The sequence below is a fragment of the Actinopolyspora mzabensis genome (assembly GCF_900101095.1).
Classification (GTDB): domain Bacteria; phylum Actinomycetota; class Actinomycetes; order Mycobacteriales; family Pseudonocardiaceae; genus Actinopolyspora; species Actinopolyspora mzabensis.
In genome coordinates this window covers 57,094-272,645 of sequence record NZ_FNFM01000010.1, presented here as the reverse complement: position 1 = coordinate 272,645, position 215,552 = coordinate 57,094, and the positions used below count along the sequence as shown (strand labels likewise).

At 67.6% G+C, this 215,552-nt stretch carries 204 protein-coding genes, 2 tRNA genes, 2 pseudogenes and 4 riboswitches (1 of these 212 running past the window's edge); of the genes and pseudogenes, 87 read left to right on the top strand and 121 right to left on the bottom strand.

The features are described from left to right. Positions 1-284: hypothetical protein (locus BLR41_RS23175; protein WP_218120224.1), on the bottom strand; the 284-nt coding region annotated here is incomplete at its 3' end. Between the two features lie 1,301 nt (positions 285-1,585). On the opposite strand from BLR41_RS23175, the gene BLR41_RS18035 reads away from it, so the two are divergent. Beyond that, a complete protein-coding gene (locus BLR41_RS18035; RefSeq protein ID WP_092630428.1) occupies positions 1,586-2,146 on the top strand; it encodes a GNAT family N-acetyltransferase in 561 nt (186 codons plus the stop codon). A gap of 112 nt (positions 2,147-2,258) precedes the next feature. Here BLR41_RS18035 and BLR41_RS18030 read toward each other — a convergent pair whose 3' ends face one another. Continuing rightward, positions 2,259-3,323: a hypothetical protein gene (locus BLR41_RS18030; protein ID WP_092630302.1), complete on the bottom strand. Its 1,065-nt coding sequence runs from the start codon at positions 3,321-3,323 to the stop codon at positions 2,259-2,261. Beyond that, the gene (locus BLR41_RS18025) at positions 3,320-3,670 is read right to left on the bottom strand and encodes a PadR family transcriptional regulator (RefSeq protein ID WP_218120223.1); all 351 of its coding nucleotides are present in this window, start codon (positions 3,668-3,670) and stop codon (positions 3,320-3,322) included. Before BLR41_RS18025 ends, BLR41_RS18030 begins: the two co-directional genes overlap by 4 nt. A 204-nt stretch (positions 3,671-3,874) precedes the next feature. Here BLR41_RS18025 and BLR41_RS18020 point away from each other — a divergent pair, with 204 nt between their 5' ends. Further along, a complete protein-coding gene (locus BLR41_RS18020) occupies positions 3,875-4,375 on the top strand; it encodes a methylated-DNA--[protein]-cysteine S-methyltransferase (RefSeq protein ID WP_092630297.1) in 501 nt (166 codons plus the stop codon). A gap of 78 nt (positions 4,376-4,453) precedes the next feature. Here the strand turns inward: BLR41_RS18020 and BLR41_RS18015 are convergent, their stop codons facing one another. From BLR41_RS18015 to BLR41_RS18005, 3 genes are all read right to left on the bottom strand, one after another. Then, a complete protein-coding gene (locus BLR41_RS18015; protein WP_092630294.1) occupies positions 4,454-5,203 on the bottom strand; it encodes a GNAT family N-acetyltransferase in 750 nt (249 codons plus the stop codon). Between the two features lie 91 nt (positions 5,204-5,294). Beyond that, positions 5,295-5,996: a response regulator gene (locus BLR41_RS18010; RefSeq protein WP_092630291.1), complete on the bottom strand. Its 702-nt coding sequence runs from the start codon at positions 5,994-5,996 to the stop codon at positions 5,295-5,297. After that, positions 5,993-7,711 carry an ATP-binding protein gene (locus tag BLR41_RS18005; RefSeq protein ID WP_218120222.1) on the bottom strand — a complete coding sequence of 573 codons (1,719 nt, stop codon included), beginning with the start codon at positions 7,709-7,711 and terminating at the stop codon, positions 5,993-5,995. The genes BLR41_RS18010 and BLR41_RS18005 overlap by 4 nt, the downstream gene beginning before the upstream one ends. Positions 7,712-8,025: 314 nt before the next feature. Here BLR41_RS18005 and BLR41_RS18000 point away from each other — a divergent pair, with 314 nt between their 5' ends. From BLR41_RS18000 to BLR41_RS17990, 3 genes are read left to right on the top strand one after another with little or no spacing between them, the layout of a single operon-like run. Then, a complete protein-coding gene (locus tag BLR41_RS18000) occupies positions 8,026-9,015 on the top strand; it encodes a Bug family tripartite tricarboxylate transporter substrate binding protein (protein WP_092630285.1) in 990 nt (329 codons plus the stop codon). Next, positions 9,012-9,569, top strand: coding sequence for a tripartite tricarboxylate transporter TctB family protein (locus BLR41_RS17995; RefSeq protein ID WP_092630282.1), 558 nt, complete (start codon positions 9,012-9,014; stop codon positions 9,567-9,569). Before BLR41_RS18000 ends, BLR41_RS17995 begins: the two co-directional genes overlap by 4 nt. After that, positions 9,569-11,065 (top strand): tripartite tricarboxylate transporter permease, encoded by a 1,497-nt coding sequence (locus BLR41_RS17990; protein ID WP_092630279.1) that lies wholly within the window; start codon positions 9,569-9,571, stop codon positions 11,063-11,065. Before BLR41_RS17995 ends, BLR41_RS17990 begins: the two co-directional genes overlap by 1 nt. A 92-nt stretch (positions 11,066-11,157) precedes the next feature. Here BLR41_RS17990 and BLR41_RS17985 read toward each other — a convergent pair whose 3' ends face one another. Then, the gene (locus BLR41_RS17985) at positions 11,158-12,150 is read right to left on the bottom strand and encodes an NAD-dependent epimerase/dehydratase family protein (RefSeq protein WP_092630276.1); all 993 of its coding nucleotides are present in this window, start codon (positions 12,148-12,150) and stop codon (positions 11,158-11,160) included. A gap of 98 nt (positions 12,151-12,248) precedes the next feature. On the opposite strand from BLR41_RS17985, the gene BLR41_RS17980 reads away from it, so the two are divergent. Together BLR41_RS17980 and BLR41_RS17975 are read left to right on the top strand one after the other, a co-directional pair. Then, positions 12,249-13,025 carry an MBL fold metallo-hydrolase gene (locus BLR41_RS17980; protein WP_092630272.1) on the top strand — a complete coding sequence of 259 codons (777 nt, stop codon included), beginning with the start codon at positions 12,249-12,251 and terminating at the stop codon, positions 13,023-13,025. A 224-nt stretch (positions 13,026-13,249) separates the two neighbouring features. Beyond that, entirely contained in the window at positions 13,250-13,879 is a 630-nt protein-coding gene (locus BLR41_RS17975; RefSeq protein WP_176798044.1) for an HNH endonuclease family protein, read from the top strand. 145 nt (positions 13,880-14,024) lie between these two features. Here BLR41_RS17975 and BLR41_RS17970 read toward each other — a convergent pair whose 3' ends face one another. Next, entirely contained in the window at positions 14,025-15,116 is a 1,092-nt protein-coding gene (locus tag BLR41_RS17970; RefSeq protein ID WP_092630269.1) for a ribonucleotide-diphosphate reductase subunit beta, read from the bottom strand. Positions 15,117-15,283: 167 nt separating this feature from the next. Continuing rightward, the gene (locus tag BLR41_RS17965) at positions 15,284-17,761 is read right to left on the bottom strand and encodes a ribonucleoside-diphosphate reductase subunit alpha (protein WP_218120221.1); all 2,478 of its coding nucleotides are present in this window, start codon (positions 17,759-17,761) and stop codon (positions 15,284-15,286) included. A gap of 141 nt (positions 17,762-17,902) precedes the next feature. Next, positions 17,903-18,134, bottom strand: a riboswitch (cobalamin riboswitch). 217 nt (positions 18,135-18,351) lie between these two features. Between BLR41_RS17965 and BLR41_RS17960 the strand changes: the two genes are divergently transcribed. Continuing rightward, positions 18,352-19,197, top strand: a complete 846-nt coding sequence (locus tag BLR41_RS17960; protein ID WP_092630264.1) for an SAM-dependent methyltransferase — start codon at positions 18,352-18,354, stop codon at positions 19,195-19,197. Between the two features lie 61 nt (positions 19,198-19,258). Here BLR41_RS17960 and BLR41_RS17955 read toward each other — a convergent pair whose 3' ends face one another. The 3 genes from BLR41_RS17955 to BLR41_RS17945 form a co-directional block, all read right to left on the bottom strand. Further along, positions 19,259-20,260 (bottom strand): Acg family FMN-binding oxidoreductase, encoded by a 1,002-nt coding sequence (locus BLR41_RS17955; protein WP_092630261.1) that lies wholly within the window; start codon positions 20,258-20,260, stop codon positions 19,259-19,261. A 304-nt stretch (positions 20,261-20,564) separates the two neighbouring features. Continuing rightward, positions 20,565-21,524, bottom strand: a complete 960-nt coding sequence (locus BLR41_RS17950) for a heme o synthase (protein WP_092630258.1) — start codon at positions 21,522-21,524, stop codon at positions 20,565-20,567. Next, on the bottom strand, positions 21,521-21,904 hold the full coding sequence (locus BLR41_RS17945) for a DUF3817 domain-containing protein (protein WP_092630255.1): 384 nt from the start codon (positions 21,902-21,904) through the stop codon (positions 21,521-21,523). Before BLR41_RS17945 ends, BLR41_RS17950 begins: the two co-directional genes overlap by 4 nt. Before the next feature lie 956 nt (positions 21,905-22,860). Here BLR41_RS17945 and BLR41_RS17940 point away from each other — a divergent pair. The 5 genes from BLR41_RS17940 to BLR41_RS17920 all read left to right on the top strand — a co-directional run bounded on the left by BLR41_RS17940 (position 22,861) and on the right by BLR41_RS17920 (position 27,712). Further along, positions 22,861-23,949: a hypothetical protein gene (locus BLR41_RS17940; protein WP_218120220.1), complete on the top strand. Its 1,089-nt coding sequence runs from the start codon at positions 22,861-22,863 to the stop codon at positions 23,947-23,949. Positions 23,950-23,953: 4 nt separating this feature from the next. Then, positions 23,954-24,568, top strand: a complete 615-nt coding sequence (locus tag BLR41_RS22945; RefSeq protein ID WP_092630249.1) for a hypothetical protein — start codon at positions 23,954-23,956, stop codon at positions 24,566-24,568. Positions 24,569-24,737: 169 nt separating this feature from the next. Then, complete coding sequence (locus BLR41_RS17930; protein WP_176798043.1) at positions 24,738-25,898, top strand: coiled-coil domain-containing protein; 1,161 nt, start codon at positions 24,738-24,740, stop codon at positions 25,896-25,898. Between the two features lie 100 nt (positions 25,899-25,998). Beyond that, positions 25,999-26,499 (top strand): hypothetical protein, encoded by a 501-nt coding sequence (locus BLR41_RS17925; protein WP_092630246.1) that lies wholly within the window; start codon positions 25,999-26,001, stop codon positions 26,497-26,499. A 73-nt stretch (positions 26,500-26,572) separates the two neighbouring features. Further along, on the top strand, positions 26,573-27,712 hold the full coding sequence (locus BLR41_RS17920) for a polysaccharide pyruvyl transferase family protein (protein WP_092630242.1): 1,140 nt from the start codon (positions 26,573-26,575) through the stop codon (positions 27,710-27,712). Between the two features lie 299 nt (positions 27,713-28,011). On the opposite strand, the gene tenA is transcribed toward BLR41_RS17920, so the two are convergent. The 3 genes from tenA to BLR41_RS17905 form a co-directional block, all read right to left on the bottom strand. Continuing rightward, positions 28,012-28,737 (bottom strand): thiaminase II, encoded by a 726-nt coding sequence (tenA, locus tag BLR41_RS17915; RefSeq protein WP_092630239.1) that lies wholly within the window; start codon positions 28,735-28,737, stop codon positions 28,012-28,014. Between the two features lie 46 nt (positions 28,738-28,783). Beyond that, positions 28,784-29,605, bottom strand: a complete 822-nt coding sequence (gene thiD / locus BLR41_RS17910) for a bifunctional hydroxymethylpyrimidine kinase/phosphomethylpyrimidine kinase (protein WP_092630236.1) — start codon at positions 29,603-29,605, stop codon at positions 28,784-28,786. A gap of 132 nt (positions 29,606-29,737) precedes the next feature. Beyond that, positions 29,738-29,836: riboswitch (TPP riboswitch) on the bottom strand. Between the two features lie 93 nt (positions 29,837-29,929). Further along, on the bottom strand, positions 29,930-30,172 hold the full coding sequence (locus BLR41_RS17905) for a biotin/lipoyl-containing protein (RefSeq protein WP_092630234.1): 243 nt from the start codon (positions 30,170-30,172) through the stop codon (positions 29,930-29,932). 319 nt (positions 30,173-30,491) lie between these two features. On the opposite strand from BLR41_RS17905, the gene BLR41_RS17900 reads away from it, so the two are divergent. Further along, a complete protein-coding gene (locus BLR41_RS17900; protein ID WP_092630231.1) occupies positions 30,492-31,232 on the top strand; it encodes a hypothetical protein in 741 nt (246 codons plus the stop codon). A gap of 108 nt (positions 31,233-31,340) precedes the next feature. On the opposite strand, the gene BLR41_RS17895 is transcribed toward BLR41_RS17900, so the two are convergent. Then, a complete protein-coding gene (locus BLR41_RS17895; protein WP_092630228.1) occupies positions 31,341-31,745 on the bottom strand; it encodes a hypothetical protein in 405 nt (134 codons plus the stop codon). 166 nt (positions 31,746-31,911) lie between these two features. On the opposite strand from BLR41_RS17895, the gene BLR41_RS17890 reads away from it, so the two are divergent. The 3 genes from BLR41_RS17890 to BLR41_RS17880 all read left to right on the top strand — a co-directional run bounded on the left by BLR41_RS17890 (position 31,912) and on the right by BLR41_RS17880 (position 34,623). Next, positions 31,912-33,576 carry an AMP-binding protein gene (locus tag BLR41_RS17890; protein ID WP_092630226.1) on the top strand — a complete coding sequence of 555 codons (1,665 nt, stop codon included), beginning with the start codon at positions 31,912-31,914 and terminating at the stop codon, positions 33,574-33,576. A 198-nt stretch (positions 33,577-33,774) separates the two neighbouring features. Next, the gene (gene orn / locus BLR41_RS17885; RefSeq protein WP_092630223.1) at positions 33,775-34,422 is read left to right on the top strand and encodes an oligoribonuclease; all 648 of its coding nucleotides are present in this window, start codon (positions 33,775-33,777) and stop codon (positions 34,420-34,422) included. Between the two features lie 128 nt (positions 34,423-34,550). Then, positions 34,551-34,623 (top strand) — tRNA-His (locus BLR41_RS17880). A 192-nt stretch (positions 34,624-34,815) separates the two neighbouring features. On the opposite strand, the gene BLR41_RS17875 is transcribed toward BLR41_RS17880, so the two are convergent. The 8 genes from BLR41_RS17875 to BLR41_RS17840 form a co-directional block, all read right to left on the bottom strand. After that, complete coding sequence (locus tag BLR41_RS17875) at positions 34,816-35,853, bottom strand: methionine synthase (protein ID WP_092630220.1); 1,038 nt, start codon at positions 35,851-35,853, stop codon at positions 34,816-34,818. 322 nt (positions 35,854-36,175) lie between these two features. After that, a complete protein-coding gene (gene mnmA / locus BLR41_RS17870) occupies positions 36,176-37,264 on the bottom strand; it encodes a tRNA 2-thiouridine(34) synthase MnmA (protein WP_092630217.1) in 1,089 nt (362 codons plus the stop codon). A gap of 2 nt (positions 37,265-37,266) precedes the next feature. Beyond that, complete coding sequence (locus tag BLR41_RS17865; protein WP_092630214.1) at positions 37,267-38,490, bottom strand: cysteine desulfurase family protein; 1,224 nt, start codon at positions 38,488-38,490, stop codon at positions 37,267-37,269. Then, positions 38,487-39,890 carry an MFS transporter gene (locus tag BLR41_RS17860; protein ID WP_218120219.1) on the bottom strand — a complete coding sequence of 468 codons (1,404 nt, stop codon included), beginning with the start codon at positions 39,888-39,890 and terminating at the stop codon, positions 38,487-38,489. The genes BLR41_RS17865 and BLR41_RS17860 overlap by 4 nt, the downstream gene beginning before the upstream one ends. Continuing rightward, the gene (locus tag BLR41_RS17855; protein WP_218120218.1) at positions 39,805-40,881 is read right to left on the bottom strand and encodes a lysophospholipid acyltransferase family protein; all 1,077 of its coding nucleotides are present in this window, start codon (positions 40,879-40,881) and stop codon (positions 39,805-39,807) included. Before BLR41_RS17855 ends, BLR41_RS17860 begins: the two co-directional genes overlap by 86 nt. Continuing rightward, entirely contained in the window at positions 40,878-41,663 is a 786-nt protein-coding gene (locus BLR41_RS17850; RefSeq protein ID WP_092630211.1) for a GNAT family N-acetyltransferase, read from the bottom strand. The genes BLR41_RS17855 and BLR41_RS17850 overlap by 4 nt, the downstream gene beginning before the upstream one ends. 200 nt (positions 41,664-41,863) lie before the next feature. Beyond that, entirely contained in the window at positions 41,864-42,823 is a 960-nt protein-coding gene (locus tag BLR41_RS17845) for an electron transfer flavoprotein subunit alpha/FixB family protein (protein ID WP_092630208.1), read from the bottom strand. A 169-nt stretch (positions 42,824-42,992) separates the two neighbouring features. Further along, complete coding sequence (locus tag BLR41_RS17840; protein WP_176798042.1) at positions 42,993-43,775, bottom strand: electron transfer flavoprotein subunit beta/FixA family protein; 783 nt, start codon at positions 43,773-43,775, stop codon at positions 42,993-42,995. Positions 43,776-44,065: 290 nt separating this feature from the next. Here BLR41_RS17840 and BLR41_RS17835 point away from each other — a divergent pair, with 290 nt between their 5' ends. After that, entirely contained in the window at positions 44,066-44,905 is an 840-nt protein-coding gene (locus BLR41_RS17835) for a DegV family protein (protein ID WP_092630205.1), read from the top strand. A 351-nt stretch (positions 44,906-45,256) separates the two neighbouring features. Here BLR41_RS17835 and hrpA read toward each other — a convergent pair whose 3' ends face one another. The 5 genes from hrpA to BLR41_RS17810 all read right to left on the bottom strand — a co-directional run bounded on the left by hrpA (position 45,257) and on the right by BLR41_RS17810 (position 52,632). After that, entirely contained in the window at positions 45,257-49,216 is a 3,960-nt protein-coding gene (hrpA, locus tag BLR41_RS17830) for an ATP-dependent RNA helicase HrpA (protein WP_092630202.1), read from the bottom strand. Positions 49,217-49,345: 129 nt separating this feature from the next. Further along, positions 49,346-50,530: a THUMP-like domain-containing protein gene (locus tag BLR41_RS17825; protein WP_092630200.1), complete on the bottom strand. Its 1,185-nt coding sequence runs from the start codon at positions 50,528-50,530 to the stop codon at positions 49,346-49,348. Positions 50,531-50,542: 12 nt separating this feature from the next. Continuing rightward, on the bottom strand, positions 50,543-51,325 hold the full coding sequence (locus tag BLR41_RS17820; RefSeq protein WP_092630197.1) for an enoyl-CoA hydratase/isomerase family protein: 783 nt from the start codon (positions 51,323-51,325) through the stop codon (positions 50,543-50,545). Between the two features lie 265 nt (positions 51,326-51,590). Further along, positions 51,591-51,782: a DUF397 domain-containing protein gene (locus BLR41_RS17815; RefSeq protein ID WP_092630193.1), complete on the bottom strand. Its 192-nt coding sequence runs from the start codon at positions 51,780-51,782 to the stop codon at positions 51,591-51,593. After that, positions 51,766-52,632, bottom strand: coding sequence for a helix-turn-helix domain-containing protein (locus BLR41_RS17810; protein WP_092630190.1), 867 nt, complete (start codon positions 52,630-52,632; stop codon positions 51,766-51,768). Before BLR41_RS17810 ends, BLR41_RS17815 begins: the two co-directional genes overlap by 17 nt. A 133-nt stretch (positions 52,633-52,765) precedes the next feature. On the opposite strand from BLR41_RS17810, the gene BLR41_RS22940 reads away from it, so the two are divergent. The 6 genes from BLR41_RS22940 (at position 52,766) to BLR41_RS17785 (ending at position 55,057) form a co-directional block, all read left to right on the top strand. Beyond that, positions 52,766-52,984, top strand: a complete 219-nt coding sequence (locus tag BLR41_RS22940) for a hypothetical protein (RefSeq protein WP_176798028.1) — start codon at positions 52,766-52,768, stop codon at positions 52,982-52,984. After that, positions 52,981-53,184, top strand: a complete 204-nt coding sequence (locus BLR41_RS17805) for a hypothetical protein (protein WP_092630188.1) — start codon at positions 52,981-52,983, stop codon at positions 53,182-53,184. Before BLR41_RS22940 ends, BLR41_RS17805 begins: the two co-directional genes overlap by 4 nt. Then, positions 53,177-53,404 carry a hypothetical protein gene (locus tag BLR41_RS17800; RefSeq protein ID WP_092630185.1) on the top strand — a complete coding sequence of 76 codons (228 nt, stop codon included), beginning with the start codon at positions 53,177-53,179 and terminating at the stop codon, positions 53,402-53,404. Before BLR41_RS17805 ends, BLR41_RS17800 begins: the two co-directional genes overlap by 8 nt. A 190-nt stretch (positions 53,405-53,594) precedes the next feature. Continuing rightward, positions 53,595-53,843, top strand: coding sequence for a hypothetical protein (locus BLR41_RS17795; RefSeq protein ID WP_092630182.1), 249 nt, complete (start codon positions 53,595-53,597; stop codon positions 53,841-53,843). Between the two features lie 9 nt (positions 53,844-53,852). Further along, entirely contained in the window at positions 53,853-54,599 is a 747-nt protein-coding gene (locus BLR41_RS17790; RefSeq protein ID WP_092630180.1) for a DddA-like double-stranded DNA deaminase toxin, read from the top strand. Then, the gene (locus BLR41_RS17785) at positions 54,596-55,057 is read left to right on the top strand and encodes an Imm1 family immunity protein (RefSeq protein ID WP_092630177.1); all 462 of its coding nucleotides are present in this window, start codon (positions 54,596-54,598) and stop codon (positions 55,055-55,057) included. The genes BLR41_RS17790 and BLR41_RS17785 overlap by 4 nt, the downstream gene beginning before the upstream one ends. A gap of 102 nt (positions 55,058-55,159) precedes the next feature. Here BLR41_RS17785 and BLR41_RS17780 read toward each other — a convergent pair whose 3' ends face one another. After that, positions 55,160-55,927 carry an ATP-binding cassette domain-containing protein gene (locus tag BLR41_RS17780; protein ID WP_092630409.1) on the bottom strand — a complete coding sequence of 256 codons (768 nt, stop codon included), beginning with the start codon at positions 55,925-55,927 and terminating at the stop codon, positions 55,160-55,162. Between the two features lie 240 nt (positions 55,928-56,167). Between BLR41_RS17780 and BLR41_RS17775 the strand changes: the two genes are divergently transcribed. After that, entirely contained in the window at positions 56,168-57,328 is a 1,161-nt protein-coding gene (locus BLR41_RS17775; protein ID WP_245694418.1) for a tetratricopeptide repeat protein, read from the top strand. Between the two features lie 93 nt (positions 57,329-57,421). On the opposite strand, the gene glgP is transcribed toward BLR41_RS17775, so the two are convergent. Continuing rightward, positions 57,422-59,983, bottom strand: coding sequence for an alpha-glucan family phosphorylase (gene glgP / locus BLR41_RS17770; protein ID WP_092630174.1), 2,562 nt, complete (start codon positions 59,981-59,983; stop codon positions 57,422-57,424). 302 nt (positions 59,984-60,285) lie between these two features. On the opposite strand from glgP, the gene BLR41_RS17765 reads away from it, so the two are divergent. Together BLR41_RS17765 and BLR41_RS17760 are read left to right on the top strand one after the other, a co-directional pair. Beyond that, on the top strand, positions 60,286-61,473 hold the full coding sequence (locus BLR41_RS17765; RefSeq protein ID WP_176798041.1) for a neutral zinc metallopeptidase: 1,188 nt from the start codon (positions 60,286-60,288) through the stop codon (positions 61,471-61,473). Between the two features lie 299 nt (positions 61,474-61,772). Beyond that, positions 61,773-63,233, top strand: coding sequence for a neutral zinc metallopeptidase (locus BLR41_RS17760; protein WP_092630169.1), 1,461 nt, complete (start codon positions 61,773-61,775; stop codon positions 63,231-63,233). A gap of 139 nt (positions 63,234-63,372) precedes the next feature. Here BLR41_RS17760 and BLR41_RS17755 read toward each other — a convergent pair whose 3' ends face one another. Continuing rightward, complete coding sequence (locus BLR41_RS17755) at positions 63,373-64,284, bottom strand: tetratricopeptide repeat protein (protein WP_092630166.1); 912 nt, start codon at positions 64,282-64,284, stop codon at positions 63,373-63,375. Positions 64,285-64,648: 364 nt separating this feature from the next. On the opposite strand from BLR41_RS17755, the gene BLR41_RS17750 reads away from it, so the two are divergent. Next, positions 64,649-64,906, top strand: a complete 258-nt coding sequence (locus tag BLR41_RS17750) for a hypothetical protein (protein WP_342745389.1) — start codon at positions 64,649-64,651, stop codon at positions 64,904-64,906. A gap of 333 nt (positions 64,907-65,239) precedes the next feature. On the opposite strand, the gene BLR41_RS17745 is transcribed toward BLR41_RS17750, so the two are convergent. After that, positions 65,240-65,545 carry an MTH1187 family thiamine-binding protein gene (locus tag BLR41_RS17745; RefSeq protein WP_092630162.1) on the bottom strand — a complete coding sequence of 102 codons (306 nt, stop codon included), beginning with the start codon at positions 65,543-65,545 and terminating at the stop codon, positions 65,240-65,242. 171 nt (positions 65,546-65,716) lie between these two features. Between BLR41_RS17745 and BLR41_RS17740 the strand changes: the two genes are divergently transcribed. Next, the gene (locus BLR41_RS17740) at positions 65,717-66,217 is read left to right on the top strand and encodes a MarR family winged helix-turn-helix transcriptional regulator (protein WP_092630159.1); all 501 of its coding nucleotides are present in this window, start codon (positions 65,717-65,719) and stop codon (positions 66,215-66,217) included. 160 nt (positions 66,218-66,377) lie between these two features. Here BLR41_RS17740 and BLR41_RS17735 read toward each other — a convergent pair whose 3' ends face one another. Continuing rightward, positions 66,378-66,737 (bottom strand): DUF3817 domain-containing protein, encoded by a 360-nt coding sequence (locus BLR41_RS17735; RefSeq protein ID WP_176798040.1) that lies wholly within the window; start codon positions 66,735-66,737, stop codon positions 66,378-66,380. Between the two features lie 113 nt (positions 66,738-66,850). Between BLR41_RS17735 and BLR41_RS17730 the strand changes: the two genes are divergently transcribed. Beyond that, positions 66,851-68,194, top strand: coding sequence for a DNA polymerase IV (locus tag BLR41_RS17730; protein WP_092630399.1), 1,344 nt, complete (start codon positions 66,851-66,853; stop codon positions 68,192-68,194). 231 nt (positions 68,195-68,425) lie between these two features. Here BLR41_RS17730 and BLR41_RS17725 read toward each other — a convergent pair whose 3' ends face one another. Continuing rightward, positions 68,426-69,268 carry a hypothetical protein gene (locus BLR41_RS17725; RefSeq protein WP_092630153.1) on the bottom strand — a complete coding sequence of 281 codons (843 nt, stop codon included), beginning with the start codon at positions 69,266-69,268 and terminating at the stop codon, positions 68,426-68,428. Positions 69,269-69,356: 88 nt separating this feature from the next. After that, positions 69,357-70,544 carry an acetyl-CoA C-acetyltransferase gene (locus tag BLR41_RS17720; RefSeq protein WP_092630150.1) on the bottom strand — a complete coding sequence of 396 codons (1,188 nt, stop codon included), beginning with the start codon at positions 70,542-70,544 and terminating at the stop codon, positions 69,357-69,359. Positions 70,545-70,762: 218 nt separating this feature from the next. Between BLR41_RS17720 and mce the strand changes: the two genes are divergently transcribed. After that, entirely contained in the window at positions 70,763-71,200 is a 438-nt protein-coding gene (gene mce / locus BLR41_RS17715; RefSeq protein ID WP_092630147.1) for a methylmalonyl-CoA epimerase, read from the top strand. A 64-nt stretch (positions 71,201-71,264) separates the two neighbouring features. On the opposite strand, the gene BLR41_RS17710 is transcribed toward mce, so the two are convergent. Together BLR41_RS17710 and BLR41_RS17705 are read right to left on the bottom strand one after the other, a co-directional pair. Beyond that, on the bottom strand, positions 71,265-71,885 hold the full coding sequence (locus BLR41_RS17710) for a TetR/AcrR family transcriptional regulator (RefSeq protein WP_092630144.1): 621 nt from the start codon (positions 71,883-71,885) through the stop codon (positions 71,265-71,267). 102 nt (positions 71,886-71,987) lie between these two features. Further along, positions 71,988-72,374: an SPW repeat domain-containing protein gene (locus BLR41_RS17705; protein ID WP_176798047.1), complete on the bottom strand. Its 387-nt coding sequence runs from the start codon at positions 72,372-72,374 to the stop codon at positions 71,988-71,990. A gap of 167 nt (positions 72,375-72,541) precedes the next feature. Between BLR41_RS17705 and BLR41_RS17700 the strand changes: the two genes are divergently transcribed. After that, entirely contained in the window at positions 72,542-74,293 is a 1,752-nt protein-coding gene (locus BLR41_RS17700; protein WP_092630137.1) for a coiled-coil domain-containing protein, read from the top strand. 71 nt (positions 74,294-74,364) lie between these two features. On the opposite strand, the gene BLR41_RS17695 is transcribed toward BLR41_RS17700, so the two are convergent. The 10 genes from BLR41_RS17695 to BLR41_RS17645 all read right to left on the bottom strand — a co-directional run bounded on the left by BLR41_RS17695 (position 74,365) and on the right by BLR41_RS17645 (position 84,500). Further along, complete coding sequence (locus BLR41_RS17695) at positions 74,365-75,174, bottom strand: alpha/beta fold hydrolase (RefSeq protein WP_092630396.1); 810 nt, start codon at positions 75,172-75,174, stop codon at positions 74,365-74,367. A 125-nt stretch (positions 75,175-75,299) separates the two neighbouring features. Continuing rightward, a complete protein-coding gene (locus tag BLR41_RS17690; protein ID WP_092630134.1) occupies positions 75,300-76,049 on the bottom strand; it encodes an alpha/beta hydrolase in 750 nt (249 codons plus the stop codon). Positions 76,050-76,217: 168 nt separating this feature from the next. After that, positions 76,218-76,526: a hypothetical protein gene (locus tag BLR41_RS17685; RefSeq protein WP_092630131.1), complete on the bottom strand. Its 309-nt coding sequence runs from the start codon at positions 76,524-76,526 to the stop codon at positions 76,218-76,220. A gap of 383 nt (positions 76,527-76,909) precedes the next feature. Further along, positions 76,910-77,896, bottom strand: a complete 987-nt coding sequence (locus tag BLR41_RS17675) for a DUF3558 domain-containing protein (RefSeq protein WP_092630393.1) — start codon at positions 77,894-77,896, stop codon at positions 76,910-76,912. 65 nt (positions 77,897-77,961) lie between these two features. Further along, a complete protein-coding gene (gene dhaM, locus BLR41_RS17670) occupies positions 77,962-78,681 on the bottom strand; it encodes a dihydroxyacetone kinase phosphoryl donor subunit DhaM (protein WP_092630126.1) in 720 nt (239 codons plus the stop codon). Beyond that, on the bottom strand, positions 78,681-79,316 hold the full coding sequence (dhaL, locus tag BLR41_RS17665) for a dihydroxyacetone kinase subunit DhaL (RefSeq protein ID WP_092630123.1): 636 nt from the start codon (positions 79,314-79,316) through the stop codon (positions 78,681-78,683). The genes dhaM and dhaL overlap by 1 nt, the downstream gene beginning before the upstream one ends. A gap of 149 nt (positions 79,317-79,465) precedes the next feature. Beyond that, complete coding sequence (gene dhaK, locus BLR41_RS17660; RefSeq protein ID WP_092630120.1) at positions 79,466-80,461, bottom strand: dihydroxyacetone kinase subunit DhaK; 996 nt, start codon at positions 80,459-80,461, stop codon at positions 79,466-79,468. A 339-nt stretch (positions 80,462-80,800) separates the two neighbouring features. Beyond that, the gene (locus tag BLR41_RS17655; protein ID WP_092630117.1) at positions 80,801-82,327 is read right to left on the bottom strand and encodes an aldehyde dehydrogenase family protein; all 1,527 of its coding nucleotides are present in this window, start codon (positions 82,325-82,327) and stop codon (positions 80,801-80,803) included. A gap of 190 nt (positions 82,328-82,517) precedes the next feature. Continuing rightward, a complete protein-coding gene (locus BLR41_RS17650; protein ID WP_092630114.1) occupies positions 82,518-82,793 on the bottom strand; it encodes a hypothetical protein in 276 nt (91 codons plus the stop codon). Positions 82,794-82,820: 27 nt separating this feature from the next. Further along, entirely contained in the window at positions 82,821-84,500 is a 1,680-nt protein-coding gene (locus BLR41_RS17645) for a sodium:solute symporter family protein (RefSeq protein ID WP_092630111.1), read from the bottom strand. Between the two features lie 729 nt (positions 84,501-85,229). On the opposite strand from BLR41_RS17645, the gene BLR41_RS22615 reads away from it, so the two are divergent. Continuing rightward, entirely contained in the window at positions 85,230-85,427 is a 198-nt protein-coding gene (locus BLR41_RS22615) for a hypothetical protein (RefSeq protein WP_143013119.1), read from the top strand. Positions 85,428-85,820: 393 nt separating this feature from the next. Here BLR41_RS22615 and nucS read toward each other — a convergent pair whose 3' ends face one another. After that, complete coding sequence (gene nucS / locus BLR41_RS17635; RefSeq protein WP_092630105.1) at positions 85,821-86,480, bottom strand: endonuclease NucS; 660 nt, start codon at positions 86,478-86,480, stop codon at positions 85,821-85,823. Between the two features lie 94 nt (positions 86,481-86,574). On the opposite strand from nucS, the gene BLR41_RS17630 reads away from it, so the two are divergent. Both BLR41_RS17630 and BLR41_RS17625 read left to right on the top strand, forming a co-directional pair. After that, positions 86,575-87,156: an NUDIX domain-containing protein gene (locus BLR41_RS17630; protein ID WP_092630102.1), complete on the top strand. Its 582-nt coding sequence runs from the start codon at positions 86,575-86,577 to the stop codon at positions 87,154-87,156. A 76-nt stretch (positions 87,157-87,232) separates the two neighbouring features. Next, a complete protein-coding gene (locus BLR41_RS17625) occupies positions 87,233-87,892 on the top strand; it encodes a LysE family translocator (protein WP_092630099.1) in 660 nt (219 codons plus the stop codon). Positions 87,893-87,976: 84 nt separating this feature from the next. Here BLR41_RS17625 and BLR41_RS17620 read toward each other — a convergent pair whose 3' ends face one another. Next, the gene (locus tag BLR41_RS17620; protein WP_092630095.1) at positions 87,977-88,366 is read right to left on the bottom strand and encodes a hypothetical protein; all 390 of its coding nucleotides are present in this window, start codon (positions 88,364-88,366) and stop codon (positions 87,977-87,979) included. 153 nt (positions 88,367-88,519) lie between these two features. Between BLR41_RS17620 and BLR41_RS17615 the strand changes: the two genes are divergently transcribed. Further along, entirely contained in the window at positions 88,520-88,981 is a 462-nt protein-coding gene (locus tag BLR41_RS17615) for a Rieske (2Fe-2S) protein (RefSeq protein WP_092630091.1), read from the top strand. Positions 88,982-89,191: 210 nt separating this feature from the next. Here the strand turns inward: BLR41_RS17615 and BLR41_RS17610 are convergent, their stop codons facing one another. The 3 genes from BLR41_RS17610 to murA form a co-directional block, all read right to left on the bottom strand. Further along, positions 89,192-89,395, bottom strand: a complete 204-nt coding sequence (locus BLR41_RS17610) for a DUF397 domain-containing protein (RefSeq protein ID WP_092630088.1) — start codon at positions 89,393-89,395, stop codon at positions 89,192-89,194. Positions 89,396-89,469: 74 nt separating this feature from the next. Next, the gene (locus tag BLR41_RS17605; RefSeq protein WP_092630085.1) at positions 89,470-89,841 is read right to left on the bottom strand and encodes a hypothetical protein; all 372 of its coding nucleotides are present in this window, start codon (positions 89,839-89,841) and stop codon (positions 89,470-89,472) included. Positions 89,842-90,068: 227 nt separating this feature from the next. Continuing rightward, positions 90,069-91,325: a UDP-N-acetylglucosamine 1-carboxyvinyltransferase gene (gene murA, locus BLR41_RS17600; RefSeq protein WP_092630389.1), complete on the bottom strand. Its 1,257-nt coding sequence runs from the start codon at positions 91,323-91,325 to the stop codon at positions 90,069-90,071. 134 nt (positions 91,326-91,459) lie between these two features. Here murA and BLR41_RS17595 point away from each other — a divergent pair, with 134 nt between their 5' ends. Beyond that, positions 91,460-92,044: a cob(I)yrinic acid a,c-diamide adenosyltransferase gene (locus BLR41_RS17595; protein WP_092630082.1), complete on the top strand. Its 585-nt coding sequence runs from the start codon at positions 91,460-91,462 to the stop codon at positions 92,042-92,044. 262 nt (positions 92,045-92,306) lie between these two features. Here the strand turns inward: BLR41_RS17595 and BLR41_RS17590 are convergent, their stop codons facing one another. The 23 genes from BLR41_RS17590 to BLR41_RS17475 all read right to left on the bottom strand — a co-directional run bounded on the left by BLR41_RS17590 (position 92,307) and on the right by BLR41_RS17475 (position 117,030). Beyond that, positions 92,307-92,780 (bottom strand): GNAT family N-acetyltransferase, encoded by a 474-nt coding sequence (locus BLR41_RS17590; RefSeq protein WP_092630079.1) that lies wholly within the window; start codon positions 92,778-92,780, stop codon positions 92,307-92,309. A 178-nt stretch (positions 92,781-92,958) separates the two neighbouring features. Then, positions 92,959-93,414 (bottom strand): DUF2550 domain-containing protein, encoded by a 456-nt coding sequence (locus tag BLR41_RS17585; protein ID WP_092630076.1) that lies wholly within the window; start codon positions 93,412-93,414, stop codon positions 92,959-92,961. A 12-nt stretch (positions 93,415-93,426) separates the two neighbouring features. After that, complete coding sequence (locus BLR41_RS17580; RefSeq protein WP_092630073.1) at positions 93,427-93,792, bottom strand: F0F1 ATP synthase subunit epsilon; 366 nt, start codon at positions 93,790-93,792, stop codon at positions 93,427-93,429. Positions 93,793-93,947: 155 nt separating this feature from the next. After that, positions 93,948-95,381, bottom strand: a complete 1,434-nt coding sequence (gene atpD, locus BLR41_RS17575; RefSeq protein WP_092630070.1) for a F0F1 ATP synthase subunit beta — start codon at positions 95,379-95,381, stop codon at positions 93,948-93,950. Between the two features lies 1 nt (position 95,382). Then, positions 95,383-96,303, bottom strand: coding sequence for a F0F1 ATP synthase subunit gamma (locus BLR41_RS17570; protein ID WP_092630067.1), 921 nt, complete (start codon positions 96,301-96,303; stop codon positions 95,383-95,385). A gap of 10 nt (positions 96,304-96,313) precedes the next feature. Next, on the bottom strand, positions 96,314-97,966 hold the full coding sequence (atpA, locus tag BLR41_RS17565; protein WP_092630064.1) for a F0F1 ATP synthase subunit alpha: 1,653 nt from the start codon (positions 97,964-97,966) through the stop codon (positions 96,314-96,316). Between the two features lie 78 nt (positions 97,967-98,044). After that, positions 98,045-98,875 carry a F0F1 ATP synthase subunit delta gene (locus BLR41_RS17560; RefSeq protein WP_092630061.1) on the bottom strand — a complete coding sequence of 277 codons (831 nt, stop codon included), beginning with the start codon at positions 98,873-98,875 and terminating at the stop codon, positions 98,045-98,047. Positions 98,876-98,946: 71 nt separating this feature from the next. After that, complete coding sequence (locus BLR41_RS17555) at positions 98,947-99,501, bottom strand: F0F1 ATP synthase subunit B (protein ID WP_092630058.1); 555 nt, start codon at positions 99,499-99,501, stop codon at positions 98,947-98,949. Between the two features lie 33 nt (positions 99,502-99,534). Next, positions 99,535-99,792: an ATP synthase subunit c family protein gene (locus BLR41_RS17550; protein WP_092630055.1), complete on the bottom strand. Its 258-nt coding sequence runs from the start codon at positions 99,790-99,792 to the stop codon at positions 99,535-99,537. Between the two features lie 60 nt (positions 99,793-99,852). Further along, positions 99,853-100,632 carry a F0F1 ATP synthase subunit A gene (atpB, locus tag BLR41_RS17545; RefSeq protein ID WP_092630053.1) on the bottom strand — a complete coding sequence of 260 codons (780 nt, stop codon included), beginning with the start codon at positions 100,630-100,632 and terminating at the stop codon, positions 99,853-99,855. 277 nt (positions 100,633-100,909) lie between these two features. Further along, positions 100,910-101,389: a Cg1360 family ATP-synthase-associated protein gene (locus tag BLR41_RS17540; protein ID WP_092630050.1), complete on the bottom strand. Its 480-nt coding sequence runs from the start codon at positions 101,387-101,389 to the stop codon at positions 100,910-100,912. A 20-nt stretch (positions 101,390-101,409) separates the two neighbouring features. Then, a complete protein-coding gene (locus BLR41_RS17535) occupies positions 101,410-102,549 on the bottom strand; it encodes an MraY family glycosyltransferase (RefSeq protein WP_092630386.1) in 1,140 nt (379 codons plus the stop codon). A gap of 385 nt (positions 102,550-102,934) precedes the next feature. After that, positions 102,935-103,582 carry an L-threonylcarbamoyladenylate synthase gene (locus BLR41_RS17530; protein ID WP_092630383.1) on the bottom strand — a complete coding sequence of 216 codons (648 nt, stop codon included), beginning with the start codon at positions 103,580-103,582 and terminating at the stop codon, positions 102,935-102,937. 161 nt (positions 103,583-103,743) lie between these two features. Beyond that, on the bottom strand, positions 103,744-104,667 hold the full coding sequence (prmC, locus tag BLR41_RS17525; protein ID WP_092630380.1) for a peptide chain release factor N(5)-glutamine methyltransferase: 924 nt from the start codon (positions 104,665-104,667) through the stop codon (positions 103,744-103,746). Between the two features lie 172 nt (positions 104,668-104,839). Then, positions 104,840-105,910 carry a peptide chain release factor 1 gene (gene prfA, locus BLR41_RS17520; RefSeq protein WP_092630047.1) on the bottom strand — a complete coding sequence of 357 codons (1,071 nt, stop codon included), beginning with the start codon at positions 105,908-105,910 and terminating at the stop codon, positions 104,840-104,842. A gap of 82 nt (positions 105,911-105,992) precedes the next feature. Then, positions 105,993-106,223, bottom strand: coding sequence for a 50S ribosomal protein L31 (rpmE, locus tag BLR41_RS17515; RefSeq protein ID WP_092630044.1), 231 nt, complete (start codon positions 106,221-106,223; stop codon positions 105,993-105,995). 277 nt (positions 106,224-106,500) lie between these two features. Continuing rightward, complete coding sequence (gene rho, locus BLR41_RS17510) at positions 106,501-108,531, bottom strand: transcription termination factor Rho (RefSeq protein WP_092630041.1); 2,031 nt, start codon at positions 108,529-108,531, stop codon at positions 106,501-106,503. Positions 108,532-109,577: 1,046 nt separating this feature from the next. Further along, complete coding sequence (gene thrB, locus BLR41_RS17500) at positions 109,578-110,462, bottom strand: homoserine kinase (protein WP_342745391.1); 885 nt, start codon at positions 110,460-110,462, stop codon at positions 109,578-109,580. 71 nt (positions 110,463-110,533) lie between these two features. Then, positions 110,534-111,625, bottom strand: a complete 1,092-nt coding sequence (gene thrC / locus BLR41_RS17495) for a threonine synthase (protein ID WP_092630032.1) — start codon at positions 111,623-111,625, stop codon at positions 110,534-110,536. Then, complete coding sequence (locus BLR41_RS17490; RefSeq protein ID WP_092630029.1) at positions 111,622-112,926, bottom strand: homoserine dehydrogenase; 1,305 nt, start codon at positions 112,924-112,926, stop codon at positions 111,622-111,624. The genes thrC and BLR41_RS17490 overlap by 4 nt, the downstream gene beginning before the upstream one ends. Beyond that, positions 112,927-114,345 carry a diaminopimelate decarboxylase gene (lysA, locus tag BLR41_RS17485; protein WP_092630377.1) on the bottom strand — a complete coding sequence of 473 codons (1,419 nt, stop codon included), beginning with the start codon at positions 114,343-114,345 and terminating at the stop codon, positions 112,927-112,929. It lies immediately after the preceding gene. 12 nt (positions 114,346-114,357) lie between these two features. Then, the gene (gene argS / locus BLR41_RS17480; protein ID WP_092630026.1) at positions 114,358-116,022 is read right to left on the bottom strand and encodes an arginine--tRNA ligase; all 1,665 of its coding nucleotides are present in this window, start codon (positions 116,020-116,022) and stop codon (positions 114,358-114,360) included. An 87-nt stretch (positions 116,023-116,109) separates the two neighbouring features. Beyond that, positions 116,110-117,030 (bottom strand): cation diffusion facilitator family transporter, encoded by a 921-nt coding sequence (locus tag BLR41_RS17475; RefSeq protein WP_092630023.1) that lies wholly within the window; start codon positions 117,028-117,030, stop codon positions 116,110-116,112. A 419-nt stretch (positions 117,031-117,449) separates the two neighbouring features. On the opposite strand from BLR41_RS17475, the gene BLR41_RS17465 reads away from it, so the two are divergent. Continuing rightward, positions 117,450-117,522: transfer RNA gene (locus tag BLR41_RS17465), tRNA-Arg, on the top strand. A 783-nt stretch (positions 117,523-118,305) separates the two neighbouring features. Here the strand turns inward: BLR41_RS17465 and BLR41_RS17455 are convergent. Further along, entirely contained in the window at positions 118,306-118,857 is a 552-nt protein-coding gene (locus BLR41_RS17455; RefSeq protein ID WP_092630014.1) for a nucleotidyltransferase family protein, read from the bottom strand. A 359-nt stretch (positions 118,858-119,216) separates the two neighbouring features. Continuing rightward, a complete protein-coding gene (locus BLR41_RS17450; RefSeq protein ID WP_218120216.1) occupies positions 119,217-119,741 on the bottom strand; it encodes a TetR/AcrR family transcriptional regulator in 525 nt (174 codons plus the stop codon). A gap of 43 nt (positions 119,742-119,784) precedes the next feature. Between BLR41_RS17450 and BLR41_RS23885 the strand changes: the two are divergent. Continuing rightward, positions 119,785-120,144, top strand: a pseudogene (locus BLR41_RS23885) (ABC transporter ATP-binding protein); the annotation flags it as partial. Between the two features lie 207 nt (positions 120,145-120,351). On the opposite strand, the gene BLR41_RS17440 reads toward BLR41_RS23885, so the two are convergent. Together BLR41_RS17440 and BLR41_RS17435 are read right to left on the bottom strand one after the other, a co-directional pair. Then, positions 120,352-121,377 (bottom strand): alpha/beta hydrolase, encoded by a 1,026-nt coding sequence (locus BLR41_RS17440; RefSeq protein WP_218120214.1) that lies wholly within the window; start codon positions 121,375-121,377, stop codon positions 120,352-120,354. Continuing rightward, positions 121,368-122,909, bottom strand: coding sequence for an MFS transporter (locus BLR41_RS17435; RefSeq protein WP_092630011.1), 1,542 nt, complete (start codon positions 122,907-122,909; stop codon positions 121,368-121,370). The genes BLR41_RS17440 and BLR41_RS17435 overlap by 10 nt, the downstream gene beginning before the upstream one ends. A gap of 622 nt (positions 122,910-123,531) precedes the next feature. Here BLR41_RS17435 and BLR41_RS17425 point away from each other — a divergent pair. Continuing rightward, positions 123,532-124,446: an esterase/lipase family protein gene (locus BLR41_RS17425; protein ID WP_092630005.1), complete on the top strand. Its 915-nt coding sequence runs from the start codon at positions 123,532-123,534 to the stop codon at positions 124,444-124,446. Between the two features lie 219 nt (positions 124,447-124,665). Here the strand turns inward: BLR41_RS17425 and BLR41_RS17420 are convergent, their stop codons facing one another. After that, entirely contained in the window at positions 124,666-126,759 is a 2,094-nt protein-coding gene (locus tag BLR41_RS17420; protein WP_092630371.1) for a putative bifunctional diguanylate cyclase/phosphodiesterase, read from the bottom strand. A gap of 512 nt (positions 126,760-127,271) precedes the next feature. Here BLR41_RS17420 and BLR41_RS17415 point away from each other — a divergent pair. After that, positions 127,272-127,865, top strand: coding sequence for a DUF1707 SHOCT-like domain-containing protein (locus tag BLR41_RS17415; RefSeq protein ID WP_176798038.1), 594 nt, complete (start codon positions 127,272-127,274; stop codon positions 127,863-127,865). 21 nt (positions 127,866-127,886) lie between these two features. On the opposite strand, the gene BLR41_RS17410 is transcribed toward BLR41_RS17415, so the two are convergent. The 7 genes from BLR41_RS17410 to BLR41_RS17380 all read right to left on the bottom strand — a co-directional run bounded on the left by BLR41_RS17410 (position 127,887) and on the right by BLR41_RS17380 (position 133,708). Further along, positions 127,887-128,654: an urease accessory protein UreD gene (locus tag BLR41_RS17410; protein WP_092629999.1), complete on the bottom strand. Its 768-nt coding sequence runs from the start codon at positions 128,652-128,654 to the stop codon at positions 127,887-127,889. Beyond that, on the bottom strand, positions 128,651-129,406 hold the full coding sequence (gene ureG, locus BLR41_RS17405) for an urease accessory protein UreG (protein WP_092629996.1): 756 nt from the start codon (positions 129,404-129,406) through the stop codon (positions 128,651-128,653). Before ureG ends, BLR41_RS17410 begins: the two co-directional genes overlap by 4 nt. Further along, the gene (locus tag BLR41_RS17400) at positions 129,396-130,094 is read right to left on the bottom strand and encodes an urease accessory protein UreF (RefSeq protein ID WP_092630369.1); all 699 of its coding nucleotides are present in this window, start codon (positions 130,092-130,094) and stop codon (positions 129,396-129,398) included. The genes ureG and BLR41_RS17400 overlap by 11 nt, the downstream gene beginning before the upstream one ends. 11 nt (positions 130,095-130,105) lie before the next feature. After that, entirely contained in the window at positions 130,106-131,845 is a 1,740-nt protein-coding gene (locus tag BLR41_RS17395) for an urease subunit alpha (protein ID WP_092629993.1), read from the bottom strand. Further along, positions 131,838-132,260 carry an urease subunit beta gene (locus BLR41_RS17390; RefSeq protein WP_092629990.1) on the bottom strand — a complete coding sequence of 141 codons (423 nt, stop codon included), beginning with the start codon at positions 132,258-132,260 and terminating at the stop codon, positions 131,838-131,840. The genes BLR41_RS17395 and BLR41_RS17390 overlap by 8 nt, the downstream gene beginning before the upstream one ends. A 28-nt stretch (positions 132,261-132,288) precedes the next feature. Beyond that, on the bottom strand, positions 132,289-132,591 hold the full coding sequence (locus BLR41_RS17385; protein ID WP_092629987.1) for an urease subunit gamma: 303 nt from the start codon (positions 132,589-132,591) through the stop codon (positions 132,289-132,291). Between the two features lie 175 nt (positions 132,592-132,766). Then, positions 132,767-133,708: a patatin-like phospholipase family protein gene (locus tag BLR41_RS17380; protein WP_245694411.1), complete on the bottom strand. Its 942-nt coding sequence runs from the start codon at positions 133,706-133,708 to the stop codon at positions 132,767-132,769. 316 nt (positions 133,709-134,024) lie between these two features. Here BLR41_RS17380 and BLR41_RS17375 point away from each other — a divergent pair, with 316 nt between their 5' ends. Further along, a complete protein-coding gene (locus tag BLR41_RS17375) occupies positions 134,025-135,254 on the top strand; it encodes a PQQ-dependent sugar dehydrogenase (RefSeq protein ID WP_218120212.1) in 1,230 nt (409 codons plus the stop codon). 345 nt (positions 135,255-135,599) lie between these two features. Here BLR41_RS17375 and BLR41_RS17370 read toward each other — a convergent pair whose 3' ends face one another. From BLR41_RS17370 to BLR41_RS17350, 5 genes are all read right to left on the bottom strand, one after another. Then, positions 135,600-137,912: a beta propeller repeat protein gene (locus BLR41_RS17370; protein WP_218120211.1), complete on the bottom strand. Its 2,313-nt coding sequence runs from the start codon at positions 137,910-137,912 to the stop codon at positions 135,600-135,602. Positions 137,913-138,205: 293 nt separating this feature from the next. Then, positions 138,206-139,687, bottom strand: a complete 1,482-nt coding sequence (locus tag BLR41_RS17365) for an aldehyde dehydrogenase (NADP(+)) (RefSeq protein ID WP_092629981.1) — start codon at positions 139,685-139,687, stop codon at positions 138,206-138,208. A gap of 49 nt (positions 139,688-139,736) precedes the next feature. Beyond that, positions 139,737-140,750, bottom strand: coding sequence for a zinc-dependent alcohol dehydrogenase (locus BLR41_RS17360; protein WP_092629978.1), 1,014 nt, complete (start codon positions 140,748-140,750; stop codon positions 139,737-139,739). Further along, positions 140,747-141,910 carry a mandelate racemase/muconate lactonizing enzyme family protein gene (locus BLR41_RS17355; RefSeq protein ID WP_092629975.1) on the bottom strand — a complete coding sequence of 388 codons (1,164 nt, stop codon included), beginning with the start codon at positions 141,908-141,910 and terminating at the stop codon, positions 140,747-140,749. Before BLR41_RS17355 ends, BLR41_RS17360 begins: the two co-directional genes overlap by 4 nt. Continuing rightward, on the bottom strand, positions 141,907-142,830 hold the full coding sequence (locus BLR41_RS17350) for a U32 family peptidase (RefSeq protein WP_245694410.1): 924 nt from the start codon (positions 142,828-142,830) through the stop codon (positions 141,907-141,909). Before BLR41_RS17350 ends, BLR41_RS17355 begins: the two co-directional genes overlap by 4 nt. A gap of 221 nt (positions 142,831-143,051) precedes the next feature. Between BLR41_RS17350 and BLR41_RS17345 the strand changes: the two genes are divergently transcribed. After that, entirely contained in the window at positions 143,052-143,813 is a 762-nt protein-coding gene (locus BLR41_RS17345) for an IclR family transcriptional regulator (protein ID WP_092629969.1), read from the top strand. Between the two features lie 65 nt (positions 143,814-143,878). Here BLR41_RS17345 and BLR41_RS17340 read toward each other — a convergent pair whose 3' ends face one another. The 3 genes from BLR41_RS17340 to BLR41_RS17330 all read right to left on the bottom strand — a co-directional run bounded on the left by BLR41_RS17340 (position 143,879) and on the right by BLR41_RS17330 (position 148,087). Then, positions 143,879-144,166, bottom strand: a complete 288-nt coding sequence (locus BLR41_RS17340; protein WP_092629966.1) for a hypothetical protein — start codon at positions 144,164-144,166, stop codon at positions 143,879-143,881. Between the two features lie 377 nt (positions 144,167-144,543). Beyond that, positions 144,544-146,211 (bottom strand): sodium:solute symporter family protein, encoded by a 1,668-nt coding sequence (locus tag BLR41_RS17335; protein WP_092629963.1) that lies wholly within the window; start codon positions 146,209-146,211, stop codon positions 144,544-144,546. A 523-nt stretch (positions 146,212-146,734) separates the two neighbouring features. Further along, on the bottom strand, positions 146,735-148,087 hold the full coding sequence (locus BLR41_RS17330) for a serine hydrolase domain-containing protein (RefSeq protein WP_092629960.1): 1,353 nt from the start codon (positions 148,085-148,087) through the stop codon (positions 146,735-146,737). A 181-nt stretch (positions 148,088-148,268) separates the two neighbouring features. Then, positions 148,269-148,526, top strand: a riboswitch (cobalamin riboswitch). A gap of 139 nt (positions 148,527-148,665) precedes the next feature. On the opposite strand from BLR41_RS17330, the gene metE reads away from it, so the two are divergent. Together metE and BLR41_RS17320 are read left to right on the top strand one after the other, a co-directional pair. Next, the gene (metE, locus tag BLR41_RS17325; RefSeq protein ID WP_092629958.1) at positions 148,666-150,957 is read left to right on the top strand and encodes a 5-methyltetrahydropteroyltriglutamate--homocysteine S-methyltransferase; all 2,292 of its coding nucleotides are present in this window, start codon (positions 148,666-148,668) and stop codon (positions 150,955-150,957) included. A 295-nt stretch (positions 150,958-151,252) separates the two neighbouring features. Then, positions 151,253-152,215 (top strand): CPBP family intramembrane glutamic endopeptidase, encoded by a 963-nt coding sequence (locus BLR41_RS17320; protein WP_176798037.1) that lies wholly within the window; start codon positions 151,253-151,255, stop codon positions 152,213-152,215. Between the two features lie 309 nt (positions 152,216-152,524). Here BLR41_RS17320 and BLR41_RS17315 read toward each other — a convergent pair whose 3' ends face one another. Continuing rightward, on the bottom strand, positions 152,525-154,546 hold the full coding sequence (locus tag BLR41_RS17315) for a transglycosylase domain-containing protein (RefSeq protein ID WP_245694408.1): 2,022 nt from the start codon (positions 154,544-154,546) through the stop codon (positions 152,525-152,527). Between the two features lie 529 nt (positions 154,547-155,075). On the opposite strand from BLR41_RS17315, the gene BLR41_RS17310 reads away from it, so the two are divergent. Next, a complete protein-coding gene (locus BLR41_RS17310) occupies positions 155,076-155,456 on the top strand; it encodes a hypothetical protein (RefSeq protein WP_092629952.1) in 381 nt (126 codons plus the stop codon). Between the two features lie 515 nt (positions 155,457-155,971). Here the strand turns inward: BLR41_RS17310 and BLR41_RS17305 are convergent. From BLR41_RS17305 to BLR41_RS17295, 3 genes are all read right to left on the bottom strand, one after another. Next, positions 155,972-156,454 carry a hypothetical protein gene (locus BLR41_RS17305; protein ID WP_092630360.1) on the bottom strand — a complete coding sequence of 161 codons (483 nt, stop codon included), beginning with the start codon at positions 156,452-156,454 and terminating at the stop codon, positions 155,972-155,974. Positions 156,455-156,606: 152 nt separating this feature from the next. Continuing rightward, the gene (locus BLR41_RS17300) at positions 156,607-157,440 is read right to left on the bottom strand and encodes a DUF6319 family protein (RefSeq protein WP_092629949.1); all 834 of its coding nucleotides are present in this window, start codon (positions 157,438-157,440) and stop codon (positions 156,607-156,609) included. Between the two features lie 175 nt (positions 157,441-157,615). After that, positions 157,616-159,112, bottom strand: coding sequence for a flavin-containing monooxygenase (locus tag BLR41_RS17295; RefSeq protein ID WP_092629947.1), 1,497 nt, complete (start codon positions 159,110-159,112; stop codon positions 157,616-157,618). Between the two features lie 85 nt (positions 159,113-159,197). On the opposite strand from BLR41_RS17295, the gene BLR41_RS17290 reads away from it, so the two are divergent. Beyond that, a complete protein-coding gene (locus BLR41_RS17290) occupies positions 159,198-159,821 on the top strand; it encodes a TetR/AcrR family transcriptional regulator (RefSeq protein ID WP_245694405.1) in 624 nt (207 codons plus the stop codon). A gap of 252 nt (positions 159,822-160,073) precedes the next feature. Then, positions 160,074-160,943 carry a hypothetical protein gene (locus BLR41_RS17285; RefSeq protein WP_092629944.1) on the top strand — a complete coding sequence of 290 codons (870 nt, stop codon included), beginning with the start codon at positions 160,074-160,076 and terminating at the stop codon, positions 160,941-160,943. A 249-nt stretch (positions 160,944-161,192) separates the two neighbouring features. Here BLR41_RS17285 and BLR41_RS17280 read toward each other — a convergent pair whose 3' ends face one another. The 5 genes from BLR41_RS17280 to BLR41_RS17260 form a co-directional block, all read right to left on the bottom strand. Beyond that, the gene (locus BLR41_RS17280; RefSeq protein ID WP_092629941.1) at positions 161,193-163,415 is read right to left on the bottom strand and encodes a 3-hydroxyacyl-CoA dehydrogenase NAD-binding domain-containing protein; all 2,223 of its coding nucleotides are present in this window, start codon (positions 163,413-163,415) and stop codon (positions 161,193-161,195) included. Positions 163,416-163,551: 136 nt separating this feature from the next. Beyond that, positions 163,552-164,769, bottom strand: a complete 1,218-nt coding sequence (locus tag BLR41_RS17275) for an acetyl-CoA C-acetyltransferase (RefSeq protein ID WP_092629938.1) — start codon at positions 164,767-164,769, stop codon at positions 163,552-163,554. Positions 164,770-164,957: 188 nt separating this feature from the next. Further along, entirely contained in the window at positions 164,958-166,292 is a 1,335-nt protein-coding gene (locus tag BLR41_RS17270; protein ID WP_092629935.1) for a (Fe-S)-binding protein, read from the bottom strand. A gap of 211 nt (positions 166,293-166,503) precedes the next feature. Continuing rightward, the gene (locus BLR41_RS17265) at positions 166,504-167,790 is read right to left on the bottom strand and encodes an FAD-binding oxidoreductase (RefSeq protein WP_092629932.1); all 1,287 of its coding nucleotides are present in this window, start codon (positions 167,788-167,790) and stop codon (positions 166,504-166,506) included. Continuing rightward, positions 167,790-169,313: an FAD-linked oxidase C-terminal domain-containing protein gene (locus BLR41_RS17260; RefSeq protein WP_092629929.1), complete on the bottom strand. Its 1,524-nt coding sequence runs from the start codon at positions 169,311-169,313 to the stop codon at positions 167,790-167,792. Before BLR41_RS17260 ends, BLR41_RS17265 begins: the two co-directional genes overlap by 1 nt. Before the next feature lie 229 nt (positions 169,314-169,542). Between BLR41_RS17260 and BLR41_RS17255 the strand changes: the two genes are divergently transcribed. From BLR41_RS17255 to BLR41_RS17225, 7 genes are all read left to right on the top strand, one after another. Next, positions 169,543-170,040: a YbaB/EbfC family nucleoid-associated protein gene (locus BLR41_RS17255; RefSeq protein WP_092629926.1), complete on the top strand. Its 498-nt coding sequence runs from the start codon at positions 169,543-169,545 to the stop codon at positions 170,038-170,040. A gap of 7 nt (positions 170,041-170,047) precedes the next feature. Continuing rightward, positions 170,048-171,727, top strand: a complete 1,680-nt coding sequence (locus BLR41_RS17250; RefSeq protein WP_176798036.1) for a WXG100 family type VII secretion target — start codon at positions 170,048-170,050, stop codon at positions 171,725-171,727. 22 nt (positions 171,728-171,749) lie between these two features. Beyond that, positions 171,750-172,514 carry a hypothetical protein gene (locus BLR41_RS17245; protein ID WP_092629923.1) on the top strand — a complete coding sequence of 255 codons (765 nt, stop codon included), beginning with the start codon at positions 171,750-171,752 and terminating at the stop codon, positions 172,512-172,514. A gap of 1 nt (position 172,515) precedes the next feature. Beyond that, positions 172,516-173,232: a hypothetical protein gene (locus tag BLR41_RS17240; RefSeq protein WP_143013117.1), complete on the top strand. Its 717-nt coding sequence runs from the start codon at positions 172,516-172,518 to the stop codon at positions 173,230-173,232. A gap of 135 nt (positions 173,233-173,367) precedes the next feature. Further along, positions 173,368-174,129: a hypothetical protein gene (locus tag BLR41_RS17235; protein ID WP_092629917.1), complete on the top strand. Its 762-nt coding sequence runs from the start codon at positions 173,368-173,370 to the stop codon at positions 174,127-174,129. Between the two features lie 17 nt (positions 174,130-174,146). Further along, positions 174,147-174,818: a hypothetical protein gene (locus tag BLR41_RS22610; protein WP_143013116.1), complete on the top strand. Its 672-nt coding sequence runs from the start codon at positions 174,147-174,149 to the stop codon at positions 174,816-174,818. A gap of 73 nt (positions 174,819-174,891) precedes the next feature. Further along, positions 174,892-175,245, top strand: coding sequence for a hypothetical protein (locus BLR41_RS17225; RefSeq protein WP_143013115.1), 354 nt, complete (start codon positions 174,892-174,894; stop codon positions 175,243-175,245). A gap of 3 nt (positions 175,246-175,248) precedes the next feature. On the opposite strand, the gene BLR41_RS17220 is transcribed toward BLR41_RS17225, so the two are convergent. From BLR41_RS17220 to BLR41_RS17205, 4 genes are all read right to left on the bottom strand, one after another. Beyond that, the gene (locus BLR41_RS17220; RefSeq protein WP_218120210.1) at positions 175,249-176,133 is read right to left on the bottom strand and encodes an oxygenase MpaB family protein; all 885 of its coding nucleotides are present in this window, start codon (positions 176,131-176,133) and stop codon (positions 175,249-175,251) included. Between the two features lie 6 nt (positions 176,134-176,139). Further along, positions 176,140-177,291, bottom strand: a complete 1,152-nt coding sequence (locus tag BLR41_RS17215) for an alkaline phosphatase family protein (protein ID WP_092630351.1) — start codon at positions 177,289-177,291, stop codon at positions 176,140-176,142. 200 nt (positions 177,292-177,491) lie between these two features. Beyond that, entirely contained in the window at positions 177,492-178,634 is a 1,143-nt protein-coding gene (locus tag BLR41_RS17210; protein WP_092629908.1) for an acyl-CoA dehydrogenase family protein, read from the bottom strand. A gap of 65 nt (positions 178,635-178,699) precedes the next feature. Then, on the bottom strand, positions 178,700-179,866 hold the full coding sequence (locus BLR41_RS17205) for a CaiB/BaiF CoA transferase family protein (RefSeq protein WP_092629905.1): 1,167 nt from the start codon (positions 179,864-179,866) through the stop codon (positions 178,700-178,702). 110 nt (positions 179,867-179,976) lie between these two features. Between BLR41_RS17205 and BLR41_RS17200 the strand changes: the two genes are divergently transcribed. Then, a complete protein-coding gene (locus BLR41_RS17200) occupies positions 179,977-180,711 on the top strand; it encodes a MerR family transcriptional regulator (RefSeq protein WP_092629902.1) in 735 nt (244 codons plus the stop codon). 229 nt (positions 180,712-180,940) lie between these two features. Continuing rightward, positions 180,941-181,390 carry an SSI family serine proteinase inhibitor gene (locus BLR41_RS17195; protein ID WP_092629899.1) on the top strand — a complete coding sequence of 150 codons (450 nt, stop codon included), beginning with the start codon at positions 180,941-180,943 and terminating at the stop codon, positions 181,388-181,390. Positions 181,391-181,543: 153 nt separating this feature from the next. On the opposite strand, the gene BLR41_RS17190 is transcribed toward BLR41_RS17195, so the two are convergent. After that, the gene (locus tag BLR41_RS17190) at positions 181,544-182,899 is read right to left on the bottom strand and encodes an L-serine ammonia-lyase (protein ID WP_092629896.1); all 1,356 of its coding nucleotides are present in this window, start codon (positions 182,897-182,899) and stop codon (positions 181,544-181,546) included. A 102-nt stretch (positions 182,900-183,001) separates the two neighbouring features. Then, entirely contained in the window at positions 183,002-183,373 is a 372-nt protein-coding gene (gcvH, locus tag BLR41_RS17185) for a glycine cleavage system protein GcvH (RefSeq protein ID WP_092629893.1), read from the bottom strand. Positions 183,374-183,610: 237 nt separating this feature from the next. Continuing rightward, positions 183,611-183,725: riboswitch (glycine riboswitch) on the bottom strand. A gap of 244 nt (positions 183,726-183,969) precedes the next feature. On the opposite strand from gcvH, the gene BLR41_RS17180 reads away from it, so the two are divergent. The 6 genes from BLR41_RS17180 (at position 183,970) to BLR41_RS17155 (ending at position 191,546) form a co-directional block, all read left to right on the top strand. Next, a complete protein-coding gene (locus tag BLR41_RS17180) occupies positions 183,970-185,556 on the top strand; it encodes a PucR family transcriptional regulator (RefSeq protein WP_092629890.1) in 1,587 nt (528 codons plus the stop codon). Positions 185,557-185,771: 215 nt separating this feature from the next. Beyond that, positions 185,772-186,890, top strand: coding sequence for an alanine dehydrogenase (gene ald / locus BLR41_RS17175; protein WP_092630347.1), 1,119 nt, complete (start codon positions 185,772-185,774; stop codon positions 186,888-186,890). Between the two features lie 359 nt (positions 186,891-187,249). Then, positions 187,250-187,966 (top strand): hypothetical protein, encoded by a 717-nt coding sequence (locus BLR41_RS17170; protein ID WP_218120209.1) that lies wholly within the window; start codon positions 187,250-187,252, stop codon positions 187,964-187,966. Between the two features lie 223 nt (positions 187,967-188,189). After that, positions 188,190-189,515: an ABC transporter ATP-binding protein gene (locus BLR41_RS17165; RefSeq protein ID WP_092629887.1), complete on the top strand. Its 1,326-nt coding sequence runs from the start codon at positions 188,190-188,192 to the stop codon at positions 189,513-189,515. After that, positions 189,512-190,372 carry an ABC transporter permease gene (locus tag BLR41_RS17160; RefSeq protein WP_092629884.1) on the top strand — a complete coding sequence of 287 codons (861 nt, stop codon included), beginning with the start codon at positions 189,512-189,514 and terminating at the stop codon, positions 190,370-190,372. Before BLR41_RS17165 ends, BLR41_RS17160 begins: the two co-directional genes overlap by 4 nt. Before the next feature lie 205 nt (positions 190,373-190,577). After that, entirely contained in the window at positions 190,578-191,546 is a 969-nt protein-coding gene (locus tag BLR41_RS17155) for an alpha/beta fold hydrolase (RefSeq protein WP_218120208.1), read from the top strand. 239 nt (positions 191,547-191,785) lie between these two features. Here the strand turns inward: BLR41_RS17155 and BLR41_RS17150 are convergent, their stop codons facing one another. The 4 genes from BLR41_RS17150 to BLR41_RS17140 form a co-directional block, all read right to left on the bottom strand. Then, positions 191,786-192,130, bottom strand: coding sequence for a peptidoglycan-binding domain-containing protein (locus BLR41_RS17150; protein ID WP_176798035.1), 345 nt, complete (start codon positions 192,128-192,130; stop codon positions 191,786-191,788). A gap of 214 nt (positions 192,131-192,344) precedes the next feature. Continuing rightward, the gene (locus BLR41_RS17145) at positions 192,345-192,803 is read right to left on the bottom strand and encodes a DUF6653 family protein (RefSeq protein ID WP_176798034.1); all 459 of its coding nucleotides are present in this window, start codon (positions 192,801-192,803) and stop codon (positions 192,345-192,347) included. A gap of 398 nt (positions 192,804-193,201) precedes the next feature. Further along, positions 193,202-193,330: a hypothetical protein gene (locus BLR41_RS23730; protein ID WP_281240969.1), complete on the bottom strand. Its 129-nt coding sequence runs from the start codon at positions 193,328-193,330 to the stop codon at positions 193,202-193,204. Positions 193,331-193,347: 17 nt separating this feature from the next. Then, entirely contained in the window at positions 193,348-193,992 is a 645-nt protein-coding gene (locus BLR41_RS17140; RefSeq protein ID WP_143013114.1) for a TetR/AcrR family transcriptional regulator, read from the bottom strand. Positions 193,993-194,061: 69 nt separating this feature from the next. On the opposite strand from BLR41_RS17140, the gene BLR41_RS22935 reads away from it, so the two are divergent. The 3 genes from BLR41_RS22935 to BLR41_RS17130 all read left to right on the top strand — a co-directional run bounded on the left by BLR41_RS22935 (position 194,062) and on the right by BLR41_RS17130 (position 196,815). After that, positions 194,062-194,265, top strand: coding sequence for a hypothetical protein (locus tag BLR41_RS22935; protein WP_176798033.1), 204 nt, complete (start codon positions 194,062-194,064; stop codon positions 194,263-194,265). Next, complete coding sequence (locus BLR41_RS17135) at positions 194,265-195,158, top strand: CPBP family intramembrane glutamic endopeptidase (protein ID WP_176798032.1); 894 nt, start codon at positions 194,265-194,267, stop codon at positions 195,156-195,158. Before BLR41_RS22935 ends, BLR41_RS17135 begins: the two co-directional genes overlap by 1 nt. Positions 195,159-195,522: 364 nt before the next feature. Next, positions 195,523-196,815, top strand: a complete 1,293-nt coding sequence (locus BLR41_RS17130; protein WP_092629872.1) for an erythromycin esterase family protein — start codon at positions 195,523-195,525, stop codon at positions 196,813-196,815. Positions 196,816-196,945: 130 nt separating this feature from the next. Here BLR41_RS17130 and BLR41_RS17125 read toward each other — a convergent pair whose 3' ends face one another. Then, on the bottom strand, positions 196,946-197,461 hold the full coding sequence (locus tag BLR41_RS17125; protein ID WP_092629869.1) for a hypothetical protein: 516 nt from the start codon (positions 197,459-197,461) through the stop codon (positions 196,946-196,948). A gap of 198 nt (positions 197,462-197,659) precedes the next feature. Between BLR41_RS17125 and BLR41_RS17120 the strand changes: the two genes are divergently transcribed. Further along, positions 197,660-198,178 carry a GNAT family N-acetyltransferase gene (locus tag BLR41_RS17120; RefSeq protein ID WP_092629866.1) on the top strand — a complete coding sequence of 173 codons (519 nt, stop codon included), beginning with the start codon at positions 197,660-197,662 and terminating at the stop codon, positions 198,176-198,178. A gap of 108 nt (positions 198,179-198,286) precedes the next feature. After that, positions 198,287-199,066, top strand: coding sequence for an aminoglycoside adenylyltransferase family protein (locus BLR41_RS17115; RefSeq protein ID WP_092630335.1), 780 nt, complete (start codon positions 198,287-198,289; stop codon positions 199,064-199,066). Between the two features lie 126 nt (positions 199,067-199,192). Here the strand turns inward: BLR41_RS17115 and BLR41_RS17110 are convergent, their stop codons facing one another. Beyond that, on the bottom strand, positions 199,193-199,843 hold the full coding sequence (locus BLR41_RS17110; protein ID WP_143013113.1) for a hypothetical protein: 651 nt from the start codon (positions 199,841-199,843) through the stop codon (positions 199,193-199,195). A 1-nt stretch (position 199,844) separates the two neighbouring features. On the opposite strand from BLR41_RS17110, the pseudogene BLR41_RS17105 reads away from it, so the two are divergent. Then, positions 199,845-200,342: pseudogene (locus tag BLR41_RS17105) on the top strand (GNAT family N-acetyltransferase). A gap of 144 nt (positions 200,343-200,486) precedes the next feature. On the opposite strand, the gene BLR41_RS17100 reads toward BLR41_RS17105, so the two are convergent. The 3 genes from BLR41_RS17100 to BLR41_RS17090 form a co-directional block, all read right to left on the bottom strand. Beyond that, entirely contained in the window at positions 200,487-201,008 is a 522-nt protein-coding gene (locus BLR41_RS17100; RefSeq protein WP_092629860.1) for a hypothetical protein, read from the bottom strand. Then, positions 201,008-201,286, bottom strand: coding sequence for an HC3 family zinc finger protein (locus BLR41_RS17095; protein WP_092629857.1), 279 nt, complete (start codon positions 201,284-201,286; stop codon positions 201,008-201,010). The genes BLR41_RS17100 and BLR41_RS17095 overlap by 1 nt, the downstream gene beginning before the upstream one ends. Positions 201,287-201,372: 86 nt before the next feature. Continuing rightward, positions 201,373-201,660, bottom strand: a complete 288-nt coding sequence (locus tag BLR41_RS17090; RefSeq protein ID WP_092629854.1) for a hypothetical protein — start codon at positions 201,658-201,660, stop codon at positions 201,373-201,375. A 43-nt stretch (positions 201,661-201,703) separates the two neighbouring features. Between BLR41_RS17090 and BLR41_RS17085 the strand changes: the two genes are divergently transcribed. The 17 genes from BLR41_RS17085 to BLR41_RS17005 all read left to right on the top strand — a co-directional run bounded on the left by BLR41_RS17085 (position 201,704) and on the right by BLR41_RS17005 (position 213,324). Continuing rightward, entirely contained in the window at positions 201,704-202,624 is a 921-nt protein-coding gene (locus BLR41_RS17085) for a Scr1 family TA system antitoxin-like transcriptional regulator (protein WP_092629851.1), read from the top strand. Beyond that, on the top strand, positions 202,621-202,812 hold the full coding sequence (locus tag BLR41_RS17080) for a DUF397 domain-containing protein (protein ID WP_092629848.1): 192 nt from the start codon (positions 202,621-202,623) through the stop codon (positions 202,810-202,812). The genes BLR41_RS17085 and BLR41_RS17080 overlap by 4 nt, the downstream gene beginning before the upstream one ends. A 113-nt stretch (positions 202,813-202,925) precedes the next feature. Further along, positions 202,926-203,129, top strand: a complete 204-nt coding sequence (locus tag BLR41_RS17075; RefSeq protein WP_092629845.1) for a DUF397 domain-containing protein — start codon at positions 202,926-202,928, stop codon at positions 203,127-203,129. Positions 203,130-203,149: 20 nt separating this feature from the next. Then, complete coding sequence (locus BLR41_RS24045) at positions 203,150-203,389, top strand: Scr1 family TA system antitoxin-like transcriptional regulator (protein WP_425426930.1); 240 nt, start codon at positions 203,150-203,152, stop codon at positions 203,387-203,389. 13 nt (positions 203,390-203,402) lie between these two features. Then, positions 203,403-203,609: a DUF397 domain-containing protein gene (locus BLR41_RS17065; protein WP_092629839.1), complete on the top strand. Its 207-nt coding sequence runs from the start codon at positions 203,403-203,405 to the stop codon at positions 203,607-203,609. A 117-nt stretch (positions 203,610-203,726) separates the two neighbouring features. Beyond that, positions 203,727-204,122, top strand: a complete 396-nt coding sequence (locus BLR41_RS17060; RefSeq protein ID WP_092629836.1) for a hypothetical protein — start codon at positions 203,727-203,729, stop codon at positions 204,120-204,122. Then, complete coding sequence (locus BLR41_RS24040; RefSeq protein ID WP_092629833.1) at positions 204,119-204,664, top strand: DUF3558 family protein; 546 nt, start codon at positions 204,119-204,121, stop codon at positions 204,662-204,664. The genes BLR41_RS17060 and BLR41_RS24040 overlap by 4 nt, the downstream gene beginning before the upstream one ends. Positions 204,665-204,680: 16 nt before the next feature. After that, a complete protein-coding gene (locus BLR41_RS17050; RefSeq protein WP_092629830.1) occupies positions 204,681-206,216 on the top strand; it encodes a hypothetical protein in 1,536 nt (511 codons plus the stop codon). Beyond that, entirely contained in the window at positions 206,216-207,001 is a 786-nt protein-coding gene (locus BLR41_RS17045) for an ESX secretion-associated protein EspG (protein ID WP_092629827.1), read from the top strand. Before BLR41_RS17050 ends, BLR41_RS17045 begins: the two co-directional genes overlap by 1 nt. A 68-nt stretch (positions 207,002-207,069) precedes the next feature. Next, entirely contained in the window at positions 207,070-207,828 is a 759-nt protein-coding gene (locus BLR41_RS17040; protein WP_245694398.1) for a hypothetical protein, read from the top strand. Between the two features lie 13 nt (positions 207,829-207,841). Further along, on the top strand, positions 207,842-208,744 hold the full coding sequence (locus tag BLR41_RS17035; RefSeq protein ID WP_092629824.1) for an ABC transporter ATP-binding protein: 903 nt from the start codon (positions 207,842-207,844) through the stop codon (positions 208,742-208,744). Beyond that, a complete protein-coding gene (locus BLR41_RS17030; RefSeq protein ID WP_092629821.1) occupies positions 208,744-209,571 on the top strand; it encodes a hypothetical protein in 828 nt (275 codons plus the stop codon). Before BLR41_RS17035 ends, BLR41_RS17030 begins: the two co-directional genes overlap by 1 nt. 65 nt (positions 209,572-209,636) lie before the next feature. After that, on the top strand, positions 209,637-210,605 hold the full coding sequence (locus tag BLR41_RS17025; protein WP_092629818.1) for an arsenic resistance protein: 969 nt from the start codon (positions 209,637-209,639) through the stop codon (positions 210,603-210,605). A 277-nt stretch (positions 210,606-210,882) separates the two neighbouring features. Next, a complete protein-coding gene (locus BLR41_RS17020; RefSeq protein WP_218120206.1) occupies positions 210,883-211,353 on the top strand; it encodes a hypothetical protein in 471 nt (156 codons plus the stop codon). Further along, positions 211,350-211,802, top strand: a complete 453-nt coding sequence (locus BLR41_RS17015) for a MerR family transcriptional regulator (protein WP_092629815.1) — start codon at positions 211,350-211,352, stop codon at positions 211,800-211,802. Before BLR41_RS17020 ends, BLR41_RS17015 begins: the two co-directional genes overlap by 4 nt. Then, positions 211,783-212,100 (top strand): hypothetical protein, encoded by a 318-nt coding sequence (locus tag BLR41_RS17010; RefSeq protein WP_143013112.1) that lies wholly within the window; start codon positions 211,783-211,785, stop codon positions 212,098-212,100. Before BLR41_RS17015 ends, BLR41_RS17010 begins: the two co-directional genes overlap by 20 nt. A gap of 360 nt (positions 212,101-212,460) precedes the next feature. Continuing rightward, entirely contained in the window at positions 212,461-213,324 is an 864-nt protein-coding gene (locus BLR41_RS17005) for a phosphatase PAP2 family protein (RefSeq protein WP_218120205.1), read from the top strand. Positions 213,325-213,445: 121 nt separating this feature from the next. Here BLR41_RS17005 and BLR41_RS17000 read toward each other — a convergent pair whose 3' ends face one another. Further along, positions 213,446-213,661 (bottom strand): hypothetical protein, encoded by a 216-nt coding sequence (locus BLR41_RS17000; RefSeq protein WP_092629805.1) that lies wholly within the window; start codon positions 213,659-213,661, stop codon positions 213,446-213,448. A gap of 599 nt (positions 213,662-214,260) precedes the next feature. Here BLR41_RS17000 and BLR41_RS16995 point away from each other — a divergent pair. Continuing rightward, positions 214,261-215,552, top strand: partial view of an ABC transporter ATP-binding protein gene (locus BLR41_RS16995; RefSeq protein WP_092629803.1) — the start only. The gene runs 2,617 nt beyond the window's last position; only the first 1,292 of its 3,909 coding nucleotides appear in the window; it begins with the start codon at positions 214,261-214,263; its stop codon lies beyond the right edge, outside the window.

Genomic DNA, 215,552 nt, shown 5'->3' with positions numbered 1-215,552 from the left:
GCTGCCAATGGCGAGGTGTCTATCGTGGCTAGCGCGTTCCGCATCGTTTCCGATATTGCCGGTTGCGCTATGCCTTGGGTCAGCTTGCCGACATCGAAAGCCTGTCCCTGATCGAAACTCTCTAGACCTCTCTCATCCCTGGCACTGTTGGAGGTAGGATGCTGATCTGAAACATGCGTACCGTCTTCTTCCGCGTCTGTGTCTACCTCTTCGGGAAGGTCAGGCGAAAAACCATAATCCATAGAATAAGGATACACGAAGATGTCACCGAAGTAGGAGACCAACTCCCAAGAGCTCTTCTCTAGTGTCGCATTGGATGATGACAGGGTTCGCTAATTCAAGAGAATCTGTCGGCCACCTGAGAGGATGTTGAGGTAAGTACGAAGTAAGGTATCCTGACTTGTCTAGTTCGCTGGATCAATAGAGCAGTTGTGCACTGGACGAGGACGGCTCTTGGAGTGCGCTTACGCTGATGAGGCAAGCTCACAGTCTGGATCAGCGATCGGAGTGGTCAGCCACACCCAAGATCATGAATGCACTTTACGTGTACGAAACGATGACAGACAACGGCTGACATCCACCCGCAACGGATGTGCTGATCGATGTTCCGTCGCAGCGCACAGCAATGATCGAGCATTGCTGACAGCGGATGACAGCGATGGATCATTACTCCACGGGTTCAGGGGGCTACCCCCTTGAAGCGTCCCCACTTTACCCCCACAAATCAACGGCAAACGTCCACTGCTACAGCCATGTAACAAGTCCTCGCCTACGCGCTCCGTCCCAGCGCACGCCAAGGACTGACCAACGACGACAGACGACGCGAAGGACCGTCCCCTAATCTCTAGGTCGCAGGTTCGAATCCTGCCGGGGGCGCCTAGCCAGTTAGCCGTTTGACCTGTGACGGGAAACCTGGTCTTCAACGTCGCTTGATCGTGCTCATCTGCCGCGCGGGGCAGACATGGGACTTTCGTGTTGCGAGTTCCCACCAGCTTCGCGTCCCGCCCCTCAGTGCCCACCAGCGTTGCGACGAGGAGTAACACCCACTTGAGTGGACCGCTGGGACAGCGTGATCGCGCGGTCGAGCACCTCGAATCGTTCGAGGCGGCGCCGCTACCAGCGAGATTGCCAGCTTCGGACGCGCCAGGTCCGACGCCGCTTACCGTCCGCGCGGCCAGAGCCCACGTGATCGCACCCAGTTCAATACCAACGACCACGCCTCGTGTGAAGCGAAGCAGCAACGTTCGCGACTCCGACAGAATTCGTCCCGCTGCACAGCGGTGACAGCGCACGAAAAACGCAGCGGCCTTCGGAGGACAGCTCGGAGCCAGCGTGTTCTCGTCGTTGGAGCACCCACTGATCGTGGCTGTCGGATTGGTCTATCCAGCGCTATCGCTAGCATTCGGTGGCCTCGTGTCGGCCATCGCCAATACCGAGTTCGGGATGGCGTTGCGCAGCGCGGACCAGTCGAAGCCGAGTGGACGACTACTGCGGCTCGTCGTTCCTCGTATCCATACGACGCCAAAAACCCCGTTGTGGGCCGAAAACTCGTGTGACCGCCCTGGGGATGCCCTATCGTGTGGGCGTGTCAGCGTTACCGTTCCCGGATCCACCGCTCTCCGACGACGTCGTGGCACTGCGCTCCTGGACCACCTCCGACGCGCGGCAGTGGTTCGACGGCTTCTCCGACGAGTTGTGCCTGCACTTCTCCTGGCCGCTCGTGGAACCGTTCACGATCGCACACGTGCAGCAGGACATGGTGGAGCACGAGAAAATGCGGCTCCGCGGTGAGGCGATCAACTTCGCCGTGGTCGAGGCCACCGAGCACGATCTCGTCCTGGGAGGCGCCTCGATCTACGAAGTCGCCCTCGACCAGGGACGTGCGGCGGCCGGTTACTGGCTCGCACCCCACGCACGAGGGCGCGGCCTGGCCACGCGGACACTACGACTCTTGGCACGTTGGGTGTTCGACCACCTGGAGCTGGAGCGCCTGGAACTGACCTGCGCTCCCGACAACATCGCCTCCCAGCGGGTGGCCGAGCGGTGCGGCTTCACACGTGAAGGAGTGTTGCGGTCGCGCATCCGCTTTCAGGGCGGACGGCGTGACAGCGTGGTGTTCAGTCTGTTGGCCGATGAACCGCGCTAGGTGGGAAACAACCGGTTTTCCGTCGTGCGGCGAACTTTCCAACGTCAAACGGTGTCCAGAACCGCCCCCGGCCCCCGGACGCACCCGCCGCACCGCTGCCGCCGGTAGTCGCTCAGCGCTCGGTCACATCGACCGCATCCGAACGATCGCCGCGTGGTGCACGGGCGGCGGTGACAGCCAGACCCCCGCAGCACAGGCCGAGTACCGCCAACGGCACGAGCACGGAGAGCACCGGAACCACTTCCGTAATCCCGAAGACGACGGACAGCGTCGCGTGTTCCAGCAGGAACAGCGCACCGACCACCGCCAGCGCTGCCGACCAAGAGTTCGGAACACGCCCCGGGGAACGAAGTCGTACGACCAGAGTGAACACGGCGACGACGAGCAGGCCACAGACCTGCGGCCCCGCCACCACCACGGGCGGAACGAGCCATCCCAGCAGTACGAGAATCAAGGCGGCGAGAACCCCGGTCGGCAACGCGAGCAACCACGGTTTCCGCGCGGGCTCGGGCGCGTCGCGGTGGAAGCCGAGGAACACGCACCCGACGGGCAACCAGATGCCGAATCCCGTGATCACACTGGTGAGGAGCATGGCCGGGGTGTTGTCCGTGGGAATCACCGAGAGCAGCGAGGGCAGCAGCGCCACCCCCGAACAGAGCATGCCCGCACGGCGCTTCCCCAGCACCAGCAAGAGATACGCGGGAACCCACAACAGGCCGGGCAGCAAGCTCAGGAAGATGTACCCACCGGACGGGAACAGCAGCGTGGTGGGGTCCGCGAACGCCGTGCCACCCCGAAGCTGGACGCGCACCAGACTGCCCACGGAAACGAGTGCCAGCACGGCGCGCACGAGCAGTCCGAGCAGCGCGATGGTGCGAACGGTGTCGCCCCGCGGACGGGCCGCGCTCGGGGCTCCGACACCACCGAAGCGGGTTCGGACCGCGAGCCCCGCCACGGCGAGGAACTCGCGCCAGTCGGGCCAGCCGTACTCCCCGCGCAGGTCCTCGTCCCAGCCGTCCCCGTCGCCCCAGTCGTCCTGCTCCCCGTCCACTCCCCCGCTGTGCTTCGCCGCGTCGGCGAGCAGGAAGACGTCCACCATCTCCTCCTCGCGGTCGGCGCGGTACCAGCTCGGCAGCAGCCGCAGCAGACGTCGGTAGCGCTGTTCCAGCCGCGTCATGCCGTGCCACCCGATTCCGGCAGCAGTCCCCGGGTCCGCAACCGCTCGGTGGCCGCCCGCACGACCTCGGAGCGGCGAGCGGTCTCACCGGCCAATGTGGTCAGTCCGTTGTCGGTGATGCGGTAGTACCGGCGCAACCGGCCGTTGTGGACCTGCTCGCTGTCGAGCTCCACGAGGCCGTCGCTACACAACCGGTCGATCACCCCGTAGAGGGTGCCCACCCGCAGCACGACCCGCTGTTGGGAGAGCTCGCTCACCGCACGCACGATTCCGTAGCCGTGCAGGGCACCGTCGGCCAGCACGGTCAGCATCAGGAACGACTGCTCGGACATGGCTCGCCGTGTCATGTGAACATGATATATCGTAAACCGATATATAACGAGCGGTGAGAGTCAGTATCCGTCGAACGGAGGACAGAACCTTCATGTGAGTTCCCGAACCGGCAAGCATCGATCCGAAGCACGTCGAGTGCGACGACGGAAAACCGACCCACCTGCCGCGCTTACACTCGTGGTGGACACACCGTCGGGGCAGGTTTCGGGGACCACGGCATGAGCACGAGACACACGGTGATCGACTCACCGGTCGGCGAGCTGACCGTCGTGGCCGAGGGCGAGCACCTGGTCGGACTGCACTTCGAGGGCCGCGAACACGAGAACCCGGCGGCGACGCTCGGCCCCCGCGCCGACGGGGACTTTCGACGCACCAGGGAACAACTCGCCGAGTACTTCGCGGGCGAACGCACCCGGTTCGATCTTCCGCTGGCATTGCACGGCGACGAGTTCGAGCAGCGGGTGTGGGAGCTGATCGCCGGGATCGGTTACGGCGAGACGCGCAGCTACGGCGAACTGGCCCGCGAACTCGGCAATCCCGGCCTGTCCCGGGCCGTGGGGACCGCGACCGGACGCAACCCGCTGGCTGTGATCGTGCCCTGCCATCGCGTGGTCGGCGCCGACGGCAGCCTGACCGGCTTCGGCGGCGGGCTGGACCGCAAGCGCTTTCTGCTGCGTTTGGAGGAGCCACCTCCCGAAGAGGCGGGCAGGCTGTTCTGACGGGACTGCTGTTCCGCAGGATCTCGGCGAGATCGCGTGATCAGGGCTGCACCGTCCTCATGGGACTCCCCGACCCCTTCACTCGAGGAGCCGCACCGAGCTGACGTCGGCGACCCGGCGGTAGCCCAGCCGCTCGTAGACGTCGATCGCCCGAGCGTTGGCCACGGTCACACCCAGCGCGACCTCGCCGAACTCGTCGAGCAGCGCACGGGTCATCGCCGCCGTCAGGTCGCTTCCCAAGCCGCGACCGCCGTGGGCGGGATCGACGGTGATCTTGGCGAGGAAACCGACACCGTTGATGCTCCGGTCGGCCCCGCAGGCGACGAGCCGGTCACCGTCGCGGATGCCGAACCACCGGCGGATGCCCGAGGCGTGCGGGTTCGCCGAGGTGGCCGGATGCCCCTCCCGCAGCAGTCGCTCGATCGACCCGCTCTCCTCGTTCGACAGCACTTCGACCGCCGCCTCGCCGCGCCGCCACTCGGGCGCGTCTTCGGCCGCGAGGAAGTACCAGTCCTCCAGTCGGGAGACGGGCAGCCGCTCGTCTTCGTCATCACCGGTCAGCAGCGGCAGCCGAACGGATTCGACCGAGTCGAGCAGTCCCACTTCCCGTAGTTCGGCGAGCAGGTCGAGGGCCGCGTGCGGCCGACCACGCAGTGAGAGCGAACCGGGCTGCCACGGAACGCGGGTGAACCAGGCGACCGCCTCGTCGGTGGCGTAACCGACCGTTTCCTCTGCCACGGTCATGCGGGTGTAGGTGTCGGCACCGGCCACGGTGAGCAGTTCGGCTGCTCCGGTGAGGTGGCGGACCGTCGCCGCGGACGATGTCATGCCGACGATCCTGACAGAGCCGCACGGCCGCGGTGCGAGCGTGTCCGAAAGGCGCCGGAAGTTCCGGAAGCTGCGTGGGGAGACCGGTTGCTCACTGCGCGCCGCGCCCGCTCGCCCACCGGTAGCGGTGCTCGGGTCTGCCCGCCGAGCCGTACCGCAGGTGCAGCGTGATCCTGCCGGTGGTGGCGAAGTGGTCGAGGTAGCGCCTGGCGCTTACCCGGGACAGTCCCGCGTTGTTGGCGACCTCGGAGGCGGACAGGTCGGTCTCGGCCGAGCGCAGCGTGTCGAGCACGAGGCGCGCGGTGACCGCGGAAAGCCCCTTGGGCAGCTCCTCGGGAACGGTGTGCTGGGGTTCGGCGGCGCGCAGCTTGCCGTAGACCCGGTCCACATCGGCCTGCTCCGCCTCGTCGACCGAGTCGAGTTCGTGCTGGGCCTCCGCGTAGCCGTTCAGCCGTTCCCGCAGCTCCCGGAACGGGAAGGGCTTGAGCAGGTAGTGCACCGCACCGCCCTGCATGGCGGCCTTGACCGTCTCCACGTCCCGCACCGCGGTGATCACCAGGACGTCGAGCGGGTGGGCGTTGCCCCGCAGCCGCTGCAACACCCGCACCCCGGATTCGTCCGGCAGGTACAGGTCCAGCAGCACCAGGTCCGGTAGCAACCGTTCGCTCATGGTCAGTGCCTCGTGGGCGGTGTGTGCCACGCCCGCCGCCTCGAATCCGGCCATGCTCTCGACGAGTTTGCGGTGGTTGTCCGCGACCCGGACGTCGTCGTCGACCACGAGAACTCGGATCATCTGGGCCTCCACTGGGACGACTGGGGGCCGGCCCGGGTCGGCCGCGGTTGGTTCTCGGGCGTTCCGTCGGGTTTCCCCGTTCCGGCGACCTCGCCCACCACGGGCAGCAGCGCGGTGAAGACCGCGCCGTCGTCGTTGTCGGCGCGCACCCAACCTCCCCGGTTTCGGCAGGTCTGTCGGACCAGGGCCAGCCCCAGCCCGCCGGTGCCGCCCTGCTGGGCCACCTTGGTGGTGAAACCCGCGCGGAACACCTCCTCGGCCAGTTCGGGGGCGATGCCCGCGCCGGAGTCGCCGACCTCGATGCGGGTGACCGCGGCCCCGTCGGCTTCCTCCGACGACAACGACACCCGTACTCGTCCGGAGCCCGCCAGTGACTCCAACGCGTTGTCGATGAGGTTGCCCACCACCAGTATCAGGTCGTCCCTGGCCGTGGTGGAGGGCAGGGCGTCAAGGTCGGTGTCGGTGCCGAGCACGAACTCCGCGCCCCGCTCGGCGGCGGCGGCCGATTTCGCCAGCAGCAGGGCGGCGACGGCGGCGTCACGTACGCGGGTGGTGAGGTCCTCGGTGAAGCGCCCGTGGGAGGCGCTGAGCTCGTCGACGAAACTGCGCGCCTGCTCGTACTCGCCGAGTTCGAGCAGGCCGGAAATGGTGTGGATGCGGTTGGAGAACTCGTGCGCCTGGGCCCGGAGCGCGTCGGTGGTGGTCCGCGCCCCGTCGAGTTCCCGGGCGAGCTGGTCGAGCTGGGTGCGGTCGCGCAGCGTGACCACCGAGCCGCCCTCGGTGCTGTCCAGTCGGACCGGCATCCGGTTCAGCGCCAGCACCCTGCCCCGCCGCAGCACGATCTGATCGGTGCCGTCGGCCTGCCCAGCCAGCACCTCGTGCAACCGCTCCGGCAGTTCGAGCTCCTCGAGGTATCGGCCCTCGGCGTCCGAAGGCAGCCCGAGCAACCGGTGTGCCTCGTCGTTGACCAGGGTGATCCTCCCGGAGGGATCGAAGGCGACCACACCTTCCTTGAGGGCGTGCAGCATGGCCATCCGGTGTTCGACCAGGCTGCCGATCTCGTCGGCCGCCATACCGAAGGTCATCCGGCGCATCCTGCGGAACACGAGGTAGGTGCCGAGCCCGCCCAGCACCACCAGGGTCAGCACGGTTCCCAGCAGTTCGGGAAGGCTCTGCGAGACCTCCTCGCTGACCGTCGAGACGGGCACGCCGACGGAAACGACGCCGATCACCGCCCCCGACTCGTCGAGCACCGGCACCTTGGCACGCATGGAACGGCCGGTGGTGCCGGTCTGGATCCCGGTCCAGACGTTGCCCGCCAGCGCCGGGGCGGCGTCGGTGGACAGCCGGTGGCCGATGCGCTCGGGCTCGGGGTGCGAGTAGCGGATCTGCTGCCTGTTCGCGACGACGATGAAGGAGGCGCCGGTGGCCCGGCGGATTCGTTCGGCGAGCGGAGCGATGGTGCTCTCGGGGTGCGGATCGTCGAAGGCGTCGCGCACCGTGTGCAGCGTGGCGACCGACTCGGCGATGGCCAGCACGCGCTGTGCGTACTGCTCGTCGAGCTCAGCGCGGGTGTTGCGCCACCAGAACAGCCCGCTGGCCACGAGCGCGAGCACGACCAGCACCAGCTGCAGCGCGAAGAACTGGCCCGCCAGCGGCCAGCGGCGCGCGGACCTGCGGGTGCGCGTGGTGTTGCCCTCGGCGATGACGTCCACCCCTCCGGCTGTCGACGACCGTACGACGGTAACGGCAGCGCAGCGCGACGGGAAACCACGGCGGGACGTGGCCCGGAACTGCGGTGGACCCGTGACCACAACGACCATTACTGCGTTTATGAACACCACATTTCCACCGAACGGGTGTGACCCACACCCTGTGATCCACGACTCGTAACGTGCTGTTCATCTCGCGGTGTCGCGCCGCCGAGATCGCGGTGCACCTTCGCCGCGGGCGCTTCCGGCCACGACGAACCGGGGACAGCGGGGCGCGGAGTCGACGTGAAAGATCCGGACTTCGCAGGGAAGAAACCATGACGGGACGACTGATCCTGCGCCTGACCGCCGCGGTCCTGGGCGTGGTCCTCGTGGGGGCGGGCCTGGCCGACGCCCACACGAAGGCCTCCGGTGGAAAAGATCCCCGGGAGAAGCTGCAGCTGATGGCCCCCGCCGACCCGGGCGGGGGCTGGGACACCGTGGCCAGGGAGATCCAGAGCTCGGTGGACGCCCACGGCCTCTCGCACGCCACCGAGGTTCTCAACGTGCCCGGCGCCGGCGGCACCATCGGGCTCTCCCGGCTGGCGAACCAGTCCGGCAAGGGCAACAAGCTGATGATGAGCGGTGCGGTGATGACCGGCGCCATCCAGACCACCGACTCGGCCACGACGCTGGACGACGTCACCCCGATCGCGCGGCTGGCCGACGACTACGAGGTCGTCGTGGTGCCGAAGAACTCGCCGTTCCGCACGGTGGAGGACCTCATGTCGGCCTGGCGGGCCGACCCGCGCTCGGTCGCCGTCGGCGGCGGCTCGGCCGGCGGAACGGACCACCTGTTCGCGGGGATGCTGCTGCGCGCCGCCGGGGTGGATACCTCCGAACTCAACTACATCGCCTACGCGGGCGGCGGTGAGGTCGTCACGGGGTTGCTCGACGGCGGACTCGACGTGGGGGTCTCCAGCTACGCGGAGTTCGCCGGGCAGATCGAGGCGGGCAAGCTGCGTGCGCTCGGGGTCTCCTCCCAAAGCCCGCTGGAAGGGGTCGACATTCCGACGTTCGTCGAACAGGGCGTGGACGCCTCGTTGGCCAACTGGCGCGGAGTCGTCGCCCCGCCGGGACTGTCGGATGCCCAGCGCGCGGAGCTGGAAAAGATCGTCACAACGGTGCACGGCAGCGAGCAGTGGCAGGACGCGGTGGAACGCAACGGTTGGAAGGACACCTTCCAGACCGGTGAGGAGTTCCGGTCCTTCCTGGAGTCCGAGACGGCGCGCATCAAGCGAATCAGCGAGGAGCTGGGCCTGTCATGACCACATTCGTGCAACGAACCGCCTCGCGGCGGGACGGCGAGAGCGCTTCCGGTTCGTTCTGGACCGGGCGCAGTGAACTGTTCGTGGGCGTGCTGGTCGGCGCGATCGGCGGTTTCCTGCTGCTGCGTACCACGATGATGGACGTGCCCTCCTCGGTCAGCTTCCTCGGTCCCCGGTTCTTCCCGGCGGTGATCGGCGCGCTGCTGGTCGTGCTGGGTGTGTCGCTGGCCGTGCGGGTGGCGCTGCCCGGGCATCGCTCCACCGTGCCGGAGGAGCAGTCCGAAATGGAAGCCGATGCGAGCGGAGCGGGTAGTGACTGGAAACCGTTGCTGCTGACCGCCGGAACCCTGGTGGCGCATCTGGCGCTGCTGCGAACCGCCGGATGGATCGTGGCGGGAGCCCTGCTGTTCTGGGGTGTCTCCTGCGCACTGGGCAGCAAGCACAAACTGCGTGACCTGGGGATATCGGTGATCGTTTCGTCCGCCGTGCAACTGGCCTTCTCGACCGGGCTGGGTCTGTCGCTGCCCTCCGGGCTGCTGCTGGAGGTGCTGTGATGGAAACGCTGTCGCTGCTGCTCGACGGGTTCGGCTCGGCGCTGACCCCTGTCAACCTGCTGCTGTGCCTGGCGGGTGTGGTGCTGGGAACGGTCGTGGGTGTGCTGCCGGGACTCGGCACCGCCATGGCGATCGCCCTGCTGGTGCCGGTCACGTTCCAGCTGGACCCCACCGGCGCCTTCATCATGTTCGCCGGGGTCTACTTCGGAGGCCAGTTCGGTGGGGCGACCACCGCGATCCTGTTGAACACCCCGGGGCAGAGCTCCTCGATGGCCACGGCGTTCGAGGGCTTTCCGATGGCCAGGAGCCGCAGGGCCCCGCAGGCGCTGGCCACGGCCGTGCTGGGTTCGTTTCTGGCCAGCATCGTGGCCGTGACGCTCGTGGTGTTCTTCTCGCCGCTGATGGTCGACCTCGCGGTCGGATTCGGTCCTCCCGAGTACTTCGCGCTGACCGTGCTGGCCTTCCTGGCGACCTCGGCCGTCGTGGCCGGCGACGTGCTGCGCGGCCTGAGCGGCCTCGGGCTCGGGCTGGCCCTGGCGATGGTGGGCATCGACGAGCAGAGCGGCGCGGTCCGGTTCACGCTGGGCAGCCCGCGGCTGCTGGACGGGATCAGCATCATCGTGGTGACGGTGGGGCTGCTGGCGATCGGTGAGGTGCTGTACGTGGCCTCCCGCGCGCGGCGGAAACCCGCCACCGAGACGGTCGCCTCGGGCAGGCCGTGGCTGAGCAAACGGGACCTGGGCAGATCCTGGCGGCCGTGGCTGCGTGGCACCGCGCTGGGTATCCCGTTCGGCGTGATCCCCGCGGGTGGCGCGGAGATACCGACGTTCCTGTCCTACGGCACCGAGAAAACACTGTCCCGCAGGCGTGGCGACGACGAGTTCGGCCGGGGCGCCATCGAGGGCGTGGCAGGCCCGGAGGCGGCCAACAACGCGACCACGGCCACTTCGCTGGTGCCGCTGCTGGGGCTGGGACTGCCCACCTCGGCCACCGCGGCGATCATGCTCGGCGCCTTCCAGCAGTACGGGATGCGTCCCGGGCCGCTGCTGTTCACCCAGGAGGCCGACCTGGTGTGGGCGCTGCTGGCCAGCCTGTTCATCGGCAGCCTCATGCTGCTGTTGCTGAACCTGCCGTTCGCGCCGGTGTGGGCGAAGCTGCTGCGGATCCCGCGCAACTATCTGTACGCCGGGATCGTCGTGTTCGCCACCCTCGGGGTGTACACCGCGAGGTCCTCGCTGTTCGACGTGCTGCTGCTCTACGTGGTGGGGGCGCTCGGTTTCATGCTGCGCCGCTACGGCTTCCCGGTGGCACCGGTGCTGATCGGCGTGATCCTGGGGCCACTGGCGGAGACCTCGCTGCGGCGGGCGATGGCGATGAGCCAGGGAGACGTGGGAGTGCTGTTCGCCAGCCCCTTCGCCGTGGGGATCTACTCGATCCTGCTGGTGGCAGTGGTCGGATCCACCGTGCTGCGGGTGCGGCGCGCGCGGGCGGCCTGACGAGGGCTTTCGGGAGGTGCGTTTCCGGAACACTGCCCCGGAAACGCACCTCCCGGTTCACGAACGAAACCATTGCCTGCCGGGGCAGCGGATCAGCACAACAGTTCGGCCTCCACTGCCGGTGTGAGACCGGATTTGCGCGGGCGATGCAGTCCGCGTGCCCGTTCCTCGGCCAACGCTGCCCGCACAGTGTCGGCCAGTGGCCTGGTCACCAATCCGTCGGCCGCTGCCGGTGCGGGGTCGTGCGTGACGACGCCGTAGTGCGAACTCGGCGCCCACAGCGGCAGTGAGCGCGGCCCCTCCCAGTGCGCTATTCCCGCCTCCAGCAGTTTCCCCGGCGTGACCGGCACCTGCTCGACATCGGCGGTTCCGGCGAGCTCCGCGATCTCGCCCAGCACGGAGTCGAGCGTGCGGATCGGTCCGACGGCGTCGTGGGTGCCGGTGATCCCCCGCTCCCCCGCATTCACGACCCACTCGGCCAGATCGCGCACGTCGAGGTGCTGGATCGGTTGTTCCGGAACGTCCGGGACGACCACTCGCCCGCCCCGCGCGAAGCGGGCGGGCCAGTAACCGAACCGATCCATGTTGTCACCGGGACCGGTGATCAGTCCCGGACGCACCACCAGGGCCCGGTCCCCGACGGCCTCGCGCACGGCGTTCTCCGAGGCGACTTTTATGCCGCCATAGATTTCCGGGGTGAGTTGCCCTCCGGTCGACCGCCGGGGCTCGGTGACCGGTTCCAGCAGCGCGCCCTCGGTCGTCTGGTACTGCGTCGCGGTGTCGGCATAAACATTGATCGTAGAGACGAAGGTCCAGTGACCGGCGGTTTCGGCCAGTGCCCGCAGTGCGTCCCGCACCCAGCCGAGATCGTGGGTGGCGACGTCGATCACGGCGTCGAAACCTCTCCCCGCGAGTCGCTCGATCTCACCGGGCGCATCACGATCCACCGGAAGCAGGGTGGCGCCGGGAGGCGCCGCTCCAGAGGTTCCCCGAGCCGCACAGCTGACTTCGTGGCCCCGCCGAACCGCTTCAGCCGCGATCGCGTGGGAGACGAACACCGTTCCACCGAGCACGAGAATCCGCATGTGTCCAACATGGCCCACGGGCTCCGATTTCTCCAGATGAATCGCTTCCGGCGAAAACCAGCAGCTCGGACTCGCCTGTCGCGGAGTAGGTTGAAGCTGTGACATCGCGGTTGGTGGTACTCGGCAGTTGCGGTGCTTGGCCGGAACCGGGCCGGGCCTGCAGCGGTTTCCTGCTGGAACACGCGGGTTTCCGCGTGGTGCTGGACCTGGGCTACGGAACACTGCCCGGGTTGTTGCGGCTGCTGGGAAACACGACAGCGTCCGGTGTGGACGCTTTGATCGTCACCCACCGGCACCCGGACCACATGGTCGATGTGCACGGTCTGTTCCGCGCCCGCTGGTTCGGCGAGCGCGACGGTGCGGCGATACCGCTGTACGCGGCCGAGGGAGTGTGGGAACGGCTGTGCGAGTTCGAGGAAGGTTACACCGAACCGCTGAGCCGGGTATTCGAACCACATCCGCTCCCCGCCGAGAAGTATTCGGTGGGGCCTTTCCGCCTCGAATCCAGGAGCCTGCCCCACTTCGTCCCCAACGCGGGGGTTCGCCTGAGCTGTGACGAGTTCGTGCTCGCTTACACGGGCGATACCGGCCCCTCGACGGATCTCGCCGCGCTCGCGCGGGAGGCGGACCTCCTCATCGCGGAAGCGACCGACCGTCACCAGCACGAAGGTGTCCCGCCGACGGACACCGCCGTGCGGCACGATCTGACGTCCGCGGAGGCGGGGCGGATCGCCGGGGAGGCCGCGGCGCGAAAGCTGCTGCTGAGCCACTTCTGGCCGGGCAACGACCGGGAGAGGTCCCGTAGGGAGGCGGCCGAGTGCTTCTCCGGCGATGTAGTGCTCGCGGACGAGGAGCTGGAGATCACGCTCCCCTAAGGCGGCGCGTCAACAGGACGGTTTTTCGGCGCCGGAACGTCGAACTCGGCGCGTCCCGCGCTCCGACTCCTCCGGAAGGACGAAGCCGGTGGTCCGTCCGATGCGGAATTCACCACGGACGGCCTCTCGAAATCATCGGTTCTTCACCGCGGTATTGACCGGTGTTGACCCTCGCTTGGCACGCTGCTGAGGTCCACTCACTCCAGCACGTGAGGAGAACGACCGTGCGACGGTTACTGATCGCGTTGACCACCGCGTTATCCACGGGAACACTGCTGCTCGCCTCGGCGGGAACCGCCGCCGCCTATCCACCCGACCCGCCCGGCGAATCCACCGCCCGGCAGCAGCTCGCCGAGCTCACGGTGAGTGCCGAGGGCTCCATGAGCGGCTACGACCGGGACAGGTTCCCGCACTGGTCGAGCCAGTCGGGCAACTGTGACACCCGGGAGACCGTGCTGCGACGGGACGGCAGCGGCGTCTCCGTCGGCTCGGACTGCTACCCGGACTCGGGGAGCTGGTACAGCGTCTACGACCAGCGGTGGGTGAGCGACCCCAGCGAGGTGCACATCGACCACGTGGTCCCGCTCGCCGAGTCCTGGCGCTCCGGCACCTCGAGCTGGAGCGACGCGGAACGCGAGAACTTCGCCAACGACCTGAACAGCCAGCAGCTGATCGCGGTGTCCGGCACCTCCAACATGAGCAAGAGCGACGCCGACCCGGCGGCGTGGCAGCCCTCCAACACCGGCTACCACTGCGTGTACGCGCGCAGCTGGATCAACGTGAAGCACGTCTGGGGCCTGAGTGTCGACTCGGCCGAGCAGAACGCGCTGTCGAACATGCTCGACGACTGCTGATCGAAGTTCGCCGGTCGGCCCGACTGTTCCGGCTCCGGCAAGACCCGAGCCGCTCGGTCGGCACGAGAGGAGAAGCTCAGCGAGGTAACGGCCGGAACCGTCGGGCGCCCCGGCCCGGCGGTTCCGGCCGCTCGACGAACTCCGGTCAGTCCCACTCCAGCGCCGCTCCGGACTGGTACTCGGTCACCCGCGTCTCGAAGAAGTTCTTCTCCTTCTTGAGGTCGACGGCCTCCGACATCCAGGGGAACGGGTTCTCGGTCTCGTCGAAGACCGGTTCCAGGCCGAGCTGGGAGCAGCGGCGGTTGGTGATGAAACGCATGTACTCGGTGCACAGTTCGGCGCTGAGCCCGAGCATGCCTCGCGGCATGGTCTCGCGGCCGTAGGCCACCTCGAGCTCGCAGGCCTCGCGCAGCATCGTACGCACTTCCTCCTGGAACTCCGGGGTCCACAGCCACGGATTCTCCAGCTTGATCCGGTTGATGCAGTCGATCCCGAAGTTGAGGTGGATCGACTCGTCCCGGAGGATGTACTGGTACTGCTCGGCGATGCCGACCATCTTGTTCCTGCGCCCCAGCGACAGGATCTGCGCGAAGCCGGTGTAGAACCACATCCCCTCGAAGATCACGTAGAACGCCACCAGGTCGCGCAGAAAAGCCTGATCGGCCTCGGGCGTTCCGGTGGCGAAGTCGGGGTTCTCCAGGTTCCTGGTGTACCGCAGCGCCCACGAGTCCTTGTCCGAGATGGACGGAACCTCGCGGTACATGTTGAACAGCTCGCCCTCGTCGAGCCCCAGGCTCTCGCAGATGTACTGGAAGGTGTGGGTGTGCACCGCCTCCTCGAACGCCTGTCGGAGCAGGTACTGCCTGCACTCCGGATTGGTGATGTGCCGGTACACCGCCAGCACCACGTTGTTGGCGACCAGGGACTCGGCGGTGGCGAAGAAGCCGAGGTTGCGCTTGAGCATCAACCGCTCGTCGTCGGTGAGCCCGTCCGGGGACTTCCACAGCGCGATGTCGGCCTGCATGGACACCTCGGTGGGCATCCAGTGGTTGTTGCACCCGGCAAGGTACTTGTCCCAGGCCCAGCCGTACTTCAACGGCAGCAGCTGGTTGACGTCGGCGCGGGAGTTGATCATCGCTTTGTCGGCCGCGTCGACCCGGGAGCCGGAACGGTCGATCTCCCCGAGTCCGCTCGTGTCGGGGCTGACGGCGGTTTCCGGCACGTTCAGCGAGGTCATACTGGTTTCCGGTCCTCCTGTGCTTGATCGCGGCGGAGCTGTTCGGTCCGCTCGCGGGCCCGGCGTTCCAGCCGAGCGCTTCGGAACTTCTGGGGTGGCTGAGTGGTGTTTCCCGGACGGTCGTTTCCCGCCGCGTTCTCCGAAGGTCGTACTCCCGGAGCACGAGGTCACTGGCAGACCTCGCACTCGGTGTCCTCCACCGCGCAGGTCGCCGCGTCGGAGGATGTATCGGCGGGGAGCACGGTGGGCGAGACGGCGTTGAGCTTGCCGTCGGTGCCGCGCAGCGTGCTCTTCTCCACGTCCGAGGCGCTGCTGGAGCGCAGGTAGTAGGTGGTCTTGAGCCCTTTGCGCCACGCGTCGCGGTACTGCCGGTCGAGTTCGCGCCCGCTCGGCCGCGCCAGGTACAGGTTCAGCGACTGAGCCTGGTCGATCCACTTCTGCCTGCGAGCCGCCGCCTCGATGAGCCGGTCCGAACCGATCTCGAATGCCGTGGCGTAGAGCTCCTTGAGTTCCTCCGGTATCCGCTCGATCGGCCCCAGCGCACCGTCGTGGTACTTCAGGTCGGCCACCATGCGCCGGTCCCACAACCCCGCCCGTTTCAGGTCGGCGACCAGATAGGGGTTGACCACCGTGAAGTCACCGGACATGTTCGACTTGACGTAGAGGTTGCGGTAGAGCGGCTCGACGGACTGCCCGACGCCGCAGATGTTGGAGATCGTGGCGGTGGGGGCGATCGCCATCACGTTGGAGTTGCGCATTCCCCGCCGCCGCACCTTCTCCCGCAGCGACTGCCAGTCCAGCGTCGAGGAGGTCGACAGCTCCACGTCACCGTCGCGTTCGCGCCGCAGCAGTTCCAGCGAGTCCAGCGGCAGGATGCCCCGGCTCCACAGTGAGCCCTCGAACGATTCGTAGCGGCCGCGTTCGTGCGCCAGGTCCGAGGAGGCGGAGATCGCGTGGTAGCTGATCTCCTCCATGCTCCGGTCGGCGAACTCCACGGCCCGCTGTGAGGACATCGGGATGCGACGCTGGAACAGCGCGTCGGTCAGCCCCATTACCCCCAGGCCGACCGGCCGGTGCCGCGTGTTGGAGTCGCGCGCCTCCGGAATCGTGTAGAGGTTGATGTCGATGACGTTGTCGAGCATGCGCACGGCCGTCCGGGTGGTGCGTTCCAACCGCTCGCGATCGATGCCGTCGGCGGTGACGTGGTTGGCGAGGTTGATCGACCCCAGATTGCACACCGCGACCTCGTCCCGGTCGGTGTTGAGCGTGATCTCGGTGCACAGGTTGGAGGAGTGCACCACACCGGCGTGCTGCTGCGGGGAGCGCAGGTTGCAGGGATCCTTGAAGGTGATCCACGGGTGGCCGGTCTCGAACAGCATGGTCAGCATCCGGCGCCACAGGTCCACCGCCCCCACCTTGCGGTGGACCTTCAGCTCACCGCGTTCGGCGGCGCGTTCGTACTCGCGGTAGCGCTCGGCGAACTCCGTGCCGTAGAGGTCGTGCAGTTCACCGACCTCGTCGGGGGAGAACAACGTCCAGGTGCCGTCGGCCTCGACCCGCCGGAGGAACTCGTCCGGAACCCAGTTCGCGGTGTTCATGTCGTGGGTGCGCCTGCGGTCGTCACCGGTGTTCTTGCGCAGGTCGAGGAACTCCTCGATGTCGATGTGCCAGGTCTCCAGATAGGCGCACACCGCTCCCTTGCGCTTGCCACCCTGGTTGACCGCCACTGCGGTGTCGTTGGCGATCTTGAGGAACGGCACCACGCCCTGGGACTGCCCGTTGGTGCCGTTGATGTGGGCACCGATGCCGCGTACCGGCGTCCAGTCGTTGCCCAGTCCTCCGGCGTACTTGGACAGCTTGGCGTTGTTGCCGATCGAGTGAAAGATGTGCCGCAGGTCGTCGTCGACGGTGGTCAGGAAGCAGGACGACAGCTGGGGACGAGTGGTTCCCGCGTTGAACAGGGTCGGGGTGGAGCACATGAAGTCCATCGCCGAGAGCAGCTCGTAGAACTCCACGGCGCGACGGCCGCGATCGTGCTCCTCCAGCGCCAGGCCCATGGCCACCCGCATGAAGAACGCCTGCGGCAGCTCGTAACGCGCTCCCCCGGCGTGCAGCAGGTAGCGATCGTAAAGGGTGCGCAGCCCGAGGAAGTCGAACAGCGTGTCGCGCTCCGGGCGCAGCGCGGCGCCGAGCTGTTCGAGGTCGAACTCGCCGAGCCGCGGATCGAGCCGGCCGATCTCGATGCCGTGCCGCACGTAGCGGGCGAAGTAGTCCGGATAGTGGTGCCGCATCTCTTCCTGGTCGGCCTCCCGCTGCTGCCCCGCCAGGAAGCTGAGGGCTTCACGACGCAGGTCGTCCAGCAACAGCCGGGCGGTGACCAGCGAGTAGTTCGGTTCGGCTTCGACGAGCGTGCGGGCGGCCATGATCAGCGCGCTCGCCAACTCGTCGGGTGAGATGCCGTCGTAGAGATTGCGCCGCACCTCGCGCAGCACGTGTTCGGCGGACACGTCGGCCAGCCCGGCACAGGCCTGTTCCACCACTGTGGCCACCCTGTCCCAGTTCAGTGGTTCCGATTCCCCGGTCGGGCCGCTGAGACGGATGTCGGGGGCGGCGGAAGACACGACAGCGTCGGACGCTCGAGTCACGGTGCACTCTCCTCGCGAGTTCGAACCGATGCCCGGACCGGGCGGGAACACACGAGGTCCGCGGGACACGGCACCGAATTGCGGCACGCGTCCGGCCGAGTTCGCGCGGACCCTCCCTCGAGGCCGCGGACGGCGCGCACGGGCGTGCGCGCATCGACGGCAGGTCTTCGGACTCACGGGCTTCCGGCGGCTCGACCGCCGGTCCTGATAACCGTCGCTTCCCGGACCAGTGGCGTCCAGTGCGTTACCCACCCTGGGGTGGCACGGCGTTCGTTCCCGTTTACCGCTGCGGGGCAGTCCCGGACTCGCACCGGGTTCCCTGTTGGCACACCGAATCGTTCGAAATCGGTGAACCGTCGACATCAACACACTACATGTTGATCTTTTGGATCTACACGACCCCCACATGGGTTGCCGAACTTCAACTGCCCGGCTACCGGGAGGCGGAAGCACGCACCACGGGCGATGCTGGCACGGCCTTGAGATGAAAGGAACGGCCCCCGGTCTACTGCTGTGGCCCGGATTCGGAAGGCGTAACGTTGCCCGTATTCTCGGCAACTCGAACGTGGCAGTACTCCGGAGGAAGCGGGATGGACCAGTACGAGGATTCGCGGGAATCGGTTCCGTTCAGCTCGTTCGCTCCGCCTCCGGAGGAAGCGCAGACGGACATACCGAACGCGGCCCGGATGTACGACTACTACCTGGGCGGATCCACCAACTTCGCGGCCGACCGTGAGGCGGCCGAGGCCGGATCGGCCGCGATGCCGCACGCTCGCGAGTACGCGCGGGCCAACCGGGCCTTCCTGGGACGCGCGGTCGCGTACCTGTCGGCGCAGGGGATCGACCAGTTCCTGGACCTGGGCTCGGGCATTCCGACCGTCGGCAACGTGCACGAAGTGGCCCGGCCGCTCGATCCGACGGCCCGGGTGGCCTACGTCGATCACGAACCGGTGGCGGTGGCACACGCACAGCGGCTACTAGCCGGACACTCCAACGTGACGATCACGCTCGCCGATGTCCGGGATCCCCAGGCGGTATTCACCGCTCCCGGGGTGGCCGGCCTGCTGGACTTCAGTCGCCCCGTGGGAGTGCTGGCGGTCGCGGTGCTGCCGTTCGTACCGGAACAGCGGACCGCACTGGAAGTGATCGCCGCCTACCGTGAGGCGTGTGTGGCGGGAAGCTATCTGGTGCTCTCGCACATCTCCGCGATATCGGCCACCGAACGGCAGGTCGCCGACGCCGAGGAGGTCATGGCCCGCACGCCGACACCCGTGAGATGGCGTCCGCCGCACGAGATAACCGAACTGATGCAGGGCTACGAGCTGGTGGATCCCGGACTCGTACCGCTGCCTAGCTGGCACCCCCAGGACGCGGTCGCCCACGAGGAGATAGAGGTCTCGAACGCGTACGGAGCGGTGGGACGTCTGACACGCTGAAGACAGGCTCGCCAGGCCGCGAGACGAGAGCCCAGAGCTGAGACAGGAGACGTCGGCACTCTCAGAAACGGTGCTGACTCGGCACCGGAACGGGGTAACCGAACCTGAGCAACGCGTGCGGGGGTCCCGGCAGTCCGAGCCGGTCCCGGAGTCCCGCACGCACCTCGGTGAGGTTGAGCGGTTGCGTGATGACCGAGGCCACCAGCCCCAGGCTGGTGGCGGTGAGCCAGGCGAACTGCATGGCTTCACCGGTACGGAAGTGCGCGGCGGGTTCGTCGGTGGCGGTGGTCAGCACCATGATCGACTCGTTCGCCATCCACTCGGCGAGCTGCCGTTCGTCGGGAAGCCTGCTGCTCGAACCGACGAGGCCTACGGCGGCCACTCCCTCGGTGCCGAGATCCTCGGAGGCGATGCCGCCTCCCGGGTCCACCCCGCCCTGTCCGGACGTCAGCCACATGGCCAGTTCCCGCTGGTAGTGGCGGTCCTTGCGGTGCACTCGGGCCGCGTAGCCCAGGATCTCGGCAAGGGTCCTCGCCTCCTCGATCCCGGTTATCCAGCGGGCGTGGACGTCGGAGGAGTTCCCCGCAGCCAGTAACGCCTCCCGCGCCACGTGGGGGAGCTGCTGTTCGTGGAACGGCCTGCGATAGCTGGTGCGCCTAGTGATCGCGCGGAAGCGCTGCCCCTCGGCGACCGAGGGCTGTTGCCGATGCGTGGCCCTGACGGTGGCGACCAGCAGGGGATCGTCGGATTCGCTCTCCTCCGGTCCTCGGCGTACCAGGGCGGCCCAGCCGAGCTCGCGCACCGCGAGGAACAGGTTGGTCACCGCGGCGCCGCAGGAGAGCCGCCGGTCCCTGCCTTCCGGGTCGTGCTGTTCAAGCGCTACGTCGGGGCGCTCGCGCAGCAAAGCCGTGCGGTCACTCGCCGTCAGCTCCCAGGGCTGGGTGTTGTGCACTGAGGGGGCCCGGGCGACCGCATCCTCCAGGCCGCGGACCTCTTCGGGTGACCAGCCCTGTTCGGTTGTGGAAGTACCGGCTCGCCGCCGGTGCGGTCTGAGCCAACTCATGGTCGACCCCCTGCGACACGAGTGTGCGCGCTCGGCGCGGTAGCGCGATCGATCGGCACCGGTAGCGGTCGAAGTGCCTGGCGGGATCAGCGAGCGCGGAAGGGCCGGATATCGAAATCCCGGGACTTACTATCCCGCCGTGACGGGGAAGACGCAGCGCGGTTACCGGGCACGGGCGGAATTCGACGGATATATGCCCGCGGAAACGCGTGGGCACCCGGGGCATCGCGCTCAGCACCGGCGAGAACCGACACGACCGCACTCCCTCGCACCGCGGCGGAGGAGGATCCCCGCGGAGGAGTAATCAGCCGAGCACGGGCAGCCCGATCGCGGCGTCGACGGCCAGGGCCAGGAACAGCACGCTGAGATAGCTGTTCGACAGGTGGAACAGCCGCATCGGGTTGACACCGCGACCACGGCGCACCCCCTGGTGCAGCCGCTGCGCCATCACCAGGAACGCAGCACCGATCACCACGGCGCAGCCGACGTAGATCCAGCTGGTGACCGGGATCAGCAGCAGCGTGCTCGCCACGGTGGCCCAGGTATAGACCAGGATGCGCGCCGAGACCTGCCGCGGGGTGGCCACCACGGGAAGCATCGGCACGCCCGCCCGTTCGTAGTCCGCGCGGTACTTCATCGCCAGCGACCAGAAATGCGGGGGTGTCCAGAGGAAAACCACGGCGAACATCACCACCGCGGGCCACTCCACGGTTCCGGAGACGGCCGCCCAACCGACCAGGACCGGCATGCAACCAGCGGCGCCGCCCCAGACGATGTTCTGCGAGGTGCGCCGTTTGAGCACCAGCGTGTAGATGAAGACGTAGAACAACGTGGCGGACAGCGCGAGTGCCGCCGCCAACAGGTTCGCCCCGGCCCACAACACGGCGAACGATGCCACGCTCAGCACGACCCCGAACACCAGGGCGTGAGTGCGTGGCACGCGGTAGCTGACCAACGGGCGGGACTTGGTGCGGTCCATGACCGCGTCGATGTCCGAGTCGGCGACGCAGTTGAGCGTGTTCGCACTGCCCGCGGCCATGGCTCCACCAACCAGGGTGACCAGCACGAGCAGCAACGAGGGGATACCGCGTTCGGCCAGGAACATGGCCGGAATCGTGGTGATCAGCAGCAGCTCTATGACGCGCGGCTTGGTCAGTGCCAAATAGGCGCTGAGCACTCCGCGCGCTCCGGCGCGGCCGGCGGGCCTGTCGTCGTTCCCGGCGGACCTCTCGTCGTCCCCGGTGGATCGTGTCGCGGTCGTCATGGCTGCGCCGACCCGGTCTGCTGGGTTGTCCCGGCCGCGGGACCGTACTTTGCTGTGCTCCACACGCGGAACCACTGAACCACCTTGTGCTCGGCGAAGAAGGCACCGAAGGGAATCGTTCCGGCCAACAGGACCAGGATCATGGGGCCGATGGGGACCCGCAACAGCCGAGTGATCAACAGTGCCAACACCAGATAGACCATGTACAGCCAACCGTGGGCGATTCCGATGACGGTGGTGGCGGTCTCGCCGACGTGCTGCACGTCGGTGCCGCTCGGCCAGCCGTACTTGCCCACCATTGCCACGCACAGCGCGATCAGCAGCACGGCCGTCACATACGCCATGACCCGGTAACCGGTCAGCAGAACACTCGGCTTCACGACAACTCCCTCAATCCCGCCTCGTGCCTCCACCACGACCCCGGCGGCGATGTCCGTCCCGTTCGTGGGCCGATGGATCGACTGCCGTCCGTGGCACGCGGATGAGGCGGGCCACCGTGGCTGCCCGTCGTTGAAGACCGTACGCCACGGCTCATAGCTACTTGCGACTACCTGACACCGACAGTGGTCTCGGCCACGTCGAGCGGGAACGACGGGACTCCGAACAGTCCGGTTTCACGCGAGAGACGGGGATCCCCACCAGGGCGGGTCACCGCGAGTGTTCCGGACGACTCCGCAGCGCAGCCACCCCGTGAGCGACCACCCGACGTGCCGTGCAGTCACCGACGAGCGGCCAACCAGGATGGCAGTCTCCAGCTAACGGTCCTCGCGGAGTCGGTACGCCTCGGCGACGAGCTCGTAGGCAAGCGACCCGGCCTTCCGGTCGGCGATGTCGGCACTGATCATCGGCGCCTCGCCCCGGAGCGGCTCGGAGTTCCTCGCGTGCGGCGGGCACGGTCTCGGTGGCGTCGAAGACCGCGTCGGACAGCCGGTTGTCGACGAACGCCTGTTCCCGTTCGGGGAGCTCGTGGCGGGCGGCTCCCTCCCGGACAGCTCGGGGACGGGGAGCCCAGCAAGGAGGGGTGCCCATCGCCGTAGGGGGGTCGACCGGAGAATCGTTCGGGAGGTAGGCGAGCGGTCCACCCGGCTGCCGCGAAAGCAGTACGACTCCCCTGCTTAGTAATTCCACACCTTTCGCGAAAAATCTTCCGATCCATTTCTTGCCCAACCCGATTCCACTCGTAATGTCCGCGTATCGCACCCACCAAAAAATGAATTTATTTCATTCAATGAGTCTCCTCGCTCGTTCGAGTGAGAACGCGGACGTGCGCATCAAGCATGCGCCGGAAAGTCCGTCACTCCGCTTAGGATCACCAGCAGCACAGTGTCGAGCGGAAGTGCGGTGGACCATGGAAGACGAGGCCATCGTTCCCCTTAGGCCGGGGTTCGACAACGAGTTCCGCGGATTCAACCGAAAACAGGTTCTGGAACACATCGAACTGCTGGAGGACCAGATCCGGATCCTGGTCACCGACAGGGACGAGGCGATCCGGCTCAACGAGGACCAACGGCGCATCACCGACGAGACGCGCAGGCAGATGGAGGAAACCGCCGGTGAGTTGAAACGGGTGCAGAACGCCGATACCGGGCAGCCCTACATCACCGCGCGGATGCAGCACATGCTGAACATGGCGGAGGAAGAAGCCACCGCCATTCGTGAGCACGCCAACCGTGAGGCCGAGACGATCCGCGGGGTCGCGGAGACCGATGCCGAACGCATCCGGAACGAGGCGGAGAACCGCGCGGCCGAACTGCGTCAGGAGTGTTCGGAACTCGTCGACGACCTCGAGGAACGCAGGAAGCGGCTCGACGAGGAACACGCCTCGCGTTCCGCCCAGGTCGAGGCGAGGGCCGAGCAGCTCAAGCAGTCCTACCGCAGTACCTACGAAGAGGCCCTGACAGCCGCACGCAGGGACGCCGACGAGCTGCTACAGAACACTCGGCAGCGCTGCGGCGACCTGGAGGAGGACGCTCGGCGCAGGCACAGCGAGCTCATGAGTGAGCTGCGTTCCCGCGCCGAACAACTGGAGGAGCTGCGCAGCAGGTTGGTGCAGAACATGGATGCGGTGGCCACCTTCGTCGGGCAGCAACGCGACGTGCTCAGCGAACAACCCCGACCGTTGTTGATCGTCGAACAGCCCCAGCGGGAACCGGACCTCTCCTACGCGACTCGCGGGGGCGTAGCAACCGGCGAGACACGCGAAGCGCTCTCCCCCGCCGAATCCGAGATGCCGCAGGAGTCGGTGGAGGAACGCATCCCGTTCCAGCCGGACCAGCAGACCGCGGAGACCGGCAACCGGCCGATCCCCGTGAACCCCGTCACCGAGGACGACCCGGTACACGACGAGGTTCCCGTGCTGAACAGGGCCAATCCCCTGGGCACGGACGGTGAGAACCACCCCCACTCGGTCGACTACGGACACTGATTCGATGACTGCTGAGCTGATCCCGTGGGCTCCGGCCGGATGGCACCTGCTCCGGCTGGGGCTCGCGGTACTTTCCGGAGTCCTGCTCACGGCACTTCCGGCCGCGATCCTGCTCGTCCGAGCACGGCGACGGCAACAACGATTGCGCAGGCAACTGGCCAGGCTGACCACATCCACGGCCCTGCTGAGCGGTTCGGGACGCAACGGGCAACCGAGGCGGGTGGGGACGGGAGCTCCGCAGGAGGGCGAGGCGGAGCGCGCCGGGCCCTCCGAGGCGGGCACGGCGGAACCGGGAGACCGGGCTGAACCGGCACGGGACGAGCAGTTCCGGAACCGGCCGGCCACTCCTTCCGGCGTGGACGCGCCCACCGAACCCGACGTGACGGCCGGAACCGAGGTGGCGGAACAGCCCGCCCGAACCGAAGACCCCACGAGCACCGGAAACCTCGGTGTCGATTCGCACTTCGGCAGCGAGGAAAGCGCGGAGCGGTTCCGCCGGGAGTACATCCAACCGATGGACGACAGCAAACAGCGGTTGGAGGAACTGCGCATGCGCCTGACCGGCGAACTGCGGATGGAGGAGAACGGACATTCGGGCAACGGCCAGCAACAGCGATAGCGCCGGAGGCCCCCGAGGGCGCCCGGAAATCCCACCGGACGCGGCGCACCGCTGAGCAGCACCCTCGTGGTGGGAGCAGCGAGCCCACGTCTCGATCCGATACGGCAACCCCACTCTCGACCATCATCGAGCCGACCTCGTAGGGCAGTCGCGGACAGGAGGATTCGACATGGAAGACGCCGCCGACGCCGTGGTTCCGCTCCGGCCCGGGTTCGACGTCCAGTTCCGCGGGTTTCAACGTGAGCAGGTACTGGAGCATCTCGAGGTACTGGAGAACCAGCTCGAACTGGTGACCATAGATCGCAATGAGTCGGCTCGACTGAACTCGGATCTGCGCGAGCTCTACGACCGGACCCGCCAGGAGCTGACCGAGACCCAGCAACGCCTGCACCACGTGGAGTCCTCGGAAACGGGTCTGCCCGCCGCCTCCCAGCGGGTGCAGGAGATGCTGGCGCTGGCCGAGGAGGAGCTGCGGACCATCCGCGAACAGGCCGGGCACGAGGCAGAGGTGATCCGTGGTTCCGCGGAGAGCGAGGCGAATCGGCTGATCGAGCAGGCAGAGGAGACCTCGGGGGAGCTGCACGGACAGTGCGAACGACTGCTCGCCGAGATAGAACGACGCCACGAAAGGTTGCACCGCGACCGGGCACGACAGCTCAACGAGCTGCGGGAACGGGAACAGCGGATGCGGCGCTCCGTCCGGGACGCCTACAAGTCGCTGATGAACGCGGCGCGGCGGGACGCGGCCGAGCTCGTGGAGCGAACCCGCCGCGAATGCGGTAAGCAGGAAGCCGAGGCGGAACGGCACAGGCGGGAGACCCTGGAGGAAATCACCCGGCACCGCACGGAGCTGGAGTCACTGCGCGATCACGTGCTGAACACGCTCGACACGGCCAGCAACACAATCGGCGCCTCCGCGGTCTCGCTGCGCAGAGCGCCGGAGAAGGACGAAGCACCGACACCGGAAGAGACCGGCCAGCAGGGCACGGCGCGGCACGAGAGCGCTTCCGGTCGGGAGGAGCGGGAAGCGGCCGAAACCGACGAGGAACCAAACGTGACCCGTTTCGTCACCTCCCCCACTTCGATCCCGGTACAGGTGACTCCGATCCTCCCCGAAACGGAGGACGGGACGCCGGAACCGACCTCGGGTACCGACGGCTCCGCGCCGAAAACCTCGGTGATGGCGGGCGCTCCTGCGCCCCGCGGGGGTGAGCAGGAGCGCCCGCGAGAACAGCCGGATGCGGTCGTGCCCCCGGAGGAGGGAATCACCACTGTCACCGGCACGGCTTCCGGATCGCTGGAAGAGCAGGATCCCGCCGGTCGGAACTGAACCCGCGCGACCGGGGAAGCGATCCGAAGGACTGCCCCACCCCGTTGACCGCGCTCGGGTGCGGGCCGCCCCGAAACAGCAGAGAGGAGCACACGCGACGATGGCGCTGGCACAGCTCACCTTCCCGGCGATCGATCTGCTCGTACTCACCTTCCTGGCCGGTTTCGGTGTGGCCACCTCGGTGTTCGTGCCGCTGTTGCGGCGCGAACACCGTCGCGGCAACCGAGCCGCGTCCAGGTCCCGGCGACAGGCTCGAGTGGTGAGCGACGCACTTCAGTCGAGCACCACGACAGCGAGCACCACGACAGCGAGCCCGACGACAGGGAGCGCACCGACGTCCCCGTCGTCGGTCACCGCGAAGACCACACCGGAGAATCAGCCTCGGAACGTGGCCGAGGAGACCGATCCGGAGTCGACCCTCCCGGAGCGCGAGGACGCGGCGAACCCCGGGGACCCCGACGAGGCCGATCTCGGCACCGCACGTTCGTCCACCGCCCGTAGGAACGAACGGATCGAACTGTGCGCCGCCAAACACCGGGTACGGTTCGGGCAGGCGAAAGCTCGACTGCTGACGATCAGCAACGAACTCGAACTCCACTGACCAAGGGCGCCGCGGAACGACTCCGAAGCCGTTCGCTATCCTTACTCCAACGCCGACCGGCCGAGGAGTACGTTTGACCGCCCCTTCACCGGAACGGGAAACCGTGTACCTGGTCGGCACCACCGGCCACCCCAACTACGGCGACGAGCACATCGCCGCCTGCTGGCTACGCCATCTGGCGCACCAGGCACCCGACTCGGAGGTCTGGCTGGACTGCCCCAATCCCGGGCCGAGCGAGGTGCTGCTGGGAAAGCTGCATCCGAACGTGCGGTTCACCGACACCCTTTGGCGACTCTGCTGGCACGCCGACTCGCGGGAACCGTGGGAGGTGGCCTCGTTCGTGCGCCAGGCGATCCACGACCCCGGGAGAGCACCCCGCTGGGTCGCGGGCGTGATCGCGGCCATTCGGGCGGACGTGGTGCACGTCATCGGTGGTGGCTACATCAACGGAATCTGGCCGCACCACATCGGGTTGCTCGCGGCGGCCGTGGCGATCGGGGAACGCTCCGGTGCGCGCCTGGCGATGACCGGGCAGGGCCTGACGCCGCTACCCGGCGAGGCGAGGCCGTTGTTGGGTGCGCTGTCGAGGCGGTTCGACGTGGTGGACGTGCGGGACACCCCCTCACTGGACGCGCTGGCCAACGTGCCGGAAGTCACCGCCACCGGCGACGACCTGTTCTTCGGGATCACGCCCCACATGTACCGGCAGGACGACTGCCCCGAGGTCATGGTCTGCGTGCAGTCCGACCTGCTGAGCATGAGCCGGGCCGCGCTGGCCGGTTTCGTGCTCGAAACCCTGCGGCACTGGAAAATCCCCTCCGAACGCATCGGATTCGTGGAGGGGATGCCGCTGGTGGACCGCGAGATCTACACCCTGCTGAAACACGAGTTACCCGGCGCCCGCTTCTACCCGTTCTCCGAGATCATGGATTCGGGACTGCCCGCCAACGCCGAGCAGTGGTGGTTGTCCACCCGTTTCCACCTCCACCTGGTCGCCGCGGCTACCGGAGCGGCCGGAACCGCACTGGCGATCGACGCCGACTACTACACCAGCAAACACGGTTCACTGATCGCGAGCGGCTCCGGTTGGTCGCTGAACACGGATCTGAGCCTCTCGGTGGCCAAGGAACCCGCTGGTGGGTTCGACCTCGGCACGCTGGACTCACTTCGAACCGCCAAGGCCGAGCTCGCCGCCAAAATCTACTTCCGGTAGAGCCCTGCCGGCTCGGTCCGTAGCTACTCACTTGGCGGAACCTCTGGCACGGCTCTCGCGCCGGGGAGGCTCGACATCGGGTAGTCACTACACAACGTCGGGCCCTCCCAGCGGGAGCCGCACCGGAGAAACCGCGGCGGTGCCTGCTGCGAGAGTGGTGGGAGTCCGGCCTGCGAACGTGGTGGGAGTTCGGCACTGTGCCGTACATCGCCCGGCGATTTCGCGAGAAATCGACGCTCCCCGCGTCGAAGTAACACACCGAGCGACGAGTCGACCGGGCATGAACTCCGGCGAGCGCGTCACTCGTGCGGTTCGGGCAGCCAGCCCGCGGTGGGCCAGCTCTCGGTCTCCCACGCGCTGTTCCAGAACAGCCATTCGTACTCGCTGCACCGCACGAAGGCGGTGAGCATACGGCGTCGCGTGTTCTCGTCGGTTCCCGCGGCGAGCCTGTCGGTGAGTTCCCTGGCACCGAGTACCGCGTTGGCGAACTCTTCGTCGGCATAGGTGGCGATCCACCGGCCGTAGGGGTGCCCGGCCGTCGTTCCGGTGCTCTCCAGAATCGTGCTGCCCACGTGCTGGTACACCCAGAAACAGGGCAACAGCGCGGCGACCAACACCGGATAGGGCTCGCTCAGCGCGGTGGCACGCAGGTAGGAGGTGTAGGCCAGGCAGGTCGGCGAGGTCTGGATACCCGCCATCTCGTCCTCGGTGAGACCGAGCTGTGCCATGTACCCCGCGTGGAGTTTGCGCTCCTCGGCCAGCGCTCCGTGCGCGCTGCCCGCCAGGAAGGCCGCGTCGGCGGGCTCGTCGGCCCTGCTAGCGGCGGCGGCCAGTGCCTGCGCGAAGCCGAACAGGTAGCGCGAGTCCTGCACGATGTAGAACGCGAACCGGTCACGGGGCAGGCTGCCGTCGGCCAGTGCCGTGTTGAACGGGTGGTGCACGATCGCACGTTGCAGTTCGGCGGTGTAGGACCAGGCTTCGGCGCAGAAACCGCCGGGGACGGGATCGGGAAGGCGGTAGCTCATGTCTTTCCTCAGCTTCGGCGGCTCGACGTGGCGCGGAGGGAGTTGTTCAGCCGTGTGGCGTGGTCTCGCCGGGCCACCAGCGGTAGAAGTGGTGCACCGGGCCGTGTCCCTGGCCGACGTCGAGCAGGTCGGCGGCGCGCAGCGCACCGGTGAGGTAGTCCTTGGCCTCGCGCACGGCGGTGGGCCAGTCCCGCCCCCGGGCACGCAGTGCCGCGGTGGCGGCCGACAGGGTGCATCCCGTGCCGTGGTCGTTCTTGGTCACCACGCGCTCGTGCGCCAACAGTTCGACACCGCTCGTGGTGCGCAGCACGTCCACGCTGGATTCACCCCCCAGGTGACCGCCCTTCAGCAGCACCCGCTCCACCCCCAGCTCGGCCAGCCGTTCGGCCTGGGCCGCCATTCCCTCGGTATCGGTCGGCTCCGACACACCGAGCAGGTCCGCGGCTTCGGGCAGGTTGGGCGTGATCAGGTCCACCCGGGGCACCAACTCGTCCCGCAACGCACGGACAGCGTCGGCGGCGAGCAACCGGTCGCCGCTCTTGGCGACCATCACCGGATCCAGCACGATCTCGCGTGCCGAGTACTCGGACAATACCCCCGCCACGGTTCGGATGATCTCCGCGTCCGAGAGCATCCCGATCTTGATCGCATCCACCCGCACGTCGTCGAACAGGGTCCGTAGCTGATCGGCCACGAAGTCCGCGGGGATCTCCCTTACGGAGGAGACTCCCGTAGTGGTCTGGGCCACCAACGCCGTGGTAACCGCCATGCCGTAGGTGCCGTTGGCGGAGAAAGCCTTCAGATCGGCCTGAATGCCCGCTCCCCCGCTGGGATCGGTACCGGCGATCGTGAGCACGTTCGGAATCACTGCTGCCCCTCTCACGGCTGGACGAGCACGGGGGCATGACGACGGCGTACGTGGTTCGTCCGGAGCGGCCGCACACCGCCCCGGGAACAGCTGGAACCACCCGGCAACCGGGCGTGACGGCACACGTACGAGCCGGCAACACCGCGACGTCCCTCCGCTAGTACGAACTAGTTCAGGTTCGACGGGTCTCTCTCAGCCCGACCGAACGGCCGGGCACCCCGCGTCACTGGCCGGAGAAGGTGCGTTCCGCACCACTCCGGCGAACCTCAAGATAGCAGCGGCGGTCAACGCCGAGCGGCACAACGCCGCGGCCGACCGAAGCCGCTACTCGATCAGGCCGACCGGAAAGCCGGGCCACAACGCTTCGCCCTGCCGCACCTGCTGGTGCAGCGTTCCGGTGGCAAGGGAGTGCACCCGATCCTTCCTGCCCTCGGCACGTACTTCCGCCAACGGCTGCCCGGCCCTCACCCGACTGCCGTCCGCCGCCAACCACCGGACGAGCACGCCACCGGCGGTTTCCGGCATACGAGCGTCCGGCTGTTCGGCGCAGTACAGCAACTCCGTCATCCACTGCCTCCGACTCGGCCAACATGAGGTGTGTTCGCCGACCGGTCGCCGCCCGACCGGACCGCGGGTACCTTCGAGAGGTGCAGCCTCCAAAACACACAGTCCCGGACGCAACACCGTGCGGATATGTGTCGCGGAACGCGGGCGGTGGTGGGAGCGACCGCCGCGCTGCTCGGATCCGGACCACCACCGGAGAACCGGCCGGGCACCACATCGTGGAACGGCCGCCGGCGAGTTATGTCACACCGAGGGCCGCGGCTGCCGCACAGCCGCTCCGGGATCGTGAGGCCACGGACGACGGCGGACTAGAGTTGGGGCAATGAACAGCACTACCGAAGTACTCAGCAGCACGCGCGCCAGGCAGAACCCGGAGCAGGACCCGGCCACGGTCTGGGAACCGCTGGCGGGGCTCGCCGAAGCGGCAGCGGAAACCGCGAGTGGTTCCAACACGGTCGCGATCAACCGTGGTTTCGACCGTAAGGCGCGGGAGCGTGCCCGAGCGCTGCGGCAGCTGCTCGACGAGCGTGGGGTGCGAGCCACCGAGATCACCCCGGCACCGGACAGCGAGGAACTGCTCGCAGACAGCAGTGTGGACTCGGTGATCAACCTGGTGGGAACGGGCTCCTGGCAGCCCTACCGGCTGGCCGCGAAGGAACGTGCGGCACTGCTGGCGCCGTGCCCGGAGGAAGGCGAGCCGGGCGAGAGCCTGCGGCGCGACGTGATCGCGATGAACCGGCAGGACTCCCGCAGGGACGCCGCGCTGAGCAGGGTCGTAGTGCTTCCGGAGAACGCGACGGAAAGCAGCATCACGCTCAACCGTGGCGGTGAACCACTGTCCATTCCCGGCGGGCAGGTCGCGATCACGCTGCACGAGGGGCAACTCGACGTCCGCATCGAGGGGCCGGACTACTCCGAGCAGCACTTCACCGCGGACCGGTTGAGCCTGGAGACGCACGGTGGTCCGCACCGCTTGATCCGCGACGAGATGCCGATCGCGGAGTTCGAGGGCTCGCTGGATTTCGTCTGCGAGCGGGAAGGTCTGGTCGTTCGGTCGGTCTGACCATCGCCCGTTCTTCCCGGCATCTCCGGGAGCGACCGGAGCGCGCCGAGGAACCGGGCCTCGTGCCACGATCCGCCCCTTCCGGTCGTGGCGAGTTGTCCGAGGCTCTCAACGCCCCCGTCCGCCGGTGATCCGAACGCCGAGGGTGGCGACCCCGGCGAGAGCGAGCGCCGGCACCGCCAGCGCCAGGGGTGCGAGCGTCCCGGGCGTGAGGGCGTTGTGGAGACTCCAGAGCGCGATGCACATCGCCGCACATGCCGCCAGGAACGCGGTGACCGTCAACAACCGACGGCGACGCGGGAGTTCACGAAGTCTCGCGCGAGCGTGGGAGGGAAGTCGGCTCACGGTCACCGCGATCGGCAGCACAGCCGCCGCCAGGATCAGCAGCCCGAGGGCCGAGTCGGCTCGCCCGGGTGAATCGCCGAGCCCGATCAGCAGGGCCAGCGTTCCGACAGCCAGGATCAGCAGGGCCCGGTCGAGCACTCGCCACAGCCGCGCGTCATAACCGCTCACCCCGCTGAGTGTGCCAGCCGATCCGAAGATCTGGACATTCCTGACGCCGCTCCCCTTCCTTGCGAGCGACACACAAGGCATTATCTACTCACGAGTAGATAGAGTTGTGAGGTGTCGCGTGACGAGTGAACGGACCCCTGAGAGCCGGTCTCGGAACCCGTTGCCAATGGCAGCCGGTGAACGCCGAGCCGAGCGAGCCGAACAGGGCGCTGTAGCCCGATGGTTCGCACGACGGGCACCGGTACTGCTCGACGCCCTTACCCTGATCAGACAGGGTGTCGTCCGCCCGATGCGTCCGGACAGGCTGCTGCGGATCGCGATGGCCTACCGACGTTGGGGGATCGCGATTCCGCTGGGATACGCGGTGGGCGCGATACGCCACCCCGACCGTCCTGCCGTGATCGACGAGCGAGGTGCGCTGAGTTTCGCCGAAGTGGAGCAGCGCACCACCCGGCTGGCGAACGGGCTCCGCGAGTACGGGGTGAAATCCGGCTCCAGAGTGGCGATCCTGTGCCGGAACCATCACGGTTTCGTCGAGGGACTGCTGGCGGCGAGCAAACTGGGTGCCGATTCCGTGCTGCTCAACACCGGCATGAGCGCCGAGCAGATGTCGGCCGTACTGGCCGAGCAGCGTGTGGCGGTGGTGATCTCCGACTCCGAGTTCACCGAAGGACTGCGGCTGCCGGACGGCACGGAACTGCTCGTGAGCTGGACGGAGAGCACGACGAGCGACACCACGCTGGAGCAGCTGATCGGACGTTCCCCCGCGACTCCGCTGCCCAAGCGCCCCCGGCACGGCCGGATGATCGTGCTGACCTCCGGAACCACCGGCACACCCAAGGGTGCACGGCGCCCCGACCCGCCGAACCTGAGCCCGGCGACGACGATCATGTCCAGGGTTCCGCTGCGCAGCGGCGAACGAATGCTGGTCTGCGCTCCGATGTTCCACACCTGGGGGCTGGCCGCGTTCCAGCTGGGAACCGTACTCGGAGCCACCCTGGTGCTGCGCAGGGGATTCGATCCACAGCAGACTCTCGCCGCGCTGCAGCGACATCGCTGCGGTGCGATGTTCGCGGTTCCGGTGATGCTGCAACGAATCCTGGAACTGCCCGAACGCCAGCGGCGCAACTACGATCATCGCGAACTGCGAATCGTCGCCTGCAGTGGTTCGGCGCTCTCCGGCACGCTCGCCACCGAGTTCCAGCGGTCCTTCGGGCCGGTGCTGTACAACTTCTACGGCTCCACCGAGGCTTCCTGGGTGAGCATCGCGAATCCGCGGGACCTGCGCACCGCGCCCGGCACGGCGGGCAAACCACCCCGCGGCACGACGCTGCGAATCCTGGACGAATCCGGGTCTCCGGTGGAGACCGGCGAGACCGGGGTCGTCCACGTGGGCAACGACATGCTTTTCGAGGGATACACCAACGGCAAGGAAGTCCGGCGCACGGACGGGTTGATGCCCACCGGTGATCTCGGCTACCTCGATCGTGAGGGCCGACTGTTCATCGTCGGACGAGCCGACGACATGATCGTCTCGGGCGGGGAGAACGTTTACCCCAAGGAGACCGAGGACGTCATCGCCTCGTTCGAGGAAGTCCGCGAAGTCGCGGTGACCGGGGTCGAGGACCCCAAGCACGGGCAGCGGTTGGCTGCCTTCGTGGTGCCGAACGAAGGCCACGAGTTGGACGAGGACACCGTTCGGGATCGGGTGAAGGAGAAGCTGTCCACGTTCGCCCGTCCCCGTGACGTGGTGTTCCTGGACGAACTCCCCCGCAACGCCACCGGCAAGGTGGTTCCGAACCGGTTGCCCTTCCGGGAGGATTCCCGGTAGGGCTCGTGCTCCCCGTGCTGCCGGGGAGTCGATCGGTGGGACCGCTCGTGCTGCCCTCGCTCCGGAGCGGAGCGACGCCGAGCGGTCCACCACATTACCTCGCACCCCCCATGTCACGGGTTCTGTGGCGTGATTCACGTGGTGACGACGCACCGGCGGTTTCGCGTGCACCCACCGTGGCGCGTTAGGCTGATCCCGGTGAACGATCGTCTAGTGTGGATCGACTGTGAAATGACCGGGCTGGAGCTCGGCAAGGACGCGTTGATCGAGATCGCCGCCCTGGTCACCGATGCCGACCTGAACATCCTCGGCGAAGGTGTGGACGTCGTGATCCACGCCGATGAGGAGACGTTGCGAACCATGCCGGAGGTCGTGCGGGAGATGCACGACAACTCCGGGTTGACCGAGGAGGTGCGCCGGTCCACGGTGACCCTCGCCCAGGCCGAGCAGCGGGTACTGGAGTACCTGCGGGAGCACGTGCCGAACGGGCGGTCCGCACCGCTGGCGGGGAACTCGATCGCCACCGACCGCGGTTTCATCGCCAGGGACATGCCGGAACTCGACCAGTACCTGCACTACCGCATGGTGGACGTCTCCTCCGTCAAGGAGCTGTGTCGCCGGTGGTATCCGCGTATCTACTACGCCCAGCCGGAGAAGGGGCTGGCGCACCGCGCACTCGCGGACGTGCGGGAATCGATCCGGGAACTGGCTTATTACCGGCGGACCGCGTTCGTCCCGCAGCCGGGACCTTCCAGCGAACAGGCCCAGGAGATCGCGGCGGAGCTGCTCGCCGAGGAGCAGGTCGGCGGCACGGAACGGGCGAAGCGGCGCCTCGAGGAGGAATAACCTTCGCCACGTCCGGCTGCGCAGCGAAATCGAGAACACGATCGGCAAAAGGGGATCCCGTTGCGAGCCCGGAAACCGGCCACGCTAGGATGGGATCCGTTGCCCGGTGATGAGTCCGGGTGAGCACGGTGGGTGTAGCTCAGGCGGTAGAGCACTGGGTTGTGGTCCCAGGAGTCGCGGGTTCGAATCCCGTCACTCACCCCGCAGGAGGCGGTCCCGACGTCGGTTTCCGGTGTCGGGACCGCCGTTTTCGTACCGGAGGGCGTTCACGGGATCGTTCCCACGAGGCACGCCGGACCGGAGCGGGCCCCGGTCCGGTTCACCCGGCAGCTCGGGACCGCCCCAGTGGCCGCCCGCGGTCCTCGGGCGTCGGCTTCCGGTCCGTCGGAGCCGTCAGTTCTCGGGGAAGCGCTCGGGCAGCATCCTGCCCAGCCCGCCGGTGAGTTCCAGCGCGCGGCGCGCCCAGCCCGGTGAAGCCGCCGCCAGACCGCACGTGGGCGTGGGAACCACCTGTTCGGCGAGGACCCGCTCGGAGAAGCCCAGCTTGGTCACGAAGGCGCGTACCGGCTCCACGAGTTCGCGGAGCGACGCCTCGCGCCGGGGCTCGCTGGTGGGAACCATGCCCAGCAGCACGGAGATCCCGGCGTCGATCACCTCGCCGACCTCTTCGGCGAACTCCTCGGAGCAGGCCTCCAGCGTCCCGGCGTCCAGGCTCAGCGCCCCGGCGCCGGCACGGCGCAACAACCGAACGGGCGGCCGTGCCGCGCAGCAGTGCACGATCACCGGTCGTGCCACGGCTTCACCCAACCGATCGATGGTGTACTCGAGCAGCCGCTGCACCTCGGGCTCCGGGAACGCCGGAACGGTTCCGTAACCGGATGGAGTGGGCAGCTCACCGGAGAGCACCGCGGGCAACGTCGGTTCGTCCAGCTGTAGCAGGGGCCGTCCACCGGTACGTTCGGCGACCAGCGCGGCGTGCTCGCGAACCCCTTCCACCAGTGCCTCGGTGAAGTCGCGCAACGCGCCGTGGTCGGTGAGCACGCGGTGTCCGCGCTCCAGTTCGATACCCGAGGCCAGCGTCCAGGGACCTGCAACCTGCAGCTTGATCAGCCGGGGTTCGGTGTCGGCGGCGGTGACTTCCTCCAGGGCATCGAGGTCCCAGCGGAGCAGGTCCACCGCCCGTCGCTGGTCGCGGCCCGCCGTGCGTGCGACCCGGTAACCGGAAGGTACGACCTCGACAGCCAGGTCGGGCAGCATCCCGGCGGTGCGCCCCAGCATGTCACCACCCACACCGCGAGCGGGCAGTTCCGGCATCGGGGTCAGTTCGGGCAGTTCCCCCGCCACGATCCGGGTGGTTTCCAGCGGGTCGGTACCGGGCATGGAGCCTATGGCGGTCGCGGTACCGGGTTTCCAGGGCTGTGGCTGCGTCACGGGACCATTCTCGCAACCGAGTTCGCGCCATCCGCCAAACGGGAATCAGGCGTTTCTCATGGGAGCAGATCCACACCGGGAGTCATCAAGCTTCACCGCACTCGCGGGTGGTGTCCACGTTTTGTCGTGGTCACTTCGGCGTGACGAACGCCGAACAACCACCCACGCGGTCGGCACCGCCGCGGGTTCTCCCGTGCGGCTCTCGCGAGGACGCCGGAGACGTTGTGTAGGTCGCTACCCGATGTCGCCGGCCCCGCAGCGAGAGCCGTGCGAGAGGTTCCGCCACCCGCACCGCCCCGCTGACCGAGGCGACGTCACAATTTCACCGGGTGCCAGAGATCTTGGCGCTGCCGAGCACGAGATCACCCGCCTCCTCGGGCCGGTAGAGCACCACCGACTGCCCGGGAGCCACACCGCGCATCGGCTCGTGAAGCCGCACCCGGACTCCCTCGTCGGTCGTCTCGGCCACGGCTCTCCCGGTCTCGCCGTGGGCGCGGATCTGGGCCACGCACTCGGTCGGACCGTCGATGGGGCTCTCGGAGGGCCAGATCGGCCGGTCCGCCTCGATCTCGGTAACCGCGAGCCGTTCCGCCGAACCGACCTCGACAGTGCCGGAAACCGGCTCCAGCGAGAGCACGTAACGCGGCCGCCCGTCGGCGGCGGGCTTGTCGATGCCGAGTCCCTTGCGCTGCCCCACGGTGAAACCGTGCACCCCGGAGTGCTCGGCGAGTACCTCACCCGAGTCGGCGTCGACCATCTCGCCCGGCCGTTCACCCAACTTGGAGTCCAGGAACTTCTTGGTGTCGCCGTCCGGGATGAAGCAGATGTCGTGGCTGTCCGGTTTCTGCGCCACCGCGAGATCGCGCCGTTCCGCCTCCTCGCGCACCTCCGACTTCAGCGAGTGGCCCAGCGGGAACATCGCGTGCCGCAGTTGTTGCGGTGTAAGCGAGGCGAGCACGTAGGACTGGTCCTTGTCCTCGTCCCTGCTGCGGCGCAGCTCCGGCACTCCCGACTCCTGCGAGAGCCTGGCGTAGTGGCCCGTCGAGACCGCGTCGAAGCCGAGCGCGACGGCCTTCTCCAGCAACGCCTCGAACTTGATCTTCTCGTTGCAGGTCATGCACGGATTGGGAGTACGTCCCGCGGCGTACTCGCCCACGAAGGTCTCGATGACCTCCTCGCTGAACCGCTCGGCGAAGTCCCAGACGTAGAACGGAATCCCCAGGATGTCGGCGGCACGCCGCGCGTCGCGGGAGTCCTCCACGGTGCAACAACCGCGGGCTCCCGTCCGCAACGTCCCCGGTTTGGCGGACAGCGCCAGGTGCACGCCGGTGACGTCGTGCCCCGCGTCCACAGCTCGGGCGGCAGCAACCGCCGAATCCACACCGCCGCTCATCGCCGCGAGTACTCGCACCCTCACACCTCCGTAGGCGCGGTGGCCGATCCCACCGAAGTCTTGCTCAAACCGGAGAGCCCGGCGCCGCGGGCCCGCCTCACGGCCGGTTCCAGTGCGTCCAGGAACGCACGGACGTCCTCGCGGGTCGAATCGTGTCCGAGCGTGAGCCGCAGCGACCCCCGGGCGACCCGCACGTCGGCGCCCATCGCCAACAATACGTGGCTGGGTTCGGCGACACCGGCGGTGCACGCGGATCCGGTGGAGCACTCGATGCCGTTGGCGTCGAGCAGCATCAGCAGGCTGTCCCCTTCGCAGCCGGGGAAGGTGAAGTGCGCGTTCCCCGGCAACCGACCGCCCCCGACGGTACCCGGATCGCCGTTGAGCACCGCGTCCGGCACGGCCGAACGCACCCCCTCGATCAGTTCGTCCCGCAGGGCGGCGAGCTCCGCCGCGTGGTGCTCGCGCCGGTCGACCGCCTCGCGCAGCGCACTGGCGAGGGCCAGCACGGCGGGTGTGTCCAGCGTGCCGGAACGGACCTCGCGCTCCTGGCCACCCCCGTGCAGCAGCGGCGTGCAGCTGACGTCCCTGCCCAACACCAGCACCCCCACGCCGTAGGGACCACCGATCTTGTGCCCGGTCATCGTCAGCGCCGAGACCCCGGAGGACTCGAAGTCCACGGGCAGCGTCTCAACGGCCTGGACGGCGTCGGTGTGCAGCGGTATGCCGTACCGGACGGCCACCTCCGCCAGTTCCGGAATCGGGTTGACCGTGCCGACCTCGTTGTTGGCCCACATCACGGTGACGAGCGCCACCTCTTCCGGGGCCTGACGGACCGCCTCCTCCAGCACTTCGGGGGCCACCCTGCCGTGCGAGTCGACCTCCAGCCAGGTGATCTCGGCTCCCTCGTGCTCCGCCAGCCACTCCACGGTGTCGAGCACCGCGTGGTGCTCCACGGCGGAGGCGAGCACCCGACGACGCCGCGGATCGGCGTCCCTGCGACCCCAGAAGATGCCCTTCACCGCGAGATTGTCACTCTCGGTGCCCCCACCGGTGAACAGCACCTCGGAAGGGCGAGCGCCGAGTGCGGCCGCGATGTCCTCGCGGGACTCCTCCACGGCACGACGAGCTCGCCTGCCGGAGGTGTGCAGGGACGAGGCATTGCCCAGTGTGGCGAGCGCTTCGGTCATGACCTCGATCGCGCCCGCACGCATCGGGGTGGTTGCCGCATGGTCCAGGTACGTCATCGCCCGTCCAGGATAATCCCTCGGGAGCGCGCCACCAGGCGCGCACCCAGCGAGCCCGTCACCATCAGCAGCCCCGCGAGCACGGCCACGCCCAGGGTCGGTTCCCGAGTACTGGCCAGCAGGTTCACCAGCGCCCCTCCCAAGCCGATCAGCAGGGCCTGTCCGAGCATGTCGGAGATCTGCAACGCGGCCGAGTTGAACCCTCGTTCGGCCTGGTCCGAGAGCCCCAGCACCCGCACGGCCGTGCTGGAGACGGACACCCCCATACCGGCACCCGCGATCGACCAGAACAGGAAGATCGCCCGGTCCGCTCCCCATTCCGGTGCCAGCAGCGCCACACCGAGCACGCCCACGACCACCAGCACGAACCCGGACGCCACCAGGTGCTCCCTGCTGAAGCGCCCCTGCCTGCCCTGCCAGAAGGACCCCAACGACCACCCCAGCGAGGCCACGGTCAGCGGAATTCCGGCCAACATCGCCGAATAGCCGTGCACGACGGTCAGCACCAGCGGGATGAAGGCCTCGGCGGTGAAGAAGACACCGGCCAGCAGCCCACGCGCCAGCACCATGACCGGGATGCCCGGCCGGGCCGAGAGCGTCCCGGTGGGCAGCAGCACCCGAATACACACCCACAGCGAGACGGTCGCAGCCACGCCGAGCACCGCCGAGAGCAACGAGGGATGGTCGGCGCTCCAGTTCAGCACCACTGTGCCGAACCCGGCGCCGAGCGCAGCGGGCAGCAGTCCGGGTCTGGCCGTGGGCCGCGTCTCGGGCTTGCTCCCCGCGCGCCGAATGGTGGGGGCGAGCAGCACCGCCCCGAGCAGCACGAACGGCGCCAGCCCGAGAAAGACCCACCGCCAGTGCAGCTGTTCGGTAATCAGACCAGACAGGGCGGGCCCGAGCAGCGAGGGAAGGACCCAGGCCGCGGACATCGCGCCGAACGCCCTGGGGTGGTGTCGCTGGGGATAGACCCTGGCGATCATCACGTACAGCGGCACGGCGATGCTGCCCCCGCCCAGCCCCTGCAGAGCCCGGGCGAGCAGCAACACGGACATGTTCGGCGCGGCTCCGGCGAGCAGGAGTCCCGCCGCGAACAGTGGCAGCGCGAGCAGCAGCGGCAGCGCGGGTCCGTGCCGGTCGGCGAGCCGCCCCGCGAAGACGGTTCCGACGGCGCTGGCGGCCATGAACAGCGTGAACGCCCAGGAGTACCACCGCTGTCCGTCCAGTTCGGCGGCGATGGTGGGCAGTGCCGTCGCCACACCCATCGCCTCGAAGGCGACCAACGTGACCACCAGCAGTAGGCCGATGGTGAAGTTACGGTACCGCTTTGACCACAGTGGACTTTCGGGCTCCGGTTCCGTCGTGGCGGTCGTCTCGCAAGGATCGTTCCGATCGGTCACCGCACGATGTTGCGACTTCCACCGCGGTGCAAGTCCAGTGGTTTCCCGGAGGACGTGGCTCACACGCTTCGGTGACGACCCGGGCGCAGTAGGAGGCCAGTGCCCGTCGTGCGGCGGAAGCGTCCCGCCGTGCGGCGGCGTAGCCGATGGTTTCCCGCTGGGAAGCGGTACGCACGGGAGCGTGGAGCACGACCGCACCGGGCTCGCGGTCGAACATCCCCGGCGCAGCGGTGGCCGGGGCACCGGGGGACGGCAGCTGGATCAGCTCCACGACGAGACCGCGCACCGCCAGGACCTCGCGCAGCGAAGCCAGCAGGGTGTCCTCGCCGACGAACGCGGCAACGGTGGTGGGCTCCCCACTCATCAGTTCGTATCGCAGCGCGACGGGCCGCACCGGCGCCCCCGCTTCCAGGGCCGCCTGAAAGACGGCGGAGCGGTACTGCCCGGACGCACGACCGCATCGAGTCGTGCCTTCCGGGAACGCACCGACCACGTGTCCGTGGCGCAGTGCCTCGGTGACGGAACCGATCGCGGCCGGCAACCGGGTGGGACGCTCCCGCTCGATGAACAGCGTGCCCGCCCGCACCGCCAGCCTCCCGAGCAACGGCCAGTGGCGCACCTCGACCTTGGCCAACAGGCGCATCGGGCACACCGCCTGTAGCGCGAGCACGTCCAACCAGGAAACGTGGTTGGCCACCACCAGTGCCCCCGCGGCTGTGCCCGTGCGGGGTGGCGGAGCACCGCGCACTCGCAGCCGCACGCCGAGGGCGGCGAGGACGCCGGTGAACCACGTTCGGGCGGCGATACGCCGCAGGCTCGCGGGCAACACCGGCATGGCCGACGCGAGCATCGCCCCGTACACCAGCAGCACGGCCAACCCCAGCACCCGGCGCAGTCGGCAGGTGAACGTGGCGCGGGGCAGCGACCCGCGGTCGGGGAGGCAGGACGTGTCGCACGGCGAGTTCGGTGTCCAGGTGTCGCCCCCGCTCACGAGTCCCCCAGGAAGCGCTCGAGGTATCGCCGGTCGATGTCGTGCGAGTCCAGCAGCACGAAGAAGTCCGCGACGCCGAATTCCGGGTCGTGTGCGGGTGGGCCGCACACTCGGGCTCCCAACCGCAGATACCCGCGCAGCAGAGGTGGCAGCCGGACACGCTCCGGAGCGGGCACGGTCCGAGTGGGCCAGGGGCGGTAGGGCCGAACCCGGTGGGAGCGGGCCGCGTAGTGACGGCGGCGAACCGCCTGCCACACCCCGGCGGCCGACGTGCCGCCGTCCCGCAGCGACACCGAGGCGCAGCCGGCGAGCCAACGATGACCGTGCAACAGCAGGTAACGAGCGATACCGGCCCAGATCAGACCGATCACCGCCCCGGTTCGGTGGTCCGGATGCACGCAGGAACGCCCCGTTTCCACCAGATCCGAGCGCAGCGGCGCCAGGGCGGTGAGGTCGAACTCCTCGTCGGAGTAGAGCCTCCCGGCTGCGCGGGCGTGCCGGGGCGGCAGCATCCGGTAGGTGCCGACGATTTCGCCCGATCGCTGCGATCGCACCACGAGGTGGTCGCAGAACTCGTCGAAGGAATCGGTCTCGACTCCGGTCCCGTCCTGGTGCACCAGGGCGCCCATCTCGGTGGCGAACACCCGGTGGCGTAGCCGCTGGGCGGCTCGAATCTCGGCTGGTTCCCTGGTCAGAAGTAATGAGTAGTGATCGGCTCCGCTCCGGTCCCGCCCGGCGGTGACGGCCAGCAACGTGGCGTCGGATCGCGCTGTATCGGCCATGTCCGCAGATGTAGCCGGGTCCGTGCGACCACCGACAGTGGCACCGGACGGACGCGACGAGAACTTCGGGTGAATGACGGGTACCCGAGGCCCACCGGAGGTCGGGAGCAGGGCCAACAGCAAGCGGGGCCGACAGTATTCGGGGGCGGGGAGACCGGCCGGTCTCCCCGCCCCCGAGGACGCCGCGGAACGAGCGGTCGTCAGCCCTTGCGGTTGCCGACCTCCTCGGTCAGCTGCGGGGCCACCTTGAACAGGTCGCCGACGACGCCGAAGTCGGCGATCTCGAAGATCGGCGCCTCGGCGTCCTTGTTGACGGCCACGATGGTCTTGGAGGTCTGCATCCCGGCGCGGTGCTGGATGGCACCGGAGATCCCCAACGCGAGGTAGAGCTGCGGGGAGACCGTCTTGCCGGTCTGCCCGACCTGGAACTGGGCGGGGTAGTAGCCCGAGTCGACCGCGGCACGCGAGGCACCCACGGCGGCGCCGAGGGAGTCCGCGAGTTTCTCGATCACCTCGAAGCTCTCCGCGCTGCCGACACCACGGCCGCCCGAAACCACCACGTTGGCCTCGGTCAGCTCGGGACGGTCTCCCGATTCCGCGGGCTGCCTGCCGGTGACGGCACCGGACTTGCCCGAGTCGGTGCCCGGAACCTCGACGGATTCGCGCACACCGCCGCCGTCCAGCGTCTCCGGCTCGACGCTGCCCGGCAGCATCGACACGATCGGAGCACCGGAAGCGGCCTTCGCCCTCGCCTGGTACGAGCCGCCGAACAGCGAGTAGTCGGCCACTCCGTCGGAATCGATGTCGGCGACCTCGGACAGCAGTCCGCTGCCGGTGCGCACCGCCAGCCTGCCCGCGACCTCCTTGCCGTCGACACTGGCCGACAGCAGCACCGCCGCGGGGGAAACGCGCTCGACGAGAGTCGAGAGCACGTCTACCTGCGGCGTGACCAGGTAGTCGTCGATGTCGGCCGATTCCGCCGTGTAAACCTTGGCGGCGCCGGCCGAAGCCAACGCATCGGCGATCTTGTCGGTGGCCCCGGGACCGCCGGTGACCACCGCGGCGGGCTCGCCGAGCCGGCGGGCCGCCGTGAGCATCTCGTACGTAACCTTCTTGACCTCGCCACCCGCGTGGTCGACGAGGACCAAAACCTCAGACATGGATAACGCCCTTCTCAAACGCGACCGAAGCCGAAACACACCACGACTCGAAACGATCCGGACTTGTCACGACCACCCGCGCGAACCGCCGAGAATCGTCGTGTGGGCGCCGGAACGCGGCACCCTGCCGGAACGGCAGCGGAACCGAACCCCCTGCGGTGAGGAACTCTCAGACGAGGTTCTTGCCCGACAGGAACTCGACGATGCGGGTGCCGCCGTCGCCCTCGTCGGTGACCTGCTGGCCTGCTTCCTTCGGCGGCGCGGGCGCGGACGAGACCATCTGCGTCAGCGCGCCGGACAGTCCGACCTCGTCGGCCTCGATACCGGCGTCGGCCAGCGCCAGGGTGGAAACCGGCTTCTTCTTCGCGGCCATGATGCCCTTGAACGAGGGGTACCGCGGTTCGTTGATCTTCTCGGTGACGCTGACCACGGTGGGGAGCTCGGCGCGCACGCTGGCCACCCCGGCGTCGGTCTCGCGTTCGATCGAGACCGTCGATCCGTCGACCGACAGCGAGCGCGCGTAGGTGAGCTGCGGCCAGCCCAGCAGTTCGGCCAACATCGCCGGGACGGCACCGCTGCGTCCGTCCGTGGACTCGTTACCTGCGATGATCATGTCCACCGAATCCAGCGTACCGATCACCTTGGCCAGCGCCTTGGCCGTGCCGACCGCGTCGGTACCGTGCAACGCCTCGTCCGTGAGGTGCACGGCCTTGTCGGCACCCATCGACAGTGCCTTGCGAATCGCGTCGGACGCGCCCTCGGGGCCCATGCACAGCACGGTCACTTCACCGCCGTGGGCCTCCTTGGCCAGCAATGCCTCCTCAACGGCCCGCTCGTTGATCTCATCCAACACCACATCGGCGGATGCCCGATCCAACGTGTGATCCGAGTCGGACAACTTGCGCTCGGACCACGTGTCCGGCACCTGCTTCACCAGGACGACAATATTCATGGGCCCTCTCCGACCTCCTGCGGACTGTTGACGGCTTCCTGGCTGAGTAGTCCCGGCGCGGCATGTCCCCGGGAAGGTTGACCTTGCCACGTAGCCCCGTGAAAAGCACAGTGACGCCAACCACCATGGATGTTACCGGCCGGTAGCCCCAGCGTAACCCGGATACGGGGGTGACGGTACTCACTCCGCGAGCCCGTTCCCCCGCGGGGCGCCGCACAGCGAATCGCTCGAGCGTAACCCGCACTGCACGGGTACTCATACGAACAGGTGATCAACGCTAGCCTGAAAGCATGAATCGACGCGTCGCAATCGTTACGGACTCCACCGCATCGATCCCACCCGGCCTCGCCGAGGAACTGGGCATCACGGTAGTGCAGCTGGACCTGACCATCGACGGGGAAAGCGACGACGAGCGACGCGTGCCGCACGCCAGACTCGCCGAGGCGATGCGATCGGGACGACCGGTGGCCACCGCCGCCCCGCCAGCTCCCGCGTTCTTCTGGAACTACGCGGACGCGGTCAACGAGGGTGTCGAGGCGATCGTCTCGGTGCACCTTTCCGGCAGGCTCTCGGACACCTGCGAAGCCGCACGCGCCGCGGCGGCCGAGGTCGGCGTGCCGGTGCACGTGGTCGACTCCGGCATGTGCGGACTGGGATTCGGCCTACCGGTGATCGCGGCGGCCGAGGCAGCCACCCGAGGGGCCGACGTGCACGCGGTGCTGGAGCTGCTGCACCTGCGGCTGAACGGCACCACGGAGATGGTCTACGTCGACACCCTGGAGCACCTGCGGCGCAGCGGACGGGTCAGCGGCGGGCAGGCCACCCTCGCACGGGCACTGTCGATCAAACCACTGCTGGTGATGCGCGACGGCGAACTGCGTGAGATGACCAAGGGAATCGGACCGGAACGGGTGCTGCGCAAGGCAGTGGAGCAGGCGACACGGACGGGATCCGGAAGGGTCGACTTCGCCACGGAGCACTTTCAGGCACCCGAACGCGCCAAGTGGGTGCTGGAAAAGCTCAACCGCAGGTTGACACCGCAGCGGGAACCGCTGTTGGAGGAGACCAGCGCGATCATCGGCGCGCACGCCGGCCCCGGTGCAGTGGGAATCACGATCACCCCCGCGTGAGGCCGAAGTCTGGTCTCTCACCCCGCGTAGGTGACCCCGCGTAGGTGGTTGCGTGGCGGAACCTCCGTGGGCGCCTCGCTGCGGGTACCGGAGACATCGGGTAGCGACCTACACAACGTCCCCGGCCGTCCTCGCGAGGCACTCCACGGAGAACCCGCGGTCGGTCCTGCTGCGAGGGCGGGCGGGGCTCGGCCCGCGGAAGTGGTGGGAGTGCGGCTACTCGTCGTCGCTGGTGGCCCGTCGATTTCTCGAGAAATCGCCGCGCCCTTGGTGCTTCGAAAGCCGAGCCCCAATCACCAGTGCAGGGCGAACCCCGAACATCAACGCAGGGCGCCGGGCGGTCAAAACGCATCAGGGTTGGAGCTTGTCCATGGCCCGGTGTATCCGCTTCTCCGAGACCGAGTGCGGTGTTCCCAGTTCCTGCGCGAAGTAGCTCACCCGCAGTTCTTCGATCATCCAACCGATCGACCAGAGCCGCTCACCCACCGGTTTGCCGTCACCCACGGAATCGAGCATCTCCTGGTAACGCTGCTCCACGCCGCGTACCCGCTCCATCAGATCGCGATCCCGGCCGGGATGCTGCGCGATCTTCCGCAACCGGTAGGAGACGGCTTCGAGGTAGCGTCGCAGATCGGCCAACCGCCACCACCCCGTGTCGGTGACGAACCCGGGGTAGATCAGGTTGGACAGTTGGGTACGGATGTCCTCCGCTGCCTCGGCGGAAAGCGAGCGTGTGCCGTCCAGTTCGGCCTCCACCCGCTGCTGGGTGGCAAGTATCTGCTCCACCGTGGACAGGACTCGTGCGGAGGTCTCGTTCAGCCCCTCACGTACCTGCTGCACCACAGCGGTGAAGGCATCCTGGTCCTCGGGCACTCCCCCGGCTCGGTCGATGAGCGCGTCCGCGGCACAGGCGATGCAGTCCTCGAAAAGAGTCTCGGGATCCCCGTGCGGACTACGACCGAACACCAGTTTCGCCGAGTTCGTCAGTCGGCGCCGCAGGAACTTCACCGGTGAGGGCAGGTTCAACAGCACCAGTCGACGGGCACCACGACGTTGCTGGTCACGTTGTTCGGCGACCGTGTCGAAAGCACGGATGCCGACGCTGTCGCCCTCGTCGACCAGCGCCGGGTAGGCCTTGACCACCTGACCGTTCCGTTGCCGCTCGAAAGTACCGGGAATCTTGCCGAAGTCCCACTCCCGCAGCCCGTGCCGTTCGATGCTTTCCGCGGCCGCCGATATCTCGGCCCGCAGCCGCGGACGCAGCCGTTCGGAGAGTTCCTCGAGGTCCTTGCCCTCCGCGAGGGTGCGTTCCTCGCCGCTGTTCTCGTCGCCCTCCACCACTCGGAAGGTCATCCGCAGATGGTCGGGAATCCGCTGCGGATCCCAGGCATCGAGCGGAACGTTGACCCCGGTCATGCGACGAAGCTCGGTGGACAGCGCTTCGAGCAGCGGCCCCTCGTAAGGTCGCAGCCGCGCCAGCAGTGCTCTGACGTGGTCGGGAACCGGTACGAACTCCCGCCGCCACTGCTTGGGCAACGCCTTGAGCAACGCCGTGATCAGCTCTTCCCGGAGCCCGGGAATCTGCCAGTCGAAACCGGCGGGGCTGAGCTGGTTGAGCACGGCCACCGGCACGTGCACGGTCACCCCGTCGGCGTCACTGCCTGGTTCGAACTGGTAGCTCAGCCGCAGCCGGTGCCTGCCCTGCTGCCAGAAGTCCGGGTAGTCGGTGTCGGTCACGTTCGCGGAGGTCTCGTTGAACAGCAACGACCTCGGGAAGGTGAGCAGGTCTGGCTGCTGCCGCCGGACCTTCTTCCACCAGGTGTCGAAGTGACGTGCGGAAACCACCTCGGCACCGACCCGCTGGTCGTAGAAGTCGTAAAGCGCGTCGTCGTCCACGACGATGTCGCGGCGCCGGGCGCGTTGTTCCAGCTCCTCGACCTCCGCGAGCAGCGCGCGGTTGGTGTGGAAGAACTCGTGCCGGGTTTCCCAGTCGCCTTCCACCAGTGCGTGCCGGATGAACAGCTCACGGCAGAGTTCGGGCTCCACCCGCCCGTAGTTGACCTTGCGACCTGCCACGAGCGGAACTCCGTAGAGCGTCACCCGTTCATAGGCCATCACCGCACCCTTGTCCTTCTCCCAGTGCGGTTCGCTGTAGTGCCGCTTGACCAGGTGCCCCGCCAGGCGCTCGATCCAGGCGGGCTCCACCTTCGCGACGGTGCGCGCCCAGAGCTTGGAGGTCTCCACCAGTTCGGCCGCCATGACCCACTGCGGCTGCTTCTTGAACAGCGCCGAGCCGGGGAAGATCGCGAACTTCGCACCCCGTGCGCCGAGGTACTCGGTGCCGGAACGGCGGTTGGAGCCGGACTTGCGCTCGGTGTCCTTCAACCCGATGTGCGATAGCAGGCCGGCCAGCAACGACTGGTGCACCCGGTCCTCGTCGGCCGGCTCGTCGTTGATCGAGATTCCGAGCGAATTGACCATCTGCCGCAGCTGGCTGTAGAGGTCCTGCCACTCCCGCACCCGGATGTAGTTCAGGTACTCGTTGCGGCACATGCGCCGAAACTGGTTCCCGGACAGCTCCCTGCGCTGGTCACGCAGGTACTGCCAGAGATTGAGGTAGGCGAGGAAGTCGGACTGCTTGTTGTTGAACCTGGCGTGCTGCTGATCGGCGGCCTGCTGGTGCTCCGTGGGACGTTCCCTGGGGTCCTGAATCGACAGTCCGGCCGCCACGACCATCGTCTCGTGCACGCACCCGTTGACCTCGGCCTCGACGATCATCCTGGCCAGCCTCGGGTCGATCGGCAGCTGCGCCAGCTTCGACCCGACCTTGGTCAGTCGCTGGTTGTCCTGCTTGCCCCGCTTGGTGGACTGCTCCAACGCACCCAACTCGTGCAGCAGGTTCACCCCGTCGGTGATCTGCCGCCGGTCGGGGGGTTCCACGAACGGGAACGAGGCCACCTCGCCCAACCCCAGCGAGGTCATCCGCAGGATCACCGAGGCGAGATTCGTGCGCAGGATCTCCGGATCGGTGAACTCCTGCCGGGCCAGGAAGTCCGCCTCGGAGTACAGCCGGATGCAGATCCCCTCGGACTCGCGGCCGCAGCGCCCCTTGCGCTGGTTGGCCGAAGCCTGCGAGACGGCCTCGATGGGCAGCCGCTGCACCCTGGTCCGGAAGCTGTAGCGGGATATCCGCGCGGTGCCGGGATCGATGACGTATTTGATGCCCGGCACGGTCAGCGAGGTCTCGGCGACGTTGGTGGCGAGCACGATGCGCCGCGTGGAGTGCCGCTGGAAAACGCGCTGCTGTTCGGCCGAGGACAGCCGCGCGTACAGCGGGAGCACTTCGGTTCGAGGCGGTTTGCGCTGTTCCAGCGCCTCCGCGGCGTCGCGGATCTCCCGCTCACCGCTGAGGAAGACCAGGATGTCGCCGGGCCCCTCGGCGCACAGCTCGTCCACCGCGTCGCCGATGGCCGTGATCTGGTCGCGCTCGACGTCCTCGAGCTCGTCGGAGTCGTCGACCAGCGGTCGGTACCGCACCTCGACCGGATAGGTCCGGCCGGAGACCTCCACGATCGGCGCGTCGTCGAAGTGCCTGGAGAACCGCTCCGGATCGATGGTGGCCGAGGTGATGATCACCTTGAGATCGGGGCGCTTGGGCAGGATCTGCTTTACGTAGCCGAGGATGAAATCGATGTTGAGGCTGCGTTCGTGGGCCTCGTCGATGATCAGCGTGTCGTAACGTCGCAGCAGCCTGTCCCGTTGGATCTCCGCGAGCAGGATGCCGTCGGTCATCTGCTTGACCAGTGTGTCCTCGTCGGCACGTTCGGTGAACCGAACCTGGTATCCGACCGCGCCGCCCACCTCGACGTCGAGTTCGGTGGCGATCCGCTCGGCGACGGTACGCGCGGCGAGCCTGCGCGGCTGGGTGTGACCGATCGAACCGAGGATCCCGCGGCCCAGCTCCAGGCACATCTTCGGCAGCTGCGTCGTCTTGCCCGAACCGGTCTCCCCGGCGACGATGACCACCTGGTTGTCCCGGATCGCGCTCATCAGGTCCTCCCGCCGCCCGGTGACGGGAAGCTCCGCGGGATAGGTGATCTCGGGAACCTGCTCCCTGCGGCGGGTGACACGCTCGTGCGCGGCAGTAATGTCATCCGAGATCTCGGACGCGACGCCGTGCAACGCCTCCTGGTCGCGGATCTTGTGCGCGCCTTCGATGCGCCGCCGCAGCCGCCGGTGGTCCTGCGGCATGAGTTCGGTGAGGCGGTCGCGGAGCTCGGACAGCGAGGGCGGAACGGGTGCAGTGGCCATAACTCTCTCCAGGATAGAGATCCCGGCGGGCGGCACGCCGCCGTGCTTCACGAATCACACGTCACGGGCCCGGCGACGGCCGCGCCGTGCCAGCCGGGCCGATCGGCAGAGGCCGGGCGGAAACGGGCGTTACCAGCCGGTCTCGGCACGGCACAGTACCGCCGTGGGGGTCCTGCCCACGCGGGTGAGCACCACGGTGGCCGCCGCGTCGCCGGAGAGCTTGAGCCTCCGGCGCAGGGCGTCCGGATCCACGTCCAGGCCGCGGACCAGAATCTCCAGCCGCCCGACCCCGTGGCCGCGCAGCAGCGCGCGCAGGCTCTTCTCGTTGTACTTGCCGTGCTCGAGCACTCGGAACGCCCGCACGCCCGGTGGTGGTGTCTCGCCGGTCAGGTAGGCGATGCGGTGGTCGAGCTGCCCCAGGCCGTACCGGGCGGCGTACTGCCGGACCAGCCCGGCACGCACGACGGCGCCGTCCGGATCCACCAACCACTCCCCGATCGACCGCTCCGGGCAGTCGTCCGGTTCGGCGTCGGTGAGGCGGAGCTTCGTCCCGCCCGACTCGTCGAGCAGGGTTGCCCCGCGACGAACCCCCGGTTCGGCGAGTCCGCCGAACCACAGCGACGCCTCACGCACCTGCCCGGCCAGCGAGACCAGCTCGATCTCTGCCCGTTCCGGCACCGCCTCGAAATCCAGTCCGGGCGCGCACTTCACGACCAGGTCGCGGTCCCGGTAGGTCTCGACCAGCTCCCGCAACGGCGGTTCCAGATCCTCCGGGCTCCACTTCCTGCGTCCCGCGCCGTCGCGGCGGCCCGGGTCGGCGACCACCGTTGTCGCCGTGGTCACCGGTCGCAGTGCGTCCGCCCGCGCCAGCACCGGTTCGACCCCGCGCGCCGCCAGGTTGCCGCGGGCCATGCGGAGCCGCACCTCGTCGCGATCGGAACCGACGAGGCTCCGGGCGAGCGGCGCGATCTCCGCGAGATCCGCCCCGATGGAACAGGTGACGTCGTGCACGTCCCTGCCCACCAGCCGGGCGGCGCGGTGCGCGGCGACCGAACCGGTCGTGGCCTGCTGCAACGCGGTGTCGGTGAACAACCAGTCCGCGGCGTCGCGCAGCTTGGCGGCGGCCCTGCGACGCAGCGCCACGGTCTCCAGCACCGCCGCGGCGTACCGCTCACCCGCCACCTCCCGGGCTGCTGCCGTGTCCGACAGCCGGGAGGAGTCGGTCAGCGGGAGCCGCGCGACGCGTTCCAGCGCCTGCCGTCCCGGTGCGGAACGCAGAAACGCGACGTCGGAGGGGTCGAACCGGTATGCCACGATGCCGCCGGATCAGTTGCCGGTGAACTCGGCCTTGCCGGGACCGTTCTCGATGAACGAGCGCATCCCGATCTTCTGGTCCTCGGTGGCGAACAGCGAGGTGAACAGGTGGGTCTCGATCCGTAGTCCGGTGTGCAGATCGACCTCCAGCCCCTCGTCGATGGCCCGCTTCGCCGCGGCGAGCGCGTGCACGGGGCCGTTGACGAACTGCTCGGCCCAGCGGCGCGCGGCGGCGTAGACGTCCTCGGCGGCCACGATCTCGTCCACCATACCGATCGACAGCGCCTCCTGCGCCTCGACGAACCTGCCGCTGAAGACGATGTCCTTGGCCTTGCTCGGCCCGACCAGCCGAGCCAGTCGCTGCGTGCCGCCGGCGCCGGGGATCACCCCGAGCAGGATCTCGGGCTGCCCCACTTTGAGTCCCTCTGCTGCGATGCGGCGGTCGCAGGTGAGCGCCAGCTCGAAACCGCCCCCGAGCGCGTATCCGGTCATGGCGGCCACGGTGGGCTTGGGAATCTCGGCCACCGCGGTCAACGCGGCGGAGAGCCCGCTGCGCTCCTTGCTCGCCATCTCGGTGGCCGACTTCTCCGACATCTCCTTGATGTCGGCACCTGCCGCGAACACCTTCTCGCCGCCGTAGACGATCACCGCACGCACGTCGTCCCGCTCGGCGGCCTCGTTGGCCACCTCCCGGATCTCGCGCTCGACCTGGCTGTTGAGCGCGTTCATCTTGGGCCGATCCAGCCGGATCGTGCCGATGCCGCCGTCCACTTCGAGCCCGACGAACTCACCCACGTCGCAAACCTCCTGAAAGCCTGTGAAAACGCGCTGATCCAACCACGAACGGTGCCGCAGGCTACCGCGCTGGAACACCCGCCGCGCCCGTGGCCTCGGTCACAACCACCGCACCCGGACTCGCTCCGGGCAGCGCTGACCGCGCGGCGGTTCGAGCCCGGGACGTAGTGCCACCGGGCACTCCGCTCGAAGCACAGCAGGAACCGAGTGGCCCCGCAGCGTGATTCAGCGCGTACCGGGGCCACTCGGTCACCGGACTACCGGATCACTCGAACCGCTCGTTCTTGACGGCGTCGATGAACGCGGCCCACTGCATGCCGGTGGTGGTGAAGTACCCGGCGGAGCGGTCCTTGGTGTCACGCACCGCCGCGCCATTGCCGATGCGGCCGATCTCGACGCAGCTCGTCCGCTGATGCGAACGGCTGGACTTGCGCCAGCCTTCAGGATGTGCCGTCATTGCTGTCATCCTCCATTTCGTCTGCACGGCTGGCGATGAACTCCACGGAGGCATCGGGGCTCATCGCCACCTCGTGCAGATTAGTAACCGCTTCCTGGTAGGCGTGAGCGTTGCCCGGGGTGTGCAACGACACCGATGAGTGGTACTGCTCCATGTGCACGATCGGCGTTGCCTTCGGAAACTCGAACAGGATGAACGAGCCCATGTGCGCCGGATGCCACATGGTCGCGCCGCTACGCAGGATACGAATCTCGATATTGTCCGCGTCAGCCGTTTTTGCCAGGTGGCGCAGCTGTTCGACCATCACCTCACGGCCTCCGATCGGATCATCGAGCACGGATTCCGTGATGATCGCCACGAAGTGCGGAGCGTTTCGCGTGGTGAGGATTTCACGCCGTCCGATACGCATGAGGACGCGCTGCTCACGCTCGTCGACGGGCAGCATACGCATAATGGCGCGTGCGTAATCCGAGGTCTGCAGAAGTCCAGGGATCACACCGGTGGCGACATCGGTGATGCGACTGGCGCTGCGCTCGAACTCGATGAGCGTGGTGAGTTCCTTGCGCGGCCCGGACGACCCGGTCGACAACCAATCGGGCTGATCGGCGTCGCGAGCCATCTCGACCAGGCGTTCGCGTTCGGCCGCTGATACGCCGAGCGCTCCGAGGTACGCGGCGACGAGCTCCGGACTCGGAACCGTGGCACCGGTTTCGTATCGCTGGACTTTGACGTGGTTGGTTTCGAGCTCGCGTGCCACGGCTCGCAGAGTGAACCCCGCGTTCTCCCGGATTTCCCGCAGCTCAGCACCCAGTGCTCGCGCTTTCGGTGTCCCGCCGCTGTTACGTGCCATGTAACAACCGTATCCACAACGGGTGGTTGTGCACCATCACCTGTTTAGGGAATTGCCTAAGTTGGATGAGTAAATCACTCTGGTACACGTACCAAATCTGGTTACTGATTCTATTGCAGGAAGGGACACGAACATGCCGCAGAGATATGACTTTTCCGACCCCGGCGAGCGGGCGAGGTGTGTTCATGAGGGTGGTCCGGGGTCGGTGCGGGTGTGGATATCGCCGCACACGCCGACCGTGGTCCAGATAGACACGCCGACGGTCTACAACCGGACACGGTGGACGCTCGCGCAGGCCCGACACCTGCGCGCGGTGCTGGACGCGGCGATCCGGGCGGGAGAACGGGCATGAGTCCCGGCGAGTTCGCGATGTGGGTCGCGCACGAGCAGTGGCGCATGGAACAGCTCTCGCACGACATCGCCGGGCGGCTGGCCACCGGACGGCAGTGCCGCGAGGCCGCCGAGGTGTTCGAGCGGATGACCGAGCACCTTCGGCGCTACGCCGACGAGCTGGACGGGACCAACGTCGTCGACGGCGACACCGATGCCTGACGAGGTCCGGGCCGACGCGGCGCTGACCGAGATCATGCCCGCCCTCGGGCTGGCCCGGTTCTCGCACTGGCGTGGCACGTTGCCGCTGTCGGCCGTGACGAAACGCCGTCCCGGAAGCAGCGACCTACCCGGTCGGCCCACGGCGGACAGCCCGCTCGCGCTCGACGGCGCGGACCCGGACCTGCTCGCCCGCGTCCTCGCAGGTCTGCGCGCCATGTAAGCCACGGCCCGACACCGTCGAGACCCCGACCTCCGGTGCCGGGCCGTCCACCGCCCGGCCGGTCTCTCCCCTTCCCCGTCCGGCCGGGCGGTTTCCAATCCCCGCAGGAGACACACGAATCACCAGGACGGCTGCGCCGCTCCCGCTCATACGCCCTCGGTGTCGTCCCCTACTGGTAGGAGATCCCGTGATGCTCGACGACATTCGCGACCGGCTGCGACAGATCACCGACACCGTGCCCGTCCCGGAACTGTCCGAGGCCGAAACCAAGCTCGACGAACTCCGCTGTCAGCTGTGGCAGGTGGCCAGTGGCTCCGACCAGGTGCACGTGCGGCAGGCGCTGGGACGGCTCAGCCTGGCCCATGAGAAGACCGGCGAAGCCCTGCAGGCCATGACGCTGGCTTCCGACCATACGCGCGACTACACCACTGCCCTGTAAGGAGCCAAGGTGTCCGATTCCGACGTGCGACACCTGGCAAACGAGGTCAGCGGTGCTCTCGCACAACTACCCACCGAACAACTACAACAGGCACGGGTCTGGCTCGACGAGTACGCCCTGCCCACCCTCGGTGAGATCTCCGACGGCAGCCGGAACCCACAACTGTACGAGGCCATCGACCTGTTCCACCAGGCTCGTGAGCTCATCGACGACGTCCTCGCCCTGTGCGGGAGCTCCCGCAAGCATCTGGTGGATTACCTCGCCGGGCTCGGCATGAGCGGCGACCAGCCTCCGCCCAGTATTCCCCACCCATCGACGTTCCCGCGTGTTCCCACCGACGCGTCCCGCGACCGATCATGGATCAACCAGGTTCGCGAACGGCTGCCCGAGCACACCGGCAGACAAACCACCGGACTCATCTACGACCAAGACGGAAACGAACAGATACTGGCCAGTGGCCGAGACCAGAAACTCTCCGACCGCATACGCCTCACTCTCGACACATCGAGCGTGTATCCCCCGCATCGAGGAGACGCGTCCCCAGTGGTCGACACGCACGTCGAAGCAAAGTACGCCCAACGAATGAAAGAAGCAGGGCAGACCTACGGAGTCGTCGTACTGAACAATCGCATGTGTCCTGACCCGTGGGGCTGCCATGCTGCGGTACGAGCCATCCTGCCTCGTGGATCAACACTGGCCGTATGGGAACCAGGGGAAACACGTCCCATCGAGATACATGGAGAGGCAACACCATGACCACCATCGACACGGGGACCGTCGTAACCGGCATTCTCGGTCACGACCTCCACTACGCACGCACCCCCGAGGAAACCGCCGACCTCGTCGAGGCCGTCCTCCGCACCCGGTATTCCCAAATCTACGTGTGGGATCGACCCTGCTTGAGCTTCCGCGACGAACACGGTCCAGCTTTCCCGCACGCGAGACTGCGCATCACCGCCGACCCCGACAACGGTTGGGGCGCACTCAGCCACATGGACGCACGCCCCGAGGCGGTCAACGGTGCGGCGGCAGACTCATACAACCCCCACACCACCGAGGAGACACCACCACTGCTGTTCGATCCCGAGGGAGACCTGTGGTTCCCCGCCTCGGCCTCACTACCCCTCGACCAAGCCCGCGAAGCCATCACCGAGTACTGCCGCACCGGCACACGACCCGAATCCGTGCGGTGGCAACCCGGACAATGGTATTGAGCCCGACCCTTGCTGTGGATCACTACCCGAATTCGGGTCGTCCGGAGCGGGCGCAGGCGGTAGGCCCCGCCGAGCGGGAGTCCCGACGACCCGAAACCACGATCAGTCGCGCCGCGTCGCGAAGTAGCGATCCCCGGTGCGCTGCAACCGCAGGTCCTGCCCGAAGGTCTCGGAGAGGTTCCGCTCGGTGAGCACGTCGTCGAGCAGCCCCTGCGCGACCACACCGCCCTCGCGAAGCAGCAACGCGTGGGTGAATCCCGGCGGGATCTCCTCCACGTGGTGCGTCACCAGCGTCATCGCGGGCGCGTCCGGGTCGAGGGCCAGCGCCGAGAGCCTGGCCACCAGGTCCTCGCGCCCACCGAGATCCAGCCCGGCAGCGGGTTCGTCCAGCAACAGCATCTCGGGATCGGTCATCAGTGCCCGCGCGATCAGTGCGCGTTTGCGCTCCCCCTCGGAGAGGGTGCCGAAGGGCCGATCGGCCAGTTCGGCGATGCCCATGCCGCGCAGCAGTTCCTCGGCGCGCTCGGTGTCGATGTGGTCGTAATCCTCGTTCCACCTGCCGACCACCGCGTAACCCGCGCTGACCACGACGTCGCGCACGAGCTCCTCGGTGGGCATCCTCGACGCCAACGCGGCCGAGCACAGCCCGATGCGGGGGCGCAGCTCGAAAACGTTGGTGCTGCCGAGCCGCTCACCGAGCACATCGACAGCGCCCGTGGTGGGATACATCTCGGCACCGGCGAGCTTGAGCACGGTCGTCTTCCCCGCACCGTTGGGCCCGAGTACCACCCAGCGTTCGTCCAGCTCGACCGACCAGTCCATATCGGTCACGAGTGTGTTCGCCGCCCGCCGGACACTGACGCCATCCATCCGGATGACCAGGTCGTCCACGTCTACCTCCCAGCCGTGACCGGCCGTTGTGCGCGTGTTGGTCGACACGCGCTTCGCCTCCGCCGCGGACCGGCGGGGTTTCCGCGTCCGCGCTTGTCATTGTCCCGCTCGTCCGGTGGGGCTCCACCACCGGGAGAGAACCCCGCAGGCCACGATATGCCAGCTTTTCCCGCGAAATCGACGGTCGATTCCAACGAGGACGAGTAACATCCCTCGCCCGTGCACCCCTGGTTGAGACTACTCCGCAAACCCTGGTTCCTGGTGGCGACGCTGGCCCTGGTCGTGCTGACGACCGTGGAAACATCCCTGGGCAACGGCCCTCTCGGCGTGCTCGCGGCCGTGACCGGTGCACTGCTCGGCACGATCGTGCTCCCCATGTGCACCCGGACGGGCCTACTGCTGGGCTCATTCCTCCTGGGACTGCGGGTTCGACACATCGTGTTCGGCGCGGGCCGTCGACTCGGCACCGTGCGCGCCGGACAAGCGGAAGTGACCTTTCGCACATTGCCCGTGGTGCTCAGCGCGGACATCGGCCCGCGGCGGGAACCGGTCATCGCGCGCTGCTGGACGGCCGGACTCGTATCGGCACTGTTCGGGGTGGCCGTGGCTACCGCGGGTTGGTTCGGGATCGGGACACCGTTCTGGGACGGCTTCGCGCCTGCCGCGACCGCGGTGCTGCTGTACCAGCTGATCCCCGGCAGGACGCCGCTGCGCACCTCGACGGGATGGCTGCTGTTCGGGCTACCCCGACAGGACGCGGGGCGGGCACGGGAGTTCCGCGCGGGGGCTTACGCCGCCGAGGCACACGCGCTGCTGCAACGCGGCGAACTCGACCGGGCGCAGGCCGTGGTGGACGAGCTCGACGGGATCGCACCGGACTCGCACACCGCGCTGTCCTGCCGGGTGACCATGCACGAGGCGCGCGGTGAGTTCGACACGGCCACCATGCTGCTGCTGGGACAGCTGTCCGAGCAGCAACCGCCGCCACGGGAGATGTGCTACATGCTCGCGGGACTGGCCGGACTGGGGCTGGCCGCGGCGGAGGCGGGACAACTTCCCGCCGCCGACATCGTGCCCACGGCCGAGCAGGCGCTGCACGACTCCGTCCGGCTGGGCTTCCCCGCCTTCGAGCTCAGCGGAACGTTCGGGCTGCTCGCGCTGTCACAGGGCGAAACGGCGGAGGCGGTCCGGCTGTGCGGGACCGGGGCGGAGTACTCGACCTCGACCACCAGCCGGGCGGACAACCTGGCGACGCTGGCGAGGGCGTACATGGCCGAGGGCGAGAACGGGCGGGCCCGCGAGACGCTGGCCGACGCGGAACGCCTCGCGGACTGGTGGCCCCGGGTCCGCTCGGTGCGGCAACGTCTGGACGTGGGTTGACCGGTGTTTCCGCGGGCGGCCCCGGGTGTGCGGAGCACGGCACGGGAGCACCGGGGCGATGCCGCTCGAGAAGGGAAAGGCCCGACAGGCGAGTCACGACTTCTCGTCTGCGGGCACCACCTTGCCGAGCTCAGCGGGGCTGGAGAGCAACCGATGCTTGGGCAGCACCCGGACGGTGTAGCCGGCGGGTCCGGTGTGCGGCAGCGTCACGGTGGCCTGGTAACCGCCGTCGGCGACACAGCGCATCGAGGTGGTGACGAAGTCGCGCAGCTCGTCGGAGTCGTCCACCCTGCCCACCACGACCTGCACGGTCACGTCGGAGTCGTGCAGGCCCGCGAGCTCCACCAGCGCGCGCACGGTGATCTTGCCGCCGAGCAGCGGGGTGGAACCGTCCTCGACGGACATGTAGGTGTCGGTGACCCGCACCGCGCTCCACGCCTCGTCGAGCCGTTCCCGGTAGCTCGCGATCTCCTTCGCTCCCCGGTAGCCGTTGGCGGTGGCGGCCTGCACCGAGCGAACCGCGGGCGAGTAGTGGTTGTCCACGTACTCGCGCACCATGCGGGAGGAGTGCACCTTGGGCCCCAGGGTGGCCAGCGTGTGCCGCACCATCGACATCCAGCGACCGGGCAGGCCGTCGCTGTTGCGCTCGTAGAACATCGGGGCGACGTGTTCGGTGATCAGTTCGTAGAGCGCGTTGGCCTCCAGATCGTCCCTGCGTTCGGGATCGCTGACCCCGTTCGCGTTGGGGATGGCCCAGCCGTTGTGGCCGTCGTACATCTCGTCCCACCAGCCGTCGCGCACCGAGAGGTTCAGCCCCCCGTTGAGCGCCGACTTCATGCCGGAGGTGCCGCAGGCCTCCAGCGGACGCACCGGGTTGTTCAGCCACACGTCGCAGCCCGCGTAGAGGTACCTGGCCAACGACATGTCGTAGTCGGGCAGGAAGACGATGCGGTGGCGCACCTCGGGGTCGTCGGCGAACCGGACGATGCGCTGGATCATGGCCTTGCCGCCCTCGTCGGCGGGATGCGACTTGCCCGCGACCACCACCTGCACGGGGCGGTCCGGATCCAGCAGCAGGGCGCGCAGCCGTTCGGGATCCCGCAACATCAGGGTGAGCCGCTTGTAGGTGGGCACTCTCCTGGCGAACCCGATGGTCAGCACATCGGGATCGAAGACCGAGTCACACCAGCCCAGCTCCAGTTCGGAGGCACCGCGCTGCAACCAGGCATGCCGCAGCCTGCGTCGCACCTCTTCGACGAGCCTGCCACGCAACGAGCTGCGCAGCTCCCACAGCAGCGAGTCGCTGACCGGCTCGATACCACGCAGCCCAGCCCCCTGGTCCATCTCCGACTCGCCGATCAGCTTGCCGAGTTCCCGCGCCGACCAGGTGGGGCCGTGCACCCCGTTGGTGACCGAGGAGATCGGGATCTCCTCGGTGTCGAAACCGGGCCACAGGCCGCTGAACATCCGCCGGCTGACACCGCCGTGCAGCTCGGAGACGCCGTTGGCGCGCTGCGCCAACCGCAACCCCATGTTGGCCATGTTGAAAGTACCGGGTTTGTCCTCGGCACCGAGTTCGACGACCTTGTCGGTCGGAACTCCGGGAAGCAACGACTGCGCGGAGCCGTCCCCGAAGTAGTGCCGGACCAGGTGCACCGGAAACCGGTCGATCCCGGCGGGTACCGGGGTGTGGGTGGTGAACACGGTACCGGCGCGGACCGCGGCCACCGCCTCGTGGAAACCGAGGCCGGGGTCGGCGAGCAGTTCGCGGATGCGCTCCAGCCCGAGGAAACCGGCGTGGCCCTCGTTGGTGTGGAACACCTCGGGGGCGGGTGTGCCGGTCAGCTCGCAGTAGGCGCGCACCGCGCGCACCCCACCGATACCAGCGAGGATCTCCTGCCTGATCCGGTGACTGGCGTCCCCACCGTAGAGCCGGTCGGTGACGCCCCGCAGATCGTCCTCGTTGTCGTCGACGTCGCTGTCCAGCAGCAACAACGGGACGCGCCCCACCTGGGCCTTCCAGATCCGAGCCCGCAGCAATCTGCCCTCGGGCACCGCGACGTGCACCATCACGGGTTCCCCCGAGGGGCGGGTCAACAGCTCCAGCGGCAGCCCGCGGGGATCCAGCACCGGGTACTGCTCCACCTGCCATCCCTCGGGGGAAAGTGACTGCCGGAAGTAACCGGAGCGGTAGAGCAGCCCCACTCCGACCAGCGGAAGCCCCAGGTCGGAGGCGGATTTGAGGTGGTCCCCGGCCAGCACTCCGAGCCCGCCGGAGTAGTTGGGGAGGGCCTCGGTCAGACCGAACTCCATCGAGAAGTACGCGATCGAAGAGGGCAGCGGGGTGCCCTCGTCGCGGCGTTGCTGGTACCACCGCGGCACCGTGAGATAACGACGCAGGTCGTCGTCGACGGCCCGGCAACGAGCGAGGAAGTCCTCGTCGGCGGCCAACCTGTCCAACCGCTCCGCGGGGACCTCGGCGAGCAGCCGGAGCGGATCGCCACCGACCTCCGTCCACACGTCCGGTTCGACGGAGGCGAAAAGGTCCTGGGTGGGCGGATGCCAACTCCAGCGCAGGTTTATGGCCAGTCGGCCCAGGGCCTGTAGTGAATCCGGCAGGTGCGCACTGACGGTGAAGCGACGTACGGCTCTCACGGACGCGCAGGGTATCTCGCCGGGACACGACTCCCGAACCACCCACGCGCGAAACCCGGCGTGCGAACCTGGTGTACGTGCCAACGGGACCCCGCCACAACCGCGTTCTCCGAGCGAATCGTGCCGCAGCGGACTCGCTACCGCCGAAGACGGCGCGGACGCCCACCTCCGCGGGGAGCCCCGTTCGGAGAACACGGCGCCAGGCCCTGTCGCTGTTGCCGATGGTGCTGCTCACGCTGCTGAGCGGTTGCACCGCACTCCGAAGCGCGCCCACCCCTGATCCGGGTGTCGTTCGTCACTCCGTGTCCCCCTCGTTCGTGTTCGGGACCGATTCCTCCGCCGTGGACGAACTGGCGGCGACGGTGGTCACCGACGCGCAGGACTACTGGGAGGGCGAGTTCCGTGGAACGTTCGGACGGGAGTGGCACGATCTGGACGGCGGCTTCTTCTCGGTGGACACCACCGACGAGGACGCCGCCCCGCCACCGTGTTCGGCCAGTGCGGCGGAGCTGACGGGCAACGCCTACTACTGTGCTTCCGTGGACGCGATCGCGTGGGATCGCGCGGCTATGCTGCCGGTGCTGCGGGACCACTACGGACAATCGGCCGTGGTGCTGGTGCTGGCGCACGAGATCGGACACGCGGTGGCGCATCGGCTCGGCGGCGAACTCGCGTCCGGCGAACGGAGCCCGTTGCGGATCGAGACCACGGCGGACTGCTACGCGGGCAGCTACGTGCGGTGGGTGGTCGACGGTGACTCACGACGGCTGCGAATGGACTCGGCCGAACTGGACGCCGCGCTGCGAGCACTGATCAACTTCGCGGATCCGGTGGCCCGGCGCGTCGCCGACGCGCACGGCACCGCCTACGAACGCACGGGCGCGTTCCAGGACGGTTACACGAACGGGCCGAGAGCGTGCACCACGGAACGCGAATTCAGCGGGGAACGGACGCCCGAAGGCGACTCGCGGGGCAATCGCGACGTGACGGAGCTGTTGCGGGAGCGGGTTCCCCGGGCCCGGGAGTTCTTCGGCGAGCTGGTGAAACAGCGGGGTGGCCGGTGGAATCCACCGAAACTGCTGGATTCGGAGGTGGCCGGCTGCGAGGGGCCGGCCATCCTCACCGACTGCGGCGGGAACGTGCTCGCGGTCAACCGCGAACGACTACGACGTTCGATCTACGAGCTCGGTGACCAAGCGGCCGAAACAACCCTGATCGGCGCGTTCGCCACCGCCGCGGCGCGGGGAACGACTTCCGGAACCCCGGAACGGCTGGGAATCCGTGCCGCGTGTCTCACGGGCGCCTACACAGGTCACCTGGTACGCGACACCGATCGCGCCGGCGGCTCGGACCTGAACGAGGCGATCCGTGCCGTACTCGCCGGTGATGCGGCGCACCGGGAGGTTTTCGGGACGAGCACGGCCAGCGGCTTCGACGAGTTGCGGGCGTTCCGGGGCGGGGTGAGCGGTACCGCGGAGTCCTGTTCATAGTACGACTTCGTCGGCTCGGTCGTCCGCTGTGCCCGGTTCGAGAAACCTCCCGCAGCAGGCCGTGCCGCGTGTGTGGGCGTTTCGGCGCCGGAACGTAGCAGGCGCCGGGTGTGGATCCGCTCGGAACAACACGCTGAAGCTGTGCCGACCTCCGGGATTCACGGGATTCTCGGGCGGGTGCGCCTCGGGAAAAGTGCGGCTGATTCGTGCCCGCCCTGGTTCGTTACGCTGCGCGTGACGCTCTGCCGAGCCCAGGTGGAGGGACAGAACCCGAGCGATTTCGAGGATGGGACACGTCAGTGGGACGAAGCTCGACGACGCGGCGCCTGCTGGCAGGCTCGGCTGCCGCCGTCGCACTGTGCTTGTTGGCGACGGGGTGTTCCCGTCCCGTCGACGGAATTCCGACCGCCAACGACGAACCGAAGGTCGACACGGTGGCCGGGCTGCCCGCCAGTGACGGCCCGAGTGGCCGCAAGCCGGGTGCCACGGACGCGAAGCTGCCGGTGGTCGGGAGTACCGGTGGTGAGATCGACACCCTCGCGGTCGACACGGTCGCCGACGTGCGGGAGTACTGGAAAACGGCCTATCCGGACACTTTCGACGGCACCGCGTTCCGTCCGATCGCACGGCTGGTCTCGTACGATTCCCGGAACACCGACAGGCGCGTCTGCGGACAGCGGCTGGCCGGCTCGGCGAACGCCTTCTACTGCCCGCGAAGCGACACGATCGCCTGGGATCGCGGGGTGATGCTGCCGAAGCTGCGCAACACGTTCGGACAGATCGCCCCCGTAACCGTGCTGGCGCACGAGATCGGGCACGCGGTGCAGCACCGGGCGGGTCTCGTGGACGAGGACACACCGACGCTGGTCAGTGAACAGCAGGCGGACTGCTTCGCCGGAGCGTTCTTCCGGCACGCGGCGGAGGGCTCGGCACCACACATCCGCGTGTCGACCGGTAACGGGCTCAACACCGTTATGGGAGTACTCAGCTACATCCGGGACGCGCCGGGGCGCACCGGCTTCGCGGATCCCCAGGCGCACGGCACCGCGTTCGACCGGGTTTCGGCGTTTCAGTACGGCTTCAGCGATGGCCCGAGCCGGTGTGCCGAGATAACCGAGAAGTCGGTCGCGGAACGAACCACCCAGTTCCGCTTCTGGAAGGACAAGCAGGAGTCGGATCTTCCGGTGGAACCGGACAACATCCGAGCCGTGGCGCGGAGCCTGCGCAAAGTCTTCGGCGACACCGGGTTCGCTCCCCCGCGGGTGATCCTCGATTCCCGCTCCTGCGCCGGGGCCGAGAGCACTGAGCCGGTTTCGTACTGCGTGGAGACCAACACCGTCTCGGTCCGATTGCCCGGGCTGCGCGAGCTCGCCCGACCGCCCGCGAACGGCGAGCGCAGCTCGGGCTACGGAGACTTCGCCGCCTACGCCCAGCTGGCCTCACGCTACACGTTGGCCGTGCAGGAGTCCGCCGGGTTGTCGCTGCGTGGTGACGCTGCGGGGCTACGTACCGCGTGTCTGGTGGGCGCGTGGAGCGGCCTGCTCGTGGAGGACCCGCTCGGGCAGCGCAATCCGGTCGGCAAGCTGCGAATCGCCCCCGGCGACGTCGACGAGGGCGTGGCGGCGCTGCTGGGGGACGACAGTCTGATCGCCGCGGACCTGACCGGCAGTCAGGTACCCGCCGGCTTCCCTCGGGTCGAGGCGTTCCGCATCGGGTTCCAGCAGGGGATGAGCCCCTGCGCTTCCGAGTACGGCGCCTGATCGGAGATCCCCCCCCCGGTACCTCGCGCTGGAGCGAGTCCGGTGGCACCTGCCACCGAAGCTTGTTCCGGGGGCGGAAGAACCGGCACCTCGGTAGAGGCACCCGGCGGTTCTCGCCGGGTGCCGAGTCGCATGTGGTTCAGAAAAGCGCGCTGGCCAGCGAGCGCCGCGCGTTGGCGACTCGTTGATCGCCCTCCGGGAACAGGCCGAACATCTCCAGCAGCTCCTCGCGGACCCGGTCGCGATCCGCACCGGAAGTACGCCGGACCGTACCGATCAGCCGGTTGAAGGCATCCTCCACGCGCTGCTGCGCCAACTCGGCGTCGGCGGCGGCGAGCTGTGCCTCGACGTCGTCGGGGGCTCCTTCGGCACGCTCGATCGCGCCCGGATCGGCGCTCTCGGCACGGGCGGTGAACCGGACCTGGGCGAGTGCGGCCTTGGCCTGCTCGTTGTCCGGCTCCGCGTCGAGGATCGACTGGTAAGCCTGTTCGGCGGCCGCGTACTCCCCGCGTTCCAGCGCCTGCTCGGCCGCGGTGAACCGGGAGTCCTCCTGCTCCTCCTCGGCCGCGCCGGCGCCCTGCTCGGCGGCGCGGATGCCGGGAAGCTGATCGCGCTGCGAGTCCAGGATGGAAGTGATCCACTGCCGGATCTGCTCCTCCGGCTGCATGCCCTGGAACGCCTCGACCGGCTGCCCACCCGCGATGGCGATCACCGTGGGGATCGACTGGACACCGAACAGCTGCGCGATGCGCTGGTTGTTGTCCACGTCGATGGTGGCCAGCACCCAGGAACCGCCGCCCTCGCCCGCGAGCTTTTCCAGAATCGGGGAAAGTTGCTTGCACGGCTGGCACCAGGTCGCCCACAGGTCGACCACGACCGGCACCTGCATCGACCGGTCGACCACCTCGGCCTGGAAGTTGGCCTCGGTGACCTCGACGACCGAAGCGCCCGCCCCACCGGAGTCACCACCGGAATTACCACCGGAGCCCGCGGACTTCGCCTGGGCATCGGCCCGGTTCTTCAACCCCGACAGGTCGACCGCCCCTGCCATGGAGGCGGCGGCCGCCGAGCTCTGCGCTGCATCGGAATTCTGGCGTGGATCAGGCCGTGTCACACCCCCATCGTGCCACGCCGCCAGTGGCAGCCGGTGCACACCCCGACACCCCGCTCCGGACCGCGAAGAACCCGAAGTCGATCACCGAACGCGTTCGAGCAGGCATTTTATAGCTCGACCGAGCCAGCTTTGCTCACTCGATCAGGGGTATCTAGCGAAAATCTCTAATCTTCGAGCGGGACAGCGTCGAAACCCCCTCACGAGTCCGCGAGCGGCGCCGCACCATGCGGTGCCCCGCAACTCCGTAGGGACTCGATCGGGATTTTTCCCTACCCACAAGTTCGACGAGAGGTATCAGACAGTGCGTATTGCAACCCGTGTTGCCGGTGCAGCAGGTGTCGCCACCCTGGGCATGATGACCATGGGTACGGTCGCGTTCGCCGACACCAAGGACAACGACGGCATCAACGTGGCGGACGACAACAACATCAGCGCGGTGCCGATCCAGGCATGCGGCAACAATGTCGGTGCCGCCGTCGGCGTCGTCGTCAACCTGCTCTCGAGCCAGAACTCGAAGTGCGTCAACGCTCCGGTGGTCGACCACCCGCTGTCCAAGTGAGCTGACGGAGCTTTACCGGGCGGCATGGAGAACGTTCCGACTCGGAAGCGTTCCGGGGCCGCCCCGTGAAACGTCCGCCGCGGCTGGTGAGTCCGCCTCGCATCCGGTGAATCGCGGGACGCGGGTGGCGTCCTCTCGGACCCGGGACGTCACGGACGAGGGGATTCGCAACCCGCCGCGGCGGGCAGTTCCACGGCACGCGCGTCACGGCGCGCGCGTGCCGATGGCCGGTTCTGCTCGTACCGCCTTTGGCTGTCCTGCCTTCGGCTATCCGCCCTCCGGCGCCCCGGTGCCCGGTCGGCGCCCCCGCTCGGCCGAACAGTCGGGGGGATCTCAGTTGTCACCCTCGAGCTGCTGCTCGACCCGCTCGACCTTCTCCCGGAGTTGGTTGGTGTGGCCCGGCCGGATGTCGGCCTTGATCACCAGACTGGTGCGGGGCGCCCTGGCCGACACGGCCTCGGTAGCACGCCGGACCACGTCCATCACCTCCTCCCACTCGCCTTCGACGGTGGTGAACATGGCGTTCGTCTCGTGCGGTAACCCGGAGTCGCGCACGATCCGCACCGCCTCAGCGACAGCGGCACTCACGCTGTCGGAGTCCCCCGCCCCGGAGGGGGCCACGCTGAATGCGACCAACATGTGTGTTTCTCCTGACTACGAACTCTCGTTCCCATCGGGCTTCGCGGCGGGATACCGCGACGAACCTACCGGCGCCGCGTGGCGCACGTGTCGGACACGCGCCGAGCACGGCTCCGACGAACACCCCACATCGCCCGTTCGTGCAACAGCACGCTGCTAGCGTCGAATGCCATGAGCCCCCGCCAACCGCTGCCATTCGATCCCATAGCTCGCGCGGCCGAGACCTGGTCGCAACGTATCGGTCCTTCGTCGACGATGGCCGCGGTGACCAGCATCATGCGGGTCCAACAAATCCTGCAGTCCGCGGTCGACTCGGCGCTGCGGCCGCACAACCTGACTTTCGCCCGTTACGAGGCGCTCGTACTGCTCTCATTCTCCCGGCACGGAAGCCTTCCGATGCGTGTCATGGGGGACCGGCTGCAACTGCACCCGACCAGTGTCACCAACATCGTCGACCGGCTGGAAGCCGACGAACTGGTGCGACGCGTCCCCCATCCGACCGATCGACGTACAACGCTGGTGGAGATCACCGAACACGGCCGCACGGTCACGGACAAGGCCACGGAATCGGTCACCGACATCGACTTCGGACTCTCGGGCATCACCGAGCGGCAGACACAGCAGCTCACCGACCTGCTCGGCAAGGTCAGACAGGCTTCCGGGGACTTCTGACCGAATTCCTCCGGCCCACTCGTCCGGAGCCCGTCGAGCGGAACCAACCGACGACTCCCCCGCACGGACGCGGAGTCAGCGAACAGGCACGCTCCCGGCAACCCCGGAGCCGTGTCGCAGCCCCGGCCGTTCGCCCCCACAAGGGGCGGGAACGCCACGGTCAGTTCAACGCGCGCAACGCGCCGACCAGCCTCGACAACGACGTGGGACCCAGCGGTTCCGGCGTGGTGAGCAGCCCGCGTCGCAGCGCCCAGCGCTCGAAAACCACCGAGCCGAACGGCGGGACCGAAGCGATCAGGGCGAGCACCAGCACCCGGAAACTCCACCGCAGCGGCCCGTACACCACCAGGCTGACGAGTACGTAAGCGGTGAACACCAGACCGTGAATCCACCCCATGACGGTCACGGCCTCGGGAAAACCGAACCCGTACTTGAGCACCATCGCGAGCAGCAACCCGGCCCACGAGACAGCCTCGGCGACCGCGATCAATCGGAACCATCCGACACCAGTCCTGAGCACGGCCTCACCGTATCGTGGGGGCTGCCCGGCCCGAGGTCCGGTATGCACCGACGCGGGCGTGGCATGTGCGCACCGGACTGGTCGTTGTCGGTGAAATTTCGTTCAATGGCGGTATGACTCGTTGGGTGCTGCACTTGGACATGGACGCTTTCTACGCGTCCGTGGAACAGCTCACCCGCCCCACGCTGCGCGAGCGGGCCGTGCTCGTCGGTGGAACGGGACCGCGCGGCACCGTGGCGGGGGCCAGCTATCCGGCGAGGAGGTACGGAGCTCGCTCCGCCATGCCCATGTCGGAGGCCAGACGCCTGTGTCGCACCGCGGTGGTGCTGCCGCCGCGTTTCCGGCTCTACCGGGAGGTGAGCGAACGGGTCTTCACGATAGTCAGGCAGCTTTCCGAGCGATTCGAGCAGGTTTCGATCGACGAGGCGTTCCTGGAGCCGAGCGAGTTGACCGGATCCGCACCGGAAGTCGTGGCCGAATTCGCGGAATCCCTTCGTGCCCGGGTGGCGGCCGAGGTCGGAGTGCCCGCTTCGGTCGGGGCCGGATCGGGCAAGCAACTGGCCAAGATCGCCTCGGGAATGGCGAAACCGGACGGCTCGATGGTTGTTCCACCCGACGAGGAGAAGGAACTGCTGGCCGAACTACCGGTACGCCGCCTGTGGGGGATCGGCCCCATCGGGGAGTCCAAACTGCGCCGTATCGGGGTGCAGACGATCGGCGAGCTCGCGGCGCTGAAACTCGGCGACGTGACCTCGTTGCTGGGGCAGGCGCACGGCGCCGAGCTGCACGAACTGGCGCACGGCATCGACGAGCGGGCCGTGACCGAACGGGCCGAGGCCAAACAGGTCAGCGCCGAGACGACCTTCGACACCGACCGCACCGACCCGAGCGGGCTGGCGGGGGAGATAGTCGGCATGGCCGAAGCCGCCCACCGACGGCTGGTGGCTTCCGAACGTGCCGCGCGCACCGTCACCCTGAAAGTGCGCGACGCCGACTTCAGCACCATCAGCCGTTCCGAAACACTGTCCTCGGCCACCACCGAGCGGGAGGAGCTGGTGGCCGCCGCGCGCCGGCTGGCCGGAATCGCGGTCAGCCCCGGCGTGCCGGTACGGCTGGTCGGGGTGTCGTACTCGGGACTGACGGTCGCCGAACAGGCCACCCTGTTCCGGGTTCCCGAGACCGAGGAGAACGAAGACCCGCAAGCCTCGCCGGAACCATCCCGCGCGCCCGCCCCTGCCGTCGCTACCGGGGGAAGCCAGTGGCGACAGGGCGACGACGTGAGCCACCCCGGTTGGGGACACGGCTGGGTGCAGGGCTCCGGCCACGGCCGCGTGAGCGTGCGGTTCGAGACGTCCGCGACCGGCCCCGGAAGGATGCGCACCTTCGACACCGGGGACCACGAACTGGTGGCGGCCGATCCGCTCGACAGCCTCGGCGGAACCGACGCACCGGCCTGACCGCTCGGCCACCGGCTGGAGCGCTCGGCCACCGGCTGGAGCGCTCGGTCCCGTGCGCTGGTCCGCTCACCGCAGCGGTTCGAGGATCATCCCGGAGTCGGAGATTTCACGAGAAATCGACGCGGCTTCGGTGCTGCCGGTACCGAACCCCTACGGGTCTCGCAGCCGGCACCGCCGCGGGAGGCTCCGCCACCCGCACCGCCACGCAACCCGCGTGGGGCAGGGTCACGATCAGGTCTCGGGTGTCGGGGGCCGCCTGCGATAGTTCCCAACCCAGACGCGCGGCGCGGCGGCCTGCACGGCCTGTTCCAACCGTTTGGGAAGCCTGCTCAGCACCGGCAGGTGGAATCGGTACCGCACCGAGGGCAGTCCCTGCATGGGCGGGGACTCCTCGACCCGCCACCGCTCCAGCTCGGGGTGCCTGCCGGGAAAGGCGGAATCGGCGGGGAACAGTTCCAGGCAACGCCGGCGCTCGGGATGCACCAGCCTGCGGTTCTCGATCGGGCGCAGCGAACCGATCCCGACCGCCGCCACCTCGTCCCAGGGCACCCCGAACACCTCACCACTGGTGCGAGGGCAGATACCGCGCTGGTCCACCAGGAACCCGCGACCACTCAACGAGCCCTTGGCGGAGGTGATGAACCAGACGAAGCAAACCCCGAACACGAGCTGCCAGATCCACAACCACACCCCACCGGGGGAGTCGACCAGCGCCGCCGCGCACAACACGGTCAGGAAACCGCTGATACCGCCGCCGACCGCGAGATTACGGAAGGCCGCGGCGCTGACGTCGATGTCACGGGCGTGCTCACCGAGCAACACGGCCCGACCGCCCGCACGCTCCGGGCCCGCGCTGTTCGGGGCACCACCCGCTCGCCGCTGCACCCGGGTGGCCGGGTAGGCGTCCTGCCTGGTGCTCCCCCCGCCCGAAGCGGACGGTGGGGCGGGCTCCCCCGGGGGAACGTTGCGACGTTCCACGACCGTTTCCTGCTGTGGAACCGTACGGCGCGGGGCCGTCTTTCCCTGCGGATCCACACGATCGGCGCGTTGCCATCCCCCGGGTAGCCACTTCATGACGCCAGAATATCTTCACCCACGGTGTTCGGGCGGCACGGACCGCCACCGGAAGCGGCGACGATGGCGTGAACCCGAACACGTCCGGTCAGCTACGCGGCGCGTGCAGCAGCAGGGCGTCACCCTGTCCGCCACCGCCGCACAGCGCGGCAACACCGTCGCCTCCCCCGCGCCGACCGAGTTCGAGGGCCAGGTGCAACGCGAGCCGCGCGCCCGACATGCCGATGGGATGCCCGAGCGCGATCGCTCCCCCGTTGACATTGACCTTTTCCTCGTCGATCCCCAGGGCCTCGGTGGAAACGATCCCCACGGCGGCGAACGCCTCGTTGATCTCGACCAGGTCGAGGTCGGTCGGTGCCGCTCCCGCACGGCGGCAGGCTCGGGCGATCGCGTTGGAGGGCTGCTCGTGCAGGCTGGCGTCCGGCCCCGAGACCACGCCGTGCCTGCCGATCTCGACGAGCCAGTCGAGTCCCAGCTCCTCGGCCTTGGACTTGCGCATCACCACCACGGCCGCGGCCCCGTCCGAGATCTGCGAAGCCGTCCCCGCCGTGATGGTGCCGTCCGGATCGAAGGCCGGGCGCAGTTTGCCGAGACCTTCGGCCGTGGTGTCACCGCGGATGCCCTCGTCACTGTCGACGATCACCGGGTCGCCCTTGCGACGCGGCACTGTCACCGGCGCGATCTCCTCGGCGAATACACCGCGTTCGGCGGCCGCGGCAGCCCGTTGGTGCGACCGTGCGGCGAACTCGTCCTGCCGGGCACGGGTCAACCCGTAACGATCGTTGTGCTTCTCCGTGGAGGCCCCCATCGCGACCTGGTCGAACGAGCAGAACAGCCCGTCGTGGGCCATGTGGTCGAGCATCCGCACATCGCCGTACTTGTAACCCTCCCGCGAATCGCCCAGCAGATGCGGCGCCTGCGTCATGGATTCCTGGCCACCTGCCACGACGACGTCGAACTCACCGGCACGGATCTGCTGGTCGGCCAACGCGATCGCGTCCAGCCCGGAGAGGCAGACCTTGTTGACGGTCAACGCGGGAACGTCCATGCCGATGCCCGCCGCCACGGCCGCCTGCCTGGCAGGGATCTGTCCGGCACCGGCCGTGAGCACCTGCCCCATGATCGTGTACTCGACCTGCTCCGGAGCGACTCCGGAACGGCGCAGCGCCTCGGCTATGGCGATCCCGCCGAGCTGGGCGCCGGAGAAGTCCTTCAGCGAGCCCAACAGCCTGCCCATGGGGGTACGGGCCCCGGCTACGATCACGGAACTTTCCACGGCTGCCTCCGATGCGGTGTTGGGAAGTCTTGAGCAACGAACGGTCCGACGAGTCGACACCGGTCGGGCGGTCGACCACGGTTACCCCGTCCGGGCACCATGATGAACCGTGCCGACCGGCGGAACCATACCTGCACGGAACCGCACGACCGGCTGTGAGACGAAGCACACCGCCGGCGCGTTTCCACCGTGCCGTGTCGGGGGGTTAAGGTGCCGCCATGCGGGAGGAACTCGGTGAGCTGGTGACCGCGGTCGACCACGTGGGGGTCGCGGTGGCCGATCTCGACAGGGCGATCGACTTCTACCGGAACACCTTCGGTCTGGTGGCCACTCATCGCGAGACCAACCAGGAGCAAGGGGTGCACGAGGCGATGCTGGCCGCCCCCGACTCCGCCGAGTCGGACACGAGGTTACAGCTGCTGGCTCCGGCCGACGAGAGTTCCACGATCGCGAAGTTCCTGGACAAGAACGGTCCCGGCCTGCAGCAGCTCGCCTTCCGCGTAACCGACGTCGACGCCGCGTGCACGAGGTTGCGGAACAGGGACGTACGGCTGCTGTTCGAGACAGCACGGCGAGGCACCGCGAACAGCCGGGTGAACTTCGTTCACCCCAAGGACGCGGGTGGTGTGCTGGTGGAGCTGGTCGAACCCGCCTGAGCGCCCCGGCCGGAGTGAGCTCGACTCACCCCCGATCGACGGCACCGGGCAGCGCTCCGCGGGCTCACCCGGGCCTGGGGTGCCGCCGGGGTCTCGGATCGAGCGCACGGGCTATCAGCCCGATCTCGCCGTCCAGCGGCGAGCGCGCTTCGGGAGGCCGCGCGGTGGAGTGGCCGTGGTCGACGACCCTGGCCAACAGCAGGGCCGCCGTGTCGATGTCACCGGACCGGTCGTACGGCAGTACCGCTTCGATCACGCGTCGGATCTGGTCGACGACCAGCTGGAAGCGGCGGCGCAGCGCACCGCGTATCACTTCGTGCGTCTCGGCCTCCCGCCAGAGCAGGTGGGTGAGCACCGGCGAGAGCTGCAGTCGTCGGTCCAGTTCGGCCACCAGCCCGCGCAGGCTGGCGGCCAGGTCGTCCCGCACCACCACCTCCTCGCAGGGGACGCTCTGCTCCGGCAGCCGCTCGACGAGGGCCACCAGGAGGTCCTCCTTACGCCGGAAGTAGTAGTGGATCAGTCCCTTGGGCACCCCGGCGTGCTCGGCGATCCTGGATGTCGGTGTCGCGTCGAAGCCGGATTCCGCGAAAAGCCGGACGGCGGCGTCGAGTATGCGTTCCCGGGCTCCGGTCGAACCGGCACCGGCGTTCGTCGCACGCGCCGGAGGGCGACTACCGGCGGTCATCTCCGTGCTCTTCCCACTGGTCGCTGCCGAGCGCCCCGCCGGGTCCGGTGGGGCGGTGGGCGCGGCCGGGGTCGAGGGCCGCGCCCACCGGCGAGCGGTCGTTCAGTGCTGGCCCGCCATTCCCGAGCGGTGGGCCGAGTTGGCCTCCGGCAGCGCCGCGACTCCCACGACCACGGCCAGCACTCCCACTACCCAGGATGTCCAGGCCGCGCCGCCGAAAGCGGCGAACCCGAGTGCCCAGGGCGAGATCACCAGCAGGATTCCGAGCAGCACGTGCGCGTACTCGCTCGTTATGGATCCCGGCATCGCGAGTGACCACACTCCGGAGAGACCGAGCAGCACGCCGAGCACGATCATCGACGTCAGCGCCGCCGGACCGGTGAGGGTCCACAGCGTAGCCAGAATCAGATAAACACCCAGTATCACGGCTCCCCAGTCCTGCCACCGGGTCCAAGGCCGTGTCTGCGAACCAGCCGAACCACGAGCCATCTCGATCACCTCTCCCTTGTGACCGCTGGAAACACATTCTCCTCCTTGGCTGGCCGGCCGGTCAAACTGTGATACAGCTCGCATCGAAGGGCGGATTCCCGGCCTGTTCCGGACTCGGAGCGCGCACCGGACAACATCGACAACGGTTCGGAGGTAGCGTTAGTGCCATGGGTCTTGCCGACGATCGTGATCTGCTACCGCTGGGATCGGGCTTCGACATCGTTCGTAAGGGTGGCTACGACAGAGCCCAGGTCGACGAGCACCTGGAACGTATCGACGCGGACCTGCGCCTGCTCACCTCGGATCGTGACGCGGCGGTATCGCAGTCAGGGGAACTGTCCAAACAACTGGAATCGGCGCGTTCCGAGATCGAGAGCCTACGTGGACAGGTCGAGCGGCTGGGGCAACCGCCGACCACGATGGAAGGACTCAGCGAGCGCCTACAACGAATGCTGCGGCTCGCCCAGGAGGAAGCGGGCGAGATCCGTTCCAAAGCGGAGAGTGACGCTGCCGAGCGGCGGGAGCGCGCCGAGCGGGAGGCCACCGATCTCCGCAACCGCTACGAGCAGTTGATTTCCGAACTCGACTCACGACGCGCCGAAATGGAGTCCGAGCACCGCTCGGTTCTGGAGACCGCGAGGGCCGAGGCCGAGCGCATCACGACCGAGGCCGAGGAGAACCGCAAGCGGGCCGACGAGGAGTCCGAAGCACGTCGCGCCCAGGTCGAGGAGGACTTCGAGATCGCTATGGCGGCTCGCCGCAGCGAGTCGATGCGAACCCTCGCCGATCAGGAGGCCAACAGCAAGGCCGAGGCCGAGCGCCGTGTCAGTGAGGCCGCCGAGGAGGCCGACCGCAGGTTGCGGGAGGCGAGCGGGGAGGCTCACCGCCGGGTTCAGGAAGCCACCGAGGAGGCCGAACGGCTCACTCGGGAGAGCACCGAGGCCGCGGAGCAACGCGAACGGGAAAGCAAGCAAGCGGCCGAACAACGCGAACGTGAAAGTGTCGAAGCCGCCGAGAAACGGGAACGCGAGAGCGTCGAGGCGGCCGAGAAGCGTGAGCACGACAGCAAGGCCGAAGCCGAACGCCTGGTCACCGAAGCACAGGAGCAGGCAAGGCTGACTACGCAACGTGCCACCGAGGAAGCCACCCGCCTCCTGGAGGAGGCCACCCTCGAGAGCGAGCGGCTGCGCGGCAGGGCACGTGCGGATGCCGAGGAGCGGATCACGGCCACCACTCAGGAGTGCGAACGCCGGTTGAGCACGGTTGACGAACAGGTCGACACCCTGACCGAGTTGCGCGACAGCGTGGCCGGAAAACTGCGGGACGCGGCCGAACTGCTCGGGCAGACGACTCCGCTGCTGGACAGGCTCACCAAGGACGACGAGGCGGAACAGCGGCTGCGGGAATCCGCCGCCACCGCCCGGGAGAAAGCCCGATTGGAAACGATCGCCGCGCTGGACGAGCCGGAACGGGACAGCGGGGAGACCCCCTCCGAGGCGGACGGCGCGGAAACGGCCGAAACCGAGAGTGGCTCGGCGACCTCGGGCGGGGAGAACGGCAACACCGCGACGATACGGTTCGCGCTGGCCGACATCGAGAGTTCGGGCGCCACGCTCGCCGATCCGTCCGGCAACGGGCACGCCGGGGCGGAAACCCCCGGTTCCACCAACGACGGGAAGGCGGGCTCCGCCGGTACGGCGCCGAACGGGAAGGCATCGCTGGAGGCGGTTACCGAAAAGATCGATCGTTCGAAGCTCCCCCCGCAGCAGCCGGAGGCGAACGGGGTCGTGGACGCCCACGACCCACCGACCAGGCGGATCCAACTTCCCGACCTCGAGCACGGCTCGACACCCACCGGGGACGACGATTCGGGGACCGAGCCGGAGCACGGTTCGGATCAGCCCGTCCAGCAGCACTGATCGACCACCCCGGTTACGTCACCGGGGTGGTGCGGTGCGCTCCGGTCGTTCCGGCGAGCGGGGCGCGCCGTTCATTCGCCCAACCACTCCCGCACGGCGTGGGCGAACGCTTCGGGGGTCTCCATCGGGGAGAGATGCCCGGCTTCGGGCAGGATGACGACCTCGGAGCGGGACAGCAGCGCCGCCGTGTCACGCGCGGACCGCGGTGGGGAGAGGGTGTCCTCGGTGCCTGTCAACACCAGGGCCGGCCCCTGGTAGGCACGCAGCGTCTCGGAGCTGTCCGGGCGGTTAGCCATGGCACGCTGTGCCCAGGCGACCGCTGCGGGAGGTTGTTGCTCGACCAGCTCGCGTGCCTGCTCGACCACGCTGCCGCGCCGCTGCCGGGTGGTCTCGCCCAGAATTCCCGGCAGGGTGTTCTCGGCCAACCAGCCCATGGTCCCCTCCCGCTCGGCCCGATCGGCGATCCGCAGCCGGTTGTCGCGCTGTTCGGCGGAGTCCGCCTCGGCCTTGGTGTCGGCGAGGATCAGCCCCTCGAGCCGCTCCGGCGCCTTGCGCGCCATCGCCATCGCCACGTAGCCGCCCATGGAACAACCCACCACGTACACCCGCCGCAGTCGCAGCCGGTCGAGCAGCGCGAGCACGTCCTCGGCGACCGTTTCCAGGTCGGGCTCCTCCGGAACGGACCGCTGCGGATCATCGGAGGTGAGTTCGGTCGTGGCGGCCTCCCACGACGAGGGTTGCCCCATCCCCCGTTGATCGGGGGCGAGGACTCGGACGTGCTCCTCGAGCTCCGTACGCACCCCCTGCCACATGCGTGCGTCCACCGGGAACGCGTGCAGCAGCACGAGCGGCGTCCCGACTCCAGACTCGACGTAGTGCACGAGCTCCATGATGCCGTAACGGATCACCACGCGCGCGGTGTGGTGATCTTTCCGTAGGTGCTTGCCGAGCCAGGCGAGACAGGGTGGTGTTCCGAGGGACACCGGGCGAAATCCGCCCCGGACTCTCAGGAGTCCACGATCGTCACCTGGTGGGTGTCGACCTCACCGTCCCAGTGGCGGGGCAACGGGGTGGGAACATCCGGTGCGACCGCACTGACGACGGCGTCGAGCGCCTGGTCGGCCTTGCCGACCCACAGATGCTTGGTGTCGGGGAATCCGGTGACCTCGGCCTGGGTCAGCGGGGCGAACCTCCGACGTGCCTCCTCGGGACGCAGGTAGTCGTCGAATTCCGGGATCAGGGCGTGCACCGGTTTGCCGGACTCGGCCCAGGCGCGCAGATGACGCTCTTCACTCCAGCGCAGCGGCGGGGAGAGGAGCACGGCACCCGTGACCGACGGGTCCAGACCGTGCACCAGGGTCAGATCGGTGCCGAAGGACCAACCGAGCAACCAGACATCGGGCAGATCGTGGAACTCGGCGTATTCCAGCGCCGCGGCGACGTCGAAGCGTTCCGATTCACCGTTGTCGAAGTTGCCCTCGCTGCGCCCCGCCTCGCTCGCGGTACCGCGCGTGTTGAAACGCAACACGGCGAGATCGGCCAGCGCGGGCAGCCGCCAGGCCGCCTTGCGCAGCAGGTGCGAGTCCATCATCCCACCGTGGGTGGGCAGCGGGTGCAGGCACACCAGGGTGGCTCGGGGAGAACGGTGCTGTGGCAGGGCGAGCTCGCCCACCAGTCGCAGACCGTCCGCGGTGTGCAGCGTGATCGGCTCACGGCGGCCCGGGAGCACGGTGTTGGCGCGGATTTCGGTGCTCATCGCCGCGATCCTGCCACGAAACGGTGAGGTCTCGTCGGCGGGTCAGCCCCGGAGTTCCCCCGGTCACTCCGGGGCGGGGCGGCGGTTCGTCCGCTCCGGGGCTCGGGCGGGCCCGGACTGCTCACCGGCTGGTACGGGAGCCCGCGGGGAATCACCGCGCCCTGGGGCCTACCGGAGGCCGAATCCGCGTCCACTGCGTTTGCGAGAGTTCCAGCATCCGGTGTGCCAGTGGCGGCGATCCCGCACGGTGCCGTACTCGTCGGCGGGCCAAGCGACGACATGTCCCACGCCGGGACGTATCTCGTGGTCGCAGCCGGGACAGCGGTAGTCCTTCTGCGCCTGGGCGGCCGGCACGGTTCGCACGATCCAGTCGCCGTCCGGCCCCGTCTCGGTGCGCGCGAAACCGAAACCGGACCCGAGCGGGCGCGCCGTGGACTCCGGTCGACGAGAACTCTTGGGGCGGTTGCGGCGAGGCACATCCCAACGTTAACCGGCGGCTTCGGCCCCCGAAAGCACCTCCCCGGCCGGGTTGCCCACGGCATGGCCGACCCGAACGCCGTTCACGATCTGGGGCCTCTCCGGGCCGAGCTGCCTCGCCTTGCCGTTGCGTCGGTGCGGCGTCAATTTCTCGCGAAATCGCCGGGCCCTCGGTGCGGTGCCGAGTCGCACCACGACCGCAGTGGAAACTCCCACCACCCTCGCAGCAGGACCGACCGCGGGTTCTCCCGTGCGACTCTCGCGAGGACGCCGGAAACGTTGTGTAGTACCTACCCGATGTCGCCGGACCCGCAGCGAGAGCCGTGCGAGAGGTTCCGCCAAGTGAGGGCCCGAGACAACCACGGTGTCGACTTCGTGCCGGGTCACCGTTTCGGGAGTGCGGGCCACACCCGCTCGGCCAACCCACGGGCGTACTCGCAGGCCCGCACCCCGTCGGCCTCCGGCAGAAAGACCACCAGCATCGCGACCTCGATCTCCCCGGCAGCGGGATCGCCGAACGGGATGTGACCGGTCTCGGCGGCACACAGCCCCACTCTCGGGTCCTCGCCGATGATGTCGACCACGGTACGTCTGCCCGCGGTGCGCTCCACGACGGCCGTGGCGTCCCGCCTGCGCGGTGGTTCTCCCGCGGTGAGCGTCAGTTCCACACTGGGCACCCGGATACTCTCGCCGCCCCAACGACACCGGTGCCCGGCGGGACTGGTCTGCCGCTCCGCTCGCCGCAGTCCAGCGACCCGGTGCACGATCTCCGTCGGCAGCAATCCGCACGAATCAGTCCTCGCCAGCGAGTTCGGTGGATAATCCCGGTGCTCGACCCCACCGGCCAGCACGGTCTCGGCGGCGGCCTCCGCTCCCGAACCGGCCACGGTGCACAGCCCCACCTCCGGCTCGCCGGACAGCAGGTCGACGTCGACGCTCATGGCGATCCCGTCGGAGAACAGGATCCGCCTGCCGCAGTGCTCGGGAACCGGAGGCTCGTCGACCACCCGGAGGCCACCGACGTGCCGCACGGGGTTGCCGGAGGTCAGCTCGGCGGCGTTCACGTCGTGCAGCCGCCCAACGGCCAGTTGCAGCAGTCCGCCGGAATCCGGACGCAGGTGGAACAGGCAGTAGTCCAGCGAGACGGTGTCGGCTCGAGTCACTTTTCCGAACCGTTCGAGCCGCCGAGTACGCAGCAACCCGCACGGATCGAGCGTGGACAGGTCACCCAGCACGGCGCTGGAGACTCCCCGCTCTTCCCGACGCGTGGAATCCCCGGTCGGAAACACCGCACAGCCGGCGAGCAGTCCGAACAACAGCCCGAGCACCACGAACGATCGGATACTCCGGTAGCGCGAGCGTCTGGTCACGCGTCCTCCGCCGGTGAACATACGGAACGATCCGCACCTCGAAGCCGTTCGACGTACCGGCCGGCTCACCCTTCGAAATCGCTGTCGGCCAGCTCGGTCACACGTCGCAGTGCCGACTCGGCGTCCGGACCGGTGGCCTGGAGACCGATCCGGTCGCCCTGGCGTGCCCCGAGTCCCATGACCCCGAGCACGCTGCGGGCATCCGCGGAGTTTTCGCCCGCGGTGATGGTGACCTCAGCGTCGAACCCGGTCAACGCGCGCGCCAACAGCGCGGCCGGCCTGGCGTGCAGTCCGACTTCGTTGCGCAGGACCAGTTCCTGTTCCACTCGCGGAGATGTCGTGGTGGGCGACTCGGTGCCGGAATCCGTGTCTTCGGCCGCGGTGGTGGCTTGTTCGGGGGATTCGACGATTCCCCCGGCTGCGCGCTCCGCCGCGTCGACAACCGTTTTCAGTGCCTCGCCCCCCTGCGCCGAGGCAGCTGCGGCGACGGCGCCCTCGACGAGCGGGGCCTCCGCCACCGCGGCGGCGTCCGGATCGGCCAACGACTCGACGGCGAGTTCCGCCGTCATGCGAGCACTGCCCAGGTCGTACAACAGCACCACCCCGGCACCGGAGTCGGCCTCGGCCAGGGCCGCGGAAGTCGCCTCGAAGTCGGTTCCGAGGCCTCCGGGCGCCATGCCGCCCGCGGGTTCGGCCCTGACGTCGGGCGCGAGCTGCCCCAACAGCTCGACGACACCGCGCGCTAGGGCGTCGCTGTGCGAAACGATCACGAGTCCGACCGGCATCACTCGGCTCCTTCGACGTCGGCGAACGCGGCCAGCAACAAGGCCACGGAACGGGCTCCCGGGTCGAGGTGCCCGGCACTGCGGTCACCGAGGTAGGAAGCGCGCCCCTTCCTGGCTACCAGCGGCACGGTGGACCGCGCCCCCACCTCGGCCGCCTCGGCCGCCGTCGCCAGGGTCCCGCCCGGCTCACCACCCCGGCCCGCGCTCTCCTCCGCGGCGCGCACGGCGGGGAGCAGCGCATCGATCATCGTCTTGTCCTCGGGTTCCGCCTTGCCACGGGCCACGACACCGTCCACGCCCGCACGCAACGAGGCCGCGATCGCCGTGGCGTCGAGCGATTCGGCGTCCCCGACGGTGGAGGCCGCGCGCAGGAAGGCGGTACCGAACAACGGGCCGGAGGCCCCACCCACGGAGGAGATCAGGGTGGTGGCCACCAGTTTGAGGACGGCACCCGGGGTGGGCGGATCGGCGAGCTCCAGCTGTGCCAACACCGCGCGGAACCCCCGGTCCATGTTCTCCCCGTGGTCGCCGTCCCCGATCGCTCTGTCCAGTTCGACCAGCTCGTCGCGATGGACGGAGATCACCTCGGCACCCCGACGTACGGCGGCGGTGACTTCTCGTGCCGTGCAAGACATGCGGTCCTCTATCCTGTCTTCGGGAGTCCTCACGCGACAACCGGAGTACTCGCGCGGGAATACGGCGGGGACGAACCATCGGGACGGGAGCGACGCCGAACGGCGCCGCGTTCCCGCCGAACGGATCATTCGCACCCATCCCGAGGGTCTCACCAGGTCAGTGCGGGAGTACTCACCGGCGCGTCCCACAACTGCCGCAGCTCGTCATCCAGCTTGAGCAGTGTAAAGCTCATTCCCTGCATTTCCAGACTGGTGATGTACGGCCCCACCAGTCTCCGGGTGACGCGAACACCGCGTTCCGCGAGGAACCGCTCGGCGACGCCGTGGGCGAGATACAGCTCGGTCGGAGGTGTTGCCCCCATCGAGTTGGTGAACAACAGCACCTCGTCGCCCTCCCGGAACGGCAGATCCGCCAGAATCGGCTCGAGCAGCCGTTGCACGATCCGGTCGGCCGACTCCAGCTCGACCCGTTCCCTGCCGGGTTCGGCGTGAATGCCCACACCGATCTCCATCTCGTAGTCGGCGAGGTCGAAGCTCGGTTCACCGACGTGGGGGACGGTGGGGGCGGTCAAGGCCATCCCCATGGAACGCACCCCGGCGCTGACGCGCTCGGCGATCTCGTGGCAGCTCGCCAGGTCGTGCCCTCGTTCGGCGGCGGCGCCGACGATCTTCTCCAGCAGGACGGTCCCTCCCACTCCACGCCGCCCCGCGGTGTTGGTGGAGTCCTGCACGGCCACGTCGTCCTGGACCACGACGGTGCGTACCCCGATGCCCTCCCCCGCAGCCAGCTCGGCGGCGGTCTCGAAGTTGAGCACGTCGCCGGTGTAATTCTTGACCACCAACAACGTTCCCGCACCGCCGTCCACCTCCCGAATGGCCGCCTGCACGGCGTCCGGGGTGGGAGAAGTGAACACCGCCCCCGGGACGGCGGCGTCCAGCATCCCGGAACCGACGAATCCGACGTGCAACGGCTCGTGCCCGGAACCTCCCCCGGAAACCACGGCCACCTTGTCGGACACCGGGGCGTCGGTACGGACCACGAAGTCCGGATCCAGGTGGATTCGCAACCGATCGGGGTGGGCAGCGGCCATGCCGCGCAGCGCGTCGGTCACGACATCGGCGGGAGCGTTGATGATCTTCTTCACTGGCGACCTCCTGACAGACCGTGGCGCTTTCGGCCCGGCTCCACCACTGGATTCCCGGAACCGATACCTACCGGGGACAGGGGCGGGCAGGCGCCGGACGAATCCGCCGCAAGCCCGGAGCCGGCCGCCCTGGTGGTGAACGGTTCCGCGTACCCAGGGTCCTTCGGGAGACCACAGTCCGGCAACAGTCGAGTACCGGCCAGTCGAAAAGTTGTTCCGCCGGGTAGGCACCGCGGCAGTGGTGCCGCCCGCTCACCGGTCGCCGGTCCCACCCGGGGCCCGACGACACGCCCGCGAACGGGTGCGAGGCGGAGCGGGCGCGGTGCCGAGGCGGAACGCTCACCGGCGTCCGCGAATCAACTTCATCAACCGCACCAGATACCGCACGGTCCGGGTGGAACGGCCGAAGGTCATCGGATCGATCGGCATGCGGAACCTGGTCCGGGTAATGGCCTGTGGCCTGGCGAACTCCCGCAGCCCGTCGGCACCGTGAATCCTGCCGAAGCCGGAGTCCCCCACCCCGCCGAACGGCAGGGCAGGCACGGCGGCGAACGAGATCACCGAGTTCACCGCGACCATTCCGGTGCGCATGCGACGCGCCAGCGCCATCCCCCTGGAACGTGAGAACACCGTGCCACCGAGACCGTAGTTACCGTTGTTGGCGCGCTCGACGCCTTCCTCGGCGGTACTCACCCGGTTGATCACGATTGTGGGTCCGAATGTCTCCTCCGCGACCGCGGCCGAGTCCTCCGGCACGTCGGTGAGTACCACCGGATCGACGTAGGGCGGGCGAACCGAAGTCTCACCACCCAGCTCGGCCTTCCCGCCGGAGCGGACGGCATCGGCGATGTGCTCGCGGATCACCTCCACCTGCGAATCCATCGTGATGGGACCGAGGTCGGCGGTGGGCTGTCCGCCGGGGCGCAACTTCTCCGCGCGGTCGAGCACCAGCTGGACGAACCGCTCGGCAACGGAGTCGACCACGTAGACGCGTTCCACCCCGATGCAGGTCTGTCCCGCGTTGGAAACGGCGCCCCACACCGCGGCCTCGGCGGCAGCGCGCAGGTCGGCGTCCGAATCCACGATCAGGGCGTCCTTGCCGCCACACTCCACCAGCACCGGAGTCAGCGACTCCGAGCAGGTGGCCATCACCCGCTTGCCGGTTTCGGTCGAACCGGTGAAAGCGATTTTGTCCGTCCCGGCTCGGCACAGCGCGGCACCGGTCTCGCCGAATCCGGTCACCACCTGCAGTACGGGCTGTTCGGGAACCACCTCGGCGAAGGTGCGCCGCAGCCACTCCCCCACGCCGGGCGTCAGCTCGCTGGGTTTGAACACCACCGAGTTACCAGCGGCGAGCGCGTAGGCGATGGAGCCCATCGGGGTGAAGGCGGGATAGTTCCACGGCCCGATGACTCCCACGACGCCGAACGCGCGGTACTCCACGGTGGCGGCCTGGTTGGCCATGAGGGCGCCCGCGGAAACCCCGCGCCTGCGGAGCACCTTGTACGCGTTGGCGGCCGCCCAGTGCAGATGGTCCACGACGAGCACCAGTTCGAGCCTGGCGTCGTCCATCGGTTTCCCGGTCTCCGCGGAGATCAGCTCCGCGGCCTCGTCCAACCGTGAGACCAGCAGCCTGCGCCAGGCATCCAGCCTGAGTTTCCGCTGGTGGAAGCCCAGTTCGTCCCACCAGTGCTGGGCGTCGCGAGCGGTGCGGACGGCATCGGCGACGTGCTTCCCGTCGTGCACCGGGTGGGTGGCCACCACTTCACCGGTACGCGGGTCGATCGATTCGAAGGTGGAACCGGGCGAGGTGTCGGCCGTCTTCTCGACAGGTGCTTCGACACCGCCACGGGCGGTCTGGGTCATGCTCGGCCTCCCCACCGGTCGGTGTTCGCCGGTCGCGACGTCGCTGATGGGACGCAGCCTACGCAATTCGGCCGGACGACGACGCACGCGACCTCCGCGCGGGCACGTGCCCGCGCGGAGGTTCAACGAATCATCGGCTCACTGGTTGCGCCGAGCAGGCAACCGGGGAGCGGGGAGTCGACGAGCTCCCTTAGGAGGACTCACTCTCCGAGTCGGTGGGAACGACGATCGGACGCAACCAACCCCAGAGGATGAAGGAACCGGCGAAGATCAGCATGCCGATACCGCTCCAGAGGTTGATGTTGATTCCCGCCGCCTGATCGATCTCCTGCGAGCTGGTCCCGAACAACCCCATCAGGGTGCAGATCAGACCGTAGAGCACGAACAGCGCGGCGATCACCTGGCGAACGTCGAACACTCCGGCACGCTGCCCGCTGCGGGAGCCGTTCTCGTTGGATGCGCTCATACTTGCCTCCCGATATGGCGAACGCGGTTACCCGAAGACGATGTTGAGGATGATGACTATCACCAACACGATCCCGGCCAGCAGCGCGGGCCTGCGGTACCAGCCCGCGTCCTCTCCGGTGTTCGAGGCGGTGCGCTCCTCCTTCGGGGTCAGTCCGTAAACCAGTCCGACCAGTTCGGCGGCGGGCTTGGGCCTGGTGGCCAGGCTGACCACGACGCTGACGAGGATGTCGACCACGAAGGCCGCGCCGGCTCCGACGAAGCTCGCTCCCTGGCCCGGCAGGTCCAGCACCTCGTTCTCCGCCATCAGGAAAACGCTCAACGAGGCAAAAGTACCGAACACGAGACCGGACCAACCGGCCGCCGGGGTCATTCGCTTCCAGAACATACCGAGGATGAACGTGGCGAACAACGGTGCGTTGAACAGCGAGAACAGCTGCTGCAGATAGTCCATCAGGTTCGAGTAGCCCGAAGCGATGAACGCGGTACCGATCGCGATGACCGTGGAGCCCACCGTGACCCAGCGGCCCATGTTCAGGTAGTAGCTGTCCGGGCGGTCCCGGACGATGTAGGCCTGCCAGATGTCGTAGGTGAACACGGTGTTGAACGAACTCAGGTTCGCGGCCATACCCGCCATGAAAGATGCCAGCAGTCCGGCGAGCGCGATACCCAGGATGCCGTTGGGCAGCAGGTCACGCATCAGCAGCAGGAGAGCGTCGTTGTACTCGACGTTGCCCTCGCCCGTCTGCTTGAACACCATCATTTCCTGGACGGAAGCACCGGCGATCATACCGGGGATGATCACCAGGAACGGGATGAGCATCTTCGGGAAGGCACCGATGATCGGGGTGCGCTGCGCGGCGGACATGCTCTTGGAGGCCATCGCACGCTGGACCTCGACGAAGTTGGTGGTCCAGTAGCCGAACGCCAGTACGAAGCCGAGCCCGAAAACGATTCCCAGCACCGACAGGAAGTTGCTGCCGAACCCGGTGAGTTCGTTACCCGGCCAGGCCGAGAGTTCGTTGGCACCGTACTGGGTGCTCACCTTGTCCACCAGACCGGACCAACCGCCGACCTTGATCATGCCGACGATGGTCAGCGGAAGCAGCGCGGCGACGATGACGAAGAACTGCAGCACCTCGTTGTAGATCGCCGCGGAGAGGCCGCCGAGTCCGGTGTAGCTGAGCACGATCAGCGCGGCGATGATCACGGAGACCCACAGGGGCCACCCGAGCAGGACGTTGACGATGCTGGCGAGCAGGAACAGGTTCACACCGGCGATGAGCAGCTGCGCCACCGCGAAGCTTATGGCGTTGACCAGATGCGCGGGCTTGCCGAAACGGCGCAGCATGAATTCCGGAACGCTGCGCACCTTCGAGCCGTAGTAGAACGGCATCATCACGACACCGAGGAACAGCATCGCCGGGATGGCACCGACCCAGAAGTAGTGCATCGTCGGCATGCCGTACTGGGCGCCGTTGGCGGACATTCCGATGATCTCGACGGCACCGAGGTTGGCCGCTATGAAGGCCAGTCCGGTCACCCACGCGGGCAGTGATCGCCCGGACAGGAAGAAGTCGAGACTGCTCGACACCGAACGACGCGCCAGGAGCCCGATCCCGAGCACGAACGCGAAGTAGAGCGCGAGCAGCACATAGTCGACCGGCCCGGCGTCCAGTCGGAGCTGCTCCTGGGCTAGCACATGCACGCTACCCCACCTCCAAATTAAACAAGTTCAAACGGTAATCACCATTCACCAAAGCAGGTGAACAATACCCCACAGTGCGCCGGGTCACAGAGGGGCCGATATCAATTCGTTGACTACGGACGCTAAATCGATCAGGCACGCTCAGCCAAGCGGCCGAACGGAAGATCATCCTAGCCGATCAGGGGTAGTCCGTACTACGACATCCAGCCCGGCGCGGACATACCGCGCGACTCCGCGGCAGCGCGGCAGCGTCGAACCGGAACGAAAACGGGAACCAACACGAGCGCAACCGAGGTTGGACATCGCACAGCATGACAAGAAAGATCAACAAATAGACACGAAGAGTAATCATAAAAATGAATCACACTCGAACATCCGGAAGGGTCTCGCCACCGTGGCATCCGACCGAACACACACCGTCGAGAATCCGCACCGCACAACCGCTACATGGGCCACTACCAGGGAGAGATATTAACTCGAAAAGTGCAGTGGATTCCGAACATCTACCGCGAAAAGGAAGTCACAAATAGCATCGTACCCACCACAGGAGGTGAATCGATGAGCATCGCCGCCGTACTGGCACTACTGGCTGTGACACTGGTGGTGGGCCCCTGGTTGCTACTGCGTTGGCTCTCCGCCACACCACGGCGCGGCACACCTCATGGGTGAACCGGCCCGGTCGCGGGACAAGAAGGCCGAACCCGAGCCAACGAGCGAGGAGGCACTTCCGTGAGCGGACGGACCCAACAGTGGGCGACGGCGTGGACACGACGTCGGTGGCTGCCCGGCGAAGGCCGGATGTCGACCGGAGCCGTGACGGAAGCGATCGCCGTGGCACACCCGGACGCCGCCCCGGGGGATCACACCACCACGGTGCTCACTCCGACGACTCGCACCCCGAAACGCGGCAAGGAAACCGAACAGTGACGGCTCCCGCCATTCCCGAAACACTTCCTCCTCTCGATGTGGAACCGCTGCCGCGGGCACCACGCCCGTGTCGGACACATCGTTACGTAACCGCGTTCCGGGGCGAACTGCCACGGCAGCACTCCCCGAGAGCCACCGCCCCAGCGCCGTACCGCCCTTCCGAATTCCCCGCCCACCGTTGGAGTACACCTCGGGTGAACTCGCCGGACATGGAGCTGATGGAGCGGATTCTGCACGGACTCCGCAGGCTCTGAGAGTGTTCCGCGCATGTATCGCGCGGCTGGTGTCGCGGCGGAACCTCCGACAGCCCCTCGCTGCGGGATCACGCACTTCGAGTAGGCACGATGGCGACTCCCCCGGAAGCCCGTCGGCGAACCGCGTCCCACCTGGCGTTCAGAAGAGCCGGTACTCGTCCGGCGTGATTCCCCGCAGTCGTTCGTAGTCCAGCGTCACACAGCGGATGCCGCGATCCTCCGCGAGCGTCCGTGCCTGGGGTTTGATCTGCTGCGCCGCGAAAACACCCCCGACGGGTGCCAGCACGGGGTCACGGTTGAGCAGCTCGAGATAGCGGGTCAACTGTTCGACTCCGTCGATCTCGCCACGCCGCTTGATCTCGACGGCGACGTTGCCGCCCTCGGAGTCCCGGCACATCAGGTCGACCGGGCCTATCGGGGTCGGATACTCCCGACGAACCAGGCTCCAACCGTCACCGAGCGTGCTGACGTGCTCGGCGAGCAACTGCTGCAGGTGCGACTCGACACCGTCCTTGACCAGCCCCGGTTCCGCCCCCAACTCGTAGTTGGAGTCCTGCAGGATCTCCTTGATGTCGATGACCAGCTTCTCGCCCGCCTTGTTCTGCACGGTCCACACATCGGGATCCTCGATCAGCCAGCAGGGCGGACTCATCCAGTTCAACGGCTTGTAGGCTCGGTCGTCGGAGTGCACGGACACCGAACCATCGGCTTTGATCAACAGTAGTCGTGTCGCCAACGGCAGATGAGCGTTGAGCCTGCCGATGTAGTCGACCTTGCAGGAAGCGATTACCAGACGCACTCGACAGAGCGTAAAGGCAAGACCCACCACTTCCGACAACCGCCTACCGGAACCACATCCGGAACGGGATCCACATCCGAAGAGGACCGAGCAGATGCGAACCGAGAACAGTAGGCAGGTTTACGCCAATGCGTGGATGACCGTCCGCGAGGACGCCGTCCGACGTGCCGACGGTTCCGACGGGATCTACGGCGTCGTGGACAAACCCAACTACGCTCTGATCATCCCGTTGGAAACCGGTGAGGTGAGCGATGTTCCGGGGGTCGAACGAGTGCAGCTGGTCGAACAGTACCGCTATCCACTGGGGATACGCCGCTGGGAGTTTCCACAGGGAACCGCACCCGGTCTCGTGGAGCTCGACGAGCTGGAGCTCGCCGGGCGCGAGCTGCGCGAGGAGACCGGTCTGCGGGCAGAGCGTCTCGTCGAACTCGGTTCGCTGGACGTGGCGCCCGGACTGTCCAGTCAACGGGGTCGCGCCTTCCTCGCCACCGGGCTCACCCCCGGTGAGCACGAACGGGAAGTGGAGGAACAGGACATGCGCTCGGCCTGGTTCACACGCGCGGAATTCGAAAGGATGATCCGGCAGGGTGAGGTAACCGATGCGCAGTCCATCGCCGCCTACACGCTGTTGTTGTTGTACGAACGAGGTGGAGCGGAAGAGGCCAACGGCTCGTAACGGGAGCGCACGACGCGGTGCGGTCGTCTCGTCGAAACCTATGAGCGCGGTGGACTCCGACGCCTAACCTCGGAACGTGCCCGATCAACTGTTGCCGTTCCTGGTCCTGGCCGTTCTGATCACGGTAGCCCCCGGCCCCGACATCACTCTCGGGCTGCGCAACAGTCTGCGTGGCGGAGCGACCGCGATGTGGTGGACCGGACTCGGATGCTGCAGCGGGTTGGGGGTGCACGCGACCGCCTCGGTCATCGGGCTGTCGACCGTGTTGGCCACTTCGGCCACGGCCTACGCGACGCTTCGGACCGCCGGAGCGGGATATCTGCTCTGGCTGGGATTCCAAAGCCTGCTGGGTGCCGTGCGTGCTAACCGGACGCTCGCGACCCCGTCCGATTCGGGGGTCACGGCCGCCCCGGACACCCTCGGAAGGAGTGCGGCTTACCGGCAGGGACTCTTGAGTAACCTGCTCAATCCGAAGATCGCGGTGCTGTTCCTGACACTGCTGCCCCAGTTCGTCGGGCCGAACGAACCACACGCGAGAACCTCACTGCAACTGGCACTGGCGTTCATCGCTGTCGGGCTGCTGTGGTGGCGGCTGACTTCCTGGTTGTTCGGCGGCATCCAGGGCGTGCTGCGCCGCCGCTGGTTCCGTACGGCGCTGGAGTCGACCACCGGCCTGGTGTTGATCGCGTTGGGACTGCGCGTGGCCTTCACCATCTGGCGGGACGGGATACCTTGAACCTCCGTGCGGCGGACCACCGCGAGGCTCACGGCCCCGTTCCCGCGAGCGCCCGGAATCGCGGGAACGGTGGCGGCACGCCACTCAGTCGTGACTGCCGAGCAACAGCAGCGGGACCGCGGCCACGATCACGACGCCCTCGGCTACCCCGGCCAGCAGCTGCGGAACCCCCATCGCCACCTCCTCGGAACCGAACAGGCCGATGGTGACGGCGAGGAAGAAGGCCACCAGCGTGAGAACCCCGAAACCGAGCGCACCGAGGACGGGGAGCCAGTGCTTCCACCACAGCAACACGAAAGCGAGCACCAGCCCCGCGACCGCGTTGAGCAGAAAGAGCGGTCCGATCACCGCTACGTCGCGCACACCTTGAGCCCAGAGTTCGAGGTGCACCACGGCGGACATGAGCAGTCCTGTCGCCACCAGTGTCCTCAACAGCTCGGCGGTTGCGCGTCCGGCTCGGTCAGAAGGGCTCATGGTATTTCCAGCTCCGCCGTCGAAGTGTCCGTCACCAGGTTCGCCGAGGCCTGCGCGCTCCGTTCACTTACCGGAACCGCTGTACCGCACTCGGCGACCGTGCCACTATGCCGGTATTGCGCGGTTCGACGCGAGTGACAGCTCGGAGGCGAAATGAGTTCCGAACGAGCGACCTCCCGTCGTCGATTTCTGATCACCGGAGGGGCCGTCGCGGGCGCCACGGCGTTGAGCGGCTGCGGGGACGGTTCCTACAGCGGTTCCTCGTTGACGACCACCGAGGAGGCCGGCTCATCGACGGGGGAAAGCCCGAAACAGGACAGCGCACTGGCACGTGTGGACGAGGTTCCGGTCGGTGGCGCGTTGATAACCGAGGGCCCCGAGAACGAACAGATCGCGCTGGCCCAGCCGAGCGCGGGGGAGTTCACCGCGCACAGTGCGGTGTGCACCCACATGGGATGCACGGTGCGGGCCGACGGCGATCAGCTGCGCTGCCCCTGCCACAACTCGGTGTTCGAATCCGCCACGGGTGAGGTGGTCAGTGGTCCGGCCCGCACCGCGCTTCCCGGCATCGCGGTTCACGTGGAAGGCGAGCGGATCGTCACCGGAGAGGACTGACCGAAGCTACCACCCCGAGGGGCGAGGGACACCCATCGGAACCGCCTGCCCGCTCGTCGTGGTGAGGGGTGCGGGTGAGCAGACCTCACGCCACGCCGAGCAGCAGGAGCGATCGATCACGATCGAGGTCCACTCGGACGCTCGTGCGCGACGATGCCGGATGCGACCACCCCCGAATCGGATGACACGCCGGAAGGACGGAAGAGTCCTTCAGACTCCGAACTCACCGTTGCGGATTCCGGAAGCGAATGCCGCCATCTCCGCCACGGTGAACTCGAGTACCGGCCCGTCGGGATCACGTGAGTTCCTCATCCCGTAAATGTCACCGAGTCGTGCGACTTCGACGCACTCGGTGCCCTCGATGCTGGAGGCTTCCGCCTTGCGGAAGGTGGCCTGCGACCAGTCGAAGCTCATAACAGCTCCTCCTCGAATCCTGCGGCCCGAGAGTCCGAGACACCCGGAACACGAACCCACAACGAGCCGCGCCTTCAGTCGATCGGGAACTTCACCGCACCCATGTTCTTGAGATCGTGCAGAATCTCCGAATTGCGGGCGTTGACGGCAGCGGCCGCCCGGGTCTCACCCGGTACCGGACCGATACGTGGACACAGCTTGCTGAACCTGCCTTCGTCCAGCAGCTGGGTCACCTGCTCCCAGGGAGCATTGCTGTCCCGGGAGTTGAGATCCCAGGAACCGCCGCACCGCAGACAGTCGATCTGAACCAGCCACTGCTCGAACGGTCCGGTGAAGTCACCGAGCCAACGCAGTCGCTCCCGCGGGTGCGGGCACTCCGGCTGTGTCAGCCGGGTTCCGTTCGGATGGTCGAGATCGTTTCGAGGACGCTGCAGTCCGTCTTCCATGGCCGTGTGAACTCCCCTGTAGTGCCGGCGACAACCACGTCAAGATCATCGACAGCACACCCAAGGTAACTGAACGAACACCAAAAGTAACCACACGTAAGTGTGTAGTTCACCGTCGAAGCGGCACCTGCGGGTTGCCGACCAACTCGCCGTCCGCAGCTACGTGGGGGAGGGCTCACGTGTGTTCTGCGCGAGCGGGAACGTCCTCGACGAACGGTAGACCCCGCTCAGTCGGACACCCGCTCGATCTCGGCCCCCAGTCCGCACAGCTGCTTGACGAAGTCCGGATAACCGCGATCGATGTGGAAGACGTCCCATACCTCGGTGGTTCCCTCGGCGCACAGCCCCGCGAGCACGAGTCCCACCCCGGCTCGGATGTCCGAGGCCCACACGGGAGCGCTGGAGAGCCGTTCCTGCCCCCGCACCACGGCGTGGTGCCCGTCGGTGCGAGCGTCGGCCCCCATCCGGACCAGTTCCTCGATGAAGCGGAATCGGGACTCGAAGAGGTTCTCGGTGATCATGGATGTACCGTCGGCCACGGCCGACAAGGCGAGTGCCATGGGCTGCAGGTCGGTGGGAAAGCCGGGGAACGGCAACGTGACGTAGTCCACCGCACTGGGGCGTCGGTCCATGGCGACACGGAAGCTCTCGTCCTCGACCGACACCTCGGCCCCGGCGCTGCGTAGCTTCTCCAGCACGAGATTCACGTTGTTCGGATCCACACCGTGCACGCTCACGTCACCACGAGTTGCAGCGGCGGCGAAGGCCCAGGTCGCCGCCACGATGCGGTCACCGATGACCTGGTGGCGAACCGGTTCGAGCCGGGACACGCCTTGCACTGTCAGCGTGGAAGTACCCGCTCCCTCGATCCGTGCGCCCATCTGCTGCAGCATCACGCACAGATCAACGATCTCCGGTTCGCGGGCCGCGTTGTCGATCACCGTGGTGCCGTCCGCGAGTACGGATGCCATCAGAATGTTCTCGGTGGCACCGACACTGGGAAAATCGAGCCATATCCGCGCACCGTGCAGGTTCTCGGCCTGGGCCACCACGGCACCGTGCTCGATGTGACTGGAAGCGCCCAGCTGCCGCAGCCCGTTCTGGTGCATGTCCAGCGGTCGGGACCCGATCGCGTCACCACCGGGCAGGGTCACCACCGCGCGCCTGCAGCGAGCCACGAGCGGCCCGAGCACGCACACCGAGGCACGCAACCTGCTCATGTGAACCGAAACGGCTTCATGACTGATATCGGGCGGCGTGGTGATGGTGGTGGTGGGACCGTCGATGCTGACCGAACAGCCCAGGCTGCGCAGCACATCGGCCATCAGCGGGACGTCCAGGATCTCCGGGCAGTTCGTGATGGTCGTCGTCCCCTCGGCCAGCAGCGAAGCGGCCATCAGCTTCAGCACGCTGTTCTTGGCGCCCACCACGCCGACTTCTCCGACGAGACGGGCGCCACCGTGTACCCGGAAATGCTCACTCACGGACAGCCAGGTTACGGCCGCGGTGCGGGTGATATCCGAGTGGGTGGTACAACGATCGGACCAACGTGCCCCACCGATACCCCGAAACGGCCTCCGGAGCTGTTCGAGGGGCGAGAACGCATAGGCTTGCACGCATGAGCGTGCACCTGACCAAGATCTACACGCGTACCGGGGACTCGGGCACAACCCGGCTCTCGGACAACTCCGAGGTCTCGAAGACCGATCCGCGGCTGGAAGCCTACGCGGACGTGGACGAGACGAACTCCGTGCTCGGTGTCGCCCTGGCCACCGCCACGTTCGACGCGGACGTACACGACGTGCTGCGTTCGGTGCAGAACGATCTGTTCGACGTCGGGGCGGATCTGGCCACCCCGGTGCTGGCGGAACCGAAGTACCCACCGCTTCGGGTGCAGCCGAGCTATGTGTCACGGCTGGAGAGCTGGTGCGACGAGTACAACGAACGTCTGGGCAAGTTGGAGTCGTTCATACTCCCCGGCGGCACCCCCGGCGGTGCGCTGCTGCACCAGGCCCGTTGTGTGGCTCGGCGGGCCGAACGTTCGGCCTGGCGGCTGCTCGAAGCCCATCCGGAGGAGACCAACGAGGCACCGGCCAAGTACCTCAACCGGCTTTCCGACCTGCTGTTCATCCTCGCCCGCGTGGCGAACCCGGCGGGCGACGTCCTGTGGCGCCCCGGCGGCAACGCCGAGTCGGATTCTTGAGCCGAAGCCGGTTCGGCACCCCTCAGGTGGATCGACCTCCCACCGTGGACATCGGCGTGGGACCGAATCCGTGATTCGGAGCTCCCGGCGTCGAATCACCTCTCACGCGGGCCGACACCACCCGCGGGTTCTCTCGTGGTGCTCTCGCGAGGACGCCGGAGACGTTGTGTAGTACCTACCCGATGTCTCCGGACCCGCAGCGAGAGCCCGCGAGAGGTTCCGCCACCCAACCAGCTACGAAAACCGAGATACCAGACTTCGATCAGTTGAGTTCCTTGGCGAAGCATCTGCTGTCGGGCTCCTCGCGGTACACCCCGAACTTGGCTGTCTCGTGGTAGCCGGAAGACTCGTACAGGCCGATCGCCTCGGGCTGCTGCAGCCCGGTCTCGAGGACCATACGCTTCCGGCCTGCCCGCGCGGCGGTGTTCTCCAGCTCGGCGAGAACCGCCCGTGCGAAGCCGGCACCACGGGCTCCCGGAACCACGTACATCCGCTTCATCTCCGCGTCCCCGTCCTCGAAGCCGTCGACGTCGGAGTCCTGCGAGCGCCAGCCACCGATCGCCACCGGAAGCTCGGCGTGGTAGCCGATCAGGAACAATCCGCGCGGCGGCAGGAAGTCCTCGGGCAGCAGCGGCGTGCTGTCGGGCCCACCGTAGCGGTGGACGTACTCCTGCTGCACCTGACGGACGAGCTCCGTCGCGTCGGGGTGATCATAGCGACTGATTTCGATTCGCACTTCGCCATGCTAAGCAACCCGTCACGAAGCCCAGCACGGAATTCCCCGTAAACTGCCGCCTCGGTGGGAGGGCACGGCGGGGCGGGCATCGATTTCCCGCGAAAACGCCGCGCCGCTGCGAGGGAGCCGCAAGAGAGGTTCCGCCAAGCGAGCAGCGCGTCAAGGGCAGGGGAAAACCTCAGTGCCCGGCCCAGGGAGCGACGCTGCTGGGGGGCGCCGACTCCATCCAGGAGAGAAAGCCCGTCAACGCGTCGTTTCCCATCGCGATCTCGATGTCGTCCCCCGGTCGGCTCAGGTGTATCACCAGCGACCCGGCGGGCATGGTGTAGGTTTCGGCGGTACTGGGACTGCGCCGGGAGGCGATTTCCATGTCGCCTCGATTGAGTGCCCAGTCGGGGCCGGAACGCAGACTCAACGCGCGGTACCAGGCGAATTCCTCACCGTGGTAGTGCGCGACCCCCAGATGCCAGCCCCGACCGGGTTCACCGCGGTGGACCCGCAGTGCGACCTCGATGCCCCCCGCCTTGAGCTTGCCCAACCGCCGACGCGCCAGCAGCAGCCCGCCGAGCACGGCCAGCACGACGACAACCGCCGAGCCGAGCACAAGGGCCAGCAGCAGGATCGAGGGGCTCATTCGTCGTGGCCGTCAGACGGAGTAGCCCGCCACTCGCAGCCGTGACCTGGCCCGCACTCTGGTCTGTTCATCCTCTCCCTCGGCATCACGCCGCGCGGCGGCGACGTCGATCTCCTGAGCCAGCTCCGCCGACTCCGCGAGAACGCTGACGACGCCGTTCGAGGTCGAGAGGAAACCACCGTGCACGGCGGCGGTGACTGTCTCGTGATCGGGGGTCGTGATCTTGACGACACCCCCTTCGACCAACTGACCGAGCATCGGCTCGTGTCCGGGCAGGATGCCGATTACACCTTCGGTCGTCTGGGCCACCACACTGGTCGCGGTACCGGACCAGAGTCGGCGCTCCACGGCGACCAGCTCGACGGACATCTCGGCCACGCGTGTCTCCTTCGTCGGTGTGTCGTCGTAGTCTATCCGATGGATCGGGCACGCCCGAACAACGGCGTCACCGAGGTTCGAACCGTCCCGAACACGGCGCGGGTGCCGGGAGTCCCGACACCCGCGATCCGCCGAAGCAACGGGTGACTACCCGATCACTCCTGGTTGTACTTCTCGTAGGCCTGCTGCAGATCCTCGAGCCCACCGATGGACAGGAACGCCTGCTCCGGATAGTGGTCGAAGTCACCGTTGCAGAGCTTGTCGAACGCCTCGATGGTCTCCTTCAGCGGCACGAAGGAGCCCTCCTGGCCGGTGAACTGCTTGGCCACGAAGAAGTTCTGCGACAGGTAACGCTCGATCCGGCGTGCCCGGTTGACGGTAACCTTGTCCTCTTCGGACAGCTCGTCCATACCCAGGATCGCGATGATGTCCTGCAGCTCCTTGTACTTCTGCAGGATCTGCTTGACCTGCTGGGCCACCCGGTAGTGGTCGTCCCCGACGATGCCGGGGTCGAGGATGCTGGAGGTGGAGGTCAGCGGGTCCACCGCCGGGTAGATCCCCTTCTGGGTGATCGACCGGGACAGCTCGGTGGTCGCGTCCAGGTGGGCGAACGTCGTCGCGGGCGCCGGGTCGGTGTAGTCGTCCGCGGGCACGTAGATCGCCTGCATGGAGGTGATGGAACGCCCCTGCGTGGAAGTGATCCGCTCCTGCAGCGCACCCATCTCGTCGGCCAGCGTGGGCTGGTACCCGACCGCGGAGGGCATCCGGCCCAGCAGGGTGGACACCTCCTGCCCGGCCTGGGTGAACCGGAAGATGTTGTCGATGAACAGCAGCACGTCCTGGTTCTGCACGTCACGGAAGTACTCCGCCATCGTGAGCCCGGACAGCGCCACCCGCATACGGGTGCCCGGCGGCTCGTCCATCTGGCCGAACACGAGCGCGGTGTCGGCCAGCACGCCGGACTCCGACATCTCGACCCAGAGGTCGTTGCCCTCACGGGTGCGCTCACCGACACCGGCGAACACCGAGGTACCACCGAAGTTCTTGGCGACACGGCGGATCATCTCCTGGATGAGCACCGTCTTGCCCACACCGGCACCACCGAACAGGCCGATCTTGCCGCCCTGCACGTAAGGAGTCAGCAGGTCGATGACCTTGATGCCGGTCTCCAGCAACTGGGTCTTGCCCTCGAGCTTGTCGAAGGTGGGCGGGTTCCGGTGGATGCTCCAACGCTCCGCGTCGGAAGCGTAACCGGGCTCGTCCAGGCAGTTGCCGAGGGCGTTGAACACGTGGCCCTTGACCACGTCACCGACCGGCACGGAGATGGGGGCCCCGCTGTCGGTGACCGGCGCGCCACGCACGAGGCCCTGGGTGGGCTGCATCGAAATAGTGCGCACCACGTTGTCGCCGAGGTGCTGCGCGACCTCGAGCGTGACGTTGTTCGACATACCCACTGCCGTGATCTCCACGGACAGCGCGTTGTTCAGGTCCGGCACGTGATCGCGGGGGAACTCGACGTCCACCACCGGGCCGAGGACCCGGACGACGCGACCGGTGCCAGTAGCAGTGCTAGTGGCAGTTGCAGTCATGTCACTCACTTCCTGCAGACGAGAGCGCCTCGACACCACCGACGATCTCGCTGATTTCCTGGGTGATCTGGGCCTGACGCGCCCGGTTTGCCTCACGGCTGAGGTTCTGCACGATCTCGTCCGCGTTGTCCGTGGCCGACTTCATGGCGGTACGGCGCGCGGCGTGCTCGGAGGCAGCCGAATCCAGCAACCCGGCGAACAGGCGGGTGTTGATGTATTTCGGAAGCAGCTCCCGGAACAGGGTCGAGGCGTCCGGCTCGAAGTCGTAGGCCGGTCGCAGTCCCTGCGATTCGGTGTACTCGACTTCCAGCGGAGCGACACGCCGGATGATCGGGCGCTGGGTGAGCATCGAGACGAACTCGGTGTGCACCAGATGGATCTCGTCCACGCCCAGCACGTCCTCTGGCGTCTCCCGATGCTTGGCCTCTTCGGTGCCCTGCATGAAAGCGTTCACCAAGGTCTCACCGACGTCCGCGGCGTCGGCGTAGTCCGGCCGATCGGTGAAACCGCTCCAGCTCTTGGTGATCTCCCGGTTGCGGAATCGGTAGTACGCCTCGCCCTTGCGTCCGATCACGTAGAGCAGCGGAGTCTTGCCCTGCTGCCGCAACGTGTTCTGCAGCTCCTCCGCCGCACGGATCACGTTGGCGTTGTAGGCGCCACAGAAGCCGCGATCACTGGTGACGATCAGCACGGCGGAGCGCTTGGAGTTCTCCCGCTCGACCAACAGCGGATGATCGAGTGGGCTGGCATCGGCCAGTGCGGTCAGCACCCTGGTGATCTCCTCGGCGTAGGGCCTGGAGGCCTCGACCCTCGCCTGTGCCCGCGTGATCCGCGAGGTGGCGATGAGTTCCTGCGCCTTGGTGATCTTCCGGGTCGACTGCACCGACCGGATGCGGTCTCGTAGTTCGCGAAGCTGAGCCATAGCTACCCGGTCACTTCTCGCTGTCCCCGGCGGGGCGGTTGACCTTCACCGTCTCCTGGGCGACCTCGTCGGCCTCCACGGTGCCGGCCTCGTCGTGCTGCGGGAGCGCAGCACCGCCTTCCGAGGTGGTGAACTGCTTCTTGAATTCCGTGACGGAGTCCTCGATGGCCCGAACACCGTCGTCGGAGAGCTTCTTGCTCTCGACGATGTCCTTGAGCACCGTGTCCTGGTTGCGCCGCATGTGCGCCAGGAACTCGGACTCGAACCGACGCACGTCGGCGGTCGGAACGTCGTCCAGGTGCCCCTTGGTTCCCAGGTAGAGCGAGACGACCTCTTCCTCGACGGGGAACGGGGAGCCCTCACCCTGCTTGAGAATCTCCATCAGGCGTGCACCGCGATCGAGCTGCGCCTTGGAGGCGGCATCCAGGTCGGAGGCGAACGCGGAGAACGCCTCCAGTTCACGGTACTGCGCCAGGTCGATCTTCAACGAACCGGTGACGGTCTTCATCGCCTTGAGCTGCGCGGAACCACCGACACGCGAGACCGAGATACCGACGTCGATCGCGGGGCGCTGCCCGGAGTTGAACAGATCCGACTGCAGGAAGCACTGTCCGTCGGTGATGGAGATGACGTTGGTGGGAATGTAGGCCGACACGTCGTTGGCCTTGGTCTCGATGATCGGCAGCCCGGTCATCGAACCACCGCCCAGGTCGTCGTGCAGCTTGGCGCAACGCTCCAGCAGCCGGGAGTGCAGGTAGAACACGTCACCGGGGTATGCCTCACGACCGGGCGGGCGCCGCAGCAGCAGCGAGATCGCACGGTAGGCCTCGGCCTGCTTGGAAAGGTCGTCGAACACGATCAGCACGTGCTTGCCCTGGTACATCCAGTGCTGACCGAGGGCCGAGCCCGCGTAGGGGGCCAGCCACTTCAGACCCGGGGAGTCCGACGCGGGGGCGGCGACGATGGTGGTGTAGTCCATCGCGCCCGCTTCCTCCAGCGAACGCTTCGCCGCGGCGATGGTCGAACCCTTCTGACCGATCGCCACGTAGACGCAGCGAACCTGCTTCTCCGCGTCGCCACTCTCCCAGTTGCTCTTCTGGTTGATGATGGTGTCGAGCGCGACCGTGGTCTTGCCGGTCTTGCGGTCACCGATGATCAGCTGGCGCTGACCACGGCCGATCGGGGTCATGGAGTCGATGGCCTTGATGCCGGTCTGCATCGGCTCGTTGACCTCTTGGCGCTGGACGACCGAGGCGGCCTGCAGTTCCAGGTCGCGGTTCTGCTCGGCCTCGATGTCGCCGAGCCCGTCCATGGGCTCACCGACCGCGTTGACCACGCGGCCGAGGAAGTTGTCGCCAACCGGTACAGACATCACCTTTCCGGTGCGCCTGACTTCCTGGCCCTCCTCGATCTGGTCGGCTTGACCCAGGATGACCGCACCGATCGACTGCGCCTCGAGGTTCATCGCGACGCCGTAGATGCCGCCGGGGAACTCCAGCAGTTCCTCGGTCATGACCGAAGGCAGACCCTCGACATGGGCGATGCCGTCACCGGTGTCCGTGACGACCCCGACCTCCTCGCGGCTGACCTCGGGTGAGTAGCTGGAGACGTACTTCTCGATCGCACTGCGGATCTCGTCCGACGAGATCGTCAGCTCCGCCATGTCTCGTTCCTGCTCTCGCTTCGTTCTGTGGAAAGGGGGTCCGGCCCCTTCCGACGACGGGTTCGGGAGGACCGTCCGTCAGTCGGAGAGGTCGCGCCGCAGTGCCTGCAGCCGGCCGGACGTGCTGCCGTCGATGACTTCCTCACCGACCCGGATAACCAGCCCACCACCGATTTGCGGGTCCACTTCCAGGTGTACCGCAATCGGCCGCGCGTATATGCGCTGCAGGGTACTGGCCAATCGCTGCTGCTGCTCGTCGCTGAGCGGAATCGCCGAGCGAACGTGGGCGACCGAACGCTCCCGCCGCTTGGCGGAAAGTTCGGCCAGCTCCTCCAGCCCTTCGCTGAGGTGCTGCCCCGACGACTGCTCGACCAACTGCCGAACCAGTCGCTCGGTCACGTCCTCGACCCTGCCGCCGACCAGCTGTTGGATGACGGCTCCCTTACCGGTGGCATCGGCCGTGGGGTCCGACAACAGCCGTTCCAGCTCGGGTTGACCGCCGATGATGCGGCCCAGCCGGAACAGCTCGTCCTCGACCGCGTCGAGCCTGCCCGCACGCTCGGCCTGCACCAGCAGCGCGACACGGGCGAGCCGTTCGAGACCGTGCACCAGGTCACCGGGGTACGACCAGCGAACCCCAACCGCCTCGGTCACCACCGGCAGTGCCCGTGCACCGAGGCGATCGGTCAGCAGTTCGCGGACCAAACCTTGCCTGGACTCAGCGGGGGTGGCGGCATCGGCAAGAGCACGCCGCAGGGCGGACTCGCCGCGCAGCAGCGCGGCGACCCCGAACAACTCCTCGGCGAGCCCGGTGATCTCCGCGGGTCCTGCCCCGTCAGTGGCCTGCAACAGCTGCAGCTCGCTGGCTGCCAGGGCATCGCGACTCGCGGCGTTCACGAGGGTGCTCAACTCTGCACGCCTTTCTCTCCTGGGCCCATCACTTACGTCCCTTCGACCTTCGACCGAACGGTCGGAACCGATCAGCTGTTGGTCGATGTCGACGGGGCGGAAGCGGCGTCCAGCTCGTCCAGGAACCGGTCCACCGTGCCGCGCCGCCGGGCCTCGTCCTCGAGGGATTCACCGACGACCTTGCTCGCCAGATCAACGGCCTGCCTGCCGAGATCCTCACGCAGCTCCGCGATGACCTGCGAACGCTGCGCGGCGAGCTGTGCCTGCCCCTGGCTGACGATGCGGTCGCTCTCCTCCTGAGCCTGCGAGCGCATCTCGTCCAGGATCTGCTGCCCCTCGGCACGGGCATCGTCGCGGATCCTGGCGGCCTCCGCACGTGCCTCGGCGAGCTGTGCCTTGTACTGCTCCAGGGTGCGCTGTGCCTCGGCCTGCGCCTCCTCGGCCCGGGCGATGCCACCCTCGATCCGCTCACTGCGCTCCTGGTAGACCTTCTCGAAGCGCGGAACGGCGTACCTGTAGAGCACGAACAGGAGGGCGGCGAACGCGACGAAACCGACGATTATCTCGGCCGGAGCGGGCAGAATCGGATTGTGGCCCTCCGCTGCCAGCACCATCTTGTTCTCCATCAGGACTTCTCCCAACCCGTCAAGCTGTCGGAATCAGGCGTTGGAAGCGATGAAGTAGAGGACCAGACCGATCAGCGCCAGCACCTCGACCAGAACGAAGGAGATCCAGGCGATACCCATCAACTGGCCCTGCGCCTCGGGCTGGCGAGCGGTTCCGTTGATGACGGCCGACCAGATCAGACCAACGCCGATACCGGGACCGATCGCACCGACGCCGTAGCCGATGGCGGCCAGGCCCGGGTTGATGTTGCTTGCGGTCTCCGCAGCCTGTGCAAGAACGATGTTGCTCACTGTTACTACCTTTCAACTCGGTCCGCATAACACGCGGATCGTGAGGTCTCGATCTGTCCTTCAGTGGTCTTGCGCGAGTGCGGCACCGATGAAGTTGGCGGTGAGCACCGCGAAAATGTACGCCTGCAAGACCTGAATCAAGGCCTCGGCGAAGGTCAGAAGGATCGCGAAGGCGAAGCTGACGATGGAAACCGGCTTGAGCAGCGCACTCCCCTCGAGCAGCAGATACTGCCCGCCGAGAGTGAACACCAGCAGAATGAGGTGTCCGGCGAACATGGCCGCGAAGACTCGGATGGCCAGCGCCACCGGCTGAAACAGGAACTTCTGCAGGAACTCGATGGGGGCCAGCAGGATGTAGACCGGCTTGGGTACCCCCGGGGGGAACATCACATGCTTGAAGTACCCCAGGAAGCCGTGCCGTCGGAATCCCACGGTGTGGATAACGACGTAGACCATGAGGAACAGTGCGACCGGGAACCCGATCTTGGCCATCGTGGGGTACTGGATCAGCGGAATGATCCCGAACAGGTTGTTCACCAGGATGAAGGTGAACAGCCCGAAGATCAGCCCGATGAAGGGACGGAAGTGCTGCGCCCCGATCTGATCCCTGGCGATCGTGTTCCTGCTGAAGTCGTAGATGTACTCCGCCGCGAACTGAGCCTTGCCAGGTACCAACTTGAGATTGCGGGTGGCAATCAAGAAGTACGCACCGACGATGACAGCCGAGAGCACTACGAGCACGATCGGCTTGGTGACTTCACCAAAGATCGGCGGGAGGAAAAAGCTATCGACACCGGGCGGCTCGAAAGTTCCGCCCTGGCTCAACACCAGCGCGCCCAACTGGGCTCCTTCCGGTTCTCCCGGCTGGAGCTAACTCCACCGGGGGAATCGTCACGATTTGCACTCAACGTACCTGATACACGATCGAGGACTTAGGGGCCCTCCCACCGGCCAGGTCCCGCCAGGCAAGTCCCACGGGACGGACCACGACTTCCGGCGACGGAGGACGTACTCGCGTCGAAACCCGAGTTACCTGCGCAGCGAATCCTACCATTCGGTAACAAAACGGTCGTAACACCCACGCGCCGGGAGGGGTCACCCGAGCGGGCCGGACCGTTCAGGAGCGGTCGGCCACCGCGATCGTGGGGGTCCTGGTCCTGCGGAAACCGCGTACCTCGGCCGCGGCCCACACCAGGACCGTGACCAGTATCGTCAGCGCCACGGACTCCACGTGGACGAAGTCGAGTCCACGCAGCAGGGTCACCACCACGAACAGCACGATCATCTTCCCGATGTAGCCGCCCAACGCGGCGACCATCACGAACATCGGGTGAAAATCGGCTGTACTTCGCATCAACCACAGCGTGAGCAACGACGAACCGAAAGCCACCGCGCCACCGATCAATCCGCCCAACAGCCCCGGCATCCCTGCCAGGAAAGCGGCGACGACCGTGCACAACAGCACGGCCAGGGCACCCGGCAGTACGGCGGCGCGAAGCATCGCCGCGGCCAACCGGCGCACCGTCCGGGCGTGCGGATTCGTCTCCTCGGCCGTGGGCCGGTCGGTGTCGTCGGGCGTTCCGGTCGCTTCCGTCATCACTCTCCCGCCGCGAAGTTCTACTTGGTCCTCATTCGGGGTATCGCGGATACGGTACCCGCTACGAGCACCGCGAAGCCCACAGCCCATGCCACGAGAAGCATATCGTCGAACAGCGTGAGCGAGACGGCACCGAACGCGACCACGCCCGCCCACAGGTAGATGAGCAGCACCGCGCGCCGCTGCGAGTGCCCCAGCTCGAGCAACCGGTGGTGCAGGTGCATCTTGTCGGCGTGGAACGGGCTCTTGCCCGCCCTGGTCCTGCGCACCACTGCCAGGCTCAGGTCGAGCAGTGGCACGAACAGCACCGCAGCCACCACCAGCAACGGGGCGAACAACCCGAAGGCGTCCAGGCTCGTGGGGTCCATCTTGCCCGCGGCGGTGGTGCTGGCCGAGGCGAGCATCAGCCCGATCAGCATGGATCCCGAATCCCCCATGAAGATGCGAGCGGGCTGGAAGTTGTGCGGCAGAAAGCCGAGACAGGCTCCGGCTATGGTCGCCGCGATGAGCGCGGGGGGGTAAGCGGTGACATCGCCGCCCTGGTCGTTGAGCAGTCCCAGGCAGAACGCGCAGGTCGCGCTGGCGGCTATCAGACCTATGCCGGAGGCGAGCCCGTCCAGCCCGTCGACGAAGTTCATGGCGTTGACCATGGCCACGGTCAGCAGCACCGTCAGCAGCTGCCCCTGGTTTCCGCTGAGCACCAGCACCGAACCGGACTCACCGCCCTGGCCGCCGGGCAGCATGTACCACTGCACGCCCATCAGCACCAGGATCCCCGCGGCGGTGACCTGGCCGGCCAGCTTGGTCCACGAATCGAGTTCGAAACGGTCGTCCAACGCGCCGACAAGTGTGATCAACCCACCGGCGAAGATCACCGCGAGCGCGTCGTTGGAATAGTCGAACCCGCGGGAGAGGGCGGGCAGATTGTCGGCCAGGAACATGCCGCCGAGCACGCCGAAGTACATCGCGACCCCGCCCATCCTGGGGATGGGCGTCGAGTGCACGTCCCGACGTCTGGGGTGCGCCACGGCCCGGCTGCGGATGGCGAACACCCGGATCAGCCCGGTGAGCAGGAAAGTCACGGCCGCGGAAGTCAGACACACCAGCAAGTACTCGCGTGCGGGCAACCCGACCGGCGCCCAGGAGGGGACGGTGTCCATCATCGCCACCTAGCCGTGCGTGGGAACGTGGCACACGACACCGCTTTGATCCCACGACAGCACAGTCACCGTTGATTGCTCCTCGTCATCTTCCGGGACGACCACGAAAAAATCGGCGTAACCGCGCCGACGCGCCGTTGCCGACAATCGCGCGGCGGAGGACGAAGGCGTCGTCCACTGGCCGCGCACGCTCGTTCACGCTATCGAGAAGTCATGCGGCGCGCCGCGCGGGTCCACACCCACGGCCCCGGGGTATCACCTCGGCACCGTTTCAGCAGGTCAATACTCTGCGGGGCCCAGAACGACCCGAATTCCACGCAGCCACGGTTCACCCGTCCGCGGGAACAGCGGATCGAACGAACAGTGGTACGAGACCAACGGCGCGTTACTCCGCGGGCAGCTCGACACCCAGTTCGGCGGCCAGCTCGTCCCGACTCACCGCTCCTTCACGCAGCACCCTCGGCTGGTCCCCGGTAAGGTCCACGATCGTGGAAGCGACGGGTTCGCCGGAGGGGCCACCGTCCAGATAGACCGGGACGGCCTCACCGAGCTGCTCCCGGGCCTGTTCCACGTTGGCGGCGGGGGGATTGCCGGTGGTGTTGGCACTCGAGACCGCCATGGGGCCGACCTCGCGCAACAGATCCAGGGCCACCGGGTGCAGCGGCATCCGAAGGTTGACCGTGCCGCGGGTCTCCCCCAGATCCCAGGAGAGGGAGGGGGCCTGGGGCAGAATCAGCGAGAGCCCCCCGGGCCAGAACGCCTCGATGAGGGCCCGGGCCTGCCGCGGCACGGACATGACCAATCCGTCGACGGTGTTCCACGAGCCAACCAGCACCGGAACGGGCATGTCGGCGCCGCGTCCCTTCGCCGAGAGCAATGCGCGGACCGCCTCCGGGTCGAACGCGTCCGCACCGATTCCGTAAACCGTGTCGGTCGGCAGGACAACCAGTCCACCGCCGCGCACCGAACTCGCAGCCCTGCGCAGGCCGGCACTGCGACCGTCCGGGCTCTCGCAATCATAGACCGTGCTCACGGTCTCAAATCCTGGCACGTACTCGAAGCTCGGCTGCGAGTGGTACCTCCACCAGCGCACCGGACGACGTGTCGGGGCGATCGCTTTCGTCGGGATCGACGACGGTCCCGGGAGGAACCCCTGGTCCCGCCCGCGAGACCGCCGCGCCGCGAGGCGCGGGGTCAGGTGCAGGACACTCGACCGCGCACCCGAGTTCCGTCATGGGATCCCGGCGGGGTCATGGTGATCCTCTCGGCCGTGGCGAAACGTGGCCGCCCCGCCAGGTCCGAATGATCGTGCACCTCGGTCAGCGCCCCGCTGTCGTTCATGAGCGCGGGCACCGCCTCGGCGTGCGTGTCGTCGTGCTCGACCGCTAGAACCCCACCGGGACGCAGCAGGCCGATGGCACGCGTCAGCACGTGCGGCACGACATCGAGCCCATCGCGACCGGCGAAAACCGCCGTGTAAGGGTCGTACTCCCACACCTCCGGAGGCACCGGAGTGCCTTCCGGCACGTAGGGCGGATTGCAGACCACCAGGTCAACCAGTCCGTCGAACTCGGTGAGCAGGGTGGAATCGGTGACATCCCCGGCGACCACCTCCACCGAGGTCCCCCCGGTGGCACGAAGCGAGTCGGCGTTGTACCGAGCCCATTCCAACGTGGCCGGATCGTTGTCCACGGCGAGCACCCGAGCCTCGGGACGCTGCTGGGCCACGGCCAGTGCGAGTGCGCCGGATCCGGTACACAGATCCACCACGAGGGGGGCGCGTACCGACTGGATCCGGGTCAACGCCCACTCCAGCAGCTGTTCGGTTTCCGGGCGAGGGACGAACACCCCTGGACCGACGGAGAGCGTCGTGCTTCCCAACGCGGCCGTACCTGTCAGATGCTGCAGCGGGACACGTTCCGCCCGACGGCGTACCAACTCGTGCAGTGAGTCGAGCACGGCGGGTTCGGGCGGCGGCAGCAGCGGCAACCGAGGGCGCTCGACACCGAGCAGGTGAGACGCGAGTGACTCCACGTCGGCACGTGGACTGGGAATGCCCGCCGCCGCCAACACGCGCTCGCCCTCCAGGATGGCCAACCGCAACGGCTTTCGTTCCACGGTGGTGACGATCCTTTCAGCATGCTCACCAGGGACGGGCTCGGCGAGAATCACCGTGCGCCGCCCGAGAGCTTCGGAGGGGTTAGAGAACGGATCGGGGGCCCGACGTGCCCGGTGATCGAGCCCGGACGGCCTCACGAGCTCCGGCCCGCGGACCGGGGGGAAACCCGGATCAGACGCCGGCCTGCATCCGTTCGTTCCGATCGGCCTCGCGCAGCGCGCCGAGTACCGAATCCAACTCGCCTTCGAGCACGTGGTCGAGGTTGTACGCCTTGAAGTTGATGCGGTGGTCGGAGATCCGGTTCTCCGGGAAGTTGTAGGTACGCACCCGCTCCGAGCGATCCACGGTGCGGACCTGGCTGCGTCGTGTCTCGGCTACCTCGCGTTCGGCCTCTTCCTCGGCCATGGCCTGCAGCCGAGCGCGCAGCACCTGGATGGCGCGCAGTTTGTTCTGCAGCTGCGACTTCTCGTTCTGGCAAGCCACCACGACGCCCGAGGGAAGGTGGGTGATGCGTACCGCGGAGTCGGTCGTGTTCACGCTCTGGCCACCCGGCCCCGAGGAACGGTAGACGTCGATGCGCAGGTCCTTCTCGTCGACCTCGACCTCGACCTCCTCCGGCTCGGGGTAAACCAGCACGCCCGCCGCGGAGGTGTGCACTCTTCCCTGCGACTCGGTCACGGGAACACGCTGCACTCGGTGCACCCCGCCCTCGAACTTGAGCTTGGACCAAACTCCTTCGAGACCGGGTTCGCCCTTGGACTTGACCGTGGCGATGACGTCCTTGTAGCCGCCGAGGTCGGATTCAGTGGAGCCGAGTATCTCGGCATGCCAACCCTGCCGCTCCGCGAACCGCAGATACATCCGGAGCAGATCACCGGCGAACAGTGCCGACTCCTCGCCGCCCTCGCCGGACTTGATCTCCAACACGACATCGGAGCCGTCGCGTTGATCACGCGGCGCCAACAGCTCGGCGAGCCTGTCCTCCAGCTCCGGGATGCGTTGCTCGAGCTGGTCGGCCTCACTGGCCAGCCCGGGGTCCTCGTCGGCGAGTTCCCGCGCCGTGGCCAGGTCGGAGCGGGCGTTCTCGAGCTCTCGCGCCGTACGCACGATCGGAGTCAGCTCGGCGTGTCGCTTGCCGAGTCTACGGGCCCGCGCCTGGTCGGCATGGACGTCCGGATCCGCGAGCCGCCCTTCGAGCTCGGTGTACTCGGCGAGCAACTCCTCGAGCCTCGACGTCTCCACGGTGCTCCCCACTTTCGCTACGAGTCCGACACGAGAACGGCGCCCACCACGTTGGCGAAAACGGCGGGCGCCGCGGACCCGGCTACTTCTTGGTGCGAGCGTTCTGCGGACGACGGCCGTACCGAGCCTCGAACTTGGCCACGCGGCCGCCGGTGTCCAGGATCTTCTGCTTGCCCGTGTAGAACGGGTGGCAGTTGGAGCAGACCTCGACGCTGATGTGCCCACTGGTCTTGGTGCTGCGGGTGGTGAAGCTCTGCCCGCAGTCGCAGATGACCTGGGTCTCGACGTACTCGGGGTGAATCTCGCTCTTCATGTCTCGTCCTCTCTTCGTGGCACCGGGTCCTCGCGGCGTCGACCGGAGGTGAACCGGCACCGGAACGGATTCCGATTCTGTCAGACCGGGGACCGCTGCTCGGCAACGCCCGAGGCAGCGTGGGTATTCCCGGAGGAGGCGAGTTCCGTCACGGGCCTAACGAGCCGCGTGGACGGGGCCTGTGCCGCGAGGTGGGTTCGGCAGCACCGAGAAGGCGGCGGGAGCCACCCTCCGGCAGCTCACCGCACCACCGACACGGCCCGTCCCGCGCGGTCCCCTACTCGTCCTCCTTGCCCGGAGTGGTCTTGGCGACCTGGGTGAGGAACTCGATGTTGGTACGGGTCTTGCGCAACTGGTCCCGGACCAGCTCGAGCGCCTGCTGCGTGTCCAACGCCGCCAGCACCCGACGCAACTTCTGGTGCACGGCCAGTTCGTCGGACGACATCAGCAACTCGTCCTTACGAGTGCTGGAGGCGTCCACGTCCACCGCCGGGAACAGCTGCTTGTTGGCCAGCTTGCGGTCGAGCTTGAGCTCGGCGTTGCCGGTGCCCTTGAACTCCTCGAAAATCACGGTGTCCATGGCGGAACCGGTTTCCACCAGGGCGGTGGCGAAAATGGTCAGCGAACCGCCGTTCTCGATGTTGCGTGCCGCGCCTAGGAACCGCTTGGGCGGATACAGCGCCGTGGAGTCCACACCACCGGACAGGATCCGGCCGGACGCGGGCGCGGAGAGGTTGTAGGCACGCCCGAGACGCGTGATCGAGTCCAACAGCACCACCACGTCGTGTCCCATCTCGACCAACCGCTTGGCACGCTCGATGGATAGCTCGGCGACAGTGGTGTGGTCCGACGGCGGGCGGTCGAAAGTGGAGGCGATGACCTCACCCTTGACCGAGCGCTGCATGTCGGTGACCTCTTCGGGGCGCTCGTCGGCGAGCACGACCATCAGGTGGCACTCGGGGTTGTTCGTGGTGATCGAGTTGGCGATCGACTGCAGGATCATCGTCTTGCCCGCCTTGGGCGGGGAGACGATCAGTGCCCGCTGCCCCTTGCCGACCGGCATGACCAGGTCGATGACCCTGCTGGTCATACCCTGCGGGTCGGTTTCCAGACGGAGCCGCTCGTTGGGGTAGAGCGGAGTGAGCTTGTGGAACTCCGAACGCTTCTTGGCGGCCTCGGGCTCCAGACCGTTGATGGCGTCGACCCGCACCAGCGGGTTGAACTTCTGCCGTTGCTGCTCACCCTCGCGAGGCTGCCGGACCACACCCTTGAGGGCGTCACCACGACGCAGTCCGTACTTGCGCACGAGCGAGAGCGAGACGTAGACGTCATTGGGGCCCGCGAGATAGCCGGAGGTCCGGACGAACGCGTAGTTCTCCAGCACGTCGAGGATGCCTGCCACGGGTAGCAGCACGTCGTCGTCGCGCACCTCGGGCTCGTTGTTGTCCCCGCGGCCACGCCCGCGTCTGCGGTCCCGGAAACGGCGGCTGCGCCTGTTGCCGCGATCCTCGTCGTCCTGCCGGTTGTTGTCGTTGCGGTTGTCGCCACGAGCGTCCCGGCGGTTCTCCTGCCTGTCGCCGCTACCGCCGTCCTGGCGGTCCTGGCGGTCCTGGCGGTTGTCGGTGCGCTCCGCGCGACCTCCGCCGTCCGCGCCGCCGCCTCGGTCGCTGCGGTCGCCGCGATCGTCCTGTTCCTGGTTGCCGGACGGACGCTGCGAGGAACGGCGACGACGGTTGTTCCGACGTCCTTCCTCACCGGATCCGTCGTTACCGGAACGACGTGAACCGCCCCGGTTCGGCGCGGAACCGTTCGAACGTTTCTCGGTACCGGATTCGGTGGCCGAGTCCTGGGCATCGTCCTTATCGGAGGGCGAGCCCGCGGCGGGTTTGCCGGAGGTCCGTTCCGACGTCCGGTTCCCGGAGCCCTGCTCCTTGCCGACTCGGCCCTTGGTCTGCTGCCCCTTGGGGCCTTGGCTTTCGGTGTCCTGGGGGTTGTTCTCCGGGGCCGCCTGCTGGTCGAGAGTCGGCTGACGGGTACCGGACTCCGCCTGGCGCGGCGCGGCGGCACCTCCCTGACGCTCCTTGATTGCGGCGATCAGGTCGCCCTTGCGCAGGCCCGTGGTGTCGATCCCCAATTCGCCGGCGAGTTGCCGCAGTTCGGCGAGCACCATGCCCGACAGGCCACCCCGGCGGCGTGCGCTGCCGTTGGTTCCTGATCCGGAGGCTGCCTGCTGCGACTCGGACTCCTGCCCGCCGGAGGGAGAGACGCCGTTGGTCGTCTCGCTGCTCAACAGATCGGTGTTGCTCACGAATGTCCTTCCTGACCGGATCCGCGCCTCCTACGCGGCCCAGCGGATTACCCCGCTCGCTGCGAACACGAGCGGCCTTGTAGTGCTACCGGCCCCTTTATCGAATGAACTCGACGAGGACACCCGGCGCGCGTGGTGTCGGCACCCACTCGAAAACCGGCAGCACCGGGCAGCGGAGACGCCCGACTCGCGCACCCGTGGTGGTATCACTCGTCCACAGCGGTACCACCACCTGCCGGAACAACCGTGACCGTTTCCGTTCACCACCCGGATGCATGCCTTGCTGCTCACTCGTTACCGGACTCACCGAATCAACCGGTCTCGACGAGGTCCGCACTGCCCGTTCGGAGCGCGATCCCGCGCGGTCGCGGAATACGGCGACCCGAGGGGCCGAAGCCTCCACTGTGGTCACCGAGTTATTCGTGACTGCCGTGCGGAACCACAATCCGTAACGCCAGAGCTCCCAGTCCGACACCGGCAACTGCGTGAAGTTCGACTCGACGACACGAACCCCATTGAGTTGACAACTCCTGCCTCGGCCACCGCGCTCGGCCACTCGCCATCCTGATCTTCACCCTGAAGGTGTAGTCGATTCACAGCGAGGGATGCATCCCGGAAAGAAGCTTCCGGGCAAGGCACCGGCGCCGATGCGCCCGGTGACTGATTGACCTTGAGGGTATACGCCGAGTCACTCCGGTGCAACAACCAAGAGCATGACACGCCCACCGGCGGAGCGCCCCTACCCGGTCTCGAGTTTGTCGGGCTCCCCCGCCGAATCACGAGCCCGATACGACAGCACGGGAAATCACCGGCCGCGGCTACCGTGCCCCCGGGCCTCGCGGACCCTACGATCCGACGACGGCGATGCCGACATTTCCTTTATACCACTCGAAACCCCGAGGACCACGACCCCGGCCCCGCTCGGGAGCCACCGCCCCGAGGCGCCTGCCGGGAGACCCGTCGGGAACAGCTTGGTCGAAACCGCGGGGGCCGGCGGAACCACCCCGAGGACGAGCGGGAAACGACGCCGGTGACCACCGCGCCGGTCAACCCATCCGGTCGACCCACACGCCGGTCCGATCCACATCCAGTCGCTTGACCTCGAAGTCCCCCGCCACCGACGGGTCGGGAAGCTCACCGCCGGGCGGCAGGGCGAACACGGTGGGGCCCGCTCCGGAAACAACGGCGGGCACGCCGCTATTCCGGAGCCGGTGGACGAGCTCCAGCGTTTCCGGCATCGCGGGCCCGCGGTACTCCTGGTGCAGCCGGTCCTCCGTGGCCTCGAGCAGCAGTTCCGGCTCGGTGGTCAACGCGTGCACGGCCAGAGCCGTGCGGCCGGCGGCGAACACCGCGTCGGAGTGAGGCACCGTCTCCGGCAACAACCCCCGCATCGTGTGCGTAGCGGATTCCGCGGTGGGGACGAACACCACGGGGGCCAGCTCCGAATGGGGTTCCAGTCGAACGGATCGATAACGATTTTCCACATTCCACGCGACAACCAGCCCGCCGAACAGCGCCGCCGCGACATTGTCGGCATGTCCCTCGTACGAGGCAGCCAGCCGCAGCGCCTCCGGACGCACCCGTTCGGCTCGCACGTCGAGCCCGGCCAGCCGGTAACCGGCTGCCACCCCGGCGACGATCGCGGCCGCGGACGAGCCGAGCCCCCGCGCGTGCGGCACGGTGTTCGTGCAACGCAGCCGCAGCGCGGGTGGTGACACACCGAGCCGATCCATGGTCGCGTGCAGCACCCGAACCACCAGATGACTCTCGTCGACTGGCACCTCACCGGCGCCGGAACCGGTTACCTCGACCCGCGCGGTCCGCGGCTCGGCATCCGTGCGGGTGATCTCCACCACGTCGTGCAGCGCCAACGCCACGGCCAGCGTGTCGAACCCGGAACCGAGATTCGCGGTGGAGGCCGGAACGGTCACCCGGAACGCGGCATCCGTGCCGCCCGTGGCCGATTCGGCGTCGTAACCGGAGGGAAGGACGGTACCGGAACTCAAGACAGCTCCAGAGCCGTTGCCACCGCATCCGGATCGACCGGCAGGGGCTCGACCTCCACCATGTCGGCCAACGCGGTGTCCGGATCCTTGAGACCGTGCCCGGTGACCGTGCACACCACCGTGGAACCGCTCGGTAACCGCCCGTCGGCCGAGGTGGCGAGCAGCCCGGCGATACTCGAAGCCGAGGCGGGTTCCACGAAAACGCCCTCCTTCGATGCCAGCAGTCGGTAGGCGTCCAGGATCCGCTCGTCGGTGATCGCCTCGAACAAACCGTTCGAGGCGTTCTTGGCGTCCACCGCCCCGGTCCAGGAGGCCGGGCTGCCGACCCGGATCGCAGTGGCCACGGTTTCGGGCGAGGCGACGGGCTCACCGGAAACCAGGGGCGCTGCGCCCGCGGCCTGGAAACCGAACATCGCCGGCGCGCGATCGCTGCGCCCCTCGTCGGCGTACTGGCTGTAACCGGCCCAGTAAGCGGTGATGTTCCCCGCGTTGCCCACCGGCAGGCAGTGCACGTCCGGCGCCGTGCCGAGCGCGTCGCAGATCTCGAAAGCGGCCGTCTTCTGGCCGGCCAACCGAACCGGATTGACGGAGTTGACCAACGTAACCGGGTACTCCGCCGCCGTTTTGCGCGCCAGCTCCAGACAGTCGTCGAAGCTCCCCCGCACCTGCAGGATCCGCGCACCGTGCACCACGGACTGGGCGAGCTTGCCCATGGCGATCTTGCCCTGCGGCACGAGCACGGCCGAGGTCATCCCGGCACGTGTGGCGTAGGCCGCCGCCGAGGCGGAGGTGTTGCCGGTGGAGGCGCAGATCACGGCACGCATGCCCGCGGCCTTGGCGTGGGTCATCGCCACCGTCATCCCGCGGTCCTTGAACGAACCGGTCGGATTGGCACCTTCGACCTTGACGAGGACCCGGCAACCGGTCAGTTCCGACAGGTACGGGGCCGGCACCAGCGGGGTGTTGCCCTCGTGCAGGCTCACCACCTCGGCTTCGTCGGGAACTCCGATCCGGTCACCGTAGGCCTCGATGATCCCACGCCAACCGGTACCTGCCCCGGCCGCCGCGAGTTGTGCTTGCGAGGTCAAGACTGTTCACCCTCCACACGCATAACGCTGGCGACCTCGTTGACCGAGGAGAGCCGTGCGATCTGTTCCACGGTGGCGCGCAGCGCGGAGTCCGCGGCGGTGTGGGTGACCACCACGAGGCTGGCATCGGCCCCCCGGCCCTGCTGCCGAACCACGGAGATACTGACGTCGTGCTCGTTGAACGTGGCGGCCACCTGGGAAAGCACACCCGGCCGGTCGGCCACGTCCAGGCTGATGTGGTACCGCGTGGGAGTCCAGTCCATGGCACGCGCGGGAAGCTGCGCGTGCGCGGACTCGCGCGGTCCCTTGCCGGAAACCACCACGTTGCGGGCGGCGGCGACGAGGTCGCCCAGCACCGCGCTGGCGGTGGGAGCACCACCGGCTCCCTGCCCGTAGAACATGAGCTGCCCCGCGGACTCGGCCTCGACGAAGACCGCGTTGAACGCCCCGCCGACCCCGGCCAGTGGATGATCACGCGGAATCATGGCCGGGTGCACGCGCGCGGAGACGGATTCGGTGCCGTCCTCGTCGATCACACGCTCGCAGATGGCCAGCAGCTTGACCGTGCGGTTCAGCGAACGGGCCGCCTCGATGTCCCCGGCCCCGATACCCGAGATCCCCTCCCGGTGGACGTCACCCGCACCGACCCGGGTGTGGAAGGCCAGTGAAGCCAGGATGGCTGCCTTGGAAGCGGCGTCGAATCCGTCGACGTCGGCCGTGGGATCGGCCTCGGCGTACCCGAGCCGGTTCGCCTCCTCCAGGGTCTCCTCGTAACCGGCGCCCGTGGAGTCCATGGCCGAGAGGATGTAGTTGCTGGTGCCGTTGACGATCCCGGTCACCCGGTTGATGCGATCGCCCGCCAGCGACTCCCGGAGCGGACGAAGCAGCGGAATCGCCCCGGCCACGGCCGCCTCGAAGTAGATGTCCACCCCGTTGGCGTCGGCAGCCGCGTACAGCTCCGAGCCGTGCTCGGCCAGCAGAGCCTTGTTGGCGGTCACCACGGACTTGCCCGCGCGCAGGGCGGCCAGCAACAGCGAACGCGCGGGTTCGATACCGCCGATCAGCTCCACGATCACGTCCGCGCTGCCCTCGACCAGGGCGGCGGCGTCCGTGGTCAGCAGCTGCTCGGGTACATCGGGGTGCTTGTGCGGACGACGTACCGCCACGCCGGTGACGCGAACCGGCGCACCGGTTCGAGCAGCGTACTCGGTGGGATGCTCCTGCAGCAGGCGCACCACCTCGGTGCCGACGGTGCCGCAGCCCAGCAGCGCCACCCTGATCGGTTCCCGATCCTCGATCACTCACACCTCCAGGCGAAGCAGGTCGTCCTCGGTCTCCCTGCGTAGCAACAACCGCGACTGCCCGTCGCGTACCGCGACGACCGCGGGCTTGGGGAGTCGGTTGTAATTGCTGGCCATCACGTAGCAGTACGCACCGGTGGCGGCCACCGCCACCAGATCCCCCGGTGCGACATCCTCGGGCATCCAGCTGTCGCGCACCACCACGTCGCCGGATTCGCAGTGTTTGCCCACGATGCGGGACAGCACACCGCTCCGTTCCCCGGCACGGGAGACCAGTCGGCAGTCGTATGCGGCGTCGTAGAGCGAAGTGCGGATGTTGTCACTCATCCCACCGTCGACGCTTATGTAGCGGCGGGAAGCCCCACCGTCGAGTGCGACGTCCTTGATCGTGCCCACTTCGTAGAGCGTGACCGTGCCGGGGCCCGCGATGGCACGGCCCGGTTCGACGGCTATCCGGGGCGGGTCGAACCCGGCAGCCACGCACTCCTTGCGCACGATCTCGTGCAGGCCGGCGGCGAGTTCGGCGGGCGGCAGCGGATCGTCGTCCGCGGTGTAGGCGATGCCCTGTCCACCGCCCAGGTCCACCGTTTCGACCGGCTGCAGCGCCTGCTCACCGTGTTCGGCACGCAGGTCGGCCAGCAGACCGATCACTCGGTGCGCCGCCAGTTCGAAGCCGTTGTCGTCGAAGATCTGCGAGCCGATGTGGCTGTGCAGCCCCACCAACAGCAGTGAATCCGACTTCAGCACCCGGCGCGCCGCTTCGGCGGCGTCCCCGGAGGCGAGTGAGAAACCGAACTTCTGGTCCTCGTGCGCGGTGGCGATGAATTCGTGGGTGTGCGCCTCCACACCCACGGTCAGCCGGATCATCACCCGCTGGCGCGTGCCGTGCTCGGCGGCGAGGTGCTCCAGCCTGGCGATCTCGTGGAACGAGTCGAGCACGATCGCGCCCACACCGGCCTCGAGCGCGGACGTCAGCTCCGCGGTGGACTTGTTGTTGCCGTGCATGGCGATGCGCTCCGGGGGGAAACCGGCTCGCAACGCCACTCGCAGTTCGCCACCACTGCAGACGTCCAGTCCGAGGCCCTCCTGGTCGACCCAGCGCGCCACCTCGGTGCACAGGAACGCCTTGGCGGCGTAGTGCACCGCGGCGGGGTCCCCGAACGCGGCGGTGTACTCCCGGCACCGGGCGCGGAAGTCGTCCTCGTCGAGCACGAACAACGGCGTGCCGTGCTGCTCGGCCAGTTCACGGACGTCGCATCCGGCGACGGTGGTCACCCCGTCGACCCCCCGGGCCGCGTTGCGGGGCCATACGGCGGGGTGCAGCCGATTGGTCTCCTCCACCGAGGAGGGGGCGGGGCCGGCGGCATCGGCGTTCACGGCGACGTCGGCGTGCCTCGGCCCGGCCGGGTGGGCGCGCATCATGCGCCTCCTCTACATCTGTTCGGGAGCACTGACACCGAGCAGGCTCAGGCCGTTCGCCAGCACTTGGCGGGCCGCTTCGCAGAGCTGCAGCCGGGCGATGGTCAACGGCCCCGGCTGATCGTCCCCTGGTTGCAGGACGCGGCAGGAGTCGTAGAAGCGGTGGTACGCGCTGGCCAGGTCCTCCAGGTAGCGGGCCACCCGGTGCGGCTCGCGCAGCTCCGCGGCCGAGCGCACCACCCTGGGGAACTCACCCAGCGTACGGATCAGATCGCCTTCCCGGTCGTGCGTGAGCAGGGCCAGGTCCGCGGCCTCGACGTCGCCTCGGTCGATACCGAGCGAAAGCGCGTTGCGCTGCAACGAGGACAGCCTGGCGTGCGCGTACTGCACGTAGAAGACCGGGTTCTCGTTGGTGTGCTTGCTGATGAGGTCGAGGTCGATGTCCACGGCCGAGTCCACGGAGGAACGGATCAGGGAGTAGCGAGCCGCGTCCACCCCGACCGCCTCGACGAGGTCCTCGAGCGTGACGACCGTGCCCGCGCGTTTGCTCATCCGCACCGGCTCGCCGTGCCGGACCAGGTTGACCAGCTGGCCGATGAGAACCTCCACCGAGTCGGGGTCCTGTCCCATCGCCGCCGCGGCGGCCTTCAGCCGCGAGACGTAGCCGTGGTGGTCCGCACCGAGCATGTACAGGCAGAGTTGGAAGCCGCGATCGCTCTTGTCCCGCAGGTAGGCGATGTCACCGGCGATGTAGGCGGGCGCGCCGTCGCTCTTTATGACGACCCTGTCCTTGTCGTCGCCGAACTCGGAGGAACGCAACCACCACGCGCCATCCGCGTGGTAGAGGTTGCCGGAGTCCTTGAGCCGCTGCACGCACTCGGCGACCGCACCGGAGTTGTGCAGCGAATCCTCGTGGAAGAAGACGTCGAAATCGGTGCCGAACTCGTGCAGGCTGCGCTTGATCTCGTCGAACATGAGTCCGACGCCGACCCTGCGGAACACCTCGTCGCGTTCCTCGGCTGGCAACGCGAGCACGTCGTCCGAGCGGGAGTTCACGACCTCGGAGGCGATCTCGGCGATGTACTCCCCGCCGTAACCGTCCTCCGGGATCTCCTCGCCGCGCGCGGTGGCGACGAGTGAACGCACGAAGCGGTCGATCTGCGCACCGGCGTCGTTGAAGTAGTACTCCCTGGTCACCTCGGCGCCCTGCGCCGCGAGCACGCGCCCGAGCGCGTCACCGACGGCGGCCCAACGACTTCCCCCCAGGTGAATGGGACCGGTCGGGTTGGCCGAGACGAATTCCAGGTTGACCCGCAGCCCGCTGTAGAGCTCACCCGCGCCGAAGGCCGCCTGCCTGGTCAGCACGTCGCGGACGATGGCCGCCTGGGCATCGGCGGCGAGTCGGAGGTTGAGGAAACCTGGTCCCGCCACCTCGGCGGAGGTGATCTCGTCGCGTTGTGCGAGCGATTCGGCGAGCCAGCCCGCCAGTTCCCGGGGGTTGAGACCGGCCGGTTTGGCGACCTGCATGGCCAGGTTGGTCGCGTAGTCGCCGTGCTCCGGGTTTCGGGGGCGCTCGACCGTGACCTTCTCCGGCAGCACCGAGGTGTCCACCCCTCGGGCGGACAGGACGTCGGCAGCGGTCGTTCGGACGAGTTCGGCAAGCGCGGCTGGTGTCACCTGATGAAGTCTAAGAAAGCAATGCCGCTGGTTAACGAGCGGGTGGCCGGGACAGTGGGTTCCGGAACGAACCGGGCGAACATCATCTCACCATCTGAGAGAGTGACAGCCGGTGGTGCGGTCGTGCGGCTCGATCTGCAGGGTCGCGTGCTCGATGTGGTAACGCTCGGACAGCAGCCGCTGGGCACTGGCCAGCACGTCGCAGTGGTCGGCCTCGGAGACGGTGGTGAGGTGAGCCGAGGCGACCTCCATGCCGGAGGTCAGGGTCCACACGTGCAGATCGTGCACCTCCGTCACCGGCTCGATGTCGACGAGATCACCGTGCATCCGCTCGACGTCGAGCCCCTCCGGTGCCTGTTGCACCAGAATGCGCAGCGCCTGCCGTGCCAGCTTGTAGGTGCGGGGCAGCACGAACAGGCCCACCGCGACGGCCACGATCGGATCCGCCAGCCCCCAGCCGAAGGCCCAGGTGAGCGCACCGCCGAGCAGCACACCGACCGAACCGACGGTGTCGGCGAGCACCTCCAGATAGGCGCCGCGCACGTTGAGGCTCTCGTCCGCGCCACCTCGCAGCAGCGCGAACACCACGAGATTGGCCACCAGCCCGGCCGCGGCGGTGAGCATCATCGGCAGGCCCGGGACCTCCGGAGGGTTCGCCAGGCGCCCGATCGCCTCGTAGAGGATGTATCCCGCCACACCGAACAGCAGCACGGCATTGGCCAGGGCCGCCAACACCTCCACCCGGTAGAGCCCGAAAGTGCTCCTGGAGCCGGAGGTCCGACGCGCGGCGGTGATGGCGGCCAGGGCCATTCCGATGCCGAGCACGTCGGTGAGCATGTGCCCCGCGTCGGAGAGCAGTGCCAGTGAGGACGTCATGAACCCGACGACCACTTCGACGACCAGGAACGCCAGCAGCACGAGCAGGGAGAGCGCGAGTCTGCGCACGTAACGTCCCGAGGCACTGGCGACCGCGTCACCGGTTCCGCCGTGTCCGTGACCGTGTCCCACAGCCGCACCTCCCGAATCGCTTCCGACGGACACATAGTGACATACGCATAAGTCGGCGCAACAAGAAACACGCACCACACGAGTGACATCACTCACGAAGGGAGCCCCAGCGGGTCCCGGCCCGGGCCAACCGATCGGGGGCGCCCGATGCGGGAGGACCACCACGGGACACCCGGATCGGTGCACCCGCGACGAACGAACGGAACACCCGGACCCGACCCGCGAAGCACGGCCCCGCGGGCGGCCGCGAGCACGCTCGTGGGAGCGGCCGACCCGAGCCGAACGGACGGGACGGACTCGGCGACGAGGCACGGACGCCGAGGCGCGGACAGCCGAGACGCTGCTCACGAACGCCCGATCACCCCCACCGTCGAACCCCGGCACGGTATGGGTTAAGCTTTGGGAAGTTCAACAGCAAAGCCCTCGTAGCTCAGCGGATAGAGCACCGCCCTCCGGAGGCGGGTGTCGCAGGTTCGAGTCCTGCCGAGGGCACCCTTCGTCAATCGCCCAATCGTCGGGCGCTTACTCCCCGCCCCCGCTGGTTCCCCATGCCGTTCGAGAAGTGAACGTGTCCAGCTGTGGTGGATGGCAGCGGTGACCCCGCTTACGCTGCCAACTCGGCGGCTGTCCCTCCGATGCCCAGTTGCTCGGCAGGGAGACCCGCAGGGAGTTCACCAGACCTCGCCAGGCCGAATACAGCACTGCTCGATCAGATGGTCCCGGCGGCTCATTAGCGAGCACGCTGACAAGCAGGAGAACAGCCCCACCTCCGGCCGGGTTCGGATCGTCTAACTCGCAGGAGCGACCGGGAGCGCCGCCAGAAGCTGTCGAAGTTTGGCAGAGCGTGATGTGTCCTTGAGAAAGTAGCTCGGATAGCGTTCTTTTACGACGTCCAAGCTCTCAGCACCTACGAGCAGGACATCAACAGCGGGATCAGCTCCCCCGAGCCTGGACAGGAACCTTTGCTCCGTCTTGCTGTAGTCTTCCGCGGCGCGCTCGGGATCCTCGTACTCATAGACATCCGTACGGCCTATGTGACGATGCTGGACCAGTAGGAACCATGTGTCGTTTCGCATCATGCACGCACCTCCCACTGAGCCCAAGCCTGCAGTTCCCTTGTTGCTGTTTGTAGCGGATTTGGATCTATATCAGAGTGTGCCACACCGGTATCGAGCAACCAATAGTAGTTGGCAAGCTCACGGAAGTATGACAAAACCACGTCCGGTCCTTGCTCATGCTTAAGGTCCGTCCCCAGCGCACCGTCCCAGGCCTCAATCAGCTCAGCCCACTCCTGTTGGTTCTCCGTACGAAGCTGAACTTCAATTTTGAACCCGTCCCGGCGACACCAGTGGTGTAACGCACGGTAACCACCAGTGTGGGGAGACTGTTGTAATCCCGCAGCTTGGAAATCGTAAGCGACCTGGCATTGGCAAGTTGCTCGCTGGCGTCTCGAACCTTGTTCAAGTCCGGAAGCACTGCTCGGCAACCAGCTATATCCTCGATCTCCCCCAGCCTGGGTTTGTCACGAACAAGCTTTCCGACGATGCTCTCGATCCTCTTGAGCCGTTGGGTGACCAAACCAGCCTGCGAATCACGCCCTTGAAGACGCCTCACGATCTGACCAAGACCGCTCCTCGTCTTGACAAGAGCCGATGAGTGCAACGAGCGCCAGTGATTGATAAGTGCCGCATCCGCCTCCGCTTGTTCACCATCCAATTCGAACTCTTGCGGGGCAGTCACCCGCTTCCGGACGCGATCGCCGACCACCTTCAGCTGGTTCTTCGAAGGAAGCTCGCCAGTGAGCACGTACGTGATATTTCTTTGCACTCACCGTAACCTATTAGTCCGGTTGATCCATGTGACATCCCACCCGACCGACAGCCGGATCCTTGGTGGACATGCGGTGAAACCAAGGCGAACGAACTTCATCGACCTGGACAGTCGTGGCAGATGCCATCCTCTGGATGATCTACGTCTCTGTGCTACATCCGAGGCACGCGCCACCGAGCAGCGACGGCAATAGACGACGACCATCGTGCGCGACAAACACGGTCACCAGCTCAATCGCCTCGAAGATCGAGAGGAATAACTCGATCGGAACGACGTCCGGAGGTGCTGCGGCTACCGTTCGAGCGGTAGCTGACCCGGGGTGTTCTACAACCTGCGAGAGGTCGGGTAGGCGATGATCATCTCAGTAGTTTCATCCGCCCAGTTCGACCAGGACAGAGCGTTCGGCCATGATCGGCAGCTGGCTGCCCGGTGTACACAAGAGCTGATGATGCTGCGAGCTGCGAACCGTGCCGCGAACCGCGGGTCGGACTGTGCGAGGTCGTCCAGATGGAGCTCAGTGGACTCGAGAAGTGCACGCTGAATCGTATCGGGCGCTTGGAGCCCGCGCTCCACGCTTTCACCGATTGTCCACTGAGCAGTTCGGGGAAAGCTCCGGTGCGTGCGGAGAAGGTGCGCGCCACCGCATGAGTGAAGGCGCCGATAATACCGCGTAGCCCAGCAGGAGCCTCGCTGAGCGCTTCGGCGACTTCGATCTCCAGCTGTTCGACCAGGTGGTCCTTTACAGCTTTGAGAAGCTGTTCTTTGCCGGTGAAACGACGGTAGATCGCTCCCACCGATACGCCTGCGTGCTCGGCGACCGCTGCGACCGTGAACTCGTCGAGACCACCGTTGCTCAGTACGTGCTCGGCGGAGATCAGCACCTTCTGCGGGGATGCCCGACTGCGGGCCTGCTGCGGGGGGGCGGAAGAACGAACCGACGACATCGCGGAGTTCACCGAGCTCGGCGACTTCCTGCACATGCCGCTGCGGACGTACTCAGCGGGCATGCGGGTTCGTCTGGCACTCGGCGTGATCACCACTATCGCCCCGGAGATCCTGATCCTCGACGAAGGCTTGGGCGCCGTCGACGCCGCTTTCATGGCCAAAGCGCGGCGGCGGCTGGTGGATCTGGTCAATCGATCGGGAATGCTGGTGTTCGCCTCGCACTCCGACGAACTCCTGCTGGAGTTGTGCACCACGGCGATCTGGATGGACGAAGGCCGGATCCGAATGCATGGTTCGGTGCACGAGATACTCACCACCTACAAGGGAGACGAACCCTACGTTGTCCCGAAGCGAAGTGGACAACTGCTGGACTCGCTTACACACCATCGTCACGACATCCGCTGGTGCCTACCCTCATCGAAAGGTTTCGCCGAGCTGGCCACACAGGCAACACAACCTTCGTCAATTTCTCGCGAAATCGCCGGGCGCGTGCCCCGCGGCCTCGCGCGGGGCACGTTTTCCGGTCACCGGTAGAGAGATTCCCGGTCACCGGTAGAGATCCGCCGTGAGCATCGGCCAGGAACGGTGCAGTGCGCGTTCCCAGTACGGCCAGCTGTGGGTTCCCCGGCCGTAGAAGTCCGTGGTCACGGGAATGCCGTTGGCCCGCAGCTTGCGCACGAAGAACTTCGAGGTGTACAGCGCCGAGGATTCGAGGACGTCGAGCTTCGGCTTCGGGTCCAACGGTCCAGCGATGCCGTTACCACCGGACACGTAGAGATCGGTGCCGCGCAGCGCGCCGACGTTGTTGTAAGGGTTGTGGGCGCGCCACAGCTCCCGGTTCGCCCGATCGTCTCCCCAGAGCGCTCTCCAGTCGTAGTACCCCTCGCGGATGAGGATTCCCTTGACGATCTCGGGCACGAACGGGCCGGTGGTGTGGAGCATGCCGCTGTAGGAGGCCGCCGCCCGGAACATGTCCGGATGCCGGAAGGCGTAGTGCATCGCCCCGAACCCGCCGATGGAGATACCCGCGACCGCTCTGCGGGTCCCCGCGTTGTAGTTGCGTTCGAGGATCTGCCGCACCTCGGTGAGGTGAAAGGTCTCCCAGTCCGGGACGGTGGCCACTCCGAAGTTGCGCCACTGGCTGTACATCCCCGCGGAGCCGTCACTGGGCATGACCACCATGACGGGTTCGTCGGCGACGAACCGGCGAACATCGGTGAACTCGGTCCACGAGCGGTAGTCGGCGGGCTCACAGCAGCCGTGCAGCAGGTAGAGCACCGGCCATTCCTTCGAGGGCTGCGCACGCCAGCCGGGGGGCAACAGCACCCGCACCATCCCGACGTCCGCCAGCGAGGGGGACCTGATCCCGAGATCCAGCGCCCGTTGCCCCACCCAGTTGCGCGAGACGATCCGCGCACCGTTGTCGGCTGGCTCGCCGCGCGCGCCGGCATCCTCGGCCACCCAGGACGGCAGCTCGGCGGCGAAAAGCTCGGCATCTGGCCCCTCGGGACCGTCGGAGCCTGCCGCCACTCCGGGAACGGTGGCAACGGGCAACTGTGAGATCACCAGCACGAGCGACACCGCGAGTGCGCGTCCGGCACCGCGCAAGGTTCTTCGTATCGACAAGAGCTCATCGCCTCGAATTCTTCACTCGACTCGTCGGTCGCACCCCTGGAGCGGGGGTCGGTGGAAACGGGTCGCAGCAGTGACCAGGCCAGTACCGCCGCGATCACCTGCAGCAGGGCCGCGAGCAGAACTCCGTGCGTGTAGCCCGCTGCCAGCGCGGCCGGTTCCGCACTGCCGGTAGCGATGCGGTGCCGCAGCACGGTGGAAACGACCAGGCCGACAACCGCAACCCCGAAAGCGCTGGACAGTTCCCGGGACGCGGTGAGCACCCCGGAAGCGGTCCCCGCGTCGTCCTGGTCGCTGTGGTCCAACGCGTGGGAGGTGATCGGGGCGGTGAAGGCCGATCCCGCGCCGATCAGCAACAGCGCCGGGACGCGCGGGAGTATCGCAGCGAGGGTGTTGACCGCGGCGAGTCCGAACAGGCCCAGCGCGACCACACCGAGCCCGCAGGCGACCACCCGATGTGTGCCGAACGCGCGCGCCGCCGGCCCCACCAGCGGTGTCGCGGCGGTCACCCCGAACGCGACCACCACCAGCGGGAGACCCGCCGTACCGGGGTCCAGGCCGAGATAGCTCTGGTGCACCAGCGGGGTGAAGAAGACCACCCCACTGATGCCCAGCCCCCACAGCAGCAACAGCACGTTGGCTCCCGGGAACACTCGCCCGCGCAACAGCCGCGGCGGCACCAGGGGCGCGCTCGCACAGCGCTCACCGAGCACGAAGCCCGCCAGGAGCAGCGCGCCGAGCACTCCCAGCAGCGGCACCGACCACGATGGGCCCGCGCCGGCCTCCGAAGCTGTCACCAGTGCCGATGTCAGCAGCACCAGTCCGCTGGTCACCGCCAGCGCGGCGGACAGCCGCACCTTGGCGGCGCTTCGCCGGTCACGTTGTGAAGTGCCGAGCGAGACCAACACCACGGCGGGAAGCACGAAGGGCAGGTTGCCGTAGAAGATCCAGCTCCAGTGCAGGTACTGCGAAACCACACCCCCCAGCCAGGGGCCGAGCGCCAGCGCCGCGGCCAGGGCCGCGGTCCAGGTGGCGGCGGCGGTGGCTCGTAGTCGTTCCGGGAGTTCGGTGCGCAGCAGTCGCAGGGTTCCCGGCACGATGAAAGCGGCGGCGACGCCCTGGCAGGTCCGCCCCAGCAGCAACGGGACGGCGCTGCCCGCCGCGCCGCAGACCACGGCTCCGGCCGCGAACACACCGAGACCCGCCAGCAGCGCACGATCCCCGAGTCGGTCGAGCACGGTTCCCGCGAGCAGCACCAACCCGGCATAGGGCAGCATGTAGGCGATGCTGACCCACTGCAGCGTCGCGAGGCCGATTCCCAGGTCACGTGCCACGGAGGGCGCGGCGGCGGCGACGATCGTGTTGTCCAGCGCCGTGACGAAGCCGACGAACGCCACCACGGTCAGCACCAGCAGGGGAGACCGTCCCGGGCTCGTCTCGATGTGGGCTGTATCACTGGGGAGCGCTGTCATGGGCTCAGCTGATCGGGGCTCGTCATCGGATGTCGACACCTCCGGGTGGTCGAACTCGTGAACGGGATCTCGCGGGAGACACCCTTCCCGGTGACGGAGTACTCGTGGCCGGTACACCGAAGCGGGACGGAATCCGAATCGACCCGTAAGGTCCACACTCGACTCCCGAACAATCCGCTCCTCGGCTCACCGAGTTCCGTGGCGGAAAGCTACTGGCCAGGGGATCTCCGCACAACCGGAAACCGCGGTGCGGGCAACGATCCATAATCCCGGTGACAAACAGGGTCCGCAACGGACTCACCCCGATGCGCGAAACGGCGCCGTTGGCACGGGGTTGCCATAACCGGAATCCGGAGTTGTCCGCGAAATGACGGAGAAACGAGCGATCCGGCTCCATTGGTCACTTTTCACTCGTTTGGAGCATTGAAAATTTTCCCGTCGTACTCGGATGCTGAATTCGCCGTTTCACGAATCCAATGACTCCGCGTAGTCCCACGAGGAAAACCGGGTTTCGGTTTCGGGTTCGGGGTGAAAACGGCGACCTGAAAATCCTCGGTCGCTGCGCGCGAACGCGGTCTCGCCCAGTGCGCTTCGGACGGCCGGGAATCCGAGAGGAGCCAGGATGAACCGAGCGGCGCGACTACTGCGCGGTCTGGTGGCAGGCGCGGGTGCCCTGGCACTGGCCACTGTCACCGGGATCGGGGTGACGGGTGTTTCCAGTGCCGAGACCACCGCGGGGGAAACCGGCCCGCGCCAGGACGACTTCCTGAGCGCGTTCGCGTACTCGAAGTATCACCCGAACGCCGTACCCGCCGGATCGAACGATTTCTCGTGCGAACCGGGGAACGAGCACCCGAATCCGGTGGTGCTGGTGCACGGGACCTTCGAGAATCGGTACGACAACTGGGCGGAGCTGTCGCCGGAGCTGGCCGAACGCGGCTACTGCGTGTTCTCGCTGAACTACGGCGGCGGCGCGAACAGCGCGATCAAGGGAACCGGCGAGATCACCAGCTCCGCAAGGGAGCTGAGCGGGTTCGTCGACCGGGTACTCGCCGCCACCGGGGCCGAGAAGGTGGACATCGTGGGCCATTCCCAGGGCGGGATGATGCCCAGGTACTACATCGGGAATCTGGGCGGTGCGTCCGTTGTGGATTCGCTCGTCGCCCTCGTCCCCTCCAACCACGGCACCACCCTGTACGGGCTCAGCCATCTGGCCGGTTTCCTGCCCGAAGGGCAGCCCCCGTGCGCCTCGTGCACGCAGCAACTGGCGGGATCCGACTTCATCACGGAGCTGAACTCGGACGGTGAAACCGTACCGGGAGTGGACTACACCAACATCGCCACCAGGTACGACGAGGTGGTCACGCCCTACACCTCCGCCTTCCTGGCAGCGGGTCCCAACGTGACGAACCTGACGTTGCAGGACTACTGTGCCGTCGACCTGACCGAACACATCGGTATCTCCTACAACGGGACGGCGCAGCAGCTGGTGTTCAACGCCCTGGATCCGGCCGACGCGCAGCGCCCCGGCTGCTGATGTGGGAATCCCGCAGCGCGAGCTTCGGGTAGTTGGTCCGTTGACCGGCAGGTGAGTCGGTGCCTTACGGCGTGGGGCCGGCTCTTGAGTAGCCGGGGGCGGCGCGGCGATTTCGCGAGAAATCGACTCGTCGCCCCGGAATCGGGGCTCTCGCTGCTGGGAGGCCCCGACATCGCTCAGGTAGGGCGGGGGCGGGAACTCCGGTGAGCGGGTTCCCGCTCACGCGTTCTCGCCGGTCCGCTGTTCGAGCGGGCCCGCCGCCAGTAGCGCCTTGAGTTCCGTCAAGGGCATCGCCGGCGCGAACAACCACCCCTGGAAAGTGTGCACACCGACGTCACGCAGCAGTTCGAACTGCTCGAACGTTTCCACTCCCTCCGCGGTGCAGGTGCATCCGATCGCCTTGGCCAGATCGGCGATGGCCTTGACGACCATGAGGTCGGCACGGGTGTTGGCGACATCGGCGACGAAATCCCGGTCGATCTTGATGACGTCGATGGGAAGTTCGCGCAGCCGCGCAAGTGAGGAGTAGCCGGTGCCGAAATCGTCCACGGCGAACCGCAATCCCTGCTCGGTCAGTTCGCGCATGGTCCTTCTCCCCCGCCCGGAGACATTGACCAACGAGGTTTCCAGCAGTTCCATGACCACGTCCCGTCTGTCGAACCCGGTCCGGTTCTCAATCGTGTCCAGCGTGGCCACGAAATCCGGATCGCCGGGCGACAGTTCGGCGAGGTTGACCGAGACCGCGGCCCGATGCCCGTCGGGTTTGACGGGCCATTCGGCGGCGTCACGCATGGCCGTGCGCAGTACGCACCTGTCGAGTTCCCCGAGCAAATCGGCGCTTTCGGCCACCGGCAGGAACGTGTCGGGGCTGAGCAGCCCCCGCCGGGGATGACGCCAGCGAACGAGTGCCTCGGCGGCGAGGATCGCGCCGCTCGCGCGGACTATCGGCTGGTAGAACAGTGTCAGCTCGTCGGACTCGATCGCGGTGCGCAGCTCGCTCTCGAGCTCCACTTTGCGCTCCATCTCCGAGATGGTCTCCGGCCCGGCGACCGAGATCCGCCTGCGCTCGCTCGCCTTGGCTTCCATGACGGCCGCGCCTGCAGAACGCAGCAGCTCGTCGGCGGTGGAGGTGGTCTCCTCGCCCACCGCTATGCCGATGGAGGCGGAGACCCGGATCGGCGGGTGTCCGCGCAGGTACACGGGCCGGTGGAACAGCTCGCCGACAGTGTCGGCGATCATTTCGATTCCCCCCGCCGCCGCGGGCTCGGGGCACACGATCAGGTACTCATCAGCTGCCATCCGAGCGGCCAACCACTCTCTTGGCAAGTCACTGCGCATCCGCTTGGCCAGTTCGATGAGCAGCTCGTCCCCCGCCCGCAACCCGAGTGATTCGTTGATCCGTCGGAAGTTGATGATGTCGCAGTACAGCATCGCGAAACCCCGCGTGTCGGTCCCGCTGAGCAGCTCGTTGACCGCAGCTCGGTTCGGAAGTCCGGTCAGGCTGTCGTGCGTCGCCCAGTAGCGCCATTCCTCCGCGCGCCGGTGGCGTTCGGTGACATCCTGGAACACCGCCAGCCAGAACGACTCCCCGCTCGCGCGAACAGACTTCGCGATGTGCAGTTCGCAGATCACCCTTCGACCGTCGGCACGGATCATGGACCACTCCTGGGTGAAGTCCTCGTTCGGCGGCTTCCCGGAACGGAACGCCAAGCGCAACGATTCCCTGCCCGGTTCGTCCGGGTGGACCATGTTGGCGATGTGGGCGCCGCTCATCTCGTGCTCGCGGTATCCGAGCAGTTCGCGCAGCGCCGGGTTGGAGTCGAGCACGTAGCCGTACCGGTCGAACACGCCGATACCGACCGGTGTGAGTCCGAACAAGTCGCGGAACTGACGCAGCGAACGCTCCAGCCGGGAGTGCAACTCGGTGTCGTCCCTGGTGACGCGTGCGAAACCCCGCAGCGTTCCGTCACTGGACCACAGCGCGATGGTGGTGACGTGCGCCCAGAACCTGGTGCCGTCCTTGCGCACCCGCCAACCCTCGTCGGTGTGGCTGCCGAACCTGGCTGCCTGTTCGAGCAGTTCCTCCGGTTGGCCCGCGGCGAGCTGCTCGGCGGTGTAGAACACCGAGATGTTTCGTCCGATCACTTCCTCGGCCGAGGCACCGGTGATTCGTTCCGCACCGTGGTTCCAGGTCGACACCACCCCGAGCGGGTCGAGGGTGTAGACGGCGTACTCCCACAGCGACGCGCCGAACCTGCCGATCAGTTCCTCCGCATCGGCCCCGATACCGGGTCCGTTCTCCACTCCGCTCATCACCAGCTCCGGCCGCCGGGACACCATGACCCGCACGCCCCGGGCCGTCGCCGGTAGCCCCAACCGGCTTGGAGCTCACCCCGCGGAGCGAGCTTCGGAAGTTCCTCGAACGACGTCCCGGCCGTGAGGCCCACCCCGAGTGTCCGCCCCCTCCAGGTTGTGCGCACGGCACCGCAAGAAACGAAAAATGCTCACTTCAGCCACCCGGCAGTCAACCTGTCCTACATCGGCCCAGTGGAGGTCCGGTCGAACAGGAGATGCGGGAAGTGGCCGGATAACGGCTCGCCGGATTCGTTCCGGAACGCGGTGTGCTCGTTCTCGTAGCCGACCGCCGTGCGGGCGAGACCCTGCCGTCGCGGTATGGGAGCCGGCGTGACGAACACTCCAAGCGGGCGGCTACCGCCATCCAAATCAAAATAAATTTCGCATTGATGGTACGGCCAGCAGCACCCCGGAGCCGCAACCCCCGCCAGGAACATCCGGAAACGGCCGTCGGACGTATGATCTGTGCCATGCCGAGCGAATCGCCCGACTTGCGTGCCTCGGACGAGGACAGGGAACAGATCGCGACCCTGCTGCGACGGGCACAGCAGGAAGGTCGGTTGACGCTGAACGAGTTCGACGAGCGGGTCGCCGAAGCGTACCGCGCGCGCACCTACAGCGAGCTGGCACCGCTGATCAGTGATCTGCCCGACGAGAACGGCAACGCGGTGCGGACCGGCCCGTCCCGTGGCTCGACCTCGGAATCGACTCCGGGCAGGACGGCGATGGGGATCATGAGCTACGCCGAGCGCGTCGGCCCTTGGCGCGTGCCGCCGCGTTTCGCCACGTTCGCCTTCTGGGGTGGCGGCAAGATCGACCTCCGGGAGGCCTACCTCGACGCGGACGAGGTCGAGATCCGCTGCTACGCGATCATGGGCGGAATCGAGGTCATCGTGCCCCCGGGCACCAGGATCGAGGACCGGTGCGCCGCGATCATGGGCGGTGTGGAGCGAGAGGTGCGCGGCGCCACCTCGCGGAGCGGGGTCAAAGTACTGTTGACGGGTTTCGCGTTCTGGGGCGGCGTGTACATCCACAGCGAGGAGCCCGGCGAACGGGACGACTGACCAACCGGTCAACGGTTCCGCTCACTCCGCGGGCTCGACCGGGGTGAGTTCACCACCCGAGGGATGCACGGCGCGGGCCTCTGCCAACCGCCGCCGAGCCGTCACCGTGTCGGCGGTGAGCACAGTGGTCAGCGATCCCCCACCCGCCAACGGCTGCAGCGCCCAGTCCGCCTCCGAACGCGGCTCGGGGTCCCGGTCCCAGACCACGACCTCGTTGGCCAGCACCCTGGCGCCTCCGAGGTGGGTGTGACTGGCACGCAACCGCTGCCGCCCGGGCTCGAAGGTGTGGCGCAGCAGTGGTATGCCCCCGCGCTCCAGGCTCGTACTGCTCACCAGTCCGCCCGGCTCCTCCCCGGAGCGCCCCAGTACCAGCGTCTCCCGGAAGCACGCGCGCGCCGAGTCGGCCAGTCGCACCGAGAGCTCGGCACGGTGTTCGGCCCGGGAGGTCACGACCGTGGGCTCGGGCAGATACTCGACCGTGCCGCCGTCCTCGACGTCGATGTCGATCGAGCCGCGGCTGCCGCCGGGACCGTGCCCCGGCAGGGCCAGCGAAGCCGCGATTCCGCGCAGCAGCAGACGGGCACCGGCACCGACCCGGACCCGCAGCGAGAGGTCGTCCCCGCCCAACGGCGAGGTGGCCGAACCCACCAGGTGCACGACCGCGCCTCCCGTCGCGGAGCTGCCACGACGGCGCGGCACCAGGGTCAGCGGTGCCATGGAGCGCAACCGCCGCACCACCGAGTTGCCCGCACCGTCGAGCTCGACGGTCAACGAAGCGGTCGACTTCATTCCGCGCTCGGCCCCACGGCGGCACGGTGCTCCGCGACCTGCCGCCTCACCCAGTCGGCAGCCGCCGAGGCGGCCGGATCGTCGGTCAGCGACTGCGCGAGCACGGCCAGCTCACCACGCATCCGGTGGGCGTCGGCGAGCATGACCGCCATGTCCGCACCGACCCGCTCGGCCAGATCCACCTTGTTGACGACCAGCAGGTCAGCCGTGGTCACGCCCGGCCCGCCCTTGCGGGGGACCTTGTCGCCGCCTGCCACGTCGACCACGAAGACCTGCACGTCCGCCAGCCCGCGGCTGAACACCGCGGTGAGGTTGTCGCCGCCGCTCTCGACGAGCACGAGATCCAGCGAGGCGTAACGTTGTTGCAGCCGCTCCACCGCGTCCAGGTTCGCGGTGATGTCGTCCCTGATGGCGGTGTGCGGGCAGGCACCGGTCTGCACCGCCTCGACCCGACCGGGATCCAGCACTCCCGCCTGCCGCAGGAAGTCCGCGTCCTCGGTGGTGTAGATGTCGTTGGTGACCACCGCGAGTTCGAGTTCGGCCCCGAGGGTGCGGCACAGCGCCGCGGTCAACGCGGTCTTGCCGCTGCCGACCGGACCTCCGATGCCGATCCGCACCGGCCTGCTGCCCGAGGCCGCGGGCGCGAACGGATCGGGCCCCGCCGAGGTCGGGTCGAAATCGACCGGATGCCGGTGGCCGTACTGGCCGTGTACGTGCTGTCCGTGTCCTTGGTGCTGGTGTTCAGCTTGCAAAGAGCCGTCCCTCTTCCCGGTGATGGCGTTGGTGTTGTTCGGCGAGCAGATCGAGTGCCGGAGAGCTCGTAGCGGGCAGGCTCCCGGGCCGATGACCCGCCGTTCGGGCCGCTTCAGCCGCGATGCGCTCGGTTTCGGCACGCAGCGCGGTGACCGCCGCGTTGGCCTCGAACGGATCAAGCCCCAGCAGCCGAACCGCGGCGGACGCCGGACCGCTGATCGACAGGTAGGCCATCGCGGCAGCGGTATCGGCCGGTGAGCGGTCCGCGCCCGCCCCCAGCAGCACACCGACCACGACCGGATGATGCGGACTGCCCGTGGTGGCGTGCAGCTCGTCGAGGGCCCGCGAGGGCAGCGCACTCCGACCCGCGCGAAGCGTGCCGCGCCCCTGCGCACGGCTCGCCGCGCGCTGGGCGGGCGCCGGTGTCCTCGCGTCGAGTTCGGCGTCCAACAGCGACCAGTGGTCCGGAGGCACTCCCCTGGCGGCGGCGTGCGCGGCGGCAGCGGCGAAGACCGCCGCCTGCGCACCGGCGCCGTGCAACCTGCCGTGGAGGAACTCGGCCAATTGCTCCGACCCGGACACGGTGCCGCGGTGCACCGCCTCCTCCAGTCCACCGGAGTGCGCGTGACCACCGCCCGGGAACCGTGAGTCGGCGAGCGCGAGCGTCGCGAGTGAAACTGTGGACATCGCGGGTGTCATCAGAACAGGAAGTAGCGCTGCGCCATGGGAACCTCGGACACCGGCTGGGGCTCGACGAGTTCACCGTCCACCCGCACCGCGAAGCTGTCCGGATCGACCCGCACCTCCGGGGTGGCCTCGTTGTGCCGCATGTCCCGCTTCGTCACGGCACGCGTGTCGGAGGTCCCGACGAGCTCTCGACGCAGCTCCAACCGTTCCGCCAGCCCCGTCCCGAGCGTCTCGGGGGCCACGAATGACACCGATCCCGCTGCCGCCGCGCGCGGTTCGGCACCGAACATCGGGCGGGACAACACCGGCTGCGGTGTTGGGATGGAGGCGTTGGCGTCGCCCATCGCGGCCCGCACCGCGAATCCACTCTTGAACACCGCGTGCGGTCGGACTCCGAAGAACTTCGGCTCCCACAGCACGACGTCGGCGAGCTTGCCCACCTCGACGGATCCGACGGAGCCGTCGATGCCGTGCGCGATCGCCGGGTTGACGGTGTACTTGGCGATGTAGCGGCGGGCGCGGCGGTTGTCCGCGGCGTCGTCGCCCGGCAGCGCTCCCCTGCCGCGTTTCATGACGTGCGCCGTCTGCCAGGTGCGGGTGACCACCTCGCCGATCCGGCCCATGGCCTGCGCGTCCGAACCGATCATGGAGATCGCGCCGAGGTCGTGCAGCACGTCCTCGGCCGCGATGGTGGTCGGGCGGATGCGGCTCTCCGCGAAGGCCAGGTCCTCCGGGACCGAGGGGTTCAGGTGGTGACAGACCATCAACATGTCCAGGTGCTCGTCGATGGTGTTGACCGTGTGCGGCCTGGTCGGATTGGTCGAGGAGGGCAGCACGTGGGAACGGCCCGCAACCTTGATGATGTCCGGCGCGTGCCCGCCGCCGGCTCCCTCCGCGTGGTAGGCGTTGATCGACCTGCCCGCAACGGCCCCCAGAGTGGACTCCAGGAAGCCCGCCTCGTTGAGCGTGTCGGTGTGGATCGCGACCTGGACACCACTGCGGTCGGCGGCGCGCAGCGCGGCGTCGATGGCCGAGGGAGTCGCGCCCCAGTCCTCGTGCAGCTTGAGCCCTCCGGCACCGCCACGCAACTGCTCGGTCAGCGCCTCCTGGCTCGCCGTGTTCCCCTTGCCCAGCAGCAGGGTGTTCACCGGCGCGGTCTCCAGCGCGAGCAGCATTCGGGAGAGGTTCCACTCGCCGGGCGTGACCGTGGTGGCCTTGGACCCCTCGGCCGGGCCGGTGCCACCTCCGATGAGGGTGGTGACGCCGGAAGCCAGCGCGGCCTCGATCTCCTGCGGGCAGATGAAGTGCACGTGGCAGTCGATGGCCCCGGCGGTGAGAATCCTGCCGTTGCCCGCGACGATCTCGGTCGCCGGGCCGATCACCATCGCGGGATCGACCCCGTCGGTGGTGTCCGGGTTTCCCGCCTTGCCGACACCGACGATCCGCCCGTCACGCACGGCCACGTCGGCTTTGACCACACCCCAGTGGTCGAGGATCACCGCTCCGGTGATGACCAGGTCCGGTGCCCCTTCGGCCCTGGTGGCGGTCGACTGCCCCATGGACTCGCGCACGACCTTGCCACCGCCGAACACGGCCTCCTCACCGGATCCGTGCGGACCGGTGGCCAAGTCCTCGGTGACCTCCACGAGCAGGTCGGTGTCGGCGAGCCGGATCCGGTCACCGGTGGTGGGCCCGAACAGTTCCAGGTAGCGCTCCCGGTCGATCTCCTTGGGATCGCTGTGGTCAGTCATGCGGGTCCTTTCCGGATCGTTCCGGATCCTCGGGCTCGGAGCCGCCGTCCCGGAAACGGCCGGGATCGAGACGGATGGGATCGAGACGGGCGGCATCGAAAGACGCGGAGTCGAGGGAGCCCGCGAACTCGGTACGAAGCCCCGGCACGGTGCGCGCACCACCGATCGGAACCAACTCGACCTCGCGTTCGATACCCGGTTCGAAACGCACCGCCGTTCCCGCGGCTATGTCCAGCCGCTGCCCCCACGCCGCGTCTCGGTCGAAATCGAGCCCCGGGTTGGCCACGGCGAAGTGGTAGTGCGAGCCGACCTGCACCGGACGGTCGGCGAGGTTGCGCACGGTCAGCCGCACCCTGGGCCGTCCCGGGTTGAGCGGCACGGGCTCGGCCGCGGGAATGATCTCTCCGGGATACACACGGACTCCTGCTGGATCGATGAGTGTCCTACTGGATCGGCGAGTGCACGGTGACGAGCTTGGTCCCGTCCGGGAAGGTGGCCTCCACCTGAACGTCGTCGATCATCTCGGCCACACCCGCCATGACCTGTTCCCTGGTCAACACGTGTCGGCCGCTGGACATCAGCTCGGAGACGCCGCGTCCCTCGCGCGCGCCCTCGACCACGTGGTCGGTGATAAGCGCGATCGCCTCGGGATGGTTCATCCGCAGCCCGCGTTCCAGCCTGCTGCGGGCGAGCTGGGCCGCGACGTGGACGAGCAGCTTGTCGCGTTCCTGCGGTGCCAGGTGCATGGCACGTTTTTAGCATTGCGAATGACTTCCCGCATCAGAGTCACCACGGAATTCATCACGACGAAACAGAACTACTCACAACGTTCATCTGCCGAAGGAAGCGGCAAAACACCGAGTCACCCCGCCTCGCCACGTTCGATCGATCGGCCGATGAGACGAGGAACGAGGAATTTCGTCACGAATCGGTGATTTCGAGCATCCCACCAGGCGCACGGGCCTCTCCCGCGATGTCCACCGGAGCCGCGGGAACCGGTCGCGCGGTGGGCAACCAGTCGTGCGCGGTGCGCCAGGCCCAGTCGATCAGGGCGGCCGAGTGGCGGAACGAGTAGGGCGAAAGCCGATCCACCTTCGGCGAGGGCAGCACGTAGAGCTCGCAGTGGGCCGCGTTGAGCTGCATGTCCAGTCTCGATGCCGCGAACATGGCCGCGCTCAGCGCGGACCCGTTGATGCCGCCGATCGACTTGGCCGGGCTTTTCGACGGAGGCAGCACGCCGAACCTCGCCTCCTCGGCGTCCAGTGAACGGGTGCCGCTGCAGGGCAGCACGTACACGCGTTCCGCGCCCTGCGCCACCGCACGACTGATCGGCATGAACGCGGCCGGACCACCGTCGATCAGTGAACGCCCCGCCACCTCGACGGGCGGAAACACGCCGGGAATGGCGCACGAGGCCACCAGAGCGGGCAGCGCGGGGCCGCTGTCCAGGAACACCAACTCGCTGGTGTCCACATCGGTCGCGGTGACCGTGACGGGCAACCGCGCCTCCTCCAACCGCCGGAAGGGCAGGGTGCGGTGCAGCCACGCGGCCAGACCGCGGTTGCTCATCAGGTGGTTCGACAGTCCCAGCTTGCCCGAGAGGATGCGCAGCGGCTCGACCGGGAACACATCACGGCGACGCATACCGGTCCACACTTCCCGGAGTCGCTCGGCGCCGCTCACGGTCGGATCCGCTGCCAGCCAGGCCGAGTTCAGCGCTCCGGCCGAGGTGCCGACCAGCATGTCGGGAGTAATACCGCGCTCGAACAGCGCGCTGACCAGTCCGGCCTGCACCGCGCCGAACGTGGATCCTCCCGGCAGCACCCACGCGGTGGTCCTGTTGCTTTCCCGCCCAGTAGTCACATCCCCCAACATATCCGCGGTGCGCCGCGATCGCCGGGAACCGGAGTGGCGGATCACATCGCGATGCGCGCCCGAAGCTCCTCGGCTGCGCCCGAGCGTGCGAGCGCCGACTCCCCCGAACGAACCCTACTGTTTTTGGGAGCGCTCCCATAACATGCTTCCCAGCCACGGTCACAGCGGCGGTGTCGCACCACCCCGGAACCGAGCTCTTCGGGAAAGCCGTGGCGAACGGCGAGGTGTCGCTGGATCGGCTCATCGACACGGAACCGATCAGCAGCCGCACCCCGACAGAACGCACCCCGACCGGGAGGGCGAAATGCGACGAAGAACCGGAACGGTACTCCTGTCACTGCTCCTGAGCACGGTGACCATGGGCGCACCGGCAATGGCGACACCGGTCGCGAAGACCGACGATTCAGCCGCGGCTCGATCGGAGCGACCGGCGCTGACGGACCTGAACGTCACGGCCACACGGGTGGCCTCGGAGCGGCTGCAACGACCCACAGACATCACGTCCGCTTCGGACGGCACGGGTCGAATGCTCGTAGCCGAGAAACCCGGCACGATACGCGCCTACGATCCCGCGACCGACGCCTTGGGGCAGCCGGTACTCGACATAACGAACCGAGTGGAGAACGCGGGTAACGAGCAGGGACTGCTCGGCATAGCCCCCTCCCCCGATGGCAGCGGGAACAACACGCTCTACGCCGCCTACACCCGGGCGACCGATGCCGCCGTGACCCTGTCACGGTTCTCGTTGGCGGCGGAGGACCCGGCCGCCTCCGAGGAAGTCCTGCTCACTCAGCCGCACGCCGAGCACACCAACCACAACGGCGGCGACATCGCCTTCGGCCCGGACGGATTCCTCTACATGGGAATCGGTGACGGCGGTGGAGCGGGCGATCCGCTGCGCAGCGGACAGGATCTCGGCACGCTGCTGGGCAAGGTACTGCGGATCGACGTCAGCGGGAAGTGCGGTGAACTGCCGTACTGTGTCCCGCCCGACAATCCGTACGCGCACACCCCCGGAGCGCGTGACGAGATCTGGAGCTACGGACTGCGCAATCCGTGGCGGATCTCCTTCGACCCCGAGGGAAGATCGCTGTGGATCGCCGATGTGGGCCAGGGTTCCCTCGAGGAGGTGAACCGAATCCCGCAAGGGGTGCGCGACCAGAACTTCGGTTGGTCCTGCATGGAGGGGACGGAGCAGTTCGCCCCGGACCGGTGCGACCCGACGGCGGACTACGTGGATCCGGTGTTCACCTACCAGACCTCGGTGGAGGGCTGCGCCGTGATCGGCGGACGGGTCTACCGGGGCGAGCAGTACTCGGACATCGCGGACGGCACCTATCTGGCGGCGGACTACTGCTCGGCCAACGTGTGGGGCATCCGCAGCGACGACGGCGGGCACACCTATCAGAGCGCCAAGCTCGGGAAACTGCCCATCCAGGTCACCGCCTTCGGAGCTGACAGCTCCGGCGAGCTGTACGTGGTCAACGACCTGCCCGGCATGATGTACCGGCTGTCCTTCTCGACCGACTCCTGAGACCGCGACGCGGCTCGTGAGCGCGATGAATCGGCCGGGTGGATCCCTTCCACCCGGCCGATTCTTCCGCTCAGCGGAGTGAGCGCTCGCCACGAGAAGCGCTGCGGGGCCCTACCTCACCCGCATCGCCGCTCTCGGGGGCGTCGATTTCTCGCGAAATCGCCGCGCCCGAGACCCCAGCCAGGGCCCGACTACGCGGGTGAGCAGCGCGCCTGGGCCCGGTGCGTGAGTCGGATGCATCGCGAGACCGGGCCGCTCGCCGCGTAGGTCGCTACTCAAGAGCCGGCCCAACGCCGCAAGGCACCGACTCACGCGACGGCTAACCGACCACCCGGACGACTGCCACTACGGATTTTGGTTCGAGGGGTCGGCGTATATGACGCCTCGCCCGTTGGTACCGAGGTACACCCTCCCGTAGACATCGGGGTCACCGGTGATGGCATCGCCGATGTTGCCGTACTGGTGCTGGTCGTCGTTGATGCGGGTCCAGCTCCGCCCGGCATCGTCGGAGCGGAAGACACCCGTCACACCATCGATGGTGGCGATCGAGTACATGGCCGGGTAGTCGCTTCCCGGTGCGGACTTGCCGAAACCGATGTTGTCGGAGTCGGCCACTCCGGAGATCCTGCTGAAGGACTTCCCCGAGTCGGTCGAGTGCCAGAGTCCGCCCTCTCCTGTCAGCCAGAGCTCGCCCGACCGTCCGGGAACGGCCTTGAAGTAACCACTCCCCGTCGGGAGCTCGGAAGCCGACGAAGCGGTGAAGTTGGCTCCGCCGTCGGTGCTGACGTAGAAGGTTCCCTGGTGGAAACCGTAGAACTTGTCCGGATCGACCCGGTCGGACTCCACGCGCGCACCGCTGGGGATCCCGGTGGACACCTGCCAGCTCGCGCCCTGGTCGGTCGTGTGGTGCACCCCGGTACCTTCCGGGCTCCAGACGAAGCCGCTGCCGTCCGCGGCGGCAGCGACGGTACCGCCGCCGGTGACACCGGAGGGTTCGGTGTTCTGGAACCAGCTCTTCCCGCCGTCGTGGGAGAACGCGACCCGGCTGTCATCGGGCCTGCTCGACTTGTCGAACTCACCCACCCGGACGATCGTGTCCGGCGCCGTGCCCGCGTAGTCCATGCTCGTGGTGCTGGTGAAGACGGGGTTCTCGTAAATCGTGTCCGGGATCTCGTCCAGCCGCTCGTGCCGGAAACCACCGAGGTCACCGAGGGCGGACAGCACCGGAGCGCCGCCCGGTGGGCTGATCAGGTCGAACACCGCGGTCTCCTCCAGCCCGGCCACCCTGGGCTCGATGGCGATCTTGTCGCCCGCGTCCCACTCGGTGAGGTTGTCGGTGCCGTAGATGGTCGCACCGGTGCCGTAGAGCATCCGATCGGAGTCGAACGGGTCTATCTCCACCGATTCGGTCATCCAACCGAGCTTCGGAGAGGTCTCCGGCGGGGCGGGTTGCTCGGTTCCGAAGGTCAGCCAGGGCACCGAGGAGATGTCCATCTCGTAGTTCAGTTCCCGGTTCGGATAGGCGTCCCAGTCCCAGATGCGGCTCCAGCTCCGGCCGCCGTCGGTACTGCGGAAGAGGATCACGTCCGGGTACCACGAGATCTGGGTGGCGACCATGAGCGTGTCCGGGTTCTGCCGGTCGATGGTGAGGCCGCTGTAGCCGTAGTAGTTGTCGGAACTGGTGGAGGGCACCGGGCTGATGCGGGTCCACGCACCGGTTTCGGTGTCGAGTTTCCACACGTCGCCCGAGCTGCCGTCGTACGGGCCGCCGGTGTTACTGGTGGCCATGTAGAGATAGCCGTTCCGGCTGTCGAGCACGGCCTTGTGGGCGAGGTGGCCGGTCGGCTGGTTCGGCACGCGTTCCCAGGTGGCCCCGGCGTCGGTGCTGCGGTAGATCGTGTTCTGCTTGTCCGCCACCCCGACGTAGATGTCGCTGGTGGGGGAATCGCTGGATCCGCTGCTCTGGTCGAACACCACCCAGGTGACCCCTTGATTGTCCGAGTACAGTCCCGTGGTGTCGCTCGGGTCGGCGACGTAGTCGCCTGGGTTCGGGAAGTTCCCCACCTCGGACCAGGTCTTGCCGTGGTCGGTGCTGCGCCACAGCCCGTTCCCGCTGGGGGTGCCCAGGTAGAGCACGCTGTTGTCGTTGGGGTCGATCGCCAACCGCTCTCCCATTCCGCGGCCGGGCATGTTCCCGCCGAGTTTGAAGGGCAGTTCGGTGATCTCCCAGCTCTCGCCGCGGTCCTTCGAGCGCAGGATGGCGCCGTTGTTGGGGTCCCAGCTGTTGGTGTACATACCGACGGCGGCGTACACGCGATCGGGGTTCACCGGGTCGGTCGCCAGGCTCGCCACGCCGTTGTAGCCCCAGTTGTCCTGGCCGACCCAGTCCAGCAGGGGGACCCATCGACCGGCGGTACCGGAGTCGCGTCGATAGGCACCGCCGATGTCGGTTCTCGCGTAGACCAGACCCGGCTCGGTTCGGTTGAACACGATCCCGGGGACGAAGCCGCCACCGCCGATCTGCGCGTTGCGCCAGTCGTACCGCGCACTGTCTGCCGTGGACTCGGCCTCCGCCGAGGGTGCCGTGCTCGCCGGGCTCGTGAGCGGCACGGCAGCCAACAGCGCGGCCGCCAGCAGCACGGGTAACCGTCGCCACATGAGCTACCTCCGAAGTATTGGGAGCGCTCCCAGAATCGAAGCGCTTCAAATCGCTGTCAACGAGGCGACTCGTGGAAACGCCGGAATGGACCAGCGTGGGCTCCGGACACACCTGGGTCCGGAGCCCACGGCGAGAATCCACTGGGGCTCCCCCGTCACTGCGCTGTGCGGCGTCGATTTCTCGCGAGATCGCCGCGCTTTACGGCACGGCCACCACGAACCCCGCGCGAAAAGCCCCACACGAGGGCTTCGGCCGCACAGCAGCCCCGGCGAGGACTGAGTGCGGCATCCCGTCAGCCCTGCTCGGGCGACTCCATCCGCCCGTTCACGCGACGCGGCACTCCGAGCGGATTGCCGTCCCGGACCGCCTCGGGCAGCACCCCACGAGGGGCGTTCTGGAACGCCACCGGGCGCAGGAACCGCTCGATCGCGGCGGTACCCACCGAGGTGTGTATCGGCGCCGTGGTGGCGGGATACGGCCCACCGTGCTGCATCCCGTGGCTGACGCTGACTCCGGTGGGCCAGCCGTTCCAGACCAACCTGCCCACACTCGCACTCAGCGTCCGGAACAGCGGTGCGACGATGCTCTCCTCCTCGTTGCCGTGCACCGTCGCCGTCAGCTCCCCGGTGAAGACACCGGCCGCTTCCAGCAACTCGTCGGTGTCGGAATAGCCCACCAGCAACGATGCCGGGCCGAAGCACTCGGCCGTGAGTTCCTCGCGGTTGTCGACGAGCTCACGCGCGCTGGTGTAGAGCAGGCTCGGACCGACCGTTCCCCCGGTGCGTTGCCCGGAAACCAGCGTCTCCACCGCCGCGTGGTCCCGCAGCGAACTCAGCGTCTCCTGGAACGCGGCTTCGAGGCCGTCGTTGAGCATCGGGGCCGTGGCACGCTGCTCGACCTCCGGAATCAGCACGTCGCGGAACCGCTGCGCCGCGCTGGACGGCACCAGCAGCAGGCCGGGCTTCGTGCAGAACTGTCCGACTCCCAGCGTGTAGGAGTCGAGATACCCCCGTGCGATCTCCGCGCCCCGCCCTGCGGCGGCCTCGGGAGTCACGAAAGCGGGGTTCACGCTGCCCATCTCGGCGTAGAACGGGATGGGTGAGTTCCGGGAAGCGGCGAGGTCGAACAGCGCACGGCCCGCGGTGTTCGATCCGGTGAACGCACCGGCCCGGACCCGCTCGTCCAGCAGCACGGCCTTCGCCTGCTCGGTTCCCTCCACCAGCGCGAAAGTCCCCTCGGGCGCCCCCGCACGGTGCAACGCCCCCGTGACGATCTCTGCGGTTCGCCGGGAGAGTTCCGGATGTCCCGGATGCGCCTTGACCACCACGGGACAACCAGCGGCCAACGCCGAGGCGGTGTCGCCCCCGGCGACGCTGAAGGCGAACGGGAAGTTGCTGGCCGCGAACACCAGAACCGGCCCGAGCGGCAGCACGGTACGACGCAGATCGGGACGGGCACCGGTCGGCCAGTCCGGTTCCGGGGTGTCGATGGTGGCCTTCAGGTGCGCGCCTTCCACCACGGTGTCGGCGAACAACCGCAGTTGGAACGTGGTGCGCACGAGCTCGCCGCGCAGCCGTCCCTCCGGCAGGTGGGACTCCCGCTGCGCCAGCGGCACGAGTTCCTCGGTGTGGGCGTCCAACTCGGCCGCCACTCCCCGAAGCAGGCCCGCGATGTCGGACGGACTGGTCGCGGCGAGCCTCTCGGCGGCGGTGGTGGCGTTGTCCAGCACGGTTTCGTGGTCTTCACCGGTGGAAACGACTCGGGACGTTGTCATGGGACTCGGTTGCCTCCTCTGGTCGGAGTTCTGCGTTCGGAGTGCCGGGTCACGGCCGCAACAGGATCTTCACGTCCGCGCCCCGCTGCTCGCCGAGCAGGCGCAGCGCTTCGGAAGCCTCGTCCAGTTCCAGCTCGCGGGTGACGAGCAGCGCCGGATCCAGCACACCGCTGGTGAAGGCCGACACGGCGTGCCCCCACGCGCGGGAGGGAGCGCCGAAGACGGTGTGCATCGTGAGCTGCGAGAGCACCAGGCGGGCCGGATCCGGCGGTTCGGGATCGTCGGCGGCCACGCCGGTGAGCACCACTCTGCCGCCGGGTCGTGCCAGCCGGGTGGCGAGCGCGGCCGTGCCCGGAGCACCCGCCGCCTCGAGCACGGCGTCGTAGCTTCCCGCCAGCCGTTCGACCTCCGCGGGCTCGTGGAGCCCGGTGGCACCGCAGGCGGTGGCGATCCCGGCCCGCTCGCCGGGCTCCACCACGGACAGCTCCGCGGGCGAGGCAGCGGCGATCAGCTGGGTGGACAACAGCCCGAGACTCCCGCCGCCGACCACCGCGACACGTTCCCCGGGAACCACCGCGAGCTTGAGTGTGGCAGCGGCCGCGCAAGCGGCCGGTTCCAGCACCGCCGCACCGCGCGGATCGGCGTCGTCGGGCAGCACGTGCAGCAGTCTCGCGGGCAGGGTGAGGTAGTTCGACCAACCACCGGGCCGGGTGAAGCCGGTTTCCTCGTACTGCGTGGCGCAGAGATTGTTGTCGCCCCTGCGGCAGGCGGGGCACACCCCGCAACCGCGGAATCCCTCCCCCACGACCAGCCGGCCGCGGAGATCAGCCGTGACGTCCGGCCCCACCGCTACGACCCTGCCGGACCACTCGTGGCCGGGGATCACGGGGTAACTCACGAAGTCCGCGGGGCGATTGCCGGTGAAGACCTCGCGGTCGGAGCCGCAGATGCCGCTGCGGGCGATCTCGACGAGGGCCTCCCCGGGGCCGGGTTCGGTGGGTTCGGTGGGAACGACGCGAATACTGCCGGGTTCGTCGATGCGTACCGCTCTGGCATCGCTCAAGAGGCGCTCTCTCCCTTCGTACCCCGAAACTGCCAGTCCTCGGCGTAGAGGTCGAACCTGGCACCGCGTGCCGGGTACTCCCGCACAAAGTCGACGTCGAGCTCCACCCCCAGGCCGGGGCCCGTGGGCAGCGCGAAGTAGCCGTCCGCCACTTCGGGGACGCCGGGAGCGGCCTGCTTCACGTGGGAGTCGGCGAAGTCGTTGAAGTGCTCCTGGATCTTGAAGTTCTCGGTCACCGCGGCGAGGTGCAGGTTGGCGGCGGTGAGCACCGGGCCGCCGACGTTGTGCGGTGCCAGCAGCACGTAGTGGGTCTCGGCGGTGGCGGCGAGCTTTCGCGTCTCCATTATTCCGCCGAAGTGCCCGATGTCGGGTTGGATGATGTCGGCGGACTGGTGTGCGAACAACTCGCGGAACTCGGTGCGGTCGTGGATACGCTCACCGGTGGCCACCGGCAGCGTGGTGTTCCGCGAGACCTTGGCCAACGCCTCCTGGTTCTCCGGCGGCACCGGTTCCTCGATCCAGCTGGGATCGAACGGCTCGAGCTCCTTTGCGATGCGGGTGGCCTCGGCGGGTGTGAACCGGCCGTGCATCTCGACCAGGATCTCCACGTCGGGGCCGACGGCGTCCCGTACGGCCGAGACCAGTTCCACCGAGCGCCGCGCCTCGGCGGGCTCCAGTTCCCAGCGGCCCGGACCGAACGGGTCGAACTTGAGTGCCCGATATCCCCTGTCGACCACCGCACGGGCCGCTTCGTGGAACTGTTCGGCGGTGCGCTCCACGGTGTACCAGCCGTTGGCGTAGGCCTTTATCCCGTCCCGGACGTTCCCGCCCAGCAACCGCCAGACGGGTTGCCCGAGTGCCTTGCCGACGATGTCCCAGCAGGCCATCTCCACGCAGGCGATGCCGGACATGACGACCTCACCGGCCCGGCCGTAGTCCCCGCGCTTCATGCGCCACACCAGCGCTTCGGTGTTGAAGGGGTCGGCACCGATCACGTGGTTGCGCGCGGCCTCGTTGAGGTATCCGAGCAGCGCCTCGGTGTGCCCCAGCATGCGGGTCTCGCCGACACCCACGATGCCGTCGTCGGTGTGCACCCGCAGATAGGTCAGATCGCGCCAGGGCGTGCCGAGCACCAGGGGTTCGATTTTCGTGATCCTCATCGGTGTTCACCCACTTCGGTCGGTACGGCCAGATCGGCCACGGGCAACTCGGATGTCTCCGCCTCGGGCATGTAGCGGTGCAGCATGTCCAGCCCGATGCGGGCGCGGCGGACACGCTCCTTCCCGAGGCCGACGGCCGTGTCGGTGAGATGGCTTCCGCTCGGATAGATGTTGGGGGCGTTGCGCAGCCCGAACTTGACGTAGACCGGCGCGGCCACCCGCACTATCTCGGCTATCTCGTAGTGCCGGACGAATCCGCCGAGCTCGTCCGGGGACTCGATGTACACGTCGAGTGGAAGGTCCGTGGCCGCTCGGATCGCGGCCAGCTGCGCCGGGGAGAGATCGGTCGGCACGTTGTAGGTGTCGGCGCCGAACTCCTCCGCGATACGTATCGATGCCGGATTGGACAGTGCCATTTGGACGCTGATCTTGAAGCGCATGTCCGGGGGGAGTTCCCGTTGGGCACGCATTCTGGCGGCCACGGAGAGCACTCCCAGATCGGTGATCAGCACGCTGCGCACTCCGGCTGCCGCGCTTCTGCGGATGTCCTCGAGTACGTGAACCAGCTGCTCGGTGCCGCGCGCCTGGGACGCGAGGGCGCCGCCGGTCGGGGACGAGGCCATCGCACCGGTGTGCCAGCCGGCCTGTGGCCGGGCGAACAGGCTCAACTCGACGTGGTTGCGGGCGGCGGTGCCCGCCATGCGCGTGAGTTCCCCGTCGGTGAGCAGCATCGCCCCGCTTCCCTGGGAGATCCGGTGTACCGGGACAGCGCGCTCATCGGCCTCGGCAAGCACCGCGTCGAGCACTTCCGGCCCCTCGGTGCTGGGGATCTCCACCCGGTAACGAGCACCGTCCGGGAAACGCTTCGAGCTGTCCGGCGGTGACTCGGCATCCCCGGATGGCAATCCTTGGGATCGCAAGAACGTTCGTGCTTCCAACGCCTACTCCGTTCGAAATATCGGACGTTGTTCGGACAACTTAGTCGCGGGAGTTCCGCGAGGTCAATAGGCGATGCCGCGAGCAACCGGCAGCTCTGTTCGGTAGACTGTTCGAAATACCGGTCAAATGCCGAGCTGCGGTCGGCAGGCATCGCGGGCCGGCTCACAACGCGTCCCGGCTCGACGACGGGAGGACGAATCCGGTGGCACGAGCGGTACCCGCACTACAGCGGGCATTCGACATCCTGGAGCTGTTCCTGGACGAACCGGAGCTCAGCGCTCCGGAGATCACGGGAAAGCTCGGATTGCCGCGCACAACGGTGCACGAGCTGCTCAGCACGCTCGTGGAACGCGGGTATCTCGTCCCCTCGGGACGGGGCGGCGCTCGCTACCGCCTGGGGGTGCGGGGTTTCCAGCTCGGCTCCGCCTACGCCGACCGCCTCGACCTCGCCCGCGAGGGGCAGCTGGTGGCGGAGGAAGTGGCCGCCGAGTGCAACGAGACCGTGCACATCGGCATCCGCGAGGGAACCGAGGTGCTCTACATCGCCAAGGTCGACAGTGGACACCCGGTGCGGATGGTCTCGGCCGTGGGCAGGCGGTTGCCGGCCCACTGCACCGCTGTCGGCAAGGCCCTCCTCGCCTCGCTCCCGACACCGGAGCTCGACGAGCTCTACGGTTCGGAGGCGCTGCGCGCGATGACGGACAACAGCATCACCAATCTCACCAGCCTGCGCGCGGAGCTCGACAACGTGGCCGAGTGCGGTCGGTCCCGGGAGTACTGCGAGTCCAACGACGCGGTCGCCTGTGTCGCGGCCCCGGTACACGATCACTACGGAGTCGTCGTGGCCGCGATGAGCATCGCGGTTCCCATCCCGCGCTGGAATGACGCCGCGGAGAGCGAACTCACCGAAACCGTGATGCGGGGAGCGGGGAACCTCTCGGAACGGTTGGGCTACCGCGCGTGACGGGGCTTTTCGCTCCGGTCGGAGCGAAAAGCCCCGTCAGCGGGTTTCCACGACGTAAAACCCGATCAGTCGCCCTCGTCGCCCTGCGTCGGGGTTTCCAACGGCCGCAACCGCACCCACAGCAGGAAGAGCCCACCCAGCACCAACATGGACAACCCGGTCCAGAGGTTGATGTTGACCCCCTGCGACTTGGCCAGCCCCTCCTCGGTGGGAAACAGCCCGGCAGAACCGACCAACAGGCCGTAGACCACGAACAGGCCGCCTATGACCGTCCGCACGTCGAACAGCTTCGCCGATCTCTCCCGCCGCGCGGCGTCCGACTGCTCGCTTCCCGGTTCACGCGACTCCGACATCGCTCACCTCCACCGAACCTGCTGTCCTTCTTGATCCAAAAACCTCGGCCCCCGACTCAACGAACACTGCTCGCGGAGGGACCCCACGTTCCTCGGTGAACCACGCGTCGGACCCCGTTCGAAGCGTGCGGTACGTCCGCATCGAATTTCTCCATTCGGTCGGGCCGTCGTGTGACGTATCCCTTCAGTACTCCCGGCGCCGAACTCCCACCACTCACGCGGTCGGCACCGCCGCGGGTTCTCCCGTGCGGCTCTCGCGAGGACGCCGGAGACGTTGTGTAGTGCCTACCCGATGTCTCCGGACCCGCAGCGAGAGCCGTGCGAGAGGTTCCGCCACGGGACCACCCCGGCAGCCCGGCCAAAGACTCTGTCCAAAACTAGAGGGAGAAGGGGACGTAGCACAGCACGGCGAGCACGATCGCACCCCAACCGAGCAGGGCCGGTTTGCGGTACCACGCGTCGTCGCCCCGCTGCATTTCCCCGGAGTCCGTGGCATCGGCCCGGGTGTAGACCAGCCCCGCGAGTTCGGCCTCCGACTTCGGAGTGGTCGCCAGCGCGATCGGAACACTGACCACGAGATCGGTCACGAGTGCGATGATCGCGGCGATCATGTTCACGCCCTGCGCGCTGTCCATGTCCACTATTCCGGCCCGGTACATGCTGTAGAACGCGATCGGTGCGAGGGTGCCGAGCAGCAGTCCCCAGAATCCCGCCTTGGCGGTCATGCGTTTCCAGAACAGCGCCAGAATGAACGTGGCGAACAGCGGGACGTTGAAGAACGAGAACAACGTCTGCATGTAGTTCATGATGTTGCTGAAGGAAGCCGCGATGAACGCCGTTCCGATACCGATCACCACACCGATGGCGGTGATGACACGGCCGACCGTGAGATAGTGCGAATCCGGCATGTTCGGCTTTATGTACGGCTCCCAGATATCCGCGGTGAACACGGTGTTGAAACTGGAGACGTTGGCCGCCATACCGGCCATGAACGATGCCATCAACCCCGTGACCGCCAGCCCCAGCACGCCGTTCGGCAACAATTGCGCCATGAGCAGCGGAATCGCCGAGTTGTAGTCGTACTGACTGCCCGGTTGGCCGATGTCGGGCTGCATGATCAACGCGATCAGACCGGGCAGCACCACGACCAGCGGGATGAACATCTTGGGGAACGCCGCGATCAGCGGGGTCCGCCGGGCCGCCGAGAGGTTCTTGGCGGACAGCGAGCGCTGCACCTCCGCGAAGTTGGTGGTCCAGTACCCGAAGGAGATCGCGAAGCCGAGGCCGAGCGAGATGGTGAGCCAGTTGGCCCCGAGCGGGTTGTCCTGCCCGAATCCGGTTCCGCCCCATGCGGTCAGGAACTGCGCTCCCTCGGAGGCGGTCACCTTGTCGATGACGCCGCCGACCCCGCCGACCCGGATCAGTCCGAGCACGGTCAGCGGCACCAGTGCCGCCACGATGACGAAGAACTGCAGGACCTCGTTGTAGATGGCCGAGGTGAGTCCACCGACGGTGATGTAGATCAGCACGAACACACCGGCTATGACGATGGACAGTGGGATCGGCCAGCCGAGCAGTGCCCGCAGCACGATCGCCAGAGCGTAGAGGTTCACACCGGCTATCAGGACCGAGGCCACCGCGAATATGACCGCGCTCAACAGGTGCGAGGAGCTGCTGAACCGCCGCAGCAGGAATTCGGGAACGCTGCGCACCTTCGAGTTGTAGTAGAACGGCATCATGACCAGGCCGAGGAAAACCATGGCAGGAATCGCGCCGATCAGATACCAGTGCACGGTGTAGGCGCCGTACTGCGCACCGTTGGCTGCCATGCCGAGAATCTCGGTGGCTCCCAGATTCGCCGAGACGAACGCCAGTCCCGTCACCCACGCGGGTAGTGAACGCCCGGACAGAAAGAAGTCGAGCGTGGAGTGGACGCTTCGTTTCGCGGCGAACGCGATACCTAGCACGACCACGAAGTAAATGACAAGAATGAGGCTGTCCATCCAGTTCATGGACAGCCGTAGCCCATCGGCCAGAGTGTGCATTGTCGTCCGATCCTGTCGCCGTCCGCGAGTTGGCTCTCCAATCGCATGTCCGGAATACCGAACGTTGTTCGACAACGTACGACACGATCGGGTGACGGTCAACACATGCGAGGCCGCGGCTTCTCCCTCGGACGGAGTACCAGCGCCTGCCGTACGACACGCACGGCAGAACCGCAGGGAGTCGAGGAAACACTGTGTACACAGCTGGTCGCCACGAGCACGAAGTTCTTTTCGAGAGCGCTCACAGCGTGCCGATCGTCCACACGGGAAGGCCCGAGGCCCGAGAATCGCCGTTTCACTTAGTGGGCCCCTGCGGTCCGGAACACCACTGGCGGATGCCGGACAACCGCCTCCGCCAACGATCCGCCACGGAAAATCGGGAAGCCCCAGAGGACTCCTCGGGACGGGCTTGTCGGGTGGCGGAGTCGGCCCTACGCGCGGTTACGCGTCAGCTCGTTCCGCGCGGGAGGGGCTGCTCCGGCGCTGCGGCCGGGGAAGTTCCGCGAGAACTCGCACCGAGTTCTCACTCCCAGGGCAACGTCCCGCCCGGAACGGGCGCCGAGGGATCGTAGGGCCTTCTGGTGAAGACGAAGGTGTTGAGATCCAGGTGTGTGACAGTTCCGTCAGGGGCCCGGACGACGCGCAGCCGCTCCCCCCGGTGGTACCCGTCCAGGCCGATCCAGTTGTCCTGCCCGTCCGGCCGGAAACGCGACGGCCGCCCCGGCCCCTGCCAGGCGGAGAGATCGAGCATGCCGTCGGGCAGCACCCGGAGCAGTTGCGGCACCGGTCCCCAGTACCACAACCCGGTCAGCTCCAACAGGTCCTCGGAGACCCCGCCCTCGGGAACCCACTCCGGAGGGATGCGGGGTTCGTGCTCGGCGAGGATCTCGAGCAGATCGACCGCGAGCGCGCCGTTCGCCCCGGCGGTGGTGTTGGCGAGAAAGATCACACCGGTGGACTCGGCGGGGTCGGCCAGCAGATTGGCCAGAAAACCCGGCATGGAGCCACTGTGCCCGACGAGCGCGCGACCGTTGTGCCGTGCCAGTTGCAGCCCCAGGCCGGCTCCCCTGGTCCACTGCGGCCCGTCGTCCACACTGGCCGGCCTGCGCATCTCGTCGAGCGTGTCGGGGTGCAGTACCTCCCCCGTCTCACCGATCAGGAAACGCGACCAGCGGAGCATGTCGTCGACCGTGGACCAGAGCTGACCGGCCGGAGCCATCGCGACCGCGTCCTCGAACGGTTCGGGCTGCAGCACATCCGCCCAGGGGTGCACCGCCAGGCCCGGCGCGTACGGCGGGACGGGGCTCTCCGTGGTGCGGCGCATCCCGAGCGGTTCCAGGATCTCCTCGTGCAGCACCGCCGTGAAGTCCTTGCCGCGTGCGCGTTCGATCAACTGCCCCAACAGCCCGAAAGCGGTGTTGGAGTAGTGGAACACGTGCTGCGGTTCGGGACGCAGCTGGGCGCTGTCCACGCCCGCGAGGAAGTCCTCGGCGGCCTCGCCCTTGGTCCGCTCCCACCACTGCCCGGCCGGCTCGGAGCTGAGCCCACTGCAGTGCGCGAGCAGCTGCCAGATCTGCCGGTCGTCGACCGCCGTCCCCGGCACGTGGTCGCCGAACCGGTCGGACAACGACAGCAGCCCCTCGTCGCGCAGCCGCATCACCAGCACCGCCACGAAGGTCTTGGTGATGGACCCGATGCGGTACTGCGTATCGGAGTCGGGTCGTCGATCGTCCACCCACCCGCGGGAGTCCACCCAGATCGTCTCGCCGTCGCGCACCAATCCGGCGATGAGCGAGGGGACACGGTTGCCCGACTGTTCCAGTGCCAGGCGGCGCAGCAGTGCGCGTCGGGTCGCGGGCAGCAGTTCACCGGCCATGTGCCACATACTTTCGCGCGGCCACCGGCGTTGGCAAGTTCGCCACGCCTCCACCACACCCCGGAGGTCGGTGTGACCGCTGCTACACCGAACGGCGAAACGGCAGCCGAGCGGTGGTACGAGCGTGCCGATCAAGCGCCGTGAAAGCCGGTCGGGGCTTGCCAAACCGGACGGCGAGCGCAACCATACGAGCGCTGATGGTTCAGCGGCGAGGGCGAACGGCCCCGCCGGTGAGGCAAGAGGGAATCCGGTGTGAATCCGGAACTGCCCCGCAGCGGTGAGTGGGAACGAACGTCGTCACCGCCGCGGTCCCTTCCGGGGACCGCGAGTGGAACACGGCACTGGACCTCGGGTCCGGGAAGCCGACGACCAGTAGGAGAACCGGCCGGCGCCGACAGTGCCCACGAGTCCGAAGACCTGCCATCGGTGCGCACCGCGAGCGGTGCGCGAGTCCGAGACCTCGAGGGAAGGTCGGCAGGGCGGTCACGTCGCGAGCTCCCACGCGACGGTGGACGCGTGTGCCCTCATACCTCGAGGTGCTCGGTCGACCATGTCGTCGAGCTCGCGAGGAGAGAGCTTTGACCAGCGAAATCGGATCCACCGTACTCGGATACCCCCGTATCGGCCCGCAGCGGGAACTCAAACGGGCCCTGGAGAGCTACTGGGCGGGCAGGAGCGGTAAGGAACAGCTGCGCGAGACCGCCCGCACGCTGCGTGCCCAGAGCTGGCGGGAACTGCACGAGGCGGGTCTGGGATCCGTTCCCAGCAACACGTTCTCCTATTACGACCAGGTCCTGGACACCGCGGTGACCTTCGGCGCCGTACCGGAGCGCTATCGCAGGCTGGGGCTGGACTCGTTGGACACCTACTTCGCCATGGCACGCGGTGCGGAATCCACCCCGCCGCTGGAGATGACGAAGTGGTTCGACACCAACTACCACTACCTCGTTCCCGAGATCAGCCCGGAGACCGAGTTCAGCCTCGCCGACCGCACCCCCGTGGAACGGTTCCGGGAGGCCGGGGAACTCGGGATAACCACCCGCCCCGTGCTGGTGGGGCCCCTGACCTTCCTGCTGCTGTCCAAGCGCACCGAGGGGGCACCGTCCTCCTTCGCGCCGCTGCACCGGTTGGACGACCTGCTGGAGGCCTACACCGAGCTGCTGGGTGATCTCCACCGCGCCGGTGTGGAGTGGGTGCAGCTGGACGAGCCCGCGTTCGCGGCCGACCGCGAGCCGGCGGAACTGGAGGAGCTGCGCGGCGCCTACCGCAAGCTCGGTGAGCTCACCGCACGGCCGAAGCTGTTCGTGCCCACCTACTTCGGCGATCCGGGTGAGGCCCTCGGCGTGCTGGCCTCCTCGCCGATCGAGGCGGTCGGGGTGGACCTCGTGGCCGGCTCGACCACGATGGAGGTGCTGTCCGGGCTGACCGGCCTGCGGAACAAGACGCTGGTGGCCGGTCTGGTGGAGGGCCGCAACATCTGGCGGACCGACCTGGACGACGCGCTGGCCAAAGCGGCCACGCTGCTCGGTCTCGCCGGTGAGGTCTCGGTGAGCACCTCGTGCTCACTGCTGCACGTGCCCTACGACGTCGAGGCCGAGCAGGACATCGACCCGCAGGTCAAGTCCTGGCTGGCGTTCGCGCGGCAGAAGGTCGAGGAGGTCGTGCTGCTCGACCGCGCCCTGCACGAGGGGCGCGAGGCGGTACGCGACCGACTGGACAAGGCCCGCGCTCCCATCGAGGACCGGCGGAACGCGGCCAGGCTGCACGACAAGGCGGTACGTGATCGCATCTCGAAGCTGCGCCCGCGGGACGCGGATCGCGGTGAGTACGCCAAGCGGCGTGCGGATCAACAGCGGGCACTCGGGCTGCCGCCGCTGCCGACCACCACGATCGGCTCGTTCCCGCAGACCACGGACGTCCGCAAGGCGCGCGCCCAGCTCCGGCACGGCGAGATCGACGAGACCACCTACAACACCAGGATGGCCGACGAGATCCAGCGCGTGATCACCATGCAGGAGGACCTCGGACTCGACGTGCTCGTGCACGGCGAGCCGGAACGCAACGACATGGTGCAGTACTTCTCGGAGTACATGAACGGCTTCGTCAGCACGCTGAACGGCTGGGTGCAGTCCTACGGTTCGCGCTGCGTACGCCCGCCGATCCTGTTCGGCGACGTCTCACGGCCCGAGCCCATCACCGTCGAGTGGGCCGAGAAGGCCCAGCGCATGACCAGCAAGCCGGTCAAGGGCATGCTCACCGGCCCGGTGACAATCCTGGCCTGGTCCTTCGTTCGTGACGACCAGCCGCTCGGAGAGACGGCCAACCAGGTGGCGCTGGCGATCCGGGACGAGGTGAGCGACCTCGAATCTGCCGGTATCGGCGTGGTGCAGGTCGACGAGCCCGCGCTGCGCGAGCTGCTGCCGCTGCGTTCGGAGCGGCACGGGCAGTACCTGGAGTGGGCGGTGCGCTCGTTCCGGCTGGCCACGGCGGGCGTCACCGACGCCACACAGATCCACACCCACCTGTGCTACTCCGAGTTCGGCGAGGTCATCAACGCGATCGTGGACCTCGACGCGGACGTGACGAGCCTGGAGGCCGCTCGTTCCCGGATGGAGGTGCTGGACGACCTCAACGAGGTCGGTTTCGCCCGGGGCGTCGGCCCCGGTGTCTACGACATCCACTCGCCGCGCGTGCCGAGCTCCGAAGAGATCGAGAAACTGCTCGGCGCGGCTCTGGCGGCCGTGCCCGCCGAACGCCTGTGGGTCAACCCGGACTGCGGGCTCAAGACCCGCGGCTACGAGGAGGTGAGGGCCGCCCTGGAGAGCATGCGCGTCGCGACCGAGCGGGTGCGCGGCTCGTCGCGGAGCTGAGCGCGCCCGACGGGTCGGTTCGTCGGACTCGCGCCGTGCTCCTCACCAGCCATGAGTTCCCGCGCGGTCCGTGCGGGAACCACACGCGCACGGCGTGAAACGGGTCGCTTCGGAGTTCACGGACTCCGGGGCGACCCGTTCGTGTGTGGTGGACGAGCACACGCTCCTCGCCGCGGCGAGGACTCGCGAGATGTCGCGCCGATCGACCCCACGCAGCCCGAGAAGCCGGGTTTCCGTGGAGAATATCGGCGATCACCCGCTGTATCCGTGCGACTTGGATTGGCAGAATACCGTGATGAGCTCCGAGTACGACCGAGTGGACGTTCGCGGGGTGGTCGGCTTCGTGCTGATCGCCTACATACCGGCATGGTTGCTGACCCTGCCGCTGTGGCTTTCCGGCAAGGGCCTGTCCTGGGCCTGGTACCCGCCATTGCTGATCGCGATGATGTTCATGCCGGCGGTGGCGACGTTCGTGACGAACCGCTGGATCAGCCCGCGAGGCCGGATACTCCGCGAGACCGGTGTGACCCATCCCAACGGGGTACGCGGCTGGTGGCGGTACGGGCTGCTCGGCTGGATCGGTGCCCCGGTGGCGATGCTGCTGGCGCTGGTCGTCGGCTGGGCAATGACCGTCTACGACGCACACTGGTTCGACTTCGCCGGGCTGCCGGGGCAGCTCCGCTTCGCGCTGACCGACCAGGCCCCGGACTCCGCGTTCGTCGGGGGTCTGCTGCTGCTGTTGCACGTGTTCGTGTTCGGCTGGCTGAACGTGATTCCCGCCGCGGGGGAGGAATGGGGCTGGCGCGGTTATCTGACCCCGGCCCTGCTGCCGCTCGGTCAACCCGCCGCGTTCCTGATCACCGGAGTGCTGTGGGGGCTCTGGCACGCCCCGCTGCTGGTGCTGGGGTACAACTACCCGACGGTGCCCGTAGTGGCGGCCTTCATCATGATGGTCGTTTTCTGCGTGCTGGTCAGCGTGCTGCTCGGCTGGCTCAGGCTGGCCTCGCGCAGTGTGTGGCCCGCCGTGGTCGCGCACGGTTTCCTCAACGCGGCGGCCGTGCTCCCCGCGGTGTTCAACGCACCGGGGGAAACGTTCTCCAACGTCTCGGTGGGACTGCTCGGCTGGACGGGCTGGATCGTGCTGGGGCTGCTGATCCTGCTGCTGGTGGCGCTGCACCGGCTGCCGGTGCAGCTCCCACGAGAGCAGGTGGCGGATGAGGGCCTCACCAGCGGGGTCTCCCGGTTCCACCACCGCTGATTTCCCACTTCCCGCCGGGAAGGAAACGGAGAGGACCGACGGTTCTCAGGTCGAGCGGTGCCACTGTGGACCGGGTGCTCCGAACGAAACACGGCCCGACCGGTCGCCTCCTGGGAGCGACCGATCGGGCCGTACCGCTTTCCGAAAGTTCCGCACCGGAAAGTTGGCTGGGCAGCGAACGTCGCCGGTTTCTCCACGCGCTTCGGCGGTTAAACCCGAGCCGCGCGGTCCGTTGCTCGCCGGCCGGCGCAGCAGGGCCGACTCGGGTGCCGACCGGCGGAAATCACGCGAGGCACCCGTCGGGAGGGATCAGAACTCGGGCAGCTGTTTGACCGGAAGCCCCTCGTGCACCGTGTTCATGGCCGGATAGAACGTACGCGCCGGGATGGTGCCACCGAAGAGGTTCCCGCCCGTGTCGCTGCACTGGTACGGCGCCGCGCTGCCGTTGACGCAGATGCCCTCATAGGGCGGGCCGTCGGTGTAGGTCATCACGGCACCCGCCATCTGCGGAGTGGCGCCGACCAGCACCGCGGACTGGTAGTACTGCGTGGTTCCCGTCTTGGCCATCAGCGGCCGGCTCCAGCCCGCGGACTCGGCGGCGGCGTGCGAGGTACCGCCCGCCTTGTGGTCGTCGGAGAGCCCCTGCGCCAGACCGTGCGCGGTGCGCGGCGCGACCACCTGTGAACAGGGCTTCTCGTTGACCTGGACCGGATTGCCGTCGCGATCGGTGATCGACTCGACCGGAGTGGGCGGGCACCACTTGCCGTGGCTGGCGATGGTGGCCATGACGTTGGACAGCTCCAGCACGCTCACCGGCGTGACACCGAGCGTGAACGAGCCCTGCCTGCTCTGCTTGATGTTCTTCGCCTTGGTGATCTTCTTGTCCGTCTCGGAGTCCCCGTCGGCGTCCACTTTCCGGCTGAGACTGTGGCGCAGCCCCAGTTTCTCGGCGATGTCCACGGCGTTGTTCAGTCCGACCCGTTCCAGCAGCCAGACGAAGCCGGTGTTCGGGGAGGTGGCCAGCGCGTCCCGCAGGCTTCTGCTGCCGGAGGAGACGCCCTCGGCGTTCTGCACCGTCCACTGCTGCCCGTGGCCGAACTGGTGCGTCGTGTAAGCGGACGGGACGGGAATCGTGTCGTTCGGGCTCCACCCCTGCTGGATCGCGGCGGCGGCGGTGAAGATCTTGAACACCGAGCCGGAGCCGTAGGGAATCACTTCGGTGGTGATGTTGTAGGCCGTCTGCCCCTGGCTGGCGTCGTTGCCGTAGTCGCGGTTGGCGACCAGTGCCCGGACCTTGTGGCTGTTCTGGCCCGGCTCCACGAGCGCCATCGGGTTGGCGATGTTGTCGGAGTCCTTGGGGACCTGCGCCTCGGCCGCCTTCTTGGCCGACTTGGTGGCCTCGGGATCCATCGTGGTGTTGATGGTGTAACCGCCGTTCTCCAGCTCCTTGTCACTGAAACCGGCCTCGTTGAGGTAGTCCCGCAGGTAGGAGCAGAAGAATCCGTTGGTGGCGCTGCCACCCGCGCTCACGCAGCTGCTCGGCGGCCGTCCCAGTGGGTGCAGCACCCCCAGCGGCTGCTTCTTGGCCCGCTCGGCGTCCTCCTCGGTGATCCGGAAGTTGTTGTTCGGCTGGGCCATCCGATCGATGACCTCGTTGCGCCGTTCCCGCGCCGCGTCCGGATTGCTGTTCGGATTGAGCGCGCCGGGCGCGTTGACGATCGCGGCCAGCAACGCGGCCTGCTGAATGTTCAGCTGGTCCGAGCTGATGCCGAAGTAGGTCTGGGCGGCGGCCCCGACCCCGAACGTCTGGTTACCGAACGGCACCACGTTCAGGTAGGAGGTGAGGATCTCCTCCTTGCTCATGGTGCGTTCCAGTTCCACGGCCAGCCGTGCCTCGCGCAGCTTGCGGGCGATGGTGGTGGCCTGGGCGTCGTGCCGCTCCACCTTGTTGTCGGCCGCCACGTGCACCAGGTAGTTCTTCACGTACTGCTGGGTGATCGTGGAGGCGCCCTCCTGCACGGAACCACTGCTGATGTTGGTGGCCAGCGCGCGCATGGTGCCTTGCCAGTCGACACCGTTGTGGTCCCAGAACCGCTTGTCCTCGATCGCGGTGATCGCCGAGCGCATGGTGTCGGCGATCTCGTCGGAGGAGGTGGGAATCCGGTAGTCGTCGTAGAAGTGGGCGATCGGATCGCCGTTGCGGTCGAGTACGTCGGTGGTCAGCGGCATTCGCGCCTTCTCCAACGAATCCGACATCCGGGACATGGCCGAGGTCGTCTCGTTCACCATCGCACCGGCCCCGATGGCGGCGGGCAGCATCAGACTGGCCACCAGCACACCTGAAAGCACACAAAGACCGAAGAGTTTTAACAGCACGCCGCCGCGCCGCACGCAAGCCCCAATCACACTCGTGTCCACCGAGCAGAGCATCGACATCGGGTCCCGGCGCGCATGCCGCGTTCCAACGGCGCTGGTAGATCCGGAACCCACGAGGGAGACGTGGCGCCGGGTCGGACCGGGCACCGATCCCGGATCCCCCGTCGTCGCTCGCCTACTTGATATCACACCGCACGTCGTCGGTGACCGGGTTCCACCGGAAAAAGTGGACTTCACCGGGGAAAACCACTCGAACGCAGGCGTCCGGGTGAGTGATGTCACCGAAAAGCAACCGGAACCACGTGACGACGCTCGGTAATTCGCGAACCCCCTCGCAGGCCCGGAAAGTAGCTACCCGAACACCGTGAACCTCGCGGGAACGAGCCCGAAGCGGAACGGCACGCCCCGGCATCGCGCATGACTCGCACCGGCCTCACGCACGAAACACGAACACAGTGGATACCCGAATGGCTACACTGGGCGAATGACCGATCCCTTCCTGGACTCCATCGCCGCGGCACTGGCCGGGCAGGCAGCGGCGGCGCTCGGCAGCGCGGGCTCGACGGCGCTGGCGAAGGTGCGGGAACTCGTGCGAGGCAAGTCCGAAGCGGACCCGCGAACCGAGGCGGCACTGGAAGCCGCCGAGGACCGTCCCGCCGATCACCCGAAAGTCACCGCGCTGGCCGAACGGCTCGAACAGCTGGAGCACGAGGATCCCGAGTTCGGCGCGCGATTGCGCGAGGCGGGTGAACCCCTGCATCAGCAGCTGCGGGCCACCGGCAACCGGACGGTCAACCAGTTCAACGGCAACGCGCACAACGTGGTGCAGGGTGAAACGTTCGACCGGATCGAGTTCAACGGCTAGTTGAACTTTCCGACTGACCGTCGTAGGTACGCGGGTGGCGGAACCTCTCGCACGACTCTCGCTCCGGGAGGCCCGACATCGGGTAACGACTACACAACGTCGGGCCTTCCTCGCGAGAGCCGCACGGGAGAACCCGCTGGTGGTCAGGCTGCACAGGTGGTGGTTCGGCGCTACCGCGCGCCGCAAAGAACGCCCACCGGCTCTTGAGTAGCGACCTACGCGACGAGCGGACCGGCCTCGCAATGCATCCGACTCACGCACCGGGGTTCCCTGCGCTGCCTCGCTCACTGTCGCGTGCCGAGGGGACCCGCGATTTCGCGAGAGCCGCACCGGAGAACCCGCGGCGGCGGCGATTGCGAGGGCGGTGGGAGTTCGCCCTGCGTCGACGGCCCGGCGATTTCGCGAGAAATCGACGCACGGCTGGGGAAGGAACCCCGGTGCGTGAGGTGGTCCGGCCAGGGTGGTGTCGATTTCTCGCGAAATCGACGTCACCGAGGAATCGACTCGGGCGGGGATCAGCGGCGTCGTGACTCGGCTGCGTTGAGCTCGGCGAGGTAGCGGTTGTACTCGGCGAGCTGCGGGTCCTCCTCCTCGGTGACCGAGGGCGCGCGCTCCGGAACCGGGGAACGTCTCGGGCGCTCGGACTCGCTCTTCTCGGCGGTGTTTTTCGCGGGTTCCGGTGGGGGCTGTTCCGCTTCGCCCGACCCGTCATCACCGAAAGTGTCGGGGACGGCGTCAGCGAGCGTGGGATCCATGACCGGTTCGGCCGCTTCCTGGTCCGCACCGCCGAGCGACATCCGGAGCACCTGGTACCACAGGAATAGGGTGAACGCTCCGAACAGCGGCCACTGCAGCGCGTAACCGAGGTTCTGGAAGCTGCCCCCCGCGTCGTGGGCACGTTCCCACTGCCACCAGCCCAGCCAGCCGGTGGCGACGACGGCGGCGAGAAACACCAGGTGCAGCAGCACCCAGCCCGGCGAAAGCAGACGGCCCTTCACGCGACCCATTGTAGGTTCGAGTGCACCTCGCCGGCGCGGCTGCCTGTCCGCGAGTCAGGCTTGCCAGCCGTGGCGCCCACGGCCGACTCGGGGTGCGGCGTACTCGCGCGGCGAGTGGTGCCTCCTCGCCGCGCGATGGGAGACCGGCACCGTTACCGGGTACCGAGTTCCTCCAGCCTGCGCTGGGCCTCGTCGAGCTCGCGCTGCAGCTGCTCCACCCTGGCTCGCTGGTGCTCCCGTTCCGCCTCCAGCAACGGTTCGACCGCCTGCGCGACGTCCTCGTGCAGTGCTTTCGCCGCCTGCCCCACGGCGGAGGCCGGAACGTCGGTCGGACGCAGCACCCGCTTCCTGCCGTTGCTGACCTCGACGCTCCACTGCCCGTCCTCGCCCGCGGTGAGGATGATGGTGGCGCCCGCCGGGCGACGCGAGGAGTTGTTCTTGGCCGTACCCCCACTCGTGCGGGAAGTACCGTTGCGCTTGGAACCGGTCGACTCGCTCTTGTTCGACTGCTCCCCGGCGCTGGAGGACGACGTCGAACCACCGGATCGTTTCGACGTACCGGCGGTGTCGGTGCTGTGTCCGTTCACTCCGGAGTCCTTCGCCGTGTTCGTCGTGCCTCCCGGATCGCCGGTAGCCGCGAACGCGGTGGCAGTCGGCTCGGCGGGAGCCGGCTCGGCGGGAGTGTGCGGCTGATCGTCCTCGGTACTCTTCTTCTTGGCGGCCCGACCGGTCTCCTTGCGTTTCGGCGCGGGCTTGTCCAGGGTCACCTCGGCTGCCGAGAAGGACAGCACGTCCTTGGAGCCTGCCGGTTTGACCTGCAGGAACTCGCCTTCCGCGGGCTCGTCCATGGCGACGACCTTGCCGGAGCGCCCGGCGTCGACGCCGACCGCCGAACCGGTGAACCACACGGTGGGTGTGGTTCCGTTGTCCAGTTCCTCACGAAGGCCGCTGATCTGTTCGGAGGACAGCGCACGGGCCTCGGACATTCACGCTCCCGAGTGGACGAAGGCAGCCGCCCGCGTCGCCGCTCGGCGTATCGGACCTCGGTCGTACCCGCGCGGAATCCGCGGGAGCCGCTCCGACGCGCGGCGGTCGGGAGGCTTGCCGGGATGGGCTCACACGACCTGACCGCCGCAGCGTATCGAACGTCCGTGCGAATCCTCAACGCGCCCCGGAGCGCTGGAGCTCGTAGTCCTCCGGATCGGCCTTGCGGGTCTGCCACCAGTAGTTCCAGGTGAAACCGGGCCAGAGGGTGCGGTTGACCCCGTTGGCGTCCAGGTACCAGCTCTGGCAGCCGCCGTCCGACCACACGGCATCGGCGAGGTGTGACTGGATCCGCTCGTTGAACTCGTCCTGAGCCGACTGGCGCACGTCGGCCTGGGTGAACTCGCCCCGCAGCAGCGGGCGCAGGATACTGAGCACGTAGTTGATCTGCGACTCGATCATGAACACCACCGAGTTGTGCCCCAGCCCGGTGTTCGGCCCGAGCAGGAAGTACAGGTTGGGGAAACCTGAGACCGTTATCCCCTTGTGCGCCTCCATGCCATCCTTCCACGCGTCCCGCAGCTTGCGGCCACCTCTGCCGACGATCTCCAGGTGGTCGAACGCGTCGGTGACGTGGAAGCCGGTACCGAAGACGATCGCGTCCACGGGGTGGTCGACCCCCTCGCCGTCGACCACCGAGTTCTCGCGCACCTCGGCCACACCGCTCGTATTGAGGTCCACATTGGACCGGTTCAGGGCGGGGTAGAAGTCGCTGGAGAGCAGGATCCGCTTGCACCCCATCGAGTAGTCCGGGGTGACCGCCTCCCGGACGCGCTTGTCGTGCACCTGCTTGCGGATGAACCGCTTGGCCAACCACTGCGAGACGCGCTGCAGCCGGGGTTCGCGCAGCACGGCTACCGAACGGATCTCCAGCGTCATGTAGATGGCGAACCGCACGGCGCGTTGCAGGAAGGGAACGTAACGGAAGGCGCGGCGAAGTTTCGCCGGGATCGGGCGATCCGGCTTCGGTTGGATCCACGGCGGTGTGCGCTGGAACAGGTTCAGCTTCGCCGCCTGCTTGGCGACCTGCGGGACGAACTGGATCGCGCTGGCTCCGGTCCCCACCACCGCGACCCGTTTGCCGGTCAGGTCGTAGTCGTGGTTCCAGTCGGCCGAGTGGAAGGCCTCGCCTCGGAACCGCTCCAGCCCCGGCAGGTCCGGGTAGTTCGGGATGTGCAGTGCGCCCACCCCGGAGACCAGCGCCCTGCCCACGTACTCGGTGCCGTCGGCGGTGGAGACGTGCCATCGGTGTGCCTGCTCGTCCCACTCCGCGCCGGTGAACTCCATCCCGTAGTGGATGTGCTTTTCCACGTCGTACTTCTCGGCGCAGTGGCGCAGATAATGCTCGATCTCGCCCTGCTCGGCGAACATCCTCGACCAGTCGGGATTCTGTTCGAAGGAGAACGAGTACATCAGCGAGGGGACGTCACAGGCACACCCGGGGTAGGTGTTGTCCCGCCAGGTCCCGCCGAGATCCCGGGACTTCTCCAGCAGGACGAAGTCCTCGACACCCTCCATCTTAAGCCGGATGGCGGTGCCCAGCCCCGAGAAACCGCTACCGACGATGACCACGGAGGTGTCGTACCTGTGTTGTTCCCGCGGTTCGTTACCCATCCCCCGGTACCTCCCGAACGAAGCGACGTGAGCTTACCAATCAGTAGGTTACTACGAGTAGGTTACTTGCGGTAGGGTTGATTTCGTGGAGATCGGACAGCGGGCGGGCTCGGGCCGCAAACGGATGTCGAGAGCCGAACGGGAACAGCAGATCCTGGGGATCGCGGAGGAAGTGTTCGCCGAGCGCGGTTACCAGGCTGCGGCCATGGACGACATCGCGCAGCGCGTCGGCCTGTCCAAACCGATGCTCTACGAGTACTTCGGCTCCAAGGAGGGACTACTGCTGGCCTGCCTGGAGCGGGCCAAACGCGAACTGCTGGAGTGCACGTCCGCCGCGGCGGCCCACGCCGAGAGCCCCGAGCAGCTGCTGCACGACGGACTACTGGCCTTCTTCCGGTTCGGCGAGGACCACAAACAGTCCTGGGCGCTGCTGCGCAACGAGTCGGCCGTACCCGGCATGGAGCTGGACACCGAGCTGGAGGGAATCCGCAGGCAGCAGGTGGGTTTCACCTCGGACATGCTGCGCATGTCGCTGCCGGAGACCGACGAGTACCGCCTGGAGGCCTTCGCCGAGGCCATTATCGGGGCCTGCGAGCGCATGGCGCTGTGGCGGGAGAACCACCCGGAAGTCACCCCGGAAACGGCGACCGAGCACCTGATGGCACTGATCGGTCCGAGCCTCTCCGGCGAGGCACGCTCGTTCTCCTGAGCAGCATCTTCCGGACCGGCGTTCTCCGAGCAGACGTGCTCCAGCCAGGAACCGCCCGGCCGAACAATCCGACCGGCAGAGTCGTCCTCACACGATCAGGTGTAGCAGAAGCGCAGGACTCAAGCTCCACGACTGCCTTTCCGATGCGATCGCGTAGGTCGATTGTCACGTGCACACGCGTCCTCCGAAAGGACGACGCGCCCGGCGTGTCACGACCCACGCCCGTGAACTCGGATTCAAGGAGTACTGATCTTGCGCCCCTGGACCACGCGCACGTTGAACGCTGTTGTTGTGGCCGCGGGGTTCGCCGCAGCCGGAACGGGAGCGGCAGCCGCCGACTCCCCCGAAGCAACGACGCCGGACCTCACCAAGCCGGACCTGTCCCAGGTTCCCGACGAGATCGACTTCACCGCCCCGGTGGACACCTGCAAGAACCCGGGCGGTGTCCCCGGACGGGAGAAGCTGCCCTGCGCTGACACCACGCTGCGCACGAACACCCCCAACCTCGTCAAGGAGGTCGGCACCGAGATCGCCAGGCTCGGCCACGGTGTCGCCGACGAGGTCCGCGACGGCGAACCGACACTGCAGTCGGGTGAGGCGACCAGGCTGCTCGGCCAGGTAGCGACCACCACCGCACGAGCCGAGCAGTGGACCAAGACCCGACCGGAGGTCGGGGTCAACGTCCGGCCCGACCACACCGGTGTGTTGCGAGCGAAGAACGACAACGCCGAGTTGCTCGACGCCGAGGTCGGGCCGCGCGGTGAGAACCACGAAGGTGTGTCCACCCTGGACACCGCCGTGGACGCCACGGTCGCGCAGGGCTACGACACCAAGCCGCTGACCAACCCGGTCGGGGCTGTGGGCAAGGTGGCCGAGAACAATCCGCTGCAGACGTCCGGCGATCCGGTCGAGCTGCCCAGGGTGGAACACGTGGTTCCCGCGACGAAGCAGGTTCCCACGGTTCGACGGCTGGACGACAACCCCTCCGGAGCGGTGCGGGACGCGGCGACCGGCCTGGTCGAGAACCCCTCGGAAACACTGTCACTGGGCAAGGGCACCAGCCTCAACGAGGGCAGGACCCTTCCCGTCGGTGAGGTGCTCCGCAACGCGCCACTGAACTGACCGACGCTCGGGCGCGGGGACTCTCCCGCGCCCGAGCCGAGCGGCCGTCGGGACGACGAGCACCGCGACCACCGGGACAGCCATCTTGAACTCCAGCATCGGTACCGGTGTCGCCCAGGAATGTGTGGTCGTGCGAGGCCCCGAACTGACCGGGGAAGCCGAGGACGTGGCGGCGGGGCCGGAGACGAAGTGAGCGGGTCGCCTCCCCCGACCAGGGAGGCGACCCGCTCACGTCTCGGAGGGGCGGAATCAGGCCGCGGCGGCGGCCACGATCTCCTTGTCCGGTTCCCCGACCTCGAAGACCTCACCGGATTCGGCCCTGGCAACCAGGGAGGCGGGGGGCTCGAACCGGGCACCGTACTGTTCGGCCAGCTGCCGGGCACGCGCCACGAAACCGGGCAGCCCTCCCGCGTAACCGTTCATGTACTGCACCACGCCCCCGGTCCCGGCGGGGAAGCCGATCCCGAAGATCGATCCGATGTTGGCGTCCGGCACGGAGGTGAGCACCCCCTCGTCCAGGCAGCGCACCGTTTCCAGCGCCTGCACGAACAGCATGCGTTCCCGCAGATCGTGCAGCACGATCCGTGCCGGGTCGACCCCGTCCGTACCGAAGTGCTCGCCCAGTCCGCTCCACAGCCCCAGCCTGCTGCCGTCCTCGGAGTACTCGTAGAAACCGGCCCCGGAGGAACGCCCCTTGCGGCCGAACTCCTCGACCATCCGGTCCAGGATGGGATCCGCCGGGTGGTCGCTCCAGCTGCCGCCAGCGGCCTCGACCGCCCTGCGGGTCTCCTCCCGGATCTTGCGGGGCAGCGTGAGGGTGAGCTCGTCGTACAGCTGCAGCACCGGGGCGGGAAAGCCCGCCTGCGAGGCGGCCTGCTCGATCGAGGCGGCAGGTATCCCCTCGCCCAGCATCGCCACTCCCTCGTTGAGGAAGGTGCCGATCACGCGGCTGGTGAAAAAGCCCCGGCTGTCCTGCACCACGATCGGCGTCTTGTTGATCTGACGGACCACGTCGAAGGCCCTGGCCAGCGCCCGGTCACTGGTGCGCTCACCGCGAATGATCTCGACCAGCGGCATCTTGTCCACCGGCGAGAAGAAGTGCAGCCCGATGAAGTCCTCCGGCCTGCTCGCCCCCTCCGCGAGGTCGGTGATCGGCAGGGTGGAAGTGTTCGAGGTGAGCAGCGCGTCGCTGTCGACGTACTGCTCGGCCTCGGCGTAGACCCGGTGCTTGACCTCGGGGTCCTCGAAGACCGCCTCGATCACGAGGTCGCAGCCCGCCAGCTCTCGCGCCTGGTCGGTGGCGGTGATCCTGGCGAGCACGTCATCGCGTTCCCGCTCGGTGATCCTGCCCTTGTGCAGCGCCTTGTCCAGCACCTTGGCCGAGTACTGCTTGCCCTTCTCGGCGGACTCGGCGGAGACGTCCTTGAGCACGACCCGCATTCCCGCCTTGGCGCAGACGTAGGCGATGCCCGCCCCCATCATGCCGCCACCGAGCACACCGACCTTCTCGGCCGACCACTGCGGCTGCCCGTCCGGCCTGCTGCCACCGGAGTTGATGTGTTCCAGGTCGAAGAAGAAGGCCTTGCTCATGTTCTTCGAGGTCTGCCCGCACATCAACTCGACGAAGTAGCGTCCCTCGATGGTGAGGGCGGTGTCCACGTCGACCTGTGCGCCCTCCACCGCGGCGCAGAGGATGCTCTTGGGCGCGGGCAGATCGGCGCCCTTGAGTTGTTTGCGCACGTTCGCGGGGAACGCGGGCAGGTTGGCCGCGAACTTCGGATCGGAAGGGGTGCCGCCGGGGATCCGGAAACCCTTGCGGTCCCACGGCTGGCTCGCCTCCGGGTTCTCCCCGATCCATTCCCTGGCGCGACGCAGCATGGCGTCCCGGTCGTCGACTACCTCGTCGATCAGGCCCATCTCGCGCGCCTTCTCCGGGCGCAGCCGCTGGCCCTGCGTGAGCACCCCGAGCAGCGCGTCGGCTATGCCGAGCATCCGCACGGTACGGACGACGCCACCACCGCCGGGCAGCAGGCCCAGGCTCACCTCGGGAAAACCGAACCTGGCCTTGGGCGAGTCCAGCGCGACGCGGTGATGACAGGCCAGCGCGATCTCCAGCCCACCGCCGAGCGCCGTACCGTTGAGGGCGGCGACGACCGGCACACCGAGGGTTTCCAACCTGCGGAGCTGTTGCTTGGCGGTGGTGCTGCTCTCAGCGGCACGCGTCACGTTCTCGGGGCGCGCCTTGATCAGTTCCCGCAGGTCACCACCGGCGAAGAAGGTGCTCTTGCCCGAGGTGAGGATCACCCCGCTGATGTTCTCGCGCTCGTGCTCCAGCCGCTGCACGGTTTGTTCCATGGAACGCAGGTAGCGCTCGTTCATGGTGTTGGCCTGCTGCTCCGGGTCGTCGAGAGTGAGAACGACGACGCCGTCGGCGTCGGGACCCTCCCAGCGGATGGTGCTCTGTTCGCTCATTGATCCGTCCTTGGAAGCTGTTTTCGGAAGTTGCTCGGGTGGCCGGGGTGGAGTGCGGGAACCGCGCGTCCCGGAATCCGAGCGGAGTGGCCGAATCGGTCGCGGCTCGGCGGCCGGGATCCGGCGGCTTCGGGTGCTACTCGGTCACTCGTTCGACGATCGTCGCGATTCCCATTCCGCCGCCGATGCACAGCGTCGCCAGGCCGTAGCGTTGGCCGCGTCGTTCGAGTTCGTCGACGAGCGTGCCCAGGATCATCGCCCCGGTCGCGCCGAGCGGGTGCCCCATCGCGATCGCGCCGCCGTTGACGTTGACCTTCTCGTGCGGGACGCCGAAGTCCTTCATGAACTTCAGCGGCACGGCCGCGAACGCCTCGTTGATCTCGACGAGGTCGATGTCGGAGATGTCGAGCTCCGCCTTGCCCAGCGCCTTGCGGACGGCGGGCCCCGGACCGGTGAGCATGATCGTCGGGTCCGCGCCACTGAGGGCGGCGGAGACGATCCGGGCGCGCGGGCGCATCCCGCTGCGCTCGCCGAACCGCTCGCCGCCGATCAGGGTGAGCGCGGCGCCGTCGACGATGCCCGAGGAGTTGCCGGGCGTGTGCACGTGGTTGATCTTCTCGACCCAGTGGTACTTCTGCTGGGCGACGGCGTCGAAGCCCCCCATCTCACCGATTCCGGCGAACGAGGGTTCCAGACCGGACAGTCCCTCGACGGTGGTGTTGGGCCTGACGTGTTCGTCGCGCTCCAGGACGGTCATGCCGTTGCGGTCGCTCACGCCGACGACGGATTCGGAGAAGCGGCCGTCGGCCCACGCCTTGGCGGCGCGCGTCTGCGACTCGGCGGCGAAGGCGTCCACCGCGTCCCGGTCGAATCCCTCGAGGGTGGCGATCAGGTCGGCGCCGATTCCCTGCGGGACGAAGGACGTTTCCAGGTTCGTCTCGGGGTCCATCGCCCAGGCTCCGCCGTCGGTGCCCATGGGCACGCGGGACATGGATTCGACCCCGCCTGCCAGCACGGCGTCCTCCCAGCCGGAACGGACCTTCTGCGCGGCGGTGTTCACGGCTTCCAGCCCGGAGGCGCAGAACCGGTTGAGCTGCACCCCGCTGACGGTTTCGGGAAGTCCCGCCGCGAGCGCTGCCGCCTTGGCGATGTCGCCGCCCTGGTCGCCTACCGGTGTGACGACGCCGAGCACCAGGTCGTCGAGAACTTCCGGGTCCAGGTTGGGGTGACGGCGGCGCAGCTCCTCCACCAGCCCGACGACGAGGCTGATCGGCTTCGTCCCGTACAGCGCACCGGTTTTCTTGCCGCGACCGCGCGGGGTGCGGATCGCGTCGTAGACAAAGGCCTCGGACATGTGTGGGGTGCCTCCTCGTTGCGGCTTTCCTCCAGGGAGAGTGTGACACCAAGACTGTCACAGTCAATAGGATATATTCTCCCGGAACCGGCGGGGTGCGGTACCTGCTCGATCTCGGGCCGCCCGGAGCGAGAGTCGGCGGCGGGCTCCCCCGGACGGGCATCCCGCCGAGCCGACGGGAACCCCGCTCAGGCGGAGTCGCGCAGCAGTGATTCGACCGGACGAGCGCGGATGGCGGCGTCGAGCAGCTGCACCGTGTGTGCCATCGGCATTCGCTCCCCCTTGGCCCGCAGCGCCGTTCGGATCTGCATCGAGCAACCCGGGTTGGCGGTCACCAACAGGTCGGCCCCGGTGTCGAGCACGTTGTCGGCCTTGCGCGCGCCGAGCTCGGCCGCGGCTCTCGGACGCAGCAGGTTGTAGACCCCGGCCGAGCCACAGCACAGCTCGCCACGATTGATCTCGCGCAGTTCGAGTCCGGGAATCGTCCGCAGCAGTTCACGGGGTTGGGAACGGACGCCCTGACCGTGACTGAGGTGGCAGGCGTCGTGATAGGCGATCCGCACCGGCAGCGGACTCCGCGTCGCCACCGGCCCCAGCTCGACGAGCACCTCGGACACGTCGCGCACCCGCTCGGCGAACTCCGCGGCACGCGGGGCGTACCGCGGATCCGCCGCGAGCAGTCGGGGGTACTCCTTCATCGCCGAACCGCAACCCGCCGAGTTGACCACCACGTAGTCCACTCCGGCGGTGTCGAACGCGTCCAGGGTGGCCCGCGCGAACCGCTGGGCCTCCAGCTCACGACCGGAGTGCTCGCTCAGCGCGCCGCAGCACCCCTGGGCGGGCGGAATCACCACGTCGCAGCCCTCCGCGGCGAGCACCCTCGCGGTCGCAGCGTTGACGTCCGGGAAGAAGGCGTGCTGCACACAGCCGGTGAGCATGCCCACGACGGCTCGACGCGGCCCGGAGGCGGGCACACGTTCGGGAAGTGGTTCGGCTCGCCTTATCGGGGGTGCGAGCGACTCCATCGTGCGCACCTCGGCGGGCAGCCTGTTCAGCAGTCCGCTGCGCCGCAGCAACGTCCCGAGCCCGAGGCGCTGGTACAACGCCAAGGGGCCGCGCAACAGGCGCAGGCGGCGTTGGTGGGGAAAGAGCGCGAAGATCGCCGCGCGCCACCAGCGCTGCCACCTCCCGCGAGGATGATTGCGTTCCACCTGCGCACGGGTCTGGCTGAGCAGCGTGCCGTACTGCACCCCGGAAGGACAGGCAGTCACACAGGCCATGCAGCCCAGGCAGTTGTCGAAGTGCTCGACCATGCTCTCCGAGAGCGGCTCCCCGTCGAGGCCCGCCTCCATCAGGTGGATGCGCCCGCGCGGCGAGTCCATCTCCTCGCCCCACAGCTCGTAGGTGGGGCAGGAGGGCAGACAGAATCCACAGTGCACACAGTCGTCGATCAGCCCCCGCTCGGGCGGATTGAACACGTCGAACGCACCGTCCGGACCGGAACTCGCCGAGCCCTCACTCATCACTGCCCCCTGCTGTATCTCCGTTGTCGGCGCGAGAGCGCCGAACCACCACTCACGCGGTCGGCACCGCCGCGGGTTCTCTCGGCGGGCTCTCGCGAGGAAGGCCCGACGTTGTGTAGGTGCCTACCCGATGTCGGGCCTCCCCGGAGCGAGAGCCCACGAGGGGTTCCGCCACGGCACCCCCTACGGAGACCGAGCCGACAGTGCGACATCAGAGACCTCCCACGAAACGCCCGGGTGCTAGCCGGTACTCCGGGTCGAACTGCTCCTTGACCCGGCGCAGCAGGTTGAACACCCTCGGCTCCGGGGTCTCCCAGGGATCGACCAACTCCAGTACCGCGCTCGGCGCGCGCAGCACCGTGGTGTGACCGTGCAGCCGAGCGGTCGCGGCCCGCAACCGGGAGATCGCATCACCGGTCCGGGCGGCTCCGGCTTCGGCCGGAACACCGCCGAACAGCACACCGGCACCCGCCGAGCCGCGCACGGCCAGCGAGACCCCGGCCTCTCGTGCCGACCGCTCGGCGTGGTCCAGCAGCGACGCGAGCTCGGCCGGTTTCGCGGCGAAGCGCAGGCCGGTCGCCGTGCCGGAGTCGAACGGGTACTCGCCCCACCACGCCGGTGCGGCGTGCTCCACCCCGGCGGGAACGTCCAGCTCGGCCCCGAGACGCTCGGCCAGCTCCCGAGCGCGCTGCTCGGTCGCTCCCGGCATGCCCTCCAACTGCGCGCAGACCTCGAAGGGGGAGCCGGAGTCCGGCCGGTCGAGTTCGATTCCGGTGGGCGCGGCCTGCGAGGCACGCAGCGAGCGCACCGCTGCCGCCGCCGCTTCGGAGTGGGCCACGCGCAGCGTGACCCACCGGTACTCGGCCGCCAACGGGTGCAGCCGGAAGGTCGTCTCGGCGATCACGCCGAGGGTGCCGTAGGAGCCGGTGTAGAGCTTGCCGAGGTCGTATCCGGCGACGTTCTTGACCACCTTGCCGCCGGAAGCGGTGATCTCACCGTCGGCTCGAACCACCCGGACACCGATGAGCAGCTCCCGCACTGTCCCGAACGTCTGACGGGAGGGGCCCGCGGAGGCGGTGGCGACGATTCCGCCGAGGGTGGCGCCGGGCAACGGGTGGTCCACGGCCAGCTGCTGGCCCGCCGCCGCGACGGTTCGCCGGACCTGGGAGAGCGGGGTGCCGGCCGTGGCACGCAACACCAGGTCGCCAGCGGCGTGCTCCAGCACGGCCTCGGTGCCCGAGGTGTCGAGAACCAGGTCCACGCCGCTGGGCGCGGCACCCCAGTCCAGCTTGCTGCCCCCGCCGCGCGGCACTACCCGCAGCCGGTGCGCGGCGGCCACGCGCAGCACCTCCGCGATCTGCTCCGTGCTGTGCACCCGCGCCACCCAGCGCGGGGGCACTCCCCGCACCGCGTCGGCCGCCGTGGCCTCGTGCAGCTCGTCGTCGCCCAGCACGTCCGCCAGTTCGGCACGTGCGGAGTCCACGGTCCGAGAAGTCATCAGAATTCGTCCGCCAATCCGGCCTCGACGAGTGGGTGCGCGCCGCTTCGCGGTCCCGGCACCTCGCCACAGAGCCTGGGAGTCGGGAAGACCTTGCCGGGATTGCACACCCCGGCCGGATCGAACGCGCAGCGCACGTACTGCATGGTGTCCAGGTCCTGCGGGGTGAACATGCGCCCCATGTAACGGACCTTGTCCGCTCCGACGCCGTGCTCACCGGTTATGGAGCCACCGTGCTCGACGCACAGCTCCAGGATCGCGCCGGAGACCTCCTCGGCCCGCTCGGACGCGCCGGGCACGGAGCTGTCGAACAGCACCAACGGGTGCAGGTTTCCGTCACCCGCATGGAAGACGTTGGCCACCCGTACCCCGGATCGTGCCGACAACTCCGCTATCCGGCGCAGCACCTCGGGAAGCGCCGTCCGGGGGATCACCCCGTCCTGCACGATGTAGTCGGGGCTGATCCGCCCCACGGCGGCGAAGGCGGACTTGCGGCCCTTCCAGATCAGGGCCCGTTCGGCCTCGTCGGCCGCGCTCCGGATCTCGAAGGCGCCGTGCTCGGTGCAGTACCGCCTGACCTCGGCGAAGGTGTGCTCCACCTCGGCTTCCGGGCCGTCCAGCTCCACGATGAGCACGGCCCCGGCACCTTCGGGATAGCCGCACCGCACTGCCTGTTCCGCGGCGGCGATGGAGAGCTCGTCCATCATCTCGATGGCGGCGGGGGTGACTCCGGCGGCGATGATGGCCGATACCGCCTCGCCTGCCTCGTCGGTGGAGGAGAACCCGGCCAGCAGGGTTCGCACCTTCTCCGGTTGCCGCAGCAGTCGCACGGTGATCGAGGTGACCACCCCCAGCGTTCCCTCACTGCCGACGAAGGCGCCGAGCAGGTCGTAGCCGGGCGCGTCCCTGGCGGGAGCTCCCAGTTCGACGGTCGTCCCGTCCGGGGTCACCACGGTCATCGACAGCACGTGATTGGTGGTGAAGCCGTACTTCAGGCAGTGCGCTCCCCCGGAGTTCTCGGCCACGTTGCCGCCCACCGAGCAGACCTGCTGGCTGGAGGGATCAGGGGCGAAATAGTAGCCGTAGGGCGCGGCGGCCTTGGTGACGTCGAGATTGATCACGCCGGGCTCGACGACGGCCCGTTCGTTGTCGATGTCGAGCTCCAGGATCCGACGCATCCTGGAGGTGACCACCAGCACCCCGTCGGAGCGGGGCAGTGCGCCCGCCGAGAGCCCGGTGCCGGAACCACGCGCCACGAAGGGCACCCCGTACTCGGAGCAGGTCGCCACCGTGGTGGCCACCTGCTCGGCGTCGTCCGGCAACACCACCACGGCGGGAACGGAGCGGTGGGAGGACAGGCCGTCGCACTCGTAGGTGCGCAGCTGCTGCCGGTCGGTGATCACCGCTCCCTCGGGCAGCGACGCGCGCAGCCGCGCGACGCACCCCTCGACATCCGGTGGGCCCGTCCCCTCGCGCGCCGGGGGTGTCGCCTCCCCTTGCCGGGGGATATCGGTGGCGGACATCGGCGGACTCCTCACCTGGCCGTGCAACACGGAGCGCACCTGGCAATGGCGTGACGTGGACCATAGATCCGCGTGGACACCGACCACAACAGATCAACCGGGTGTGTTCGACACCACAACGGGAGTCTACGCGTAGTCACCGACTACTGATTCTGTGAACAGGCCACGAAATCCCGCACGAGCGCGATAAGGTCCGCCACGGACGAAGTCGATCTTTCGGGGGAACATCGTGGACGTTTCGGACCGCATCCAGCGGATGATGTCCGACTTCGAGCAGCAGGCCGCCAAGGCAGCCGAGGTCAAGGACCGGATGGGCGAGCTGCGCGGCACGGCACGCAGCGAGGACGGCAACATCGAGGTCACGGTCGCCCCCTCGGGAGCGGTGCTGGACCTGCGACTCGAGGCGGGGGCCGTGCGGCAGTCCCACACCGCACTGCAACAGTCCCTGTTGGACACCATCCGGCAGGCGACGCAGGACGCCGCCGCGCGAATGGACGAGACGGTGCAGCCGCTCCTCGGTGAACGGGCGGAGCAGTTCAAGCAGGCGTTCAACTCGCACGGCGCGCAGCCGGTGACTCCGGAGTCGGGTGGTGACGCGGCCGGCGGCGGCACGGCCACCGCGTCCACCGGTTCGACGAACGCTCCGCGAGGGCCCTCCGGCGCGGGTGGCAACCGCCCGGAGAGGGACGACGAGGACGACTTCTCCGACGGTTCTTTTCTGAGGTGATCTGCCGTTGTCCGCGAAACTGGGAGTGCGAACCGAGGCGCTCTACGCCTACCGCGACGGTTCGCAGCAGGTCGCGGGGCATCTGGAACAACTTTCCGAGGTAATTGAGCAGGCCAGGGTCAGCCATGACTGCTTCGGACCGATCGGCTACATGCTGGCGCGGGGCTACTTCAACTCCCTGCAGGAGTGCCGGGACTCGGCCTCGAAGGCCGGCCAATTCATGGACAACACCGGCAAGGCCGTCGCCGAGTGCGCCCAGAACTACACGGACACGGACGAGGCCGAGTCCGGCAAGATCGCCAAGATAGACCTGAGTGCCATGCGACCGAGTGGATCAGGGCCAGGAAGCTTGTCCGATGTGACCGGTGCCGGCGCGGACGAGGCGCGCAGCGAGATGGAGCAGATCGCGAGTTACGGCAGCTCCTGGGCCTCGGCATCCCAGAGCCTGGACCGGGCCGGTGATCCGCCGAGCATCGCGATCGCCACGGTCAACGCGCGTTCCGAGCAACTCAACGCGCTGACCAGCCCGGGCCAGGCGTTCATCGACAACGGGCTGGGCTTTCTCATCTCGATCGTGATCAGCCCGTTGGTGGAGCTGATCCTGGAACCGGCTGTGGGCGATCCGGCCCAGATGCGCGGCACCGGCAAGGGCTGGGCCGAGGTCGCGGACTGGGTCGACCGGCTCGCCGGGCACGAGGGAGAGCGCGCGCAGGCCACCGAAACCGTCTGGGAGGGGCAGGCGGCCGATGCCTTCCGCAACCAGATGGACGAGTTCGTCTCGGGAGCCAAGGCGCTGGCGACCGACATCCGGGGGATGAAGGAGTCGCTGGACCTCGCGGCTGATCTGTTCGACGCGTTCGTGGAGATGTGCATCGACATCATCCAGGAACTTGTGATCGGACTGATCGTCGAGTGGCTGGCGGCGCTGGCCGCCTCCTGGATCACGGCGGGGGCCTCGGTCGGCGCGGCCTCCGGGATGACCGCAGCACAGGTCGCCATCACCGGCACCCGCTTGGGCAGCAAGGTCGCCAACCTGTTCCACAAGCTCAAGCCCATCGTCACCAAGCTCGAGGACCTGCTGCAGAGCCTGCGCAAGGGGCCGTTGCGGAAAGTCGTCGACAATATGGACGACCTTCGTAACGGGAGCAAGCCCGAGCAATGGGTCGCACGCAAGATCGACTCCAATCCGATGAGCAAGATCCTGACTCGCGGCGACACCACGGAGATCCGCAACGCGGAACGCGCCTTGGAGGAGACGAGAGAAGCTGCGGCTCGTGGGGAGAAAACGGCAGCGGACGTTGCAGCTGCTCAACGCAGAGTCGACGAGGCGAGCATCTCCTCCACTACCGGTAATCGATTCGCCAACCAGGCCTCCACGGATGGTGAGGGAACCGTCGTAGCCCAAACGGACCGCAACGGAAACCAGAAGACGTCGTGGAGCGGTGACCTGAAGCCGGAGATGGAAAAGGCCACCGGAGAACGAGCCACGGCAGCCAACCTGGCACAAGCCGGGTTGAACGCGGCAGGGCTGGGCGGCGAAGCTCGGTGGCAGGACGCTGTGATCCACCAGGGGACCTCGGCTGTGGTCAACGAAGGCGTCGAGCAAGGAGTCAAACAGGGCTACGACGAGACCACCGAACGCACCTATGAACAGCGTCAGGCCGCGCAGGAACGCGGCTTCACCTGATTTCATCGACCGAGGAGATCGGATGAGTTCGTATACCCCGCTCCCCACCTCGCTGGCGGCACGCGCCACCTGGTGCCAACCCGACGAGACGATCCGCTGGGTGTTCGCACAGCGGTCGGTCCGTTACGACGTGACTGGGCTGGACATCACCGGCAGCCCACTCCCCGGTTGGGGAAAACGACTCGGGCAGGGAATCAAACAAGCCGCCGGAAGCGTCGGTGGTACCGCGCTGAAGGTCGGGGCCTCGCTTGCGAGTGGTGACTGGATCGGGGGCGACGACACGCAGCGAGGTGCCATCGCCCATGAACTTCCGGACATTACGGTGTTCGGGCCGGATCCGGAAAGCGAGGCAGCACGCCTACTGTCACAGCAAGAGGTGGCACGGCTGATGGGCAGCGAGGAAATCGATCTCGACAAACTGGCCGGAGACTGGATTCTCACCTCGCGGCGAGTGGCGATCCTGACACCGGTGAACGAGAACACCCACGTCTCGAACACTTCCGGCATGATGCGCGGCGCACTGTCCCGAGCGAGCAAGAGTATATGGCGTAAAGGCGACGAGGAAGGGAGGAGCAGAGACGAGCCGAACGGCTTGTCCAGTATCTTCGAACTCCCCGTATCGAACATCCATGACATCGCCGTGGCTCACAGAACACCGGTGGGAGCAGATCACGCGGAGCCTGGAAAGTGTTTCCGACTGACGCTCGGCGACGGATCGGGATTCGATTTTCACAAACCGGAACCAGCTGCCGAACACATGCTCGAGATGACCCGAGGAAAATCCTGAAATGTCGTTGAGCAAGGATTCACAAAAAGAAATAGACGAGATGGTGAAGCGATACGAATCTCTCGCTGCGAGCTGGCTGATGCCAGGGGAGGAACTGATCTGGCAAAAGCCCACCCCCACGGCACATGTCGCTTCGGTCATAGGTGGCCGTCTACAAGCCCCACATGCACCATTGAGGGACATTGACGTGGTCAAAGGGGACTCCTCCGAGTGGCGGACCCCCTCCCAGGTGGTAATCGAGGAAAGGTTCCTCGCCGACGAGTGGGCCGACGACCCCGCCATTCACTGCTGGGCTACCGCAGAACACCCCGAAAACGAGTCGATCCGTTTCGCCGACCATCTGGCTGCCGCACACGGTCATCCCGAGATGATCGCCACCAACCATCGGATAGCGCTGGTACTGGACACGAGCCTGATTATCGACGATGTTCAGGAGTCGGATTCGACTTCGGAAGGTCTGCTGGGGAAAGCGCGACGGGTGGCCCGGCAAGCGCAGGAAGCCGCGAGCGAACTGTCGATTTGGAACGGAACGAGCAAAATGATCTCATTCTATGAGATCGAAATCGACAGAGTGGAGAATTTCTCCTCATCCCACCTGGGCCGATCCATACCACGCCGCGAGTTCCTTAGGGTCGAGTTCTTCGACGGATCCAATACGATAATCGAATCCGGAGACTCCGACAAACACGCCCAGAAGCTGAATGAACTGATTCGCTAAAGCGCGGCCAGCCACAGGCATGTGCTACGACCAAGTAGCGTTATTGGCTTTCCCACCGCATATGAGTTCGTTGAAAAAGTCGACGAGGCAGGAACGCGGCTTCACCTGATTCCCTCGAACGAACAAGGAGACCGGATGGGTTTGGACTCCCCACTACCCCGATCACTGGAGGCACGCACCACCTGGTGCCATCCCGACGAGGCGATCCGCTGGGTGTTCGCGCAACGGTCGGTCCGCTACGACGTGGCGGGACTCGACCCTACCGGCAGTCCACACCCCGGTTGGGGCAAGCGGCTCGGACAGGGAATCAAACGAGCCGCGGGCGGCGCGGGGATGGCCGTGCTGGGTGCGGGGCTCTCGATAGCCACCGGTGAGATCCCGGTACGTGAAGGCGGAACCAACGGCCCCGCACCGAGCGTGCCCGACTTCCCGAACGTCACCGTGTTCGGAGCGGACCCCGACAGCGAGGCAGCATGCCTGCTGTCGCAGCAGGAGCTGGCACGGCTGATGGGCAACGACAGCATCAACCTGGACAAGCTGGCCGGAGACTGGATCCTCACCTCACAGCGACTGGCGCTCCTGGTTCCGGAGGGCGGCTTCACGCAGCGGTCCGGAGCCACGGGGCTGGTAAGCGGTGCGGTGTCGTGGGCGAGCAAGAACGTGCGCAAGTACGGCGACAACGAGGCGGGCAAGCCGTTGGAACCGAACACGCTGACCAGCCTCTTCGAGATTCCCCGCACCTCGATCACCGGTTTCGACACCGCGGACAGGGCCACGGGCAGCGAGGAGAACCCACGGACCGAGCGGTGCTTCCGGATAACGCTGCGGGACGGATCAGGTTTCGACCTCCATAAGCCGGATCCTGCGGTACAACAACTGACCGAAATGACCAGCTGACCTCAATAATTGGAATCATGAGCAACAGAAAACTAACAAAAGAAGTGGATTTCATACTCGAATGGGACAAAGCTATCACCGAAAATTGGGCCGATACAGATGAAAGTGTTGGCCTGGTGAAGCCTATAAAACCCTCCCATACCGCTTCGATTATCAACGGTGAAACACGCACACCACATTCCCCGCTCGGACATACCCCCGAAGTAAAACTTGATACCCCCCACTGGCCGCTTCCCTCAGAGGCAGTATCAGGGGGAAGCCTGCCGGAGGACGAGTGGGCTGACGATCCCACGATCGGCCATTGGGCCATGGCTACAAATCCGGAGGACGAAGCGATAAGACTCCTGGATCACATTTGCGTGGCTCACGAAGGTTCCGCATTGGTCGTAACCGATAAACGCATTGCAGTAGTAATCGAATCACATTTACTGAAAACGAAATCAAAAAATGAAAACGCAACGAATGGCAGCCTGATCAACAAGGCTCTCCATCTGGCACGGCCCGCCCAAGAAGCCACCGAAAAAATAAACAGCAAAGATACCGATGCGTCTATATCGACCCTGCATGAAATCGAAATAAAAAAAGTTGAAAAAACACAGCCTCTCCCCCTCGGGAAGCAAATCCCGAAACGAAGATACTATGTAGTCGACTTCACCGATGGTTCACGTTTTTGCCACGCAACAGAATAAAGTGAAAATCGAGGAAATCGAACCAGTTTTCCGGCTCGAACGACCGAGAGAGCACGAAGCGGTAGAAATCATGGTGAAAGTCAAGACGAACGAACCGAGGCGCCGCAAGGACAGGTCGGCGCCGTTCTGCGTCATCACCGGTGTCCTCTTCGTTGGCTGCGTGGCCATCGCAACCGCCATCGGGGAGCTGAACCTCGACTACGGCCCGAGCGGTCCCACCTGGACGCCCGTGTTCAACGCCGCGCTGACGGCGGGGTGGGTGTTCGACCTGCTGTTCCTGATCGGCTACCTGAACGCGGGCGAGATCTCGGGCAACACCGACAACATCCTCGCCAACCTCGCCAAGGGCCTGCTCAAGGTGGTCATGATCCTGTTCGGAGGCGCCTATCTGCTCATAATGCCGCTCAACCTCATCGCGATCTGGTAGGGCTCACCGGTCCGGCAGCGCCCCGAGATCGCCGAGTCGGTAGCCGTTCGGATAACCGGGGTAGCTGAGTTTCCTGCCGCGTCCCAGCCTGCTGACCTGCCGCGCGGGGCGCAGGCGCTCGGCCGCCCCGTGCAGCCGCAGCGCGGCGGTGACCGCGCTCGTCTCCCAGCGCTTCGGTTCCGGAAAACCGAATGCCGTGCGCATCGCCGGTTCCAGTCCGGCGATGAAACCGCGGCGGGCGATTCCCCGTAACGGCTTCGGGAACCAGGCGCAGACCATCGCGAGGTTGTAGCGGCCGACGTCACGGTTGCTCTCGGCGTACCTGAAGTGCTCGGCCTCGTAGTCGCGGTTGAACCGGTCGAACTCCTCATAGCCGGGTATCCCGCGTATTCCCATCCGAACACCGATCTGGTGGTAGTGCCAGTACGCCGCCGTCCGCTCGTGGTCGCTCATGGGTCGCCAGCCGTAGGCGTCGATCCACCTGATCGGTTCGTAGATGAAGGTGGACAGCACGTAGAGCATGTCGTCGTTGCTGATGTCGTAGCGGCCGTGCATCCGGTTGACCATGCGCAGCGCCTGCTTGCCCCGCTGCGAGTCGTAACCGTGCCTGCCCATCTCCTCCATCAGGATCGAGGTGTCGTCGTAGCGCTGCTGGGCTCTGCACTCGAACTCCCCGGTGTGCCGCAGCAGTTCGGAGATGCTGGGTACGCAGAAGGTGCGGAACAGCGCGAGTTCCAGCGCCCGCGTGTAGTCCCAGGGAAACTCCAGCCCGGCCGAGATCCGGTACACCAGGGTGTGTTCGCGTTCCGGGTCCAGCCGTCGGATCAGCCGCAGCCGTGCGTACTTGCCCAATGGATCGAATCCGCGTTCACCAGCGGTACGGGACACCGAAAATCACCCTCGCGCGACCAGCAGTGGAATGTACTGCTCGTCGGCGGTGAGCGAGCCGTGCTGCCCGAGCAGTGCGGCGGCGTGGGGCTCGGCCGACGAGCGGATCACTCCATTGTGCCGTGCGAGAGCGATCACGTCACCGATTCTGGCTCGAACTCCCTCGGATATCACGGGTCCGAACCAGCCCGCCGCGATGGCCTCCTCCGCGGTGAGCACTGTCGCGTCGGAACCGAGCTTGCTCCGCCACGTGGCCAGCACGTCCTCGGTGGCTCCGGGCTCGGTGTAGACGTGCCGAACACGCACCTCGCCGCCGACCAGCCGTACCCCCTCGGAAAGCTCGGGGTCGGTGTCGGCGTCCGGCGAGCTGCCCGGTTCGAAGGGGACCATGCCGTGATCGGCCACCACCAACAGCTGGGTCCCGGCGGGGAGCCGTTCCGCGACCGACTCGACCAGTCGGTCCACCTGGCGCAGGTGCATTCGCCACGGCCGCGATCCCGGCCCGTGCACGTGTCCGAGCATGTCCAGCTGCCCGTGGTAGCCGTAGCACAGCACCGGGGACGGGGCCTCCATCCCCGCGAGCAGCTGCGCTGCCAGGTCCCCGAGCGCGTTGACGCCTCGCAGTTCGCCACCTCGTAGGGCTGCCCTGGTCAGCCCGGTTCCCGCGAACTCGGCCGGTACCACCAACCGGGTGTCGACCCCGGCCGCCACGGCACGCTGCGGCACGGTCTCCTTCGGTTGAACCGTCTCGGGGGGCCATGCGTCGAGCAGGCTCGTGTCCTTGCCGGAACCGTCCCGCCTGCTCCAGGACAACGGCCGCAGCAGCGCTCCGCCGGGTTCGGCGAAGGAGTAACCGACCACGCCGTGCTCCCCCGAGCAGCGACCGGTCCCCAGCGAGGCGATGCTGGTGGCGGTGGTGGTGGGGAAACCGGCAGCACCCGGTCTGGCGGTGTCCAGTTCGGCCAGCACCGGAGCGTCGGCGGCGTACTCGCGCAGCAGCCGCCAACCGAGACCGTCGACGAGCAGCACCGCGGCCGAGGAGCACTCGGACAGTCCCATCCGGTCGCTGAAGCCCGGTGTTCCCATCGCTCCCAGTGCCGAGGGCAGCGTGTCCGCCAGCTGCCACTCGGCCGCGTGGGGGGCGACGATCCACTCCATGGCCGGACCTCCGTCGGTGCCTGGCAACGTGTCGGTTTGCCGGTCCACGAACTCCGTACCCACATGCTCGGGGTGCGGGGAACCGAGACCTCGGTTACAGCCTCTCACCGACGCGTTCCGTGGTGCTACGGCCGACGGTGGTGTTCTTCGGCGCTCCCGCCGCGGCCATTTCCCGCGAAATCGCCGGGTGCGGTGAGCGATCAGATGTCCAGCTGCCGCCCCACGATCTCCTTCATGATCTCGGTGGTGCCGCCGTAGATGGTCTGCACCCGGGTGTCGAGGAACGCCTTGGCGATGGGGTACTCGAGCATGTAGCCGTAGCCGCCGTGCAGCTGCAGGCACCTGTCCACCACGCGCTTGTTCATCTCGGTGACCCACCACTTGGCCATGGCGGCGTTCTCGATGCTGAGCTCGCCCTTGAGGTGTTCGCGGACGCAGCGGTCGACGAACACCTGTCCGATCTCCACCTCGGTGGCGATCTCGGCCAGTTCGAAGCGGGTGTGCTGGAACTTGCCGATGGGCCTGCCGAACGCGGTGCGCTCCCGGCAGTACTCCTTGGTCATCTCCAGGGCCTTGGCCGCGCCCGCGGCCGAGGCGACCGCGATGGAGAGCCGTTCCTGGGGCAGGTTCTGCATCAGGTAGATGAAGCCCTGCCCCTCCTCACCCAGCAGGTTCGTGGCGGGCACGCGCACGTCGTTGAAGAACAGTTCGGCGGTGTCCTGCGACTTCTGGCCGATCTTCTCCAGGTTGCGTCCGCGCTGGAAGCCGGGTCGGTCGCTCTCCACGACCAGCAGGCTGATGCCCTCGTGTCCGGCGTCGGGGTCGGTGCGGGCGACCACGATCACCAGGTCGGCGTTGATGCCGTTGCTAATGAAGGTCTTCTGCCCGTTGATCACGAACTCGTCGCCGTCGCGCGTCGCCGTGGTACGGATGCCCTGCAGATCGCTGCCCGCCTCGGGTTCGGTCATGGCGATGGCGGTCACGATCTCACCGCTGCAGAATCCGGGCAGCCAACGGCTCTTCTGCTCCTCGGTGGCCAGTTTGCTCAGGTAGGGAACGTTGATGTCGTTGTGCACGGGGGCGCCGAACCCGGTTACGCCGGCGGTGATCAGTTCCTCGTCGAGAACGATGTTGAACCGGAAGTCGTCGATGCCTCCCCCGCCGAAGCGCTCCTCGACGGCGGTGCCGAGCAGCCCCTGCGCGCCGGCCTTGCGCCAGGCGTCCTTGCTGACCACACCTGCCTCTTCCCACTCCTGCTGGTGCGGCACCAGTTCCTTGGTGACGAAGGTCCGGCAAGTCTCGCGGAACGCCTCGTGCTCCGCTTCGAACAGTTCCCTGCGCATTGGCCTCACGTTCCTTTCACTGTGCGGGAACCCGGGCCGGTTCCCGTCCGGGATAGATCGACGGATCAGGCGGGCTCGTCGAGCTCGCCGTGCACGGCGCCGGAGGACAACAGGCCGTCGTGGTCGGCGACCCGCCATTCCCGGAGTACCCGCCCGCTGTGGGCGCCCGACTCCGCGACGGGGCCGGGTAAGGGGTTGGGGGTGTACGAGAACCGCGGTGCGGCGGCGGGTTGCACCACCCCCTCGGATTCGACGAGGGTCTGCCTGGCGAGCACGTGCGGATGGCGTGCCGACTCGGTCATCGACAGCACCGGGCTCACGCAGGCGTCAGTGCCGTCGAAGATCTCGGTCCAGTGCTGTTTGGTGCCGCTCGCGAACGCCTCGGTGAGCCGCTCGCGGATCTCCGGCCAGTTGGCGGGATCGTCCCGGTCGGGCAGCTCACCGGACAGGCCCAGTCCCACCAGCAGTTGTTCGTAGAACTGCGGTTCGAGCGCACCGACCGCCATGTACTCTCCGTCGGAGGTGGCGTAGACGTCGTAGAACGGTGCTCCGCCGTCCAGCAGGTTGCTGCCGCGGCGGGTGTTCCAGCCGCCGGTCGCGAGCATGCCGTGCAGCATGGTGGCAAGATGCGCCGAGCCATCCACTATGGACGCGTCGACCACTTGGCCGCCGCCGCCCGCGCGGGCACGCAGCTGGGCGGCGAGCACACCCACGGCCAGGTACATCGCACCGCCCCCGAAGTCCCCGAGCAGGTTCACCGGCACGCGGGGCGGCCCGTCCGCGTCGCCGATGGTGTGCAGCACTCCGCTGAGCGCGATGTAGTCGATGTCGTGGCCCGCCGTTTCGGCCAGCGGGCCGTCCTGCCCCCACCCGGTCATGCGGCCGTAGACGAGATCGGGATTGCGCTCGAAACAGGGCTCGGGACCCACGCCGAGCCGCTCGGCGACACCGGGGCGGAAGCCCTCGAGCAGGATGTCGGCGCGTTCCGCCAGGGCCAGCACCGTTTCGGGGCCGCGTTCGTGCTTGAGATCGACCCGCACCGACCGCTTGCCCCGGTTGAGCAGGTCCTCCTTGCCGCTACCTCCCGAGGGACGCTCGACGCGGACCACGTCGGCCCCCAGGTCCGCCAGCAGCATGGCGGAGAACGGTGCGGGGCCGAGTCCCGCGAGTTCGACGACCCGCACTCCGGCCAGTGGTCCCGCCCCGGCCGCTCGCTCATCCGATCGCGCCACTGGAGCACACTCCCTGGTTCTCACCGGCGGGTGATCGCGACCACCCCGAATTCGACGGAGTTAGTGTTACATTTCTGGTGTCACATTGGTCAAGTAGTACCCTGCTGGACATGCTCCGAACAGCCGACGAAGAGCTCACGATCGACGAGCTGGCAGCCAGGGCGGGCGTGACCGTGCGCACGGTGCGCTTCTACGCCTCACGTGGTCTGCTGCCACCACCTCGCCTGCGCGGTCGCGTCGGGCTGTACGGGGCCGATCACCTGGCCCGCCTGGACCTGATCCGGGAACTGCAGAACCTCGGCTTCACGCTGACGGCCATCGAGGGGCATCTGGAGCGGATACCCGAGGACGCTCCTCCGGAGGAGCTGGCGCTGCAACGCGCGCTGCTGGCCCCGTGGACGAGCGATCAGGCCGAGGAGATCGGGCGGGAGGAACTGGACCGGCGTGCCGGTCGCGCCCTTTCCGACGAGGAGATCGAGCAGCTGCTGACGCTGGGCATCCTGGAACGGATCACCGACGGGACGCGCGAGAACGACGAGGGGCGGCTCCGCCTTACCAGCTCGTCCATGCTCAACGTGGGATTACAGATCACCGAGCTGCGGCTGCCGCAGGAAATGCTGCTGCAGGCCAAGCACATCGTGGAGCAGCACACCTCGCAGATGGCGAGCGAACTGCGCGAGCTGTTCGCGGCCAACGTGTTGCGCCCCTACGTGGAGCGGGGACGGCCGGAATCCGAGCGGGAACGGGTCAGGACAACGGCCGACCAGCTGCGTCCGCTCACGATTCAGATGCTGGTCAACGGATTTCAGCGTGCCGTCAACGATGTCATCCGCAATCATGTCTGACCGAGGTGTGCGGGAGCGGCCCGTCGAAGCGCTCACTCGGCACGGACCCCGCCCGTTGCTGGGCCGAGTCGTTGTCGTGCGAGTGTAACGCGAACTCGCGACACCCGGTGCTTCCACGATCGAAGGAAACCCGATTCGGTGATACTGCCCCGCGATTGCGGCGCGGGGCTACTCCAACCGGGTAAGCATTTCCCGAGGCGATCCCCTATCTACACGGAGGAAGCACAACATGAGCTTTTCCGGACCGCTCGGCCGTACCCTGTTCACCGCCTGCGCGGCCGTCGCGGGCATGCTGTTGCCCCTGGTACCGCACCCGGACTCCGAGCGGGCTTCCGCAGCGACCACGACCTCGGTGAACGAGGCCCAGCAGGCGGTCAGCGTACTCAGTCTCCGGGTCGTGCCGAGTGACCGCGCGGAACGGGCCCGTTCGGTAACCCTGCGCTGCGAACCGACCGGCGGAACTCACCCCCGGGCCGAGGAGGCATGCGAGGAGTTGGCGAACACCGGGGGCGAGTTCGGCGCACTCCAGGAGGAGCGGAATCCGATGTGCCCACTGGTGTACCGCCCGGTAACCGTCCGTGCCACCGGGATGTGGCGGAACCGGGCCGTTGACCACCGCGAGACGTTCTCCAACAAGTGCGAGATGCAGGCGAAGACCGGTAAACTCTTCGAATTCTGATGTCGCACCGCCACCCGCTCGGTCCGCGTGGCGGTGCGGGTGGCCCGGGTGGGCGTCAATTTCCCAAGAAATCGCCGGGCCACCAGCACCGACGAACAGCCGTGCCAGAGGTTCCGCCAGGAAACCAACTACGAATGCCGCGAGAAAGCGCCGTCAGCACTCGATGACGTTCACGGCCAGCCCACCGCGGGCGGTCTCCTTGTACTTGTCCTTCATGTCCTCGCCGGTGGCCCGCATCGTCTTGATGACCTTGTCGAGCGAGACGAAGTGGCTGCCGTTGCCGCGCAGCGCCATCCTGGCGGCGGTGATCGCCTTGACCGAGGCCACGGCGTTGCGCTCGATGCAGGGAATCTGCACCAATCCACCGATCGGGTCGCAGGTCAGGCCGAGGTTGTGCTCCATGGCTATCTCGGCGGCGTTCTCCACCTGGGCAGGGGTGCCACCGAGCACTTCGGCCAGTCCGGCCGCGGCCATGGAACAAGCCGAGCCCACCTCGCCCTGGCAACCGACTTCGGCGCCGGAGATCGATGCGTTCTCCTTGAACAGCACCCCCACCGCACCCGCGGCGAGCAGGAACCGTGCCACTCCGTTCCCGTCCGCACCGGGCAGGAACCGCATGTAGTAGTGCAGCACGGCCGGAACGATGCCCGCGGCACCGTTGGTCGGCGCGGTCACGACCCGACCACCGGCGGCGTTCTCCTCGTTGACCGCCAGTGCGTAGACCGTCACCCACTCCATCGGGTCGTCGGTGTCGCCGAGTTCGGCACGCAGTTCGGCGGCGCGTCGCTCCACCCGCAGCCCACCCGGCAGCGAGCCCTCGCTGTTGCAACCGTTGTGCACGCACTCGCGCATGACGTGCCAGATCGACAGCAGTTCGTCGTGCACCCGCTGTTCGTCACGCCAGACCAGTTCGTTGGCGAGCATGAGGTCGCTGACCGAGTGACCGGTCTCGTCGCAGTGCCGCAACAGCTCGACTCCGGTGCGGAACCGGTGGGGCAGTTCGGTGGTGTCCTGTTTGATCCGGTCGGTGCCCGCGGCCTCCCCGTCGACGACGAAACCGCCGCCGACGGAGTAGTACACCGCCCCGCACAGCTGCTCCCCCGATTCGTCGACCGCGGTGAACCGCATTCCGTTGGGGTGCACCGGGAGTGTCTCGCGCCGATAGAGCACGAGGTCGTCGTCGTAGTCGAATCGGATTCCGCTGGTGCCGTTCAGCAGTAACCGGCCGGTCGATCGGATCTCGTCGACCCTGCCGGAAACCGCGATCGGATCGACCGATTCCGGTAGGTGGCCCTCCAGACCGAGCAGCACCGCCTTGGGGCTGCCGTGCCCGTGCCCGGTCGCGCCGAGCGAGCCGAACAGCTCGGCCCGCACCCGTGCGACGCGTGGTAGCAGGCCCTGTTCACGCAGCCGCGCCACGAACCGCGCGGCCGCGCGCATGGGTCCCACGGTGTGCGAACTGGAGGGACCGATCCCCACCGAGAAAAGATCGAAGACACTGATCGCCATTGATCGTCTCTTCTTCGTACGTGAGGTGTGGTTCGCCCGCCCCGCCACCTCGTCGTGGCGGAGCCGCTAGTCAGCGGCGGCGGGAGTCACTGGCGGTGGGAGTCACTCACCCGTGAGTTCGGCGTACTGCGTGGCGTCCAGCAGCGGGCCGTACTCGGTGACGCGCAGTTCCAGCAGCCACCCGTCGCCGAACGGGTCGTCGTTGATCTTGGCCGGGTCGTCGACGACGGACTCGTTGACCGAGACGACCTCACCGGTGGCGGGAGCGTAGAGGTCGCTGACCGACTTGGTGGACTCCAGCTCGCCGCAGGCCTCACCGGCGGTGATCTGCTTGCCCACCTCGGGCAGGTCCACGTAGACGATGTCACCGAGCGCGTTGGCCGCGTAAGGGGTGACCCCGACACGCACGACGTCGCCGCGCTCGGCCAGCCACTCGTGCTCCTGGGTGTACTTGAGGTCCGTGGGCAGACTCATGGGGGAGGCTCCATTGCTGTCGTTTGGACACCGGTACCCGACGTCCCGTGGGGCCGTCGGACACGAGCATTCTCGCGTGCCGCGACTCCACCCGGCCGGGCGGCATGCCGCGAACACCGGAGTCCGCGTACTTGGTGGCCTCCCCCTCTGTTGCGGAACCTGAGAGCTTCACCGCGACATCGCGGTTTGCACCGTGGGTGCGCACGCCTTCGTCGCGGCGGCGCTTTCCAGAGTTGCCTCGATCGGACGGTACGGCTGCCTGAGAGTTTACGGGGAGTTTTGCTCCTTCGGCGCCCGTTCGGTGACACCGTGTGCACGGTGCTCACCCGCGGGACTCTCCCGCCCGGTGTCGTGGGCCGATATGCGATTGTCGCTGTGTTCGGCAACGATAACCCGAGGGGTGGGCGTATCCAACCCCGGATGTCGCGAAGCAGCGACCACTACCGGCGAATCGGGGGCCGAAGCTCGCGCTGTGTGCCCACGATCACCACCGGAGGCGGTCACGGGCCTCGCGCGGGTGGCCGGGTCCCGGCACCGGAGCGCTCGGGGAGTCGAACCGGAGAAATTCCCTTCTGATCCCGACCCCGGGAGGGGCGATGGTCGACATACGGGGCCTGGTCGAGCGAGTCGGCCCCGCACTGCTGCGTCCGGTGGTGGTGCCGCAGGACACCTGCGGTGTCGGGGACGTGGTCATCGCCGAACCCGAGGATCCCGGCGGGATCGGAACGGCCGACGTGGTGCTCGGTGTGGGGATCACCGACCGGGCGTGGGCCGTGGAGCTGGTGCGGGAGTGCGGTGCGCGGCAGGCGGCGGCCGTGCTGCTGAAACCGCCGGTGTGCGCCGAGGACTCGGTGATCTCGGCGGCCGGTGAGGCGGGCCTCGCGCTGATCGAGGTCCGGCGGGGCGCGGCGTGGGCGCAGCTGGTGTGGTTGCTGCGGAGCGCGCTGGCCGGAACGGATCCGGGCGCGGCCGCCGGCTCCCCGCAGCAGGTGGGCTCGGCGGGTCTGGGTGATCTGTTCCGACTGGCGGACGCGGTGGCCGAGGTGGTCGACGCCCCGGTGACCATAGAGGACGCGCACTCGCAGGTGCTGGCCTACTCCGCCCGGCAGGACGTGACCGATCCCGCCCGGGTTTCCACGATCATGGGGCGCAGGCAACCGGACGACGTGCTGGCGAAGTTCCGGGCGCGGGGCACGTTCCGGCAGCTGAGCCGCGGGGGCTCGGCCGTCTACGTCCCGGAGCAGCCGGACGGCACGCTGCCCCGGCTGGTGGTCCCGATCCGGATGGGCGGTGAACTGCTCGGATCGATGTGGGCCGTGGTCACCGGTGAGGTGTCCGAGGAGCGTGCCTCGGCGTTCGCCGACACCGCCGCGCTGGTGGCACTGCAACTGCTTCGCTGGCGGGTGATGACCGACTCGGAGCGGCAGCGCTCGGCCGGGTTGGTGCGGTCGCTGCTGGAGGGCGCCGAGGGCTGGCGCGCCGCCGCCAACGAGTTGGGGACGGGTGCCGAGCAGCACCGGGTGGTGGCGATCGACGTGCGGGCCAGCGACGGCACCGACGAGGGGCACCGGCTCGCGATGTGGGAGTGGATCACCCGGGGAATCGGTCGCGGTCCGATGGTCGCCGAGTCGGGCGGTGTGCTGTACGCGGTGGTGCCCGACCGCTCCGGCACGGGTGGCTGGCCCGCGCTGCGGGAGGCGTTGCTGGCGCACATCCACGAGATGGACGCGGCCGATCCGCGCCCACTGGTGGCGGTGGGAACCGCCACCCCGGTGGCGGAACTGCCGGAATCCCGCGGCAGCGCCGACGAGGTGTTGGCGCTGCTGCGCACGGGCATGGTGGAACGCGATATCGCGGTCCACGAGCAGCTCTGGCACTCCCTGGTGCTGGCGAGGACCGCCGGTGCCGCGGGCGACGCCGGGGTTGGGGCGCTCGGCCCGCTGCAGCGGCTGCGCGACCACGACCACGGGCAGGGGAGCGAGTACCTGCGCACGCTGCACGCCTGGCTGCGCCACCCCGGTGATCCGCGCGCGGCGAGCCGGGAACTGCGGGTGCACCCGAACACCTTCCGGTACCGGATGAAGCGGGTGGGCGCGCTGTTGGACGTGGATCTCGACGACGCGGACGTGCGCTCGGCACTGCTGGTGCAGTTGCTGGCCGAGCGGTGGAACCCGCACGGCTGACTGTTGTGCCGGCGGCACAAGAGAGCCGGTGCGCTCTCATTGTGCGGGAATGATGCGGCCGGGCCGGTGACGGAGCATCGTGGTTCGCGACAGCGTTGCTCCCTCCCGCACCTCGGGGGGATGGGCGGCGCGGTGCGGAGAACGCCCCCGGCACACCCGCCGGTTCGGTGATCACCCGAACGGAATCGAACACCATCCCTCGGAAGGAAACCGCAGTGAAGATCGCCGTACCCCGCGAGATCAAGAACAACGAGTACCGCGTCGCGCTCACACCAGCGGGGGTGCACGAGTTCGTCGGCAGAGGCCACGAGGTATTCGTGGAGGCGAACGCGGGCGCGGGCTCCTCCATTCCCGACGAGGAGTTCCTCGCGGCGGGGGCGAAGGTTCTCCCCGGCGCCGAGGAGGTGTGGTCCGAGGGCGAGTTGGTGCTCAAGGTCAAGGAGCCGATCGAGGAAGAATACCCGCGACTGCGGCGGGACCAGGTGCTGTTCACCTACCTGCACCTGGCGGCGTCGGGCGGGCTCACCAACGCGCTGCTGGACTCCGGGGTCACCGGTATCGCCTACGAGACGGTGCAGACCGCCGACGGTGCGCTGCCGCTGCTGGCTCCGATGAGCGAGGTGGCCGGTCGACTGGCTCCGCAGGTGGGCGCCTACTCGCTGATGCGCCCGAGCGGCGGGCGCGGGATGCTGCCCGGGGGCGTTCCCGGTGTGCACCCGGCGCGGGTCGTGGTGATCGGCGGTGGCGTCGCGGGACTGAACGCCGCGCGGGTCGCGCTCGGCATGGGTGCCGATGTGGAACTGCTGGACACCAACGTCGACAAACTGCGTGAGATCGACCGGGACTTCGACGGGCGTATCCGCACGGTCACCTCGAACCGCTACAGCGTCGAGCAGGCGGTTCGCGCGGCCGATCTGATCATCGGCGCGGTGCTGATCCCCGGTGCGAAGGCACCGAAGCTGGTCTCCAACGAACTCACCGCACAGCTCAAGCCGGGCAGCGTGCTGGTGGACATCGCCATCGACCAGGGCGGGTGCTTCGCGGACTCGCACCCCACCACGCACGACGCCCCGACCTACCGGGTGCACGACTCGGTGTTCTACTGCGTGGCCAACATGCCGGGGGCGGTGCCGAACACCTCCACCCACGCGCTGACCAACGTGACGCTGCCCTACGCGCTGCGGATCGCCGAGCGGGGCTGGCGGCAGGCCTGCCGCGAGGACGAGGCGCTGGCCGCGGGGTTGAACACCCACGACGGCACGCTCGTCAACGAACCGGTCGCCGCCGCGCACGGGCTGTCGCACGACAGCGTGGCGAGCGTGCTCGGAGCGTGACGGCCGAGTCGCCTACTCGGGGGACCGAGGCGACGAAGCACCACCGGAGAAACGGGGCCTCTCTCGCGCGCGAGAGAGGCCCCGTTTCGTTCGAGGCGGCCTGCTCAACCAGCCTGGGGGTCACCGGGAGCTGGCCGCCGATTCCCAGTGTAGAACACCGACGCCCGGTTACCGAACCCCTGCGGCCGGATATTCAGCTGATTTTCTGCTCGCTGCGCTACCGGCTTTCACTCGCGTTTCACACGAAAGTGTGATGAAGCGGGCAAAACCTGAAGTCCTTACGGGTGAACGTCGATGCTCCAGACAGGTGCGGTACCACTCCACCGCTCCCACGCAACGAGCAGTTCGGGAGGATCCGTATGGAGATCGGGACTCGTCGGCCGACCCGTCCGAACAACCCCACGACGACGCTGGGTGGCGATCTGAGCGAAACCCCCGTCGAGCAGTCGCGGTCCGATGCCGAGAAGTCCCCGGACGGCTTCGAGGGCATCACCGCGGAAGACGATCACGAGTCCTTACAGCGCCAGCTCGACCGACTGGAACAGCTGGCCGACGAGGGCCCCGCGGAGACGGTGCTGCCGCTGGCCCGCTCGGAACTGCACCGGCTGACGGAAGGACTGCGCGCACTGCTGCAGGAGCACGGTCCGGACGAGAACGGGCGGTGCCCGGTCTGTCCCGGCGGACTGCGTGCGCGCCGCTGGCCGTGTGAGGTCTGGGTCACCGCGCACGCCCAGCTCATCGGCGAAGATCCCGACCCGGTCGGCAGCGCCAACCGCTCCAAGCTGGCCCGGATTCGGGAGAGGAGTCCCCGCGATCCCTTCGGGCGACATCGCTCCGCACGCACTCCGCGCATCCCGGTGATCAGCACGGCCGTGGTCTCCGGTGGTGCTCGCGGCCCCGGCGACTGGGACACGGGCGAGTTCACCCTCCCGGATCCGGCGAGCGCGCCGGACGACGCCCCGGAGCACGAGGCCACCGAGGAACTGCCCGCCGTGCCTCCCGTCGGCGGTCACCTGGAAACCGACCGGAACCGGATCCACCGTGCCGGGGTATCCCCCGGGAAGGAGCGCGGATAGCTTTCGGCGGACCGAGCACAGTTCCCCAGCGGGGTTCCCACCCGCGCCGGCCGGCGCGGGAGCCGACACGAAAGATCTTCGCGGACACCGGAACCGATCCGCCCACGCATGAGGCAGGATTGGGTGCAGCGTCCAACGATCACCCACGGGCCCGTTCCGTGGTGACCGCGCGGCGCCGCACGGACCGCGAGGATCGGGGTGTCCCCGTGAACTGGAGGAACGAGTGCACGACGGCAGCGGCCGCATCCTGGTGCAACAGCTGCACAAAAGCTTCGGGCCACTGACCGCGGTCCAGAACCTCGATTTCGCGGTCGAGCCGGGTTCGGTGACCGGTTTCCTCGGCCCCAACGGGTCCGGCAAGACCACCACACTGCGCATGATCCTGGGGTTGATGAAACCGACCTCCGGTGCCGCCTACGTCGAGGGCGTTCCGTTCACGAAGCTCCGGAACCCCGCGAGGGTGGTGGGAGCGGTACTGGACTCGCAGTCCTTTCACCCCGGACACACCGCGCGCGGCCATCTGCGCTGCTACACGGCCGCCCTGGAACTACCGGACGAGCAGGCCGACCAGGTGCTGGAACTGGTGGGGCTCGGCAACGCCGCGCGTCGCAAGACCAAGGGGTTCTCACTGGGCATGCGGCAACGACTGGCACTCGCCACCGCACTGCTGGGGGATCCCCGGATCTTGATACTCGACGAGCCCGCCAACGGGATGGACCCGGAGGGTATCGCCTGGCTGCGGGGCTTCCTGAAGGCCTACGCATCCACCGGGCGCACCGTGCTGGTCTCCAGCCACCTGCTCCGCGAGATGGAACACACCGTGGATCACGTGGTGATAGTCAGCCGCGGCCACTCCGTCTACAACGGCAGCCTGGAACAGCTGCGCGCGGGCAGGCAGTCCCGGGTGCTGGTTCGCGTGTCGGATCCGATGACGCTGAGCTCGATGCTGCGGGAGAGCGGTGTGAGCACGGAGTACCTGAGGGACGGCAGGCTCGCGGTCACGGGGGTGGACACACGCGGCATCGCCGACCTGGCGTTACGCGCGGGGGTGGCCATCCAGGAGTTGCAGGAGTCATCCGGCGATCTGGAGCAGCTGTTCTTCCAGCTCACCGAGGGACAGTTCACCGGTTCCCAGCAGCCGTTCGGTCCCGGGCAGCAGCCGGCTCCCGGCACGACCGGACAACAGCGGTGGCAACCCCAACCAGTACAACCCCAACCGGTCCAACAACAGCCGATCCCCCAACATCCGGCGCAGCAGCAGGGGTACGCGCAGCAGCCGTTCCAGCAGCCACCGCAACAGTGGCAGCAGTCCCCACCACCGCCGTCCCAACAGCCTCCGGGCCAACAGTTTCAGCCGGAATCGGCGGCACCGAGCCCGTGGGCGCCGGACAACGCCGGGCAGCGATCGGCCGAGAGTTCCCCACCGGAATCGGGCCCACCCGGTCTGGGGAGTGGCTACCGCTCCCGAGCCGAAGAGCCGGAGTCGGAACGGCGCGAGGCAGAGCACTCCCGCGCCGACGAGGACACGCACGGGGGTGAGAACCGGTGAAGGGGCTGATCAGAGCCGAGTTCCGCAAGATGCTGCCCACGCCGCTGTGGTGGGCGCTGCTGATACCGGTGGCGCCGTGGAGTCTGCTGGTCGCCTGGTACGGCACGGCGATCGGTCAGGTGGAGGTGCTCCAGGAGGTCACCGGGCAAGCGCTGCCCACCGGACTGTTGGCGATGTCGCTGGCGACCAACTACAGCACGATCTTCGCCGCCCTGCTGGGAGCGTTGATCATGACCCGTGAGTCGTGGAACAAGACCATCACGACCACTTTCCTCACAGCTAACCCGCGCAGCTCGGTGCTGGGCGCGAAGCTGGTGCTGTGCCTGGCGCTTTCGGTGGTCTACGGGATCGTCAACGCCGTTTTCGGGCTGCTGGGGGGCTATCTGGGCGGTTCGCTGGGCCACGCCGCGGGCGGCGTGGGCGGCCTGGACCAGTGGTTGATCATCGGCGGTGCGGGCGTGCTGGCGACGGTGCTGTGGGCGCTGCTCGGGTTCGGGTTCGGGGCGCTGGTCAACAACTCCGTGGCGGCCGTGCTGGTGCTGGTGTTCTACAAGTTCATGGTGGACGTGCTCGCCTCCATCGGACTCGCGGGCAGCCAGTTCGCCTGGCTGAGCGGTTATCTGCCCGGCGCGGCCTCGAACGGGATCGTGGGCAACCTGGCGGTGCCGATGTTCATCTCGGAGTTCGCGGGCCCACGCGAGTCGATAGTTCCGGTGCAGGCCTTCGAACAACTGCACGCCGTCTTCGGCGGGGACTACGGCTTCGCCTGGTGGGGCAGCGCGCTGGTGTTCGCGGGTTATGCCGCGCTGTTCTGCGGCGGTGCGATGCTGCTCGTCCGCAACCGCGAGATCAACTGAGGTGCTCCGCCCCGCCGAGCGATCGGCGGGGCGGACCGTCCCCCGAGTGGAGGCCCGCGAGGTCGCCCGGATCCCTCTGGTGGACGAGAAATACATCCGTGTTCGCGATACCCGCGCTGCCCCGGCGTGCACGAGAATCGGGAAATCGAGGACGGAGCGGAGCTCTCGTACTCGACGACACGCACCTCGACGGGAGTCAGCGATCGTGAACGTATCCGAAGCCGAGGACCGGGCGGACACCTTCGTGCCGCACGATCATCCCGAGTGGACAGTGAACCTCGGGGAAGTCCGCATGAACTACGCCGTGACGGGCGAACCGGACTTCCCGGCGCTGCTACTGCTTCCGGGGCAGAGCGAGTCGTGGTGGGGCTACGAACCCGTTCTCCCGTCACTCGCCCGGCACTTCCACACCTACGCGGTGGACCTGCGGGGGCAGGGCCGCTCGACGTGGACGCCCGGCCGCTACACCCTCGACAACTTCGGCAACGATCTCGTGCGGTTCATCGACCTCGTCATCGGACGGCCCACGCTCGTGGCCGGTCACTCCTCGGGGGGCTTGCTCGCGGCGTGGTTGTCCGCGTACGCGAGACCCGGGCAGATCCGCGGGGCCGTATACGAGGATCCGCCGCTGTTCTCCTCGGAGACGGAACCGGCCTGTGGCCAGTCGATCCGGCAGGGAATGGGGCCGGTGTTCGCGGCGTGGCACAAGTGGCTCGGCAACCAGTGGTCGATCGGTGACTGGCACGGACTGCGGCGAGCACTGCCGAACGAGCTCCCGCCCGTACTGCTGGAGAACATGCCGGGAACGCGCCCGAACGACTCGGAGCACGACTCCGCTCCCGGTCCACCGCAGCACCTGCGGGAGTACGATCCGGAATGGGCGGGTGCCTTCGTCTCCGGCAGCATCACCGCGGGATGCGACCAGGACACCATGCTCTCGCGGGTGCGAACACCGGTGCTGCTGACCCACCACTCCCGCCGGGTGGACCCGGAGACCGAGCAGCTACTCGGCGCCCTCTCCGACGTGCAGGCGCAGCGGGCCTGCAGGCTGATCGAGGCGGCCGGACAGCCTGTCAGCTATCTGTCGTTCCCCGAGATGTCGCACTCGATGCACGCCACGAATCCCGAGCTCTACGCGCGCACCGTCGTCGAGTGGGTGAGGTCGCCGGCCTGAGTACGGCGGGCCGGATCGCGTGGGTGGTGCCGGTTGTCACCTCGGCCGCTCCGAACCGGGATGTCCCGGCACGGCGAGCCGTGCCGGGCGGCCACAGCCTTGTCGCCATCGCACAGCCCGACACGACCACTCGGTGGTCGCTCCTGGCTCTCACCTCCAGCAGGCTGCGATCACACGAGTCCGGCCGCGGCCCCCGGCTCACCCGCCGACGCGGAATCGGAATCGGCACAACGGAGATTCTAGGAATTCCACGCGTGCAGGGCGCTCCACGTGTTGGGCCCCACTATTCCGTCCACCGTCAGGTTCGCGTTCGCCTGGAAATGTTCGACACCGGTCCGGGTCGCCGGCCCGTAAATCCCGTCAACGGCGAGCTGCATGTACGTCACGCGGTTGATCATGCACTGGGCGTGCTTCACCAGCGGACCACTGCTGCCGACACCGAGGGTGAGGTGAGCACCCTGCCCGTAGTCACAGACGGAAACCTCGGCCGCCGCCGAGGAGTCCGTACCGGCGGCGGAGACGCCGCCACCCAGGAGCGAAAAAGCCAGTACGGAGAAAAACAACCCTATTAACTTCTTGCGCATGAGAAAACCTTTCCATGAGCACAACAGAACGCATCGTACAAAACCGCCGAACGAGCGCAAGCACTTCATCGATGAAGTCTTTCCTCATTCCGCCGCACGGACCAACGTTCAGGTACGAACGGGTGTTCACCCACACAACTGGGATCTCCGACCGACCGGGAGGATTCACTGGACTCGTACGGGGCCGCCCCGCCGTGGTGGTGCCGCGCAGGGCCTACGAAACCGGGTGGGAAGCGTTCCGTCGCCGGTGGCGGTCGAGGTAGCGGTTCATGAGCTCCCAGTAGCCGAGCAGCAACACCAGCTGTGCGGCTGTGGCGGTGCCCGCCGGAACGGGGCGGCGCCGACGAGCGGCGACGAGCGCGATCAGTCCGGCCACGGTGGCGGCGATGTTGACGCCCAGCGCGGCGTCCCGAGGACGGTCGGTGATCCACTGCTCCTCACCGAGCATGGCACGGGTGGCCCAGGCGTGCTCGTCGGCCGGTTCCGGAAACACCACCGGGTTGAGCGCGAACCACACCCCCACGACCGCAGCGTGACTGCGACGTCGCGTCCACATCGGGAGCAGCAGCAACGGGGTGCTCGCCCAGCGGCTCCACGCACTCCACGGATTGGCGTGTCGGGCGAAAACCGCACGGCGGAGCCGCGCCGGCCCACGCGAGCAGTTGGAGGTCATGAGTGTCCGTCCTCCTGGAACGTTGCCTCGTCAACGCCGACCGGACTTCCCGGCACTCCCGGAACCACCCTACTCCGGCGACAGCCCCATCGGCAGCGGCGATTCGACCCGCGGATCGACAGTGTGAGGTCGCGTTTACGGTACCGCTCACCAGCTATCCACCAGGATCCCTGAACACCGAGAGATCTGCCGGCTCCACATCGGACTCGCGCCGGTGACCATGCGCACTGCTCAAGGGAGAAGCGCGAGGGACTGGTCGAGCGAGCGACCGAAACCGACGGCTCCCGTGCCGTGACCGTCGCACTGACCCCGGCCGGTCACGAACTGGTCGAGGAACTCGTGCCAGCGTCCTCATGCGCGAGGCCGAACTCGTATCCGGACTCACCGAGGACCAACGGTCAGCCCTCACCGAGCTCCTTCGTCGTTTTCTCGGCGAGCTGCACACTCGGCTCGGTCAACAGGGCACCAGCCACGTCGGCTCCGTCTGACGACCCGATCCGTTCGGCGTGCTCCCGCGCGGAATTCACGACGTGCACCGCGGAGATCAGATCGACGGATCATCGCCCGGGTACCGCACGGGGACTCGCAGCTCGTGCAAGTGGATACGCAACAAGCCCTCGACCCTGGCGGGGGATGCGCGCTCCGGACGAGCGAGCAGGTGCGCGGTGAGTCCGTCGAGCAGCGCGTGCAGCCGTTCGGTCTCGCTCTCGATCTCCCGGCTCGCGGCCATGCAACCGAACTCGACCAGACTGTCGAGGGTGTGGAGACACTGCTGACGCACCCCGTCGTCGGCTTCCCGGCGGATCTCGGCTATGACGGAATCATTCGCCGCCTCCGCGACGAATGCCTGGTAGATAAGCGCCTCGGTACGTCGTTCCTCGTCGAGCGGAAGCAACTCCAGCAGTAGCGCCAACGCCGCTTCCACGACCCGCCCCTCGTGCGCGTCCGCGATCCGGAGTTCCGCACCGGCCGTGATCCGTCGGCCGATCTTGTCGATGAGCTCACGCATGGCGAAACGCAGAAGCTCGTCCTGCGTGGAGAAGAAGTAACGAACCGACCCCGTGGCCAGCTCCGCCTCGCGTGCCACACCGCGCACGGAGGCTTCCCGCAGACCGTCGCGCAGGGTAATTCGCCAGACGGCCTGGGCGAGCAGCGAACGACGCTCCGCGTGATCTATCCGAACTGGCACCCCCACAACCTAGCACAGCTGTGCTAAATTAGCTTTTCGTAACACAGCTGTACTAGAAAGAGGTCTGTCATGATCGACGAAACAGCCCCTCGCGACAGGTGGGCACCCTGGTGGATGTACGTGCTGCTCATCGTGGGTGCGAACCAGCTGCGTCAGTTGATACTGCCGTTCGGAACGGTGCCCGAATGGGCAGATGTCGTGATCGCGGCGCTGGTCGCCGCGATCTGCTTCGCGCTCATCACACTCGTTTACCGCGCCGGAGCCGATCGCTGATGTCGGCACCGGTCCCCTACCAGGCAGCACCAACCGGACGAACCGCGATACCGCTGCCCCGCAGCGCCCAGGCGAGCGTGTGGCTCGCGGTGATCGGTCTCGCGAGTGGTCTCCCCGCATCGTTGGCGGTGGCCGCGGGCTGGGAGAACGCTGGTTTCGCGCTTCCGCCGATCATCGCGGTGCTGCTGGTCACGAGCGCGGTTTTCCTCCACCGAGCCGTACGACCGCTGCTGTTGGTCCTGACCGCTTCGGTGACCGGGTTGTGGCTCATCACCGTCGCGTTGGAACTGGCGGAACCGCTCCTGCTCGGATGGCCGACCGCAGCACGCGTGCTCGCGGTCAACGGCGCCAAGGTGTTGCCACTGGCCCTCACCGCGATCGTGCTCCTCCGGTACCGGCCGGGCCGGCACGAGATGGCACTACGAGTCGGCCAGTGGCGCGCGGACAGCGGACTACGCGTGGCCGGATACCGGATCGACTGGAGATTGATCGGCACCACCGTCGGCTTCGTGGTCTGCTGTGGAACCATCGCCACCGGAGTCGAAGCTTTCAACGTGGCCGGGCTGAGCGAAGCCCTGCTCTGGCTGCCTGTCTACACCGCCGCGGCAGTCGTCAACGCCACTGCCGAGGAGTTCCTGTTCCGGCACGCGATCAACGCGGTCGCCGGACCACTGATGGGCAGGACAGCACTCATCGCACTCACCTCGGCCTACTTCGGAGTCACCCACATCAACGGCACACCGAGCGGTCTCGCCGGGATTCTGCTGTCCGGACCCTTCGGCGTGGTACTCGCGCTGGCGATCGACCACACCAGGGGGTTCTGTTGGAACTGGACACTGCACTTCATCGCCGACATGGCGATATTCTTCACGCTGATCGCCGCGAACAGCTGACGACAACCGCACCGTCCCTCGCCGGGATCAGCGAAGCAGCAACTCGCGCCCCCGGCCTCGCCTCGCTGGAAGTTTCGATCCGCGCGAAGGACGGTGGGGGTATCGGACGGCCGACACGGCCCCGGCGTTCCGACTGGCACCGGACGATCCGGCTCTGCTACCTTGCACGGCGTGCCTACGGGAAGTCTGTTTCTCTGACCCGCTCCTCGGACGGATGCGGAAGGCCGGAGTGAGTTCTCCTCCGGTGCTGTGATGCCGGGCGGTGCCCGCATCACTTCACTTTTCGTGCCCTTTCGGCTCGTTTCCGCATCGGCGTCCCTTCGGTGATCCCGTTTTCGGTTACACGACGAGAGTTGAGCGAGTCATGACGACTGACCACGTTTCCGTGTCGAGCACCCCGAATACTGACTGGTTCCGCGAGCACACCAGCCGCCTGAGCGGTTCGGACGTCGACGCCCCGCTGGACGACCTCGAACCGTTGCGCGACGTCATCGGCGACGCACGTGTGGTCGCCGTGGGTGAAGGCGCCCATTTCGTCGGCGAGTTCACCAGCACCCGACAGCGGGTGCTGCGTTTCCTCGCCGAACGCTGCGGGTTCACGGTGCTGGGCTTCGAGTTCGGATTCGGAGAGGGAATCGCCCTGGACAACTGGCTGCGGGGCGAGGGTGACGACGCCGAGCTCGGCGCGGTGGGCGGAACCACGAATGCCGGGGTCAACCCGCGCATGGTGCGGTGGCTGCGTCGGCACAACCGCACCAGCTCACACCCGCTGCGCTTCGTGGGGATCGACACTCCCATGGCCGGTGGCCGACTTCGCCCGGATCTGGAACCACTGGCCGAGTACCTCCGCGAGGTCGATCCGGAGGTGGTCGGCCTGATCGATCGGGCGCTGGGCATCGCCGACCGGTTCACCGGTGGTTCGGTGGCCGTGGCAGCACCGGGATGGGCAAGGTTGGAAGCGGCCGACCAGGACGCGCTGACCGCATCGCTGGCACGGTTGTCGCTGCGGTTCCGCTCGATGGAGCCGTTGTACGTCTCACGTGGTGGCCGATCCGCTTACGATGCGGCGCTGCGCCACCTGGAGGCGGCCCTGCACACCGACTACATGTTCGGCGCCATGCGCGACGTCTTCACCGGTCAGGGGCTGGAAGGCGACGCTTCCGTCCGGGACCACCACATGGCCGAATCGGTGCGTTGGCACCTCGACAATGCCGATCCGGACACGCGCATAGTGCTGGCCGCCCACAACAACCACATCCAGAAGACACCCGTGTACTTCGACGGTGAACTCGCGGCCCTACCCATGGGTTACTACCTCGACCGGGTGCTCGGCGAGAACTACCGTGCGCTCGCCCAGACGCACACCGCCGAACACGTGGCGGAGATGCACCCGGACGAGAGAGCCGAATCCGGGCTGACGGTGGCCGAGGAGCCCCTCGACGCTCCCGAGCCAGGAAGCGTCGAGGCCGCCGTCATCGACGCCGGTTACGGCGACGACATCAGCCTCACCAACCTCCGGGAGGCACCCGTGGGGAGGCTGGACCGCATCCGCACCCAGAGTGCCACGCAACTCACTCCGGTGGTGGAGGCGTTCGACGGAGTGCTGACCGTTCCCACGACCACCACCTACTACACGACCGGTCTGCGAGAGGAGTAGAGAGAAACCGGGTTCGTTCCCCGGGACAACGCGTTTTCCGGGGAACGGGCCGCTTCCCGACTCGTGGCACTCGTCCCGGTACGGTCACGTCGAGACTCCTCCGGCGCGAACTCTCGGGCGTTCCGGGGAGTCAGTCGGAGGTACTGGCCGACTCGATCGGCTCGTGGGGATAAGCGGCGATTCGGCTGGCCTCGGCGATGACCTCGGCGTCGATCCACGCTTCGTCGGGAGTGCTTACGCCGTAGCCGACCGTGGTGTACTGGTCATCGAGGCCGGCGACCAGTTCGGTCAACTCCAGTTCGTGCCCGTGTGCCAGGTGGATACGCCGCGCGAACTCGCGGGCCGTCAGCTCCCCCGCCAGCACGCGCTGTGCGAGTATCCGCGCGACGGCCACCCGTCCTGCCTCGCTGTCGAGTGGGTAGAAGACGAGTCCGAGTTCGTCGAGCGCGGCGGGCAGCAGCGCGGGCACACTTTCCCCCGCCTCCGCGCGGGTGCACGCAGCGAGAACGCGCAGCGTCGGGCTGTCGAGATCGGCGAGGAGCGCGTCGCAGGCGACGCGGACGAGTTCCTCGGCGTGGATCTCCCGCGCACTCCACAGCGCGGCGTTCTCCTGCAGCACGGTCGCTGCCGTATCGGGCGAAGACATCCTTCGATCATGGGGGGTTCGCGACGCTCGTGGTCGAATGATTTTTCCGTCGTGGCGCACCGTCACCCCTTCGCGGCACCGCCCGCTCGCCCCGTCCGGGGCCGAACTTCGCCCAACCGGGCAGAAGGGCTCAGCGCTCCGCCGGTACCGTTACCGCGCAGTGCGGCCTCGCGAGTGCGGGACCGGTATACATTGGACATGATCCGCAACGCGCGAGCCGATGAGCTTCCGATGCTCCGGGAAATCGAGACGGCCGCGGGCGCGGCCTTCCGTGAGATCGGCATGCACGAGATCGCCGACGACGAACCACCAACCACCGCCGAGCTCGCCGCCTTCCAAGCGGACGGTCGTGCGTGGGTCGCCGTCGACGCCACGGATCGTCCCGTCGGTTATCTGCTGGTGATCCTCGTGGACGGCGACGCCCACATCGACCAGGTGTCGGTCCACCCCGACCACGCGCGCCAAGGGCTGGGGCGGGCGCTGATCGAGGTCGTCGTCGGGTGGGCACGCGGCCGTGGGCTGCCCGGGGTGACGTTGACCAGCTTCGCCCGGGTGCCCTGGAACGCGCCCTACTACGAACGGCTCGGTTTTCAGGTCCTGCCCGACGAGCAGCTCACGAGCGGACTGCGCGCCATCCGTGACGAGGAGTCCGCGCGGGGCTTGGCCAACTGGCCGCGCGTCGCCATGCGCCGGGTTGTCACCGACCTGCCGCGCTGAACGATCGTCGGTGCGACACCGCCCGGCCGGCCGATGCGGGGCCGCACTCCATCGGAGGATTCTCGGTGGCTGTTCACCGGAGACGTGCGGCAGGCTGACGACGTGTCCATGTCTGCTGCGGACGCGGCGCAGGAAGCCGCGGTGGTCGAGCTGGTGCGGTCGGTACTCGACGGGGACCTGATCGGCGTACAGCGTTACGGTTCGGCGGTGCACGGCGGGCTGCGACGTTTCAGCGATCTCGACCTGCTCGTCGTCACCCGGCGAACGATCGGGCCTGCTCGGCGGCGAACGCTGGTGGAGGGTTTGCTCGGGATTTCCGGCCCCGAACCCGGTGCGCGGCCACGCCCGGTGGAGCTGACTGTCGTGGTCGCCGGTGAGGTGCGGCCCTGGCGATATCCGCCCCGCGTGGATCTGCAGTGCGGCGAGTGGTTGCGCGCCGAGTTGTCCACCGGCGCCGAACCGCCCTCCGGTCCGGATCCGGACCTGGCGGTGCTGCTGACCTCGGTCCGCGAACACGGTCTCGCACTGGCAGGGCCGCGAGCCACGGAGTTGCTGGACCCGGTGCCGCACGAAGATTTGGTGCGGGCCGTGCTCGACGGGCTGCCGGGGCTGCTCGCCGAGCTGCACACCGACACCCGCAACGTGGTGCTGACACTGGCACGCATGCTGGTGACCGTGCGGACCGGGCGGATCGTGCCGAAGCCGGAAGCGGCCGAGCTGGTGCTTCCGCGACTCTCCGACAGCGACGGGAACGTCCTGGCACACGCCCGCAACGTGCACGCGGGCGAGCAGGAGGCGCTGCCCGCTGAGCTTCCCGGGATCGACGATTTCGCCGCACGCATGGCGGCGGCGATCCGACAGGCGGCGATCCGGGCGGATGCCGGATAACGAGCGGTACTGAGAAGCCCCGAAGCGAGCGGACATGGTGCGGCCGGACGCGAGCTACCGGGCGCGGAAAGGATCGCCGGGTGGCCGGATGTCCAGCCGGTTTCGGGTGGCCGTCCGAGTTCAGTGCTATGTCCGGGGTGGCCACACGAGGGACACGTTCCCGGACAGCGGGGTGGTTTCGCGCTCGGGCCAGCGGTGGGCCAAGCCGTGCAGTCGCTCCAGCAGCAGCGTGGAAGCACCGAGGAGGTTGCCCGGTTCCTCGTCGGTGAGATCGGTGAGATCGAGGTGCAGCAGGTAGTCGTGCGGTTCTGTGTCGGCGAGCCAGCGGAACCGCACCACGAGAACGCCGCCCACCGCTACGGCGTGGAAACCGACGATGTTGTCCAACACACCGGCACGCTCGGCCACCTCGTTCGGATCCGAGCCCAGCGGGGCGTAGGCCACCCACTCTCCGCTGCCCGACCGTAGTGCCTCGTCCACGACCTCGGACGGCAGCGGCGGCGTGGGACGGGGAACCTCGGCGGGGTCGCGCTCCGGTCGGGCGCCCCACTCGGCGTTCTCCAGCTCGGCCAGGCGCCGTACTTCCTCGGTGTCCACGGGAACAGAATGGCAGCGGAGAACAGCGGCGCGAAACTCCCCGAGGAGTGCGCCCGCCGTCGTGCTCAGCCGTTCGCGATACCTCGGCAGCGTAGCGATCACCACTGCAGCGACGTCAGCAGCGGGATACCGCAGCGTTTTTCGCGGCTCGCCCGTGGGAACGGCTGTAAGCTCGGTCATCGTGAGTTGGTTACCCGATGGCTTCGTCCACCCTGGCTACACGCCCGTGCCCGACACCGCGCTTCACCTGCGGCCGATTCGGGAGGCGGACACCGCCCTCGACTACCCCGCCGTGATGGGTTCCCAGGAGCGCTTATGGGAAATCTTCGGTCCGGCCTGGGGTTGGCCCCGGGAGACGATGACGTACGAGGAGGATCGCGTCGAACTGCTGCGGCACGAGAGCGAGGCAGCCGCGCACCGCTCGTTCAACTACGCCCTGTTGGACGAGGCGGAGCCGGCGATCCTCGGCTGCGTCTACGTCGATCCTCCCGAGCGCATCGGTGCCGACGGCGAGATCTCCTGGTGGGTGGTGGACGAACTCGTCGGCGGCGATTCCGAAGAGGCACTGGACGCACTGGTGCCGCGGTGGATCGCCACCGAATGACCCTTCCGAAACCCCCGGCTGCTGGGGCGTGACATCACCTGGCAGGACTGGCTCGCACTGCCACGCGTCCCCTGACACGCTCGATGCCGATGCCGGATCTCCCGGTGGCCGTCGGCCCTGCCATTCGTTCCCGATTCGGCACCGAGCCGGAACGACCACCAGCGGAGTATTTCTCGCTATTATTAATGAGTACGCAGCAGCCCGACTCCGTGGCAATTGTCAGGCAGGTGCCAGGAGTCGATGGCGTCCGATGTAGCCGGCCTCCGGTCCGAGGCTGTCGGGATGCGGGCGGCAGCCGAGCAGTTCGGCGATGTCCTGCTCCACCAGGCTAGGGCCGTTGCGGTTCCTGCCGGGGCTGATCGGTGGATAAGGCTTGGGCTGCAGGGAAACCTCGCACGCGGAGAACCACCGCGGATGGTCCGGGTCGTCCAGTGGCCACTGGATCTCGGTAGTTCGCTCGGTCGTCGCTTCGGGGTGTTCGGGCACCGTGCGGGTCGGTGGTGTTCGTGGTTCGGGCACGGGCCGGGGTGCGAATTCCCGGGCATCGGGCGGGGACGGCTGCGCGGCGAGTGCGTGGTGCTCGGTGAGGCCGCGTTCGATGAGATTGCGTACGGTGAGCGCGCCCGGCCCGGCTTCGGCGTGCTGCCCGTTGCCGCCACGCAGCGGGAGGAAGGTGCAGAGCACCACCGCGAGCACTACTCCGAGGAGCCAGATCGGGCCGAACGGTTCGTGGAGTGGCATCACAGGAACTCCGTGCCGAATTGGTCGTGCAGTCTGCGGCGGGCGTCGCGGTGGCGTTGTTCGCGGTTCTCGCTGCGGACGAGGGCCTCGGCCATGCAGGAGTCGCAGGTGGGCAGTAGCCAGTCCGCATCGGACGGTTCGGTGAGCGTCACCGAGACGCCGCACAGGGTGTCGCGGTGCTCTTCGGGACGCGGCGGGGTGTCGGGGCCGAAGGCGTGTCGGTATCCGGCGATCGGGTTCCACCACACCACCGGACCGCGCCAACCAATGCTGAACACGTGGGTCTCCCTTCCATCGGGACGAAAGCTCGAGCCCGGGGCTCGAGACACGTAGGAGTTCGGAGTCGACGGCGAGCGCGCTGCACTCACCCGTACGGAGGACGTTGCTCGTGCGAATGGCGTTGTCCGCCACCGGGTTCGCCATCGGCGGGCGCGCTCAGCAGCACCCGCATCACGCACGCCGCACAGGGCTCACCCGCCGCGCCGCGCGGGGTGTGCCGTGGATCGGTTACCCACTCGGTGTGGCGGCGGGAGAACTGCCGCCCGCACGGCGAGATCAGGTAGTCACGCCCCACCGCGACGTCCACGGCGTGCGCCAACCGCTCGGACTCGGCCGCCACACCCTCCCGCCACCGAAACCACCACCAGGACATTTGGGGCTCCTCTCGAAGCACACAACAAGCATTGCAAGTCGCAATGCGAGTTACAATTACACTTAAGGGTGATGCTGAAACGGATCGTGAAGAGGCAGGATCGACTGGCATGAGCGCACCGAGCCCGGCTGTCTGCCGTCTTCTGCTTGGAAGAGAACTACGTCAACTTCGAGAAGCAGCTGACATGGAGCGGGAGCAGCTCGCTATGTCCACGAAGTGGCAGCCCAGCAAGATAAGCAGAATCGAACAGGGTCAAGCCACCCTGCAACGAGCGGAGCTGGAACAGCTGGTCGAGCTCTTCTGGCCCGACGAGGAACAATGCGAACGACTGCGCAGGCTTGCGACCGAGGCGCGAAAGCGCGGCAAATTCGGAAAAGTTCCGGACTGGTCACGCCAGTACGTAGGGCTGGAAGCGGATGCCAGTGCGTTGACGATCTGGGACGGGGAACTCGTGCCAGGGCTCGCACAGACCGAGGAATACGCTAGGGCGATAGTTTCGACCTCCGTGGTGGTACCGCCGGCCGAGGTCGAACAGACAGTCAATGCGCGACTGGCCAGACAGCGCATCCTGAGCAGGGAGACACCGCCCGAGCTCGGAATAGTGCTGGGAGAAGCGGCACTCTGTCGGACGGTTGGTAGTCCGGCTGTACTGCGCCGCCAGCTCCAACACCTGCGTCAGTTGGCTACGCAGCCGAACATCACGCTTCAGATCCTGCCCTTCAGTTCCGGCGAACACGCCGCTATGGGCGCTTCGTTCACCGTGTTACGGCTGGACCTGGAAGACCTCACCTTCAGCTATGCCTACCTGGAAAGTTTGACCCGAGCAGATACTTTGGACGGTCAACAGCACATCGAGACCTATCAGCTCGTCATCGAACAACTGCGTATCGCGGCCCTCGGACAACGTGAGACACTGAACTTACTCGATCGTGTGATCGCCGAGCTAGCGGAGGCCCGAGAGTGAGCAACGAACCAGCATCCATCGACTGGCGGAAAAGCACTCGCAGTAGTGGCGGCGCGAACAACTGCGTCGAGATCGGTTTCGCCACATCAGCCGTGCTGATCCGCGACACCAAAGACCGCGACAGCGGCACACTCGCGGTATCGCCTGATGTTTGGCACAGCTTCCTCTCCACCCTGAAACACACCTGATATCAAGACACGGTGACGTTCCCCTCTCGTCGCCAAACGTTGCCTCCACCGAGCAAGATCAGTAAAATTAGCTGGTTGCAGGCACGAGTCGACGATGGGGGAACAACGTCACCATGAGCGACAAGCAAGCATCCGTCAACTGGCGGAAAAGCACTCGTAGCACTGGCGGAGGCAACTGCGTCGAGGTCGGCTTCGCGACCTCGACCGTGCTGGTCCGCGACACCAAAGCCCGCAAAGGCGGCTTGCTCTCCCTCTCTCCCGCTGCCTGGCAGAGTTTCGTCGGCACCCTCAAACACAGCACTCCGACATCCGGATGAACTTTCTCGAATAACCGAGCATCACCCTGCGGAGCGTTCGGCCGGAGAATTACCTGTACATGGCACTCACCGGGCAGGTCATCGTGCTTAATTTCGAGCAGGTTCGCTCGAGCGCCTACAGCGAATTACACGAAGGGGCGATGTACATACAGGATGAAGAGCAGGTTGACTCGTATACGATGGCTGCGAAGAGTCTTCGATGGGTCGCGCTCAGCCCGGACCAGTCGAGAGATCTGATCGAGGACATGTTGCAAGCTTAGCCCAGGAGTACCCATGTTATTCCGCGATAAAAATCCGGTTATCTGGCACACGAGCAGCTACAGCGGCAACAACGGCACCTGTGTGGAAGTCGGTTTCGCGACCTCGACCGTGCTGATCCGCGATACCAAGAACCGCGAAGGCGGCACGATCGCCCTCTCTTCCATCACCTGGCAGAGCTTCCTCAGCACCCTCAAACACAGCACTCCGACATCCGGGTGAACCATCGGGGTGACGTATACCCCGTTAGCGCAAAGCCGTTGACCGCCACCGAGCAAGATCACTAGGCTCGGAATTTCGTAGGGCACACGCCGACGATGGGGGAATCAACGCGTCACCATGAGCGACGACCAGAACCTGACCGGCAACCTGTCGGCCACTAACGACGCCATGCAAGGCATCATCACCGCCGCCAACAACGGCCAATTCGTCATCACCCCCGACGCGGGCGACGAACTCATACAGATCTTCCAGGAGTTGGAAGAGTGGGCCGAGAACGCCCAACTGGACATAATCGCCCTCAAGCAGAAGACCCCGCTTGGAAATAGCCCAGCCGGAAAAGCGATATCTGACTTCAATCAGAATGTGGCAGCAGGCGACGAGGAATCTTACGAACAACTAGTTCTCAAGATAAGAGAGCAATCCCCCAAGATCGTCGAAGCGATCAGAAAAGCGATCCGCTCATATCAAGAGTCCGACGAAGTAAACTCCAGCCAAATCAATGGAATCACATGATTCATCACACTAATCTGAAGAAAATAAGCAAAAAGACATTCGCCGCCACAGCAGTTCTTCTGGCTGCGGCAGCGACCTCCTCTTGCTCTCCTTCAAACGGAACCGATACAGCCGGAGAAACCGAGAGATCAGCCCAGGAGAGCACGGACGCAGCCTCACTGGAGAACATATCTCCGTGCGACACACTGAACCAAAAACAAGAAAATAAAATCAACACAGAAAACACTGGCACCACAAGAGAAGCAGCCGGATCAAAATCTTGCCGATGGACACTGAGCGAAGGAGCGCTAAGTGTAGCATTCCACCCAAATAGCACTCTTGACGACATCAACCTATCAGAAGGAGATACACAACCTTTTTCCGTCAACAGCAAGAAGGGAAAGATATCCCAAGGAATATCAGGGGAATCATGCACGGTAGCAATCCCTGTAAATAATTCGGAAACCGTGACTGTTGACACCTTGGGAGAAGGGAAAACCACCTCGTGTGACCTCGCCAAGAAGGTCGCACCGATGGTAGAGCAGAACATTTCGGACAGCTGAGAACCAGGGGGATTTCGTGTCCGAGGGGGACCAGGGCTACCGCAGCCACGAATACATCGCCGATCGGGAACGCGAGGCTTACAACCGCGCCCGGGGTGACTTCGAGCACCAGGCCGGCGGGCACATGCCGGTCGGCAACGGCGACATGAGCACGCAGCGCGCGAAGGAAGTCGCCGCGAACGCCGCCGAGCACTACGGCACCCAGCAGGCCAAGGCCATGTCGGGCGACCAATCGCTGCGCGGTCGCCCCACCTCCCTGGGGTGCACCGCATACGAGTCCTACCCGCACGCGGAACTCGAGAAGTTCGTGCGGGAAGAATTCGAGCCGACGAAGGTGCACGACGTAGGCCGTATCTACCACAGCCACGGTGCCAAACTCATCGAATTCTCCGACCGCATCAAGCAGGCCGCAGCGAAGACGGAGCAGAACTGGCAGGGCCGCGCGGGTGACGCCATGCGCGCGCAGATGAACACCGTCTCCGCGCACATGGGACATTCCGGCGAGGCGGCGCAGCTAGCGGCGAACCAGATCGGCTTGCAGGCCGAGGCCGGTGAGCAGGCCCGCAACTCGATGCCGGAGGACCCGCAGTTCAGCCTGATGCATGAGCTGTCCGCGCTGGCCTCGAACCCGAACCCGGCCACGATCGTGCAGCGCGCGAGTGAGATCCGCCAGCGCGCCGACGAGGCCAAGCAGGCCCACCAGGAAGCCGCCCGCGTGGTGTCCACGATGGAGAACGACTTCGGCGGTGCCGCCGAGAACACCCCGCGCTTCGCCCCTCCCCCGCAGTCCCCCGACGAGAACGCGGGTGAGTCCGACACCGGCTACAACGGCACCGGATCCGGCGGCAGCGGCTTCGCGACCGTCGGCAGCACCACCCCGTCGAGCACCTACGCGGCCTCCGCCCCGAGCGACACCACAGCACCGTCCTCGGGTGTGTCGAACGCGCCGGGCGGCTACTACGGCCAGCCCCAGCAGCCCTCCACCACCGCGCCCGCATGGAACTCCGGCGGCAACGCGGGCAACTCCGGCCTGCCACCGGGAGCGGTGCGCGGCCCGGACGGCACGAACTACCGGCAGGACCCCCGGACCGGCCAGTGGCAGCGGCAGAACTCCGCCAACGGCAGGTGGGCACCCGTCCCGCCCGGCCAGCAGGTGCCGGGCGGTGGCCGTGCGGGCGGCACTACCGGTGGACGCGGCGGCTACTCCGGCGGCCGCGCCGGTGGGTACGGCGCGGGAGGCTACGGATCCGGCGGTTACGGCGCCGGCGGCTCAGGCTCGGGGCTGGGCTCCGGCGGACGCGCCGGGGTCGGCGGCGCTCCGACCGGCGGTCCCACCAGTGGCACGCCCGCGAACTCCTCCGGGCGCGGCGGCGGCCGGATGCCGATGGGCGGTGCCGGAGCGGGCGCGGGCCGCGGCCAGGGCGAGGACGAGGAGGAGCACGAGCGCAAGTACGTGCTCGAAACCGACGAGATCGGCGATGACCTCGGGCTGCCCCGAGTGGCTCCCCCCGTCATCGGCGCCACGCCGGAAGAGGAGGGCGGCCGTAACTGATGCCGAGATCGTTCACGCTCTCGACACGTGCGGCCGACATCCTCTGCGAGGACCTCGGCGTCGACCTCCGGAGCTTCCCGTTCGAGCTGGATTACCACGGCGGAACCACCGACGAGCGCTCCCGCGTCCGCGCGGAGGTGTGGCGGGAGCTCGCCAACCGTGGGCTGGCCGATGGTCGGGAGCCGGACCAGGACGTGGAAGCGGCACTGCGGCTGCTGCACTCCCCGAAGGTGGACATCGCGGTCACCTGGCTGGAAACCGCGACCGAGGAGGTGTTCCGCGCTCGCACCGCCGTTTCCGGCAGGCTCGGTGTGCAGGCGGTGCAGGGCACCGATGGGCTCCGGGTCCGGTTCGTCGACACCCGGAGCCTGGTCCGCGGCTGCACCGACCTGCTGCCCGAGGTGGCGGCGGGAAAGCTGGAGACGGCCACCGTCAACACCGCCGCCGGACCCGGCGGCGGCTCGGAAACCGGCGGGGACTCGTGGCTGACCGGTGCGGAGCACAAACCGCCCGCGCGGAGCAGCGATCGGCAGCTGCGGGCGGCGCAACGGATCCTGACGCTGCCCACCGAGCGGATCGGCTACTTCTTCGTCAGCGGCAGCCCGAACAACGGCGAGACGCCCCGGCTACCGGCGATCGGCTGGCGGGACACCGAGGACGGCCGCTACAGCATCACGTCCCGGCGCAACAACGACGGTGCCGACTGGAACACCTTCGCCCCCGCCGACAAGCAGCGACTCGCCGGTTACCTCACCGAACAGCTCAACGCGCTGGCAAGTGGGTGAAACCCCCCGAGCACGGCGGAGTTTCACCACTTAACAGCGACGGCCCAAACAGCACGGGGAAGCCATTCATGCCACGGGATTCGTCCAACGCGCATCGTTCGGCCGGGTACTGGCCCGGCCAACCGTTGGTGAACATCGGTGCCGGGCTGCTGCTCGGAATCGCGCTGTTCGTCGTGGAACTGCAGCACCGGATCTCGCTGAAGGAAGCCGCGATCGGTTACTTCGCGCACTCGGATCCGGTACCCGTGATCCTCGCGCTGTTCGTCGGAGTGCTGGCCGCCGCGCCGGTGTTCGTGACCGACCAGGAGACCGGACGCAGTCCGTACCTGCGGATCGCGGGAGTCGGGCCGCGCGAGCACGTGCTCGGCTCGATACGCGTGGCGGCGGGTCGGACAGTGGTGACGACGGCCACGATGGTGGTCTTCGTCGACGTGCTGGCGCTGTTCGTCTACCCGCTGCGCACCGTCGACGAAAGCGTGCTGCTGTGGCCCGGGATGCACGCCATGGGACCGGTGGTGGACCTGGTCATGCTGCTGTGGTGCTGCCTGGTCTCGGTGGCCGTGCTGCTGGTGGCGCACCTGCTCGCCGTCTACCGCACGCCCCGGCTGGTCGCGCTGGTCTGCGCGCCGCTGGCGGTGCTGCTCGGCGCGTTCGGGGGTGAAGAGCTCGGACTCACTCCTCCGAACCTGATGCTCACCCCCGGACAGGGAGCCATACTCTTCCCGCAAAACCCGCTGAACTGGACGATCGGCCCCGCGCTGTGGCTGCTCGTCGACGCGGCACTGATCACCGTCATCGCCCTACTCGCCCCCCGAGCCGAACGCTAGGTCGCACAACCACATGGAAACCCCGAACCGGGCACTGCTGGAAACCGAGAAACTGGGCAAACGCTTCGGAAACCACTGGGCGGTCAGCGACGTCGACCTCGCCGTCCGAAGTGGCCGAACCATCGGCATCGTCGGCCCCAACGGCGCGGGCAAGACCACGCTGCTGGCCGCGCTGCTCGGCCTGATCGAACCGAGCGCGGGAAAGCTGCACCACCGCACCGGAGGAGGGGGCACGCGGCCGAGCTTCGGCGCGGTGCTCGACCAGGACGGACTGATCAACAGCGTCTCCGGGCGCCGCAACCTCGACCAATGGGCCGGGATGCTGGGCGGCGTCACGTCGAACGAGGTGGACGAGTGCCTCGACGCGGTGGGGATGCGCCAGGCGGCGCGCAAGCGGGTCGGCACCTACTCGCTGGGAATGCGGCGCCGGTTGTGCCTGGCGCGGGCGCTGCTGGGCGATCCCGAGGTGCTGGTGCTCGACGAGCCCGGCAACGGGCTCGACCCCGCCGGGATCATCCGGCTCAAGGAGCTGATCGGCGAGCGGACACGCGCCGGAACCGGGGTGATCTTCAGCAGCCACTCGATCGCCGACGTCGACGAGATGAGCGACGAGATCGTCTACATCTCCGGCGGTGAGGTCGTCACCCGCTGGCCCGAGGACAGCCCCCGCTGGTGGCGACTGCGCTTCGCGGCCGAGGACGAGGACGCGGAAGCCACCCGGCACGCCGCCGCCACGGTGCTGAAGGAACACGACTGGACGCACCGGATCGACCCCTACATCGGGGTGCTCGCCGAGCAGTCCGCGCCACTGCACGAACTGCTGGCACTGCTCTCGCGGGCTGAGCTGCCGCTGGGAAACGTCGAGGACCTGGGCCGCGACATCGAACAACCCTTCCGCGGATTGGACAGCTGGTGATGCCACGACACCCGAATCCGGTTCGGCGCGGCGACACGGCACGGCTGGCGGTGCTGCTGGCCACGCTGCCCGCGCTGCGCTGGGCCACCCCGGTGATCCTGCTGGCCTGGTTCTTCGTCGGCACCAGCTCCACCCCGGCCGGTCTGCCTCACGAGCCGACCTACGGGGACTGGATCGTGCTGTCCTCGCTGGAGCCACGGACCCTGGCGATGGATCTGGTGATTTTCTACGCGCTGCTGACGGCGGTAACGCAGGCCGCCTCCCGCTCGAACGGCCTGCACACCCACGCGCAGCTGGTGCTCGGCTCCGGGCGCTGGATCACTTCGGTGATCGGCTCCGTGGTGCTCACCGCCACGGCCTTCCTCGCGGCCTGGCTGCTGCTGTTGGTCTACATGACCTACCAGTTCGAATCGGGTCCACGAAGCCTGCTGCTCACCGCCCAGGCCGTGGAAGGACTGGACCCGGTGATCCAACCGGGGATCGGTTTCGTGCTGCTGGCGCTGCTGCTCGACTGGGCCGCGCTGGTGCTGACCGGACTGCTCACGGCCGCGGTCGTCAACGGGCTGCGGAACCAGCGGACGGCCACCCTGCTGATCGCCGGGGCGCTGCTGGTCCAGGTGCCGCTCACCTCGACCGGCATCGGGCTGCGCTGGGTCGAACTGGCCGATCCGTTCCTGGTGCTCACGGCATACCCTGTGCTCTACGCCCAGAGCGGCACCGTGCTCGCGGTGAAACTCGCCGCGAACCTGCTGGTGTGGGGTGGGTTGTGCGGATGGCTGCTGCGCCGTCCGCGCCACAACGCCGCGCTGCTGGCCGCACCGAGCTGAGTGGTGGTCGCCCCTCCCCCGCTCGGAGAGGGACCGGCGCACACGGGGAAGGAGGCCGCACGCGCGTGTCCGCGACCCAGTGGCTGGAACGCCACCAGATCCCGATCTACCTCGGCGGACTGGCCGCCGGTGCCGTAGTGGGCCTGGCGCTGCCCACGAGCGCGCCCATCTGGGAGCGCACGATCTACCCGGTGCTGGGAACGCTGCTGTACGCGACGTTCCTGCAGGTTCCCTTCACCCGGCTGACCCGTGCGTTCCGCGACGGACGGTTCCTGGCGGCGGCGCTGCTGCTGAACTTCGCGGTGGTGCCGCTGATCGTGGCCGCGCTGACCGCCGTGGTGGCCTTGCCGCGTGCGGTGCTGCTCGGGGTGCTGCTGGTGCTGCTGACCCCGTGCATCGACTACGTGATCGTGTTCACCGGGCTGGCGGGCGGGGAAAGTCACCGCCTACTGGCCGCCTCGCCGCTGTTGCTGCTGGCCCAGATGGTGGCGCTGCCGCCGCTGCTGTGGCTGTTCCTCGGCCCGGAGCTGGCCGAGATCGTCGCGGTGGGGCCGTTCCTGGAAGCCTTCGGAATCCTGATCGTCGCCCCGCTGGGGCTGGCCTGGGCCACCGAGGCGCTGGCAGCCCGGCACCGCACCGGCCAGGTGCTCTCCTCAGCCATCGGCGCGGCGATGGTGCCGCTCATGGCGGCGACGTTGCTGGTGGTCGTCGCGAGCCAGATCCCCGCGATCAGCCACCGGCTCGGCCAGGTCGTGGCCGTGGTTCCGCTGTACGTCGCCTTCCTGGTCATCATGGCCGGAGTCGGTTACGGGCTGGCGCGAGGGTTCCGGCTCGACCCGGGTCGCTCCCGCGCGCTGATCTTCAGCGGTGCCACCCGCAACTCCCTGGTAGTGCTGCCACTGGCGCTGGCCCTGCCTACCGGTTACGCGATCACCCCGGTGGTCGTGGTCACCCAGACCCTGGTGGAACTGCTCGGCATGGTCGGCTACGTCCACACCATCCCTCGCCTGGTCCGGTCACGACCGCAGAGCTGAGGGGCACGGCTCGAGCACCGACCAACCGAATCGCGGTTGCATCCTGTACCTGGGTACGGGCTTACCGTCGACGGCACGAGGTCGCCGCAGCGCGATGGCGTGGTTGAGAGGTACTGCTGCCCTACCTGGCCTGGGGTCCGCTCGGGATCGCCGTGACACCGCGTATCGCGGTGGCGACGTTGCTCCCGCACCTGGTCCACGGCCTCACGCTGGGGCTCGTGCTCGACCGGCATCACGCGCCACGGCGGCGTACCACCGGAACAGGAGGGGAAGCGCGATGACGAACGACGAGAACACCGGGTGCGCCTGCTGCGGCCCGAACGTCGGAGACAACACGCCTCCGGCCCGCACGGACGGCGTGGCGCTGGAGCCCCGTCACGACGGAGCGGAGACCGACAGCACCGAGGGCAGTGACTCGCTGCTCGGGTGGGTCCCACCATCGTGTGAGTTGCCGCCGTCGCGGCAACCGGAGCGAGCGGCCGAGTTCGATGCGCTGTTCACCGCCGCGCTGCGGAGCTTCCACAGACCGGAACCGACCCGACTGCGACTGGTGTTTGATCCGGCCTGGCGAGACACCGCGCGGGACCTGGTGGAACGGGAAAGCCGGTGCTGCTCGTTGTTCACCTTCGTCCTCCACCAGCGCGAAGAGGAGCTGCGGCTCGACATCACGGTTCCCGCGGACCAACGACCGGTCCTGGAGGCGCTGGCCCGGCACGCGGCAGCGACCACGCCGGAAGGAGCCCCATGAGCACCACGAGACTGCGCAGTGGGCAGGTCGCCGAAGCCGCCGGGGTGAATCCGCAGACCCTGCGCTACTACGAGCGGCGCGGGCTGCTGGCCCAGCCCGAACGCAGCCTGGGCGGCCATCGCCTGTATCCACCGGCGGCGGTAACCACGCTGCGGGTCATCAAGGCCGCACAACGGTTGGGATTCACCCTCGACGAGGTAGCCGACCTGCTCGAAGCGGGACGCCCGCGCCGGGCAGGCGGCTCCGATCCGGGATTGCGGGAACGTGCTCGGGCAAAGCTGGCCGAGGTCGAGGCCCGCATAGCCGACCTGCGGACCATCCGCGCCACGCTGCTCGAAGCGGTCGAGGCAGGCTGTGACGACCTGGCCTCCTGCGCCACCAGCACGGACTGCCCGCTGCCGTTCGCCGACATCGCCGAAGAGGACCACCATGACCGACACTGCTGCTGACCCCGCTCGTCGGAGCCGAACGTCGGTCGGTTTGGCCGGGCTGGCCGGAGCGGCCTGCCTGGCCTGCTGCCTCCTGCCCGCACTCATCACTGCCGGCCTGCTCGGTGGTGCCCTCGCGGCCGGTCTGGTGGCCTGGCTGCCCGCGATCGCGGCGGTACTGACACTGTCGGCGGTCGTGACGTGGAAAGCACACCGGTCCCGGGCGCTCCGGTGTAGCTGCGACGAGACCCGCGACTCGGTAGCGGGTTGCGCCGCCCACGCCACAACTATGCGCCGCAGCTCGCACCGAGCCGAGTGACCACGGCCGGGAGGCCACACCGCACGGCCCGGAACAGATCACCGGGCCGTGAATCCGGCTCGTCTTACCCGCGCGGCGGCCGGTCGCGCTCCGCTCGAATTCGGGGATCGGTCTCGTCTGGAGCGAAAAGGTCTCGTCGGGAACAACGGGTGTCCTCGTGGTAAACAGAGGAGAAACCCTGGCGGTACCGAGCGTGAACGGCTCTCGCCGAAGCGGGTGTTCGTCGCGCACGCGCCGAATGCCCCCACCGCAGGACGACCACCCGAACCGAGTCGGGATCCCCGCCTCCCACAGTGGAGTGCTCGCCGCTCTCCGAAGAGTCCGGTGATCCCGTGAGACATGATTCCTGACGAGGACGGCATGTACGAAACGGGCCCGAGCAACGGGCTGACCACGTTGACGAGCAACCGGGCGGTCTCAGGCGTCGAGGACGTCCCGGACGTCAGCGCCAACTGGTACCTCCACATCATAGAGTTCGCGAACTCGACGCCGGATTTCGTGCACCTGCTGGCGATCCTGTTCACCGACGGCTCGCTGTTCGTCATGGCCGCCGTCCTCGCCTGGGGCATGTGGCGGGCACGCGGGCTCCCCGCGCGCGGGATGGCGTTCGCGCTGCTGGCGCCGTTCGGCATGATCGCGGCCTACCTCGTCAACGACACCATCAAGGGCTTCTTCGAGGTGGGACGACCGTGCCGGTTGTTATCGGACGTCAACACGATAGCGGTGTGCGACCCGCCCGGTGACTGGTCCTTCCCCAGCAATCACTCCGCCGTCGCGGGGGCCACGGCCGTAGCGATCGTGTTCGCGTGGCGCAGGCTCGGTGTTCCGGCGCTGCTGGTCGGGATCTCGACCGCGGCGTCCCGAGTGTTCGTGGGAGCGCACTTCCCGCACGACGTGGTGGTGGGCTTCCTGGTCGGCGCGAGCGTGGTGCTGCTCGTGATGCTGCTCGGTGTCCACCCGGCCAGCCTGGCTGTCGAGAAACTGCGGGACACCCCGAGGCTGGGGAAGCTGCTGACCAAGGGGGATCAGCCAGAACACCGGACGACGGATTCGGCACCGGAGCCCCTGACGCAGCCAATCGAGACGCAGCCCGTCGACCCGCCGACGCAACCCGTCGAGCTGCCGACACAGCCCATCGCCGTCCAGCGGAACGCCGAGCAGCGAACCGCCGGGCAACGACCCACCGAGCGGCGACAGGAGACCTACTCGAACAGCACGCGCTGATTCAGCGGCCACGCACTGCCACGAACGTGGATAGGAGTGGCTCCCGCTGTCGACGCGGCATGGCGGCGAGGCGCGGGAGCCGACTCGGAAAGGCCGTGAGCTCGACGGAATCGAGTGCCGATCACGCCTCGGTCTCGTACGCTCGGGCTCGACGCGGCCAGAGGCTGTGCCCCAGTGACCGTCGCTCCCAGGTGTAAAGAATCACCGCGGCCAACACCGCGGTACCCGCCATGGCCGCGAAGCGGCCGATCTCCACCGTGACGCCCTCCGGTGGGAACAGCAGTTCCGGCACCAGCTGGCCCAGCAGAAGCAGCACGCCGAACCAAACGTACTTCATGGCACTCTCCGATAACGCCGCTAGGAAAACACCTCAAACATGAAAATTCCGCTGTTGTACTCGGTCGGACGGTTGTGGCGGCCGACAGCGGTCGGCCAGCTGCGAACTGCACGAGAACCAGACACCCCAGGGAACCACGAACCCAGTACGCGCGACCAGCGATCCTAACGGCACGGCACTCGGAAACAGCACCCCCGTCACCCGTAACGAGCAGCGAGGTACTCCGAAAGTCCCACCACGTTTTCCACCTCTGCGCCGCTCCGCCACTCACCCATCACCTGAATGATGCCCCGGGGAGCTCTTTTCGCTACTTCTCCAACCCCACTGGAGTGTTGCGCGAGGGAATATCGAGGCGGACCAACACCGTTCACGCCTGCCCCGCCGCACCGCTTTTCCCAGTACGTTTCCGGCACCGCCGCGGGTTCTCCCGTGCGGCTCTCGCGAGGAAGGCCCGACGTTGTGTAGGTCGCTACCCGATGTCGGGCCTCCCCGCAGCGAGAGCCGCACCGGAGGTTCCGCCGAGTGAGCACCCGCACAACCCGAGCCGAGCACCCACGTCAGGAAAGCGGGGCGTCGGTATGGGGTCCTAACCTGGCGGGGTGCCCGAATCCGGAGAAGCTCGTTCCGAACCCGGCTGGATCCGCCGCCTGAGCGCCGCGTGCTGGCGGCATCCCGCCGCAGTACTGCTTTCCATGGGGGCCGCCGTCACGGCGGTCGGCATGGAGGCGGCCGTCCCGGTGTTCACCAAGGTGGCGGTGGACGACGCGGTTGCGGGCAGCACCGAGGGGCTCGGCTGGATCGTGGCGGCGATGCTCGGGCTGGGCCTGTTCCGGTTCGGGGCCGCGTTCGTGCGCCGCTACACCGCGGGCAAGCTCGCCGTGAACGTGCAGCACGACCTGCGCCGCGCCGTGTTCGGCTCGGTGCAGCGCCTCGACGGCGGCAAGCAGGACTCGCTGCGCACCGGCCAGGTGGTCTCGCGCTCGATCAGCGACCTGCAGCTGGTCAACGGGCTGCTGTCCATGCTGCCGATGGCGGCGGGCACGCTGATGCTGGCGGTGTTCTCGCTGGCGGCGATGCTGTGGCTCTCCCCGCTGCTGACCGTGATCGCGCTGGTCGTGGGGCCGCTGATCGGGGTGGTCACCGCCCGCAGCCGCAAGAAGCTGTTCCCGGCGACCTGGAGCGCGCAGCAGCGCGCCGCCGACGTGGCCGAGCAGGTCGAGGAGACGATCAGCGGTGTCCGCGTGGTCAAGGGCTTCGGGCAGGAGTCCCGGGAGGTCAGCGGCATGATCGGCCGCGCCCGCAGGCTGTTCGCCGAACGGATGCGGGCGGCACGGGTCACGGCCCCGCCGACCGCGCACCTCACGGCGCTGCCACTGGCGGGCCAGGTCTGCGTGCTGGGGCTGGGCGGTTGGCTCGCGCTGCGGGGCCAGGTCAGCGTGGGCACGTTCATCGCCTTCGCGAGCTATCTGACCATGCTCGCCGCCCCGGCGCGGATGCTGTCCAACGTGCTGATCCAGGCTCAGCACGCCCGCGCGGGGTTGGAGCGGCTTTACGACGTGATCGACTCGCAGCCGGAGGTCACCGACGCGCCGGACGCGGTGAGCCTGCCCGAGGGTCCGCTGCGGGTGGAGCTGGACGACGTGCGGTTCGGCTACGGCGGCGAGCAGCCGGTGCTGCGGGGCACCTCACTGGAGGTGCGTTCCGGCGAGACGCTGGCCCTGGTGGGTTCGGCGGGTTCGGGCAAGTCCACGATCTCGCTGCTGCTGCCCCGGTTCTACGACGTGCACTCCGGCGGCGTCCGGATCGGTCCCGACAACGGGAACGAGGGCAACGACGGGGACGGAGCCCTGGACATCCGGGGCGTGCGGCTGGACTCGCTGCGTTCGGCCGT

Excerpts from the sequence above, each read along its gene's own strand:
- BLR41_RS17730 (WP_092630399.1), top strand. The coding sequence starts at position 66,851 with ATGACTCGTTGGGTGCTGCACTTGGACATGGACGCTTTCTACGCGTCC.
- BLR41_RS17800 (WP_092630185.1), top strand. The coding sequence starts at position 53,177 with ATGCCTGACGAGGTCCGGGCCGACGCGGCGCTGACCGAGATCATGCCC.
- BLR41_RS17135 (WP_176798032.1), top strand. The coding sequence starts at position 194,265 with ATGTCGGCACCGGTCCCCTACCAGGCAGCACCAACCGGACGAACCGCG.
- BLR41_RS17370 (WP_218120211.1), bottom strand. The coding sequence starts at position 137,912 with ATGTGGCGACGGTTACCCGTGCTGCTGGCGGCCGCGCTGTTGGCTGCC.
- BLR41_RS17120 (WP_092629866.1), top strand. The coding sequence starts at position 197,660 with ATGATCCGCAACGCGCGAGCCGATGAGCTTCCGATGCTCCGGGAAATC.
- BLR41_RS17235 (WP_092629917.1), top strand. The coding sequence starts at position 173,368 with ATGGGTTTGGACTCCCCACTACCCCGATCACTGGAGGCACGCACCACC.
- BLR41_RS17795 (WP_092630182.1), top strand. The coding sequence starts at position 53,595 with ATGCTCGACGACATTCGCGACCGGCTGCGACAGATCACCGACACCGTG.
- BLR41_RS17725 (WP_092630153.1), bottom strand. The coding sequence starts at position 69,268 with ATGAAGTGGCTACCCGGGGGATGGCAACGCGCCGATCGTGTGGATCCG.
- BLR41_RS17930 (WP_176798043.1), top strand. The coding sequence starts at position 24,738 with ATGGAAGACGCCGCCGACGCCGTGGTTCCGCTCCGGCCCGGGTTCGAC.
- BLR41_RS17300 (WP_092629949.1), bottom strand. The coding sequence starts at position 157,440 with ATGTCCGAGGCCCGTGCGCTGTCCTCCGAACAGATCAGCGGCCTTCGT.
- BLR41_RS17740 (WP_092630159.1), top strand. The coding sequence starts at position 65,717 with ATGAGCCCCCGCCAACCGCTGCCATTCGATCCCATAGCTCGCGCGGCC.
- BLR41_RS17045 (WP_092629827.1), top strand. The coding sequence starts at position 206,216 with ATGCCGAGATCGTTCACGCTCTCGACACGTGCGGCCGACATCCTCTGC.
- gcvH (WP_092629893.1), bottom strand. The coding sequence starts at position 183,373 with ATGAGTCTGCCCACGGACCTCAAGTACACCCAGGAGCACGAGTGGCTG.
- BLR41_RS17065 (WP_092629839.1), top strand. The coding sequence starts at position 203,403 with ATGTTATTCCGCGATAAAAATCCGGTTATCTGGCACACGAGCAGCTAC.
- BLR41_RS17000 (WP_092629805.1), bottom strand. The coding sequence starts at position 213,661 with ATGAAGTACGTTTGGTTCGGCGTGCTGCTTCTGCTGGGCCAGCTGGTG.
- BLR41_RS17195 (WP_092629899.1), top strand. The coding sequence starts at position 180,941 with ATGAGCTTTTCCGGACCGCTCGGCCGTACCCTGTTCACCGCCTGCGCG.
- BLR41_RS17265 (WP_092629932.1), bottom strand. The coding sequence starts at position 167,790 with ATGACTTCTCGGACCGTGGACTCCGCACGTGCCGAACTGGCGGACGTG.
- BLR41_RS17810 (WP_092630190.1), bottom strand. The coding sequence starts at position 52,632 with ATGGCACGTAACAGCGGCGGGACACCGAAAGCGCGAGCACTGGGTGCT.
- BLR41_RS17395 (WP_092629993.1), bottom strand. The coding sequence starts at position 131,845 with ATGACTGACCACAGCGATCCCAAGGAGATCGACCGGGAGCGCTACCTG.
- BLR41_RS17950 (WP_092630258.1), bottom strand. The coding sequence starts at position 21,524 with ATGACGACCGCGACACGATCCACCGGGGACGACGAGAGGTCCGCCGGG.
- BLR41_RS17170 (WP_218120209.1), top strand. The coding sequence starts at position 187,250 with ATGGAGATCGGGACTCGTCGGCCGACCCGTCCGAACAACCCCACGACG.
- BLR41_RS17785 (WP_092630177.1), top strand. The coding sequence starts at position 54,596 with ATGACCACCATCGACACGGGGACCGTCGTAACCGGCATTCTCGGTCAC.
- BLR41_RS17415 (WP_176798038.1), top strand. The coding sequence starts at position 127,272 with ATGCCGAGCGAATCGCCCGACTTGCGTGCCTCGGACGAGGACAGGGAA.
- BLR41_RS18000 (WP_092630285.1), top strand. The coding sequence starts at position 8,026 with ATGACGGGACGACTGATCCTGCGCCTGACCGCCGCGGTCCTGGGCGTG.
- BLR41_RS17040 (WP_245694398.1), top strand. The coding sequence starts at position 207,070 with ATGCCACGGGATTCGTCCAACGCGCATCGTTCGGCCGGGTACTGGCCC.
- BLR41_RS17275 (WP_092629938.1), bottom strand. The coding sequence starts at position 164,769 with ATGTCCGAGGCCTTTGTCTACGACGCGATCCGCACCCCGCGCGGTCGC.
- BLR41_RS17420 (WP_092630371.1), bottom strand. The coding sequence starts at position 126,759 with ATGAGCGGAGTGGAGAACGGACCCGGTATCGGGGCCGATGCGGAGGAA.
- BLR41_RS17180 (WP_092629890.1), top strand. The coding sequence starts at position 183,970 with ATGGTCGACATACGGGGCCTGGTCGAGCGAGTCGGCCCCGCACTGCTG.
- BLR41_RS17845 (WP_092630208.1), bottom strand. The coding sequence starts at position 42,823 with ATGTCTGAGGTTTTGGTCCTCGTCGACCACGCGGGTGGCGAGGTCAAG.
- BLR41_RS17835 (WP_092630205.1), top strand. The coding sequence starts at position 44,066 with ATGAATCGACGCGTCGCAATCGTTACGGACTCCACCGCATCGATCCCA.
- BLR41_RS17005 (WP_218120205.1), top strand. The coding sequence starts at position 212,461 with ATGTACGAAACGGGCCCGAGCAACGGGCTGACCACGTTGACGAGCAAC.
- BLR41_RS17615 (WP_092630091.1), top strand. The coding sequence starts at position 88,520 with ATGAGTTCCGAACGAGCGACCTCCCGTCGTCGATTTCTGATCACCGGA.
- BLR41_RS17210 (WP_092629908.1), bottom strand. The coding sequence starts at position 178,634 with ATGCGCAGGGAACTGTTCGAAGCGGAGCACGAGGCGTTCCGCGAGACT.
- BLR41_RS17850 (WP_092630211.1), bottom strand. The coding sequence starts at position 41,663 with ATGGCCGATACAGCGCGATCCGACGCCACGTTGCTGGCCGTCACCGCC.
- BLR41_RS17260 (WP_092629929.1), bottom strand. The coding sequence starts at position 169,313 with ATGTCCGCCACCGATATCCCCCGGCAAGGGGAGGCGACACCCCCGGCG.
- BLR41_RS17215 (WP_092630351.1), bottom strand. The coding sequence starts at position 177,291 with ATGGAGTGGATCGTCGCCCCCCACGCGGCCGAGTGGCAGCTGGCGGAC.
- BLR41_RS17630 (WP_092630102.1), top strand. The coding sequence starts at position 86,575 with ATGCGAACCGAGAACAGTAGGCAGGTTTACGCCAATGCGTGGATGACC.
- BLR41_RS22945 (WP_092630249.1), top strand. The coding sequence starts at position 23,954 with ATGACTGCTGAGCTGATCCCGTGGGCTCCGGCCGGATGGCACCTGCTC.
- hrpA (WP_092630202.1), bottom strand. The coding sequence starts at position 49,216 with ATGGCCACTGCACCCGTTCCGCCCTCGCTGTCCGAGCTCCGCGACCGC.
- BLR41_RS17280 (WP_092629941.1), bottom strand. The coding sequence starts at position 163,415 with ATGAGCGAACAGAGCACCATCCGCTGGGAGGGTCCCGACGCCGACGGC.
- BLR41_RS17655 (WP_092630117.1), bottom strand. The coding sequence starts at position 82,327 with ATGACCCAGACCGCCCGTGGCGGTGTCGAAGCACCTGTCGAGAAGACG.
- BLR41_RS17610 (WP_092630088.1), bottom strand. The coding sequence starts at position 89,395 with ATGAGCTTCGACTGGTCGCAGGCCACCTTCCGCAAGGCGGAAGCCTCC.
- BLR41_RS17540 (WP_092630050.1), bottom strand. The coding sequence starts at position 101,389 with ATGACGGAAGCGACCGGAACGCCCGACGACACCGACCGGCCCACGGCC.
- BLR41_RS17060 (WP_092629836.1), top strand. The coding sequence starts at position 203,727 with ATGAGCGACGACCAGAACCTGACCGGCAACCTGTCGGCCACTAACGAC.
- BLR41_RS17320 (WP_176798037.1), top strand. The coding sequence starts at position 151,253 with ATGAGCTCCGAGTACGACCGAGTGGACGTTCGCGGGGTGGTCGGCTTC.
- lysA (WP_092630377.1), bottom strand. The coding sequence starts at position 114,345 with ATGCGCGCCCACCCGGCCGGGCCGAGGCACGCCGACGTCGCCGTGAAC.
- BLR41_RS17425 (WP_092630005.1), top strand. The coding sequence starts at position 123,532 with ATGAACCGAGCGGCGCGACTACTGCGCGGTCTGGTGGCAGGCGCGGGT.
- rpmE (WP_092630044.1), bottom strand. The coding sequence starts at position 106,223 with ATGAAGAGCGAGATTCACCCCGAGTACGTCGAGACCCAGGTCATCTGC.
- BLR41_RS17030 (WP_092629821.1), top strand. The coding sequence starts at position 208,744 with ATGCCACGACACCCGAATCCGGTTCGGCGCGGCGACACGGCACGGCTG.
- BLR41_RS17595 (WP_092630082.1), top strand. The coding sequence starts at position 91,460 with ATGAGCGTGCACCTGACCAAGATCTACACGCGTACCGGGGACTCGGGC.
- BLR41_RS17985 (WP_092630276.1), bottom strand. The coding sequence starts at position 12,150 with ATGCGGATTCTCGTGCTCGGTGGAACGGTGTTCGTCTCCCACGCGATC.
- BLR41_RS17970 (WP_092630269.1), bottom strand. The coding sequence starts at position 15,116 with ATGACCTCGCTGAACGTGCCGGAAACCGCCGTCAGCCCCGACACGAGC.
- BLR41_RS17435 (WP_092630011.1), bottom strand. The coding sequence starts at position 122,909 with ATGACAGCGCTCCCCAGTGATACAGCCCACATCGAGACGAGCCCGGGA.
- BLR41_RS17400 (WP_092630369.1), bottom strand. The coding sequence starts at position 130,094 with ATGTCCACAGTTTCACTCGCGACGCTCGCGCTCGCCGACTCACGGTTC.
- BLR41_RS17535 (WP_092630386.1), bottom strand. The coding sequence starts at position 102,549 with ATGGACACCGTCCCCTCCTGGGCGCCGGTCGGGTTGCCCGCACGCGAG.
- BLR41_RS17905 (WP_092630234.1), bottom strand. The coding sequence starts at position 30,172 with ATGACGGAGTTGCTGTACTGCGCCGAACAGCCGGACGCTCGTATGCCG.
- BLR41_RS17310 (WP_092629952.1), top strand. The coding sequence starts at position 155,076 with ATGACCGATCCCTTCCTGGACTCCATCGCCGCGGCACTGGCCGGGCAG.
- BLR41_RS17075 (WP_092629845.1), top strand. The coding sequence starts at position 202,926 with ATGAGCGACAAGCAAGCATCCGTCAACTGGCGGAAAAGCACTCGTAGC.
- BLR41_RS18025 (WP_218120223.1), bottom strand. The coding sequence starts at position 3,670 with ATGACACGGCGAGCCATGTCCGAGCAGTCGTTCCTGATGCTGACCGTG.
- BLR41_RS17130 (WP_092629872.1), top strand. The coding sequence starts at position 195,523 with ATGACGACTGACCACGTTTCCGTGTCGAGCACCCCGAATACTGACTGG.
- BLR41_RS18010 (WP_092630291.1), bottom strand. The coding sequence starts at position 5,996 with ATGATCCGAGTTCTCGTGGTCGACGACGACGTCCGGGTCGCGGACAAC.
- BLR41_RS17410 (WP_092629999.1), bottom strand. The coding sequence starts at position 128,654 with ATGAAGTCGACCGCTTCGTTGACCGTCGAGCTCGACGGTGCGGGCAAC.
- BLR41_RS17900 (WP_092630231.1), top strand. The coding sequence starts at position 30,492 with ATGAACAGCACTACCGAAGTACTCAGCAGCACGCGCGCCAGGCAGAAC.
- BLR41_RS17865 (WP_092630214.1), bottom strand. The coding sequence starts at position 38,490 with ATGACGTACCTGGACCATGCGGCAACCACCCCGATGCGTGCGGGCGCG.
- atpD (WP_092630070.1), bottom strand. The coding sequence starts at position 95,381 with ATGACTGCAACTGCCACTAGCACTGCTACTGGCACCGGTCGCGTCGTC.
- BLR41_RS17620 (WP_092630095.1), bottom strand. The coding sequence starts at position 88,366 with ATGAGCCCTTCTGACCGAGCCGGACGCGCAACCGCCGAGCTGTTGAGG.
- tenA (WP_092630239.1), bottom strand. The coding sequence starts at position 28,737 with ATGAGCTACCGCCTTCCCGATCCCGTCCCCGGCGGTTTCTGCGCCGAA.
- mce (WP_092630147.1), top strand. The coding sequence starts at position 70,763 with ATGCGGGAGGAACTCGGTGAGCTGGTGACCGCGGTCGACCACGTGGGG.
- BLR41_RS17385 (WP_092629987.1), bottom strand. The coding sequence starts at position 132,591 with ATGCACCTGGCACCGCAGGAACGCGACAAGCTGCTCGTCCACGTCGCG.
- BLR41_RS24040 (WP_092629833.1), top strand. The coding sequence starts at position 204,119 with ATGATTCATCACACTAATCTGAAGAAAATAAGCAAAAAGACATTCGCC.
- BLR41_RS17555 (WP_092630058.1), bottom strand. The coding sequence starts at position 99,501 with ATGGAGAACAAGATGGTGCTGGCAGCGGAGGGCCACAATCCGATTCTG.
- BLR41_RS17145 (WP_176798034.1), bottom strand. The coding sequence starts at position 192,803 with ATGACCTCCAACTGCTCGCGTGGGCCGGCGCGGCTCCGCCGTGCGGTT.
- BLR41_RS17200 (WP_092629902.1), top strand. The coding sequence starts at position 179,977 with ATGCTCCGAACAGCCGACGAAGAGCTCACGATCGACGAGCTGGCAGCC.
- BLR41_RS17115 (WP_092630335.1), top strand. The coding sequence starts at position 198,287 with ATGTCTGCTGCGGACGCGGCGCAGGAAGCCGCGGTGGTCGAGCTGGTG.
- BLR41_RS17815 (WP_092630193.1), bottom strand. The coding sequence starts at position 51,782 with ATGACGGCACATCCTGAAGGCTGGCGCAAGTCCAGCCGTTCGCATCAG.
- BLR41_RS22940 (WP_176798028.1), top strand. The coding sequence starts at position 52,766 with ATGCCGCAGAGATATGACTTTTCCGACCCCGGCGAGCGGGCGAGGTGT.
- dhaM (WP_092630126.1), bottom strand. The coding sequence starts at position 78,681 with ATGCCGGTCGGACTCGTGATCGTTTCGCACAGCGACGCCCTAGCGCGC.
- BLR41_RS17960 (WP_092630264.1), top strand. The coding sequence starts at position 18,352 with ATGGACCAGTACGAGGATTCGCGGGAATCGGTTCCGTTCAGCTCGTTC.
- BLR41_RS18015 (WP_092630294.1), bottom strand. The coding sequence starts at position 5,203 with ATGACATCGTCCGCGGCGACGGTCCGCCACCTCACCGGAGCAGCCGAA.
- BLR41_RS17245 (WP_092629923.1), top strand. The coding sequence starts at position 171,750 with ATGAGTTCGTATACCCCGCTCCCCACCTCGCTGGCGGCACGCGCCACC.
- BLR41_RS17035 (WP_092629824.1), top strand. The coding sequence starts at position 207,842 with ATGGAAACCCCGAACCGGGCACTGCTGGAAACCGAGAAACTGGGCAAA.
- BLR41_RS17890 (WP_092630226.1), top strand. The coding sequence starts at position 31,912 with ATGGCAGCCGGTGAACGCCGAGCCGAGCGAGCCGAACAGGGCGCTGTA.
- BLR41_RS17840 (WP_176798042.1), bottom strand. The coding sequence starts at position 43,775 with ATGAATATTGTCGTCCTGGTGAAGCAGGTGCCGGACACGTGGTCCGAG.
- BLR41_RS17190 (WP_092629896.1), bottom strand. The coding sequence starts at position 182,899 with ATGGCGATCAGTGTCTTCGATCTTTTCTCGGTGGGGATCGGTCCCTCC.
- BLR41_RS17700 (WP_092630137.1), top strand. The coding sequence starts at position 72,542 with ATGGGTCTTGCCGACGATCGTGATCTGCTACCGCTGGGATCGGGCTTC.
- BLR41_RS17240 (WP_143013117.1), top strand. The coding sequence starts at position 172,516 with ATGTCGTTGAGCAAGGATTCACAAAAAGAAATAGACGAGATGGTGAAG.
- BLR41_RS17335 (WP_092629963.1), bottom strand. The coding sequence starts at position 146,211 with ATGCACACTCTGGCCGATGGGCTACGGCTGTCCATGAACTGGATGGAC.
- BLR41_RS17015 (WP_092629815.1), top strand. The coding sequence starts at position 211,350 with ATGAGCACCACGAGACTGCGCAGTGGGCAGGTCGCCGAAGCCGCCGGG.
- BLR41_RS17780 (WP_092630409.1), bottom strand. The coding sequence starts at position 55,927 with ATGGATGGCGTCAGTGTCCGGCGGGCGGCGAACACACTCGTGACCGAT.
- BLR41_RS18020 (WP_092630297.1), top strand. The coding sequence starts at position 3,875 with ATGAGCACGAGACACACGGTGATCGACTCACCGGTCGGCGAGCTGACC.
- BLR41_RS17710 (WP_092630144.1), bottom strand. The coding sequence starts at position 71,885 with ATGACCGCCGGTAGTCGCCCTCCGGCGCGTGCGACGAACGCCGGTGCC.
- BLR41_RS17125 (WP_092629869.1), bottom strand. The coding sequence starts at position 197,461 with ATGTCTTCGCCCGATACGGCAGCGACCGTGCTGCAGGAGAACGCCGCG.
- BLR41_RS17705 (WP_176798047.1), bottom strand. The coding sequence starts at position 72,374 with ATGGCTCGTGGTTCGGCTGGTTCGCAGACACGGCCTTGGACCCGGTGG.
- BLR41_RS17100 (WP_092629860.1), bottom strand. The coding sequence starts at position 201,008 with ATGCCACTCCACGAACCGTTCGGCCCGATCTGGCTCCTCGGAGTAGTG.
- BLR41_RS17020 (WP_218120206.1), top strand. The coding sequence starts at position 210,883 with ATGACGAACGACGAGAACACCGGGTGCGCCTGCTGCGGCCCGAACGTC.
- BLR41_RS17295 (WP_092629947.1), bottom strand. The coding sequence starts at position 159,112 with ATGGGTAACGAACCGCGGGAACAACACAGGTACGACACCTCCGTGGTC.
- BLR41_RS17995 (WP_092630282.1), top strand. The coding sequence starts at position 9,012 with ATGACCACATTCGTGCAACGAACCGCCTCGCGGCGGGACGGCGAGAGC.
- BLR41_RS17755 (WP_092630166.1), bottom strand. The coding sequence starts at position 64,284 with ATGGCAGGGGCGGTCGACCTGTCGGGGTTGAAGAACCGGGCCGATGCC.
- BLR41_RS17585 (WP_092630076.1), bottom strand. The coding sequence starts at position 93,414 with ATGAGCCCCTCGATCCTGCTGCTGGCCCTTGTGCTCGGCTCGGCGGTT.
- BLR41_RS18030 (WP_092630302.1), bottom strand. The coding sequence starts at position 3,323 with ATGACGCGGCTGGAACAGCGCTACCGACGTCTGCTGCGGCTGCTGCCG.
- BLR41_RS17805 (WP_092630188.1), top strand. The coding sequence starts at position 52,981 with ATGAGTCCCGGCGAGTTCGCGATGTGGGTCGCGCACGAGCAGTGGCGC.
- BLR41_RS17990 (WP_092630279.1), top strand. The coding sequence starts at position 9,569 with ATGGAAACGCTGTCGCTGCTGCTCGACGGGTTCGGCTCGGCGCTGACC.
- BLR41_RS17270 (WP_092629935.1), bottom strand. The coding sequence starts at position 166,292 with ATGAGTGAGGGCTCGGCGAGTTCCGGTCCGGACGGTGCGTTCGACGTG.
- BLR41_RS17570 (WP_092630067.1), bottom strand. The coding sequence starts at position 96,303 with ATGGCTCAGCTTCGCGAACTACGAGACCGCATCCGGTCGGTGCAGTCG.
- BLR41_RS17110 (WP_143013113.1), bottom strand. The coding sequence starts at position 199,843 with ATGACCGAGCTTACAGCCGTTCCCACGGGCGAGCCGCGAAAAACGCTG.
- BLR41_RS17925 (WP_092630246.1), top strand. The coding sequence starts at position 25,999 with ATGGCGCTGGCACAGCTCACCTTCCCGGCGATCGATCTGCTCGTACTC.
- BLR41_RS22935 (WP_176798033.1), top strand. The coding sequence starts at position 194,062 with ATGATCGACGAAACAGCCCCTCGCGACAGGTGGGCACCCTGGTGGATG.
- BLR41_RS17340 (WP_092629966.1), bottom strand. The coding sequence starts at position 144,166 with ATGTCGGAGTCGCGTGAACCGGGAAGCGAGCAGTCGGACGCCGCGCGG.
- BLR41_RS17150 (WP_176798035.1), bottom strand. The coding sequence starts at position 192,130 with ATGCGCAAGAAGTTAATAGGGTTGTTTTTCTCCGTACTGGCTTTTTCG.
- BLR41_RS17085 (WP_092629851.1), top strand. The coding sequence starts at position 201,704 with ATGCGAGTTACAATTACACTTAAGGGTGATGCTGAAACGGATCGTGAA.
- BLR41_RS17745 (WP_092630162.1), bottom strand. The coding sequence starts at position 65,545 with ATGTTGGTCGCATTCAGCGTGGCCCCCTCCGGGGCGGGGGACTCCGAC.
- BLR41_RS17375 (WP_218120212.1), top strand. The coding sequence starts at position 134,025 with ATGCGACGAAGAACCGGAACGGTACTCCTGTCACTGCTCCTGAGCACG.
- BLR41_RS17330 (WP_092629960.1), bottom strand. The coding sequence starts at position 148,087 with ATGGCCGGTGAACTGCTGCCCGCGACCCGACGCGCACTGCTGCGCCGC.
- BLR41_RS17010 (WP_143013112.1), top strand. The coding sequence starts at position 211,783 with ATGACCGACACTGCTGCTGACCCCGCTCGTCGGAGCCGAACGTCGGTC.
- BLR41_RS17355 (WP_092629975.1), bottom strand. The coding sequence starts at position 141,910 with ATGAGGATCACGAAAATCGAACCCCTGGTGCTCGGCACGCCCTGGCGC.
- BLR41_RS17955 (WP_092630261.1), bottom strand. The coding sequence starts at position 20,260 with ATGAGTTGGCTCAGACCGCACCGGCGGCGAGCCGGTACTTCCACAACC.
- dhaL (WP_092630123.1), bottom strand. The coding sequence starts at position 79,316 with ATGTCTTGCACGGCACGAGAAGTCACCGCCGCCGTACGTCGGGGTGCC.
- BLR41_RS17365 (WP_092629981.1), bottom strand. The coding sequence starts at position 139,687 with ATGACAACGTCCCGAGTCGTTTCCACCGGTGAAGACCACGAAACCGTG.
- atpA (WP_092630064.1), bottom strand. The coding sequence starts at position 97,966 with ATGGCGGAGCTGACGATCTCGTCGGACGAGATCCGCAGTGCGATCGAG.
- BLR41_RS17650 (WP_092630114.1), bottom strand. The coding sequence starts at position 82,793 with ATGAGCGCATCCAACGAGAACGGCTCCCGCAGCGGGCAGCGTGCCGGA.
- BLR41_RS17090 (WP_092629854.1), bottom strand. The coding sequence starts at position 201,660 with ATGTCCTGGTGGTGGTTTCGGTGGCGGGAGGGTGTGGCGGCCGAGTCC.
- BLR41_RS17690 (WP_092630134.1), bottom strand. The coding sequence starts at position 76,049 with ATGAGCACCGAAATCCGCGCCAACACCGTGCTCCCGGGCCGCCGTGAG.
- BLR41_RS17605 (WP_092630085.1), bottom strand. The coding sequence starts at position 89,841 with ATGGAAGACGGACTGCAGCGTCCTCGAAACGATCTCGACCATCCGAAC.
- BLR41_RS22610 (WP_143013116.1), top strand. The coding sequence starts at position 174,147 with ATGAGCAACAGAAAACTAACAAAAGAAGTGGATTTCATACTCGAATGG.